The following is a 217,712-nucleotide window of genomic DNA, read 5'->3' on the forward strand; positions in this document are numbered from 1 at the left end:
TACCGTCCGCAGTTCTACTTCCGGACGACCGACGTGACCGGGACCGTGACGCTGGCCGAAGGCACCGAGATGGTGATGCCGGGCGACAACGTTGCCTTCACCGTCGAGCTGATCGCCCCGATCGCGATGGAAAACGGCCTGCGCTTCGCGATCCGCGAAGGCGGCCGCACCGTCGGCGCCGGCGTCGTGTCGAAGATCATCGACTGATCCGACAGGATCGGCCGATGACCCCGAGACGCGCAACGAACAGCGTGTCGAAGATCATCGACTGATCCGACAGGATCGGCCGATGACCCCGAGACGCGCAACGAACAGCGTGTCGAAGATCATCGACTGATCCGACAGGAACCCAAAGAAGGCCGCCCCAACAAGGGCGGCCTTTTTGCTTGGGGTGTGTTTTCCAAGATCTTTAGCGAAGTTTTTGAAAATTTGACTCAGATCAAGGTCGGATGACCGACTCATATGCTGAAATCTTTATATTAAAGGGAGGAGATTTCAGACCTTCTGCGTCCGCCAGCCTGTTTTGCCCCAGACCTTTTGGCGGGCGCAATTTCATCGGATGGGTCTGCCCGTGTTCCTGCGGACCCATCCGTTCCCATCCTTGGCACGGCGTGCCGGACAGGAACACGACTCCACCGATTTTCACTTGCGATAACCCGCTCTGGCTTGTATAGCGCGCGGGTTCTCAAACGGAACATGGCGGCGGGATGATTCCCGCCGTTCGGGTTCGATGAGGGTGCACGATGAGCGCGCGTCCTCCTCTCAACCCCAACGCCTGACAAAAGGCAAAGATCATGCAAAGCCAAAACATCCGTATCCGGCTGAAGGCATTTGACTATCGGGTTCTGGACGCCAGCACCCAGGAGATCGTCAACACCGCCAAGCGGACCGGTGCGCAGGTGCGCGGGCCGATCCCGCTGCCGAACAAGATCGAGAAGTTCACGGTTCTCCGTGGCCCTCACATCGACAAGAAAAGCCGTGACCAGTTCGAGATCCGCACCCACAAGCGGCTCCTGGACATCGTGGATCCGACGCCCCAGACCGTGGACGCGCTGATGAAGCTCGACCTCGCCGCTGGCGTGGACGTCGAGATCAAGCTGCAGTCGTAAGATCGGAGGGTATATCAAGATGCGTTCCGGTATCATCGCAAAGAAAGTGGGGATGACCCGCCTCTTCATGGAAGATGGCAAGCAGATCCCCGTCACCGTCCTGCACCTCGACGGCCTTCAGGTCGTGGCGCAGCGCACCGAGGAAAAAGACGGCTACACCGCCGTTCAGCTGGGTGCAGGCTCCGCCAAGGCGAAGCGCGTCTCCAAGGCGATGCGCGGGCATTTCTCGGCAGCCAGCGTCGAGCCCAAGCGCAAGCTCGCGGAATTCCGCGTGCCCGCCGATGGCCTGATCGACGTGGGTGCCGAAATCTCTGCCGAGCACTTCCTGGCCGGCCAGAAGGTGGACGTCACCGGCACCTCGATCGGTAAGGGTTTTGCCGGCGCCATGAAGCGTCACAACTTCGGTGGTCTGCGCGCCTCGCACGGTGTGTCGATCAGCCACCGTTCGCACGGCTCGACCGGTCAGTGTCAGGACCCCGGCAAGGTGTTCAAGGGCAAGAAAATGGCCGGCCACATGGGCGCCGCCCGCGTGACCACCCAGAACCTCGAAGTCGTCAAGACCGACGCCGACCGTGGCCTGGTGTTCATCAAGGGCGCCGTTCCCGGACCGAAATCGGGCTGGGTCACCGTCAAGGACGCCGTCAAGAAGAAGGCGCCCGAGGGTCTGCCTTTCCCGGCCGCCGTTAAATCTGCTGCTACCGAAGCACCTGCCGAGGAAGCGCCCGCGGAAGGGGGTGAAGCATGAAACTCGATGTGATCAAACTCGACGGCTCCAAAGCCGGTGACATCGATCTGGACGAAGCGCTGTTCGGCCTCGAGCCGCGTGCCGACATCCTGCACCGTGTGGTCCGCTGGCAGCGCAACAACGCGCAGCAGGGCACCCACAAGGTCAAGACGCGGTCGGAAACCAGCTACTCGACCAAGAAGATCTATCGCCAGAAGGGCACCGGTGGCGCACGTCACGGTGACCGGAATGCTCCGATCTTCCGCAAGGGTGGTATCTACAAGGGTCCGACCCCGCGCAGCCACGGGCACGACCTGCCCAAGAAGTTCCGCAAGCTCGGCCTGCGCCACGCGCTGTCGGCCAAGGCCAAGGCGGGCGAACTGGTCGTGATCGAGGACGCAGCAGCCGAAGGCAAGACCGCCGCACTCGCCAAGCAGGTCAAGAACCTGGGCTGGAAGCGTGCGCTGGTCATCGACGGGTCCAGCGTGAACGAGGATTTCGCCCGCGCCGCCCGGAACATCGAAGGTCTGGATATCCTGCCGACGATGGGTGCAAACGTGTATGACATCCTCAAGCGTGACACGCTCGTGCTCACCAAGGCGGGTGTCGAAGCTCTGGAGGCTCGCCTGAAATGAGTGCCAAGGCAGAACATTACGACGTGATCCGCAAGCCGGTCATCACCGAGAAATCCACCATGGCGTCTGAAAACGGCGCGGTGGTCTTCGAAGTGGCGATCGACGCGAACAAGCCCATGATCAAGGAGGCCGTCGAGGCACTCTTTGGTGTCAAGGTGAAGGCGGTCAACACCACCATCACCAAGGGCAAGGTCAAGCGCTTCCGCGGCCAGCTGGGCAAGCGGAAAGACGTGAAAAAGGCCTACGTGACCCTCGAAGAGGGCAACACGATCGACGTGTCCACAGGTCTGTGACCGGACCTTGTCGATGACAGGACCAACGGGGCCTCTCGCAACAGCGAGGGGCCCTTTTTCTTTCCGGTGAAGTAGGGACCGGATGGCCTCATGTTGATTCTCGAAGGTGATGCGCGAAGCGCGGCAATCGACCTGCGGCTTGCCGCACTTCTTTCCGCGGTGGCCGGCGCCCTCAACGCGACCGGCTTCGAAGAGGCGGGGCTGTTCTCGGCCAACATGACCGGCAATGTCTCCGCGTTGGCGGACTCGCTTGCACTCCGGCACTGGGGGGTGGCGGCGCTGTTCATTTCGGTGGTCGCGGTATTCGTGACAGGCGCGACCGTTGCTGGTGTCGCCATCGAACATGGTCGCAAACGGCAATTTCGCGGAGTTTACGCCGCGATGATCCTGACCGAAGCCCTGTTTCTGGTGACGCTCGGAATCGGAGGGATGGGCGGCTGGACGCTTTCGGCGGGTATGCCGTTGATATTCATGCTTAGCGTTACGCTGGGCTGGCAGAACGCTGTGACCACGCGCATTTCGGCGGCCCGCGTGCGCACCACCCATGTCTCGGGCATGGCCACGGATATGGGGCTTGCGCTCGCGGGGCTTTGGGTCCGTGAAGAGCGCGGTACCTTCCACCGCGGGCAGATCATCCTGCACAGCGTCACGATAGGGTCGTTCTTGCTGGGCGGGGTGGCCGGTGCGATTTGCCATCTCCGCCTTGGTGCCGGGGTGTTCCTGGCCTGCGGCCTGCCGCTTGGCTGCGTTTCTATGCTGGAGTTTTTGCGCGCGCGGCGCGACTGAATTTCCTGCTGAACGCGGACTGTGCAACCCCTACTTGACCGGGTTGCGGTCTTCCCCTATCAGACCCCATCTGGAAAGCCCCGGGATTCGTTCCGGGGCTCGTGATTTTTGGTAGGTCGTCACGCGCAAGCTTGTCGAACGCCATCTAACCGGGGACCTTCGGGGCCCTACACACTCGGGCACCTTCGGGGGCCTTCAACATAGCGGTGCCACAAGCAAGACCAACAGGCATCGCGCGCTAAACGGAAGACAGAAAGCATGGCACTCAAGTCGTATAAGCCGACGACGCCGGGCCAGCGCGGGCTGGTGCTGATCGACCGTTCGGAGCTTTGGAAAGGACGTCCCGTCAAATCCCTCACCGAGGGTCTGACGAAATCGGGCGGCCGGAACAACACCGGACGGATCACCTCTCGCCGCCGTGGCGGAGGCGCAAAGCGTCTCTACCGGATCGTCGATTTCAAACGCAACAAATTCGATGTCGCGGCCACCGTTGAACGGATCGAATACGATCCGAACCGGACCGCCTTTATCGCGCTCATCAAGTATGACGACGGCGAGCAGGCCTATATCCTCGCGCCGCAGCGTCTTGCCGTGGGTGACAAGGTGGTGGCCTCGACCAAGGCCGACATCAAGCCCGGCAACGCAATGCCCTTCTCGGGCATGCCCATCGGTACCATCGTTCACAACATCGAGCTGAAGCCCGGCAAGGGCGGCCAGATGGCGCGCGCCGCGGGCACCTATGCCCAGTTCGTCGGCCGTGACGGCGGCTACGCCCAGATCCGCCTGTCCTCGGGCGAACTGCGCATGGTCCGCCAGGAATGCCTGGCCACAGTCGGTGCCGTGTCGAACCCCGACAACAGCAACCAGAACCTCGGCAAGGCCGGCCGGATGCGCCACAAGGGCAAGCGTCCGAGCGTTCGTGGTGTCGCGATGAACCCGATCGACCACCCGCACGGTGGTGGTGAGGGCCGGACCTCGGGCGGCCGTACGCCGGTTACTCCCTGGGGCAAGGACACCAAGGGCAGCCGGACCCGCAACAAGAACAAAGCGTCGCAGAAGCTCATCATTCGCTCGCGGCACGCCAAGAAGAAAGGGCGTTAATCGATGTCTCGCTCCGTATGGAAGGGCCCTTTCGTCGATGCTTACGTGCTGAAGAAAGCCGAAGCGTCGCGTGAGTCGGGCCGCAATGAAGTGATCAAGATCTGGTCGCGCCGTTCCACCATTCTGCCCCAGTTCGTGGGTCTGACCTTTGGTGTCTACAACGGCCAGAAACACATCCCCGTAAACGTCTCCGAAGACATGATCGGTCAGAAGTTCGGTGAATATGCACCGACCCGGACCTACTACGGTCATGCCGCGGACAAGAAAGCGAAGCGGAAGTAAGTCATGGGCAAGGAAAAGAACCCCCGCCGCGTGGCTGACAACGAAGCGATGGCCAAGGTCCGCATGCTTCGCACCAGCCCGCAGAAACTGAACCTCGTTGCAGCGATGATCCGCGGCAAGAAAGTCGAGAAGGCGCTGACCGACCTGACTTTCTCCAACAAGCGTGTCGCGCAGGACGTGAAGAAATGCCTTCAGTCCGCGATCGCCAACGCCGAGAACAACCACAACCTGGATGTCGACGAGCTGATCGTGGCCGAGGCCTGGGTCGGCAAGAACCTGGTGATGAAGCGTGGCCGTCCGCGGGCGCGTGGCCGGTTCGGCAAAATCATGAAGCCGTTCTCGGAACTCACCATCAAGGTGCGGCAAGTTGAGGAGCAAGCCTAATGGGTCAGAAAGTCAATCCGATCGGCATGCGCCTTCAGGTCAACCGCACCTGGGACAGCCGCTGGTACGCCGATACCAAGGACTACGGTAACCTCCTGCTCGAGGACATCGCGATCCGCGATTTCATCAAGAAGGAATGCAAGCAGGCCGGTGTCGCCCGCGTGATCATCGAACGTCCGCACAAGAAGTGCCGCGTCACGATCCACACGGCACGTCCGGGTGTCATCATCGGCAAGAAGGGCGCCGACATCGAGGTGCTTCGCAAGAAGCTTGCCAAGATGACGGACTCGGAACTGCACCTCAACATCGTCGAGGTCCGCAAGCCCGAGCTGGACGCGCAGCTGGTCGGCGAAAGCATCGCCCAGCAGCTGGAGCGCCGGGTGTCCTTCCGTCGCGCGATGAAGCGTGCCGTGCAGAACGCCATGCGCATGGGTGCCCTGGGTATCCGGGTGAACGTCGCGGGCCGCCTGGGCGGCGCCGAGATCGCACGGACCGAATGGTACCGCGAGGGCCGCGTGCCCCTGCACACCCTGCGGGCCGATATCGACTATGCACATTCCGAAGCCGAGACGCCTTATGGCATCATCGGGATCAAAGTCTGGATCTTCAAAGGCGAGATCATGGAACACGATCCTTCGGCACGTGACCGCAAGGCACAGGAACTCCAGGACGGCCCTGCACCCCGCGGCGCGGGCGGCGGTCGCCGTGATCGCTGAGAGGACGTAAGAGATGCTTCAACCTAAGCGTACAAAATACCGCAAGATGCAGAAGGGCCGGATCAAGGGCCTGGCAAAAGGCGGGTCCGACCTGAACTTCGGCACCTTCGGCCTCAAGGCTCTCCAGCCTGAGCGCGTCACCGCGCGCCAGATCGAAGCCGCCCGCCGTGCCATGACGCGCCACATGAAGCGTCAGGGCCGCGTGTGGATCCGGATCTTCCCGGATACGCCCGTCACCTCGAAGCCCACCGAAGTCCGGATGGGTAAAGGTAAGGGCTCCGTCGATTTCTGGGCCGCCAAGGTCAAGCCCGGCCGGGTCATGTTCGAGCTCGACGGCGTCAGCGAAGAGATCGCCCGCGAGGCGCTTCGCCTGGCCGCCATGAAGCTGCCGATCAAGACCCGCGTCGTTCAGCGCGAAGACTGGTAACGGAGCGGCGGGGACACTCCCGCCCACCGGCGATAATCAAAGCCCTCGGCGTGAAAGCGTCGGGGGTTTTTCTGTTTGCAGGGCAGGGGACTCAGGTGAATGCCGATCCGATGGCCCACAGGCCGAAAGCGATTAGGACAACACCGCTCAGCCGCGACACCCACAAGCTGAATGACGGTGGAAGGCGGTGCCGTGCCAGCGCCACGCCGCCGCTCAGTAACGACCACCACAACATGGATCCAAAGAAAACGCCGATCACCACCAGCGCGGCCCCGCCCGAGCCAGTGCCCGAGGCCAGACCGAGCCCCGCAAAGATCGCGGCGAAGGACAGGATGGTCATCGGGTTGGTGATGGTCAGCGCAAAGGTGGCCGCCGTCGTGCCAATCAGGTCATGGGCGGATATGCTGGCGGCGGTCCTGTTCGGGCTGGGCGCCAGGCTTTTCCAGCCGAGCCACAGCATGAAGGCGCCGCCAAGCAACCGCAGCGGCACGTCGATCACACCCAACATCTGCGAAAAAGCAGCGAAACCAAGCGCGGCCAGCGCGGCATAGACACCATCCGCAAGCGCAGTGCCCAATCCGCCTGCGACCCCGGCGGGAAAGCCGTGCTCGAGCGTGCGGTTGATGCACAATGCCCCGATCGGTCCCAGGGGGGCGGCGATCGCGAGGCCCAGAAACAAGCTCTTGAAGAACAACACGGGGTCCACGCTCACGCCTCCTTCAAGACGTGTGCACCCTCGACGGCCGAGGACAGTGCGATGACCGTTTCGCTGCGGCCCAGGAACCTCTTCGTCTTGAGGCCACTAAGGAAGGTCTCGATATCGGACATCTCGGCGATCCGCAGCTTGACGAGGTAGGACCACGCGCCGGTGACGTGATGACATTCAAGGATAGCGGGATGCGCGACGGCATGGTTCCGAAATGCTGCCTCATCCGCATCTTCGCGCAGCGCGATCCAGACATAGACCAGTACACCCATTCCGACCGCCGCAGGTTCGACATCCACGGTAAAGCGCCTGATCGTACCCGAGGCGGTCAGCCTGCGGATCCGGTCGTTCACGCTTGAAGGGGCGAGGTCGACGACGCTGCCGATATCGGCAAGCGAGCGTCGTGCATCGCGCGACAGAAGTTCGATGATTTTGCGGTCGATGTCATCCATGGCCGTTCTTCTTTCGGGGAATGGGGTCGTTAACCGCCGTATCCTCCATGACCCCGAGGTTTTCAAGGAAAATAAACGAAAAAGCCTACAATTCCCGAATAATTTTCGGCGAAACGGCCAAAGTGCCGAACGCGCCGGCGCTGGCATCTGCGGGCCGCAGGCAGCGCGGATCGGCGCAGCGGGCAGGAAACCCCTGTTTTTCAGCCGCGCCTTTTCATAAGAGAAACAGACCACCAAGCCACAGGAGGACAGCAGTGCAAGTTCCGTTCAAGACCAAAAGGATGCTCAATTTCGGCGATTGCGACATTTCAGGCACCGCCTATTTCCCGTCCTACCTCAACATCCTCAATGGTGTGAACGAGGAGTTCTGGCTGCATCTCGGCTTCCCGTGGCACAAGATCATCTGGGAGGATCGCTGGGGTACGCCGACCGTTCACATCTCGAGCGATTTCTCCAGCCCGTCCTTTTTCGGTGAAGAGCTGGAGTTCGAGGTTACCGTGCTCAAGGTCGGCCGGTCGTCGGTGACCATCCGTCACGAGATCAGTTGTGAAGGGCAACAACGCTGGTCTTCGACGCAGGTGCTGGCGGCCAGTGATCTCGACAAGCATTGCTCGATCCCCTGGCCCGACGAGGTGCGAACCGCGCTGCTGGCTTGTGTGCAGGAACCGGCCGGGGAGTAATGCTGTGCCCGGACGCAATGCGCGGTATCTGTCCGATACCGCTTCGTGCGGCCCGCCATCGGTCTGGTGGCGGACCGCAGTGACCTGGTGGATCTCAGATCAGCCGTCGACCGGCGAACAGACCGTCTGGCCGGATGCCGAGGTCGCGACGACATAGCCGGGGGCGCAGCTCGGCGTGCCGTACTTGTCGTAGATCGGTTCAGGGTTCAGCGCGACCGGAACGGGTTCGTTCTGGCCGCAGGCAGCAAGAAACAGGGCAAATGCGCAGGCGGTGGCAATTTTCAACTTCATGGTCAGTGTTCTCCTTGCAGGAAGCCGATGCATTCAACGCATGGCTTGATTCCAGAGCCTAGGCGCAGGTTTCCTTTGGGGCAAGGATTGTGCTTTGTCCCGGAAGGGTTGCCAGAACATTGCCACCGGTGCAGGCGGTCTGCGTGAAATGGAGGCTCGCCAGTACTTGGCCGCTGCGCTATCACCCGCCCATGGCACAGATCGAATCCCTCTTCGTTACTCGTCTTTACCGCGCTGCTCTGTCCGAGCGGGCACCTGCAATCGACCCGGCCGAGCTGGCAGGGTCATGCTACTCCATCGCCGAGGATGACGAGGCCGGGCAGGACTGGTGCGAACAGAACGGCTATCCCGGTTACACGTCATATGCCTCGCTCACCGATCTGCCGTGGCGCTTTCCGATCTTTGCCGAGCTCGTGAAATCGCTCGATGCGCACGTGGCGGCGTTTGCCGAGGATCTGGAATTCGATCTCGACGGGCGCGCCCTCAAGCTCGAAGATCTCTGGATCAACATCCTGCCCGAGGGCGGTACCCACGGGTCGCATATCCACCCGCATTCCGTCATCTCGGGCACCACCTATGTCGCGATGCCCGAGGGCGCCAGCGCGCTCAAGCTCGAAGATCCGCGCTCGGCCCGGATGATGGCGGCGCCGACCCGGCGCAAGGATGCGCGTCGGGAATTGCAGCCCTTCATTTACATGAAGCCCGAGGTGGGCGACGTCCTGCTGTGGGAAAGCTGGCTGCGCCACGAGGTGCCGATGAACATGGCCGAGGACGAGAGGATCAGCGTCAGTTTCAACTATCGCTGGGACTGAGCAGCCATTGACGCGGGGGCAGGCTCTGCGATGATCGTCTTGCTGTCGTTTCGTCACGAGTAGATGCCCTTGGACCTGAGTTTCATCACCGACGGCTGGGCCGGCCACCTGTCCTATCTGCTGCTGGTGCTGTCGATGCTGATGCGCCGGATGCTCTGGCTGCGGCTTCTGGTCATCGCCTCGGCGCTGGCAGGCATCGCTTTCGACTATTTCTGGCTGAACAATCCCGTCGGCGTGTTCTGGCAGACGCTGCTCGTGCTGGTCAACGTGGCCGAGCTTCTGATCCTGTGGCGCAATGATCGCCGGGCAACCTTTACGCCCGAAGAAGAGCATTTTCGCTCCGGATTGCTCCACGGACTCTCGCCTGGGCAGGCGCGGCGGCTTTTCGACCGTGGCCGGTGGGAAGACCTCGCGCCCGGCACCGTTCTGACCCGGCAGGGCGCGTGTCCCGAATTCCTGACCTATCTCGCCAGCGGCGATGTTTCGGTCGAGGTCGGCGGGCGGGCGATCCGGACGGTCTCGGGCGGACATTTCATCGGAGAGATGTCGCTGATGGGGGACGATGCCGCCTCGGCCACGACGGTCGTGTCGACCCCGGCCCGTGCCTGGCGCATCGAACGGCCCAAGCTGCTGCGCCTGCGCGAAACCAATCACGCCGCCATGGCGGTGGTCGAGGCCGGGATCGCACGGGACATGCGTGCGAAACTGATGTACCAGAACGCTGGCGACGGCCAGACCTGAGCGCGAAGCGCGATTTCTTTCAGGAATAGCTTGCCCTTTGGGTCCGACACCCTTATAGAGCGGCATCTTGCAACGCCCCGGCCCGAGTCGGGGGTGTCGCATGTCTATCTGTCATATCCACCAGGGTTAGGGTGACCCGGCAATCGGGGCCCTCTGGTGTATTGAAAAAAGGAAAAGGCGATGAACGCCCAGGAACTGCGTGACAAGACCCCGGATCAGCTCCAGGAAGATCTGGCAAACCTGAAGAAAGAGGCCTTCAACCTGCGCTTTCAGCAGGCCACCGGTCAACTTGAAGGCACCGCACGGATCAAGGCTGTCCGTCGCGATGTGGCACGCGTCAACACCGTGCTGAACGAAAAAGCCAAAGCGGCCGCTGAGTAAGAGGAGCCCGAAAGATGCCCAAACGTATCCTGCAAGGCACCGTGACCAGCGACGCCAACGCCCAGACCGTAACCGTAAGCGTCGAACGCCGTTTCACGCACCCGGTTCTGAAAAAGACCATCCGTAAGTCCAAGAAGTACCGGGCTCACGATGAGAACAACACCTACAAGGTGGGTGACTCGGTCCGCATCATCGAGTGCGCGCCGAAATCGAAGACGAAGCGCTGGGAAGTGCTCGAGGCATAAGCCGCGGGCGCTCACAGTTTAATCGAAACCCTGGGGGAGCTAACAAGAACAGCCCCCATAGGTCGGGAGAAACCACATGATCCAGATGCAGACCAATCTGGATGTCGCTGACAACTCCGGCGCACGCCGGGTGCAGTGCATCAAGGTCCTGGGTGGTTCCAAGCGTAAATACGCATCCGTGGGCGACATCATCGTCGTCTCGGTCAAGGAAGCCATCCCGCGCGGCCGCGTGAAGAAAGGTGACGTCCGCAAGGCCGTCGTCGTGCGCACCGCCAAGGAAGTCCGTCGCGAAGACGGCACCGCGATCCGCTTCGATCGCAACGCTGCCGTCATCCTGAACAACAACAACGAGCCCGTCGGTACCCGTATCTTCGGACCGGTTGTTCGTGAACTTCGCGCGAAGAACTTCATGAAGATCATCTCGCTGGCTCCGGAGGTGCTGTAATCATGGCTGCGAAACTTCGCAAAGGCGACAAGGTCGTCGTTCTCGCGGGCCGCGACAAGGGCAAGGAAGGCACCATCGCGTCCGTCGACCCCAAGGCCGGCAAGGCCGTGGTCGAAGGCGTGAACATGGCCATCCGCCACACCCGCCAGTCGCAGAATTCCCAGGGCGGCCGCCTGCCCAAGGCGCTGCCGATCGACCTCAGCAATATTGCGCTGCTGGATGCGAACGGCAAGGCAACCCGCGTCGGCTTCCGCATGGAAGACGGCAAGAAGGTCCGCTTCGCCAAGACCACGGGGGACGTGATCGATGCTTGATACCGCAAACTACACCCCGCGTCTGCGCACGCAGTATGTCGAGTCGATCAAGGCCGCTCTGAAAGAAGAGTTCGGCTACAAGAACGACATGATGATCCCGAAGCTCGACAAGATCGTGCTGAACATCGGCTGTGGCGCCGAGGCGGTGAGGGACTCCAAGAAGGCGAAAGCCGCCGTCGAGGACCTGACCAAGATCTCCGGCCAGCAGGCCGTGGCGACCAAGGCGAAGAAGTCGATCGCCGGCTTCCGCGTCCGCGAAGAGATGCCGCTGGGTGCCAAGGTGACCCTGCGCGGTGACCGGATGTACGAATTCCTCGACCGCCTCATCACCATCGCGATGCCCCGCATCCGCGACTTCCGTGGTGTAAAGCCGTCCTTCGACGGCCGTGGCAACTTTGCCATGGGTCTCAAGGAGCACATCGTGTTCCCGGAAATCGATTTCGACAAGGTCGACGAAGTCTGGGGCATGGACATCATCATCGCCACCACAGCGAAAACCGACGCCGAAGCAAAGAGCCTGTTGAAGCTGTTCAACATGCCCTTCACGTCGTAAGCGTCCGGAGGAATAGACATGGCTAAGAAAAGCATGATCGAGCGCGAGAAGAAGCGCGAGCGCCTGGTGGCAAAATACGCCGCGAAGCGCGCCGAGCTCAAGGAAATCGCGAATGACGAAAGCCGCCCGATGGAAGAGCGCTTCAAAGCGCGCCTGAAGCTGGCGAAACTGCCGCGCAACAGCTCGCCGACCCGGCTGCACAACCGCTGCCAGCTGACGGGCCGTCCGCACGCTTATTACCGCAAGCTCAAGCTCAGCCGTATCGCGCTGCGCGATCTGGGCTCGTCGGGGCAGATCCCCGGCATGGTCAAGTCGAGCTGGTAAGGAGGGAGTGAGATGAACGATCCTATCGGCGATATGCTCACCCGCATCCGCAACGCCCAGCTGCGCCACAAGAGCACCGTGAGCACCCCCGCGTCCAAGCTGCGGGCATGGGTTCTCGATGTTCTGGCCGACGAAGGCTACATCCGCGGTTACGAGAAGACGACCGACGTGAATGGCCACCCGGCCATCGAGATCAGCCTGAAGTACTATGAAGGCGAGCCCGTGATCCGCGAACTCAAGCGCGTTTCCAAGCCCGGCCGTCGCGTGTACATGGCGGTCAAGGACATCCCGCAGGTTCGCCAGGGCCTGGGCGTGTCCATCGTCTCGACGCCCAAGGGCGTGATGTCGGACCAGAACGCCCGCAGCCAGAATGTTGGCGGCGAAGTGCTCTGCACCGTATTCTAAGGAGGGCTGCAGATGTCTCGTATTGGTAAGAAACCGGTCGAGCTGCCCAGTGGCGTTTCCGCCTCTGTGTCCGGCCAGACCATCGAAGTGAAAGGCCCGAAAGGCGCCCGCAGCTTCACCGCAACCGACGACGTGACCCTCGTGGTCGAGGAAAGCGCCGTGCGCGTCGAACCCCGTGGCAAGTCCAAGCGGGCGCGCCAGCAGTGGGGCATGAGCCGCACGCAGGTCGCGAACCTCGTCCAGGGCGTCACCGAGGGCTTCAAGAAAGAGCTCGAGATCCAGGGCGTCGGTTACCGTGCCCAGATGCAGGGCAACACGCTGAAGCTGAACCTCGGCTACAGCCACGATGTCAACTTCGAAGCGCCCGAGGGAATCACCATCTCGGCGCCGAAGCAGACCGAAATCGTGGTTGAAGGCACCGACCAGCAGCAGGTGGGCGAAGTGGCGGCACAGATCCGCGACTGGCGCCGTCCCGAGCCCTACAAGGGCAAGGGCATCCGCTACAAGGGCGAGTTCATCTTCCGCAAGGAAGGCAAGAAGAAGTAAGGACGCGAAAAATGGCAAGCAGCAAACGTACCCTGTTTCTGAAGCGCCGCCTGCGCGTTCGGAACAAGCTCCGCAAGGTCAACGCCGGGCGTCCGCGCCTCAGCGTGCACCGCAGCAACAAGAACATCAGCGTCCAGCTGATCGACGATGTGCGCGGCGTGACCCTGGCAGCGGCCTCCAGCCTCGAAAAGGACCTGGGTGTCGTCGGCAAGAACAATGTCGAGGCGGCCACCAAGGTCGGCGCGGCAATTGCCGAACGGGCAAAGAAGGCCGGTGTGGAAGAAGCATATTTCGACCGCGGCGGTTTCCTGTTTCACGGCAAGGTGAAGGCTCTGGCCGACGCCGCGCGTGAAGGTGGGCTCAAGCTCTGAAAGCTGTGGGGGACGCCTGCCGTCCCCCCGATGATCCGGGACCGCTTCGCGCGGTCACCAGGGATCGGACCAACCGGCGCCGAGGCGCCACGTAGAAAAGGAATGCCGACATGGCAGAACGTGAAAACCGGGGCCGTGGCCGTCGTGACCGCGACGAGGCCCCCGAATTCGCCGATCGTCTCGTAGCGATCAACCGCGTCTCGAAGACCGTGAAAGGTGGTAAGCGCTTCGGCTTCGCCGCTCTCGTGGTCGTCGGCGACCAGAAGGGCCGCGTGGGCTTCGGCAAGGGCAAGGCCAAGGAAGTGCCCGAGGCGATCCGCAAGGCGACCGAGCAAGCAAAGCGCCAGATGATCCGCGTGCCGCTGAAAGAAGGCCGCACCCTGCATCACGACATGTATGGTCGTCACGGCGCCGGCAAGGTGACCATGCGGACCGCGCCCGAAGGTACCGGTATCATCGCCGGTGGTCCGATGCGCGCCGTGTTCGAGATGCTGGGCATCAAGGACGTCGTGTCCAAGTCGCTCGGCTCGCAGAACCCCTACAACATGATCCGCGCCACGCTGAACGGCCTCCAGAAGGAGCAGTCGCCCCGTTCGGTCGCTGCGCGCCGCGGCAAGAAGGTCGCCGACATCCTGCCCAAGCGGGATGAGGTTCAGACCACCTCTGCCGAGGTCAACGTCGCCGAGGAGGTGTGAGAGCCATGGCAAAGACCATCGTCGTCAAGCAGGTCGGCTCGCCGATCCGCCGCCCCGCCATCCAGCGTGAAACGCTGATCGGCCTGGGCCTGAACAAGATGCACAAGACCCGTGAGCTTGAGGATACGCCCTCGGTCCGCGGCATGATCAACCGCATCCCGCACCTGGTCGAGATCGTCGAAGAGCGCGACTGACCGGCGCGCTGCGCAACTGGCGCAGCAGACCAAAATGACAAGGCCGCTCCTGACGGGGGCGGCCTTTTTCGTGGTCGTCCCGCCCTGATCCGCAGCCATGCACGCGCTGCATGACGGCTCCGCAGGCTTGTCCATTGTGCGGGTCCTGGGCCATCCCTATCTCCGCCTGACCGTAAAACGACATGACCATGACGACCGCTGGGGAGCGTCCCCGGCGCAATAAAAAAGGAGTCTTACCATGGCCCATATCACGACCAACCCGACCTTCGGATCATCGCTGGCGAGCCGCCTGCGCTCTGTTTTCGCGGGCCTGCGCGAAGCGCGTCAGCGCGACGCGGAAATGCGCCGCACCTACAACGAGCTGAACGGCCTGAGCGAGCGCGAACTGGCCGATATCGGTCTGCGTCGCTGCGACATCGACGACGTCGTGCGCGACCGGTTCTGCGCGCGCTGACCCGTTGACCCCGATCGTGGCACATGGCCACGGCGCGATCGACGCCCCCTTGCGGGGCGTTTTTTCGTGGCAGACACCCCGCCCATCACGGGCGCGGTGCTTGCAACGGGCGGCGCAGGCGTCTATACGCCCCCGGTGGCCCGGTGGGCGACGAAGAATCAAACAAGAAACGCCGTGGTTGGCCCTGACGCTTCGGGGGTCACATCCGGCTTGTGGAGAAGCGATATGAAACTGCACGAACTCCGTGACAATCCGGGCGCAACGCCCAGAAAACAGCGCGTCGCGCGCGGCCCCGGTTCCGGCAAGGGCAAGACCGCCGGACGCGGTATCAAGGGTCAGAAATCCCGTTCGGGTGTGGCCATCAACGGCTATGAAGGCGGCCAGATGCCGCTCTATCAGCGTCTGCCCAAGCGTGGCTTCAACAAGCCCAACCGCAAGGCATTCGCCGTCGTGAACCTGGGCCTGATCCAGAAATTCGTCGACGCAGGCAAGCTGGACGCTGGCAACGCCATCACCGAAGAGACGCTCGTCACGTCCGGCCTCGTGCGCCGCAAGCTTGACGGTGTCCGCGTTCTCGCCAAGGGCGAGCTGACCTCGGTCGTCAACCTCGAGGTCACCGGCGCATCGAAATCCGCCATCGAGGCGGTCGAGAAAGCGGGCGGCTCACTGAAGGTCACGAAACCTGCCGCGGCAGAGTAACGGCTTGTGGGCGGGCGCTGACCCGCTTACATAGACACCGAAGTTTTCCCTGAACGCCGCCCGAGCCGGAAAACGGTTCCGGGCGGCGTTTGCATCAGAGAGACCGATTCATGGTATCAGCAGCAGAACAAATGGCGGCGAACACGAGCTGGTCCGCCCTCGGCAAGGCCACCGATCTGCGCAACCGCATCCTGTTCACGCTGGGCTTGCTCATCGTCTACCGCCTCGGCACCTTCATCCCGGTGCCCGGAATCGACGGGTCGGCCCTGCGCGAGTTCATGGAACAGGCCGGGCAGGGCATTGGCGGCATGGTGTCGATGTTCACAGGCGGCGCGCTCGGACGCATGGGCATCTTTGCCCTGGGCATCATGCCCTACATCTCGGCATCGATCATCGTTCAGCTCCTGACGGCCATGGTGCCCTCGCTCGAACAGCTCAAGAAAGAGGGCGAGCAGGGCCGCAAGAAGATCAACCAGTACACGCGCCTCGGCACCGTGGCGCTGGCCACCGTGCAGGCTTACGGGCTTGCCGTCTCGCTCGAGGCGGGCGATCTGGCGACCGATCCGGGCCTCTATTTCCGTTTCTCGACCATGGTGACGCTGGTGGGCGGCACGATGTTCCTGATGTGGCTGGGTGAACAGATCACCGCACGCGGCATCGGCAACGGCATCTCGCTCATCATCTTCGTCGGCATCATCGCCGAGGTTCCCGCCGCCATGGCGCAGTTCTTTGCGAGCGGACGCAGCGGCGCGATCAGCCCGGCGGTCATCGTCGGCGTGATCGTCATGGTGATCGTGGTTCTGACCTTCGTGGTGTTCATGGAACGCTCGCTGCGCAAGATCCACATCCAGTATCCGCGCCGCCAGGTCGGGATGAAGGTCTATGACGGCGGCTCCTCGCACCTGCCGGTCAAGGTCAACCCCGCGGGTGTCATCCCGGCGATCTTCGCCTCGTCCCTGCTGTTGCTGCCGGTCACGATCTCGACTTTCAGCCAAGGCAGCGCGAATGGCCCGATCATGTCGTGGCTGCTGGCGAATTTCGGCCCCGGACAGCCGCTCTACCTGCTGTTCTTCGCCACGATGATCGTGTTCTTCGCCTATTTCTATACGTTCAACGTGGCCTTCAAACCCGATGACGTGGCCGACAACCTCAAGAACCAGAACGGCTTCGTGCCGGGCATCCGTCCGGGCAAGCGCACCGCCGAATACCTCGAATACGTGGTCAACCGCATCCTCGTGCTGGGTTCGGCCTATCTCGCGGCCGTCTGTCTGCTGCCCGAGATCCTGCGCGGTCAGTTCGCCATCCCGTTCTACTTCGGCGGCACCTCGGTTCTCATCATCGTGTCCGTAACCATGGACACGATCCAGCAGGCGCAAAGCCACCTCCTCGCGCATCAATACGAAGGGCTGATCGAAAAGTCACAGTTGCGCGGCAAGGGTAAGAAACGCGGCAAGAAGGGACCCGCTCGTCGATGAATATCATTCTGTTGGGACCGCCGGGCGCGGGCAAGGGTACTCAGGCAAGGCACCTGGTCGAAACGCGCGGCATGGTGCAGCTGTCGACCGGCGACATGCTGCGCGAGGCCAAGGACAGCGGCACCGAAATGGGCCAGCGCGTGGCCGAGGTCATGGCACGGGGAGAGCTTGTCACCGACGAGATCGTGATCGGCCTGATCCGAGAAAAGCTGGAGCAGGGCGCCCAGGGCGGTTTCATCTTCGACGGGTTCCCCCGCACGCTGGCCCAGGCCGACGCGCTGTCGAACCTGCTGTCGGAAATGGATGAAACGCTGGACGCCGTGATCGAGATGCAGGTGGATGACGAGGCGCTCGTCGCCCGCATTTCCGCGCGCTCGACCTGCGGCAGCTGCGGCGAGGTCTATAACGACATCACCAAGCCGATCCCGGCGGATGGCAAATGCTCCAACTGCGGCGGAACCGAGTTCAAGCGCCGGGCCGATGACAACGAGGAAAGCCTCAAGACACGGCTGATGGAATACTACAAGAAAACCTCGCCGCTGATCGGCTATTACTACGCCAAGGGCGACCTGTCCCGCGTCAACGGGCTGGGCGAGATCAAGAGCGTTCAGGCCGCCATCGCCAAGGTTCTCGACGCCTGAACGCCGCGAACCGGACGCAGGCAGGGCAGGGCGGGTTCGCCCCTCCCTGGGGCGCCGGACCTCGACGCAAGGGGTAATTGTGGCCGGGGCTCTTGACCTCCGGGGCAAATACCCCTAGTCACCCCCATCCCTCTGGGAATCAACCCGGTGCGCGGGATTCGCCCGTTCGCCAATGACCACCTCAAAATGCTGGGCCCTCTGGTAACACTGCCACGGTCAAGCGTTGTGAAAAAAGGTTCTGGAGTTACGGAACCGCAACGAAAAGGAAAGTGACACGTGGCACGTATTGCCGGCGTTAACATCCCGACTGCCAAGCGGGTACCTATCGCCCTCACCTACATCACCGGAATCGGCAACACCACCGCCAAGGAAATCTGTGATGCCGTCGGCATCGACCAGACCCGGCGCGTGAACGAGTTGTCCGATGCCGAAGTCCTCGCCATCCGCGAGCATATCGATGCCAACGTCACCGTCGAAGGTGACCTGCGCCGTGAAGTTCAGATGAACATCAAGCGCCTGATGGACCTGGGCTGCTACCGCGGTCTGCGCCATCGCCGGAATCTCCCCGTGCGCGGTCAGCGCACCCATACCAACGCACGCACGCGCAAGGGCCCCGCAAAGCCCATCGCAGGCAAGAAGAAGTAAGGGGAGAGCTGAAACATGGCACGTGATACCCGTCGCGGAGGCAAGAAGAAGGTCTCCAAGAACATCGCCACCGGTGTGGCGCATGTGAACTCGTCCTTCAACAACACCAAGATCCTTATCTCGGACGTGCAGGGCAACGCGATCTCGTGGTCGTCCGCCGGCACCATGGGCTTCAAGGGTTCGCGGAAGTCGACCCCCTACGCCGCGCAGATGGCCGCCGAAGACGCCGGCCGCAAGGCGCAGGAACATGGCGTCAAGTCGCTCGAAGTCGAAGTTCAGGGCCCCGGTTCGGGTCGTGAATCGGCTCTGCGTGCGCTGGCTGCCGTCGGCTTCAACATCACGTCGATCCGCGACGTGACGCCGATCGCGCATAACGGCTGCCGTCCGCCGAAGCGCCGCCGCGTCTGACAATTCGGAATTATTCGCCGGGGCCGCGCCATTGCGCGCGGCCCCGGTCCGCCGTTTTTTTACCTCGGGCGTCTGCGCCTTGCCGGTCATGGGGCACAGACAGGAATGGAGGGTTTACATGATCCACAAGAATTGGGCTGAACTGATCAAGCCGACCCAGCTTGACGTCAAGCCGGGCAACGATCCCGCGCGTCAGGCAACCGTGGTCGCCGAACCGCTGGAACGCGGCTTCGGTCTTACCCTGGGCAATGCCCTGCGCCGGATCCTGATGAGCTCGCTCCAGGGCGGGGCAATCACCAGCGTCCAGATCGACAACGTCCTGCACGAGTTCTCTTCGGTCGCGGGCGTGCGCGAGGACGTTACCGACATCATCCTGAACCTCAAGCAGGTTGCCCTGCGCATGGAAGTCGAAGGGCCCAAGCGCCTGTCGATCCAGGCCAAGGGTCCGGCTGTCGTCACCGCTGGCGACATCTCGGAATCGGCCGGCATCGAGATCCTGAACCGCGATCACGTGATCTGCCACCTCGACGACGGCGCCGACCTGTTCATGGAACTCACCGTGAACACCGGCAAGGGCTATGTCTCCGCCGACAAGAACAAGCCCGAGGACGCGCCCATCGGCCTGATCCCGATCGACGCGATCTATTCGCCGGTCAAGCGCGTCGCCTATGACGTGCAGCCGACCCGCGAGGGACAGGTTCTGGACTATGACAAGCTCTCGATGAAGATCGAGACAGACGGGTCCGTAACGCCCGAGGACGCCGTGGCCTATGCCGCGCGCATCCTGCAGGACCAGCTGTCGATCTTCGTGAACTTCGACGAGCCGGAATCGGCCTCCCGCCAGGACGACGACGACGGTCTGGAATTCAACCCGCTCCTCCTCAAGAAGGTGGACGAGCTGGAGCTGTCCGTGCGCTCGGCCAACTGCCTCAAGAACGACAACATCGTCTATATCGGCGACCTCATCCAGAAGACCGAAGCCGAGATGCTGCGCACCCCGAACTTCGGTCGCAAGTCGCTCAACGAGATCAAGGAAGTGCTCTCGGGCATGGGGCTGCATCTCGGGATGGACGTGGATGACTGGCCGCCCGACAACATCGAGGACCTCGCCAAGAAATACGAGGACTCGTTCTGATCCAACCGGGCGGGGGGTACCAGGCGGTACCCCCTCTCGCGCCGCGATGTACAAAACGGTCATTCCCCCGCCGGGGGCATGTACAAAACGGTCAAAACGGGCATTCCGCCCCAAGGTGAGCGGCTGACACGCATCGGCCGCCGGACAAAGCAAACCGCCCGTAGAGGGCACATCGGAGATTGAAAAATGCGTCACGCAAAAGGCTACCGCCGCCTCAACCGTACCCACGAACACCGCAAGGCGCTGTTCTCGAACATGGCCGGCTCGCTCATCGAGCACGAGCAGATCAAGACCACCCTGCCCAAGGCCAAGGAACTGCGCCCGATCGTCGAAAAGCTGATCACGCTGGGCAAGCGCGGTGACCTGCACGCACGCCGTCTGGCCGCCTCGCGCCTGAAAGAGGACAAGGACGTCGCCAAGCTGTTCGAGGTTCTCGGCCCCCGCTACAAGGACCGTCAAGGCGGCTATGTCCGTATTCTCAAAGCAGGATTCCGCTACGGCGACATGGCGCCCATGGCGATCATCGAACTGGTCGACCGTGACGTCGACGCCAAGGGCGCAGCCGACAAGGCCCGCGTGGCCGAGTTCGAAGACGCCGAGGATTGATCGCACGCGATCATCGGATCTGAAAAGGCCGCCGGGCGAACCGGCGGCCTTTTTGTTTTGTGACAATGCCTTGAGAGGGGTCAGGCGATCTCGGCCTTGACCAGCTTCTCGATCTCGTCGATCGGGTGATTGGTCAGCGTTTTGGCCACCTCGGCGACGATCTTGTTCGTCACCTCCTGGTGCATATCCTTGCGCAGCTCACCCAGAACCTGCGGCGAGGCGACAAGAACAAGCTCGCTGAACTTGCCCTTGTGGGCCTGCTTGTAGAGGATATCCGACAGGTCGGCGGCAAAGCGTTCCTTGGCCAATTCGTGCCAGTCGGTGTCGTCCAGCGCCGAGCGTTGTCCAACACCGGTGTCCTGCATGCGGCCCGGTCGGTTTGCCGATTGCTCGCGATCCGAGGGGTTCTCCTGCTCCTCGATGCGCACGACGTCGAGGTTCGGATCCTCGCCATCGGTCTGGTTTTCAAGGAAAAGCGCCTTCTCGCTGTCGGTCACGACAACCCAGGTCCCCTGTTTGATCTCGGCCATGGTCACACCTTTCCGTTGGTCGTGTTCACGTCGTAATCCTGCAACTCGTCGGATTTGCGGACGCGCGTTGCACCCGGGCGACTCTGTTCGGCCTCTTTCTGAAGGTCGCGCGTACCAACCTTGCGCTCAAGGTTACCACCCGCGCGCCCCTGCTGCGAAGGGGTTTCTTCGCTGTCGATGAACTCCTCGGTCTCACGTGTTCCGTCTTCGGAGCGATAGCGTCTGGCCATTGTGGACCTCCTTTTCTTCGTGGTCCCAGTTTAACCCGCGGGTGCGCGTTCTGTTCCGGGCGGTGGCTTGCAATGCCGGGACGCGCCGCGCATATCTGTGGCGCGAAACGAAAAGGAGGCTCTGATGCTTCGCAGCCTGTTCCTGCTGGCCGCCCTGACGCTGGCCCACCCCGTTCAGGCCGAGACGCGCGTGCCGAAAAGCCAGGCCGAGATTTCCATGGGGTTCGCCCCGGTGGTCCGCGAGGCGCGGCCTGCCGTGGTCAACATCTATGCCCGGATCATTCGCCCCGGACGGCAGCGGGGGCTTTTTTCCGACCCGTTCTTTCGCGACTTCTTTGGCGATGTGCCCAGCCCGCGCCCACGTGTTCAGAACTCCTTGGGTTCGGGCGTGATCCTCAGCGATGACGGGTATGTCGTTTCGAATTACCACGTGGTGGGCCAGGCGTCGGAAATTCGCGTCGTGACTGCAGACCGTCGCGAGTTTTCCGCCGAGGTGGTCCTGGGCGATGAGGAAAGCGATGTTGCCATCCTCCGTCTGGACGACGCCGAGCATCTTCCCTTTCTGCGGCTTCGCGATAGCGACGAGGTCGAAGTCGGCGAACTGGTTCTGGCCATCGGCAACCCGTTCGGCATCGGGCAAACGGTCAGCAGCGGTATCGTTTCGGGGCTTGCCCGTTCCGGCGTGGCGACGGGAAATGCGCGCGGCTATTTCATCCAGACCGATGCGGCGATCAACCCGGGCAATTCCGGGGGCGCGCTGATCGACGTGAATGGCGATCTGATCGGGATCAATACCTCGATCCTCAGCCGGTCGGGCGGGTCGAACGGCATCGGGTTCGCGATCCCCGCCAACCTTGTAACCGAATTCCTGCGGCAGGCGCGTGCGGGCCATGAGAGTTTCCAGCGTCCCTGGGCAGGCATGGCTGGACAGCCAATGAGTGCAGGGATCGCCGAATCCTTTGGCCTGACCTTTCCCGAAGGGGTCGTGATATCCGATCTGCACCCCGACAGCCCGGTCGGGCAGGCTGGTTTCAGGGTTGGTGATACGGTCACCCACGTGGATGGCGAAGAGGTCAATTCCCCGTCCGAGATGATGTTTCGCATGTCGATCGCCGGGATCGGGGGCGAAGTCACCATGACCCGTTTGCGTGATGGCGAACGCGATGAGCGGCGCGTCGCGCTGATGCCGCCGCCTGATGAGCCACCGGCCGAAGAAACGGTTCTGGATGAGCGGAGCGTTCTGCCCGGTCTCGCCGTCGCGCGCGTCAATCCAGCGGTCATCCTACGCCTGAACCTGCCGCTTTCGGCCGAGGGTGTCGTGGTCGAGGATCCCGGCCCATACGGCGTGCGCGCGGGGTTGCAGCGCGGTGATATTCTGTCCGCGGTCAATGGCGAGGCGGTGGAGCGGCCCGGCGACCTCGTGCAGGTCCTGCGCGAAACGGGGCGCTGGTTGCGGTTCGACCTTTTGCGGCGCGGGCAGCCCGTTACCCTGCGCCTGAGGCTCTGACTCTTGGCCGATCTTTTCGACACACCATCACAGGCACCCGATCCGCAAGGCACCGCGCCACGCCCCCTTGCCGACCGCCTGCGCCCGCGCAAACTCTCCGATGTGATCGGACAGGCGCAGGTGCTTGGGCCCGAGGCGCCTTTGGGTGTCATGTTGGCCTCCGGCAGCCTGTCGAGCCTCGTGTTCTGGGGCCCGCCGGGCGTTGGCAAAACCACGATTGCCCGGCTTCTGGCGCAAGAGACCGATCTGCATTTCGTCCAGATCAGTGCCATCTTCAGCGGTGTCGCCGAGTTGAAGAAAGTGTTCGAGGCGGCGCGGATGCGGCGCGCGAACGGGCGGGGGACACTGCTCTTCGTCGATGAGATCCACCGCTTCAACAAGGCACAGCAGGACAGTTTCCTGCCGCATATGGAGGATGGCACTATCCTTCTCGTGGGCGCGACGACCGAGAACCCGTCTTTCGAGTTGAATGCCGCGCTTCTGAGCCGTGCCCAAGTGTTGGTCCTCGAGCGTCTGTCGATGGCGGAACTCGAAGCCCTGACGACGCGCGCCGAGGGAGAGTTGGGGAAAAAGCTGCCGCTCGATACCTCTGCGCGCGAGGCCTTGCAGGAGATGGCCGACGGAGACGGTCGCGCCCTGCTGAACCTCGTCGAACAGGTCGCGGCATGGACCGTCGCCCAGCCGCTTGATCGCGAGGCGCTGGCCGCGCGGCTGATGCGCCGCGCGACGAAATACGACAAGTCGGGCGATGAGCATTACAATCTCATTTCGGCGCTGCACAAATCGGTCCGCGGTTCCGATCCCGACGCGGCGCTTTACTGGTTGTCGCGCATGCTGACTGGCGGTGAGGATCCCCGCTATCTCGCCCGGCGGATCACGCGCATGGCGATCGAGGATATCGGCCTTGCCGATCCGCAGGCGCAGTCGATCTGCCTGCACGCCTGGGAGATCTATGAACGGCTCGGCTCTCCCGAGGGTGAACTGGCGCTGGCGCAGGCGGTGATCTACCTGTCGCTGGCGCCCAAGTCGAACGGCGGGTACATGGGGTATAACGCCGCTATGCGCCTGGCCAAGAAGTCGGGCAGCGAACCGCCGCCCAAGCACATCCTCAACGCGCCGACCAGCCTGATGAAAGAGCAGGGATACGGCAAGGGCTATGCCTATGACCACGATGCCGAAGACGCGTTTTCCGGTCAGAACTATTTCCCGGACGGTTTGGAGCGCCCCGAACTCTATCAACCCGTCGAGCGCGGGTTCGAGCGCGAACTGAAAAAGCGGCTGGAGTATTTCGCGAAACTGCGGTTGCAGAGATCCGCGGAGGAATGACGCCCGGCGTGCCGGTCTCCTCCGCCATGGCTGCCGTTCGTTTGCGCCGCTGCCGTTTCGGACAACCGCCGCGCGCCCTGCGCGCGGCCCGGCCCAACGCCGAGGGTTGCGGGCGCCAGCCCGCTGGCCCGAGGGGGCGGGAGCGCTCCGGTCCTTGACTCCGCGCGCCCTGCGGGCGAGAGGAGCGCCATGATCCTGTCCCTGTCACATGTGGCCCTTGGAGGTGCTGTTGGTGCGAGCCTGCGCTACCTTGCGGGGGTGGCGCTCTTTCGGCTGACCGGCGCGCAGCCGTTTCCGCTGGCGATCTTGTCGGTGAACGTGCTTGGCTCCTTTGCGATGGGGGTCTTCGTCGTCATCGCGGCGCATCGCGGGCTGACGCATCTGAGCCCCTTGGTCATGACCGGCCTTCTGGGGGGCTTCACCACCTTCTCGGCCTTTTCTCTCGAAGCCGTGACGCTGTGGGAGCGTGGCGACATGATACAATCCGCGCTTTATGTCGCCCTGTCCGTAGGGCTGTCGATCGGAGCGCTTGTGGCGGGGCTGCTATTGGCGCGGGGGATAGTGGCATGAGTGGCGTTCAGACCATTACCGTGGCCGAGGGCGACGGGGACCAGCGTCTCGACCGGTGGCTGCGCCGCCTCTATCCGCATGTCAGTCAGGGCCGCATCGAAAAGATGTGTCGCAAGGGCGAACTTCGTGTCGATGGCGGGCGGGTCAAGGCCTCCACGCGGCTCGAACCCGGCCAGCAGGTACGTGTTCCCCCCTTGCCCGATGCCGATCACAAGCCCGCCGAAGCGCGGCCGCGCGTGACGGACGCGGACGCGAAGATGATCCGCGATTGCGTGATCTGGCGCGATGATCATGTCATCGCCCTGAACAAGCCGCATGGCCTGCCCGTACAGGGCGGCAGTGGCCTGACACGCCATGTCGACGGTCTGGGCGAGGCGCTGCGCTTCGGCCTCGACGAGAATCCGCGTCTTGTGCACCGGCTCGACAAGGATACGTCGGGCGTCCTGCTGCTGGCCCGCACGCGCGAGGCGGCCAAGGGGTTGACGGCGGCTTTCCGTCACCGCAACACCAAGAAGATCTACTGGGCGCTCGTTGCAGGCGTGCCGACCCCTTACCTGGGAGAGATCAAGACCGGCCTCGTCAAGGCACCGGGACACGGGTCGAAAGGTGAGGGCGAGAAGATGATCGCCGTGCATCCCTCCGAAATCGAGGATACGCCCGGCGCGAAGCGCGCGCATACGCTCTATGCAACGCTCTACCGGGTTGCTGGCCGCGCCTCGTGGGTGGCTATGGAGCCCGTCACCGGGCGCACCCATCAGCTTCGTGCGCATATGGCGGCGATCGGGCATCCGATCATCGGAGACGGCAAGTATGGTGGCTCGGGGCAGGAGAACCTTGGCGATGGCTGGGGGGCGCAGCTGGGTGGTATCATTTCCAAGAAACTTCATCTGCACGCCCGCAGCCTTAGTTTCGAACATCCCATAACGCGCAGACCGGTGACGGTGACGGCGCCCTTGCCTGCGCATATGGCGGAAAGCTGGGAAACCCTTGGCTGGACCGAGGATCTGGCCGCTGATGACCCGTTCGAGGAATTGCGATGAACGGTCCGCTGCGGCTGGTCCTGTTCGACGTGGACGGCACGCTGGTCGACAGCCAGGCGGGTATTCTTGGCGCGATGGAAGCTGCGTTCGAGGCTGTGGACATGGCACCGCCCGATCGCGAAACCGTTCTCGGGATCGTGGGATTGTCCCTGCCGCTGGCAATACAGCGGCTTGGTCCCGACCTTTCCGCTGTGATGCATCAACGGATGGAAGCGGCCTATCGCGAGGCTTATTTCACCCAGCGCGCTGAGCTGGGGGCGGGGCATTCGCCGCTGTATCCCGGTGCATTGGAAATCCTTGATCGCTTACACGGCACGCCTGAGATTCTGATGGGCGTGGCGACCGGCAAGTCGCAGCGCGGCCTTGACGCGCTGATCGAGGCGCACGGGCTGGAACGCTATTTCGTGACCCGGCAATGCGCCGATCATCACCCGTCCAAGCCGCACCCTTCGATGATTGCAACCGCACTGTCCGAGACGGGGGTTGCGCCAGAAGGAGCCATCATGGTCGGGGATACGAGCTTTGACATGGACATGGCGGCGGCTGCGGGGATCGCGGGCATCGGGGTAAGCTGGGGCTATCACCGACCCGCCGCATTGAGCGGCGCCCGACGGGTGATCGACGGGTTCGAGGCGCTGCCCGGCGCGTTGGACGAGATCTGGAAGGAAAGTCTGGCATGAGCGAGTGGAAACCAAAACGGTTCTGGAACGCTGCGACGGTCCAGGAGGGCGAAGAGGGCTTTTCGGTCACGCTTGACGGTCGGCCGGTACGCACTCCGGCCAAGGCCGAATTGCAGCTGCCGACCCGCGCCATGGCCGAGGCGATTGCGGCCGAGTGGGACGCGCAGGAAAATGTCGTCGATCCGCTGACCATGCCCTTTACCCGCTCTGCCAACGCCGCCATCGACAAGGTGCGTACGCAACATGCCGAAGTGGCCGACATGCTGGCGGGCTACGGCGATTCCGATCTGCTTTGTTATCGCGCCACCTATCCCGATGCGCTTGTTGCCCGGCAGGCCGCCGAATGGGACCCGGCGCTGGATTGGGCAGAAGCGGCGCTTGGCGCGCGATTGGTTCCCGTCGCGGGCGTGGTTCACCAGCCACAGGATCCCGGCGCATTGGAACGGCTGAAGACGCTGACGCATGAAATGGATGCGTTCCGCCTCGCGGCCTTTCACGATCTCGTGGGGTTGTCGGGCTCGCTGGTGCTGGGCTTTGCCGCAGCCCGCGACTGGCGCGACGCGCAGGAAATCTGGACGCTCTCGCGGCTGGACGAAACCTGGCAGGAAGAACAATGGGGCCGGGACGAGGACGCACACGCACAAGCGGAGCGAAAGAAGGCCGAGTTCATGCACGCCAAACGGTTCTACGACGCTGCCCGCTGACCGATGCGCCTTATCCATAGGCTTTACCCTTGGTTATGGGGGCGCGGCAGGGTGCATTGGTTCCATCCCACACTTGACCTTTCCGAATGATTGCGACCAAACTCGGGGCACGCCGAGGGGGGAAACCTAAATCGGTATCTTGTCGGCATGTAACCATGCCGTGCGAACCGCAACAAAATGTGCGGAAAATCAGGAAGAGGTAAAAATGAAGAAATCCGTATTTTTGGGCGCCGTCACCGTCGCCGGTCTGGCAGCAGGTGCTGCAGCGGCCGCAACGATCGACGACGTCAAGGCACGCGGCAAGCTGAACTGCGGTGTGACCACCGGTCTGGTCGGCTTTGCGGCGCCGGATTCGAATGGGGAATGGAAGGGTTTCGACGTCGCCGTATGCCGCGCTGTCGCAGCGGCAGTACTGGGTGATCCGACGGCTGTGGAATTCGTTCCCACCACCGGCAAAACCCGCTTTACCGCGCTTGCCTCGGGCGAGATCGACATGCTCGCGCGGAACACCACCTGGACCTTCAGCCGTGACGTCGACCTGAAGTTCGAATTCACCGGCATCAACTATTATGACGGTCAGGGCTTCATGATCCCGAAGTCGCTGGGCGTTTCTTCGGCCAAGGAGCTGGACGGTGCGACTGTCTGCATCCAGACCGGCACCACCACCGAGCTGAACCTCGCGGATTTCTTCCGCGCGAACAACATCAGCTATGAGCCGGTGCCGATCGAGACCAACGCCGAAGCGCAGCAGCAGTACCTTGCGGGGGCCTGCGACGTCTACACGACCGACGCGTCCGGCCTGGCCGCGACCCGTGCCACCTTCGAGAACCCGGGCGACCACGTGCTGCTGCCTGAAATCATCTCGAAAGAGCCGCTCGGCCCGCTGGTGCGCCATGGCGACCACGAGTGGGGCGATGTCGTGCGCTGGACCCTCAACGCGCTGATCGCAGCCGAAGAGCTGGGCGTGACCTCGGCCAATATCGACGAGATGGCAGCGGGGACGAACAACCCCGAAGTCAACCGTCTGCTTGGCACCGAAGGAACCCTCGGTGAGATGCTCGGCCTCGACAAGGATTGGGCCATGCGCGCGATCAAGGTCGGCGGCAACTACGGTGAAGTCTTTGCCCGCAACATCGGCGAAGAAACCCCGATCGGTCTGGCCCGTGGCCTGAACGCCCAGTGGACCGATGGCGGCCTGCTCTACGCGCCGCCGTTCCGCTAAGACATCCGCGAAAAGGGCGCAGGGCATCCTGCGCCCTTTTTGCATCCTGAAAAACAACGAACCCGGCTGCGGGAGAGTGGGGAAAACCTCACCGTGCATCGCTCCGGGATGTTCCGGGGAAATCATTAGGTCATGACGACTCTCACCGACCCGCCGAAGGAGCAGTTCCGTCTGTCCATGCTCCTGAACGATACGCGATATCGTTCCTACACATTCCAATTCATCGCCCTGATCCTTGTCGTTGCGCTGATCGCCTATCTTGGATCGAACCTCGTGCAGAACCTGCGCGCGGCAGGGCTGAACATCTCCTACGAATTCCTGGGCGAGCCGGCCGGTTACGACATCAACCAGCGCCCGATCCCCTATGACAGCCAGAGCACGCATTTGCGCGCTTCCTTTGTGGGTGTTCTGAACACGTTGATCGTGGCCTTCCTGGCCTGCATTACCGCAACGGTCATCGGTGTTATCGCTGGGGTTCTGCGCCTGTCGAACAACTGGCTGGTCCGCAAGTTGATGGCGGTCTACGTCGAAGCGTTCCGCAACGTGCCGGTGCTGATCTGGATCCTCATCATCTTTACCATCATGACGGCAACGCTGCCGGCGCCGCGCGCGTTCCGGGGAGAAGACCCCGAGGCAACGATGCTGTTCGGTGCCTTCGCGTTCACCAACCGCGGCGTCTACCTGCCGAAGCCGCTTTTCGAGCCGATGGGATGGGTCGTTCTTGGCGTGTTCATCGCCTCGATTTTCGGTGCGATAGCCTATCGCCGGCACGCGACAAAGCTGCTTTATGACACTGGCAGACTGCTGCCGATGGGGTGGCCCACAGTGGCGATCATCATCCTTCCCGCGGTGCTTGCCTTCTTCGTTCTGGGTCGGCCCATCTCGTTGGAATACCCGGAACTGGGCGGTTTCAACTTCCGCGGCGGTGTTCAGGTTCTGGGATCGCTCATTGCCCTTTGGCTGGCGCTCGCCATCTATACGGGCGCATTCATCGCCGAGAACGTGCGCGCGGGTATTCAGGCCGTGTCGAGGGGGCAGACCGAGGCTGCGGCCTCTCTTGGGTTGCGTCCGCGCCGGATCATGAACCTTGTCGTTCTTCCCCAGGCGCTGCGGATCATCATTCCGCCGCTGATCTCGCAATATCTCAACATCACCAAAAACTCGTCTCTCGCCATCGCGGTTGGGTACATGGACATCACCGGCACGCTGGGTGGCATCACGCTCAACCAGACCGGTCGCGCGATCGAGGCGGTTCTGCTGCTGATGCTGTTCTACCTCACCATCTCGCTGATCATTTCGGCGGTGATGAACATCTACAACAACGCCGTGAAGCTGAAGGAGCGCTGACATGAGCGATACTCACCAGCACTCGATCCGTTTCGTGCGCGAGACCATGCTGCCACAGGCCGAACCGCCCGTGGCAGAGCGGGGCATCGTGAAATGGATGCGTCAAAACCTGTTCTCGAACATCACCAATACCGTCCTGACGCTGTTGGCGATCCTGGCGATCTATAACCTCGCCGTCGGCACGTTGCCCTGGCTACTGAATGGCATCTGGGATGCTCCGTCGATCAGGGTTTGCCGTGAAATCCTTGACGGCAAGACAGGGGGGTGTTTCGCGGTTCTCACCGATCGCTGGAACCAGCTTCTGTTCGGATTCAAATACCCGGCCGGTGAATATTGGCGGCCCTCCGTTGCCTTTGTCCTGCTCTTTGTCGCAGCGGCACCGGTGATGTTCTTCAAGTATCTGCCACGGCAGCTGCTGATCTTTACCGCGATCTACCCGTTCGTGGCCTACTGGCTGATCTGGGGCGGTCCCATCCTGTCGCCCATCGTGGCGCTTTTGGGTTTTGGCGCAGGCTACCTTGTCTGGAACCGGCTGGTTGCGTCGTCCTTTGCTGCCGGTTTCTTTGGCGCCATCGTCGCGGCGGCGGTGACCTGGTTCGTCGGCGGCATGATCGTCGACGCGATTGCACCGGAAAACCCGATGCTGTCGGCGGTGCCCTCGCGGGACATGGGGGGCTTTATGCTCAACATGATCCTCGGCGTGGTCTGTGTCTCGCTGTCGATCCCGTTCGGCATCGCGCTGGCGTTGGGGCGGCAATCGTCGATGCCGATCATCAAGTGGATCTGTGTGATCTTCATCGAGTTCGTGCGGGGTGTGCCGCTCATCACCCTGCTCTTCGTGGCGAACGTGGTTCTGGCGTATTTCCTGCCGCCGGGCGCGACATTCGACCTTATCATCCGCGTCATCATCATGATCACGGCCTTTGCCTCGGCCTATATCGCCGAGGTGATCCGGGGTGGTCTGGCGGCCTTGCCGCGAGGCCAGTACGAGGCGGCTGACAGCCTCGGCCTCGACTATCCGCAGGCGATGCGACTGATCATCCTGCCGCAGGCGCTCAAGATCTCGATCCCGGGCATCGTGAATGTCGCGGTGGGCCTGTTCAAGGACACCACGCTGGTTTCGGTCATCTCGATGTTCGACCTTGTCGGCATGATCCGCGGGCCGATCCTGGCCTCGACCGACTGGAACGGGGTCTACTGGGAGCTGTTCGGTTTCGCCGCACTGCTGTTTTTCGTCGTGTGCTACGGCATTTCACAATATTCGCAATGGCTCGAACGCGAGCTGGCGACAGATCACAGATAGGAGGGGCGGGCCATGGCGGAAACCGCACAAATGCAAGTCTCGGACGAAATCGCGATCCAGATCGAGAACATGAACAAATGGTACGGATCGTTCCACGTGCTGCGGGATATCGATCTGACCGTCTACAAGGGCGAACGGATCGTCATCTGCGGACCTTCCGGGTCGGGTAAGTCGACCTTGATCCGCTGCATTAATGCGCTGGAAGAGCATCAGCAGGGCAAGATCGTGGTCGACGGCACCCTGTTGAGTTCCGACATCAAGAACATCGACACGATCCGGTCCGAGGTCGGGATGGTGTTCCAGCACTTCAACCTGTTCCCGCATCTGACGATCTTGGAGAACTGCACGCTCGCACCGATCTGGGTTCGCAAGATCCCGAAGCGTGAGGCCGAGGAAACGGCGATGCACTTCCTCGAAAAGGTCAAGATCCCCGAACAGGCCGACAAGTATCCCGGCCAGCTTTCGGGCGGTCAGCAGCAGCGTGTGGCTATCGCGCGCTCTCTGTGCATGCGTCCGCGCATCATGTTGTTTGACGAACCGACCTCGGCGCTCGACCCCGAGATGATCAAGGAAGTGCTCGACACCATGATCGAACTGGCCGAAGAGGGCATGACCATGCTCTGCGTGACCCACGAGATGGGTTTTGCGCAGGCTGTGGCGAACCGGGTGATCTTCATGGACCAGGGACAGATCGTTGAGCAGAACGAGCCCAAGGAGTTCTTCAACAATCCGCGGAGCGACCGGACCAAGCTGTTCCTGAGTCAGATTCTCGGCCACTGAGGCCGGAGTGGGAAAGGCGAGCGGTCAGCTCGCCTTTTCGTCCATTTCGGGCAGCTCGCGCGGCACGACGAAGCCGAGCACCTCGCCGCTTTCCCAACGCAGATCGCGCCACGTGTCGACTTCGAAACGAATTACGGTCGTCGCACAGGTAGGATAATCGTAGAATCGCGGGTGGTCGGGCGCTTCATCTACAATCCGCCCTGCAAACTCGGCCATGCCCGGGTTGTGCCCCAATAGCAATACGGTCTCGCCCCGCGACTCGCGGAGGACCTGCATCATCCTGTCAGGGCCCGCGTGGTAAAGCGCGTCCCTGAAATCGGTGTTGTAGGCCTCCAGGCCCATAAGCGACCAGGTTTCTCGGGTGCGTTCGGATGTCGAGCACAGCAATGTGTCCGGCGTCCATCCGTGCTCGGTCAGCCAAGCCCCGACAAGTGGGGCAGACTTGCGTCCGCGTTTGTTCAGGGGGCGGTCGAAATCGGCAAGATCCGGGTTATCCCAGCTGGACTTCGCGTGACGTGTCAGGATCAGGGTTCGGGTCATGGTGTTCCTCGATGAAAAGCGGCCATGTGCAAGGCCGATTGCGCATCGTAGCGCCCCGCGCCCTGGCTTACTGGGCAGGCACGCCGGACAAAGCACCCCCTGGTCATGCAGTCTTGACCTGCCGGCGTATCGAGATAGCCGTGACACGCGTCCAGATCATAGGGTGCCGATCCGGTCAGCGCCGAGACCGGGCAGGCCGTTGTACAGGGGGCGTCGCATGTTGTGCATGGCGACATGCCTGCAACCGGCTCCAGCGGGACTTCTTCGCTCAGATGCAAAGCACCCCGATAGGAAATCATCATTCCGACGGTGTCATGGACGAGCATGCCCGTGGGGCTTGAAAAGGCCCGTCCCGACGCAACCGCCCAGTCTATGAAAGGTGCGTATGGCGGGCCACCGAACGGGAACCAAGCCGTTCCACCAAAAGTATCGGCAAGACCGGTCACCACCCGCTCCGACCAGCGGTCGATCGGGTCGGGGGCGCCATCCGATGCCTCGGGCGAGTTTTGGAAGACCGGCCAGAAATCGGCACCGGCACCGAGCAGGATCAACGTGCCACTGTCGAGCTGGCGAACGGTGTTGCGCGCAGGGTGGAAGGCTCCCATGACCAACAGCCCTTCGGCCGCGCAAGCTGCCTCGATGCTGGCGAACTCTGTCCTTGACGTCGACTGACCATCCGGCACGACACTCTCTCCCTCAACTTGCAGGCACAGTCGCGCGATCATGCGCGCAAAGCAAGATCGGGAGAGACCGCTCAGTCAGGCCGGATGATCGAGCCTGCGCCATGCTCGGTAAAGAGTTCCAGCAGCACCGCGTTTGGCGCACGACCGTCGAGAATGACGGCTGCCCGAACACCGTCCGACAAGGCCGCCAGCGCGGTTTCTGTCTTGGGAATCATGCCGCCTGCGATCGTGCCGTCCCGCGTCATTTCGCGGATTTGACCCGCCTTGAGGTCGGTCACAACCTCGCCCGCGGCATTCTTGACGCCCGATACGTCCGTCAGCAACAGCAGGCGGTCGGCCTTGAGCGCGCCGGCTATCGCACCGGCTGCGGTATCGCCATTCACGTTCAGCGTCTGCCCGTCGCGACCTGCCCCCAGCGGGGCGATCACGGGGATCATCTCCTTTTCAAAGAGATGGCGCAGGATGGTTGGGTCCATCTCGGCGGGCGATCCGACAAAGCCGAGCGACTCGTCCGCGCGGTCGCAAGTCATCAGGTTCGCATCCTTGCCGGACAGGCCCACGGCCATGCCGCCCTGGCGGTTGATTGCCTGGACAATCCGTTTGTTGACCACGCCCGACAGGACCATTTCTACCACCTCGACCGTGGCAGCATCCGTGACGCGTTTGCCGCCAACGAACTCTGACTGGATGTCGAGTTTGTCGAGCATGGCGTTGATCATCGGGCCGCCGCCGTGAACGATGACCGGGTTCACCCCGACTTGCCGCAACAAGACAACGTCGCGGGCGAAGCTTTCCATCGCCTCGTCCGAACCCATGGCGTGGCCACCCAACTTGATCACCACGATCGCGTCGTCATAGCGTTGCAGGTAGGGCAGCGCGCTGCTGAGCGTAGCTGCGGTGGCAATCCAGTCGCGGTTCATGTCCTGAGTCTTCATCCCGTGATCCCTTTCGCCCCTCCTGTTAGGGGCTTTGGGCAACGGTGCCAAGGGCGCGCTATTCCAGCGTGGCGATGATGCTGCGCAGCGTGGCGATCCCGTCGCCCTTTTCGGACGAGGTCAGCACGAGTTCCGGATAGGCAGCAGGATGGCGACCCAACGCCCGGCGGACCTGGTCGAGGACGCGATCAAGGTCCTTTTCCTTGACCTTGTCGACCTTGGTCAACACGCATTGGAAGGTGACGGCGCTGCGGTCCAGCAGGCCCATGATCTCTTCGTCCACGGCTTTCACGCCGTGGCGCGCGTCGACCAGTACAAAGGCCCGGCGCAGAGTTGATCGCCCGCCGAGATACTGCTTCAACAGCCTTTGCCATTTCTCGACCACCGACAGCGGCGCATTGGCATAGCCATAGCCGGGCAGGTCCACGAGATACAGGTCCGGTCCTTGCGTGAAATAATTGATCTCTTGCGTGCGGCCCGGTGTGTTCGACGCCCGCGCCAGCGCCTTGGTGCCGGTCAACGCATTTATCAGCGTCGATTTGCCGACGTTGGACCGGCCTGCGAAACAGACCTCCATCCGGTCAGCTGCAGGCAGGCCCGACATGGCCACGACACCCTTGAGGAACTCGGATTGGCCCGCAAACAGCTTGCGGCCCGCTTCGCGCTCGGCGTCTTCGGGCTCGGCCGCCAAGGGAAAGGGCAGGGGGCTCATTGCGGAATCACCTCGTCGCCGATTCTGATTTCGCCTCCTTCGACCACTTCGGCCTGAACGCTGAAATCCTGATGTCCCCATTCCGACAGCACCGCCAGCGTATCGGCGTCGCGCGTTCCGGTCTCGGGGTTGGCCATCGTGGCCGTGCAGCGCGTCGTACGTTCGCGCACGCGGAACAGCACCTCTCCAATGCGAATCTCGCGTCCGATCCAGTCAAACTCCTCCCAGAGCGGGAGACCGTCGAACCAGACGTTGCCACGCCAGCGGTGAATTGACAGATCCCGGCCCAGCCGACCCTCGACGGCACGGTGAGACGCCATGTTGCACAGCGTGACCGAAGGGAAATCCGCATCCGTCATCCCGCGACCCGGGACGCGCACGATCCGCGCCGAGGCCGCACGATCCGGCGGCATCAACGGCGCAACCCAATCAAGAAACAGTTGAGCCTCCCGGTCCGGCGCAAAAGTCAGGTCGGGCCTTTCGGGGTGGCTCAACGTCACCTCGTCTCCCCGCACCCGGGCCGTGATCGCCATCAGCTGCGGGACCTTGGCGATGCGGGTAAAATGCGCGCAGGGCACCCATTCGGTGCCGTCGGCGTGTGATTTCTCGTGCGCTACGGCCCAGACGCGATCGCCGGGCATGGTCTGCCCGGCGATGAAATCGGCCCGCTTCAGCGCTTCGCGGCCGTGACTCTTGATCGGATGGCGCCAGAGTCCGGTGACGGTCCCAGTCATTTACCGCTGTCCTTGGGCGTTCGCTTGAAGCCCGACTTGATGTTGCCGAACACGTCGGGCGTGTAACCCTGACTGCGCATGATCAGATACTGCTGGGTGAACGTAATCGTGTTGTTCGCTATCCAGTAGACCACCAGACCGCTGGCGAAACCGCCCAGCATGAACATGAAGACCCATGGCATCCATGCAAAGATCATCTGTTGTGTCGGGTCGGTTGGCGCCGGGTTCAGTTTCTGCTGAAGCCACATCGAAATACCCAGCAATAGGGGCAAGATTCCGATGAAGATGAGCGCCATCAGGCTCTCCGGTTCGGGCGCGGCCCACGGCAAAAGGCCGAACAGGTTGAAGATCGAGGTTGGATCAGGTGCGCTGAGGTCCTGGAACGGTCCGAACCAAGGTGCATGGCGCAATTCCAGCGTGACAAAGATCACCTTGTAGAGAGAGAAGAAGATTGGAATCTGCAGAAGGATGGGCAGGCAGCCCGCGGCTGGATTGACCTTTTCCTTCTTGTAGAGCTCCATCATGCCCTGCTGCATCTTCTGCCGGTCGTCGCCCGCCTTTTCCTTGAGTGCCTCCATCTGCGGTTGCAGTTCCTTCATCTTGGCCATCGAGACATAGGACTTGAACGCAAGGGGGAAGAGGATCGCCTTGATGATGAGCGTCAGGCCGATGATGGCCCAGCCCATGTTGCCGATCAGCAGATTCAGTTCGTGCAGCAGCCAGAAGATCGGTTTGGTCAGAAAGAAGAACCAGCCCCAGTCGATGCTGTCGACGAATTTCAGCACACCGCCGCGTTGGTATTCGCGGATGGACTCCCATTCCTTGGCGCCGGCAAACAGGCGAGTGGTAACCTCGGCGCTTTGGCCGGCTTCGACCGTCACGGTGGGAAGGACAGTTTCGGTCTGGTAAATCTTGCGTCGGTCGTCGTACTTCGCGGCGGCTCGGAACGGCGAGCCCGGCTCGGGAATGAGCGTGGTCATCCAATAATGATCGGTAAAGCCGATCCAGCCGTTTTCCTGTACTTGGAACACCTCGGCCTGCGCGCGCTCGGTCGGGTCGATCTCGAAATCGCGCATGTCGGAATAATCGATCTCTGCCAGCGTGCCGTCGGTCATACCGACCACGCCCTCGTGCAGGATGAAGAACTCCTTGAGTCCGGGCAGGTCGGCATCCTCGCCGATCCCGTGCCGCGCAAGAATACCGTATGGGGCAAGGCTTGCCGCGGCAGAGGAGGTGTTCTCGACCGACTGCGTCACGGTGAACATGTAATCCTCGTCCACCGAAAGGACCCGGCGGAAGGTCATGTTCTTGTCATTGGTCCACGAAAGCGTGACAGGGTTTTCCGGCGATAACGTTTCGCCGGCCTCTACCCGCCAGTTCGTGTTCGGTCCCGGTACGTCCTCCAGCGAGAGCCCGGCGCCCGGAGCCCAGCCATAGAGCGCATAATAGGCCGAGGGCGTGCCAACGGGTGAGAGCAATTCGACGATATCGGCATCGGGCTCAAGCGACACTTCGTAGTCTTTGAGCGAAAGCTGGTCGATACGTCCGCCGCGCAACGAAATCGAGCCGGACAGTCGGGGCGTGTCGATGGCAACGCGCGGGGCCTCGGGTTGTTCTTCGGCCGTGACAACACCCTGGCCGGAGGCATCGGACGAGGCCGCGCTGCTGGGTGCAACCGCCGTTCCGTCTTCGGACGCGGTGACGGCGGGTTGTTCCGCAGGTGGTGTCTGTTCCGGAGGTGGGAACAGCACGAACCAGACAAGGATCACCAGAAAGCTGAGCGCGGTTGCGAGGATGAGATTCTTGTTCTGATCGTCCATCGGGGACAGCCACCTTGTGCTAGCAAAGACACCGGTGGGTTCAACAGTCACGAGGCCCAAAGGTCAAGCAGATTCCCCCGGTTTCACCGGGTCAGATTGCCCGTTTCGCCTCCTGAATGCATCAGTTCATCTTGTCTGCCCGCCGATCCGGGGTGCTTCGCGTAGCTTGTCGGAATGGGACGCGATCCAGTCCAGTGTCTGTTCGAACGGCATGGGCCTGCCGATCCCGAAGCCCTGAACATGATCGCAACCTAGTTGGGCCAGCAGCGCGTGTTCCCCCACGGTTTCGACGCCCTCTGCCAGCGTCTCGAGGCCAAGCCTTTCTGCCATGGTCAGGATCGCCGCGACCATCCGCTGTTGTTCGGGGTCCCGATCGGCTTTCATAACAAAGGACCGATCGATCTTGATGCGCGATATGTCGAACCGGCGGATTGACGCGATGGAGGCATGGCCGGTGCCGAAATCGTCCAGATCCACCCGGCAACCCATCGCGCTAAGCCCCCGGATGTTGCGCGTTATGACATCGTCGGGGCCTTGCGAGAAAACGGTTTCCAGCACTTCGATAGACAGGCGGTCAGGGGTCAGTTCGAACCTGTCCAACTCCCATTGGATGCGTTGTACCAGTTCGGGGTCCCGCAATTCGTCGGCGGTAAAGTTCACGCCCACGCGGGGCACCTCCGTGCCTGCACTGTCCCACGCCTTCAGGGCGGTGAGGGCGTGATACAGCATTACTTGACCCAGTTTCTGAACCATTCCGGCCTCTTCCACGGCCGGCAGAAAGGAATCCGGGCCAAGGATCCCGCGGACCGGGTGCATCCAGCGCGCAAGTGCTTCGAACCCAGTGACACGGCCTGTATCGGTCGATATCTGCGGCTGGTAGAAGGGCAGGATCTGGCCGGTTTCCAACGCTGCCACCACCTCGTCCCGCAGGTTCGACTTTGACCTGATCTGACGGTGCATATCCGGCGAAAAGGCGCGGATCGCGGATGGGCCGTTGTCGCGCGCTTCTTTCAAGGCGACCAATGCGGCCTCTAGCCAGTCGTCGGGTTTATGTCCCGGCGCGCGACTGCTGAGACAGAACCCGACCGAGCACGAGACATAGACAGTGCTTGCATCAACCGAAATCGGATCTTCGACAGAGCTCTGGATGCGACCGGCCATCTGGATACACAGCTCCAGATCCAGTTGCCGCACCGGCGAAAGGCACACTGCGAACCGGCAATCGGTGAGCCTGGCGACGACATCGCGTTCACGAAGGGCGCCGCGGATGCGTTCGCCGCTGCGCAAAGCGACAAGGTCGCCCGTTGCCGCGCCGTGCCGCGAGATCATTTCGTGATAGTCGTCAAGTTCGATCAGGAAACATGCCGATTTGAAATCCGGGCCTTGCGCCGCGTGATGGATTTCGGTCATCGCGTTCTGGAAACCTTCCCGCAGCATCAGGCCGGTAACGGCATCGCGCGGTGTGGCATTATCCTTTGGCCATTTCCCCAATGCCCCTGCTAGTGCGAACAGCAGTGGCAGACCCAGCGATGTCATGAGCAGCGCTACTTCCCCGCCCAGCCAGAAAGCTCCTAGGGTCAGCGCCGGAAGAAAGGCAAGGATCGCCGGCCCGGTCAGGATCGGCAGGAGGCTATCGAAAACAGAACGTAACCGTATCAAGACATGGGATCCTTCAGGTTGTGCGCCGCAGAAACGCACAATCGAACCTAGGTCTTGATGTTGAGCGAGACGTTAACGCAGCTCGGGGATTTCACCTGCATTTTCATCGAATTCCGCCGACTTGCGCTCAAGCCCGGCGAAGTCGAACAACTTGGGATCAAGCAGGTGCGAGGGACGCGCATTCATCAGCGCGCGGAACATCACCTGGCGGCGTCCGGGGCTGTTGCGTTCCCAGCCATCAAGGATCTGCTTGACCTGTTGGCGCTGCAATCCGTCCTGCGAGCCGCAAAGATCGCAGGGAATGATCGGATAGTTCATTGCCGTGGCGAAGCGTTCGCAATCGGCCTCGGCCACATGTGCCAGCGGGCGGTAGACGAACAGATCGCCCTCTTCGTTCACCAGTTTCGGCGGCATCGTGGCCAGCCGTCCACCGTGAAAGAGGTTCATGAAGAACGTCTCGAGAATGTCGTCGCGGTGATGGCCCAGAACCACTGCCGAGCATCCTTCCTCGCGCGCGATGCGGTAAAGGTTGCCGCGCCGCAGTCTTGAGCAAAGTGCGCAGTAGGTCCGGCCCCGAGGCACCTTGTCCATCACCACGGAATAGGTGTCCTGGTATTCGATCCGGTGCGGAACGCCCATTTTTTCCAGGAATTCGGGCAGCACCGTTGCGGGAAAGCCGGGTTGACCCTGATCGAGATTGCAGGCCAGCAGCTCCACCGGCAGCAGGCCGCGCCATTGCAACTCGTGCAGAACGGCCAGCAAGGTATAGCTGTCCTTGCCGCCTGAGAGGCAGACCAGCCACTTCGCCCCGCGTTCGACCATGCCGTACTGCTCTACCGCCTCGCGCGTGTGGCGCACTATGCGTTTACGGAGCTTCTTGAACTCGGTCGAGCTGGGCGCACCGGCAAACAGCGGATGGATATCGTCGGCATCGTCTAACATGTTGCCCCTCTACAGCAGCCCCACGCGCCCGGCAAGCTGGGCTGCGAGGCGGTCCTAAATCGGCAAGGCAGCCACCGTCAATCCTTGGCAGGGTCTTGAGGGTCGGGCACCGGGTCATATCCGGACCTGCCCAGCGGGTGGCAGCGACCGATCCGGCGCAAGGCAAGCCAGCTCCCTTTGAAGGCGCCATGTTTTTCAAGCGCTTCCAAGGCATAGGCAGAGCAGGTGGGCTGATACCGGCAGTTGAATCCGACCCAAGGCGAGAAGATCAGGCGATAGGCCCGAACGGGCAGGGCCGCGATATGAGCGAGCGGGCTCAACGGTCCGGCCCGTGCAGCTTTACGAGTGCTCGTCGGAAGTCGGCGACCAATACCTCGTAGGGACGCGCAATCGTGTCGCCGGGTTTTCCGATCAGCACGTAATCCCACCCCGACCGGCCGACCTCGGGCAATACGGCGCGCGCAACGGCCCGTAAACGCCGTTTGGCGCGGTTGCGGGTCACGGCGTTGCCGATCTTCTTGGAGCAGGTAAATCCCACACGGATCGCTTTGGTCCCGACCGGTTCATCTGGTCCACGCGGTCGAGCCTGTACCAGCATCGACGAGGTGCCACAGCGTCTTGCGCGCGCCGCGCGCAGGAAATCGGTGCGCTTTTGCAGTACCAAGATGTCCGGCCATGACGAAACCGCCGAAGGCATGTCCCTGTTCAGGCTGATGCCTTGTGCAGGGGCCTCCGGCGGCGTCATGTGAAAGCGGTCCTGTTGCGGAGCGATTAAGCGCTCAGCGACTTGCGGCCACGTGCGCGGCGCGCGTTCAGGATCTTGCGGCCCGCCTTGGTGGCCATACGTGCGCGGAAACCGTGGCGGCGTTTGCGAACCAGGTTCGAAGGCTGATAGGTGCGTTTCATCGCTCCGTCTCCAATCTCTTGCGGTGGGGTTCGGCGCGGATTCGCCTGCCCGTCATGTCCGAAGCCCGGTCCATACTGGCAGTTCGCCTGCAAGTCAAACCCCCGGCGCGGGTTTTTCGCCGCGCCCTGAAACATTTCCAGCGCCTTGGACCGAAAAAGGTTTCAGTCCGCGCGGTTTCGGTACGCCAACCTCACGTTTCAGGGCCGGTACGATCAAGCACGCGTGAACGCCCTGTCGCATTACCTGAAAGAGGCGCATCTATGGAAGCATCAAGCGCAAAGGCAGCAAAGAAAATGACCGAACGGACCGAGCATCGAGAGGACGGCCGATTTCCCGGCTGGCTGCGCCATCTTCCGCTGGCCACGATCGTGGCGGTTGCCGTGCTGAGCTGGTTTACCCTTGGCGATTACCTGTCTTTCGAAACCCTGCGCGACAATCGCGAATCGCTGCTTGCCTATCGTGACGCGCATTACCTTTGGATGGTGGCCGGGTTCATCGCGGTGTATGTCGTGATCGTCGCCTTCTCGCTTCCCGGCGCTGCCGTTGCATCCATGACGGGCGGGTTTCTCTTCGGCCTCTGGCTAGGGACCACTTACAATGTCGTCTCTGCCACGATCGGGGCAACAGCCATTTTCCTTGCTGCCCGCTGGGGCCTCGGCAAGTCGCTGACGACGAGGCTCGAGGCGTCTGAAGGAACGATAAAACGTATAAAGAACGGCCTGCGCGACAACGAGATCGAGGTTCTCTTTCTGCTCAGGCTCGTGCCGATCGTCCCCTTCTTTGTCGCCAATCTCGTGCCCGCACTTGTCGGCGTCAGGTTCCGAAATTTCCTCGTCACGACCGCCCTTGGCATCATCCCCGGCGGGCTGGTCTATACGTGGATCGGCGTCGGGCTGGGCGGGGTGTTCGACCGCGGCGAAACCCCCGACCTGTCGCTTTTGTGGGAACCTTTCGTGATCGGGCCCATTCTCGGACTGTGTGTTTTGGCGGCCTTGCCCATCGCGATCAAGGCCCTGCGTGGAAAAAAGGGGCTCTGACCCATGGAGCGAATTGAAACGGATATCCTGGTCATCGGGGCCGGGTCGGCGGGCCTGTCTGTTGCTGCGGGCGCGGTGCAGATGGGCGCCAGCGTGACCCTGCTCGAAGGCGGTGAAATGGGCGGCGACTGCCTGAATTTCGGCTGCGTCCCGTCCAAGGCGCTAATCGCCAGCGCCAAGGTTGCCCACGCGCAGGCGCATTCTGCCGTCTTCGGGGTGCAGAGCGTGACGCCCCAAATCGATTATGCGGCGGCCAAGGACCACGTCCACGACGTCATCGCGCAGATCGCACCTGTCGACAGCCAGGACCGGTTCGAGGGTCTTGGCGTGCGCGTTATCCGGGAATATGGGCATTTCATTTCGAAGACCGAAGTCGAGGCCGGACCCTATCAAATCACAGCGCGCCGAATCGTGATCGCGACCGGTTCGTCGCCCACAGTTCCGCCAATCGAAGGGCTCGAAACCGTACCCTATCTTACCAACGAAACACTGGTCGATCTGCGTGAGAAACCCGATCACCTCTTGATCATCGGGGGCGGCCCGATCGGCATGGAGATGGCGCAGGCCCATATCCGGCTCGGCTGCAAGGTAACGGTGATCGAGGGTGACCGGGCCTTGTCCAAGGACGACCCCGAGGCGGCGGCCATCGTCCTCGACGCGCTGCGCGGTGAAGGTGTCGAGATTGTCGAAAGCGCGCAGGTGTCTCGTGTCGCAGGAGAGGCCAGCGAAGTCCGGGTCGAAACGGCGGACGGTCGGACATTCAGCGGCTCTCACCTTCTGCTGGCGGTGGGCAGGACTCCGAACATCGACCGGCTAAAGCTTGATGCTGCCGGTGTGGCAAGCACCAAGCGCGGGATCAAGGTGGATGAGAGCCTCCGCAGCACCAATCGCCGCGTCTATGCAATCGGCGATGTGGCGGGTGGTCTTCAGTTCACTCATGTTGCCGGTTATCACGCGAGTGTCGTCATCCGCTCTCTTCTCTTCGGGTTGCCGTCAAAGGCGAAGACCTCGCACATCCCCTGGGCAACCTACACCGACCCGGAACTGGCCCAGATCGGACTGACCGAGGCCCAGGCGCGCAAGACGCATGGTGATCGCCTTGAGGTCGCACGCTTCGACTACTCGCATAACGATCGCGCCATCGCCGAACGGCGCAAGACCGGGTTCATCAAGGTCATGGTCGTCAGGGGCAGGCCGGTCGGTGCGACCATCGTGGGCCACCAGGCGGGGGAGCATGCCAATCTCTGGGCGCTGGTACTGGCCAACCGCCTGAAGATGAGCCAGATTGCCGCAATGGTGTCGCCCTATCCTACGGTCGGAGAGGTGAGCAAGCGGGCGGCGGGAGCGTATTTTACCCCGCGCTTGTTCGACAACCCATGGGTGAAGCGGGTGGTCAGCCTCGTTCAGCGCTGGCTGCCCTGATCGGGAAGGACTTGAATGCTGAACTCGCTCTCGGGACGTTTCCTGATCCTGACGACCGTGTTCGTCATGCTGGCCGAGGTGTTGATCTTCGTCCCGTCCATCGCTCGTTTCCGCGAAGCTTATCTGCTGAACCGGCTGGAACGGGCGCAGATCGCATCGCTGGCCTTGCTGGCCGACGACATGCTCGCGACTGAGCTCGAGGCCGAACTGCTCGAGACCGCTGGCGTCTACAACGTCGTTCTGCGCCGCGACGAGGTGCGCCAGCTCATGCTTGCTTCGCCGGTCCCGGCCGAGATTTCCGCCACCTACGACCTGCGGATGGCCTCGCCCTGGGTTTTGGTCCGCGATGCGCTCCTGACCTTTGCCATGCCCGAGAACCGGATCATCCGGGTGATCGGCGAACCGGTACAGGAGGCCGGCATCCTGATCGAGGTCGCGATGGAGAGCGGCCCCCTGCGCATGGCCATGATCGACTATGGCCTGCGGATTCTCCTGCTGTCCCTCGTGATCTCTGTGGTCACGGCCTTCCTTCTGTTCCTGGCCGTCCGCGTTGTTCTGGTGCGTCCGATCCGCAGCGTCGTGGGGTACATGCAACGCTATGCCCAGGCGCCGGAGGATGCGCGCGGGATCATTCAACCGCGTTCCAGCGTGCGCGAGCTGCGCGAGGCCGAAGAAGCGCTGCAGATGCTGCAGATCCAGATTACCCAGGCCCTGAAACAGCGCGAGCGTCTTGCCCAATTGGGCGGCGCGGTCGCCAAGGTCAGCCATGACCTGCGCAACATTCTGACCAGCGCGCAACTCTTTACCGACCGGATCGAAGCCAGCGAAGACCCGCTTGTGCGTCGCATGGCGCCAAAACTCGTCAATTCCATAACGCGCGCCGTCTCGCTCTGCGAAAGCACACTCGCGTTTGGACGGGCCGAGGAACCAGCCCCTACACTCACCATGGTGCGCCTGCATGACCTTGCCGAGGACGTCTGCGCCAGCGAACGCCTCGCGCTTGACGAAAGTGGCATCGAGATCTTCAACGAGATCCCCGAAGGTTACGTGATGCGGGCCGATCCCGAGCAGATGTTCCGCGTCCTTCTCAACCTCGTGCGCAATGCCCGGCAGGCGCTGATGAGCACCGGTGTGCCCGGCACCGTGACGGTTCAGGCGCATGAGGACGCCGACAATTGGCGGGTTGAGGTCTGCGACACCGGTCAGGGCCTGCCACCCAAGGCGCAGGAGCATCTGTTCACGGCCTTTCAGGGAGGTGCACGCAAGGGCGGCTCCGGGCTGGGCCTCGCGATTTCGGCAGAACTGGTCCGTGGACATGGCGGCGATCTGCTGTTGCACCGGACCGGGCCGGACGGAACGGTCTTTGAAATCCGGCTCCCGAAGGGCGATCTCACTTTTTGACAAAAAACTTGTCGGATTGGGGTTGCGACTCCTTCGGGCTGGGTCTAAGTAGCGCGAACCAACGCGGACCGATAGCTCAGCTGGATAGAGTACTTGACTACGAATCAAGGGGTCGGGGGTTCGAATCCTCCTCGGTCCGCCATGGTAAACTCCTAAATCTCTAATTTACTGGTGTTTCCTTGTGGAGTGCGCGCGTCGCCACGTGGATGGGATGCCGAATTCATCCGTCGAATTCGTTGCAGGGTTTGGAAAGCCGGACCGGCCTTTTGGCTTTCCAGAAGACCCGTATCACGAGATCGCGTTGGCGAGGATGTAAAGGCCGAGCGCCAGGATGCCGATAAATAATACGCGGCGGAACTGTGCCTCGGACAAGCGCTGACGCAAATTCCGACCTGCCCACATTCCAACCAGGGACGGCACGACCGCGGCGATGGAGGCGATCCCCAACTCGGTGGACAACAAGGCGTTCGCGCCAAGCGCCACGGCGAGTGCAACCGTTGATACGGTGAACAGCAGGCCCATTGCCTGAACCAGCTGGTCGCGCGACAGCCCGATTCCCTGCAGGAACATAACGCCAGGAACGACGAACGAGCCGGTCATTCCCGTCAGGATCCCGTTCGCGGCGCCGAATGCCGCACCTGCCCATGCCTCGGCATGCGACGCGATCGCGAGACGCACGCCCGCGAGGTTGAGGCCGCCATAAGCGACGAGAGATAGCCCCAGCAACGCCGTCAGAAGATCGAGATTGACCCGTGTCAAAGCGGTTGCACCAATCCAGACGGTTGTGGTCGCCATCAGCAGGAATGGCCAGATGCGGCGCAGGATGACACGCGCATGGCCTCCCGTGGCGGCCTGGTAGACGTTCGTGATGAAGGAGGGAGCGATCAGCAGCGCCATCGCTGTCGTCAGATCTAGCGCGACTGTCAGCAAGCCGAGGCTGACCGTTGGCAGGCCAAGGCCGATGAGGCCTTTCACGCCACCTGCAAGCAGGAAAGTGGTCGCGATGGCAAGGATCATGAGGATGTCGGCCATTTCGACACCCTTACACCATGGGCCGACGCCTGGGTAGATAAGCGCCCCCGCGTATCGTTCTTTCCGCGCGGTCCGAACACGCAATTGAAGCACCACGGGCGGTTACCCCGTGGTGCTTTCATGTGTTCAGGCGAAGGACACGCCGTTTTCTGCCATCGGCAGTTCCGCGATCCGCAGATCAAGCTGCGCGATGGCGTTGGCCAAGGCAGGTGCTGCCGGGGGCGTTCCTGGCTCGCCAATTCCCGTAGGAGCTTCGGCGGAAGCCACGATATGGGTTTCGATACTCTTGATGTCGGAGATGCGAAGCACTTCGTAATCGGGAAAGTTGAACTGCTCCACCGCTCCGCCATCAAGCGTGATCCGCTCGCGCATCGCATGACCGATGCCATAGCCGATCGCGCCTTCGGTCTGGGCGCGTACGATGTCCGGGTTGACGGCAATTCCGCAATCCACGGCCGCGGTGATCTTTTCGATCTGTACGCCGTCATCGGGGTTCCCCGAGATCTCGACCACTTCGGCAACGTAGGACCCAAAGGACTTGTGAACGGCGATACCCTGAACATTGCCGGCGGCGGGTTGTCCCCAGTTCGCCTTCTCGGCAACCAATTTCAGCACGCCCGCCTTGCGCTCCGCGTCTTTTCCGCCCCCTTCGAGATACGCCAGGCGGAACTCGACCGGGTCACGACCGGCTGCCCGGGCTGCCATGTCCATCATCACTTCCATTACATAGGCCGTGTGCGTATGACCCACCGAGCGCCACCACAGGACCGACGTGGCCTTCTCGATGTCTGTCAGGCCAACAGCCATATTCGGAATGGTGTAAGGGTTGTCGGCAAGCCCTTCGACCGTGGAGTGGTCGATCCCGTCGCGAACGGCCATCGCCTCGAAGGCGGTGCCTTTCATGATCGACTGGCCGGCGACCTGGTGTTCCCACCCGATGATGTTCCCCTCGGCGTCAAGACCAACGCGCACCTTGTGGCCCGTAGCCGGCCGGTAATAACCGCCCCGGACATCGTCTTCCCGATCCCAGACCAGTTTCACCGGGCGGGAGCGATCCGTCATGGCAAAGGCAAGGCCGGCTTCGACCTGGTAATCCGCATCGGGCGTCGCGCGGCGGCCGAAAGATCCTCCGGCCAGCATGGTCTTGATGTGGATCTTTTCAGGCGGCAATTCAAAGATTTGCTGATAGGCCATGTGCGGACCCGTCGGCATTTGCGCGCCGTCATGCAGCACGATATCGCCCTCGGCCGTCTGCTCTACGGTGCAGTTCAGAGGTTCCATCGGGGTATGGGCCAACAGGGGGAAGTAGAACGTTTTCTCGACGACTGTCGCCGCGCCGTCGACCGCTGTGCTGACGGATGCCCGATCCGCCTCGTTGACGTTGTAAACCGGTGCAGCATCCAGCGCGGCAAGAACTTCGTCCCGGATCTGGGCAGAAGAGCGCGCTTCGGCGCCCGACATGTCCCATTCCACCTCTACGGCGTTTCGGGCTTGCATCGCGGCCCAGGTGTTTTCGGCATAAACGGCCACGCCATGTTTCGTCGGCAACGGCATCGCCATGATGAAGCCCTTGACCTCTTTCGCGGCGCTGTCGTCAACGCTGACGACCAGGCCACCGCGCTGGGGCGTACGCTTGATCATGACGACCATCTGGTTCGGCAGTTGCACATCCATCGCGAACTTGGCCCGCCCGTTGACCTTGACCGGGCTATCAAGACGGCGCGTTTTCTCGTTGCCGATGATCTTCCACTCGGACGGGTCGCGCAGTCGCGGGTTCTCTGACGGCGCAAAACTCGCCGCGGCGGATACGAACTCGCCCAGCGGCGCAGATCTGCCACTGCCAACAACCATTCCATCCTGAATGTCCAGCGACGAGGCATCCGCGCCCCAGGCATCAGCGGCAGCCTTGATCAGCATCTCGCGCGCATTCGCGCCGGCAGTTCGATACTGCATCCAGGAATTGGCCATTGCAGTCGAACCGCCGGTGCCCTGAAAGGGACCGAAGAACAGGTTGTTGTAAAGCTCGGGGTTTGATGGCGCGAACTCGAACCCTATCTGTTCCATGGTCACGCCAAGCTCTTCGGCGATAAGGGTAGACAGACCCGTTGCCGGCCCCTGACCCTTTTCGAAATGCTTGATGATGGCGACGACGTTGCCGTCACTGTCGATTTTCACGAACGGGTTCAGCATCGCGTCGGCACGGCCGGACGCTGCCGCGGCTCCATTCGCATTCGCCCCGACATAGAGAACCGTGGTGGCTGCGGCCGCGCTTTTCAGGAAGCCGCGGCGAGAAATATTCGTTGTCATGCTACTCAAGCCTCCAGGATTTCTGCTGCGCGCAAAACACCGGCGCGGATCCGTTGGTAGGTTGCACAGCGGCAGGCGTTGCCATGCATGTAGTCGTCTACGTCTTGTGCGGTGGGGTTCGCATTCTCACGCAGCAGCCCGACCGCGTTCATGATCTGCCCGGACTGGCAATAGCCGCATTGCACGACATCGAGTTCGAGCCATGCCTGCTGCACTGCGGCTCCGACCTTGTCGTCTTCCATCTTTTCGATCGTCGTGATCTCGGCGCCTTCGACATCCTCGATATAGGTCTGGCAAGAGCGTACGGGCTGACCGTCCATATGAACGGTGCACGCGCCGCAAGAGGCAACGCCGCATCCGAATTTCGTTCCGGTCAGCTTCAGTTCGTCCCGGATTACCCACAGCAAGGGCGTGCCCGGTTCGGATTCAACGGTATGCGTTTGACCGTTCAGTTTCAGTGATATTGCCATGGCTTTTTGGCTTTCCCATTTTTTGTGAAAACAAATGTCGTTCGAAGGGACCGTTTCCGCTCGAACGGGTTTGATGACTCGGTCACTGGCCACAACGCCGTAATGCCGAAGGACATAGCCCCCAAATCGATTTTTCCATCCCTCGTGTCGCTGAAATCAGGGCGTTCTGTCGGGGGCAAACCCGTCCGGTCACAAACCCAGCTGCGACTTCAGCCCGCTGATGAAGGTTTCGTCGTCCAGTGCCTTTCGGTTGTTCAGCAATTCGACTGCGTCCTCGCCTGCGCGATAGCGCAGCGTGTTGGTTCCATCGGTGACAGAGGCCCATATCACCTCGGCCACAACGCTTGGCGCGGATGCGCGGGATGCCATTTCCTCGCTCCCCCAGGCACCGAACAGCGCTTGGACGACCGGCTGGTATTCCGCCATTTCTTCATCGTTGACGAAGTCGAAGGACCGGCCGCCGAAATCGGTGGCGATCATGCCGGGCTCGATGATCTTGACCTTGATGCCCGCGGCTTCGAGTTCATAGTGCAGAGCCTCGGAAATACCTTCCACGGCGAACTTCGTGCCGTGATACAGCGCCCCGAGCGGAAAGGTCATCTGACCACCGATCGACGAGATGTTGACGATGGTGCCGGAGCGATTGGTGCGCATATGTGGAAGGATGGCCTTGGTGGTCTCGATCAGGCCGATGACGTTCGTGTCGAACTGTCTCCGGATACGGTCCATCGGAAACGCCTCAAGCGGACCGTAGGCACCATACCCGGCATTGTTCAGCAAAACGTCGATCTTGCCGAATTTCTCGATACCGGCCGTCGTTGCCGCCCCGATCGATGCGGCATCCGTCACGTCGAGGCGCGTGACGAGGATATTGTCTTGACCGGTCAGGTCCTCTTCCTTCTCCGGCGAGCGCATCGTCGCAACGACGTTCCATCCGCGGGCCGCAAACAGCTTTGCCGTTTCCTTGCCGATGCCAGAGGATGCACCAGTAATCAGAATGGTCTGGGTCATGTTGGGGAACTCCCTGTCTCGTGCTTTTCCAATCTAGCATCGCGTCCCGTTCCGGCCTTGCCTGATCCTCCGAATGATCTGCCTATTCCTCCGAGGCATCCTTCTTTCATGTTCCACGAAACGGCCATTCGCCTATATTTGGCGGACGAAGGAGATGACCCCATGGTGCCAGAAAGTCTGATCAGCGATGTTTTCCGTCATGTCGAAAAAGCCGGCGGGCTGGGTATAGGCTGCGAAACTGGCGTCGACGGGCTTTTTGCAGTCGCCAATGTGCAGACAACCGAATGCACGGCATCTTTCTACGAACCGATCATGTGTCTCGTGCTTCAGGGGGCCAAGGAGGCCTGCATGCGCGATCGCATCGTCCGCTACGGGGCGGGCGACGTTCTGATCGTCAGTCATGCCATCCCGGTTGAGGCGGCCGTGATCCGGGCCAGCCCTTCGGAACCCTATGCCGCGCTCGCACTGCAGCTGGACCTTGCGCTTGCCCGCAGTCTTTATGACGAGATCGGCGATGTAGGCGAAACCCAAGACAGCCTGCACTCCCTCGATGCAGCAGCCTCCGACGCCGCATTGATCGACGCCATGCATCGCTTGTTCCTTCTTTCCAAGGATCCTGTCGAGGCGCGCGCACTTGCACCGCTGGTGCTCAAGGAGATCCACTTTCGCCTCTTGCGTGCGCGGCATGGGGGCATGTTGCGGCAGCTGTTGCACCACGATAGCCCGGCAAGCCGAATATCGAAGACCATCGCCACCATTCGCGGCAACTACAAAACGAACATCGCGGTTGCCGAACTGGCTGCGGAATGCGGGATGAGCCTTTCTGCCTTTCATGAGCATTTCAAGTCGGTGACAGCCACCACCCCGCTGCAATACCAAAAGGAGCTCCGCCTTCTCGAAGCACGCAGGCTGTTGTCGTCCAGCGGGCTCTCTGTGGCGGCGGCCGCCTACGAGGTCGGGTACGAAAGCCCGACGCAGTTCAGCCGTGAGTTTTCGAGAAAGTTCGGCCTGTCCCCGAAAAGCCAGAAATCCGAGGCAAGGTCACTGGCCGGGTAGGGCGCTTTCAGCTCCGGTACCCACCGCGCGCATCGTGCAACTTTGCACGGTTCGGGCTGCGTACCCGATCGAAACCGCTGTTTTTCTGTCCGAAAAGGCTGGCAATTCACTGGCTTCGTAACAAGATCGTGGGAAAGACGCATCGGGGGGAGCCATGCGGACACTGCTCGTCGAAGATCATCCTGCCTTGGCCGAGGCAATCGCCGGTGGCCTTGCGCGCGCAGGTTTTGCCACCGACCTTGCCGGGTCCGTGGCAGAGGCGCGCGAAGCGGTAGACACCACGCAGTACGATCTCACGATCCTCGATCTGGGCCTGCCAGACGGCAGCGGGCTTGACCTGCTGAAAGAGTGGCAGGATCGCGGTGCCTTTCCCACAATCATCCTGACGGCCCGCGGCGCTCTCGGGGACCGGATCGCTGGCCTCGACAGCGGCGCCGACGATTACATCGTGAAGCCGGTCGAGATCCCGGAACTTGTCGCGCGATGCAGGGCCATACTCCGCCGTCCGGGCAACCGTGCCAGCGTCGTGCTGTCGGCTGGCTGCGTTCGTGTCGATACCGCCAGCCGCGAAGCCCACTGCAACGACGTAGCTCTGAACCTCGGTCGACGCGAACTCAGCCTGCTTGAGGTGCTGATCCGCAGGCAAAACAGGGTGGCACCGCGCACCGCGCTCGTAGAGGCGCTTTACGACCGGGACATGGAGGTTACGCCTAACGCGGTCGACGCAGCCGTATCCCGCTTGCGGCGTGCGCTTGTCGATGCAGGCGCCAACGTGACGCTGAAAACCATCCGGGGGGTCGGTTGGATGCTGACGGTGACGGAAGAATGAGTAAACCGGGCCGTCGCCGCGGGCTGCAAGCCATCCTTACAAGCCAACTGCTGACCATTGCGTTGCTTGTCATTACCGCAAACCTCGTTTTCGTTGCGGTTTTCGATGCGTCTGACCGCAGCGCGTTGTTCATCGATCTTGCGCGCCGCGAATTGCTGCGTCTCGAATCTGTTTTCCTGGCCAACGATCAAAACGCCGACACACTCGTCGCTGCGATTGACGGGATTTATGACGCGCATCCGGACGCGTACGCATTCGCCGTTATGGCACCCGATGGAACGGTGCTGAACGGGAAGAATATCGCGTTGATCCCGCCTGATCTGCTTCGGCCAGGGGCATTTGCGACCGATTGGCTGGCGTGGCCGAACGGCACGGCCGCGATGCCGGTGATCGCTTCGCACTCGGTCCAGGGTACTGAGCCCGTGGTCAGCCTGTTTTTCCTGATGGCGAGTGATCCTGCTGGCTTGCTGGGGAACGAGATACTGGACGAGTTCCAGGGTCACGTCTGGCTGCCTCTGCTTCCCATCGCGATTCTGTTGATCGGCGGAACCTTGCTGATCGTGCGCCGCGCCCTCAGGCCCGTATCACAGGCGGCGGCCTGGGCGCGGGCGATCCGCCCGGGAAATCCGTTGCCGCCCTATGCGTTGGAAAACGCGCCGGCCGAAATCGACGACCTGACCAAAGCGGTGCGTCGGAGCATCGAAAGGCTTGATGACGAGCTGAATGCCGAGCAACGCCGCGCTGCCGAAGCCGCGCATGCTCTGCGAACTCCCGTCGCGGTTCTCGTCGCACGACTGGACGAACTGCCCAAGGACCCCGAATTCGACACGCTCCGAAGCGATGTCCGCACCCTTTCGCGAACCGTCACGCAATTCCTGTCATCATCCGGGGCCGACCGGTTGGAAGTTCCGGAAAACGCACGCGCCGACCTCTCTGTCGTCGCCGAGCGCGTCGTTGCCGAACTCTTCCCGTTTGCCGAGACTGAAAAATCGGAAATCGTCCTGACCGGAAACCATACACCGGTCACGGTTCGCGGAGCCGAAGATGCCATCGCCCTCGCTTTGACCAACCTGATCGAGAACGCGCTCAGCCATGGCGGCCGCGGTCTGGTCGAAGTCATGGTCGGTCCGGGTCCAAAGCTTACGGTGCGCGACCATGGGCCGGGTCTGCCTCCTGCGTCCGACGGCGACCTTTTCGAGCCGTTTCGCCGCGGGATGCGCGCCCCGCGCGGTGGTGCCGGCCTCGGACTAGCTATCGTCGACCGCATCCAGCGCGCCCATGGCGGCACGGTCGAGGCGGCAGACGCCCCGGATGGCGGTGCTGTATTCTGCCTGACTTACGTTTCGGCCTGAATTCTCCAGTCTCGTCAGACTCCAGTCAGAGAAGACCAGCATTTGTCGTGTCATAGATGGCCGACCGATTCCCGGTCGTGCCGAATCCACTGGAGATCGCGACATGGACATTTACGGCACCAACGGCAACGACACACTGACGGGCACCAATCTGCGGGACGACATCGTCGGTCGGGCAGGCAATGACATTCTTTTCGGGCTGGCAGGCAATGACGACCTGTATGGCGAGGCAGGCAACGACACGCTTGAGGGTGGTGCCGGGAACGATGACCTGTACGGCGGCACAGGGAACGATATCCTCGACGGAGGGTCCGGAAACGACGAAATGAACGGTGGAACAGGGAGCGACACCTTTATCTTCGGTTCCGGTCGGGACACGATCGAGGGTTTCTCGAGCGAGGATCGGATCGAACTTGATGCCAGCTATGGCGTGTCCGACTTCGCGGCCCTGATGGCGTTGGCCCGGTCTGTGGAAGGCGGAGACAGCACCCTGCTTGACTTCGGCATGGGCAACAGCCTGTTGCTTGAGGATGTCCGCATCGGGCAATTGTCGGCCGATCAGTTCGGTCTGGCTGCCGTACCGTCGCCTCCACCACCATCGCCCGCCCCGATGCCCGGCGGCGCAACGTCCGGAAACGACATCCTGAACGGCACTGCTGGAGACGACTATCTCGACGGGCTGGGAGGCAATGATGTCATTCGCGGACTTGGCGGAAATGACGATTTGGACGGCGGGAACGGTAACGACCGCCTGTTCGGTCAGGCGGGCAATGACGACCTCGATGGCGACAACGGGAACGACCGCCTTGCCGGAGGGAATGGCAATGACGACCTCGATGGCGGCGAGGGCAATGATACGCTGCTGGGCGGATCCGGGCGAGATCACCTCGATGGCGAAGGCGGCAATGATCGTTTGCTTGGCGGCGGTGGAAACGATGACCTCGATGGCGGCACAGGCAACGACGTCCTGATCGGCGGAGCCGGGCGCGACCATCTCGACGGTGGCGAAGGGCAAGACCGGGCGTCTTATTTCGATGCCCAGACGGGCGTCTTTGCCAGCCTGAACAATTCTGGCAACAACACCGGGATCGCTTTTGGCGACAGGTACGACAGCATCGAGGATCTCTACGGATCGAGGTTCGACGACTCGCTTTACGGCGACCACGAAGACAACGAGATCATCGGCGACCGTGGCAACGACGTGCTCTGGGGCTGGGATGGAGACGATTTCATCAACGGCATGTGGGACAACGACACCATCGCCGGGAACAAGGGCGACGACACCCTTCGCGGCGGGCTCGGAGAAGACGTGTTCCAGTTCTGGTCGGGCAATGGTGACGACACGATCGTAGATTACACTGATGGTGTCGACAGGATTCAGTTCGTGACCGGCGCATCCGATTTTGGCGTGCTGACCATCACCCAGGTCGGGGCCGATGTGCACATCGACTATGGCGCTGGGGATCAGATCATCCTGATCTCCGAGACAGCGGCCAACCTGACGGCCGGCGACTTCATCTTCTGATCGAATGACACGGAACGCGGACGGCTCCGGATGTTCCAGGGCCATTTGATCGGGATCAGGCACACAACTTTCGGCCGAGGCGCGTGATACTGGACTGCGGAATGGCGGCTCAGCACTCGGCCGACAGAGAGGCCGCTGCCCGAACCATGATGGAATGAAAATGCCCCGGTCCTGAGCAACAGGACCGGGGCGCTTTGTTTCAGTGTTCGGCTGAAAGATCAGACAAAAATCATTTCGTCGGCCGGAAGCTCATAGCCGGTGAACAGGCCCGCGCTTTCAAAGGCCAGCCCCGCCACGTCTTCCAGCAGGTGGTCGATTTCGTTGTCAAAGCTCTGCTCCTCCTGCGCGATGAACTCGACCGTCGCAACGCTGCCGTCATCCGTCAGGTCGGTCTGCCGCAGAACGGCGGGGTTGAACCCGTTGTAGGAGGACAGGATCGCCGCGACGAGCGGGTCGGTGCCGACAGCCGCGTCCAGCGTGACAGCGCCACCGACATGGTCCACCGCATCCTCGGCAAAGAACGCCTGACCGTCGAGACCGTCGCCCCAGTCGATGAGGCCCGATGCATCGGCACTTTCGATGGCGACCCAGCCCAGCACCTCTTGGTTGTGCCAGTTCTCGTTGTTTTCCTGTTCCTGCAGGCGAACCTCGAACCCGTCCTCGGTGATGTTGCGGGTCCGGGCAAAGGCCCAGTCGGCACCGTTGTTGGTCTGCAACTGAACCAGAACGATCGGGGCCGATGCGAAATCCGCCGTGAAGGAGATCTGGTCGAACACGTCCAGTTCGTGGCCACCGATCGCGGTCGTGCCGACCTCGACCTTGCTGCCGTCCATCAGGCTCCAGACACCTTCCTCGAAGGTCACCATGGCTACGTCCTCGGGCACGTGGACGCGGTCGAGGTAGTTCGGCTCATCGACAAAGGCCGTGACGCCGGTCTCGGTCACTTCGCTGATCTGAACCGTGGCGGCATTCCAGCCGTTGTAGGTGGGCGCCGTCATGAACACGACGGGGTTCTCGAACACGGTGCCGTCCTGGTAGGTGATGGTCGCACCATCGCTGTCCAGACCGATCACTTCCTGAACCGAACCGATGGTCTCGATCGCCGCGTATTCGATTTCAAGCTGCATGTCGTAGAGCTTTGCCGAGTCCTGGCGGTCGCCCTTGACGTAAACGGCCGTATCGAATGCGTTATGCGTCAGGTTCATGCCGTTTGGCGACACTGCCGACAGGATCGGACCGGTCGGCATCGCATCGCCCGAGCCAAGCAGGCTTCCGCTACCGTCATTCACCTTTGACCAGCCTTCGTCGATGATGCCGTCGCCGTTCTCGTCAAGGCGCCCGGCGTCCACGAACATCCAGCCCGAACTGTGGGCGAGGGGAGATTCACCCTCCCAGTCAAGCAGGTTCAGCGTCGTGATGGTCTCTTCGCCGGTTTCGTACTTGATGTTGTCGCGCTGATACGGCGGCTTGGAGTTTTCCTGAACTGGCACTTCCAGACCCGGCAGATCCTGCCCGAACTTGTTCGGGGTCAGACGCCAGCGTGGACCCGAGACCAGGAATTCATCGTCGAAGCCCGCGGCCTCGGCCTCTTCGCGCGAGCGGAAGCTTTCATAGACGAAAACGTTCGGGTTGTTGCGCGCATAGGCGCTGTCATCGAGGTAGGACCACTCGAAAGGCTCACGGTCGACACTCGTGTACCACGCGTCGGTAAAGCCTTCGTGCATGTCTTCGGAGGAGAAGGTCAGATCGGCGGCCTCTGCCATGGTGGCAAGCGACTCGTCCTTGAGAACGGTGCCGATGAAATTGCCGTCCGCGTCCTCGTTCCGGTAACCGACGAAATTGCCGTCAATGTCCAGAACCGGCGTTCCGCCGACCCAGGGATCAACGCTGCCGAACTCGTCCAGCTTGAAGTAGCTGGGCAGGAAAGTGCCTTCGCCATTGTAACTGTCGACCGGCGAGACCCACAGGGTGTTCGACGGGTCGTCGGGGTCCTGGATGATGACATGCGCGGGCAGGCGGCCAATCGCCGCTTCGTTCTCGTAGTCCTCCGGGCGCACCTGGTCGTTGGGGTTGTTCGTGATGTCATGGTGGATCACAAGGTCCGCACGCGTGACGATGAACCCCTTGCCGCCATTTTCATGCGCGTCGGAGACGCCGTTTTCGTCGATATCTGCGGTCCATTCTTCCGGCAGGTCCATGTTGACTTCCATCCGGATGTCATTGGGGCGCTTCACCGCCTCGCCGAACCTGTAAAGCAGCTTGCCGTCATCCTTGACCGTGACCGAGAAGTCCTGGCTGTAGGCGATGTCGTAGTTCACCGTCGACTCGTTGGGCTCAATGATATCGGTCACGTCCGCCGTGCCGCCGAACCCGTTGAGGAAACCGTCGACCACGTCCGCCTCGCCATCGAGGTCCAGATCGACGCCACCGACGGTGATCGCTTCGGGTACGCCATCTCCGTCAGTGTCGGCATTGATCGCCACGGACAGCGTGTGGAACTCGTCATTGACCCCATCCCGGTCAAGGTCGAGATCGGTGTAGCTCTGCGGATTGGTGCCGCCGTCTTCGTTGTCGATCGCGCGTTGCAGCGCCTCGGTCAACTCTTCGACATAGATGTCATGCTTGACACCCTCTTCGAATGCGCCGTCAACGCCGGTCGGGCGCAGATCGCGCAAGCGCAGATCGTTGTCGAGGGGACGCAGGGCGCTGTCATCGCCGGGATAGCGCTGATCCGACAGGATCTGGGCCAGCGTGCTGTAATGCTCGGTCGAGGCCTTCACCAGCGTGCCGCCAAGGCCCAGGGACCACGTGCCGAGCGGTGCGCCCGACTTGAAAACACTCGTCGGCGAATTGCGGACGGACAATCCGGTCACCAGTGTCGGATCGGTTTCATCGTAGATGTTGCCGGCAAAGCCTTCGCCGAAATCACCGTCCCAGACCTTTTGCTCGGCGCCGACGAAATCCTCCACGTAAAAGCCGAACTCGCTGTCGATCGCCGACAGTACGTTACCGTCCTTGTCGATGTACTGGGCAACGTCCGACCCGTCAGTATCGATGAAAGTAGGGTTGTCGGCATAGGTCACGCCGGAAAAAGTACCCGTGATATCATCGAGGCTGAAAGTATGCAGCGCAGATGAATAATTTGTCGCCATTTCGTTTCACTCCCAATCAAATGACTGATGAAGGAATGACGCCCGACCTTGCCCCCCCGGGGTGTCGTAGCGACATCGTGTCCCTCATCCTTTCAATTGTAAGTAAATTCCAAATTCAAAACTTGATATATGTCAAATTTTGCATTTGGTGGCCCGATTGCTGTCTTAACGCCTTGGAAAAAAACAATATGATCTAACGTCAGGCTTTGGAGTTGCCCAAAGCCATTGGTCGGATTGATCGACTTGCGGATAGGTTTCGGGCCGTTCTGGGCGCGTCGGTTGACCCCCATGCGCCGCCGCCGAAGGTGGCAGATTTCCTTGATTCGACCCTTTTCTATCTCACTGAAATGAATGATCCCGCCCGACGCGGTGTTGCGCGCCGGGCGGGATCATTCGGACCACCCGGGGCGTCATGGTCGGACCCCGGGTGGTCATGATCGCGGATCACTCCGCGTTGTACCAGACCGGAGAGGTATAGGCCCGGTCCTGAACCGTGGGCGGGACCGTCTCGGGAAGGGGAATGTCGTAGAAGGCGGCGTCATAGGTCGTCCAGCGCGGTTTCGGGATCTCGATGACCCGCACGTAATAAAACGCGTCCTCCGCCGGGTCAAAGTCCGGGTCGGTCCAGACACCGTCCAGCGCCGCCGCGCCGATCGTGTTGGTAAAGCGCGCGTTCTCGATATCCACGGTGCTGCCGACAGGTTCGCGCGCCCGCCCGTCCTCACCGATTGTCCGACCGCCGGACACGGCGACATCGTAGATACGCTCAAACGTCTCGCCATTCGCGTCGATCCAACCCTTGATGACCTGCACCCGGTCCAGGTTGGCGCCATCGGGATCGCGCAGCGCACGCACCATGATGCTGGGGGCCGCGCCTTCGGGCGCATCGCGCAACTCGCCACCCATTGGTACGCCGCGCGTATAGCCTTCGGAAACGAAATCGGGCGCGCCAAGGTCATCCTCGGTGAAATCCCAACCGGCAAAGATGCGCACACGCATCCGTGGGCCCGTCGTGGCATATGCCTCCTTGCGGGTGATCGCGCCGAAGACCTCGTCGCGGGTGTTCTCACGCGCCCAGACGGCGGTAAGCCCCGCTGCGGATTCCTGCGCGGTCAGGATGCGCAGCGCCGGATCTTCGGCCGGGATCACCTCGATATCGTGGCGGTTTGGCGACGGCTCGGTATGCTGGTACTTGCCGAAATAGTTGTCCTCGCGCGTGGTCGGTATCGCCGTATGGGTATCGGTCGTGCCGTAGAACCCGAACTTGAACGGGTTGACCCCGATATCGCGCTCCACTTCCAGCCCGACTTTCAAGGCCGATCGCGCGTATTCATAGCGCAGCATCTCGGGCGTCTTGGGCGCCCGGCCCGACAGGTTGCCGACATCCCAGCTTTCGAAATCGGCGAATTCGTCATCGGGCGACAGGAAGGGATGGGTTTCCTCGTCACCCTTGATCTGCGTCATTTCGTGCATCGGCTCCCAACGGATCCGCTTGGCGGCGTAATCCGCGTCCATGGGCGAGCCATCGAACTTGGTCGGCGCGAACATCAGCCCGTTGGACATGTTGGCGTTGTGCGGAACCGCGATGACACGACCGCCGGTCGCCTCTTCGTAACCGGCAAGGTAGTTCCACAAAAGCTCGGGGTCGGACCCCTCGAAAAAGGTAAACGGACGGGTCTGCGAGGTTCTCTCGGACCCGTCGCCAAAGATCACCACCCGGTGCAGGTTGTCGCCCTGCGGGGTAAAGGTCCACTCGAACCCCGCAAGCGAGGTGAACGTGCCCGGATCGTAGTACTGATCCACTGTCTCGATGATGTCGAGCCAGATGTCGCCATCCAGGTCCGTTCCTTCGAGCGGATCGCGCCCCTGAACCGTTCCGATGTCGATGATATCGGCAAAGGCCGCCATGCGCCCTTCCTGCCCGGAATTGAACAGCTCGAATGTCTGCCGACCCCAGTCATCCGCCAGAAGTCGCGGATCTGCCGTGCGCATCGCCGTGGCCAGCCCAAGCATTTCGGCATGTTCGGTGATGGCAAGGAAATCGAGCGGCCGGATCAGCTGGATCGGTTGCCCGGTGTTCGAGATGATCTTTTCGCCCCGTGCCACGCGGAACGCGTCATGCATGTTGAGGCTGGTACCGATAAGCCCCGCATCGAAAGAGATTTCCGTGTGGAAATGAAGATCGCCGAACAGTACCTGGTCTGGGTAATCGCGCCCCACGAAGGGAGAGTAGACGGGCCTGCCCTCGGATGCGCGCGCGCCGGGGGGCACGTTACCCTCGAACGCGGTTGCGGTCGTTCCCATAGCGGTGAACGACAGCGCGGCGACAATCGCCGGAACCGACACATGTGAAAGAGCCTTGCAGATCCTTTTGGCCATGATCATCTCCTGAACGAACGAAAACCCAATCTTTTTCGACATTATCAAAGAGCGGACAGCACAGACCCGCAAAGACTTATCATTTCACGACAATCGCCCCGTTTCGGTGAGCGGACGGTGGGCGGAGCCCCGGGCACGAAATTGCGAGGGGCTGGCGGCATACCAGGCGTTAAATGCACGGGTGAAGTTCTGCGGCCCGTCATATCCAAGCTCGGCGGCGATCGCCTTTACCGGCAGATCGGTTTCCAGCAGGAACGCGATTGCCCGTTTCCGGCGGACGACTTCCAGCAACTGCTTGTAGGAATATCCAAGCTTGCTCAGCTTTCGTTGCAGCGTCCTCGGTCCAAGGTCCAGCGCCCGCGCCAATCCGTCAAGGTCGACAGACCCGCCCATCATGCGCAGGTCGATCACCGACATCATGTCGTCCACGGTCACGACCCCCTCGGGCTGCGGATCAAGGTCCAGCGAGGTGATCGGGCGGGCAAAGGGCAACGGTCCCGCCAGCGTTGCGCTCAGGTCGACCTTGCGAACCGCCAAACCGTAATTCGGGCGGGCGAACCGGATCTCGGTACCGACATATTCGTCCAGCTCTTCCGTCTTCGCCGGCTTTTCGTAATCGACCTCCACCCAGTCGGGTCGCCACAGCGGCCCAAGAAAGCCGCGGAAGAAGACAAGCATCGTCTCGAACAGGTGATCGGAGAAATGTCGCACCTGTTCGCGCCGTTCGAGGCCGGAGGCGTAACACCAGACGACATGCTCGGCATGGTCCGCCAGGTACATCCGCGTGCCGCTTTCATGGGCCCACAGGGTGGAACAGACCCGTTTCAGCGCCTGCCCAAGCGTCGGCGCACAATAGGCATATCCCGCCCACGGGCCGTAATCCGCCGCTGTCGTGCGTCTGCCAAGGCGAACGCCGAACGCCTCATCCCCCACGACGCGCGCGGCCGCCTCGAAGACACGCATCATCTTGGCCAGTGGCATCCGGTGGTCGGGCGCGTCCAGAACGCTGAGTGGAAGGTCATGCCGCGGGAGGATCATGCGCAGCGCCTGAGCGCCCGCCATCTCTTCGACCAGGTCCGGGAATGCCCCCCATCCCCTTATCGTCGTCATCGGCACCATTCGGCGCGCACTCTCGTCAGCTACCACCTTGCTGGGGCCAAAGGATACCAAACATTGCAAGAACGGCATAGAACTATCGGCTGCCTTTGGTCGCGTCGTTCCGACGGCACCGGGTTCAGACGGTTTCAGGCAGCGAACAGGCGTGGCAGAAACAATTTGACCCTACGTAATCCTGCGCGATACCGTCCCTGTATTTGAGACAAGGCGCTGTTGCCTCTGGCAAGTGCAGAGGTGGCGTGGGCTGTTTTCTGTGCCCCTCGCCATGCGGTGCCGATTTCTGTCAAAAGGATTCATGCAATGCCCGCGACGCCCGATGTCTGGCTTTCCAAGTTCCAGGCCAACACACAGGATGTCGGGATTTCCGGCAATTCGCAGGATGAGCCGGTCATCATCCAGTTGACCAACGGCAACATCGTCATCCTGTGGCGCGACACGGCCGATGCTGAACCGGCGGTTGACTCGGGCGACGACATCGTCGGCCAGATATTCGACCCGCTCGGCAATCGGATCGGGTCCGAGTTCGTCGCAAACGGTCTCGTGACCGGAAACGAGCGAAGTTTCGACGCCGCAGCGCTTGAGAGCGGCGATTTCGTCCTCGCTTACGAGGCCGAGGAATTCGGTGGCGATACCAAGATCGTCGCGACCCAATGGACCACCACGGATACGGGAGCAGGAAGCTCGCTCACCCTCTTTCTCGCCGGACCTGCCGATACTGGCGACGAGGTCCGACAGCCCTCGGTCACGGGCCTTGCCGGTGGTGACTATGCCGTCGCCTACGAAGCCTTCGATGCAAGCGACACGGTTGCTGCCTACGGGCTGGAAACGATCATCGTTTCCCCTTCGGACTCATCCCCGGTGGGACCATCGATCCAGCGGATCGGTGGCTACGATGATCCCAGCTTCGACACGGCCCTCGCCACACTTAACAACGGCAATTTCGTTGCCGTTACGGAATTGAGTTCAGGCGCCACCGAAACCATCACCTTCCGTATCCTCGCCGCCGACGGCACAACGGTTACAGGCGCAACACTTGCCGACTCTTCGTTCACCGGCGATACCTTTTCCGACCCGCATGTCGCTGCGCTGGTTACCGGCGGATTTGTCGTCACCTGGGTCCGGACCGTCGGCTCGGACACCAGGGTGCAGTTCGCGATCTTCGACAATCTCGGGAACCAGACGAAAAGCACGACCGATGTCGTGTCCGGCGGTACTGTCTTTTCCAACGAGCCGCGCGTCATGGCACTTGCCGATACCGGGTTCGTGATCGCCTGGGACGATGACACGGCAACCAACAGCTTGATGTTTCAACGCTTCGACGCGTCCGGCAACGCGGTCGGGTCCCTTGTGGTGGTCAACTCCGCCAATGTCGAGCTTGATACGGCAGGGGTTGGTCTGGCGGACGGTCGTTTCATCATCGGCTGGACCGAAAGCCAGAGCCTGAACAACGACATCAAGGCCGCGATATACGACCCGAGAGATGCCGCGAACACCAGCGGCGTCTACAGCCCTGTGGAACGGATCGTCGGAACGATCGGGGATGACTCGATAATTGCCGGGACCGACGATCAGGTCGATGGCTGGACCGGCAACGATACCATCCGAGACAGTGCCGTGGCCGAAACACTGAACGGCGGTGACGGAGATGACAGCATCGTCGTGTTCTCCGAGATCGACGCGGACCGCTTCGATGGCGGCGACGACACCGATACGATCGACTGGTCACAGTCCTCCGAGATAGGCGCGACCTTTTCGCTTCTCGACGGTCTCGCGGTCGATAGCGACGGCAATTCCGAAGTGATGATCGGGTTCGAAAACCTGATCGGCACGTTCAATGCCGACGAGATTATCGGCGACGACGGCCCCAACCTGCTCGACGGGAACGGCGGCGACGATTTCATCCGCGGCAATGGCGGAGATGACACCCTCCTCGGCAGTTTCAGAGACGACACGCTCGAGGGCGGCGCCGGGGCGGACGAGTTGATTGGCGGTACCGGCGACGACACGATCACTTATGAAAATGCCCCGGGCGCCGTTACCATGAACCTCCTGACCGGTCTCGGAACGCAGGGCGATGCGCTGGGCGATACTGCCATTGGACCCTTTAGGGGTCTTACGGGGTCCGCTTTCGATGACCGCCTGACGGGCGACCTTACGGCAAACCTGATACGCGGCGGTGACGGCGATGACACGATCCGTGGCGAATCCGGCGATGACACGATCGAAGGTGGGTCAGGCAACGACTCGCTAGATGGCGGGTTCGGAACCAACACCCTGAGCTATGCCAATTCGGTCGATAGCGTCGAGGTTCTTCTGGGAAGCGGCTTTACTTATGAACGCGCGGTCGGGTCCGGGCTCCTGGTCTCTGTCGATATGTACGATCCGGGCGATTTTCGTGGTCTCCTGGGGTCCGCCTTTGACGACACTCTGACGGGAAGCAACGACCCGGACGAGATCCGTGGCGGCGATGGCGACGACAATATCGCCGCCTTCGACGGGGATGACGACCTTTTCGGCGACGGGGGAGACGATACGTTCTACTGGTTCGTGGGCAATGGCGATGACACCGTCAACGGAGGCACCCACGGCCTGCGGGGCGACCTGCTCGACGTCAGTGCGTTTGACCAGTTCACCGATCAAACCGTCGTTTCTCTCGCCGAGGGCAGCGACCCGGGTGAGCATCGACTGACCGTCATCAGCCTCAGTTCGATCGTCGAAACCGCCGAGATAGACTTCTTCGGAATCGAGGCCGTCCGGGTCCACCTTGGCGACGGGTCGGATGTCTTCACGACAAGCGCTCTTCAGGCCGTCGACCTGCGGGGCGAAGATGGTGCCGATGTCATCGTCGGCGGTGGTGGCGACGACACGATCAACGGCGGCGCGGGTGCCGACATCCTCGATGGCGGCGGCGGCACGAACACGCTCGCCTTCTCGGGGGCGCTGGGCGTCACCGTCAACCTTGCCACCGGCCAGTCCAGCCAAAGCGATGCCGCGGGCGACTATTTCACCAATTTCACGCATCTGAGCGGCAGCGACGACGATGACGACCTGACCGGTGACGCGCAGGACAACATGATCGACGGTGACGACGGCGAAGACCTGATCCGGGGCGGCGAGGGCAATGACACGCTGACCGGCGGCGGCGGCGATGACGAGATACATGGCGGTTCAGGCGACGCCGACCGCGCCGTGTTCCGCGGTGATCTCGATCAGTTCCGGATCGAGGTCCAGCCCGAAACCGGTAGCGACCCGAGGGCGCTGATCGTCCACGATCTCGGTGCCGAAGAGGTCGATACGATCCATGAAGATGTCGAACTTCTTCAATTCGACGATGGCCTCTTCAGCTTCGGCAGTCTTGCGGCAGATGGCAGGCTGATCCGTGGCGAGACGCTGGAACAGGGGTTCGGAAATCGCTTCGGACGCAATCTCAACAAACCGGGCGAGGCCAGCTTCGCCTTCGAGACCACGAGCGGCGCGCATGACGTGCTACTCGATCTCGCCGGGTTCGACATAGACACCGGCAACGAGGTCGAGCTACTGCTCAACGGTGTCTCGCTTGGCAATCTCGGGGCCGGATCGAACGAGGCCAGCACCGAATACAGCCTGACCTTGCCGGCCTCGGCCGTCGAAGAGGGCGACAATCTCCTCGTCTTCCGCCAGATCGGCAATCCCGGCTTCCTCTGGGGGGTAGAGAACCTGCGCGTCGCCACCCGCACCGATCTGGACCTCACCCGTGGCGTCGCCGATGCCACGATCCTTGGCAACCAGGTCGGCGCTGCGGCCGATATCACCGATGGCAGCGCCTTGGTCGGCTTTAACGGAACGGACAGCGACTTGCGTCTCGACCTTACCGGAATCGACATCGATTTCGGCGGGGACGAGGTCGAGGTCTTTCTCAACGGCACGTCACTCGGCCTGCTGGCGGGCACCCCGGACAACGGCACCGGCCCGTCCAGCTTCGTGATACCCGCCGCACAGCAACTGGCGGGCGAAAACCTGCTAAGGTTCGAGCAGACCCGCAACGACGCTTTCAAGTGGGGGATCAGCGACCTGCGCGTCGCACAGCCCACCGATTTCGATCTTGTCCCCGGCATCACCGAGACCGGCGCATATGGAAACGCCTTCGAAGGCAGCCTTTCTCTTGACGGTATCGTCACCGGCGGCTTCCAGAACACGGGCGGCGACGTGGTGTTGACGCTTTCCGGCTTTGACATCGATTTCGACGACGAGGTCGAGCTGTTTCTCAACGGGACTCCCGTCGCGAAACTGCCCGAGGGCGCGAACCAGGCCGAAACGCTCTACCGCTTCGCCATCGACGCCGCCGCCCAGACGCCCGAGCAGAACGTCCTGACCGCCCTGCAGATCAGGGATACGGCCTTTGCCTGGGGTGTTACCGATATCCGCATCGATGCTCCGGATGTCCAGTTGCTGACGGGCCAGACCGATCCGGGCGAATACGGCAACAACTACAACGGCGCGCTGGCCCCCGAGGGCGAGGTCACGATGACCTTTGCCGGATCGCCCGAGCCGATGCGCCTCGACGTGACGGGCTTCGATATCGATTTCATCGACGAGGTCGAGGTCCGGCTCAACAGCACCGTTCTCGGCAATCTTGGCATCACGCCCGACGACGGCACAGCGCCGAACAGTTTCGATCTGCCCGCTGCCGCCCTCCTGCCGGGCGAAAACGTGCTGACCTTTGCCCAGATGCGCGATACCGGGTTCAAATGGGGTGTCACGGATGTGCAGGTCCGCTCACTCACCGACTTTTCCCTCATCGGCACCACGCCCGAAACCGGCAGGTTTGGCAATGACTTCAATGGCAGCGCCGATCCCGACGGCAAGGTGACCGGAACGTTCCAGTCCGATGGCGGCGCGACGGTTCTGCGGGTCGACGGGTTCGATATCGACTTCGCGGACGAGGTGCAGGTCGGGCTTAATGGCTCTGCCCTGCGCTTTCTCGAACCGGGGCCGAACAACGCCACCGCAAGCTACGTTCTGGGTATGTCGGGGGACCTGGTGAACGCGGGTGAAAACGTGCTCGCCTTCACGCAGGAACGCGATCCGGGTTTCCGCTGGGGGATCACGAATGTCTCGATGACCCCGGCCGACATGCTCCTGACGCTCGAAACGGTCGAGCGGGGCGCCTACGGCAACAGCTTCCTCGGCACGTCCTCTACGTCGGTGCTGGCCCTGTTCGACACTGATATCGACGCGATCCGGCTGGATGTGCGCGGGTTCGACATCGATCTCGCCAACGAGGTCGAGATATTGCTCAACGATAAGTCACAGGGGTTCTTCTCGGGTGGACCGGCGAACAACGACACGCTGGCCGATTTCTCGCTCGTCTTCGATCCCGACGACCTCCGGATCGGGCAGGGCAACGTGCTGGAATTGCGGCAGGCGATCGATCCCGGTTTTGCCTGGGGCGTGACCGAGATCGAACTGTCCGCAACCGCTATTTGAAAACGGATCAGACCCGCATCGTCTGGAACAGCTCCTCGCGCCCGACATCGGCGGCGCGGGCAGCCAGTTTCACCGCCCCGCGCTCCAGCACGACGAACCGGTCGCCCAGGGCATGGGCGAAATCGAGGTACTGCTCGACGAGGATGATCGCCATCCGCCCCTCGCGGCGCAGCTTTCCGATCACCTCGCCGATCTGGGTGATGATGTTGGGCTGAATGCCCTCGGTCGGCTCGTCCAGCAGCAACAGGCGCGGCCTTGTGACAAGCGCCCGCGCGATGGCAAGCTGCTGCTGCTGTCCGCCCGACAGGTCGCCGCCGCGCCGGTCGAGGAAATCGGCAAGGATGGGAAAGAGCTCAAAGATCTCGTCCGGAACATGCCGCTCTGCCCGCGGGAGGCAGGCAAACCCGGTCTCCAAATTCTCGCGCACTGTCAGAAACGGAAAGATCTCGCGCCCCTGCGGGACATAGGCCACCCCCTTGCGCGCCAGCGCATGGGCGCTCGCGCGCCCGATCTCCTCGCCACCCAGACGGTAGTTGCCGCCGCTGCGCGGATGACGGCCCGATATCGCCTTGAGAAGGCTTGTCTTGCCCACGCCATTGGTGCCCATCACACAGGTCACCTCGCCCTGCGCCGCCTCGACATCGACGCCATGCAGGATCTGGCTGCCGCCGTAATGCAGGGTCAGCCCCGCGACGGAAAGCACGTTATCGCCCAAGATACACCTCGATCACCCTCTCGTTCGACGTCACGAAATCCAGCGAGCCCTCGGCCAGCACCGAGCCTTCGTGCAGAACCGTCACCCGGCAATCCAGCCGGCGCACGAATTCCATGTCATGCTCCACCACCACCACGGCGCGCGTCTTGGCCGCCTCTACCAGCAACGCGGTTGTATGCTCGCGCTCGGCCGGCGTCATACCCGCCGCGGGCTCATCCACCAGCAGCAGCCTCGGCTCCTGCGCCAGCAGCATCCCGATCTCCAGCCACTGCTTTTGCCCGTGGCTCAACTCGCCCGCCTTGCGGGCCAGCGCGCCCGCCAGTCCGATCTCTTCGGCCAGTGCGCCGACCTTTTCGCGATCCTGCTTGCCCGCACGAAAGCGCAGCACCGACATGGGGCCGCGCGCCTTTTTCAGCGCCAGCATCAGGTTCTCGGCAACCGTCTGGTCCTCGAAGACGGTGGGGCGCTGGAATTTCCGCCCCACTCCCGCGCGTGCGATCTGGCTTTCGCTCATCCTCAGCAGCGATTGCGACTTCTCCCCCCAAAGAACGCGCCCCTCGTCGGGCCGGGTCTTGCCCGTGACGATATCCATGAAGGTCGTCTTGCCCGCCCCGTTCGGTCCGATCACCGCGCGCATCTCGGCCGGGCCGATCTGAAAGGTCAGGTTGTTGATCGCCTTGAACCCGTCGAACGAGACAGAGACGCCCGAAACCTCCAGCAACATGCTCATTCGCTGGCCTCCTTCTCGCGCAATGCGCCTGCATCCGGACCCAGGTCCGCACCGTGGCGGTCAGGGCTGCGCCGTTCGGTCCACAGGTCGACCAGCCCGCCGATCCCCTTGGGGGCAAAAAGCGTCACCGCGACAAAGGACAGGCCCAGTGCTATGGTCCACCAGTCCACCCAGCGGATCGTGTAAAAGCCCAGGTCGATATCGGGGGCCTGTCCGCCGGTGAACCACGTCGACAGAAGCGAGACCAGCGCCGCGCCGATCACCGCACCATAAAGCCGCCCGCGCCCGCCGATTGCCACCCAGACCGCCAGGTAGATCGACGCGATGGGCGCAATCTCGGCCGGGTTCACGATCCCGGCCTGCGGGTAGTAGAGCACGCCCGCGACGGCCGCGATCACCGCGGTCAGGGTAAAGACGAACAGCTTGTACGCCTCGACCGGGTAGCCCAGGAACCGCACGCGCGCCTCGTCATCGCGGATCGCGCGGATGACCGAGCCGAATTTGCCCGACACGATCCATGTGCACAGAAGGTACCCCAGAGCCAGCGCCAGCGCCGAGGCCCAGAAGAACCAAAGCGAAACGGTCGATTGCGGCACATGGTCGAGGCCCGGCAGGTTTTGCAGCCCCGACAGGCCATTGTTGCCGCGCAGCCCGCTGTCGTTCTGGAAGAGGTAGAGCGCCAGCGCCAGTGTCATCGCCTGCGTCAGGATCGACAGGTAGACGCCCGTCACCCGGCTGCGGAAGGCCAGCCAGCCAAAGACCAGCGCGATCAGCCCCGGGACCAGGACGGCAGCCAGCAGTTGCAGCGGCAGGGAATGCGCCACGGCCCAGATCGGCGGGAACTCCGACGCACCCACGACGCCGAAGATCTGCGTTGCGATCCCGTCCGAGATTTCTTGCGGGGTGGGCGGCAGCGGCGCTGCGGCAAGGCTTTCGGCCACGATGATCTCGGTCCGCGCATACATCAGCCACATGCCGATGGCGTATCCGCCGATCCCGAAAAACGCCATGTGCCCCAGCGACAGGATCCCGCAATAGCCCCAGACAAGGTCCATCGCCAGCGCGACAAGGCACAGGCACAGCGTCTTGCCCAGCGTCTTGACGAAAGAGGTCGAGATCACGCCGATCCCGAACCCTTCGGACAGGATCGTCACCCCGATGGTAAAGAGCGCCAGAAGGATCATGAAAACAGCCAGCGCCGGGTAGCGGGCCACGAGCGGACGGCGCAAGCCGGGGGAAAGGGCCAAATCGCTCATGTCACGCCTCCGCCGCCCGGCCCTTGAGCGCTATGATCCCGCGCGGCCGGAACTGGATGAACAGGATGATGAAAAGGATCATGTAGGTCTGCGCCGCCAGCGTGTTCGACGGGTTCAGCCATTCGATCACCTTCTGCAGCCCGCCGATCATGCCGGCGCCCAGCAGCGTGCCCCAGATGTTGCCGACACCGCCCACGACCACGGTCATGAAGCTCTGCACGATGTAATCCGACCCCATCTCCGACGTCACCTTGGCATAAAGCCCGATGGCCACCCCGGCGATTCCGGCAATGCCCGACCCAAAGCCGAAGGTCAGCATGTTGATCCGGTCCGGGTTGATCCCCATCGATCCTGCCATGTGCGGGTTCTGTGTCACCGCACGGACCTCGAGCCCCAACCGCGTGCGGTTCATCACCAGCAGGAACAGCCCCAGGAACAGAAGCGCCAGCACGAATATCGCGATGCGGATATAGCTGATCGACACGATGTCGTTCACCACCAGAGACCCGTCCAGCCAGCCCGGCGCCGTCAGCGGGCGCGCCTGCGTGCCGAATATGTTCTTGGCCAGCTGCTGCAGCGCGATGGACACGCCAAAGGTGGCCAGAAGCGTCTCGAGCGGCCGGTGATACAGCCAGCGGATCACCAGTCGTTCCATTGCCACTCCGGCGGCGAAGGTCACGGCAAAGGCCAGCGGGATCGCCAGCAGGATCGACGCGGTGTGATCGGGCACGATCTGCTGCACGACGAAACCGGTATAGGCGCCCATCATGATGAACTCGCCATGCGCCATGTTGATGACGCCCATCACGCCAAAGGTAATGGCAAGCCCGATCGCCGCCAGGAAATAGATCGAGGCGAGCGAGACCGCATCCAGCGCCAGATCCGCCGCCTGGTTCAATGCAACCGAGTTCTCGATACCCTTCAGCACCGCCGCCGCGGCAGCCGCAACCGTGGGCGGCGCGCCGACATAGCGCTCGAAAAACACATGTGCATCAAGGTTCGCATCGACCTCGGCCTCGGTCGCGGCCGGTTCGGCCAGCCCGCGCGTCACCAGCGCGGCATAGGCCGCGTCGCGCGCGGTCTCGGTGTCCAGCGCCGCGACCTCGATACCTGCGACCGAGCCGCCTTCGATATTGGCGACCAGAACGTCGCGCTGCATATCGCGCGACAAGGGCGGCGGGGCAAGGCCCTCATCGACCAACAGCCCATAGGCGTCGGCACGAGACAACGCCTCACTGCCCGGCTCCAGGATGCGCGCCACCTCCGCGCCTTCGGGCTCTGTGTCGGCCACTTCCAGCCGCGTCGCGATCAGCGGGTTCAGCGCGGCGCGCACATCCACGCCCAGATCACCGTCAAAGCTCTCGATGGCGGCGATGCGTTCGGCCTCGCTCTCGCCGAACCGGATGGTCAGCAGCCGTTCCAGCCGCTCCATCCGTGCGGCCAGCGCGGGATCGTCCTCCTGCGTCACAGCCTTGCGCAACGCGACAAGGTGCGTCGCCTCGGCGTCGCGGGCAATGGCGTCCAGTGCCGTCGCGCGGGCGGCCGGGTCGGGGTCGGTTAGCTGGAACCGAACCAGCGCCGCGCCGATCATGCCCCGGATGCCGCTATTGGGTTTCAACTGGTCGAACGCCTCGTCCGGGACCACGCCGATCTCGGAGCCGTCGGCGAAATCGAAAATCCGCAGCGTGTCGCGATCGATCTCTTCGGCAAAGACGAACAGGCCGGTCTCTTCGTTGCGCCACATCTCCTTGGCCTGCCACCTCTCCAGCACGCGCTGGGCCTCCGGCAGGCCGCTTTCGGTCAACGCGTCGATGGCCGGCCCGATGGTCCGGCGCGAGCTCTTGGCGATGACCTCGCCATGCTCCTGCAACAGGGTCTGGATGGGCGCGCCCGCGTCCTGCGCCCCGGCTGGTATGCCAAGGGCCATCAGGCAGATCGCCAGAAATTTCCGCAAATCGTTCGTCCTTCTGGAAGGGCAGAGGGTCTTAAGGGGCAGGGGGCGTCAGCCGCCCCCTGCCAACCGATGTCAGTAGTTCGACTTGATCTGCACGCAGCTCTCGGTCTCGGTGTTGTACATCCCGCAGCCCAGATCCTTCCAATCGGACTTCAGCACCGCCGATTCCGGCAGGAAGTCGGTCCAGGCATCGCCCGGCACTTCCTCGGTCTGGCTGATGATGTCGAACTGCCCGTCTTCCTGGATCTCGCCGATCAGCACCGGCTTGGCCAGGTGATGGTTGGGCAGCATGACCGCCGTGCCACCGGTCAGGTTCGGGAATTCCTGCCCGTACATCGCGGTCCGCACAGCATCCACATCGGTGGTGCCTGCCGCCTCGGCTGCGTTCACCCACATGTTGAAGCCGATGTAATGCGCCTCCATCGGGTCGTTGGTCACGCGCTCTTCGCCCATGCGTGCCTTCCATGCGGAGACCCATTCGGCATTGGCGTCGGTATCGGCCGACTGGAAGTAGTTCCACGCCGCCAGATGCCCGACAAGGTTCGTCGTATCCAGACCCGACAGCTCTTCTTCCCCGACCGAGAAGGCCACCACCGGAATGTCGTCGGCCGAGATACCCGCCGCCGCCAGTTCCTTGTAGAAGCCGACATTGGCGTCCCCGTTGATGGTCGAAATCACGCCGACCTTCTTGCCATCGGCCCCCAGCGCGACCACGTCGGCGACGATCTTGGACCAGTCGGAATGGCCGAAGGGCGTGTAGTTGACAAAGATGTCCTCCTCGGCGATGCCCTTCGACTGAAGGTAGCTTTCAAGGATGTTGTTCGTCGTGCGGGGATAGACATAGTCGGTTCCCAGCAGCGCGAATTTCTCGACGCCCAGTTCCTCAAGGAAGTAATCCGTGGCCGGGATCGCCTGCTGGTTGGGCGCGGCACCCGTGTAGAACACGTTCTTGGAGCTTTCCTCGCCTTCGTACTGCACAGGGTAGAACAGAAGGCCATTGAGTTCCTCGATCACCGGCAGCACCGATTTCCGGCTCACCGAAGTCCAGTTGCCAAAGATCACGTCAACCTCGTGCACGGTCAGCAACTCACGCGCCTTCTCGGCAAAAAGCGGCCAGTCGGATGCGGGATCGACCACCACGGCTTCCAACTCACAGCCCAGAACGCCCCCTTTGCCGTTCTGCTGTTCGATCAGCATCTCCATGGTGTCTTTCAGCGTGGTCTCGGAAATGGCCATCGTCCCCGACAGGGAGTGCAGGACGCCTACCTTGATCGGGCAGGAGACATCCTGCGCGGCGGCTGGCATGACCGTGGCAAGCAGAACGGCGGCGGTGGTTCCCAGAAGTGTCTTTGACATCGCTTTATCCTTTGCGCGTCGCGCAGGGCGTTGCGCGGCGGCACGAACCGCCCCATATCCCCCCTTACGCATCAATTGCGGAGTGCGTTGGTGTCTTGGTTTCCTAGGCCGGCACCGACGCACGTTTCACTGGACCTCGCGGCCCACGGCAAAGCCTACGGGGATGCGCCGCAGTGCAGCGAGGTCAGGCAGGGTGTTGGTCGGCACACCGGGCCTATTTGCACGGAAAACAGGCGCAATCACATGGTGTGCCTGCAAATTGGGCGAAAATTCGTCGTTCTTGACCCGTCAACTTCCCAAAAGAAGGCCCCGGCACAGCCGAATCCGACCCGCTGCTTGTTCGCGCGCCACGCGTGAGCGGAGCGGATCCCGGCCAAAGCTCGCCTCGCGCAGCAAGGCGGCATGCAGGTGCTTGGCTTCGATCTGGTGGTGCAGTGCCGCGCGCCCGGACTTCTCGCCCGCAATCGCTTCGACCAGGGACAGGAACTGACTGCGCTCCCTCTCGAACCCGTCACTGTCGGTCTGCATCAGCCACGCATGTTCGCGTTCCGCCGAAAGCTGGCCCGAGCAGCGTGCGAACAGCGTCAAAAGGTCCTCGCGCGCATTTGCATGCCCGCCCACGGCAAGGCCCAAGATCAACGGCAAAATTATTCGCAAACCGCTCATGAATTCATCATGATAGCGAAAAAAGCGCTAATCAAGCGGGCAGTTTGAAAACTCCTGCGCCTGCGTCGCAGATGTCACCCTGCCCACGGGCGCCCCGCCACACGATACCGGCCCGTTGCAGGATGAAATCGCCGCGCGAAACCCTATCTATATCGAACAGACGCCAAGGGAGATTGACGCCAATGAAATGCCCCATCGACGGAACCGCCCTCGTGATCGCCGAACGCTCGGGTGTCGAGATCGATTACTGCCCGCAATGCCGCGGCGTCTGGCTGGATCGCGGTGAGCTCGACAAGATCATCGACCGCTCGGTGGTGCAGGCCCCGCCGCCGCCCCCGCCCGGTCGCGACATGCATGGCGGGTACGAGGATCAAGGATACCGCAAGAAAAAGAAGCGAGGCGGCTTCCTCGAAGATCTGTTCGATTTCTGAACCGGCGGCGGACCGGATCCGCTATGGCTATCCACCAGGCTTCCGCGCGACGCCCCAGTCCAGCGCGGGGTACTCGCGCAGATGCGCATAGCCCAGGTGCGGCAGAACCGTTCGCCAGACCAGCCGCACCGTCTGCGCCTCGCGCTCATCCTGCGAGAACCCGGCGACCGATCCCGGCCTTTCGCGGTGATAGGCCGACCGCGCCATAGACCAGTTCATGTCGTCCAGCACCAGGATCCCGCCGGGTTTCAGCAGCATGTCGACCAGCACCACGCCGAACCCTGTGCCGTCCCACTGATGCCCGCCGTCAAAGTAGCACAGGTCGAATTGCGGCCGGGGCTGCGCGGCGATCATCTTCTGCATCTCCCACGTGTACGAACGGTGGGCAAAGCGGGGCTCGACCCGGTGGCCCAGTCCCGTTTCCTCCAGCAGGTCAAGGATGTTGGGCTCGTGCTTGCGCGCCGTGCCCTTGTCGATCGTTACCAGCTTTCCCGCGCCCAGGTCCTCAAGGATCGCGCCGATACAGATGCTGCTCTTGCCCTGGTAAAAACCGATCTCGAGGATGTCACGCGCACCGTTTTCGGTGATAATCTCGCGCAGAACCGCCGCCCGCCGCCCATCCATATAGGGGATGTGCTTGTACCTGCTGGTGATGAGGTCGAAGACCGACATGCGCAATTCCCCGCTCGACTGGCGGAACCATGCCACGCCTCGGCTGCAAATCAACCCGTCAGGCGGACCGCGGGTTGAAAACCGACCCTCCCCGTGTTCGGTTTCGGGCGACCGCCAGAAAGGCTGGATGGAGGAGACGACATGGCGAAATGGCTAATTCTCGCAGGATGCCTTGCACTCGCCGCGTGCGACGTGCCCTTCGTGCCGCTGATCTGACCAGCCCCAAGGGTGTCGTTGCGATCAGGCAGGTCTCAGGACAGCGGCACCGGTTTGCATTCGCGGAACCGCCGCACTTCGGGCGCGGCCCCCTGCAGGGAAAATTCGACAGCCCGATCCGGGGTATAGGCCAGCGCTCTCTCGTTGAACTCCAACCCGTTCAGGACGTTGCCGAAACCCGTATCGGTGACGCTCAGCGCCGAACCGTCCGCCGACAGGCTGTGGTGCGGGGTAGAAATGTCGATCCGGTTACGCCCGTCAAAGCGCATGGCAAACCAAGGCGCGACCAGCCAGCGGCCATCCCCAAGCGTCACGGTGACCGTATAAAGCGGCTTGGCCGGGTCATAGGTCAGCAGGATCTCGGCCCCATCCGTCTGGTGGTGGAGCGTACAGATCTCTCCCACCGTCGCCTCCCAGGCAGAGGCTGGACCGGCAAGCATGAGGCAAAGGATGAACACGCGCATACCCTCAGGATAGGCGCAGCCCCGCTCCGGGCAAGGCACCCGTTCAGATCGTGCCCGACAGCGAGATCAGCACCAGCAGGGCCGCAGGCGTCAATGCCAGCCCCAGCGCCCATTTCAGCGCCTTGTCGCGCAAGGCAAGGATCAGCGCGGGGATTACGAACAGGGCGGTTATACCGACGCCGACCGTAAGAAACCCAAAGGTCATGCCCCGCCCCGCCGTATCCATCGGCGCGGTCGCAGTGTCGATCCAGGCCCAGGCATAAAGGATGGCATAGGCTAGCGAGAGAACAATCACGGCGCGTTTCATCCCGGCAGGTTAAGGCGCATGGGCCTATCTGTCCAATCGGAGGTGCGCCGGTCCCGCCTTGGCTGAATGTGCGACTGTCCTTGGTCCCGGGGCAGCACCTGCTGTTGTTATTCAATTACGACGTGTGGGTTGGCCGTTTCTCCAAACAATCTCGAAATTCTCCGGAAACAGAGTCAATCCCGGTGGATCCCGCGGTTTTCACGCGACAAATCAGATATTCTCCAAGTTTCAGAGCGTATATCATTGCAAAGAATGGCAGGATCTCTATCGGGCACGGTATGATTTTTTTGTTTCTACTCTTTGTTTCGTCCGTCGGTTTGGCGTGTTGGTCTGTTGTGGCTTTTGGTCCGATACTGACCATACCCTTTCTGATCGGCGCGACAGGCTTCGTTCTGACAACCATTCTGTTTTTCAGGACAAAACTCCTCAAACGCCCGAATTGGGTCGTGGTTGACGGCTCGAATGTTCTTTATTGGGCTGATGAAACTCCGGCTTTGGCGTCGGTGCGCATGGTCGTTGAAAAGCTCGTTCTCGACGGGTTTGAGCCACTTTTGTGGTTCGATGCGAATGTGGGTTACCTGGTAGCGGGTCGATACATGTCGCCCGATCACCTGGCCAAGGCACTAGGCTATCCGGCGCGCCGCATTTCCGTCGCGCCAAAGGGAACTCCCGCTGATCCGCTGCTGATCCGCGACGCTGAAAGGCTGAAAGCCCGCATCGTCACGAATGATCGTTTCAGGGATTGGCGGGAAAGCCACCCTCTGGTCGAACGGCAAGAGGTATTTTTGCGTGGCAGGATCGAGAAAAGACAAGTCCACCTCGGATAGCGATTATCTTTTCTTCCTCTTCACATTCCCGCCACGCTGACCCGGTCGCCCGGCTGTTGACCGCCCGCGCGAACCGATGGCCGCTTCGGAGGCCTTCTCCACCGCCTGCTGCCGCGCCAGCGGGTCGTCGGCCACGGCAAGGTCCACCGCTTCCAGCCGCTTGATTTCGTCGCGCAGGCGAGCGGCTTCCTCGAATTCCAGGTTCTCCGCGGCCTTGCGCATGTCGGTGCGCAGCCCGTCCAGGACCGCCTGCAGATTCGAGCCCTGAAGCCCCGGGTCGATCTTGGCCGTCACGCGGTTCATATCCACGTCGCCCTGATAAAGCCCGGCAAGGATGTCTTCGACATTCTTCTTCACGGTTGCGGGCGTGATGCCATGCTCCTCGTTATAGGCGATCTGCTTCTCGCGCCGGCGTTCGGTTTCGGCAAGCGCCCGCTCCATCGAGCCGGTGATGCGGTCGGCATACATGATGACCCGTCCGTCTGCGTTGCGCGCCGCGCGCCCGATGGTCTGGATCAGCGAGGTTTCCGACCTCAGGAAGCCCTCCTTGTCGGCATCCAGAATGGCCACCAGCCCGCATTCGGGAATATCCAGCCCTTCGCGCAGCAGGTTGATCCCCACCAGCACATCGAAAGCGCCAAGCCGCAGGTCGCGCAGGATCTCGATCCGCTCTATCGTGTCGATATCGGAATGCATGTAGCGGACCTTTATGCCCTGCTCGTGCATGTACTCGGTCAGATCCTCGGCCATGCGCTTGGTCAGCACGGTGCACAGCGTCCGGTAGCCCTCGGCCGTGACCTTGCGCACCTCGTCCAGCAAATCATCCACCTGCATCTCGACGGGCCGGATCTCGACCTGCGGGTCGAGCAGCCCGGTGGGCCGGATCACCTGCTCGGTGAATACGCCGCCGGTCTGTTCCAACTCCCACCCAGCGGGTGTCGCACTGACAAAGACCGATTGCGGCCGCATCGCGTCCCATTCCTCGAACTTGAGGGGGCGGTTGTCCATGCACGACGGCAGGCGAAAGCCGTGTTCGGCCAGCGTGAACTTGCGCCGATAGTCGCCCCGGTACATACCGCCGATCTGCGGCACCGAGACATGGCTTTCATCGGCAAAGACGATGGCATTGTCTGGGATGAACTCGAAAAGGGTGGGGGGCGGCTCCCCCGGCGCGCGGCCCGTCAGGTAGCGCGAGTAGTTCTCGATTCCGTTGCAGACGCCGGTGGCCTCCAGCATCTCAAGGTCGAAATTCGTCCGCTGCTCCAGCCGCTGCGCCTCCAGCAGTTTGCCCTCGCCGACAAGCTGGTCCAGCCGCGTGCGCAACTCTTTCTTGATGCCCAGAATGGCCTGCTGCATCGTCGGTTTCGGAGTCACGTAGTGCGAATTCGCGTAAACCCGGATCTGCTCGAAACTGTCGGTCTTCTGCCCCGTCAGCGGGTCGAACTCGGTGATCGCCTCCAACTCCTCGCCAAAGAACGACAGCTTCCACGCCCGGTCTTCGAGGTGGGCGGGCCAAACCTCGAGGCTGTCGCCCCTTACCCGGAACGAGCCGCGCTGAAACGCCTGGTCGTTGCGGCGATACTGCTGCGCCACCAGATCCGCGATCACCTGCCGCTGGTCGTACTCGCCGCCCACCTTCAGATCCTGCGTCATCGCCCCGTAGGTCTCGACCGAACCGATACCGTAGATGCACGAGACCGAGGCCACGATGATCACGTCATCCCGTTCCAGCAGCGCCCGCGTGGCCGAGTGGCGCATCCGGTCGATCTGCTCGTTGATCTGGCTTTCCTTCTCGATATACGTGTCCGAGCGCGGCACGTAGGCCTCGGGCTGGTAATAGTCGTAGTAGGAAACGAAATACTCCACCGCGTTGTCGGGAAAGAAGCCCTTGAACTCGCCGTATAGCTGTGCCGCAAGCGTCTTGTTGGGCGCAAGGATGATGGCCGGGCGCTGCGTCTCCTCGATCACCTTGGCCATGGTAAAGGTCTTGCCGGTGCCGGTCGCGCCCAGCAGCACCTGGTCCCGCTCGCCGTCCTGCACGCCTTGAGTCAACTCGGCAATGGCCGTGGGTTGGTCGCCCGCTGCGTTGAAATCCGTCTGCATCACGAACCGCTTGCCGCCCTCCAGCTTGGGGCGGTTCTTCACATCCGGCGCAGGCGCGTGCAGGATCGGCTCGGATTTGTCGGAATGGGCATACGGCATGGGGGCGATTCCTTTCAGCCCCCATGATTTGATCTGTTTTTGTTCCCGTTCAAGACCGGCAGGGTATTTCCTTTTCAGGAATGCCCTGCCTTGGCCTCAAGGTTTCGGAAAAAAGCTGCTGCATTCAGGATGCAGTGCAGCTGCCATACTGCGATCTGCGTTGCAGCAATCCAGGCCGTCTCGTCCTACATAGGTGCCCGGTCGGCAGGACGCAGGCAGCAGGATCTTCCATCTTGTTCCGTTGCTGTTGGGTCCTCCCAAACTCAGCTTGCTGTAGGCGCAATCGTAAATACGCCTTTCAGAGTCGCTGGTCTGCTTCGCGTTGAATGCAGCCTGGCCCATGGCTTGGCAGTTCTCCCACTTGGGAAGGTCGGCTTTGAAGGCCGCCTGAGCTTCCTGCATCGTCTCTTTGCACTTTTCGTGTTGTGGGTCATCGAAGCAGTTGATGCGCTTGTCATAGCCGGAACGGCGGACGGCGGCAGCCATTGACGAGCAATGGGAGTCAAGTGATGGCGGTAATCCCTTACGCTTGCAATGCTCGGCGAAAAAGCTTGGCGTAAAGTCGAATTTACCTGCCGGAGGACCACTTCCACGGTACCGAACGTCCATGCAGTCCTTGTCGTCGGTGCTGAAACATATTCTGCACATTTCGCCGCGCGTACAGGGTTCGGGATCTGAACGCGCGCTTTCGGGCGAGGACGCATACTCAGTTCCGTTCAGTGAACGATTGAAAACGACATGAGCATCGCAGTTGCCGGGACAAGATCGTCCGTCGTCGTAGATCGTGATCTCAATGCTATCAGCGCGTGACGGGGAGGGTAACCAAGAGCCGCAAAGCGCCGCAAACAGAACAAACAAAAATACTCGCATACAAAAAACTCCAAAGGCTCCTGTCTCTAGGTCAATGCAGGGGACGTTATTACGATTCGGCCAAATGATCGTTAACATGCCTTGGCGGGACGTCGTGTCCCTTGCCTAGAGGCTTGGAATGATCGATACGTGCATGGATACGCCTCCCGGACGAGGAATGGAGCACATGCAAGCACGCATTTTCAAACCGGCCCGCAACGCGATGACGTCTGGCATGGCCAAGACGCGGGATTGGGTGCTGGAATTCGCGCCCGCCTCCAAGCGCGAGGTCGATCCGCTGATGGGCTGGACCTCTTCCGAGGACACGCAGACCCAGGTGCGCCTTCGCTTTCACAGCAAGGAAGAGGCCATCGCCTATGCCGAGGTTAATGGCATCGAGGCACAGGTGATCGAGCCGCACAAGCGCAAGCCCAACCTGCGCCCGCGCGGCTATGGCGAGAATTTTGCCACCGACCGGCGCAGCCCCTGGACCCACTGAGATGAGCGATATCCGGCCTGCCGACCCGCAAGCGCCGGACATGGCGCCGCTCTTGCGGGCGCATCTCGAACATAGCTGGACCGCGACGCCGCAGACGTCGAACCACACGATGGATGCCCAGGCCTTGGCCGAGCCCGGGATTGCGTTCTTTGCGCTCTACGAAAACGGCGAGGTACTGGCCTGCGGCGCGCTCAAGTCGCTGGACGATGGCACGGCCGAGGTCAAATCGGTGCACGTGGTCGAACGCGCCCGCGGGCGCGGCCTTGCCCGCCGCATCATGGCGCATCTGGACGCGGTCGCCCGCGACCGGGGCCACTCCGCGCTGGTGCTCGAAACCGGGGCCGATCATCTGCCCGAATACGCCGCGGCCCGCGCGCTCTATGAACGTCTGGGTTACGAATATTGCAGCCCGATTCCCGGATACGGTCCCGACCCCAACAGCGCGTTCATGCGACTGGATCTCTGACCGACGCCGCCCGGCTGTCTGGCGAGCCGGGGGTACACGGGGGTACAAAACGGTCAATCGCTCCCAGATTCTATGTACAAAACGGTCAATTCACCCCGACGGAACCGGTACCACCCTGACACGTTGTCCGATCACACAGACCGGAGGAACTACTCATGGAATATGGTATTCTCGGCATCCTCGTCCTGATTGCCGACATCTACGCGATCTATCAGGTCTTCACCTCGGGCGCATCGACCCTCGCCAAGATCGTCTGGACCCTTGTCATTCTGATCCTGCCCGTACTCGGCTTCATCGCTTGGCTGGTTGCAGGTCCGCGTGGCGGGTCGGTCCGGGTTTGAACCGAACCTTGCGAACCAAAAAAATGGGCCGGTGCAAAACGCCGGCCCATTTTCTTTTTATCACAACGGCTTAGCGCAGGATCGCGCGGGCAATACCAAGAATGATCAGGGCCACAACGCCTGACATTATCACCAGCAGAATGACGCCCCCGGCCGCCACCACCGAAAGCCCAAGCGCCGCGAGAAGGAAGGGCGCGCTGACCGCGGCAAGGACGCCGATCAGCATGTAAAGACCCGTACTCCCGCGGGAAGTCTTGCCCACGATCCAGCCGACACCCGCGCCGACCAGTGCCATGATGATCAGCGCCAAGACTCCGACTACGTCGAAAAATGCTTCCATTTCAACCCTCTGTCAGTTGCCATTCCCCGAAACGGTCAGCCCCAGCATGCGCCACATCTGCATTCCGCCCCGGTAGTAGTAGATCCGTTCAGCCGGATATCCGGCGTCCAGCATGTTGCGGATCGCTGTCGGAGATTGCCCGCACCAGACACCGTTGCAGAACAGCGCGACGGGCTGCGCATCCGCACAATCCCAGCCATCGAAATCCGCCTCGCACCCCATCTCTGCCATGCGGTCTAGGACTTGGTCATAAGGTATGCTGATCGCACCCGGGATCGTGCCCCCGGCATACCAGTCATGGGTTCTGCTGTCGATCACGAGCCCTTCACCTTTCTCAATGAAATCAAGAAGTTCGATCTCACCAATCGTTGTGACGCCCGGCGCGGGCGACATCGGCTGGATACAGAAGGGAGGGCACGCGCGCGAGGTCTGTGCCCAGTATCCCGACAACTGGTTCTCGTTGTTCTGTATGCGCGAAATCTCGACCGGCCCGTCCTCGGTTTCGACCGTGACGCTGGCAATATCGGGGCGAATGTTCACCGGGTCGGCAATGGCTTGTGTCGCCATTACGCAAAGCAGGGCTGTCCATGGGCGCAGGGCAGGCATGAAGTCTCCTTCGGTCAGACAAAATACGCGTGAAGAACGGATTAGTTCCTTGCAGCGAAAGCATGGATTCGAAACGAAGTCGACGCAATCACATCGCTGAAACAGCAACCTTCAGTTGTGGAATCGCCAAAATTTCCCTAAGGTAAACCGGCCTGCATCTATTTCATTCAACCGCCTCCGCGGGACGCCGGAAACTCGTGTTCCGGTGAGGTGAGGGGTTTTGTCTTGAGGAGATTTTACAATGCCCGAATACCATTCATTCGACCACGAGGCAGTCAACCAAGCGCTTCAGGCCGCGCGCGCGGCCCATGAAGACAAGAACCTGATGGCCATGGATTCGACCTCCGACATTTCGGATTCCGGTGAATTGAGCCTGCTGGCCGAATGCATCGCGGTGACCGTGTCTGACCACAAGGTCTGCCTCGACCTGCCCCTTGGCATCGGCAAGGTCTGCATCCCGATCCCCATCAAGTTTCCGGATGGAGAGGCGGCCAAGGCCTGCCTGTCGATCTGCACGACATGGGGTATCCCCACTGGTGTCAAGGTGAGCATTTCGATCGGCGGGATCACTGTGGTCGAAAAGAAATTCGGCAAGTGCTGAACCCATCAACCCGAGGGCCGGGCGCGTTACGCACCCGGCCTGTTACTTACTCGGCCGCGATGGCCTGACCTTCAGAGGACTGCATCGAAGACCATTGCAGATCACCGTCATAGCGCCATGCCATCCGTCCCTGGTCGTCCAGCGCAATGAGGTGCAGCCAACGATTGTCGAACAGGTCACGCACCGCTTGGTGGCGTGACAAGATCTCGCTCATCGCCTCGCGAGGGGCCTCGATCATCACCGTCAGGCGCAGCGGGTCGTGCTGGAACCCGTCGCCGTCATGGACCGATTGCCAAGGCAAGCCGGGGCGCAGGGCGCCACCATTGCCCTCGAGCACACCAATCCCGCCAACCACGTTGTGCAGCAGTTTGTTGCCGCCGCCGAACTGTTCCGGAGCGACGGTGGAACCGTAGTATTGCAGGCTGATCCAGCTGGCCACGACGACCGGAGCCGTCATGATCAATTCCAGCACGCCAAAACCCTGATCCGAACGCCAGTCGTAGCTGTGCAGGAAGCTTTGGCCAGACAGTGTGGTGCCTTCGGTCCGTCCACGCGGGGCGGCAATAAAGGCGCGACAGCCGGCCAATCCCCACTCGGGCCGCAACTCGGCCCAGTCGCTGGCCCGCTGCATGACGGCACGCTCGCTGTTTGCCCGTGGCAACCGGGCTGCGCGTTCGGTCCGCGTCAGACGACCCGCTGCATCGAGCCAATCGCGCAGTTTCGCAAGATCTGCCTTCCAGGCAGCGGTTTCCGCATCGCCGTCGTAGAGCGTCACCGCGTCCGTCGTGGTATCATGCACCGCGGCCAGGAACAGCGTGTCCTGCGGGATTTCGATACCGCGATCTTTCAGCCCGTCGCGGATCGTGGCCTCATTGAGGAGATTGGCCAACAGACGCGCGTTCACATCACCGGCATGTCCGCCGCAAGCCCCACATTGCAGCGCACTTTCATGCGGCGCATTGGTCACGCTCGCCCCGTGCCCGGCCAGCATCACGACCCGGGCAAAGCCGTCGGTCAGGGACATGGCGCGCAAGATCGTCTCGGCCGCGTCAAGCCGCTGTGCCTCGGTCAGGGCGGGGTCCAGGCGCGGCGGCGGGTCGTTGCGTTCGGGCAGTTTGCGCATGCCAAGCGTGTCGCGCAAAAGCGTTCCGGCATAGGCCGGGCCAGCTGCCTCGACAAAGGCAAAGGACGAAACCGCCGCGCCCTTGAACCGCCCCCAGGCGCGTTTTGCCCGCGCGGCGTAACGCCGATCCCGATCGGCGGTCTCGCTTTCATCGGCGCGCGTTGAGACGCCCGTAGGGATGAGCACTGGGCCGCGTGCTTCGATCACGTCAGAACCGGCTGCGCAATGCGCCGTGGCCAGGCCAAAAAACCCGGCGAAGCCCAGTGTTTCGATACCGTTATCCTGCGCCTCGAGCGCCCGCCGAAATGGTTCCGAGCGGACGTCGATGCAGAACGCGGCCTGTGCGCGCGGGCGTTCGGAACTGTTACGCGGCGTTCCTGTTTCCAGCGTTTCGGCCAGCATGCGCTGTTCGGCCCGTTCCGCGGCCTCTTGCAGGATCGCGTCGATTACCTGCTCCCGTCCGGGGGTGACGGGTTGGGCATGCGCGGCCACTGTTTCGGCCCAGAGTTCCGATATTTCTTCGCGGTAGAGGGTGAACAGTGCCTCTTCCCAGACCAGCCGAATGGCGAGAAGCTCGGCTGCGGTATTGTCGTTTTCACCGGCGAGGTCTGCGTGCCAACCCAGTCCGCGCGCGTATTGCGCCCAGCCGCCAAGGTCCATCAGTAGCCGGTGGAACGCCGTTCCTGCGGCCTCAGAAGACAGACCGAGAGTTTCCGAGGACCGGCCAAGGGCACGCCAGGGTGACCGTGACGTTTGGCTTACGAATGCGCCGAAACCGGTCAGGCCGTGGATCTCGGGCGTCAGGTCGCGGGATGCGTGGTCGCGCCAGGCAAGCCATGCGCCACCGCGCCGCGCTGGCTGCCACAGCGCCTGACCCCGATCGAACCACGCGCCAGCCCAGGCGCCGATACGCTCTTCAATAAGGCCCGGCCAGTCACGACCCGAGACTTGTGCGGCCAGTTCGGCAACTGTCGGCAACGCGTGCGGCGCCGTCGCGGGCGCGTCCAGGGCGGCCATCACCTCGTCAAGTGTCGGCCGGTCGAACCCGCGTACGACATCGAGAGCGGCGCGCAAGTCGTCTTCGGTGATGTGCCCGTCGGCGAGCTTGGTGGCGATGGCGGCCCGGTCCGGACCGATCCGGACGCCACCGACCCGTGCCAGGCGCGCGGCGGTGACGGCCAGAGGCTCGCCCGATTGTCCAAGGAACGGGTTTACCGCGACGCTCGCATCCAGGGCGAAAAGCGGTGGGATGGCCTTGACCGCTTCATTGGCCTTGGACACCAGTTCCAGAAGTCCGGCGGTATAGATCGCGTGTTGCATGGTCATGTTGGAATCCTCCGGATCAGGGTGTCAGTGAGTGGTTTGCCGCGACCAGCCGCCCAACAGGCGGTCGAACAGCGCATTCGCGTACAAACCGTTGGACAGGTGCACGCGCAGTCCAGCTGCGGCGGGATGCCCAGCCCAGAGCGGAAAACTTGCCTGAGCAACGGCAACCGCGCCGAAGCTGACCAGCGCAAGGAAGATCAGGGCCCATTCCAGCGGTCCGGGTGCCGGCGTCGCGGGCAGGGTGCCCTTGGTCATCGCCTCGGCGACGCGCTGAAGCAGGAAATAGCTGATCGAGGCTGCGCCCGCGTAGAGTGCCGTCCGCCGTGTCAGGGCGGCAGGGGCGGCATCGGCCAGTCCTTGCGCCAGCAGGTAGGCAACACCGAAGATCAGGATCACACCAAGCGCAACGGCCTGCACCGATTTCCCGTCAAATCCGAGCAGCGCACCAATCGCGGCATAGATCACGCCGTAGATCGCGATGGCCACGCCAAAGGCAAGCGCCACGTTTCGGGCGCTGGGCACCGCGACGGGTCCCGGCCTGCGTGTCGCGGCCACGGCGCGCACCGCCTCTCCCGCGCTGAGGAAAGCATGCGCCTTGTAGAGAGAGTGCGCCACGATGTGCAAAAGCGCCAAGGGAAACAGTGCGAGGCCGCATTGAAGGATCATGAAGCCCATCTGTGCGATGGTGGACCAGGCAAGCGCGGTCTTGACCGCCGGTTGGGTCAGCATCACCAGACCGCCGAACAGTGCAGTGAACCCGCCGAGCATCGCGAGGACCGCCAGCACGCCGGGTGCGGCGAGCATCACGTCGGCCATCCGGATCAACAGGAACCCGCCCGCGTTTATGACACCGGCATGCAACAAAGCCGATACGGGTGTCGGTGCTTCCATTACCTCGGTCAGCCAGCCGTGGAATGGGAATTGAGCCGAAGCGAGGACCGCCGCCGCAGCGATCAGAATCGCGGCCAGCGCAGTTACAGGCCCGGGTGCGGCGTTTTCCAGAAGGGTCGCGATATCGGTGGTGCCGGATCCGGCGATCAGCGTGATCACAGCGGCAACCAGGGCGACTTCGCTGGCCCGTGCGACCCACGCCTTCTTGCGCGCTGCACGCAGGGCGGTTTGCCGGTCGGGATAGAACAGCAGTAACCGGTGCAAGCCGAAGCTCGTGGCAAAAAATGCGAGTGTCAATTGCACAAGGTTGCCCGCGCTGACCAGAAGCAGGACGGCAGCCAGGGTTGCGGCCATCCATCCGGTGAAGGCACCCTGCCGCTCCTCGCCGTCGAGGCTGGTGGCGGAGTAGCGCAAGACTACCCATCCCACGAAGCTGACGAGCATCAGCATCGTGACGCTGATCACGTCCAGCCGGATGCTGAGGCCGACGCCTGCAAGACCGATCAAGGCCGATGTTCCCGCTCCATTTACCACCAGTGTAACCGCGGACAGGCTCGATGCGCCCAGGGCGATCAACGCCGCGACCTCTGCCAGTCGCGGCAGGTGACCCGGGCGTTTGCCGGGCCGACGCGTTGCCAAATAGGCAACGAGCAAGAGCGCGGCAGGGGCGAGAAGAGGTAGAAACAGATAGGCCATCGAAACGTCTCCGAATTCGCGTGGTACAAGGCTGTCAGCGGAGGTAACGCTTACACGGGGTGAAGAAAAATTCATTGTTTTGAAAAACGCGTTCACTTAAATAGAACGATATGCCGCTGAACTATCATCATCTGCGTTACTTCTGGGCCGTTGCCCATGACGGGAATCTCACCCGTACGGCCGAGCGGCTGAACCTGTCGCAATCGGCGCTTTCCGTGCAGATCAAACAGCTCGAAGAGCGGCTCGGGCACGCCCTTTTCGAACGCCGCGGACGGCAGTTGCACCTGACCGAGGCCGGGCGCATCGCGCTGGACCATGCCGATTCCATTTTCGCGACAGGTCAAGAACTTGTTGCAACGCTTCAGGAAGCGGGCCGGGGCAGGTCGGCGCTGCGGGTCGGTGCGCTTGCAACGCTATCGCGCAACTTCCAGATCGGCTTTCTCCGACCGATCCTGTCGCGGGCGGATGTCGAGGTGATCCTTCGGTCCGGCAGCACGGCGGAACTCCTTGAAGGTTTGACCACGCTCAACCTCGACATCGTTTTGATGAACCGCGAACCGCCCGGTGACGGGCTTGCGCCCTTCGTCGTTCACAGGGTTGCCGAACAGGCGATCGGTCTTGTCGGAACGCCCGATCGGCTGGACCCATCGCGCCCGCTGGCCGATCTTTTGAGTGCGCAACCCGTGATCCTGCAGACGCGCGACAGCACTGTGCGCGCGGCCTTCGACGCGTTGGCCAACAGGCTGGGTATTCGCCTCAATATCGCGGCCGAGGTTGACGACATGGCGATGATGCGCCTTCTGGCGCGAGAGGATGTGGGGCTTGCACTGGTGCCGCCCATCGTCGTCAAGGATGAGCTGGCCTCTGGCAGGTTGGTCGAGGCGCAGGAACACCCGCGTATCACCGAGACCTTTTACGCGGTCACGCTTGACCGGCGTTTTCCCAACCCTCTGGTCAAGGAATTGCTCGAAGGTGCCGACTAGCGCCGCGTCAGCCAGGATTGCGCACGGTTGGCCGCCATCCCTGCGAGAGTCACTGTCAGCACGATCCGGAAAAGGTGGTGAACCGTGACCAGAAGCGGGCTGACCCCGAGACTCAGCGCGATTAGGCTCATTTCGGTCACGCCGCCCGGCGCAAAGCTGATGAGCAGGGCCGAGAACGGCATTGCCGAGCCTTGTGCCAGTGCCCATGCAAACAGTGCGCTGATGCAGAGCGTCAGGCTTACCGCGACGAAGCCTAACCCCGCGCCGGTCAGCAATTGCCGCAGCGTCGACCGGGCGAACCGGACGCCCAATCCGCATCCCACGACCAGCTGTGCCAGGTTCAGCAAAGACGCCGGTCCGGCCAGAGCGAGCAGGCCGGTTCCGTTCAGAACGGCGCTGAGCAGGAGCGGGCCGACGAGCTGACCGGCAGGCACCCGCAACCATTGGCCGAGAAGCAGACCGACAGGGGCAAGCGCCGCGTAAAGCAGCCAGTCCTGCCAGCGCGCAGCCCCTTCGGTCATCGCCTCGCCAGCGGCGCTGCCAACGGCATCACCAGTTACCACGAGGAAAATCATCGGGACGAGCGCCACGACAAGAACGATGCGGATGAAGTGCTGGAGGCTTACCGTAGCGACATCGCCGCCCGCCCGTTCGCCTAGGATCGCTGCCTCGATCAGGCCCCCCGGCATCGCCGAGTAGGCTGCGGTCACCGGGTCATAGCGTCCGATACCGCGAAACACGGCGTAACCAACCAGTTCGGCAAGAACAATAAAGACGACAAGCGCGAGCATGGAGGGCCACAGGCCGGGAAGCAGGTCGATCAGCTCGGGCGAAAAGCTGCTGCCGATCATCAACCCGATTATTGCGACAAAGCCGCGTCGCAGGAGTTCGGGAAACCACAGCTTACGGCCCGTTTGTGCATGAACTGTCAGCGAAACGCTGGCGGTGACGACGAGGCTGCCCAGCAGAAAGGGCAGGGGCGCACCCATGGCCCGGGCCAAGAGCGCACCGGCCAGACCGGCTGCCAGCAGGCCGAACAGCGTCAGAAACTTGCGGATTGGGTCGTCCAACCTGGAACCCCGATACGGAAGACAAGGCGACCGGACCCAAGCGGGCAAGGCGCCAACAGATGGCACCCCCTCCTTGCAGGAGGGCGCGTCGGTAACCTCAATAAAGAGCGAAGTATCAGAAATAAATAGACAATGCTTCTGGTCCTGCAATGCCCTCACGGTTTCAAGCCAAGTATGTCACTTGCAACGGGTCCAGAGGAAACACTCACGGCGGATCGCTAAACATCAGAATCCGACAATCAATGCCGATATCGTTTATCTCACTCAGATACTTCATGTGGTCCGGCCAAAAGGGCCTATCCAGCGGGATACGTTTGGAAGCTCTTCGTAACCCTAAAAGACTGGACTCAGCATGCAATACACCGACGTTCCCGATGCCACTTTGTTACCGACCGGAGACAAAGTCTATTTTGACGGTGGCCATTGGACCTCCGACGCCTCTGTTTCTATCGTGGATACTTTCGAAAGCGGCCTGCGTATTGGAGACGATTACTTTTCAGAATTTACCCTTGGCAGACAAGGCGCTGTCCAGTTTGCCGACAGTTTCTTTATTGCCCCATTCTATAACCCCAACATGTACGCTTCGTCGCGCGACTTCCAACCGTATGTCGACAGCGGGGTCTTTCTTGACAGGAACGTTGAGCGCGATTCTGTCGTAATCACCTGGCAGAACCTGAGTTATTTTCTCGGCGAACAGAGCAATGATTATCTGACGTTTCAGCTTGAAATAATGGACTTGGGGGACGGTAACTCCGAGATCATTTTCCGATACCAAGACCTTTTCGACCCAACAGCCCACGGGCAGTTTGAAAATTGGTGGGCAGGCTTCGGAACGCCCTACACTTCAGATCACGGTTTCTACGAGGAAGGTGTGCCTGAAAACTTCAATCTCGAGAACCTTGTCGGCAACACTGGCGTAGCCGCTGTTTGGCAGTATCGCATCATCGACGGCGTCGTTCAGCCGCTTATTCCGTCCGAAGCAACCGATGAGGCTGATCGAATCTCCGGCAGTTTCCTGACCGAACCTCTGATCATTGCCGGTGGCCATGGGGACGACACGATCATCGGCGGTACCGGAGACGATGAGCTGAGCGGCGATGAGGGGAACGACTCCTTGGTGGGCGGAGCCGGTCAGGACCTCATTCGAGGTGGCGACGGTGATGACACTCTCGAAGGGGGAGATGGCGAGCAATACTACCGTGGCACCGACACCCTACAAGGCGATGCCGGGCACGACATCATTCGCGGTGGCGCCAATCGAGACGGGATCGATGGCGGCGAGGGAAACGACACGGTTGACGGAGGCGCTAACCGAGACCGGGTCGAAGGCGGCGCTGGCAATGACATCATCGACGGGGGAGATCACGGCGATAACATCGACGGCGGACCTGGAGATGATACAATCATCGAAGCATGGAGCAACACGCCGTCTCGCTACACGTCTTCCTGTGGAGGGGGTCCGGCGGGTTACAGTTGCTCGGAATACTATGATGACACCATCAACGGTCGTGACGGCGACGACACGATAGCGGGCGCGCGCGGCGACGACGTCCTTGGCGGGCAGGCGGGCAACGACATGGTCCAGGGTGGCGACGGCAATGACAGCATCGGCGGTGGCGCTGGCAATGACGTGCTATCTGGCGGGCGTGGTGACGACCTGTTCTCGGGCGGAGATGGGGATGACTTCATTTATGGCGATACTGGGCACAACCGTGCCAATGGCGGTGCCGGGGCCGACACCTTCTTGCTGACCCCGCGTGGCCATATGATAGTTCACTACTTCGATGCCGACGATGGCGACCGGCTGATCGTGGATGGCGACCGCTGGGACCGCGACGATTTCTATCTGCGTATCGACCCCCAGCCCGATGGCGGTCTCGGTGATGGCGTCGGGACCGTGACCATCGTCTATCGCGAAACGGAGAGCGCCCCGGAGCATGAGTTCGCCGAAATACGCTCTGTGGGTTCGCTCGAAGAGTTGCGTCTGGAACTGCCCAGCGCGGAAGGCGTGGCGATTGACCCGATCGTGTGGGACCTAGCCTGAGGCAACACGAGTAATGCTCGTATTCCTTGGGGTATCCTCTTTCTGGGTGAACTGCACCTGTCGAGTGGTGACAGGGGGCGAACGATCTTTGATCAGCAGATCATCCTTGGGTTCCTTCGATCAGACGATCGGAGCCTGACCTTGGAGGGGGATACCATAGAAGTCCAAGCCAAAATTGCCACGCAAGAAACCAAAACGCGCCTCTTGCGTCCTGCGAACCGCAGTGTCTTGCGATGCTATTTGGGAGATGGCGACCCCTGCAGGACTCGAACCTGCAACCCCGGACTTAGAAGGACCGTGCTCTATCCAGTTGAGCTAAGGGGCCGTCGTTCCTTGCCTTAGCAGATGCCGGATGGGTGGAAAAGGGCCGACGCAAGGGCTTCTGCCGCCCCGGAAAGCCGCAAGCTTTCCGGGGCGGCAGTTATGTCGAAAGCGCGGACGCGTCAGGTTTTTTTCCGGTCGTCCACGATGCCCATGGTGGCCGTGCCGCTATGGCCCAGTTCGACCGAGGCGAAGGGGCCGCCGTGGCACATGTGGCCAGGGTCCTGCGGGTCCATCCGGGGCGCTTCGGCAAAGATCTCTTCGGCAAACTGTTCGGCATTGTCCTTGGGCCGATAGCCCAGGAACGAGGCTGCCGCGTTATCCACCGGGGCACGGTCGTTGTTCGAAACGCCGTAGACCACGCTGAACCCCGTGACCGGGGTATCGATGGCGCGGGTGACAAGCTGGATCAGGTCGTCATAGCTGAGCCAGGAGCCGACGGCCCGGGCATTCGTCACTTGCGCGCAGGAGAGGATACGCATGCAGACAGCCTCAATACCGCGCTTTTCCCAGTACATCCGCGCAAGATCTTCGGCAAAACACTTGGCCAGGCCGTAATAGGTATCGGGCCGGTGCGGAACGTCCGTACCGATGAACTCGTTCTTCGGATACATGCCGACGGCGTGGATCGAGCTGGCATAAACCACCCGGCGCGCGCCATGCTTGAACGCTGCTTCCCACACGTTGTACGCGCCCACGATATTGGGGCCGAGGATTTGTTCGAACGGGGCCTCGTCGCCGATCGCGCCGAAGTGGACGACCATCTCAGCACCTTCCAGCGCGGCGTGTACCTCGTCGTAGGAAGCGAGGTCGGCCTTAACATAAGTCTCACCGTCGTAGAGCGTTCCGATATCGTCGGCGATATCGGTCGAGATCAGCTCGTCGCAGAGCTTCGACAGTGGCTCACGCAGGTGGGACCCCAGCCGACCGGCGGCTCCTGTAAGGACGAGTTTCTTCATTCGGCGTCTCCTTCTTTCCTTGGCTGCGGTGTCAGATCACCGCTTTTTCCAGCATCGGCGCGTTGCGGGCAATCCGGTCATAGTGAAATGGCGTCATATCGAGGCTGCGATAGCTGCCATGTGTTATCCATTCGGCCAGCCCGCGGCCCATTGCGGGCGATTGTTGCAGCCCATGGCCGGAGAAGCCATTGATGAACATGAAGTTCTCGACTTCGGGATGGGGGCCCAGAACGGCATTCTGGTCCAGCGTGTTATAGGCATAGTGCCCGGCCCATTCGGTGACCACGCGGATCGCCTCGAATTGCGGGATGCGCGTGGCGATGGCGGGCCAGACGACCTCCTGCCAGATGTTGGGATCCATGCTGAAGTCGTCGGGATCGACCGCGGGATCGGTAAAGCCCTTTGACCCGGCAAGGTAGCTGGCCGGGCCATCCTGTCGCACATGCACACCCGAAGGGTCGATGGTCAGCGGCAATTCGCGGTCGAGCGGCCGCTCGGCGGTAAAGATCCAGGTGAACCGTTTGCGCGGCTCCACCGGGATGGATAGCCCCGCCATGGCGGCGGTGCGTGCCGCGCGCGGGCCTGTGGCATTCACCACGGTGCCGCAGCTGATCACCTCGCCCGAGGCCAGCGTGACGCTGTCCACCCGCGTGCCATCGGCGCTGCGGGTCATCGCCACGACCTCGTTCGCAACATACTCCACGCCGCGCGATCGGGCAGAGCGGCGGAACCATTCGAATAGTGTGCCGCCGTCCCAGTAACCCTCGTCCTTGGTGTTGATGCTGCCCATCACGATGCCATCGAGATCGTAGAACGGGTATTCCGCTGCAATCTCGTCGGGCGTCAGCAGGCGCGTCTCGGCACCGGTCACTACCTGTACATCGCGATTGGCGCGCAGCGTCTCGGCAAAAGCTTCGTTATCGGCGAGATAGAGATAGCCGTAATTCTGGATCGACAGGTTCGGCACCCGCTCATCCCGGCCCATCCGCTCGCGCAGGTTCTTGATGAACTCGGCCGTGAACTGCGAGATGCGTACATTCAGGGGGTCCGAAAACTGCTGTCGAATACAGGAATTGGTGTGCGCCGTCGAACAGGCCTGGTAGCTCGTGTCGCGCTCGACAACCAGGATACGGCCGTCGAAACCGGCCTCTTCGGTCAGGAACCACGCGACCGAAGAGCCCATGATCGCACCGCCCACGATCACGACGTCATAAGAATTCCGGGATGGTGTTTGTGTCATGCTGCCCTCAGACGGAACGTGTCAGGCCGCCATCCACGCGGATGTTCTGGCCCGTGATGTAGCCTGCCGCCTCCGAGGTGAGAAAGGCAATCGTTTCACCGATCTCGTTGCGCGAAGAGCCGTATCGTCCCATGGGGATCTGACTGCGCCGCTCATCCGTTTCAGGCAGGCTGTCGATGAAGCCGGGGAGGACGTTGTTCATCCGAACGCCCTTTGCCGCATACTCGTCCGAAAAGAGTTTCGTGAAGGACGCAAGCCCTGCCCGGAAAACCGCCGAGGTCGGAAAGACCGATGATGGTTCAAACGCCGCGAAGGTGGAAATGTTGACGATGGCGCCACCGCCCTGTTCCGCCATGATCGGGGCGACCAGCCGGGCGGGCCGGACGGCCGACAGGAAATAGACCTGCATCCCCTCGATCCAGTCCTCGTCGCTGAGGTCAAGCACCGGGGCGCGGGGGCCGTGACCGGCGGAATTGACCAGCGCGTCGATCCGCCCCCACCGACTCATCGCCGCGTCGACCAAACGCGCCAGATCATCGGTCGACCGGTTGGACCCGGTGACACCGATCCCACCCATTTCACCGGCTAGCGCCTCGCCCTTGCCCGAGGAGGACAGGATGGCGATCTCGAACCCGTGTGCGTGCAGGGCGCGGGCCGCATCGGCCCCCATGCCCGAACCCCCGGCGGTTATCAGGGCAACCTTAGTCATGAGATGTCCTCTCCTGTGTTGCTCTTACCGAGGATCGCCGTGATGTTTTCGGCGCTCAGGCCATAGTCACGCGCGGCGGCCTCGGCCGAAATGTACCCTAGGGCGAGATCCCGCGCGACGGCTTCGGGGTCACGCTCGGACGGGTCGCCATAGCCGGCTCCGCCGGGAAAGCCCATCACCACGCGGTCGCCATGTGCGACGAATTGTTTGCCCTTGCCGCGCATGGCGCTGCCGTCGCCCCGCGCGATCGTCGTGGGCGCGCCATCCGCGCCTCCGCGACGCCCGCGAGCCGGGTGGTGCACCCGGTCGAACATCGCCTGCAGGTCGAATTCATGGCCTTCGCGCGCGCCCACTTCCATGTGCTGGCCAAGGCCGCCGCGCTGCCGTCCCGCGCCGCCGGAATCCGGCCGCAGCTCCTTGCGCCAGATGATGACGGGGCCGACCTGTTCGGTCGCCTCGACCGGCATGGTCATCACGCCCGAAGGGAACGCGGTAGCATTCAGCCCATCGAGGCCGGGCCGTGCCCCGGCGCCACCCGAGTTGAAGGTCAGCACCTCGGCCCTGCGCGCGCCCTTTGGGGCCGGGGCATCGGTACGCGGACGCAGCGATACCTGAAAGTTGCACAGGCAGCCCGCGCCCTCGGCCGGGACCGTATCGGGCAAAAGCTTGTCCAGCGCATCATAGACCGTGTCGGGTACCATGTGGCCGATCACGTGGCGCAGCGCCACCGGCGCCGGGTGTTTCGCGTTCACGATCGTGTCCTCGGGCGCGGTGATCTCGAACGGGGCGAGCGAGGCCGCGTTGTTCGGGATCTCGGGCGCGATGGCGCATTTCAGCGCGTAGCAGGCATAAGCCTTGGTATAAACCAGCGGAACGTTGATGCCCTTGCGGTCCACGCCGCTCGTCCCTGCCCAGTCGCAGGTAATGCGGTCGGATTCGATCTTTAGCTGGACACGCAGGTCGATGGGCGTGTCATACCCGTCGATCCGCATGTGCCCGTCGGCTTGGCCCGGTTTCAGCGCCGCAATCCGTTCCAACGTCGCCTTGCGCGAATTGGTAAGGATGAAGTTGGATATGCCCGAAAGATCAGCCAGCCCGAACTCCTTCATCATGTCGATCAACCGCCGGTGGCCGACCTCGTTGCAGGTCGCCAGGGCGTAGATGTCCCCGACCAGCTGGTCCGGCTCGCGCACGTTGCCGCGGATCATCGAGACCAGGGTGCGGTCTACCTCACCCTGCGTGGCAAAGCGCATGATCGGAATGTACAGCCCTTCCTCGTAGACCGAGTTGGCATCGGCGCCGAACCCCCTTCCACCGATATCGGTGACATGGGCCGTGCAGGCAAAGAAACCGATCAGCCGGCCGTTGTGAAATGACGGCGTCACCACCGTGATGTCATGCAGGTGGCCTGTCCCCTCCCACGGGTCGTTGGTGATGTAGACATCGCCCTCGGCCATCGTGTCGACACCGATCCGGCGCATGAAGTGTCCGACCGCATCTGCCATGGCGTTGACATGACCGGGCGTGCCGGTGACCGCCTGCGCCAGCATCCGGCCCTGTTCGTCATAGACGCCGGCCGACAGGTCTCCGGCCTCGCGCACGCTGGTGGAAAAGGCGGTACGGACCAACGCCTGTGCCTGTTCCTCGACGACCGAGATCAGACGGTTCCACATGACCTGGTAGGCAACTTGCGAAATCTCAGCCATTGGCGGACTCTCCCTTCACGAGGATATCGAGGCAACCGTCGCTCAGCGCCGTGATGCGGCGGCTGGAGGGTAGAACGACGGTGGTTTCGGTTTCGGTCACGACTGCGGGACCATCGACCTGCGCGCCGGGCTGCATCCCGTCGCGGGTGACGACAGCAGCCTCGACCCGCTTGCCGAGGCCCGGGTCGAACAGGGCGCGCGTGCCGGTCTTTGTGGCCTCGGCCAAGGTCTCGACTGGTGTTGCCAGGGCCGACGCGGACGGATCGGTATAGGCGTTGACGGACCAGACGGTCACCTCGACCTCCATCGCCTCCACCGCGCGGCCGAACAGCTTGGTGTATTCCGCTTCGAACAGTTCCAGCAGGGTTGCGCCATCAGGGTTCGCCGCCTGCGCGCCTGTCAGTGCGACCGGAATTTCCCAGCCTTGCCCGGCATAGCGCATGTAGACTTTGTAATCGGCCGAAATCGGGGCCTTCGCGTCGCAGGACCTGACAAAGCTCTTGGCTTCCTCTTCCATCTCGTCGAACAGTGCGCGCACACGCTGTGCGTCGAAATCGGAAAGACGCATGAAAACCGAGCGATTGGCCTCAAAGCTGAAGGGCGCGCGCAGAAAACCGATGGCCGACCCGACGCCCGCACCGACGGGGATCAGGCAGCGGTCGATGCCCAGCTTCTCGCACAGCCGCGCGGCGTGCAGCGGGGCCGCGCCGCCGAAGGCGATCATCGTGTAATCGGCGAGGTCCTCGCCGTTTTCCACCGCGTGAACACGTGCCGCGTTGGCCATGTTCTCGTCCACGACTTCGGCAAGACCCCAGGCGGCCTCTTCGGCGTCCATCGCCAAAGTATCGCCGAGATGCGCGCGCAATGCTGTTTCGGATTGATCTGGATGCAGTGGGATCGATCCGCCCGCGAAATTCGCCGGGTCCAGCTTTCCCAGCACGAGGTCTGCATCGGTCACCGCGGGGCGCTCGCCGCCGCGCCCGTAACAGGCGGGGCCCGGTTCGCTTCCGGCGCTCTCCGGTCCCACGCGGATCTGGTTCATCGCATCCACATGGGCCAGCGATCCGCCGCCAGCCCCGATTTCGACCATGTCGATCACCGGGATCGAGATCGGCATGCCCGACCCCTTCTTGAAGCGGTACGATCTCGCGACTTCGAACACCCGCGCGGTCTTGGGCGTCTGGTTCTTGATCAGGCAGATTTTGGCCGTGGTCCCGCCCATGTCAAAGGACAGCACCTTGTCCAGCCCGTGGCGCGCCGCGATGTCGGCAGCAAAGATCGCGCCACCCGCAGGCCCGGACTCCACCAGCCGCACCGGGAACGCTGCAGCGCTTTCGATCGACATGATGCCGCCACCCGAATGCATCAGGAAGATCGGGCAGCCCGCGCCTTCGTCGGCCAGTCGGTCGCGCAAGCGGTCCAGGTAGCTTTTCATCAACGGCTGGATATAGGCATTGGCGATGGTGGTGTTGAAACGCTCGTATTCGCGCATCTGTGGCGACACTTCGCTGGAAAGCGAGACCATCACGCCCGGTAGTTTCTCGGCCAGAACCTCGGCGATCATTCGTTCATGTGCGTCGTTGACATAGGAATGCAGAAGGCCGACCGCGATGCTTTCGTATCCCGCCTCGCCCAGTTCCTCGGCGAGTGCCTCGATATCGCCCCGCTCCAGCGGGATCAGAACGCCACCCTCGGCATCCAGCCGCTCGCGGAGCACGTAGCGCCGGTTCCGGGGCAGGAGCGGTTCAGGAAGCACGAGGTTCAGGTCGTATTGCTCGAACCGGCTTTCGGTGCGCATCTCGATCACGTCACGGAACCCCTCGGTCGTGATCAGCGCCGTGCGTGCGCCGCGCCGTTCGATCAGAGCATTGGTGGCAAGGGTGGTGCCGTGGATGATCTGGCCGATCTCCTCCGGCGTGATGCCCGCCTGCCCGCAGACCCGTGCCATCCCCTCGATGATCGCATCTTCGGGCGCAGCATAGGTCGTCAGAACCTTGGTCGAATGCCGCTCGCCATCCCGTTCCAGCACCACATCCGTAAATGTTCCGCCAATATCCACACCGAGTCGTGTCGCCATCATCCTCTCCATCCATTCGCGGCGACGGTATCGAAAGTCGAGGATCAGGAAAAATTGTTTGTTTGGATTGGTAGGATCAGGATTTCTGATCTTGCGACAGGCACCGGGCGATCTTGATAGCGCCGGACAGGTAGGCAGGGGCCGGGTCCGAAAGATACCGCGCGGCAAAGCGCAGATCGTCTGGCACCCACGGGTAGTCGAGGCGGCGCAGTCGCCCGTCTTCGAGATAGGGGGTCAACATGCGGTCCGGGAGACAGGCGATGCCCAGACCGTCGACACTCATCCGCAGACAGGCCGCGATGTTCGACGAAGGCACCAGCCGCGCCGCGATGCGCGTAGCGCGGAAATGCGCCTCGAGCTGCTGGAAAGGATGCGTACCGCGCGCATGGGTCAGGACGGGGTTCGCCGTCAGATCAGCCTCGGACAGAGGCGATGCGATGCCCAGCGACGGCGCCGCGACCCAGGAATAGGGCGAGGCGTCCAACGGAACGGTCCCTTCGGTGCGGCGATCGAAAGGCCCGCTTTGAAAGGTCAGGTCCAGATCGCGGGCAAACAGCGCATCGGACAGGTTCGCACTCAGATCCACCGTCAATTCGACATCGACGGAGGGGTAGGCGGTCCGCATCTCTTTGAGGAACGGCATCAACCACGTATGCGCCACCAGTTCGCTCACGCCCAGGCGCAGCACGCCTTCGAAAAGGGTGGCGTCGCCCGCGGCGGCAACCAGCGCATCCATACTCGACAGAACCGTGCGCGCATGGGCAAGGATCTCGCGCCCCCGCGCCGTCAGCCGGACAGAACCCGCATCACGCTCCATCAGGACCACCCGCAACTGTGACTCAAGCTGCGCGATCCGGTTCGATATGTTCGGCTGTGTTGTGTTCAGTCGCTCGGCAGCGCGCCGGAACGACCCAAGGTCGGCCACGGCGACCAGTGCTTCGAGCTGTTTGAGGGTGATGGGCGGCAAGGATATCTCCGGTTTGACCGCACATACCACGGGCGCGACGGCTACTCCAGAAGTCCGGTCGGGCGATCCGGCACTTGCGCGGCCTGGGTCAATTGCAACAGGTGCCATGCCAGCACCAGGTTCGAAGAGAAGACCGGCATCGAAAGCGTGGCCATCAGCGGGCGGATCACATTCAGAGTGCGCAAGTTGGTACAGGACAAAAACAAGGCGTCAACATCGGCGCCGTGTGCCAGCGAACCACCGGCCGCCACGATATCCTCATCCGCGATACGAGCTACACGCGCTTCGGCCGGTTCCGCGAAAGTGCCGAAAGCGGGCGTTTCGATCCCCGCATCCGCTAAACGCTGGCGCAGTTTGTCGGATACCACCTCGACATAGGGCGACAGGATTGCCAGCCGCTTCACGCCTGAGCTTTGACATGCCGCGATCAACGCGGTGAGCGGGTCGGTGACGTGGCGCGTCTCGCAACCTTGCTTCACCATCTGCGACACGGAATCCGCTCCGATTTCAGCGGTGCCGCTGGTGCAGCCGTAGCCAATCGCATCAAACCGGTAGCCGCGCGGAAACAATCCGGCAGAGGCCGTCATATGTTCGCGCATCGCGCCAAGGCTTTCTGGCGTCACGTCCACGCCCGAGGGGATGCGATTGACCAGAAGGCTCACATGCCGGGGGATCAGTCTGCGAAAGTCGTTTTCGAGCGTCTCGTCGGATTGCAGGACGATCAAACCCAGCCTTGGCCGCTCGGGTTCGATCAGCGAATAGGGAAAGACCGGCATCTTATGCCTCCAGGACGGGCAGATCCGGACCGGCCGGCGCGGTCAGCCACTCCGCGCCTGTTGCGGTAATCACGATGTTCTCTTCATGCACGATGGACCGGCTCGGTACGGTCTCGAGGCAAGGTTCCAGCGTAAGGACCATTCCGGGTTCCAGAACGGTCTGGTCGGCGGGGATGAGCGATGGCCATTCGGTCAGCTGCATTCCCAAACCGTGGCCCAGCCGACCCGCCGCATCTCCGCCCAGGACCGCGTTCATCGTGTGAAACAAGTCTGCGGCGGTCGCACCGGGCCGCGCTGCTTCGAACCCGGCCTGCGTCGCCTCAATGACCCGGGCATGTCCGTTTTGCGCAATTGACGAAACCGGTCCCACGGCCCAGTTGCGGTCGTAATCGCAGAAATAGCCGCCCGTGACGGCCCCGGTATCCAGCATCAGGATATCGCCCGCTGCCAACGGTGCATCGGTCGCGGGCGATATCACGTCGCCATACCCGTCCGGCCCCGCGCCGCCGGCAAGGTAGGAAACCCAATCTGCGCCCTCTTCGAGGCACAGGATCTGGAAGTTTCGAAAGACATCCGACAACGGGACGCCCGCCCGTGCGATTTCCGGCACGCGGGCAAAAGCGCGCCCCGCGACGGCGCAGGCGTGGCGGATGCGCTCTATCTCGGTGGAAGACTTCACCATCCGCAAACGTCGCAGGATCAGCGCATCCTCGGTCAGAACGCGCCTGCCGAGCATTCCGCCCAGCCTTGCCCAGTCTGCAAGCGGCATCCTCAGGTGAGACTCGAGCGCCGAAGGCACGCCGATGCGTCCGCCTTCTGGTACCAGTTCGCGCAGCGTCTCGGCCAGCAGGCCAATCCCGTCATCGGCATAATCCGGTGCGGCCCAGGTCCGAATATCCGAAATCCAGCCCTGCGCCATGAGGTGTGCTCCGATCGCGGGGATGACCGCCACCGGGTCGCCCTGCGCCGGTACAACGAGGAACCACGGACGCGTCGGGCTTTCCCAGAACCGGGTCAGAAACCCCGTGAAGTAGCGGATTTCGGGTTCGGTTGTCAGGAACAGCGCAGCCAGATCCGCCTCGGCCATCATCGCTTGTGCGCGGGCCAGCCGGGCCCGGTATTCGGCCTCGGCGTAATCGTCCATCAGCTATCGGCCTGTTCGGAGAGGATCGTCAGAACCCGTGACGACGGCCCAAGACCCAAGGCGTCTCGCCTGTCACTGGCAGCGGCTAACGCTGACAGCCCCGCGGCACCCGACGGCGTGCTTTCCAGACCGGACCGGGCAGCGAGATCCGCGCCGCTCTGTCCTTCGGCCTCGGTGATCGTGACGAAGTCATCCGCATCCCGCGCCAGCCCTTTCAGTGCGATCAGTGAAGGTTCCTTGCAGTCGAGCCGCCCCATGCAGGATGGCGGCCCGCCTGCATGGACTGCCGCCCCCGCCTCGACCGAGGCGAGCAGGGCAGGCGCATTCTCGGGCTCGACAACGATGATGCGGGGGGTGTCGCCCCAATGTGCGCGGGCAATGGCGGCGGCGGCACCGGCCAGCCCACCGACGCCTGCTTGCAGCATGATGTGGGTGGGAGCCTCGGCCATCTGGTCGAACACCTCGGCCATCAGTGCCAGGTATCCTTCCATCAGGCGATGCGGACGCTCGAAATAGCCGGGCCACGAACTGTCGGAAAGCAGGACATGGCCGGGCGCCTCTGCCGCCTGCGCGGCAGCGGCCATGCTGGCCTCGTAATCCGAGCCTTCGCGGATCACTTCGGCGCCCTCGGCCTCAAGCCGTCGCGCAAAGCTCTGCGGAACCTGCTCGGCGATGAAAACCTTGGCCTTTGCACCAAAGACACGCGCCCCTGCCGCGACCGAAAGGCCATGATTGCCAGCGCTCGCCGTCACATAGGTCCGGCCGCGCGCCGTGCCCTCCTCGGCCTCGCAGGCGATGACATAAGCCGCCCCCAGCGCCTTGAAGCTGCCCAGCCCCATCCGAACCCGCTCATCCTTTACCCAGAGCGCGCCAAGGCCCAGGGTTTCGGCAAGGTCGGGTTTGTCGTGAAGGGGTGTCCGGGCCGCTGCGGGGCAGCGTTCGAGCAGGGCGAGAGGGGCCGCCGCGTCGATGCTGGGAAAGGGAATATCGGCCAGGTCGGGATGGTCCAGACCCTTGCCGCGCCAAGGGTTCGCCAGATGTCTCATTGCTCGATCATAGCTTGCGGGCTGCGATCTTGACCTGCTGCCTGCGACCGGCCGAGCACTGCGCGCGACGCGGCGGCCAGCCGCCGCACCCCCTCGGCCAAACTGTCCGGCGGGTTGAGGGTGAAATTGATGCGCACCGCCGCCCGGTCGCGGCCTTCGGGGTCAAACACCGACGAAGGCGAGACGCAGACGCCATGCGCAAGCCCTTCGCGCATCAGTAGGTCGGTATCAAGTCGCGCGTCGCGTGCTCGCGCCCAGACGAACATGCCACCCGTCGGAACCTCCCATTCGAACAAGGCGTCAAGATGTTCGGCCATCGCCGCGCAAAGCGCATCGCGGCGGGCGCGGTACAGCGACAGGATGTCGGGCAGTACCTGCTCACACAGCCCCGTCTCGAACGCCATGCAGGCCACCTGCTGTGACAGGCCGCTGGTGCACATGTCCGATCCCTGCTTGGCCGTGGTCAGAGCGGCGATCATCTCAGGCGCTGCGATCACCCAGCCGACCCGCAAGCCCGGTGCCAACTCCTTGGACAGGGTGCCGAGATAGATCACCGGTCCCGCATAGGGTGCCCCGCCGCACAGGTCCAACATCCGGGGCAGGGGGCCGCAATCATAGTAGAGAGCGCCATAAGGATCATCCTCGACAAGCCAGACACCCGTTTCCTGCGCTGCCTTCACCAGAGCCTGGCGCCGCGCAACGCTCACCAACCGCCCCGTCGGGTTCGAGAAATTGGGCACGGTATAGGTGAATTTCGCCCCACGCATCAGGTAGGGCAGGTCAGGTGCCTCTTCCTCCATCCGCACCGGGCGGTATCGGGGGCCGCGCGGGCGCCATGCGTCCAGCGCGCCCAGATAGGCCGGAGTCTGCGCCGCGATTACATCACCTTCGTCCAGCAATACCTTGCCGATCAGTTCCAGCCCTTGCATCCCTCCGGTAGTGATCAGGACGTTTTCACGGCCAAGCCGCAGATCTACTGTCGAGAACCGCGCCGCGATCGCGTCGCGCAGGGCAGGCAACCCGTCGATTGGCGGATAGCCAAGTGCCTCCTTCGGGTGCTCGCGCACAGCGCGTGCCGCCAGATCCGCCAGCGCATCGACAGGCCAGAGCGCGGGTTCGGGCAGACCTCCCGCCAGGTTCACGAGGTCCGGCACCTGACCGGCGGCCAGGAATACCTGCGTTACGTCGTTGGTCTCGTCCAGCCAGCGGGCGAAAGGAGGGGGAGAGGGCATTGCGGCTCCTTCATGTCACCTGTGGCCAGATTAGGTCCGAGGAACGGCGAAGGGAACCGGCGGTCATTCCACTCGGTTCAAGCGGTCACTCCACCCGGTTCAGGCGGGCGCGCATCTCCTCGGCCTCCTGACGGGCGTCGCGGAGACCGTCCATTGCGGCGCGCAGCTCGGCCTCGGTCTGAGTCAGCTGATTGGTCAGTTCCGCCTCGCGCTGCTGGAGGTAGGTGATCGCCTGATCGCGGGTCTCCTCGGCCTCGTGCAACTCCTGGCTCATCCGGTCGAGATCGGCCACGTCGCTTTGGCGGACGCGGGTGAACCGATGCACCAGCCAGTTCGCGAACCAACCCAGCGAGAAGGCTACGAACAGGATGATGGCGGTGGTGATGATGAATTGCGTTCCGTCCATGTCAGTTCTCTCCACCCTCTTCCTCGGCGGGGGCGTCGGCCGCGTCGCCATCTTCTTGCGCAGGGGCCTCGGCCTCTTCCAGCGCAGTCTGCGTTTCCTCGATCGGTTCGGGGCGCACCAGCCGGAACTCGATCCGGCGGTTCGCCTCTCGCCCTTCCTCCGTGTCGTTGTCCGCGATGGGCTGGCTTTCGCCATACCCGACAGCAGCGTAGGTCGAGGTCAGGACCCGCCGCGCGCGCAATTCGTTCAGGACCGATTGGGCGCGGGCCTGACTCAATTGCTGGTTCATTTCCTCGCGGCCCTGGCTGTCGGTGTGCCCCTGGATTTCCATTCGTATCTGCCCGCAATTGCGCAGGATATCGGCGATCTGGTTGAGAACCTGCGCCGAGCCGGCGGCGACGGCTGCCTTGCCCGGTTCGAACGCGATCTTCTCGGCTTCCTGGATCTCGACCAGCCGTGCCTCGCAAACCTCGGGGTCGGGTGGCGTGTCTTCGGGCTCCGGCGGCGGCAGGTACTCCACCGCCAGATCGTACTCGGCTCCGCTGCCCAGCTGTTCGGACAGCAAGCGCGAGATACGGGCATTCACGTCCTCGACCGTCGAGACACCGCGCAGGTCGACCCGTTCGGGCGTCACGATCAATGCGCCGTTGCGCAGGAACGACAGTGCCTCCAGCCCGGCCAATACACGGGTGGGCCAATCAGCGGGCAGCCCCTCGACCAGACGCACGGCGGTATGAACCGATGTGGAGCCGAAAGCGGCCTTGGCATAGCTGTCTGCCACTTGTCGCAACGCCTCGTCGCCCAATCGCCCGCGCAGCTGTACCTGGCCTTCGGGGCTGACCGTGGCGGTGAACTCTGCAGGGCCCTGAACGGCGTCCTCGGGCTCGGGCAGAACGGCCGTCAGCACAAAAACATCCGGCAGGGCGTTGTCCAGCTCACCGACCACGGTATCGAACTCACCTTCGGGGGTGCCCTCGATCGCGATAAGGCTGATATCGGCATCCGAAATCGTCACCGATCCCTGGCCCAGTTCGGCGAGTGCCGCGATGCTCAATTCGGCGGCGCGGGCCCAGTTGGGCGAGGGGACACCCAGCCCGATGGTGCAGCTTGCAGCGCCTTCCAGTCCTGCGCTGCGGGCAGCTGCCAGTATGCGGTCGCGCCCCTTTTCGTCCTGCGCCGAGCAAGCGTCGAAGCGGGCCCCTTCCTCGTCGATGAGAAAGCGCAGCGTGAAAGGCGTGATTACGGGGCGCGGCGCCGAGATATCCAGCCCGATCCGCAGGGAGGGCGGCGCCGCACGCGTCAGCTCGTTTTCCAGCTGGCGTCGGGCCTCGGGACTGTCCGAAATCGCCCTGACCCGTACAACCCCGGCACTGGCCGAGACCTTGGATTGCGGCAGCCGCGACAGCGCCAGCAACGCATAGGCCATTGCGTCTTCCCAGCCATCCGGGCGCGGATGGTTGGCCGTTTCCAGCAGGTCGGTCACCTCGACGCCATCGCTGATCCGAGACAAACGTTCGACCAGAGCGGTCCGGTCGGTGGCAGCCGGGATCAGCCCGATGATCGAGATGCCGCTGTCATTGCGCAGGATTTCGACCGAAAAGCGCGGCGGCGCGATATCGGCGGTCGGGGCAACCGTCATGCCGTCGATCACGCGCGAGGCATCGATCTGTTCGCCGACCACGCTCAGTGCGTTGAAACGGGTCGCCTCATCCGGTGCGATGCCTGTCAGTGAAACCTGCAGACCGTCGGCTTCGACCTCGGCCCAGTCGTGTCCGGCCTCGTCCAGAGCCTCGCGGATGATGATTTCCGAGGTCTCCTCGACATAGCTGCTGGCGAATCCGGCCGCGATGAGGCTGAGGCCCGCCGCAAAGGCAAAGGTCAGTGCTGCAACGAGTGTGAAGGGAAGGCGCATCCCGCTTCCATGCGTTCATTCAGTTGGCGGCAAGTCTTACAACCGCCTGTCCGGAGGTGCAATCACACCAACACCGCTGCCGCGAAGAAGATCAGCGGAATGAAGCCGGTATCCCGATTCGACCTGAACTGCATGAGCAGTTTGTCATTGTCGTCGATATCGAGTTCACGCAACTGTCCCAGCATGTGCCACCCCATCGCCCATGGCCCGGCAAGCGCGATCATCATCGCCAGGACGGGCGCATCCGGCAGCCCGGCCTCGATCACGGCGAGGCCCATGAAACTGACGGTTCCGACAAGGAACCAGCGCAGCCAGCGGGCCGTCTGCGTCCCGAACAGCCGCGCCGTGGATTTGACCCCGATCAGCGCGTCGTCCTCCTTGTCCTGATGGGCATAGATCGTGTCATAGAACAGCGTCCAGCAGATACCGGCGAGGTAAAGCAGCACCGCCGGCATCTCCAGCCGACCTGCATGTGCCGTCCAGGCCAGCAGCGCGCCCCAGTTGAAGGCGAGGCCGAGGAATACCTGGGGCCACCACGTGAACCGCTTGGCGAAGGGATAGATCGCCACCGTGACCAGCGACAGGATGCCCATCCCGATCGCAGCCCAGTTGAAGGTGAGCAGGATGCAGAAGGCGACAAGCGCCTGTGCCACCATCCAGCCAAGCGCGCCGGGTACCGTGACCTGGCCCGAGGGGATGGGCCGCGACCGCGTCCGCTCCACGGCGCCATCGAAGTTGCGGTCGGTGATGTCGTTCCACGTGCAGCCCGCACCGCGCATCAGCCAGGCTCCCATGCCGCAGCCGACAAAGATCCACAGATCTTCCCAGCGCGGATCGTCCCCCGCGAAGATGGCCAGCATCAGGCCCCACCAGCAGGGCAGCAGCAATAGCCAGGTGCCGATGGGCCGGTCGGCCCGGCTGAGCCGCAGGTAGGGTCGCGTCGCTACCGGGGCATAGCGGTCGACCCAGTTGCCCTTGACCGCGTCGGCCACCTGACCATCTGGCGCTGAGGCGTCGCCTTGCATATGTAATCCCCCATGGAAGCGAAAAGCGCAAAGATCAGGTTGTATGTAGATCATCCGCTGGGGCAGGGGCAATCAATCGACCTCGCCCGCGAACAAGCGCATTACTTGTTCGGTGTCATGCGTCTGGCCGAGGGCGCTGCGGTGGCGCTGTTCAATGGACGCGATGGCGAGTGGTTGGCCAAGGTGGCCGAGGCCGGAAAGCGGGGCGGACGCCTCGAATGCATCGCGCAGACCCGCCCCCTGCAGATGCCGCCAGATCTCTGGCTTCTTTTTGCGCCCATCAAGAAGGCGCGCACCGATTTCATCGTCGAGAAGGCCGCCGAAATGGGCGCTGCACGCATCCTCCCGGTGCAGACCGATTTCACCAATTCCGAACGAATCCGGCAGGATCGCCTGCAGGCTCATGCGGTCGAAGCTGCCGAACAGTGCGGCGGCACCTACGTGCCCGAGGTTGCGGAGCTGCAGAAACTGTCCCGCATGCTCGATCATTGGCCTGCGGACCGACGCTTGATGTTCTGTGACGAAGCGCTGGCCGATGGTGCACCCGCGCGGTCGGGCTTGCCCGACGATCCCGCCGCGTCGGAGCGTGGAACGTCTGAGCCATGGGCCATTCTCATTGGGCCCGAAGGCGGGTTTTCCGAAGCCGAGCGTGCGCGCCTGCATGCCTTGCCGCAGGCGCAGGCGGTCAGCCTCGGCCCCCGGATCCTGCGCGCCGACACTGCTGCCGTAGCGGCGCTTACCTTGTGGCAATCCAGCCGGGGAGACTGGAGATGAGTTTCATCCGACCCGAGGCCCGCGATGCGCTCTGGCGTTGGCGCGAGGTTTTGGCGGCGTCGGTTCTGGCGCTGGTCGCCGCCAGCTGGATCGTCGGCCCCGGCGGCCTTTTGGGCTGGGTCGGCTGGGCCCTGTTGGCCGCCGCGATCGCACTTGTCGTCATTGGCATTCAGCGCGCCCGCTTCCGCACCGGCTCTGACGGCCCGGGCATCGTCACTGTGGATGAAGGGCGCATCGTCTACATGGGGCCGCTGACCGGCGGTGTTGTCGCCGCGCGCGAACTTGAGCGTCTCACGCTCGACCCGCTTGCCCGTCCGCCGCATTGGGTGCTCGAGCAACCCGGCGAAACGCCGTTGCAGATCCCGGTCTCGGCGCAGGGCGCAGAGGCGCTGTTCGATGTTTTCGCCACCTTGCCGGGCATCCGCACCGAACGCATGCTGTCAGAACTCAACGGCGGGGCGCGCCATGCGGTCGTCATCTGGGAAAAGACCCCGTCACGCCCCGATCATCTGCGTCTGAACTGAGGCTTATCGCGACCCTTCCCATGGGTGTTCGACCCAGACCTCCAGCCCTTCGATAAAGTCGCGCAGCTCGCGCAATCTCCGACGTTCTTCGCTAACCGCGCCCCATTGTTCCCGTTCGCGCAGCCGCTCGATGGATTGTTCGAGGTTCCTTTCGAAATCACGGGCGCGCTCCATCTCGGTGTTCAGACGTTCCTGCCGGTCTTCGGGTTTTTCGAGATCGCGCATGTCGCGTATCAGACGCTGGGTACGCCGCCGGTCGGCCAGCGCCATGTGCAGAACCCAGGTCGCCATCGCGTCCGAGAAACCGCCGATCCTGACTGTTCTGCCGCGCTGTCGCTCGCGATGCAATTCCCGCACCGCAAAGTCGGACAGGCCAACAAAGCGCGGGGTCGTCACATCGATGGGCTCGCCTACATCCTCGTCCTGCGGTGCGCCCTGCTTTTCGACACCGCCCGCACCATCGTCGGGGTTTGTCGGGCTGTAGGGATAGCTTTGTGCCGGCCCTGCCAGCGCGATACTGCTCAAAACCAGGAACATAAGGGCAAGCGCCTTTGGTTTTGACCTTGTTGGACGCTGCATCGGATCAATCCTTTCAACAGTCCAATAATCCGCAAATATACCACAAATAGTTGCGATATCACAGCTTCGTGGGGTTGCGGGCGGATTGCACCGATGGCCTTTGCATTGACACAGGCGGGAAATCTGCCACTTCTCGGCGGGACCCAGACGAAGCAGACGCGAGGCCCAGCCAATGTCCATCCCCCAGTCCGGCGGCGGACCCATCGAACGCCACGAGCAACTGGCCGAATACCTGGAAGCAGGCTGCAAGCCCAAGCAGGATTGGCGCATCGGCACCGAGCACGAGAAGTTCGGTTACTGCAAGGAAACGCTGCGCCCGCTGCCCTTCGAGGGGGAGCGCTCGATCCTAACCGTACTCGAAGGGTTGCGCGACGGGCATGGATGGGCCCCATTGGAAGAGGGCGGAAAGCTGATCGGTCTTACCAAGGGCGGCGCCAACATCTCATTGGAACCGGGCGGACAGCTGGAACTGTCCGGCGCACCTCTCGAGACCATCCACGAGACCTGCGACGAGGTGAACGCGCATCTCGCCGACGTCAAGGATATCGCCGACCGCATAGGCGTGGGCTTTATCGGACTCGGTGCTGCTCCGATCTGGACGCATGACGACATGCCGTTGATGCCCAAGGGCCGTTACAAGCTCATGGATGCCTACATGCAAAAGGTCGGCACCATGGGCCGTGTGATGATGCGGCGAACCTGTACCGTTCAGGTCAATCTCGACTTTTCGTCCGAGGCGGACATGGTACAAAAGCTGCGCGTAGCCTTTGCGCTGCAACCGCTTGCCACCGCGCTCTTCGCAAATTCGCCCTTTTTCGAGGGCAAGCCGAACGGGCAGAAAAGCTGGCGCTCGCTGGTCTGGCGGCATCTCGACGACGATCGCACCGGCATGCTGCCCTTCGTGTTCGAAGACGGTTTCGGGTTCGAGCGATGGGTCGACTACGCGCTCGATGTGCCGATGTACTTCGTTTACCGCGACGGCAAGTACATCGATGCGCTGGGCCAAAGCTTCCGGGATTTTCTCAAGGGCGAATTGCCCGCGCTGCCCGGCGAGACGCCGACCTTGTCTGACTGGGCCGATCACCTCACCACGATCTTCCCCGAGGCACGGATCAAGAAATTCATCGAGATGCGCGGGGCCGATGGCGGACCATGGCGCAGGCTTTGCGCGCTTCCCGCCTTCTGGGTCGGCCTGACCTATGATCAGGGCGCTCTCGATGCCGCGTGGGACATCGTCAAGGACTGGGATCAGGAAACCCGCGAAGGGCTGCGCGTCGCGGCAGCCGAACAGGGGCTTCAGGCCGTGGTGAACGGGGTGAACATGCATGACCTCGCCCGCGAAGTCGTGGGTATTGCCGAGGCAGGTCTCAAGGCCCGCGCCCGTCCCGGCGCCGGCGGTCTTGTCCCGGACGAAACCCATTTCCTGAACGCGTTGAAGGAGTCGGTCGAAAGCGGCAAGGTGCCCGCCGACGAGTTGCTCGAGGACTATCACGGCGATTGGAACGGCGACTTGACCCGGATCTACGTCAAATACAGCTATTGATCGTGAATGCTCAGCCGGCGTTCAGGGCCACGCTGGCTGAGCACCGATGGCTCGGTTGCCGCTATTTGAGGTCGGCGCGGATCGCGGCCTACCTATCATCCCCTTTTGGCACTTCCGGTCCTCGGTTGCGACCTCAACACGACCATCTACGCCACGTCATGATGGTGAGAGACACGGTGCAACGGCTAGTCTTGGCGCCATGTAGGCTGAGAGATGGGGCGAGCCGACCGGCTCGGGGTGGTCAATGCTGAAAAAAGCGTTCGGAATAGGTGTTCTCGTGCTCGTTCTCGGGGTGGTACTAGGCGCTGGGTACCTGTTCGTGTCGCCCCCCGATCTTTTGCGGGTCGGCACCAATTATTCGGCCAAGATGGTTTGCTCCAACGTGTTCATTGCCGGGCGCGATGCCGAAGAGACGCTGGCCGTCGACGTTCAGGCGCCGGGCCACCCGCTGTTGAAACAGATCTCGGTCGACGTCGATACCGACGCGCAGCTTGTCAGGGCGTGGGTTTTCGGCTTTTTCGCTCCCGCGACCTCCCAGTACCGCGAGGGGTTGGGCTGCACGAATATCCACGATGCCGCCCTGTCGGATGAACGTTTGGACATGCCCGCCCCGTCTTCTGGCGGGCTCTGGCCAAAGGGCAACGATATCGCGCCGTCACAGGACGCCGATGTTCTGGACATCCTGTCCGACGAGGCGTTGTTGGGCGAAGGATACCGTGCGGTCGTCGTGGTCAGGAATGGCCGGATCGTCGGTGAGACCTACGCCGAAGGCTTCGACGCCGAAACGCCGCTCCTGGGCTGGTCGATGACCAAGACCGTGACCGCGGGTCTGATAGGCACTCTGGTCGGGTCCGGCGAGATGGGACTGGACGACCCTTTGACCGCCAGCTACGCGGAGTGGAGCCGGGATGACCGTGCGCAGATCACGGTCGCGGACATGCTGTCGATGACGAGCGGTCTGCAATGGAACGAGGGTTACGGCAACGTCTCGGACGTTACCCGGATGCTCTATCTCGAAGATGACATGTCGGGTTTCGCCTCTGGCCTCGGAGCGGAGACCGGCACGGGAGACGCGTTCAACTATTCATCGGGAACGTCCACCATGCTGTCCCGTGTCTGGCAGGATAGGGTGGGCGCCGACAGCCTTGGCTATCCTCGCGATGCTCTTTTCGAACCGCTGGGGATGACTTCGGCGGTCATGGAAACCGATGCAAGCGATACGTTCGTTGGGTCGAGCTACATGTATGCCACGGCAAGGGATTGGGCCCGGTTCGGGCAGTTCCTGCTTCAGAAGGGGGTTTGGGACGGTAGCCAACTCTTGCCACAAGGCTTTACCGATTGGATGTTCGAGCCGGTGAGCGCGTCGGATGGACGATACGCCAAGGGGCACCTGTGGCTGGAATCTCCCGGCGATCTTCCACCTTTCGAGGATGCCGTTTGGCTTCAGGGGCATGACGGACAGTTCATCGGGATCTTTCCGTCGCACGACATGGTCGTCGTCCGCTTGGGGCTGACGCCATCGAAACTGGGATATTCGTCCCTGCCTCTGGCCAAGGCTCTGATCGCGGCGTTCGAAGGTTAGGACCTTTTTCCTGAAGCGGCACTGCGCTGCCTCGGCAGTGTTTGTCCGATTGCGAAACTGCTTGTTCAAAGGCATGCCCATCGCAGCAACCCCAAGGTAAAGGGCGCTCGGCGCCTCCACTCTCCGTTGCGCTCTTCTCCAAGGCGGTGGCCTAGCACCCGCGAATTTGGTAAGATTTTTTCCTCAACGGAGAAAAGCATTGGATCGGCGGCTCAGCGCGATCATGGCGACCGATATGGTCGGTTATTCGCGGCTCATGGAAGTCGACGACATCGGAACGATCGAGCGCCAGAAAGCGCATCGCATTGCGGTGATCGACCCGGCCCTTGCCGCGTATCACGGCCGGGTCATCAAGGAGATGGGCGACGGACTCCTGATCGAGTTCCCGTCAGTGGTCGAAGCCGGCCAATGTGCCGTACGGATCCAGCGGGGGCTGTCCGCGTACGAGGCTCGCCAACCGCGGGACCGGCGCATGTTCTATCGGATCGGCATCAACCTCGGTGACATCGTTGCATTGGGGGACGACATCCAAGGCGATGGCGTGAACGTTGCCGCGCGGCTGGAACAGATCGCGGAGCCGGGCGGCATCTGCATCTCGGGCGCGGCTTACGAACAAATGCAGAACCACCTTGATGCGCCGGTTCGCGACATGGGCGAGCAAAACCTCAAGAACATCGACCGTCCGATTCACGCCTATGCGATCATTCTGGATGGCAGTTCTGCGGCGCCCCGGCAGAACCCTCTGTGGAAGAGCAGGCGCGCTGTCGCGGTGACGCTACTGGCACTCATGCTCTGCATCGGCGTGCTCGCCTACTTTTTCCAGGACGGACAGCGCAGCCACCCATTCGGCCCAGACCTCGCCGAAGACCTGCTGGACGGTGGGCGTGCCAAGCTGGCGGTACTGCCTTTCCGCACCCTGTCGGAGGATGAAAGCCAGAACCACTTTGCCTTTGGAATGACCGAGGATCTTGTCACCGATCTGGCCAAGCTGTCCGGTCTTCTCATCATCGGGCGCAACATGTTCGACCCGGGGCCGGTCGACGATGCCGAGGTCATCAAGATCGCCGAGGAACTTGGCGTCAGGTACATCGTGACCGGCAGTCTGCGACAAGCGGGCGAGCGTCTGCGCATCAACGCGCAATTACTCGATATCGACACCGGCGGGCATCTCTGGGCCGAGCGATATGATCGCAGGATCGACGATATCTTTGCCGTACAGGACGAGGTGCGCGAACAGATCGTCAGCGCGCTCGAGCTTCACCTGACCCCCGACGAGGCACGCCGGATCGCCCTTCATCCGACGGAAAACCGAGAAGCCTACGAGGCTTATCTGCGCGCAGTCCAACTCGAAAGCTTCTTCACCGATCAGCACAGCGCAGAGTCGATCCACTTGCTTGAAAAGGCGCTGACGCTCGATCCCGAATTCGCCCTCGCACATGCGCGCCTGGCAATGGCCCACATCATCAGGGTCGAAGGTGGCTGGGCCGAAGACTCGGCAGCAGCGACGAGGTTGGCGCAGGAGTCCATCGACCGCGCGCTCGAGATCAATCCCAAACTTCCGCAGGCGCATTGGGCCATCGCCCGCGTTTTCACGCAGGGCCTGGTCTTCGACTCGCAGCGCGCACTGGAGGCTCTGAACGCGACCGTCGCGCTCGACCCCGGATATTCCGAGGCTTACGCTCTGATGGGAATACTCCTCCACTATGTCGGGCGAGCCGAGGAAGGTTTGAAATCCGTCGAAACGGCGATGCGGCTCAATCCGCGTTACCCGTTCTGGTATAGCTATGCCCTTGGCGTGAACCAGTTCCAGCTGGGAGAGACCGAGGCCGCGCGCAGCAGTCTGGAACTTGCGATCGAGCGCAACGCGGCATGGATCAACACCCACCTGCATATTGTGCCGGTTTACGGCTTTCTCGGCCTGATCGACGATGCGGAATGGGAAATGGAGGAGCTTCGGGCGCTCGGCTTCACGCCCACGATCCAGAACTGGGAACAGAAGATACCCATCGAGGATCCCGATTATCGCGCGCGTTTCTTCGAAGGTCTCCGGCGGGCAGGCGTGCCGAAAAGCTGAACCGAACCCACGGCCAGACGGATACTAACCGTCGCGCCCCGGCTCGTTGGGATTACTGGAAAAAAGCGCAATCTTGTTGCCCTGCGGGTCGCGCAGGTAACCGACATAGAAATCGGACCCGTACGCGGCACGAAACCCCGGCTGGCCCTCGTCGGTCCCGCCCGCAGACAGCGCGGCGGCATGAAGGTCGCGCACCTGTTGTTGGTTGCGCGCCTCGAAGGCGACCATGCACCCGTTACCCGCCGAGGCAGAACGACCATCAAAGGGCGGCTTGACGTAGAAGTCGGGCAAAACGGGCGATTGCCCCGGCTCGGCGGGCAGCGCATAGCTCAAGCCCTCGTGTCCCTCCTCCAGCCCGTAACCGAGTGCCGGCAGGAACGCCGAATAAAACCGTTTCGCGCGGTCGATATCATCCGAACCGACCGTGACATAAGCAATCATGCTGCTGGTTCCTTGATGGGCGCCTTGATGGATCTCATCAAAGCATAATGGGCATTCTTGCGGCACGAAGCCACAGATCATCGAGGGCATCGATCTTTTCGGCCGAGACCGTATCCGTCCCTTCCCAATAACGGCCGGTCTCGTAGCGATAACCAAGCTGGCCCTCAAGCGCCCTGGCTTCGTCGAAAAGAGGGTTCGTGCCAGTAACAACGGGGGCGGTTCGGGATTCCAACTCATCGATGTCCACGCTGGGAAACAGCAACCTGCTGTCACCAGAGGACAGCCTGACACAGGCGCAGCCAAGCCGCGCCGCATGCAGCAGAAGGCGGGCCGATTTCGCCTCGAGGCTTCGCAGGCTGGGATCATCGCGCAAGGGATCGGGCGCACCACGGCCATAGAAATGGGTCTTGCCCGATCCGGAATAGATCATGTCGCAGCCGATAAAGGCGAGGATCGTCGGCCTGAGCGCTGACAAAGCCCAGTAACCGGTCGTGAAGGCCATCGTTCCACCAGCGTAGAAAACGCCACCAAAGGTGTTGTTGGCGGGTACGTAGTCGGCCGAACGGATCAGCCTTTGCCGGGCTGTGGTGCGGCCGGGCATTCGGGCCTTTGGAAAATCGTCCGGGGCAATGTGGTCATCCCAGTCCGAACGGACTTGCCACGCGTTGTTTATCGCGACGATCCGGTGAAATCTGGACTTGCTCCATGCCCGACACCGGACCGCGTCGGGCGCGCTTCCGATGATAAGGACGATACGGTGGCCGGAATCATTGGGCATCAAGAGAAACGCGTGACGAAGCTGCAGTCGTAAAGATGGGCCGCCGGGCGTTCCGGTCAAACCTTCGCGGCAAATTCCCGAATCGAAAACCGGCGGCAGGGAGAGGCTGCCGCCGGTCGGTCGTGAGTGGCCTTGGGTTATTGCTGCAGTTCTTCGGGGGATTTGTCGGCAATCATCGTCCACTTTTCATCGGCTGCGTCAATGAAACCGGGAATATCGCCTTCCCAACGGGTCTGAACGTCTTTGGAGAGGTTCAGGTAAAGCGTATCGTCGACGATCTTCCAATGAGTGGGGTCACCATCGAACTTGAACCCCATCGCGGCACCAAAGGCGCAATAGCCGCCATAGGCGGGTGCATAGGCCTCTGGGTTGGCGTCGAACGCGGCCTTGTTCTCTTCCGAGGCAAAACGATAGGTCGCCTCGTTATAGACCGTCGTGATCCGGTAATCGCCTTTGGTCGGTTCGCCCACGGTGAAATAGGCCACCGGGTCATAGCCCTGCATTGCCAGCCCGGTGGAGCTTGCGTTCACGTCCACGCCAGCGGCCAGCGTGGCACTAGCCACCGCCACCGAAAGCGCCAGGCCGCCGATCAGGGATTTCACTGCGTTCATTGGGGTCGTCCTCTTGGCTGTTGGGTCCGGCGGCACAGCGCCCCGGCCCGTTACGATCAGGTGCGGCGGTGTCCTCCCGTCGCAGCACCGAGATGGGCGATCCCGCGATCACGTGCAAAACAAGTGACCGGCATGGAGGCGCGAGGATTCCGTGATCGTCACCCTGCGCGTAGATCGGCGAGAAAGGCGATCACCTTTTCCCGTGACATCTCGCAGGGGCGCAGAACCGGCCCTGTGCGCAGGTGATAGAGGTTGAGACTGATGTAATCGCCGCCGCCCAACTCCCACGCGACCAGCTTGACCGCGCGGCCCCGCGCCATCGACGTCTTGATCACGCGGTAGCGGCGTGAACCGGACAGTCCGATATTCGTGCCCTCCGGCCAGCGCGCCAGCCGTGGCAGCGCCTCGCCCGGATCGACGCTCAGCTTTCTTTCCGGCCGATCCTCGGCTCGGTCCCGGCCATGATCCGCGCGATATTGGCACGGTGCCGCCAGAAGACGATCAGCGCCAGCGCCACCGCCATCACGACCGCCGATCCCCAGCCCAGAAGCAGCGCCCAGACCGGCGCCAGCACCGCCGCCGCAAGCGCGCCGACCGAGGAGATCCGGCTCAGGCCAGCGGCGGCCAGCCATGTCGCGCAGCAGGCGATTCCGACCGGCCATGCAAAAGCCAGCCAGAGGCCGAGGAAGGTCGCCACCCCCTTGCCGCCGTGAAACCGCAGCCAGATCGGAAAGCAATGGCCCAGAAAGGCCATGAACCCAGCAAGCTGCACGGCGTCCTCTACGGCAAAGGCCCGCGCGACCAGCACCGCGATCGCCCCTTTGCCCGCATCCAGCACCAGCGTCAGCGCGGCGGCGGGCTTGTTCCCGGTGCGCAGCACGTTGGTCGCGCCGATATTGCCCGAGCCTATCTCGCGCAGGTTTCCCAGCCCGAACAGCCGCGCCATCACGATCCCGAAAGGGATGGAGCCCAGGAGATAGCCCATCACGCCCCAGAGCAGCAGCAGGGGCACCGGCGTTTCGATCAGTGGCATCACTCTCTCCGATAGACGCAGGCCCCGCCCACGTAACTTGCCAGCACCCTACCTTGCAGCCGCTGCCCGTCAAACGGCGTGTTCTGCGATTTCGAGCGCAGCGTGAACCGGTCGAGCACAAAGGGCACGTCCGGGTCGAACAGCACGAGATCGGCGGGGGCGTCGACCGCCAGCCGCCCCGCCTCAAGACCCAGTCGTCGCGCCGGGTTGAACGACAGGGCGCGCCACAGGACCGGCAGCTCCAACTGCCCGGCATGGTAAAGCCGCAGCGCCGCGGGCAGCAGCGTCTCCAGTGCCACTGCCCCTGCGGCCGCCTCTTCGAATGGCAGGCGCTTGCTTTCCTCGTCCTGCGGCGTGTGCATGGAACAGATCACGTCGATCAGCCCTGTGCGGACCGCCTCGATCACCGCCTGCCGGTCATCCTCGCTGCGCAGGGGGGGCTTGACCTTGAAGAAGGTGCGGTAGCCCGAGACATCAAGCTCGTTCAGCGTCAGGTGGTGAATCGAGGTGCCGGCGGTGATGTCCAGACCGTTTCGCTTGGCGCGTTCGAGTGCGGGCAGCGCGCGCGCCGTGGTGATCTGGTCGGCGTGGTATTTCGCGCCCGTCATCTCGAGCAGGGCGATGTCGCGGTCCAGCCCCATCCGCTCGGCCATGGGAGAGACGGCAGGAAGCCCGTAAAGCGCCGCGAATTTACCCGAGGTCGCCGCCGCCCCGGCGCTCAGCCCCGGTTCCTGCGGATGCGCAACGACCAGCGCGCCCAACGACTTGGCATAACTTAACGCACGCGAGAACACCTTGGTGTTCTGAACGACGTGGTCGCAATCGGTGAACGCTACCGCGCCCGCGTCCATCAGGAACCCGATTTCGGTCATTTCGCGGCCTTCGCGGCCCTTGGTCAGCGCGGCCATCGGCACTACGTTGACCGGCGTGTCGGCCTGTGCGCGGCGGGTGACGAATTCCAGCGTTTCGGGCGTGTCGATGGCAGGGGTCGTGTCAGGCCGGGTGACGATGGTCGTGACACCGCCGGCCGCCGCCGCAAGGCCCGCCGATTTATAGCTTTCCTTGTGCCGCTCGCCCGGCTCACAGACCTTTACGCCAATATCCACGATCCCCGGGGCAAGGCACATGCCGCCGCAGTCGACCAAGGCGGCACCGGCCTTGTCCGTTCCCTGCGGCTCCCCCTCGCCACACGCCACGATCCGCCCGTCGGCGACGCGCAGCCAGCCGGAGGTCTCGGTCCCGGCCTCGGGGTCGATCAGGCGAGCGTTGGAAAAGAGCGTCTCGCTCATGGCATGGCCCTTTCGATGGCGGTTTTCGTGGCCTGTGGGTGGGCCTGGTACTTGATGAGGTGCTTGTCGCCGCCCTTGGTGATGACCTGCACGAAACTGCCCAGCGTCTTGACCTCGGCGATCTGGTCCAAGGGTACGCGGCGCGGGCCGGGACCAGTCAGCGTGCCTTGGCCGATTTCCCATGTCGCCGCCATTTCCTCGGACCGAAGGTACAGCCCGCGCACCGCGACGGCTGCCAGCCCGGCAGGCGCGCCGGTCCAGACATGCGGGTTGCCCAGCAGCCACAGAACCAGCATCGCACCGGCCATGCCGGCGGCTGCAAGCCAGGCATGGCTGCGCAGATAGGCGCCCTGATCGGGCTCGAACCTTACAGGATCAGCCACAGTAGCCCCCCGATCACCAAGGCCATCACGATGGCGAACACCATGGCGCCCTTGTTTCGCGCCTCTTGTCGCGCTTGCCGAGGCGGGACGCGCGGCGTGGAATGCGGTTTGGCGCTTTCGACCTCCAGCGGTTCGGGGCCGGGGGTCCAGTCGACGCCTTCCTCGGCAAAGATATCGACCAGTTCCACCTTGGGGGCAGGTCGCAGCGTCTCGGCGCGGCCGCCGAAGGCGGGGCTGCGCACCACCATCACCCAGCCCTCGATCCCTGCCAGCCTTTCGGTATCCAGCCGCTCCGCAGGAACACCCAACCCCTCGCGCAGGTATCCGGCAAGGCCCAACTCCTCTAGGTCAGAGACCGGAAAGATCTCGACCTGCCCGTCTTCCATCTCCTCGACACCCAGAACCTGCGCCGCGGCACCCGGCTCTTTCAGAAACCGCGCCTCCTCGGGGCGCATATTCAGCTTGAACAGCCGGACGAGGCCGCGTTCATGCGGCTTGACCTCCATCGCGTTCATGCCGTGCCTCCCAGGTTGCGGGCCAGCAGCTCCATCGAGGCCATGCGCACCGCCACGCCCATCTCCACCTGTTCCTGGATCACCGACCGGTTGATATCGTCGGCCAGCGTGCCGTCGATCTCGACGCCGCGATTCATCGGGCCTGGATGCATGACGATCGCATCGGGTGCTGCCAGCGCCAGTTTTTCGGCATCCAGACCGTAGCGGTAAAAGTACTCTCGCTCGGAGGGGATGAAGCCGCCATCCATCCGTTCCTTTTGCAGGCGCAGCATCATCACCACGTCGACGCCTTTCAGCCCCTCGCGCATGTCGTCATAGACCTCGGCTCCGAACTCGGCGAATTGCGCGGGCACCAGCGTGGGTGGCCCGATCAGGCGTATGCGGTTTTCCATCTTGCCCAGCAGGATCAGGTTCGACCGCGCCACGCGGGAATGCGCGATATCTCCGCAGATTGCGATGTTCAGCCGGTGCAGCCGTCCCTTGGCCCGGCGAATCGTCAGCGCGTCGAGCAGGGCCTGCGTCGGATGCTCGTGCCGGCCGTCGCCCGCGTTCAGCACCGCGCAATTGACCTTCTGCGCCAGCAGGTCCACCGCGCCCGAATGCGGATGCCGCACCACCAGCAGGTCGGGATGCATCGCGTTCAGCGTCATCGCCGTGTCGATCAGTGTCTCGCCCTTCTTGATCGAGCTGGCCTGCATCGACATGTTCATCACGTCCGCGCCCAGGCGCTTGCCGGCCAACTCGAAACTGGCCTGCGTGCGGGTCGAATTCTCAAAGAACATGTTGATCTGCGTAAGCCCCGCCAGCACGTCAGAGTGCTTTTCCGCGCGACGGTTCAGCGCCACATAGCTTTCGGCAAGGTCTAGGATCGCGGTGATGTCGCCCTGCGACAGCTGTTCGATGCCAAGAAGATGTCGATGGGCGAATTCCATGGCAGCGCGCTCCGGTCAGACGAACGGAGCCGCTTATAGGGGCGGCAAGCCCGCTCGGCAATGGGGGCAGGGCCACCTTGCGTCACTCGGGGGCGCATCCGCCCTCGGGCAGGCACTGTTCGCCCGGATGGCAATACTTGCCCATCCCGCAATCCACCGCCTTGATGGGGACGCAGCCCTGCACGGCCGAACACTTCCACCCCGGCCGGCACTGCGAGTCGGTCTCTTCGCACAGGAACCAGCCGGGCCGCGCGCATCCCCCACCGGGCAGGCAACCGACACGGTCATCGTTCTCGCGAATGCCGAGGTCGGGCAGGCTGTCGGACTGTCCCCGCGGCACGCAGCGCAAACCGCCATTGGCGCAGACTGTCCCCGCAGGACACGACAGCCCGCCGCCGCAATAGACACCGCCCAACGGTACGCAGCTGCCATCCGGGGCGCAGCGGGTTCCGGTCGGGCAGCAGGTCTGCATGTTGCAGATCGTCGTTCCCGCCGGGCAATCCGGGCCGATGCCGATCCGCTCGTTGAACTGGGCGAAACCCGGCGCGGCCAGCAGCCACGCGAACACAAGGACGATCCGAAACACCATGGGCCAAGCATGGCGCATCCCGCCGCGCAGGCAAGCGCAACCTGTCGCCTTTCCCTTCCCGACGGGTCGGATAGATTGGGGGCATGGAATCGGCCCTTGAGCATCTCGATCATTACACCGCGCGCGCCCTGCTGGACTGGCAGGTCGAGCTTGGTGCGACCGATGCCATCGGTGACGTCCCCGTCGACCGATACGGCCTGCCAGACGAGGCACCGTGGCTTGCCAAATCCTTGCCCTCAGCCTCCGGGCAACCCGGTGCCGCAGTCGCGCCCACACCCAAGGCCGACCCGGTCGAGGCCGCCCGAGCCGCTGCGAAATCCGCGGCCTCTCTCGACACGCTGCGCGCCGCGATGGAAGCCTACGAGCATTGCGACCTCAAGAAAGGCGCGCGCAAATTCGTGTTCTCCGACGGTCAGCCCGGATCGCGCGTGATGATCGTGGGCGAGGCTCCGGGCCGCGAGGAAGACCGCGAGGGGCGTCCCTTCGTCGGCCGGGCGGGCCAATTGCTCGACCGGATGCTTGCGGCGATCGGCCTCAGCCGCGCCGAGAACGTCTACATCACCAACGTGCTGCCGTGGCGGCCGCCGCAGAACCGCGACCCGAAGCCCGACGAGATCGCGATGATGAAACCGTTTCTTGAACGGCACGTGGCGCTGGCAAAGCCCGAAATGCTTGTGATCATGGGCAATATCAGCTGCGATGCCGTCCTCGGGCGGCGTGGCATCACCCGGCTCAGGGGGACGTGGACGCAGGGCCTGAACCTGCCGGTCCTGCCGATGTTCCACCCGGCCTACCTGTTGCGCAACCCGCATCTCAAGCGCGAGGCATGGGCCGATCTTCTAGAACTCAAGGCGAAATTGGACGGGCTGACATGAAAATTCTCGCTTTTTCCGACCTGCACATGGCCCGTGCCCGCGCCGCGGATCTCGTGGCTGCCAGCGCCGGGGCCGACCTCGTGATTGGGGCGGGCGATTACTGCAACATGCGCCAAGGGCTGGACGAGGTGATGGCGATGCTCGCCGGGGTCGACGCGCCGCTGGTCCTGGTCCCCGGCAACGCCGAAAGCGCGGCCGAACTGAAAGACGCAGCCCCCAAAGGGGTCATCACGCTGCACGGTCAGGGCATGGAATTCGACGGGATCGAGATTTTCGGGCTGGGCTATGGCGTGCCGCCAACGCCGTTCGGCGCATGGTCCTGCGATCACAGCGAGGCCGAGGCAGCCGAGCTTCTTGCACGCTGCGACCACGCCGATATCCTCGTGACCCATTCGCCGCCCAAGGGGCTGGGCGATGTCACCTCGCAAGGATCGTCCGTGGGTTCCACCGCGATCCGTGACGCGATCGAACGTCTGCGGCCCAAGCTGGCGCTCTGCGGCCATATCCACGACAGCTGGGGCGCGCGCGGCAAGATCTGCACCACGCAGGTTGCCAATCTGGGGCCAACAGTGAACTGGTTCGAAATCGGATGATCGACCCGCTCACGCTCCTTGCCTTCCTGCCCGCCGCACTGGCTCTGAACCTGACACCCGGCGCGGACATGATGTTCTGTCTTGGACAGGGGCTGCGCTCCGGCCCGCATGCCGCGGTCGCGGCCAGCGCGGGCGTCGCCGTTGGCGTGATGGCCCATGTGGCGCTGGCGGGGCTTGGCCTTGGCGCGCTGGTCGCGGCACTGCCTTGGGCCTTCGACGTGATCCGTTGGGCCGGCGTCGCCTACCTGCTTTGGCTGGCCTGGGGCGCGATCCGGCATGGCGCGGCCCCCGGCGCCGCGCCTGCATCGCCGGCCGCGCGCGCCTTTCGCGACGGGTTGGCGGTGAACCTGATGAACCCCAAGGTCATCCTGTTCGTGCTTGCCTTCATCCCGCAATTCGTGACCCCCGCACAGGGGCCGATCCTGCCGCAATTCCTTGCCCTGGGCGCCATCATCGCGCTGGGCGGGTTCCTCATCAACGCGGGGGTGGGGCTGTTTGCCGGCCGCGCGCGCCGGGGGCTGGCGGCCAATCCCCGGGCCACACGGTTGCTGGGCTGGGTGACCGGTTCGATCTTCGCCGCGCTCGCCATCCGCCTCGCCATACTGGAGAAAACCTGATGTCCCGCATCGACGAGAGCCTCGAGTTCATCCCCGTCCGCATCGCCGTTCTGACCGTGTCCGATACCCGCAGCATGGACGAGGACCGCTCCGGCCAGACGCTCGTGGACCGAATCGAACGGGCAGGTCACGTCATTGCCGACCGCAAGATCATCCGCGACGAACGCGCCCAGATCGCCGAACAACTCCGCACCTGGGTGGCGGACCCCGAAATCGACGTGGTCATCTCGACCGGTGGCACCGGCCTGACCGGACGTGACGTGACCGTCGAGGCGCATCGCGATGTCTACGAGAAAGAGATCGACGCCTTCGGCACCGTCTTCACCATCATCTCGATGGAAAAGATCGGCACCTCTGCCGTGCAGTCCCGCGCGACCGGCGGCGTGGCGGGGGGTACCTACCTGTTCGCACTGCCCGGCAGCCCCGGCGCCTGCAAGGATGCCTGGGACGGCATTCTCGAGAAACAGCTCGACTATCGCCACCGCCCCTGCAATTTCGTCGAGATTTTTCCGCGATTGGACGAACACCGGCGACGGAAGTAGACTGCCCGCGCGTTTAACCGCATGGATTTGACGTCCAGCTTGGCATTCTTTCGGTGTCGGCTACCTATGCAGTCATGTCCGCATTCGCGGTTGGTCAGGTAAGAAAACATGAGATTTCTTCGGCAAAGCCTCTTCGGCGTGTTTCTGGCGGCGGCCGCGCTGGCGCTGCTTCTGTTCGCGGCGCAGATGGTGATGCAGGCCGTTCAGGAACGCATGAGCCGTGACAACCGCCCGCCACAGGCGCGCGAACGGGTTTTCGCGGTCAACCTGCAACGAGCCGAGCTGGAAACCGTCACCCCCGTGCTCGAGGCGTTCGGCCAGATCGAAAGCCGGCGCACGCTCGAACTGCGCGCGCCATCGGGCGGCCGGGTGATCGAACTGACGCCCAGTTTCGAAGAGGGCGGAGAGGTCGAGGCAGGCGAGGTGCTGGTGCGCCTTGATCCCGCCGATGCGCAGGCCGCGCTGGATCGAGCGCGTGCCGACCTCCAGGATGCCGAGGTCGAGCGGCGGGACGCCCAACGCGCGCTGGAACTGGCGCGCGCCGAACTTCTCGCCGGTCAGGATCAGGCCGACCTGCGCGAGCGCGCGCTGCAGCGTCAGCGCGATCTCGAACAGCGTGGCGTCGGCACTGCCGCCACGGTCGAGACCGCCGAACTGGCCGCCGCCGCCGCGCGGCAGGCCGTGCTCGCCCGGCGCATCGCCGAGGCGCAGGCCGAAACCCGGCTCGACCAGGCCGCCACGCGTCTCTCGCGCGCCCGGCTGGCGCTGGACGAGGCGCAGCGCGATCTTGACGACATGACCATCTCGGCCCGTTTCGGTGGAACACTGAACGGCGTTTCACTGGTCGAGGGCCGGCTTGTTTCGGCCAATGAGAAACTTGCCGAACTGGTCGACCCCGCCGATCTCGAGGTCGCGTTCCGCGTCTCGACCGCACAATATGTTCGCCTGCTCGATGCTGATGGGCGGCTGATCTCGGCGCCGGTCACCGCCACGCTCGACGTCTCGGGTGTCGATCTGAGGGCCGAGGGCACCATCAACCGAGACAGCGGTACTGCAGGCGAGGGGCAGTCCGGTCGCGTGATCTATGCCCGGCTTGGCCGTGCACCCGGTTTCAAACCCGGCGATTTCGTGACCGTCACCGTCCGCGAACCCGCACTCGACGCTGTAATTCGCCTGCCTGCCTCCTCTCTGGACGCCTCCGGAACGGTGCTGGCGCTGTCGGGCGACGATCGGCTCGAGTCGATCCCCGTCACGCTCGTGCGTCGTCAGGGCGACGAAGTGCTGCTGCGTGGCGACGGGCTTGCAGGGCGCGAAATCGTCACGGGCCGTACGCCGCTCCTCGGTCCCGGCATCAAGGTGCGCCCCCTCCGGCAGGAAGGTCAGGCCCAACCCGAGCCGGACACGATAGAGCTTTCGGATGAACGCCGCGCGCGTCTCGTGGCCTTCGTCGAGGCGAACGACCGGATGCCGCAAGAGGCCAAGCAGCGCGTGTTGAGCCAGCTTGCCAGCCCGCAGGTGCCCGCCCGCCTGGTGCAGCGTATCGAATCGCGGATGGGGGGCTAGGCCCATGCGCCCCATTCCCGCGCAGGCCAGCGGTATTCTCAGCTACTTCGCCCGTCACCGTACCGCCGCCAACCTTCTGCTGGTGATCCTGCTGGTGCTGGGCGCGGCGTCGATGCCGAACATGCGGGCACAGTTCTTTCCCGATGTGATCGTCGAGTCGGTATCGGTAAACGTCACGTGGGAGGGGGCCGGCCCCGAAGATGTCGACAGCGCCATCGTCCAGGTGCTCGAACCCACGCTTCTGGCGGTGGACGGAGTCGAAAGCACCTCGTCGGTCTCGCGCGAGGGAAGCGCTTCGATCAACCTCGAATTCGAACCGGGCACGGACATGTCGCGCGCCACCGACGATGTGCAGACCGCGGTCGACAGTGTCACGACCCTGCCCGAGGAGGCGGAGGAACCCGAGGTGCGCCGTGGCGCATGGCGCGACCGCGTGACCGACGTGGTGATCTCTGGACCCACCGACCCGACGCAACTTGCGCTCTACACCGATGAGTTCGTCACTCGCCTCTTCGAGATCGGCGTCACCCGCACCACGATCCGCGGCATCGCCGCTCCGCGAACCGTGGTCGAGGTGCCGACCATGCAGCTCATAGCCAATGACGTGACCCTGTCGGAAATCGCTCAGGCCATCGCGGCCGAGGTCGATGCCGACCCCGCGGGCGACGTGACCGGCGCCAACGCCCGCGTCCGCACCGGCGAGGAACGCCGCACTCCTGAAGAGATCGAGCGCATCGTGCTGCGCTCCAACTCCGATGGCTCGCAGCTGACCATTGGCGAGGTCGCGACGATCCGGGTCGAGGGCGTCACCCGGAACCGGTCCTATTTCGTGGCCGAGAACCCCGCAATGTCGATCCGCATCGACCGTTCGGACCAGGGCGACGCGATCCGGATTCAGCACAGCGTCGAAGAGGCCGCCGCCGAGATGCAGCTCTCGTTGCCCGAAGGTGTCACGATCGAGCTGATCCGCACCCGCGCGCAGGCCATCACGGATCGCCTGAACATCCTCGTCGACAACGGGCTCATGGGGCTGGGCCTGGTCGTCTGCCTGCTGTTTCTCTTCCTGAACGCGCGCATCGCCTTCTGGGTGGCGGCCGGCATTCCCGCCGCCATGTTCGCGGCCATCGCGGTGATGTATCTCGCCGGGATCTCGCTCAACATGGTCTCGCTCTTCGGCCTCATCATCACGCTGGGAATTGTGGTCGATGACGCGATCGTGGTGGGCGAACATGCCGATTTCCGGGCGCGCCGCCTGAACGAGGCGCCGGTCGTTGCCGCCGAACGTGCCGCACGCCGGATGGCGATGCCGGTCTTCGCGGCGACGCTCACGACCGTCATCGCCTTTTTCGGCCTCGTCTCGATCGGCGGCCGGTTCGGAGAGCTGATCCGGGACATCCCCTTCACCGTGATCGCGGTCCTGCTCGCCTCGCTGGTCGAATGCTTTCTGATCCTGCCCAACCACATGAGCCACGCCATCGCCCACTCGGCCAAGCAGCACTGGTACGACTGGCCCAACCGCGTGGTGAATGCCGGTTTCCGGTGGATGCGCGACCGGCTGTTCCGCCCCTTCGTCGGCTGGATCATCACGGCCCGCTACGTGGTGCTTGCCGGGGCGGTTGTCCTGCTGGCCTCGCAACTGGCGCTGGTGATCGGCGGCGACGTGCAATGGCGCTTCTTCAACGCGCCCGAACGCGGCTCGGTCACCGGCAACTTCGCCATGGTCGAGGGGGCCAGCCGCGAAGATACGCTGGAACAGATGCGCGAGTTGCAGCGCGCCACGGATGAGCTTGCCGCCGAACTCGAAGAGCGGCTGGGCGTGAACCCGGTCGATTTCGTGATGGCGGAAATCGGTGGCAACGCGGGTTTCGGCCTCGCCGGGGTCGAGGGCAAGGATGGCGATCTGCTCGGCGGCATCTCGATCGAGCTGATCGACGCGGATGCGCGGCCCGGCTACTCCTCCTTCGCTTTCGTCGCCGAATTGCAGGACCGCGTCGTCCAGCACCCGATGACCGAAACCGTCAGCTTCCGCGGCTGGCGCTCCGGACCGGGGGGCGATGCGCTCGATGTCCAGTTCTTCGGCGCCGATGTCGACACGCTCAAGGCCGCCTCCGAGGCCCTCAAGGAAGCGCTCCTGCCATATCCCGAAGTCTCGGCCGTCGAGGACAATCTCGCCTACGACAAGGAAGAGATCATCGTCGACCTCACCGCGCAGGGGCAGGCGATGGGCTTCACCACCGAAACACTCGGCCGCGTGCTGCGCCACCGGCTCAACGGGATCGAGGCCGCGACCTATCCCGACGGACCCCGCAGCGCCGAGATCCGCGTCGAACTGCCCGAGAACGAGCTGACCGCGGATTTCCTCGAACGCACCCTGCTGCGCAGTCCGCGCGGTGTCTACGTTCCGCTCGCCGATATCGTCTCGGTCCGGTCCGAAACCGGCTTTTCCACCGTGCGCCGCGAAAACGGCATCCGCGTCATCTCGGTCACCGGCGACATATCCGAGGACGACCCCGCCCGCGCCGAGGAAATCACCCAGGCCCTGCAGGCCGAGATCCTGCCCCGCATCGCCAGCGAGCAGCAAGTCGAATGGCGGCTCTCGGGCCTGTCGGAACAGGAGGATGAATTCCTCAACGACGCGCGCACCGGCCTTATCCTGTGCCTCACCGGCATCTACCTCGTTCTTGCCTGGGTCTTCGCCAGCTGGACCCGCCCCTTCGTCGTGATGGCGGTCATTCCCTTCGGCCTCGTGGGCGCGATCTGGGGGCACTATATCTGGGATGTGCCGCTTTCGATGTTCACGGTGGTCGGGCTGCTGGGCATGACCGGCATCATCATCAATGACTCCATCGTTCTGGTGACGACGATCGACGAATATGCAAGCGAACGCGGCATCGTCCCGTCGATTATCGAAGGGGCCGCCGACCGATTGCGCCCAGTGATGCTGACCACGCTGACGACCGTTCTGGGCCTCGCGCCGCTTCTGTACGAGTCCTCGCAGCAGGCGCAGTTTCTGAAACCCACCGTGATCTCGCTGGTCTATGGTCTGGGCTTTGGCATGGCGCTGGTGCTGGTCGTGGTCCCGGTGTTGATCGCCATCCAGCGCGACCTTGGCCGGCCGATGCGGGCCATGCGCCGCGCGCTGCGTGCGCCCGATGCGCGGGTGCGGCGGGCCAACCTCGGACTTGCCTTCTCGCTGGCCATGTGGCTGGGGCTGACGATGATCTGGCCGCTCGTGACCGGCGCATTGCCGGATGCAATGCTTCGGGCGCTGCCGGCGCTCGCTGACCGGCCCGCACTGCAAACCGGGCTTTTGCTGTTCCTCGCGGGCGGGTTGGTTCTGATGCTGCTACTCGCAGCGGCGTCCGCGCTGCTTTTCAGGCGCCGCGCCTGATCGCCAGCCGCATCAGATCCGCCACGCCCGAGATCAGCGGCAAACGACCCTCGCGCACATCTCCGATCGGAATCCAAGCGGCATCCATTGCGTCGTCGCCCGCCTGCGGCTCTCCGCGTTCATACCGACAGGCAACACCCACCAGCAGGTAATGCGTCTTGACCTCGTCACCCTCGCGCAGGATCAGGTCAAAATGGGTCAGGATCTCACCGGCGCGTGCGTGGATGGAGGTTTCTTCATGCAACTCGCGCATCGCGGTTTCCGCGACCGTCTCGCCCCATTCCACATGCCCGCCGGGAAAGCCCCACATGCCGCGCCCGGGATCCTTGCCGCGCTGCGCCAGCAAGACGTGGTTGTCACGCAGTACAACCGCCAGCGCCCCCAGAAGAGGTACCCGTGCCGTCACCCCGGCGTACAGCCCCGGATATCGACAGCATGTTTCGCGCCTAGCACCGTGATCCGGATATCGCCCCGGTCCAGGGCAAAGGCACCACCTGCTTCGTTCACGAACTCCGAAGTCGCGACCAGCGTGCCGCCTTGCCGCACCGTCTTGGTTTCCGACGCCCAGAGCGATGGGTTGCCGGGCTCGATCACCGCGACCTCTTCGCCGCCGGCCGACGGCATTGCGATATGCGCCTCGACCTGCATTCCGTCGCGCGTCGGTCGCAGGCGGCATTTCGCCTCGCGTACGCCGCCCTCGCGCGCCGAATATGGCCGCTGTGCCAGCGCTGCCGCGATGGCCGGGTTGCGCCCGGCGCCAGCGTCCAGCGCATGGTCGAAATCCAGATCGGCGGGCACGCAGACATCCTTGCACACCCCGAATTCCATCCGCCCCCGCAGCGCGACCGGCTGACCGGGGCGCGCGGGCGTGATCTCGACCGGCAGAACCAACTCATCCGAATAGCCGATGGAGCGCATCCCGCTCTGGTCGAAAACCTCGGGCGCCGGCCATGTGATCGCCACACCGCCCACGTTGCGCGAACGCGACCAGTCGAATTGCGGCGGAATACCCGCATCCCCCGGCGCGCGCCAATAGGTCTTCCAGCCGTCGGCAAGCTTCAGGCGCAGCGCGCCCAGGTAGGTGCCGCGCTCGGTCATCCCGCCATCGAGCACCTCGAGACGCGCCAAACCGTCTGCATCGCCCGCTTGGGCGCTCGAGGCCAGGCCCGCGGCCATCGCCGCGGCATATGCGATCCGTTTCAGCATGGTTCATAAATGCGTCATCAAACGCGCTTTGCCAAGTCACGTTCGGGTCAGCAGCGCTTTCGCCGTTGCAACCCTTGCACCGGGCGCGTCACATCTCCATTCTTGAAAGAGAGACGAAACAAAGACAGGCGCATGATGGATCTGACCGGAAAACTTCTGATCGCGATGCCCGGCATGGGTGACCCGCGGTTCGACCATTCGGTGATCTACCTGTGCAGCCACGGCTCGGACGGGGCGATGGGGCTCATCGTCAACAAGCCCGCCGACCTGCCGATGAAAACGTTGCTCGACCAGCTGGAAATCGGCTGCGCCATCCCTTCCGTTGCCGACGCGCCGGTGCGCTTCGGCGGTCCGGTCGAAACCGGGCGCGGTTTTGTCCTGCATAGCTCGGATTATGACGCGAACCTGCATTCGCTCAACGTCGCGCCGGGCTTTTCCATGACAGCGACGCTGGACGTGCTCGAGGATATCGCCAAGGGCCGCGGCCCCGAACGCGCGCTGATGATGCTGGGATACTCCGGCTGGGGTCCCGGTCAGCTCGAAGAGGAGATCGCGGCCAATGGCTGGTTGACGGCCGATGCGTCGTCCGACCTTGTCTTCGGTCAGCCCGACGCCGACAAGTGGGAGGCTGCGCTCGGCTCTCTCGGAGTCGATCCGCTGACACTCTCGGCCAGCGCGGGGCACGCCTAGCGCGGCGCCGCGGCCCGACGCAGCCGGTCGTTTATCGCCACGCCAAGCCCCCTTTCGGGGATCGGCGACACCGCGATCGGCCGCCCCAGCGCGTCCAGCCTGTGCAGCGCCGCAAAAAGCGCCGCCGCCGCCTCGGCAAGGTCGCCCGTTTCCGACAGGTTCAGATCGCATTCCATACGTCCGAAGCCCAGCAGAACCTCGTCACCCTCGGCCCGTTTCGCGTTCAGCCGCACCGATGCCTCGGGCGCGTAATGCGACGCCAGCTGGCCCGGAGCGGTGATCGAGCCGCTTTCGTCACGTGCGAGGGGGGCGCCCAGCACCGCCTCGATCTCCTCGCCCGCCAATCCGCCGGGGCGCAGCAGTCGTGGCTCGTGCGACAGGCCCAGGATCGTCGATTCGACCCCGACGCCGCAGGGACCGGCATCCAGTACTGCCGCGATGCGTCCCGACAGTCCTGCCAAAACGTGATCTGCCGTGGTCGGACTGATCCGCCCTGACGGGTTGGCCGAGGGCGCGGCAAGCGGCCCGCCCACTTCGCCCAATAGCGCCCGCGCCACCGGATGGGCCGGAACCCGCACCGCCAGCGTCTTCAGACCCGCCGTGACCAGCGAAGATACGCCATGCCCCGCCCGCAGCGGCAGTACCAGCGTCAGCGGCCCCGGCCAGAACGCCGATGCCAAGCGCTCGGCCGCGTCATTCCACTCCACCAGCGCCTGCGCATCGCGCACCGTGGCGACATGCGCGATCAACGGGTTGAAACTAGGCCGGCCCTTGGCCTCGTAGATCGCCGCCACCGCCCGGCCATTGCGCGCATCGCCGCCCAGCCCATAGACCGTCTCGGTCGGAAAGGCGACAAGCCTGCCCGCGCGCAACAGTGCGGCGGCATGGGCGATGCCCTCCGCATCGGCGGGCAGGCGGGCGGTGGTCTGTTGGCTCATGACCGGGCAGATGGCTCCGAAAATCGCTATGACGCGGCGTTTTGGTTGCTTGAACGAGGCATGTCGATAGGTAATCGATCAAGCTCCGATGAATATCGGCCCGGCCCGGCGATTCCAAGCCCGCCCGCGCCCATGAGCGAGACACGAAGCCCAGACCAGATCCGGGAGACACCATGCCCTATCGCGCCCCCGTAACCGATTACCAGTTCCTTTTCGACAATATCGTCGGCTTCAACGAGGTCGCCGTCACCGACCGCTTTGCCGAGGCTACCTCGGATGTCGTCTCGGCCATCCTCAACGAGGCCGGCAAGATGTGCGAAACCGTGATGGCACCGTTGCAGCGCAATGGCGACCAGCACCCGGCGGTGCTGGAAAACGGTGTCGTGCGCACCTCGCCCGGATTTGCCGACGGTTTCAAGGCGATTGCCGAGGGTGGCTATATCGGCATCAGCGCAGATCCCGAGTTCGGCGGGCTGGGCCTGCCGATGACGCTCACCACCGCCGTGAACGAGATGATGAGCGCGGCCTGCCTGTCGCTGCAACTCGCCCCGCTGATGAGCCAGGGCCAGATCGAGGCACTGGAGCATCACGCCAGTGACGAACTCAAGGCCACCTACCTGCCCAAGCTCATCTCGGGCGAATGGACCGGCACCATGAACCTGACCGAACCGCAGGCAGGCTCCGACGTCGGCGCGCTCACCTCCAAGGCCGTGCCCAACGGCGATGGTTCCTACGCGATCACCGGGCAAAAGATCTATATCTCGTGGGGTGACAATGATTTCACGGGCAATGTCTGCCATCTCGTGCTGGCACGTCTGCCCGATGGTGTGCCGGGGACCAAGGGTATCTCGCTGTTCCTCGTGCCGAAATACATCCCCGACGAGAATGGCGAGCCGGGCCGTGCGAACGAACTCAAGGTCGTCAGCCTCGAACACAAGATGGGCCTGCACGGCTCGCCCACCTGCGTCATGCAGTATGATGGCGCGACCGGCTGGCTGGTCGGCCCGGAACATGGCGGCATGGCCGCGATGTTCACCATGATGAACAACGCCCGCCTCGGCGTGGGCGGGCAGGGCATCGGCGCCGCCGAAGGCGCGTTGCAACACGCGCTGGCCTATGCACTGGAACGCCGTCAGGGCCGCTCGATCCACGGGTACTCCATCGCGGCGCATGCCGATGTGCGGCGCATGCTGATGACGATGAAGGCCGAGGTCTTTGCCGCCCGCGCCATCGGGTTGGCCTGTGCCGTGGCCATCGACATGGAAGACGCCACCGGCGAAGAGCACTGGGCCAAGCGCGCCGCCTTCCTGACCCCCATCGCCAAGGCCTTTGGTACCGATACCGGGGTCGAGGTGTCGAACATGGGCATCCAGGTCCATGGCGGCATGGGCTTTGTCGAGGAAACCGGCGCCGCGCAATATGCCCGCGACGTGCGCGTTACCACGATCTACGAAGGCACCAACGGCATCCAGGCGATGGACCTCGTCGCGCGCAAGATGATGGACGGGGGCGAGGCCGCCTTCGGCCTGCTTGACGAAATCGAAGCGAATGCCGAGGCGGGCCGCGCCTCGCACAAGGACCTGGCCGAAGCCGTCTGGCAGGCGACCGAAACGCTGCGCGAAGGCACCGAATGGCTGGTGGCGCAATCCGACATGGATGACCGTTTCGCCGGCGCCGTTCCCTTCCTGCGCGCCTTTGCACGCGTGCTGGGTGCGCATTTCCACCTCAAGGCGGCGATGGCCGAACCGGGCGGGCCGCGGGAAACGCTGGCGCGGTTCTACATCGAACGGATGCTGCCGGAACACGCGCCGCTTCTGACCCATGCGCAATCGGGCTCCGCCGGGCTTTACGCCATGAACCTCGACGATCTGGCCGCTTGATATGGATGGCGGCCCGACACGCGTGATGCGCACCCCGTGGGACACCCCTCCGGCACCCGGCGAGGCGATCGAGGTGGCCGAGGGCGTCCTCTGGATGCGCCTCCCGCTGCCGATGAAGCTCGACCATGTCAACGTCTACGCTCTGGATGACGGCGACGGCTGGACCGTGGTCGATACCGGATTTTCCTCGAAAAAGACCCGCGGCATCTGGGAAACCCTGATGTCGGGTCCCCTCAAGGGGAAGCCCGTCACACGCGTCGTGGCCACCCATCACCACCCCGACCACGTCGGCAATGCCGGCTGGTTCCAGTCCGAGCACGGGGCCGAGCTTGTCACCACGCGCACCGCCTGGCTCTTTGCGCGGATGCTCACGCTGGACGTGCAGGAAAGCTGGCCCGAGGAGACGCTGAATTATTACCGCAGCGCCGGCATGGCGCCGGAAATCCTGGCCAAGCGCATGGCGGACCGCCCGTTCAACTTCTCGGACATGGTCTATCCCATGCCGCTCGGCTTCACGCGGGTGAAACAAGGCGACGTGTTCCGCATGGGCGGGCGCGATTGGGACGTGCATATCGGCAATGGCCACGCCCCCGAACATGCCACCTTCTGGAGCCGCGACGACCATCTCGTGCTGACGGGCGACCAGATCCTCAGCTCGATCAGCCCCAATATCGGCGTCTACGCGACCGAACCGATGGCCGATCCGGTGGCCGACTGGCTGGAAGCCTGCGAGCGGCTCGAGCCTCTGGCAAGGCCCGACCACCTTGCACTTGGCGGGCACAAGCTGCCATTCACTGGCCTGCCCATCCGCATGCGGCAACTGATCGACAACCACCACAGCGCGCTCGACCGCCTGCTGCGCCATCTCGACACGCCCAAGACCGCCGCCGATTGTTTCGCGCCGCTTTTCAAACGCACCATCGGCGAGGGCGAATATGGCCTCGCACTGGTCGAGGCGGTTGCGCATCTCAACCACCTCTACCACATAGATGACGTAACGCGGACACGCCGGGAGGACGGGGCCTGGCTCTACCAACGCAAGGGGTAAGCCATGGGCGACCAGATCGAAACCACGGCCGAGGCCGCCGAGGCCGAGGCGCTGCCACGCTGTCACGAGGTGCATTCCGACCCCGACAGCAGCGCCCGGCTGGGCGAGGTGCCCGAGCCGATGCAACGCGCCGCCAAAAGCAAGAGCCCCGCGCAATGGGCCTATGAGCGGCTGATTCTCTATATCCGCAACTTCGAAAAGCAGCTCGATGGCGAGCACGAGGTGGCGATGGGCTTTGCCGGTGGCGATACCGGCGTACTCAGGATCGAGGGGATGGGATACTTCGACCCCGATATCGTCACGTTCTATGGAAGCGACGCAACCGGCACCAAGACCCAGCTCATCCAGCATGTCAGCCAGCTCAGCGTGATGTTGCGGGCCCTGCCCAAACCGCGCAAGGACGGCCCCGCGCAGCGCATCGGCTTTCGCCTCGCGCAGGATCTCGACGGGGCAGGGGACACGATCGCGGAAAAGACATAACCCCACGGCTTGATTTTCGCGTGGCCGCCGCGCTCAATGGGGCGTGAACAGCTGCCGGAGTGTCGCCCGCCGTGTCACATCTTTCCTCAGTACTCGACGCCTATCGCTCGGCCTGGCAAAACCGCGTCTTTGCCGTGCCGCTCTATCTTGGGCTTCGGCTGCTCGCGCTGGCGCTCGTTGCGCCTGCCGCGGCCCTCGTGATCCGGCTGGCGGTCGCCAGTTCGGACCAGTCGGCACTGACCGATCAGGATATCGCGTGGTTCATCCTTTCGCCGTGGGGCTTTGCCGTTACGCTGATTGCGCTCAGCGTGCTGCTCGTGGCCGAAGTGCTTGGCTTTGCGGTGCTGGCCGCGGCCTTGCGGTCGGGCAAGACAGGCTCCCTTGCCGCAGGACGTGCCGGGCTGGGTCTGGTCCTGTGGCGGATGCGCGGGCTTCTTGGATTTGCCGCGCGGCTCATCCTGCGCGTTCTGGTCATCGCCGCGCCCTTTCTTGCACTTGCCGGACTGGTCGCGTGGTGGCGACTGACGGCGCATGACATCAACTATTACCTTACCGTGAAACCGCCCGAATTCGTGGTTGCGGTGGCGCTGATTGCGGCGATTCTCGCGCTTATGGCCGTGGTTCTGATCCGGCGCCTCTCGTCATGGGCGCTCGCCCTGCATCTGGTGTTGTTCGAGGCGGTGCACCCTGCCGCCGCTTTCACCGCCAGCACCGCCCGCATGCAAGGGCGGCGCGGCGCGATCCAGCGCGATATCGTCTTCTGGTTGCTCATGCGCCTTGCGCTTGCAGGTATCATCGCACTTGTTGCCTCGGGTCTGCTGGCGCTGGTGCCCCTGTCGGCGGAAACCAATCTCAAGCTCGCGCTCGGCGTGACGGTGCTGATCATCGCGCTCTGGTCGCTGGCAGGGCTGGCGCTGGCCGCGCTTGCCCTCACCGCGCTCGCCGTGCTGCTCGACGGGTATCTCGGCCGCCTGCCGGATCGCGCCGCCGTGCCCACGACTCCACCCGGGCAGAGCTGGCTGCCCGCTGGCGTGGCAGTCGCGGTTGCGGTGCTGGCGCTTGGCATCTGGACCGGCGACCGACTGCTGGCCGCTGCCGATGCGCAGGACCATGCCGAGGTCATCGGCCATCGCGGGGCAGCGGCAGCCGCGCCAGAGAACACCATGGCCTCGGTCCACCGCGCGCTGGATGACGGTGCAGACTGGGTCGAGATCGACGTTCAGGAAACCGCTGACGGGATTGTCGTGGTCATCCACGATAGCGATTTCATGAAGCTCGCCGGCGTCCCGACCAAGATCTGGGATGCCCGCATGTCCGACCTGGACGAGATCGACGTGGGCAGCTGGTTTGCGCCGCAATTCGCCGAAGAGCGGGTGCCGACCCTCAGCGACGTGCTCGCCGCGGCGCGCGGACGCGCCAAGGTCATCATCGAGTTGAAGTATTACGGACATGACGAGGATCTCGAGAACCGCGTCGTCGAGATCGTCGAAGAGATGGACATGGCCGAAGATGTTGCCGTCATGTCGCTCAAGTATCCGGCGGTGCAGAAGATGCGCCAATTGCGCCCCGACTGGCGCACCGGTGTTCTGGCCGCTACCGCTGTCGGGGATCTGACCGGGCTTGAGGGGGACTTCATCGCGGTCAGCGCGGGCCGGGTCACGCCGGCTCTTTTGCGCTCGGCCGAAACCGCGGGCAAGGACGTCTACGCCTGGACGGTGAACGACCCGCTCGAGATGTCGCGACTGCTCTCGATGGGGATCGACGGGCTGATCACCGACGAACCGGCAATGGCAAACAAGGTGCTCGCCTTTCGGGCCGAGCTGTCGCCGACCGGGCGGCTTCTGCTGTGGCTCGCGGTTGAGCTGGGGCTTGATTTCGACATGGACAAAACGGTCAACGAGGACCCGTGAGACGGTACAAAACGGACAAATCGGGGGGTACCACACGGTACCCCCGCCGCCTGCGCAACGTGATGCTGGCGCTTTTTCTGCCGACCTGTGCCGTCGCCCAGTCCTGGTCGCCCGAACGCCCCGCGCATGTCGCGCTGATGGCCGCGCGAACTGCCGCCCCGCTGACCGAGTTCACCACGGACGGTTGTTCGGGCGGACTTTCGGCTGGCTGGGAACTGCTGAACCAGACATTTCCCGCCTATACCGCGACCTTGCGCGATCATCCGCCCTGGGAGGTGTGCTGCGTCAGCCATGACCGCGCCTATCACGATGCCGGGGGCGCGGTGACGGCCGCAGCCAGTCTTGCCGCCCGCGCCAGTGCCGACCGCGCCTTGAAGGCTTGTGTTCTGCGCAACGGCGAGGCGCTGAAAGGTGAGATTTCTCAACGGTTTGAGGTCGATCCAGATCACGTCGAAACAGCCTATGCCGCCATCGCTCAGGCCATGTATCTGGCCGTGCGGGTGGGCGGCGGCCCCTGTACCGGGCTGCCATGGCGCTGGGGCTATGGATTGCCATCATGCTACAGGTCGAACGTGAGGCCCCCTGCGCGCGATTGACGTCGTGACAGGACGGTGAGAATCCCTTATTCAGCTACAAAACACGCGAACAGGACTTATGGACATGGCCGAACACAAGCATGGCGAGATGGACATCACCACTCAGGAAAAGACTTTTGCGGGCTTCATGAAGTTCACCACGTGGTCCGTGGTGTTCTTTGTTTTCCTTGCGCTTTTCCTGCTGATCTTCGCCTCCTGATCGATCACATCCCATAGGGGGCACTCGTGCAAAAGCTTCTGATCGCCGGCGCCGCCGCGTTGACGCTTGCCGCATGCGCCGGACCGCAAGGCCCGCAAGCCACGCCCGAGCAGATTCAGGCCGTGTCGTATCGTGACGCCGGTCCGGCCTATCTGACTCTCTATACGATGGTGAACAACCGCACCGGCAGCGGCGGGCACTCCGCACTGCTGATCAACGGCAGCCAGCGGGTGATCTTTGATCCCGCAGGGTCTTTTTACGCTGACGTGGTGCCCGAGCGTAACGACGTCCTTTACGGGATCACCCCCGCAGTCGAGAAGGCGTATCGCGGGGCGCATGCCCGCTCGACACATCATGTCGTGCGCCAGACGATCGAAGTGACGCCCCAACAGGCCGAGATCGCCTTGCGGAGCGCGCAATCGATCGGGGCCACCGCAGGTGGGTTCTGTGCGAACGGCACGGCGCAGGTCCTCAGGCGTGTGCCCGGGTTCGAGAGCATCTCGCCCGTGATCCAGCCGACCAAGCTGATGGCGCAATTCGATGCCATCCCGGGTGTGGTGACGGACAAGTATTACGAGGACGACGACGGCGATCTGCAGCGCGGGCTCGAACAGAACAACGCCAAGTTGAACCAGCAGGGCTAGCCCATCAGGGCCGTTAATCCCGCAAGGGTCGCCGCACCGCTGAAGATCGCGGCGATCACGTTCTTGCTCCAGTAGCCGACGGCAAGCGTGACCAGGGCCGCCGAAATGCGCGGTAGGTTGAATTCGCCATCCGTTGCACGAGGCCAAACCACCAAGGGCACGACGAGCGCGGGCAGGATGGCTACCGCCGTGTAGCGCAGATGCCGTAGCATCCATGGCGGCATCGTTCTGTCCCCGACGAACCCGATGAAGACGAACCGCAGCGCAAAGCTGCCGATGGCCATGCCTGCGATCACGATCCAGATCGTGCTGTCGGATATCTCGGTCATACCGCCGCCTTTCGCTTTTCGATCAGGTATTCGGCCTGTGCCCCGGCGATCATGCCAGCGAGCCCGGCCACAATGAGCCCGAGGTTATAGGGAATTCCCGCCGCCATCAGCGCAACGACGCAGGAGACCCCCGCCGCGACCATGTGGGCCGGTGTCCGCAGCATTGGGCCGATCATGGCCAGAAAGGCGATCGGCAGCGCGAAATCGAGACCCATGCTTTCGGGGACGCGGTTTCCAAGAACCGCACCCAGATAGGTTGCGCCGAACCAGGTCGGAACGATCGGTGCGCTGGTCCCGATGAAATACGCCATCCGTTCCGGCAGGCTCATGCTCCTGTCGGTTTCGAAACGGATGATTGACAGCGCATAGGACTGATCGACTGTCAGATAGGCTGCAAGGATACGCTGTGGCAGGGTTGCCTGGCCGAGGTAAGGGGTCAGCGAGGCCGAATACATCGCCACGCGAAGGTTCACCGCCAGCGCCGAGATCAACACGATCAGCGTCGGCACCTGTTCCGTCATCAATTGCAGGGCCGTCAACTGTGCAGCCCCGGCAAAAACCGTGGCGGAAAAGGTCATCGTCTGAAGTAGGTCAAGCCCGGCTTCGGTTGCGAAAACGCCGAACAGCATTCCGAACGGTCCGGCCACCAAGATGAAGGGGATGGCATCCCGCGCGCCGCGCCGGAAAAAGGATTTCGGTGTGGAGAAACTCATGCGCAGCCCCTAGGTTAGGCGCGACCGGCTTACCGGCTGGCCGGAACCTGTGCAATGGGGGGAGGCATGGCAAAACTTCAAAATGATACCGGCTATGTCATCGCGCCGGACCCGGACGCCCCGCGCCTGACGAGGGCCGTCGAAGGTATTGACCAGACGGGCGCGCCGACCCGGATTTCGGTCGTCGAGGAACGGCCCTTGACGATATTCCTCAACCGCCAGGAGATCGTCACAGCTATGACGATCGGCGATTATCCCGAATACCTTGCGCTTGGGTTCCTGCGCAATCAGGGCATGTTGCTGGCCGATGACGTGATCTCTGGTGTCGATTTCGATGAGGAACTGGAAACCGTGGTGGTGCGGACGCAGCGGGAAACCTCGTACGAGGAGAAATTGAAGAAAAAGACGCGCACCTCGGGCTGTGCTGTCGGCACTGTGTTCGGGGACATGATGGAAGGGCTGGAAGACGTGCGCCTGCCTCAGGTCGAGCTGCGCACCTCGTGGCTGTATGCACTTGCGGCGCAGATCAACCGGACGCCGTCACTCTACCTCGAGGCGGGCGCGATCCATGGCACTGTGCTGTGTCAAAAGGATCGTCCCCTCGTCTACATGGAGGACGTGGGACGTCACAACGCGGTGGACAAGATCGCAGGCTGGATGCTGTCCGAAGGCGTGAAAGCGGGGGACAAGATCCTCTACACCACGGGGCGTCTGACGTCGGAGATGGTCATAAAAACCGCGATGATGGGTATTCCGGTACTTGCCTCGCGTTCGGGCTTTACCGCTTGGGGGGTGGAAATCGCCCGTCAGGTAGGGCTGACGCTGATCGGGCGGATGCGCGGTCAGCGCTTTGTCTGCCTGTCCGGCGCAGAGCGTCTGTTCCGCGACGTCGATCCGGCCAGCGTGCCGGAGGAAGACCGCAAACACCGCCGAAAAAGCGCGGCAGGGTAAGGACCGGATTATGGAAAAACCGTTGGGAGTCATCCTGGCCGGAGGTCAGGCGCGGCGCATGGGAGGCGGCGACAAAGGCGCGTTGGCGGTCGGTGGGGTTACCTTGCTTGACCGGGTGATCGACCGCCTGGGCCCGCAGGTCGACCGGCTTGTCCTGAATGCCAATGGCGATGCGGCGCGGTTTGCCGAATATGGATTGCCTGTCATTTCCGACACGCTGCCCGACTGGCCGGGGCCGCTCGCGGGCGTGTTGGCGGGTATGGAATACGCCGCCGGTGCAGGTTATCGCCACATCGTGACCGCCGCTGCAGATACGCCGTTTTTTCCGGGTGATCTGGTGGAGCGTCTTGCCCGGGCCACCGAACGCACAGGCGCGCCGATTGCACTTGCCGCCACACAGGAGGGGGGGCGGATGACACGGCATCCCACCTTCGGGCTCTGGCCCACCGCCTTGCGGGCCGATCTGCGTGTTGCGCTGGAAGACGGGTTGCGAAAGGTCGTCCTCTGGACAGACAAGCATGGTGCGGCCTCGGCGCCGTTCGATGACGAGGCGTTTTTCAACGTCAACACGCCCGACGATCTGGCCGAGGCGGAACGCCGGGCCTCTGTCGAATGAGGCTTTACGGCGTGACGGGCTGGAAGAATGCCGGAAAGACGGGACTGATGGAGCGTCTCGTGGCCGAGATCACCGAACGCGGATACGCGGTTTCGACCGTCAAGCATGCGCATCACGCCTTCGATATCGATCACGAAGGGCGCGACAGTTATCGCCACAGGGCAGCCGGTGCTCATGAGGTCCTGCTTGCCTCGCATCGGCGCGTGGCATTGATGACGGAGCTGCGCGGTGCGTCCGAACCGTCGTTGGAGGATTTGCTCAAGCGTCTGGCCCCGGTCGATCTTGTTCTGATCGAGGGGTACAAGACCGCGCCTCATCCCAAGATCGAAGCGTTTCGCGCCGAGGCGGGACATGAATTGATCGCGCCGCGAGATGTGACGATCCGGGCCGTGGCGAGCGACACGCCGATTGAGATCGACCGGCCGGTGTTCGCGCTGGACGATACGCGCGCCATTGCCGATTTCGTGCTGGCGGAGGTCGGGCTGTGAGCAGGTTCGACACGATCCTCGTCATCGACTGGTCGGCGGGAAAACGCGCCCCGGCAAAACCGCGCAAGGACGCGATCTGGATCGGAAGCGCGCGAGATGGTGCGGAGCAAGAGCCGGTTTACTGCCGGGATCGGCACGAAGCCGAGGCGTGGCTCTCGGACCGGTTTGCCGTTGAGAAAGCGGCAGGGCGCCGGGTCTTGGCGGCGTTCGATTTCCCATTCGGTTACCCGAGCGGCTTTGCACGGCGGATCACCGGGAGTGATGATCCGCTGACCTTGTGGGACTGGCTCGCAGCGCGGATCACCGATACGCCCGAGGGGCAGAACAACCGGTTCGACGTCGCCTCGGAGATGAACCGACAATTCTCTGGGCAGGGACCGTTCTGGGGCAAGCCGGTCGAGGACGCTTGGCCGGACATCCCCTATCGCAAGTCCACGATCCGTTTCGATACGATTCCAGAGCGGCGCGAAGTGGACCTTGCCGCCGGAACCTCGTCGAGTTGTTTCCAGCTGTTCTTCAACCCGACCGTTGGCAGCCAGAGCCTGACCGGGTTGCCGGTGCTGTCGCGCCTGCGGCGTGACATGGGTGCAGTTGTGTGGCCGTTCGAACCGTGGCGCGAGGCAGAGATCGTTCTGGCCGAAATCTGGCCGGGTCTGATTGAACCCGCGGTCAGGGCGGAACAGGTCGACGAAATACGCGACCGCGTGCAGGTGAGGTTGCTGGCGCGCGCTCTTGCTCGGCTCGACCCCGCAGACTTGGCGCTGATGCTGGACGATACGCCAGAGGCCGCGCGCGAGGAGGCATGGATACTTGGCACGGGCCATGCCGACCTGCTGAATGAAAAAGCACGCTCGACGATCACTCCACCGCCTTTGCGCAATGATTGTTTCGCCCTTCCCGCAGGCGTCGACTGGACACCCGTTGACGAAGCGCTGGATCTGCTTCGTGCACGGCTGTCTCCTGTCACTGGTTCGGAACTGGTGCCGCTCTCTGCCGCACTGGGGCGCGTTTTGGCTGAAAACGTTGTGGCACGACGGTCAAACCCGCCACAACCCAACACGGCGGTGGATGGATACGGTTTTTCCGGCGGGGCCAGCGAAGGGGCGAAGGTGATGCCGTTGACACTGGGCCGAGCCGCCGCGGGCATACCCTTTGACGGACAAGTCCCGGAGGGTCATGCGCTGCGCGTGCTCACCGGCGCGGCGCTTCCCGACGGTGTCGACACGGTGGTGCTCGAAGAGGACGTGCTTTGCGAAGGCGGGCAGATTGCCTTTCACGGGCCACTGAAGAAGGGGGCGAATACGCGCCGGGCGGGCGAAGATGTCGAGGCCGGCGAAACCGTGCTGACCGCAGGTCGCGTGGCCAGTCCTGCCGACCTTGCGTTGATCTCGGCCGTTGGTGTGGCCGAGGTGACTGTGCGCAGGCCCTTGCGGGTTGCCGTTCTGTCCACAGGCGATGAGTTGGTTGAGCCCGGAGAGCCAGCAGGACCGGGCCAGATATTCGATGCGAACCGGATCATGTTGATCTCGATGCTATCGCGGCTCGGGTTCATGCCGATTGATCTGGGCCGGGTACCCGATGACCGTGCGGCCTTGCGTGATCGGCTGAACACGGCGGCTGAGCAGGCGGATGCAATCCTGACCAGCGGCGGCGCCTCGGCCGGGGATGAGGATCATGTCTCGGCCCTGCTGCGAGAGGCTGGCGCGATGCAGGAATGGCGGATTGCGGTCAAGCCCGGCCGCCCACTGGCGCTGGGTCTGTGGGCGGACAAGCCGGTCTTTGGCCTGCCGGGCAACCCTGTTGCAGCAATGGTCTGCACCCTTGTATTCGCTCGGCCTGCCTTGGGTCTGCTGGCCGGGATGGGGTGGCAAGAGCCACAGGGGTTTGACCTGCCGGCGGCGTTCGAAAAGCGCAAGAAGCCGGGCCGCCGCGAATACCTGCGGGCCCGGGTACGCAACGGCCGGGCAGAGGTGTTCGCCTCGGAAGGGTCGGGCCGGATCAGCGGGTTGAGCTGGGCAGAAGGGCTGGTCGAACTGGAGGACGGCGCGCGGCATGTGCGCCCCGGCGATCTGGTCCGGTTCATCCCCTACGCCGCATTCGGCCTTTAGGCTCAGTCGCGATCGGTTACCACGCCCACGATCGGCCCCAGAGGGAACCCACCATCGGCGCGGTCAATCTGCGGTGCCCAGATGCGCGAGACGTTGCCATCGAAATAGAGGGCATTGGGTGTTTCAAGAACATCGCGGAAAAAGCTGCCGAACTCGTGGAATGTGACAGCGTTCTGCGAGATGGCAAACACTACACGCTGGCCGTTGGAACCGGTGCCGACCCCGTTACGGACATAGCGCGAGGTCGAATCGGGCAGGAACCTGGGGTGCAGCTGGCCGTCGATTACCAGCATCGGCCCCGACTGCGTCGCAAACCGGCAGGCGGGTGATGCAGCTTCGAAGGCAAGCGTTTCGTATACATCGGCGCGGTTCTCGCGGATGCAGAAGACGCCGTTGGGAAGAAGCCCGAAATTGCCGGGGCCGGGATTGGTGATCAGGCGCATCTCTTCACGCCCGTTCTCGACATAGTGACCCACTGGCGCACGGTCGTCATGATACATCCCTGCATTCATGGCGAATGCCAGCGCCTTGCCCTCGCCCGCCAGCGCGTCATCGACCGTCGGAAACTGGCCGAGGATGTTCCCCTCCATGTCCCGCAAAAACAGCCGAAGGTCGGAGGCGCCGGCATCCGTCTCACACACGGTATAGAGATTGCCGGCATGGCTCATCTGTTGGCACTGCACCGTGGATTCGGCGGCATGCGAGCCACCCGCAGCGAACAACGCCCCGGCCAACACGGACAGGGCGCGCATCACTCTTCGAGATCGCGGCGCACCGCGTCCTGTTCGAACATGCGGCGCGTGTCGTCGAGCCGATCAAAGGTCTCGTCGAGCCGGAATCGCAGGTCAGGTGCGAATTTCAGCCCGGTCTTCTTGCCGATGATCCGGCGCAGTTCGCCCTTGTTCCGGGCAAGCAGGTCGATAACGTCCTCTTGCCCCTTCCCGCCGAGCGGCAGCACGAAGGCCGTCGCGATCTTGAGGTCGGGCGAGGTGCGCACCTCTCCCACGGTGATCGACATACGATTGAGCTCGGGGTCGTGGATATCGCCTCGGGCGAGCACCTCGGAGAGGGTGCGGCGGATCACTTCGCCCACGCGCAGCTGGCGCTGGGAGGGGCCCGGTCCGTCATGAAATTTGTTCTTTGCCATGTCACCCGATCTATGCGCTATGAGATGCTTTGCCAAGCGGGCACGGAGAGGGTAGGAGCCTTTGAGCCTAACGCAAAACCACGGAGTTCGCCATGTCCCATCTGCCAGGTATCGCCGTAACCGGGGTCTCGGGCCGCATGGGCCAGATGCTGGTGCGCATCATCGGTGAAAGCTACAAATGCCGGTTGGTCGGCGCCGTGGAACGGTCGGGGCACGATTGGGTGGGCGCCGACCTGGGCTCGGCGATGGGGGCGGCATCGCTGGGTGTCACTGTGACCGACGACCCGCTGGAGGCATTTTCCCAGGCGCAGGCGGTCATCGATTTCACCGCGCCCGAGGCGACGCTGGAGTTTGCCGGTATGGCCGCGCAGGCGCGGGCGGTGCATGTGATCGGCACGACGGGCATGACAGACGAGCAGATCGCGCGGCTGGAACCCGCAGCCCGGCACGCGGTAATCATACGGGCCGGCAACATGAGCCTGGGCGTCAACCTGCTGGTGCAATTGACCAAGAAGGTCGCGGCAGCACTGGATGAGGATTTCGATGTCGAAGTGATCGAGGCGCATCACCATCACAAGGTCGATGCCCCTTCGGGCACGGCACTGATGCTGGGCGAGGCCGCTGCGGAGGGCCGTGGCGTGGCGCTGGCCGACGTCTCGGACCGTGGGCGCGACGGCATCACCGGTGCCCGCAAGCGCGGCGATATCGGCTTCTCGGCCATTCGCGGCGGGGACATCGTGGGCGAGCATGACGTGTTGTTCGCCGGTCCAGGTGAGCGGATCGTCTTGCGCCATCTGGCGACGGACCGTGCGATCTTTGCGCGCGGGGCTCTGAAGGCCGCGCTTTGGGGGCAGGGCAAGGCGCCGGGCCAATACGATATGATGGACGTTCTGGGGCTCTGACTGGGTCGCAGTTTCGTCCGGTCCAGCCGGTTGGACAGGTCCGGATTGATCCGCGATCAGGTTTGTCCCGTATCACTCTCATATTCCGACCCCGAAAGGAGAGGATGATGAGACTTTTAGCGATGACACTGTTCGCCGGAATCGCGGCAGCCCCCGCGATGGCCGAGTACAAGACGATTGGCGACGTGAACACGTTTCGATCGGTCGTAGAGGGACGCACGCTGACCCGTCCGCTGATCAAGCTGCAGGTGCTGCCGGGCGGCAAGATCACGGGAACGGGTGGTGGCGCCGAAGTCAGCGGTAGCTGGGATTGGAAAGGCCAGTATTTCTGCAGGGACCTGAATTGGCGCGGGCGGGACTTGGGCTATAACTGCCAGACGGTCAGCATCAATGGCGGCAAGATCCGCTTTACCGCCGATCAGGGGCAGGGCGAGTCCGCGGATTTCCGACTGCGCTGACCGGTTTCAGAAATCTATGGCGATCCCCTTTTTCTCCCAGTCGCCATAGCGAACAGGCTCGGGCCCGTCTCGACCGCCAAGCTCTTTGGGCAGTGGTTTTGCCTCTGACTCGGCCTTTTTGCGCCGCTCTTCCGCCTCGGCCAGCGCGCGCTGCGCCGCTGGGGGGATATCGCTGTTGCGGTCCTTCATCCTCGGGTTCCTTTCCGTTCTTGCGCCTGATATATCGCGGCTTCTGCCCGTTTCAAAGGCACCACCGGCCGGGATAGCGACATGACCGATTCGGCACTCGCCGCACGCAAGGCGGCGGTCCACCTTCTTGACCAAGTGCTGGGCGAAGGACGCCTTATGGCAGAATGCCTCTCGACTGGGGCGCTGGACCACCTTGGACCGCAGGATCGTGCCAGAGCGCAGAGGCTTGCGGCGGAGACCTTACGGGGGCTTGAGCGGGCCGACAGGATCCTCGCACGTCATTTGCAGAAAGCGCCGCCATTGACCGTTCGCAACGCCCTGCGGCTGGGCACGATCGAGCTGTCACAGGGAGAGGCCGCGCACGGGGTTGTCAACGCGATGGTCGAGATCGTCGGGCGCCATCGCAAGCACGGCCGTCTCAAGGGGCTGGTGAACGCGGTTCTGCGCAAGGTGGATGCGGACCTGCCCGAGGCGTGGGAAAAGCTGAGGGTGCCGCGTCTGCCGAAATGGCTGCGAGTGCCTTTGGTCGCTGCCTGGGGCAGTGAAGCTGTTGCCGGGATGGAGCGCGCGCATTTCGCCGGGGCGCCGCTGGACCTGACGGTCAAGCCGGGCGGGATGACCCCTGACGGGCAATGGCTGCCAACCGGAACCCTGCGCCTCCATGAGCCCGGTCAGGTTTCCGTCTTACCGGGATACGAGGCCGGGGATTGGTGGGTGCAGGATGTCGCTGCCGCGGTTGCGGCGCGGGTTTTGGACGCGCGGCCCGGCGAGTCGGTTCTGGACCTGTGTGCAGCGCCGGGCGGCAAAACCCTGCAAATGGCTGCCTCCGGCGCCAAGGTGACTGCCTTGGACATTTCCGAGGCGCGCTTGACGCGGCTGCGAGAAAATCTTTCGCGAACCCAGCTCGAGGCAGAAGTCGTGGCTGCCGACGCGCTGACGCATGAGGGGCGGTACGACGCTGTTTTGCTGGATGCGCCCTGTTCGGCGACCGGTACGATCCGTCGGCACCCAGATCTTCCTCATGCCAAGGACGGGTCGGAATTCGGTGCGCTCATCGAGCTTCAGGCACAAATGCTGGCGCATGCTTGGGGGCTGGTGAAGCCGGGCGGGCGGCTGGTCTATTGCACCTGCTCTCTCTTGCCTGATGAGGGTGAGGTTCAGGTCGAAGAAGCATTGAGCCTGTTTGCTGACATGACGGTCGACAAGGCAGCACTCGCCTTACCGGGGATTGAATCGGGTTGGATCACCGAAGAAGGCGGCCTGCGCCTTCGGCCCGACTATTGGCCCGAGATACGCGGGATGGACGGGTTCTACATCGCTTGCCTGCGCAAGGCCGGTTGAGGCCAGTTACACGGTGACTTGGCCGCATTGTGGCGCTAATGTCGGACAAAACGCCGACAGAGCGTACAAAAGAGGCAGTGAGCCATGTCTAGTCCGAACTCGATGGTCAATCGGTGGACCCGGTTCCAGAACCGGATCCATGCCCGGCTGAGTCGCCGGCACAAATCCGCGACCGCCTTTGTCACGGCTCCGGAGCCTCGTACCGTTGGCTCCTTTGCTCGCGGACGGCAGTTGGTAGCTGGCAATCTTTTGTTTGCCGGGTATCTGGTCGAGTCGAAGGAGACCGGCCTGTGGGATGTGAAATCGCCCAGTTCCGCCTTTGATGACGAGCGTCACGGTTTTGTCTGGCTCGACGATCTGGCCGCTGTTGGCGACGGGCCGGCACGCAAGCAAGCGCAGCAATGGGTTGTTGGCTGGATTGCGGCACATGAGCGAGGTGCAGGAGCCGGGTGGACACCGGAACTGACCGGTCGCCGTGTCATCCGCTGGATCAACCATGCGCTTTTCTTGTTGCGCGGAGTTGATCCCGAGCAGAGCGATGCGTTCTTTCGTTCGTTGGCACAGCAGACCTGGTTCCTGTCGAAGCGCTGGCATGCTGCCGCTCCTGGACTGCCTCGATTCGAGGCTTTGACCGGCCTGATCTATGCCGGGCTTGCACTCGAAGGCCTGGAAGAGATGGCCGAGCCCGCTGTCAAGGCGCTGACCCGCGAATGTGCAAGCCAGATTGATGAACAGGGCGGGCTGCCAACGCGCAATCCCGAAGAATTGCTCGAGGTCTTCACCCTGTTGATCTGGGCCGAGGCCGCCCTGCACGAGGCTGGCCGCGGTGCCCCGCAGGCACATCACGCTGCCGTTCGCCGGATCGCACCCACGCTGCGAGCGTTGCGGCATGCTGACGGGGGGCTGGCGCGGTTTCATGGTGGTGGTCGCGGTCTCGAAGGGCGTCTGGATCATGCGCTGGCTGCAAGTGGCGTAAAGCCGTCGATCTCTGACGGGTTGGCAATGGGGTATGTCAGACTGTCCGGAGCCAGGACGAGCGTGATCGTCGATGCAAGCCCGCCGCCGCGCGGCGCCGCGTCCTATAATGCGCATGCGTCGACACTTGCATTCGAGCTTACGTCGGGGCGGCGGCCCCTCATCGTGAATTGCGGGTCGGGCGGGTCGTTTGGCACTGAATGGCGGCGCGCCGGGCGTGCAACCCCGTCACACTCGACACTGTGCCTCGACGGGTATTCCAGCGGAAGACTGTCCGAGCCGGAAAAGGGCAACGGGCGGGAGGCGCTCGTGGATGGGCCGACTCACGTTCCGCTGGAACGCGAGGAGACCGGAGCCGTCCACAGGTTTCAGGGCGGTCATGATGGCTATGCCAAGGTGTTCGGCCTGACCCATGCGCGGACACTGGACCTTGCGCATGACGGCCGAACTCTATCGGGCGAAGACATGCTGCTGGCGATGGATGACGCGGCCAAGCGGCGCTTTGACCGGGCAATGGACGCGACGATGCTGTCGGGCCTTGGGTACGATGTCCGGTTTCATCTGCATCCCGAGGTTGATGCGGCGATCGACCTTGGCGGCTCGGCGGTTTCTATGGCCCTGAAAAGCGGCGAAATCTGGGTGTTCCGTCACGATGGCACAGCCAAGCTGGCCCTGGAGCCGAGTGTTTATCTTGAAAAGGGGCGGTTGAAGCCGCGGGCAGCGCAGCAAATCATCCTGTCTGGCCGGGCCATGGACTATGCCACGCGCATTCGCTGGAGCTTGAGCAAGGCGCAGGATACCGCCATCGCCATCCGCGACCTTCACCGGGATGACCTGTCTTTCGAAGAGACCTGACGGATCGCGCGACAAAACTGGCTGTTCAATCCGCCGCGCCTTTGGTTTATGCCGCATCGCAGAGGCGGATATCCTGACCTGAGGACCAAATATGACTGAGCTACTTCCCGTGCGGCGTGCGCTGCTTTCCGTTTCCGACAAGACCGGGCTGGTCGATCTGGGCCGTGCCCTGGCCGACCGGGGGGTTGAGCTGCTGTCCACTGGTGGCACGGCAAAGACCTTGCGCGAGGCTGGCCTTGAGGTGCGTGACGTCAGCGAGGTGACCGGTTTCCCCGAAATGATGGATGGACGCGTAAAGACCCTGCATCCGATGGTTCATGGCGGGCTACTGGCGCTGCGCGACAACGACGCGCATGTCGCGGCCATGAACGAGCACGGGATCGGCCCGATCGACCTGCTGGTCGTCAACCTCTACCCGTTCGAGGAAACAGTGGCCAAGGGTGCCGAGTATGCGACCTGTATCGAGAACATAGATATCGGCGGTCCTGCGATGATCCGTGCCGCGGCCAAGAACCACGCCTTCGTCAACGTTGTGGTCGATGTAGAGGATTACAGCGCGCTGCTCGACGAGATGGAGGAAAACTATGGCAAAACGTCCTACGGCTTCCGTCAATGGCTGTCGCAGATCGCCTATGCCCGGACGGCTGCCTACGACGCGGCTGTGTCCAACTGGATGGCCGACGCGCTGAAGATCGAGGCACCACGCCGCCGTGCGGTCGCCGGTACGCTGGCCCAGACCTTGCGTTATGGCGAGAACCCGCACCAGATGGCGGCCTTCTACCGCGATGGGTCCGCACGCGCGGGCGTTGCAACGGCGCGGCAGGTTCAGGGCAAGGAGTTGAGTTACAACAACATCAACGACACCGATGCCGCGTTCGAGCTCGTTTCGGAATTCGCGCCCGAAGATGGTCCTGCTGTCGCCATCATCAAGCACGCCAATCCTTGCGGCGTGGCGCGCGGCGAAACCCTCTCCGAGGCGTATCGCAAAGCTTTCGATTGCGACCGTACCTCGGCATTTGGCGGGATCGTCGCCCTGAACATGCCGCTGGATGTCGAAACGGCCAGGGAGATCACCGAGATATTCACCGAAGTCGTGATTGCACCAGGTGCGTCGGACGAAGCCATCGCCGTGTTCGAAGCCAAGAAGAACCTGCGCCTGTTGCTGACCGACGGGCTGCCCGATCCGCGCGATCCGGGGTTCGTCACGCGGCAGGTGTCTGGCGGGATGCTGGTACAGGACAAGGATGTCGGCCATCGCGCGATGGATGACTTGAAAGTCGTGACACAGAAGGCGCCCACCGACGAACAGATGCGCGACCTTCTTTTCGCTTGGAAAGTCGCCAAGCATGTGAAATCGAACGCTATTGTCTACGTCCGGCAAGGCCAGACCGTGGGGATTGGTGCCGGCCAGATGAGCCGGGTGGACAGCGCCACGATCGCAGGCGTGAAAGCGCAGAGGATGGCAGAAGTTCTTGGTCTGCTGGAAAGCCCGGCGCAGGGTTCCGCCGTGGCTTCTGACGCGTTCTTCCCCTTCCCCGACGGGTTGCTCGAGGCCGCCGCGAACGGGGCGAGCTGCGTGATCCAGCCCGGCGGATCCATGCGCGATGAAGAGGTAATCAAAGCCGCCGACGAGGCAGGCCTTGCAATGGTGTTCACTGGTATGCGGCATTTCCGGCACTGATGTCCAAGCGGCTACTCCTCTGGGCTGCTGCAGCGGCTTTCGCGCTCGATCAGGTGAGCAAATATGTCGTGATCTACGGCATGGACCTGATCGACCGTGGGCAGATTGATCTTCTGCCGCCTTTGCTCGTGTTTCGGTACGGAGAAAACAGGGGCATCAATTTCGGACTGTTCCAGGGGGAAACCGATCTGACCCGGTGGTTTCTGATCGGCTTGTCCTTGATCATCTGCACGATCGCGATTGTCTGGCTGCGACGTATCCGTGCGACGCCGGCAATGCTGATCTGTGGCGGGTTCCTTGTAGGCGGTGCGCTGGGCAATGTGCTGGATCGGCTTGTTTACGGGTATGTGCTGGATTTTCTCAACATGTCCTGTTGCGGAATTCGCAATCCCTATGTGTTCAACGTCGCGGATATCTTCATCTTTGCGGGTGCCATCGGCCTTGTTCTGCTGGACGGAAAAAAGGGCGGGTGACGCCCTTTCGGAAATACGCTAGAGATGGCGCAAACCTTTAGGAGTTGAGGATGCGAGGGGCGTTTGGTGCATTTCTGGTTGTGACGGCCGGGCTGGTCGTTTCCGCCTGTTCCAACGAGGGGCTGCGCCAGATCAGACCTCAGGGCGAGGGTCCGGACGAGTTCGGCGTGATGCCGGTGGAGCCTCTGACCGCACCCGAAGACTACGCTTTTCTTCCCGCACCAACGCCAGGCGGGTCTAATCTGACGGATCCCAACCCGCAGGGTGACGCGGTGGATGCATTGGGTGGGCAGCGCACGGCACTGGTCGCTACTCAGGGTATCCCAAGTTCGGACGCCGCGCTGGTAAGTGCGGCAAGCCGAAATGGCGTGATTCCAGGCACACGCGAACAACTGGCGGTCGAAGATGCCGAATTTCGCAAACGTCAATCGCGCCTGACCCGCTTCCGGCTGTTCCCGGTCGACCGTTACGAACAGGCGTATCGTCGGCAGTCGATCGATCCGTACAATCAGGGTGAGCAATTCCGCCGGAGCGGGTTCAACACCTCGTCCAACCCGCCGCTTAATGAATAATCGTTAATCTTCCTCGCTTCGCCTTGAATGCGACCGGCTGCGTCGTAGGTTGAACGTCAAGCGACACGGAGGATGGATTTATGATGCGAGCCCTGGCCTTCCTGGCTTCATTGGGTCTTGGCGCACCTGCGGCGGCGCTCGACTGGCATGAGGCGGTAACCACCTTCACGCTCGATAACGGCATGGACGTTGTCGTGGTCGAGGATCACCGCGCCCCTGTCGTGCAGCACATGGTCTGGTACCGCGCCGGATCGGCGGATGAACCCGTGGGTTCGTCCGGCGTTGCGCATTTCCTCGAACATCTGCTGTTCAAGGCCACCGACACGATGGAGGCGGGCGAATTGTCTGCAACGGTTGCGGCGAATGGCGGGACGGACAACGCCTTCACCTCCTATGACTACACGGCATATTTCCAGCGCGTTGCTTCTGATCGCTTGGAACTCATGATGACGATGGAGGCGGACCGCATGCGCAACATCCGCCTGACCGAAGAAAACATCGCCACTGAACGCGACGTGATCCTCGAAGAACGGAACATGAGGACCGACAACAACCCGCGCGCCCTGTTCCGCGAGCAGATGGACGCGACGCAGTTCCTCAACCATCGCTACGGCACACCGATCATCGGTTGGCGGCACGAGATGGAAACGCTGGACATGGAGGACGCATTGTCCTTTTACCAGACGTACTATTCCCCCAACAACGCGATCCTCGTTGTGACGGGAGATGTCGAGCCGGAGGAAGTGCGGGCGCTTGCAGAACGGCATTACGGTGTGATTCCCGCAAATCCGGACCTGCCCGAACGGTTCCGCACACAGGAGCCACCCCAGACCGCCGCGCGCCGCCTGATCTATGCCGACGCGCGTGTCGCGCAACCTTATGTGCAGCGTTCTTACCTCGCACCCGAGCGAGACAGCGGTGATCAGGAGAAGGCCGCCGCATTGTACCTGCTGGCCGAGTTGTTGGGTGGCAGCACCACGTCCTATCTGACCGAGAAACTTCAGTTCGAAAAACAGAAAGCGGTCTATACTGGCGCGTTCTACCGGGGCATTTCGCTTGATGACACAACGTTCGACGTCATCGTCGTGCCCTCGGAAGGTGTTTCGCTGGAAGATGCGGAGGCGGCAATGGACGAAGCCCTTGCCCGCTTCGTGAGCGAGGGCGTGGACATGGAAGATCTCGACCGTATCAAGATGCAGCTGCGCGCGGTCGAGATCTATCGACGCGATAACGTGGATGGGATCGGCAATCTTTACGGTCGCGCCCTGACCAGCGGTTTGACTGTCGAAGATATCAAGGCATGGCCCGGTATCGTGCAGGCCGTAACCGCCGATGACATCATAGCTGCCGCGCAAGAGGTGCTTCAGATAGAGCGTTCGGTTACCGGATGGCTGACCCGGAAAGAAGTGGAGGCGACCCAATGAAAGCCATGTTGACCGTCATGATCGCCTGGTTTCTTGCGGTGCCCGCCTGGGCCGGGCTGGTGGATATCCAGGAAGTCACCTCTCCCAAGGGCATAAAGGCTTGGTTGGTGAACGAACCGTCGATCCCTTTTGTGGCGCTTGAATTGCGGTTTCAGGGTGGAACGTCTTTGGACGCGCCCGGCAAACGGGGCGCCATATATCTGATGACCGGTTTGCTCGAGGAAGGCGCCGGGGAGCTGGATGCGCAGGCCTATGCACGAGAGCTTGAAGGTCTGGCAGCGTCGATCAGTTATGACGCGAGCGACGATCAGATCGGTATCTCGGCCAGGTTCCTGACCGAGAACCGCGATGCCGTGGTCGACCTTTTGAAGATGACCATTCACGAACCGCGCTTCGATCAGGATGCCATCGACCGCGTCCGCGGACAGGTGATTTCGGGGCTGAGGTCGGACGAAACCGATCCAAACAGCATTGCCGGCAAGACCTTGTCACAAATGGTTTACGGCGATCACCCATATGCGACCGAAGGCAAGGGAACGATACCTAGCGTCTCGGCGCTGACCCGCGACGACATAATCGATGCAAAGGAACGCGTATTTGCCCGCGACCGGCTGTATGTCAGCGCGGTGGGCGACATCACCGCCGATGAGTTGGGGGTGATGCTGGACGAACTGCTTGCAGACCTTCCCGAAAACAGCGTTCCGCTGCCGGGCAAGTCCGATCTTACGATACCCGGTGGTACAACAGTGGTGGATTTCGATACACCGCAATCGGTCGCGCTGTTCGTACAGGAAGGGATCGACCGGGACGATCCGGACTTCTTTCCAGCATATCTGCTGAACCACATCATCGGCGGCGGCTCATTCGAAAGCCGTTTGATGACGGAGGTGCGGGAAAAACGGGGTCTGACCTACGGGATCTATTCCTATCTGCTGCCCAAAGACCATGCGTCGCTGTACATGGGGTCCGTTGCGTCGTCGAATGACCGCATTGCCGAAACGATCGATGTCGTCCGAGAAGAATGGCGCAAGGCGGCTGAAAATGGCGTCACGGCAGAAGAACTGGATGCCGCGAAGACTTATCTCACCGGCGCTTATCCGCTGCGTTTCAATGGTAATAGCCAGATCGCCGGGATCATGGTCGGTATGCAGATGGAAGGTCTGCCCATCGACTATATCGCCACCCGCAATGATCAGATCGAGGCCGTTACGCTGGACGAGGTCAACCGCGTCGCGTCGGAATTGCTGGACCCTGTCGGACTGCATTTCGTGGTCGTAGGCCAACCTGAGGGCCTTGAAAGCAGGCCGCTGACCGAATGACCTGATACGGGCGGGCGGAGGCGTTCAGCCGTCCGCCTGTTTCGCCTGTCTCAGCATGTCGCCGATCATTTTGCCTGCAAGGCCCGAGCCGCGTTGATACAGTGCGCCATCCACGGACAGAACGGTGCCGCTGATATACTCGGCCATGTCGGAGGCAAGGAACAGGCAGGCATTCGCCACGTCGCGTGGCCGGCCCCAGCGGCCCAGGGGAATATCGCGGCCAAGCACCTCGCGGGCCTTTTCAGTCGGTGCCAGACGGTCAGCGCCTTCTGTTCCTTCGATGAAGCCGGGGACGACTGAATTCACGCGGATACCTTCTTGGCCCCATTCGAGCGCCAGTGTCCGGGTAATCTGGTCCACGCCCGCCTTGGCCGCGCACACATGCGCCTGCCCTTCATATGGCAGCCAGGATTGCGGAGCCGAGATGTTGATGATCGAACTGCCGGGTCGTTTTAGATGGGGATAAGCTGCCTTCATTACATGGATCGTGCCCATCAGATCGATCTCGATAACGGAGCGGAACGCGTTGACCGACATTTCTGACGCAAGAGCAGGGAAATTTCCGGCCGCACCCGAAACCAGCACGTCAAACTCGCCCAGACGCTCGTGAAAGGCCTTCATCGCGTCGGCCACCGCATCGGCATCTCGCACATCGAAGGCCAAGCCTATTCCCTCTTGCGCGCCGAGAGCAGAAAGCGATGCGACGGTGTCGTCGACCTTCTCCTGGCTGCGGCTTGCCACGGCCATGCGTGCCCCGGCGGCAGCGAAAGCTTCGGCAATACCACGGTTAATCCCACTGGTGCCGCCGATCACGATGACGGTCATTCCTGCAAAGGTGTCGGTGAAGTCCATCTCTACTCCTATCCGTCGGGCTATTCGCCGTAGGGCACCCAGACATTCTTGATTTCCGTCGCCTCTTGCAGGAAGCGTTGCGTGTGATCTGCTGACCAATCCATGGCTGCCGCGTAGTTCACCCAAGTGCGCTTGAGGTTTCCTGCCGAAGCAATCTCGATTTCCTCCGATAGATCGGTTGAGGAGAAACACCACATTGCGTCGAGGCCAAGATGGTTGGCCATGGGGGCGGCAAGTTCGCCGTGGCTGCCGGTGAGGATATTCACCACGCCTGCCGGAACGTCGGAGGTTTCGAGAACCTGAACGAGGTCGGTCGCGGCGAGCGGATAGGGTTCGGATGCGACCAGAACAATGCGATTTCCCATGGCCATCGCAGGGGCCAAGACCGAGATCAGGCCAAGAAGCGGCGCCTCATCCGCGCAGATCGCACCGATCACGCCAATTGGTTCTTTCATCGCCAGTGCGACGCCACGGATCGGCACGCCATGCACCTGACCGTCATACTTGTCTGCCCAGGCGGCGGCGGTGAACAGGCGCTGGATGGATGCTTCGACCTCCCACTTGCCATTTTTCAACCCGCTCATGGCATCGATGCGCGCAGCGAACTCGGATGCTCGTGCTGACAGGTTCTCTGCCATGTAATACAGGATCTGTGCCCGCAGGTGTCCGCTGGTGGCGCTCCAGCCTTTCGCACCTTGCGCCGCTTCGACGGCATTGCGTACGTCCTTGCGGTTGGCGATGCTCGCATGACCCAGCAACCCGGCCTTGCCCCAAACAGGACGCGAATAGCCGCCATCGGGCCGGGCTTGTTTTCCGCCAATGTACAGTTTGGCGGTCCGGTCGATCGGGTCGACGGGCACCCCATCGCCTATGACCGGCTCTAGCCTCTCCAGCCTTTTCGATTGCGTCTTGGGCTTTGTGTAGGCCGACAAGCCTTCCCATCCGCCCTCGCGGCCAAAGCCGCTTTCGCGCATGCCGCCAAAGCCAGCCGCGGCGTCGAACATGTTGGTCCCGTTGACCCAGACCACGCCCGCGACAAGTTTCGGAGCGATGTCGAGCGCAAGGTTCACATTCTCGGTCCACAGAGTTGCGGCCAGGCCGTAGCGGGTATTGTTCGCCAGTTCGACCGCCTCTGCCGGTGTACGGAAGGTTGTCGAGACGAGAACGGGGCCAAAGATCTCCTCCTGCATCAAGGGATCCGATGCTGCGAGGCCGGTGATCAACGTGGGGGGGTAAAAGCAGCCGGTCTCGGGCAGGTCGCAAGCGGCGTGATATGTCTGGCCTGCCGTGTTGCCACCGACCAGCGTCCGAATGGTTTCAAGCTGCACGGGGTCGACCACTGCGCCCACGTCGATGCATTTGTCCAGCGGATTGCCAATGCGTAACTTGTCCATCCGGGCGCGCAGCTTGTCGTGGAAGCGATCCGCAACCCCCTCTTGCACCAACAGGCGTGACCCCGCGCAGCAGACTTGCCCCTGATTGAACCAGATTGCATCGACCAGACCTTCGATGGCCGAGTCCATGTCGGCATCGTCAAAGACGATGTACGGGGACTTGCCCCCAAGCTCCAGCGTCAGTGCCTTGCCCGACCCCGCAGTGGCCTGCCGAATACGGCGCCCCACTTCGGTTGACCCGGTAAAGGCGATCTTGTCGACCTTGGCGCTTACGATCATCTCGCCAACCGCACCGTCGCCCGTCACGATATTGACGACACCCTTGGGTAGGCCTGCCTGTCGGCAGATGTCGGCAAACAGCAGGGCCGTGAGCGACGTGTATTCCGCAGGCTTCAGAACAACGGTGTTTCCCATTGCCAGCGCGGGGGCAATCTTCCATGCCAGCATCAGCAGGGGGAAGTTCCACGGAATGACCTGACCGCACACGCCGATGGCCTGAGCGTCGGGCAATTCGCTCTCCATCAACTGTGCCATGCCGGCGTGATAATAGAAGTGCCGTTGGGCCAGCGGGATGTCGATATCACGCGCCTCGCGGATAGGCTTGCCGTTGTCCAGCGTTTCGAGCACGGCGAAAAGCCGGGCGTGCTTCTGCAAGAGCCGGGCAAGCGCATACAGGTGGCGTGCGCGACCCGGTCCGCCCATCTTCTCCCAGCCGGGTTGCGCTTTGCGCGCGGCCGCCACCGCTGCATCCACATCGGCCTGGGTCGCCTGGCTGAGTGTTGCCAACACTTCGCCCGTGGCGGGGTTGCGGCTTTCGAACCCGTCGCCCGGCTCGGTGAACACGCCGTCTATGAAATGGCCGAACCGGTCGCCTTGGTCGACCAGCCAAGCCAGCGCTTCGGCAGCACTTTCGGGGGCAGGTCCGTAATCCATGGTTTCGAAGATTTCCTTGATGCTCATCGTACTTACCCCAACCCGTGACGGTAGCCGGCGGAGTAAGCGCCGGTCACGTGATGTTCCAACTGCCGTTCGATATCGCCCAGCAGACTCGATGCGCCAAAGCGGAACAGATCAGGTTGCAACCAGCGGTCCCCCAACTCGTCCTTGATCAGCGACAGGTAGACGAGTGCATCCTTTGCCTTGGAGATCCCACCGGCCGGTTTGTATCCGACGCGATACCCCGTGCGGGCTTGATAGTCCCGGATCGCGCGTATCATCACGAGGGAGACGGGCAGGGTGGCGTTCACGCCTTCTTTGCCGGTCGACGTCTTGATGAAGTCCGCACCGGCCATCATGCAAACCAGCGAGGCACGCGCGACGTTGCGCAACGTTCCCAGCTCGCCAGTGGCGAGGATCGCCTTGACATGTGCGTCACCACAGGCTTCGCGGAAGGTCCGCATTTCGTCATACAGCGCCTGCCAGTCGCCCGTCAGCACATGCCGGCGTGAGATCACGATGTCGATCTCCTCGGCACCGGCCTTCACGCTTTCGGAAATCTCGGCAACACGCAGGTGGAACGGTGACAGTCCGGCAGGAAACCCGGTGCTCACGGCCGCGACGGGGATGCCGCTGCCCTGCAGGGCGTTTACGGCGGTCTCTACCATGTCGTGATAGACGCAGACCGCCCCTACGGTGATCGTATCCATCCCCAAGGCGTCGAGCAGGGCAGGGGCAACCGGTTGTCTGGCCTTGGCGCAGAGGCGCCGCACCCGTCCCGGAGTGTCATCACCTGCAAGCGTCGTGAGGTCGATCATCGTGATCGCCTTGAGAAGCCACGCAGCCTGATAGTCCTTTTTGACCGATCGACGCCCTGGCAAGGTGCCGGCCCGACGTTCGATGGCCGAGGTGTTTGCCTGAACCGCACGCACCCAATCCATGTCGAGCGCCATACCTTCGTTGCGCGGTTCGTCATGCAGTGTTTCGCGTGTCGTGCTGTTCGGGTTTTGCGTTTCCATGTTCATGCGACGTCCCGACATAAGTTTCGTTCAAACTCGCATGGTGCCCCGTGCGAGGCAAGCGGCCTGGGTCGAGACACATCTCATTATTTACCATCTGGACAAAAAAGAATCTGCGATTGCGTGCTTCCACTGTTCTTGACTTGTTGAGAATGGTTCTCATATTCATTTGAAATCATCATCCATAGAGGATCCTGATATGCTTCGCCGTCATTTCCTTGTTGCTACGACACTGTCCCTGGCTTTGCCGTCGGTGGCTTGGGCTGAAAAACCGCTGACCGTTGTTGCGACAACCGGCATGGTCGCAGACGCGGTGCGACAGGTTGGGGGCGACGTGGTCGAGGTGAAGGCCCTGATGGGGCCGGGTATCGACCCGCACTCGTATCGCCAGACACGCAGTGACATTGTCGCGTTGACCGGCGCCGATCTTGTTCTTTGGCACGGTCTTTACCTTGAAGCGCAGATGGAAGAATTCTTTGCCAAGCTCGGGCGCAGCCGCACGGTCGTCGCCGTGGCGGAGGCTTTGGACAAGGAGCAGTTGCGCGGACATGACGACTACGAAGGCAAGTACGATCCGCACGTATGGATGGTTCCGACCCTGTGGTCGGGTGTGGTACGAGAGGTTCAGCGCGCCTTGACCGAGGCCAGACCTGAGGCGGCCGACTTCTTTGCCACCAACGCGGATGCGCATATTACCGAGCTTGAGCGCCTGCAGACATATGCCGAAAACACCCTTTCCAAGGTGCCGGAGGGCAGCCGGGTTCTGGTTACCGCGCACGACGCCTTTGGATATTTCGGATCGGAATACGGGTTCGACGTGATGGGCATCCAGGGTATCTCGACCCAGTCGGAGGCTGGGTTGAACCGCATTCGTGAACTGGTCGACATCTTGGTCGAGCGCGAAATCGGCGCGGTTTTCGTCGAAAGCTCGGTGTCGGATCGGTCGATGCGCGCCCTGATCGAAGGTGCCGCCGCCCGCGGGCACGAGGTTCGCATCGGTGGGGAGCTTTTCTCCGACGCGATGGGCGCCACGGGCACTTATGAGGGAACGTATATCGGCATGATCGATCACAACATCACGGTGATCGCCTCGGCGCTTGGTGCCGAGGTGCCCGAGCGCGGTCTGAACAACAAGCTGTCGGCGGGGATCTGATATGCTGAACCTGGTCGGTAACGGGGAACGGGATCTCTCAGCCAGTCCTTTGGCGATCCGGGGGTTGACCGTTTCCTACGGCCAGAAACCGGCAGTGTTTTCAGTGGACATGACGGTCGAGCCCGGGGCAATGACGGCAATCATCGGGCCCAATGGTGCGGGTAAGTCGACCCTTCTCAAGGCCGCTCTGGGCATCGTCAAACCCTTGTCGGGTCGCGTCACTGTCTATGGCAAACCCCTAGAGGGTCAACGCGCACGCATCGCTTACGTCCCTCAGCGGGCCAGTGTCGACTGGGATTTCCCGACCAGGGTGCTGGATGTCGTCCTGATGGGTCTGTACCGCGAACTGGGACTGCTCGGGCGGGTCAGGGGGCGGCACATCGGACGCGCGAAAGACTGCCTGTCGCGTGTCGGGATGGAAGAGTTCGCAGACCGGCAGATTGGTCAGCTTTCGGGCGGACAGCAGCAGCGTGTTTTCCTTGCGCGGGCGCTGGCACAAGAGGCTGATCTCTACCTGCTCGACGAACCGTTCGCCGGCGTGGATGCCGCAACGGAAAAAGCGATCATCTCGGTTCTGAAATCGCTACGCGAAGCCGGTCGCACCGTGGTCGTCGTGCACCACGATCTCGCAACCGTGGCCGACTATTTCGATCGTGTTTTCCTGATCAATACCCGCAAGGTTGCCGAGGGTCCGGTGGCCGAGGCCTTTACCGCCGAAACACTTCAGGCAGCTTATGGCGGACGGTTGGCCACAGCGCAGATCGACCAGATCGCACAGGTCGTCGGATAAGCCATGCTTTTGGAGGCGCTGACCCTTCAGCTTGGATACAACGCGACGCTCGTCGCGATCGGCGCGGCGCTCTTGGGTGTATCGAGCGGCGTAACGGGCACATTCCTTTTCCTGCGCAAGCGCGCCTTGGTCAGCGATGCCATCAGTCACGCGACCCTTCCGGGCGTGGCTCTTGCCTTCATGGTTGTGGTGGCGCTTGGTGGTGACGGTCGCAACCTTCCCGCGCTGCTTGTCGGTTCAGCCTTGTCCGCCTGGGTCGGTCTATTGTGCCTGACATGGTTGACACGGCGGACCCGATTGGCCGAGGACGCGGCGATTGGGGCGGTACTGTCGGTTTTCTTTGGCTTGGGCATCGTCTTGCTGACCATGATTCAAACCATGGACACGGGCAAGCAGGCTGGGTTGGAAGGCTTTCTGCTGGGGTCGACTGCGGGGATGTTGCGCAGCGATGCTGTGATCATCGCCGTGGGAGGAGCCCTGACCCTCATGCTGATCGTCCTGCTGCGTCGTCCGATGACCTTGGTTGCCTTTGACCCCGAATACGCACAGGCGCGCGGGGTCGATGTTACGCGGATCGACCTTGCCATGATGGGCCTCGTCATGGCGGTCACCGTGATCGGGCTCAAGATCGTCGGGCTGATCCTTATTGTTGCGTTGTTGATCATTCCGGCCGTAACTGCCCGTTTCTGGACTGAAAGGGCCGAAAGCGTGGCGGTTCTGGCCGGCCTTTTCGGCGGATTGGCAGGGTATCTTGGCGCCGTTCTATCCGCCACCGCGCCGAATTTGCCGACAGGTCCGATTATCGTGCTGGTGAGTTTCGCACTGTTCGTCGTCTCGCTGGTCCTCGCTCCTGGACGCGGGGTTTTGGCCGCGCTGCTTGGATATCTCAGGTTTCAACGCCGCGTTCACATCCGCCAAGGACTTCTCGCACTCGCCCAGGAACAACCGATTTACGAGGCTCTGACCTTGCGCCTTTTGCGGCGTGCGGGTCTTGCGCGCGCCGATGGTGTGGCCACCAAGGCGGGACGTGCGCGCGCAGCCAAGGCTTTGCGAGATGAGAAGCGATGGGAGGTCTTGCGTGCAGATCACGCGCATGAAGCCGCTGCCGCGCAGTACGACGGACTACGCGACATCGAAACGGTTCTGACGCGGGATCAGATCGCCGAAATCGACCGGCGGATCGGGCCGCCTCGAGAGGTCGTATCATGAACGGGTCGGCATTCGTTTCCCTGTCGCTTACACCGCTCCTGATCGGGATTTTTGCGGCGATTGCATGCGCTTTGCCGGGAAACTTCCTTGTGCTGCGACGTCAGGCTCTGATCGGGGATGCAATCAGCCATGTCGTCTTGCCGGGGATCGTGGTGGCCTTCCTCGTGACCGGTGTCATTGCTGCTTGGCCAATGATGCTGGGTGCCGCAGGCGCAGCGCTGGTGGCGGTAGCGTTGATCGAAGCGGTACGTCGTTTGGGCCGGATCGAGCCCGGGGCGGCAATGGGTGTGATATTCACCGCGATGTTTGCCGGCGGCGTTTTGCTGCTGGAGCAGACCGATACGTCCTCGGTGCATCTTGATGTCGAGCATGCACTTTTCGGCAATCTTGAAAGCCTGATTTGGCTGGATGCGACCGGTTGGGCATCGTTGCTTGATCCCGAAGCCCTGGCTTATCTGCCGCCTGAGTTGATGCGCATGGCCGCGATCCTTGTTGTGGTTTCGTTGTTCACGTGGCTTCTTTGGCGGCCTCTCAAACTGTCGACCTTTGACGAGGGGTTTGCCCGAACGATGGGAATCCGGACCGGGCTACTGGGGCTTGCTTTGGTGGTCATGGCTGCATTGGCTGCTGTCGCCGCTTTCGACGCCGTCGGGTCGATCATCGTGATTGCCATGTTCATTTGCCCGCCCGCTGCTGCACGGCTCATGACCAACCGGCTTGAGCGTCAGATCGCGTGGAGCGTCTTTTTCGCCACGCTGTCCGCGGTTCTGGGATACATATTTGCGGGATATGGCCCTCTCTGGCTCGGCCTCGACGACGCAGTGAGTGCTGCTGGAATGATCGCGACCGTATCCGGTCTGATCCTTGCGGTTGCGGCCTTGGCCGGTCCTTGCCGTACACGTAGCGGCGCCCCGGCCGAGGGATAGACCACTCTGGCAGAATCGTAGGGCTTCGTGCTAGGTGTTGGGGTATGGCGTATTCCGACCCCAATATCAGCGCATCCCGTCCCGTTATTCGTCAACTGGACGAAACCGCGATCAATCGAATTGCGGCAGGCGAAGTGGTAGAGCGGCCGGCCAGCGCAGTGAAGGAACTGGTCGAGAATGCGCTCGATGCGGGGGCGTCGCGCATTTCTATCGATGTCGCTGATGGTGGCAAGACGCTGATCCGGGTGACTGACGATGGATGTGGCATAGCGGCGGAGGATCTTCCGCTTGCGCTGTCACGTCACGCGACCTCCAAGATCGACGGGTCGGACCTGCTCAACATCCACACCTTCGGGTTTCGTGGCGAGGCGCTGCCATCGCTCGGCGCGGTTGGCCGGCTCACGATCACCAGCCGGATCGCCGGTGCCGAGGCAGCGCAGATCCGTGTCGCGGGCGGACGGATCGAGCCTGTGAAACCTGCCGCTCTGCGCACGGGAACAGTTGTCGAGCTGCGGGACCTGTTCTTTGCCACCCCGGCCCGATTGAAGTTCATGCGCACCGATAGGGCCGAGGCGCAGGCAATTTCCGATATGGTCAAGCGTCTTGCCATGGCCGAACCATCCGTTTCGTTCCTGTTGCGCGACGTGTCAGGCGGGGGCGAGGGGCGTGTCAGCTTTCGCTCGGATGGCGAGACGGGCGATTTGTTCGACGCACTTCACGCCAGGTTGGCGCGCGTGCTGGGCCGCGACTTTGCCGAAAACGCTTTGCGGATCGACGCCACGCGCGAGGGGATTCGGTTGTTTGGCTATGCTGCGTTGCCGACCTATTCGCGTGGGGCGGCAGTGGCTCAGTACCTGTTCGTCAATGGCAGGCCTGTCCGGGACAAGATGCTGACCGGGGCGCTCAGGGCTGCCTATTTTGATTTCCTCAGCCGTGACCGGCATCCCGCCGCCGCGCTTTTCATCGATTGTCCGCCGGTACTGGTCGACGTCAATGTGCATCCAGCCAAATCAGAGGTCCGTTTTCGTGACCCGGGTGTGGCCCGCGGGTTGATCGTTTCGTCCCTGCGCCATGCTTTGGCCGAGGCTGGCCACCGCGCGTCGACGACGATTGGGCACGCCACGCTTGGCGCGATGCGACCAGAGCCAGCGCCCCAGGAACCGGCCCGGGTGTACCAGATGGATCGTCCGTCTGAACCCGCGCGACAGGCCGCCTTTCGCGCGCAAGCAACCGGATTTGCCGAGCTCTCGGACAATTTCAGTGCGCGCGTCGTTGCGGTGGAGCCTTGCAATGGGGCCACGGAACAGTCTGATGAGCCACCGGCAGAGGCCCGCCCGTTGGGCGCGGCACGCGGACAGGTGCATGAGAATTACATAATCGCCCAGACCGAAACCGGTATGGTGATCGTCGATCAGCATGCCGCGCATGAGCGCCTTGTTTATGAACGGCTCAAGAAACAGATGGCTGATACGGGTGTAGCGTCGCAAGCCCTGCTTATCCCCGAGATCATCGATCTGGCGGATGATGATCGTTCTCGCCTTTTGTCGGTTTCTGAGGGCCTTGCACAACTCGGTCTGGCCATCGAACCCTTCGGCGGCTCTGCGGTTGCCGTCCGAGAGACTCCGGCAATACTCGGCGAGGTCGATGCAAAGGCCATGATCCTCGATATCGTCGACGAGTTGCGCGACGAGGGTGAGAGCATGAGCGTCCAGGCCCGGATCGAGGCAATCCTGTCGCGCGTGGCCTGTCATGGGTCGGTGAGGTCTGGCCGAAGAATGCGGGCGGAAGAGATGAACGCGCTCTTGCGCGAAATGGAGGCGACGCCGCATTCGGGGCAGTGCAACCACGGGCGTCCCACCTATGTCGAGCTGAAGCTTTCGGACATTGAACGTCTGTTCGGGCGGAGTTGATCAACCACCCGACTTGGGTTAGGCCTGTGTGAAACGAAACAAGAACAGAGCGGGCAGATGATCGAGATTTCAGGACAGAGCTATTCGCTGGACGACCCGGTGACACTCGCGGTTCTCTCGGGGGCTGGCGTCCTTCTCTTGATCCTCGTTCTGGTGTTTCTTTCATTGCGCGCCGCATCGAGGTCGGCCAGAACTGTCGAGCCGTTGGCGCAACACATGGCGATGCTCAGCCAGACGGTCCAGCAGCTGGGCCAGGGTCAGGAACAGCTTCGCGGAGGCTTGCAACACGTATCTGATACGCAGGCGAACGCGCAGGTTCAGGTAATCCAGACCGTCGAGGCGCGCCTTTCGGCCGTGCAACAGCATATGAATGACCGTTTAGCGGACAACGCAATGAAATCCGCGCATGCACTTTCGGAAATGCAGGAGCGGATGAAAGAGACGCTGCATGGCTCGTCCAAGCAAACGGCGACCTCTTTGACCCAGTTGCAGGAACGTCTCGCCGCAATCGACAAGGCACAGGACAACATCACCAAACTCTCGGGCGACGTTCTGAGCTTGCAGGATATCCTGTCGAACAAGCAGACAAGGGGCGCCTTTGGCGAGATACAGTTGAACGATATCGTCTCCAAAGCTCTGCCCGCTGACAGCTATGCCTTGCAGGCCACGCTTTCGAATGGACGGCGGGCCGATTGCCTTATCCACTTACCCAATCCTCCGGGACCGATCGTTATCGATTCCAAGTTTCCGCTGGAAGCTTACGAGGCCCTGCGCAAGGCCGAGACGCAGTCACAGGTGCAAGAAGCCGCGCGAATGCTGCGAAACGCCGTACGCACCCACATCAACGCTATCTCGGAACGCTACATTCTGGATGGTGAAACTGCGGATGGCGCGCTGATGTTCTTGCCGTCAGAGGCCGTGTATGCCGAGCTTCACGCGAATTTTTCAGATGTGGTTCGGGAAGGGTTCGCCAAACGGGTCTGGATTGTGTCTCCGACCACTTGCATGGCGACCCTCAATACAATGCGGGCTATCCTCAAGGACGCGCGGATGCGGGAACAGGCTGGAGCAATCCGCAAGGAACTGGGACTTTTGCACAAAGACGTCGAACGTTTGGGCGACCGTGTCGGCAACCTTGACCGCCACTTCTCGCAGGCCGCCAAGGACATCTCGGAAATAAAGATAAGTGCTGACAAGGCGGGCCGACGGGCACAACGCCTCGACAATTTCGATTTCGAGGAACTAGCCCCCGAGGACGCTGCGAGCGTCGTTTCGATAGGCTCGCAGCGCTGATCCGGATCAGATCCTGAAGAATGGCTGCAACAGCCGGGGCATGAGGCTGTTGAATTTCAGCGGCGCATCGGTCACGGCGAGGCAAATGCAATCTTCGCCGACATCTGCCACCGGCATATGCTCGAGGTCTTCATCGGCTATTTCCACGTCACCGCGCGCGAAGCGGTCGACCTCATCGGAAAAGGCACCTTGCAGGACCATTGTCAGTTCCATCCCGTTATGGCCATGATCCGGGACCGCTGTTCCCGCTGGGATGTAGAGAAGACGCGCAGACGCTTCGGGAGAGTTCGCGATGATGGCCTGTTTGACCCCCATGCCGATCGGACGCCATTTGATGCGTGACACGTCCCCTCCGACGTAATCTCGAAGCGGTGCGGGCAGAACACTGCACGCAGCCGTATCTTTGGTCCTCGGGCGGGCAGGCCCTTTCTTGATCAGCTCCATCGTCGCCGCAAGGGATTGCGAACCCATCTCGGACGCTGTCATCTCGTCGTCTTCCAGAAGAACGCCGCCAATAGCGTCGAAGCTCTCTGCGCGCGCACGGCATTCGTCACAAAGGGACAAATGTGTCGCGACCATCAGGTCGAACGCCTCGGGCAGAGCGCCCGCAGAGTAAGCCATCAACAGCTCGTCGGTGAGGTGGTGTTTGATCCTGTCTTTCATCGCCTTATCAACCCATAGCATGGCGCAAGCGGTCCAGCGCCAATCTTATCCGAGACTTGATCGTGCCCAGCGGCAGACCTGTTTGTGCGGCGATCTCACGGTGGCTGAGATCGCCAAAGTAAGCTTTTTCAATCAACTCGCGCTGCGCCTTGGGCAGCGCGCTCATTGCGTTGCGCAGTTGCGCGGTTTCCTGTTGCAGGGAAATCACCTCGGCCGGCTCCGGATCGGCCTCGGGTCCCCAAGGCAATTCTTCAGGCTCCGGGCGCCTCTGCCGGCGGATCAAGTCGATCCGGCGGTTCCGGGCAATCGTGAACACCCATGTCGCCACCGACGCTCGGCCCGGATCGAACATGTGTGCCTTGTGCCAAAGAGTCGCCATGACTTCCTGGGCACACTCCTCTGCCATGGCCGCGTCAGACCCCGAGCGGATCAGAAATGCCTTCACCCTTGGCGCGAAATGCCGGAACAAATCGACAAATGCCGATTGATCCTGGGCATCGCGGATGCGCAGCACGTGGTCTACCCAGTCATATTCCTTGTCGGTCTTTCCTGCTTCCTTCGTCACCGTCTTTGCCTCGACCAATCGGTCGTCCTTGTTTCGATCGCAATCGGGCACGGTTGCGCCGATCGCATCGTCCAACACCAGTTCGGGGCCAGTTTCGGTGAACATACCGTTGTTACGTGGGTCATGCCCAGACGGATCACCCGCGACAAAAATTCTTTTCTTTTAAATCCGGCAGGGACACGACGGCGTAGGAATAGATATCGTACAAGACTGGAGACGACCAACAATGCCATTTGAACAGAACGCGGGCGCGCCTCGAAAAGTTGCCGTGATAGGCGGCGGAATTTCGGGGATGGGTGCGGCCAACCTGCTGGCTGACACGCATCATGTCACGCTGTTCGAGGCCGAACCACGCCTCGGCGGCCACGCACGCACCGTGATCGCCGGTCGTAACGGGGACCAGCCCGTTGATATCGGTTTTATCGTCTTCAACGAAGTGACCTATCCAAACCTGATATCCCTTTTCGAAAAGCTAGACGTTCCGATCGCGAAAAGTTCGATGACTTTCGGCGCATCGATACGCGGCGGAGCGATCGAATACGCGCTGCATGGACCTGACGCGCTTTTTGCGCAACGCCGCAACATGGTGCGCCCCCAGTTTCTGAGGTTCGTCCGGGACCTGTTGTATTTCAACAAGAACGCGCTTCGCTACGCGTCGGACCGTACGCAAACTGTGCGCGAAATGCTGGACCGGATGAAGATGGGCGAGTGGTTTCGCTCCTACTACCTTGAACCGTTTTCCGGCGCCATCTGGTCCACGCCGAAAGAAAAGGTGATGGACTTCCCGGCCTACGCGATGGTCAAGTTCTTTGACAATCACCTGTTGCTGCACGCCAACGAGGAGCATCAGTGGTACACCGTGCGCGGCGGGTCGGTCGAGTACGTGGGTCGGTTGGAAGCAGCGATGCGCAAAAAAGGCGTCGAGCTGCGGCTGGGCTCGCCCATCGCCGGAGTGCGGCGTGGAGCCATCGGCCCCGAGATCCGTGCCGAAAGCGGCGAGTGGGAACAGTTCGACGAGGTTGTTTTCGCCACTCATTCCGACGACACGCTTGCGCTCCTGTCCGATGCCACGCCGCAGGAGACATCGGCCCTGGGTGCGATCAGGTATCAGCCGAACGATATCGTGCTCCATGCGGACCCGTCAGTCATGCCCAAGCGTCGCAAGTGCTGGTCAAGCTGGGTCCATACCGAAGATGCAAACCCAAGCTCTGAGCGTATCGACCTGACTTACTGGATGAACTCGCTCCAGCCGATCCCGCATGACGATCCGCATTTCGTCACCCTCAATTCACGCCGACGCATCCGGGAAGACCTGATCTATGCCGAGGCTACGTTTCGCCACCCGGTCTATGACCTTGGCGCATTGCGCGCGCAGGAAGAGATCCGTCACTTCAACGGGGAAAACAATACATGGTTCTGTGGCGCGTGGATGCGTAACGGTTTCCACGAGGACGGGCTGGCCAGCGCAATCGACGTGGTCGAGCGGATGAACAGTCTTCAACTGGTTCAGGTAGCCGCTGAATGAGCAAGATCGAGCATATCGCGGGACACACGTTCCACGGACGCAAGGGAGCGGTAGAGAACGCGTTTCGCTATTCGGTCGATTACGTTATGCTCGATCCCGAAGCGGAACCGGATGCACCGTCGCTCTTTTCCAGAAACGGTAGGAACCTGATGGGGCTGCACGATGCTGACCATGGGGGTGAGCCGGCTAAGGGGCGCGGCGCCGCTTGGGTTCGTGATGTTTTCTCCGACTACCAACTGCCACAGCCGGCGCGCATCACGTTGCTCGCCCAGCCACGCGTTCTGGGGCATGTGTTCAACCCGGTCAGTTTCTGGCTATGTTTCGATGACGTCGGCGCGCTGTTTGCGGTCGTGTCAGAGGTCACCAACACTTGGGGAACGCGGCACAGCTATGTTTGCCACAAGCCCGACCTGTCGCCAATCTCGGCCCAGGATCGTCTGACCGCGACCAAGCTGCTGCATGTGTCCCCATTTCAGCCGCGCGAGGGCAATTACACCTTCCGCTTCGACATACGCGACGACCGGATCGGAGTATGGATCGACTATGGTCGTGAGGCTGGCGGTCTGATTGCAACACTGACGGGCCGCAGGCAGCCGCTGACAAACCGAGCTATAACCTGGTCCGTGTTGCGCAGGCCCTTCGGCTCGCGTCGCGTATTGGCGTTGATCCATTGGCAGGCGCTGAAATTGTGGTGGAAGAAAGCAACCTTTCGCCGTCAACCCGAACCATTGAAACCTGACGTGAGCAGGGGATGATGGTGTTGGCGGGCGTTCAAACTACTTCCGGCCATCGTCTGCCGGCCTATGCCGGGTTCGCGGCGATGCTAGCTGCTGCAGGCCTGCCGCTATACATACACGCGCCCAAGTTCTACGTCGACGAATACGGTCTGAGCCTGGCTGCTCTCGGCAGCGTTTTGTTCGGTTTGCGGCTTCTCGATGTCGTCCAGGACCCGTTGCTCGGCAAGTTGAGCGAGGCGTTGCGAAATCATCGTTCTGCGGCAGTGGCGATAGGGGCAACTGTTCTATCGGGTGCAATGATAGGCCTTTTCGCAGTTACGCCACCGCTTGCTCCGCTTCTGTGGTTCGCATTCATGCTGACCCTGGTTTTTTCTTCCTTCAGCTTTCTTACGATCTGCTTCTACGCCCAAGGGGTCGCCAAGGCGCACGAACTTGGCGGCTCAGGGCATCTGAAACTGGCGCGATGGCGGGAAACCGGTGCCCTCGCCGGGGTTTGCTTGGCCGCCGTCGCGCCTGTTGCATTGGCGCAGATAACGGTGACCCCATTCGCCGGATTTGCGTTGGGGTTCGTCCTCTTCGCGCTGGCAGTCGTGTTTGCCATGAGACCCGAATGGCAGGCGTCCCATCTGCCGGCCTCGACGGGCTTTCGAGCCGTTCTTCAAGACTCCCCGGCACGGCGCTTGCTGATCATAGGATTGCTGAACGCTGCCCCGGTTGCGGTATCGTCGACGCTGTTTCTTTTTTTCGTCGAAAGTCGGCTGGAGGCTCCGGGTTGGGAAGGGCCGCTCTTGCTGGTTTTTTTCCTCTCCGCAGCGATTGCTGCTCCGATCTGGGGGCGGGCAGCCGAACGGTATGGGGCGAAACAGACGTTGATTGCCGGCATGGTTCTTTCGATCCTGGCCTTTGCCTGTGTCCTGTTTCTTGGCGCGGGCGACACGGCTGCCTTTGCGGCAATCTGTATTGCATCGGGTGCGGCGTTGGGCGCCGACATGACTCTTTTGCCAGCGCTCTTCGCGGCCCGGATGGCGCGCATCGCGCCGCGCGCGGCTGAAGGGTTCGGTCTGTGGTCCTTTGTAACAAAGTTCACGCTGGCTTTTGCTGCCGTTCTGCTCTTGCCCGCGCTAGAAGCTGCCGGGTTTCGCGCGGGTCCTGAAAACGCGCCCGAGGCTTTGACGCTATTGACGCTGTTCTATGCAGCCGTGCCATGCGTTCTCAAAGCTGCTGCGCTTGTTTTGCTGGCCTTCACCACGTTGGAGGATACCTGACATGAATTCCATACTGCTGATATTGCTTGGCGGTTTCATTGCGATCGGTCTCATGGTTCTGCGACGGAGATACCTGGGTTTTCTTGCGCAGCGCCCTGACGACTACAGACAGACAACGCCAGCTCTCGATCTGCGTCGCCACTTGAACGGTGATATCCGGTGTGACGGCGTGATCTATGGCCCGTTGGGGCGCGTCACCTCACGTTTCGAAGGGCTGTTCAACGCCAAGTGGGAAGGTCAGACCGGCGTGATGACCGAGCATTTCCAGTATGACACCGGCACGACGCAGGATCGTGCATGGACATTGAGTCTCGGGCCGGAGGGGCAGGTCAAGGCTACGGCACCCGATGTAATCGGAACGGGTGAGGGCAAGTTGGCGGGTTCATCTTTGTGTTTGCGATATAGCATTCGCCTTCCAGATGCTGCCGGAGGGCATGTTTTGAACGTGGTCGACTGGATGTACCTGATGCCCAACGGAACCATCGTGAACAGGTCACAGTTTCGAAAGTATGGCATCAAGGTAGCAGAACTGGTCGCCACCTTGCACCGCGTTGACAGGACCGAGGAGACAGCATGACAGACTGGGCCGGGAAACGATATTGGCTGGTGGGCGCAAGTGCTGGCCTCGGAGAGGCCTTGGCCCGGCATATGAGCCGTATGGGTATCAGGCTGGTGCTTTCGGCGCGGTCAGAGGATGAGTTGAACAGTCTGTCCCAAGAACTGCCGGGTCCGTCCGAAGTTGTCACCATGGACGTGAGCGATCCGGACTCTGTTCGCGCAGCGGCGGAAAGGGTGGGTGAAGTCGATGGTTTGATTTTCCTTGCCGGTGCGTATTGGCCGATGAAAACCCAAGCATGGGATTTCGAGCAGGCCAACATCATGGCGGATGTCAATTTCACCGGGATGATGCGGGTCATGGGAGTGGCGGTCCCATCAATGGTTGCCCGCGATGCAGGTCATATCGTCATCACAGGGTCGCTGTCGGGGTATCGGGGCCTGCCAAAGGCCATCGGATATGCAGCGTCCAAGGCGGGCGTGATGCGGCTTGCCGAATGCATGCATGCCGATCTGCGCAATACCGGCGTTCGGGTTCAACTGGTCAATCCGGGCTTCATCCGCACGCGCCTGACCGACAAGAACGACTTTAACATGCCTTTCCTGATGGAGGCTGATGAAGCAGCCGCACGCATATTCGAGCATATGTGCACGGATCGTTTCAGACGCGATTTTCCCATGCGCCTGTCAGCAATCATCGGCCTTGGACGGATGCTGCCCGACTGGCTCTACTATCGTCTGTTTGCGTGAGATCAAGGACGCGCCGGTTCTGTCGCGGTTGAATGCGTAAGAAGAACCGCAGGAGACGCGAACAAATGGAAATTTCACCCAGGACTGTGGTGCAGGTTGCCTTGATGGCCCGCGAATTGAACCGGGCAGAAAGCGAATTGAGGGCGTTCGTCGAACGGATGAGCGAAGATGAGCAAGCCGAGTTGGTTGCCGTCATGTGGATCGGGCGCGACAGCTTCGACGCTGCTGACTGGAACGAGGCGGTCGCAACCGCGCGCGCCGAAGCATCGGTTCCCTGCGCCGACTATTTGCTCGGGTCGCCGCATCTGTCGGATCACTTGGAAAACGGCCTCGACGCCCTGGGTTATTCCGTCGAGGATATCGAAAGCGGGCTCATGTAACTCGTGTCAGAGGCGCGTGATGTGTTCGTTGAACATGTCGCGCGCTCGTCCCCAGACCCCTGTTTCGAGAGTTTCAAGGGTCAGCAGCGACGGCAGAAGTTGGGCGGCGTAGTCTTCGGAACTTTCGCCCGGCAGCATCGATGGCAAATTGTCGATGGCGGTGACGTCAAGCGGAGGTGAGTGGTGAACCCGCAGGGCGGGTTTTTCCCAGCTTGTTGTCCGGTCATAGACCTTGATGGGTGAAAAATCGCTGTCCGGATCGCAAGCGATATCTCCGATAACCGTCAATCGGCGTTGGGCGTGCGATGCGCTCGCGGGGACGAATACCGGGGTACCTGGCCGCGCCAGAATACAGTTGAGAAAGATGTCGTGGGCCAGAACCTCGGGGAAGGGTCCACCATGGGCGGTTTCGTTCATGTCCCATTTCGAGACAGGCACGCCCATAGTCCGGCACAGATCGGCGGCTCCGGTACCCACCCGCCCCAAAGCACCGATCACCAGTGCCGTTGGCCTCTGCGTGCCGATGCGCAGCAACTCGGTCTGCAGGTCCTGTTGCAGATGCAACGAGCTTTCATAAGCGCCGACGGGCCCGCAAAGCGCGCCCCGTTTTTGGGCCGACCAACATTTCAATGCGACCGCCGCGCCGGCATAGCCGGCCCAATACCCGAAAGCAGCGACACGTCGGCCGTCAGAATTTACGAGGTACTCCAGATCGAACAGTGTTCCTCCGCCGGCCTTGAACCGTCGCAGCAGCTTCTGGCCTGCGGGTTGGCCCTTGAATGCATGCCCGAACATGATGTGCCGATGCACCAATGCCGTGTCATCATCCGGCAGTTCCTTGAGCCCGAAGACGATGGCATCGGCAGGCGCCCGTGGCCAGCTGTTCTCAGGCGCGATCTCGACACCGGCTAGGCGATACCCGTCGATGGGGATCGCGCGCGTCGTGCTGTCCTCGACCGTGACCCGAATGCCCTTGTCGAGAAGCGCCTTGGCACCCAGCGGGGTCAGTCCGACCCGCTCTTCATTGGGGCGCTGTTCGGCTCGGACCCAAAGATGCGTCATCGGCGGCAATGCATCTTACACCAACCCATCGGCGATAACGCCTTGCACGGAGGGTCGACCCTCCATCGCTTCCATGAAGCGCGAGATGTTCGGGAAGGCAGACAGATCGACGCCATCGCCCGGCAGCCATCTGCACACGACGTAAAGATACGGATCCGCGATCGAGAACTGTTCGCCAAGAACAAAGGGGCCACCGATGCAGTGCGCCTCGACATGGGCAGCAGAGGCTTGCATCGTCTCGGTCACCTTGGCCGTCATGTCGGCCCAGGAAGATTCCTGATTGGCCCAGCGATGACCGCGCATCTTGTGCGCATGGTTCACATGCATCGTCGAGGCAAGGTAATACATCACCTCTCGCATCCGCGCCGCCTGCGCTGCATCCTCGGGAACCAGACCTGCGGATGGCGAGCGCGCAGCAATGTAATCCAGAAGCGCGCCTGTTTCGGTGAGCACGGCGCCGGCCACTTCCAACGCCGGTACCCGGCCTTTTGGATTGATGCCGTGATACTCGGGTTTCGTTTGCTCGGCGCTGGCGAAATCGACGCGGACAAGCTCGTGGTCCAGGCCGGCCTCTCGCAACGCGATTGCGACTGCTATCGAAATCGTGCCGGGTGCAAAGTAGAGCTTCATGCCATGTCCTTACATGTGGGTTTGCGCGTGGTGCCTGTCGGGATGTTCCAGGTGCGGCACGGCGTTGAACAGGACCGGGCTCAAGCGGTCACCGATCGGAAACAGACGGTGCATCGACGTGTTCATGATGGCAAGGGCAAGCCGCGCCATCGCATCGAGTTCCAGTTCCATTGCCTGCCGCATCACCATGGAGATCAGCGCGCCCGAGGTCACGACGATCGCCGGGCCGTCACCTTGGGCAATCTCGGACAGTGCCTCGGTGACGCGTGCTTCGAAATCTGCGAAGCTCTCGGGTGGGTTCGTGATCTCGCCCGCGCGCCATGCCTGGAACACACGGGGCAGATGCGCCGCGAATTCCTCGCGGCCTACGGGAACGGCAACGCCATGTTGCTCTTCGAACAGTCGGGCCAGCGTGAAATATTCGATCTCGTTGAAACGCGGATCGATCTGCGGGTCCGCAAGACCCATGCTGGCCGCCGTTTCCAGATGCCGGTTGAGGCTGCCAGCATAGACCCGAGGGTGATGCGCCCGAGTATCTTTCAGGTAACCTCCCAACCATTGGGCCTGTAGATGACCAAGTGAGCTGAGGCGATCATAACTGATCTCGTCACGCGCCTGCGTATTTGCCTGACCGTGGCGCACCAAGGTAATGTGGGACATCGAAATCGCTCCTTTGCGTCCTGTCCTATCCAAGGCTGCGGCTGTCCGCCAGAGCGTTTCCGCATGACCTGTTGCAGGGAAATACCGGCCGCATATGCTTGGTTTCAAAAGAAGGGGAAGGTGATGGCAGTGAATGCAGAGAGGTTTCTGGCGGATCTACACAAGTTGCGTCAGTTCGGCGCTGCCGGGGTTGGCAAGGGTGTAGTGCGCCCTGCCTATAGCAAAGCCGACATCGAGGCGCGCGCATGGTTGTCGGACAAGATGGCCGAGGCGGGTCTGACGAGCAGGATGGATCCGGTCGGAAACCTGTTCGGGCTTGCCGAAGGGAGGTCGATCCTGCTGGGGTCGCACTCCGACAGCCAGCCCGAAGGCGGCTGGCTGGACGGCGCGCTTGGTGTGATCGGAGCGCTCGAGGTAGCGCGAAGCAGCGACAGACCCGTTTCGGTGGTCAGCTTTCAAGATGAGGAAGGCCGGTTCGGCGTGACGACCGGTTCGGCAATCTGGGCAGGTCAGGTGTCGCTTGAAGAAGCGGATCGACTAACCGATCACACCGGCGTTGCATTCGGCGAAGCGAGGCAGGCCGTGTCGCATCTTGCTGGAGATTTCGTTGATCCGACATCCTTTTCGGGATTCATCGAAATGCATATCGAGCAGGGGCCAACCCTCGATACTGCGGAAGAACAGATTGGCGTGGTCACCGACATTGTCGGTATTCGCGATATGCGTATTACCTTCAACGGGCGTCAGAACCACGCCGGTACGACACCCATGCACCTGCGCCGCGACGCCTTTCAGGCGCTGGCGGCCTTCAGCGCGGAGATTGAGACGCGGTTTCGCAACCTGGTAACGCCGCGCACAGTGTGGACGATCGGGCATGTAAGCTTGCACCCCAATGCCTCTTCGATCGTGACGGGTCGGGCCGTGTTCTCGATGCAGTGGCGGGACGGCGACAGCGATCGCCTTGCGCGTATGGAAGAAATCATTCGGCTCACGGCACAAGAGATTGCCGCCTCGCGTGGCCTGACGGTTGAGTTTGGCAAAATGCTGGGCTTGGAGCCAGTCGCAATGGATCGTCGGCTGGCAAATGCCCTTGCAACCTCGGCTGAAAAGGTGAGCCCGGGGAGGTGGCGCCGCATGCCTTCGGGCGCGCTGCATGACGCCACGAACGTCGCCCGGATCATGCCGGTGTCTATGCTATTCGTGCCGTCGATCGGAGGTATCAGCCATGCCTTCGACGAAGATACGGACGAAGCCGACCTCGTCGCCGGCTTGCATGTCCTTGAGGATGCGGTGTCGGCCATAGGCTGAGCTGACGCGAATTTTCCGAGTCTGCGCCATTTTTCCGCCAGCTTTTTTCAAGAAGTTTGGCCAAGTCTATGCCCGGCAGCGGCAAGGAAAGGGATGAGATGATTTCGAGGTTGCTGGCCCTTCTGGGTCTTTGCGCGGTTTTGATGGGGTGTCAGGAATCCGTCACCCGCAACGAGGGCGCGCGCATTCTGGCCATCGGCGACTCGCTCATGACATGGAATTCCACAACGCGCCGTTCAGTACCGCATATCATCGAAAAGGAACTTGGCGAACCGGTGGTCGACCGGGCGGTCGCCGGGGCGTGGATGACGGTGCGCGAGGGTGCCGATTACGACAGCGGGATGGCGGTCCCCTTCCAATATGTCCAGGGCGACTGGGATTGGGTAATCATCAACGGTGGGGGCAATGATCTGCTTTTTGGCTGCGGGTGCGGTGTGTGCGACGGTGTTCTTGATCGCATGATCTCGGCCGATGGGACAACAGGTCAGATCCCCGATCTCGTTCGCAAGATTCATGCCGACGGCGCGCAGGTTCTTTACTTCGGCTACTTGCGCAGCCCCAACCTGCTGACGCCGATCGAGCACTGCAAGGATGATGGTGACGAACTGGAACGACGGATCGCCCGCATGGCCGGCCAGGAAGAGGGGATCGTCTTCGCGACCATGGGCCATATCGTGCCGCCGGGCGGTATCCGCTATTTCTCGCCCGATCTCATCCACCCTTCCCGGCGTGGCAGCCGGGCAATCGGAGAACGCTTGGCCAAGATCATAAGGGAATACGATACCCGCGGGTGACGCGGCTCAATTCCACCTGACATCGCCCAGAAAAATGTATCCCGCGCCGTAGATCGTCTTGATCAGGCGCGGGTTCTTCGGATCTTCGCGAAGCTTGGTTCGCAGACGTGAAACCCGTACATCCATTGCCCTGTCAAAGCTTTCGCCTGCCGCGCCGCCCAAGGCTTCCTGCATCTGGGCCCGGCTGATCAGGCGTTTGGGGCTTTCCAGGAAGAGCCGCAGCACTTCTCCCTCGGCGTGGGAAAAGGCGGTTTCTTGTCCGTCGCCGTCTTCGAGCAAATAGCGGTCGAAATGAGCGGTCCACCCATTGAATTGCGCGGTCGTGCTGCCTTGGGCGGCGGACCGCGCGCCGGTGCGCAGGCGAGCGCGGATGCGGGCGACAACCTCGGCCGGGTCGAAGGGTTTGGTGATGTAATCGTCGGCACCAAGCTCAAGCCCTGTAATCCGATCCTGAACCTGCGCCCGGCCCGAGATGATTATGACCGCAGCACCGCGTTCCAGTGCCAACCGATGTACCAGCGCCAGCCCGTCGGTGTCCGGCAAAGAAAGGTCCACAAGGCAGACATCCGGTGTCTGCCGCTTCAATGACGCTTCGAACTCGCGCGCACGGGCAAAGCTCTGCGTGCGAAAGCCGGCGTCCTGCAGCACATCGGTCAGGATCTGGCGAATCTCTGGTTCGTCATCGAGGATGGTTACCAACGCATCGTGCATCATTCTGCCTCGGATCCGAGCAGCGCAGCCAGGTGCGCACGGGTAAAGGGTTTGCGCAATACCGGACAATGGTCGAGTGCAGCGCGGTGAAGCGGGTCGGACAATGGAAGCGAGGTCATCAGCATGCAGGGCAGATCAGAACTCAGCCGTTTGACCAGATCCAGCCCGGTCGCTGCCCCTTCGAGCCGAAGATCGGACAGCACCAGTTCGATCCCTTCGATATCCGCGGCAAGCGCGCAAGCTTCGTCCACCGAACTGGCCTCGATGACCGTGTGTCCCAATTCCACGAGCATGTCGCGAAATTGAGCGCGGAGTTCGTCGTTATCTTCGACCAGAAGTGCGAGGCCGCCGCTGATCTTTGGAGCCACGCGATAGGGAAGGCGCAAGGTCACTGCGGCTCCTGTCGGGGTGTTCGAAAGTCGCAAGTCGCCACCCGCAAGCTTGGCCATGTCGTAGGCCATGGGCAAGCCAAGGCCCGATCCCTCGCTCCCCTTGGTGGTGAAGAAGGGATTTAGCGCTTTCTCCAGCGCCTCTTTGGAAAAGCCGGGGCCGGTGTCGCCAACCGTAATCTCGACCCAAGTTCTAGCAACGGCATGTGCGCTGACGGTGATCTGACCAGATGGACCGCACGCATCGCGAGAGTTGAGAACGAGGTTCAACAAAGCGTCCTGCAACATACCGGGGTCCAGCATCAGCGCCTCGTCCGGTGTGTTGTCGAGGACGGACAATCCGACGGCGCGTGGGAGCGAAGGCGAAGCGAGCAGGCGCAGATCTTCCAGCAGCCCATGCAGGTCGGTTGCGACCGGACGCAAGGTTCGGCTACCCGTCATGTCCGCGATCCGATTGAGAAGCCTGCCGCCGCGACGGGCTGCTTTTTTCGTGGCCTCGACCAGTTCGGCGGCGCCTTCGGGAATTGGCATTCTTTCAAGCTTGCCCTGCATGCCCAGGATGATCGTGAGCAAGTTCGAGAAGTCATGCGCCAGCCCGGAGGTCATTTGTGCCGCCATTGCACGCCTGCGAGACTGTTGCAGGGCTACGCGCGCCTGCGTTTCCTCGGTTATGTCGACCGAAAGGATGAAGACCCCGCCCGCGCCGTCAGAGGTAAACGAAGCACGGATGCGTCGCCGGTCTTGTGGCTCGGCGAATTCAAAGACCGAGTTCCTACCTGCGAAGGCGCGTTCGAGATAGGGCTCGATCTTTGCATATACGGCGGGGCCAAGCGCGTCCGCGATATGAAGTCCGACGATGTCGGATGGTCGCCCTGGCATGACGGCACTTAGCCGACGATTTGAATAGCTATACCGTCGGTCCGCGCCGACATGTGCGATATGAGCTGGCATCATTTCGGTCGTCAGTCGCGTACGCGCTTCGATCTCGGTCAGCTGGCGTTTGGCTTCCTCGAGTGCGCTGATGGTCGCAGCCAGTTCGCGGTTGGTGGCAGACAGCTCCTCGGCGTGGGTCAGCAATTGGTCTGACAGCTCTTCGGACCGCGCCCTCAAAAGGGTTTCAACCCGTTTGGTGGATGTAATGTCTGTATAGACGGCCACCCAACCGCCTTGCGGGAGGGGGGCGCCTTCGACAGAAATCACTTGGCCATTGGGGCGGATGCGTTCGATGTAATGGGGTTCAAAGGCAAGGGCCTGCTCTACCCGACTGCGGATAATTTCCTGGATATCCGTTTCGGGCGCGTACTCGCCCTGTTCGGCAAGAAAACGGATAGTGTCGGCGAAATCCGCTCCGGGTTCAACCAGTTCATCTGGCAGTCCGAACATTTCCTGAAATCGTTTATTGCTAACAGCAAGGCGGAGGTCGCTGTCATAGATCGACAAGGCTTGACCGATCAGGTTTAGGCCCGCGGTCGTCATGGCCTTTACCCGCGTATCCGAAATCTCCAGCGGCTTCGTGATCTTGTCCGACATGCTCTTTCTTATCGACCTTCATTGGGCTTCAGGGGGAGTTTCAACTGATAGTCGAGACCGTTGTCGGTGATCGACAGGCTGGCTTCTCCTCCGACCTGTGCGGGGACGATCTCCTCGACCAATGCGCGGCCCAAGCCCGACGAGTGGGTCGTTTCGGGGTCGGTTCCGGCGGCGAAACCGGGTGCGTTGCGCTCCTCCCAACTCAGTTCCAGAACCGGAGTATCCCTGTCGCGTGCCAGGTTCCACGAAAGCCTGACACGGCCTTCTACATGCGCCAGTGCTCCGTACTTCACCGCGTTGGTGGCCAACTCGTGAAGGGCCAGGGCGATTTGTTGCGCCGCTGTGCTGGTCAGCCTCACTTCGGGTCCGTCCACCTCGATCTGATCCGGATAGCTTTCGCGATAGGCGTCGAGTTGTGTATTGGCCATGGCTCCAAGATCCGCATCGCGGGATCCATCACTGCGCGCGACCTCGGTCGTGGCGCGCGCCATAGCCGCAAGCCGGTCACCGAACCGTTTGCCGAAGTCTTCGAGATCCTTGCTGTTTCGTAGGGTTTGCCGGGCGAGGGACTGGATGACCGTCAACATGTTGTTGTTTCTGTGGGCGGCTTCGCTGAGTACAACCGTCAATTGCGCATTGGCCATCCGCAATTCCTGTGTCCGTTCCGCGACTTGGGTTTCCAACCCATCCAGCGTTTCGCGTAGCCGCGCGAGGGTTGTTTCATGCGCTGCTACTTCTTGTCTCAAGGCCCCGTTGGCTGTCTCCAGTTGCGCGGGGCTGGGTAGGGCCGCGAGTTTCGGTACCAGCGGAAACAAGACGATCGCTGTTGTTGCCGAAACAACTCCAGTTGCCAGTTTGGCCCAGCCATGAACCTCATAGACGGGCACCCAAAGTACAGCGATCGAAATCAGATGCGTCAGGCCGCACAAAAGAATGAAAGCGGCAAAAAGCCACAGCAGATGTCGTTGACGAAAATCGGGTCGCAGTCTCGCGAACCCGATCAGGCCGATGGGTATTGCGGCGTAACTCAAAAAGATGAGTAGATCCGATCCGGCATAGAGCACGATGAGCCAAGGCTCCCACAGCAAGCAATAGCCATGCGCCATGTAACCCGCCTGTTCGAAAAGCTGCAGCATGAGAGTCCTTTGACCGTGTGGCGCCGGGGTGGGCAAGCGGACGAAGTATAGAACTGTGCCAAAGCGGCTTCCAGCGTGTTCGCAGCGGTTCGCAAGGCGATACCCGAAGGCCTGTTACAATTCGTAAGAATTGCGACAACATCAGGAAAAAGTTGACCGCGACCACTGTCAGCGTTCCTAATCTGGAACAGAATCGCGCTGCCGCATTGGAGCGCGGTGACGTCCGGGCCCAAGGAGGGGCCCGTGATCGGGAGGAGGATTAAATTGGCTCAGACGCAGTCGGGCGCCGCGGGGACTCAATCCCTGCCGGCCCTGCTTCAACGCAATGCGGCCCAGTTCGGGGACGCGCCTGCCTATCGGGAAAAAGAGTTCGGGATCTGGCAGAGCTGGACTTGGGCACAGACCGAGAAAGAGATCGAGGCGCTGGCGCTCGGGCTGATCAATCTTGGCGTGAATGAGGGCGATTTCGTTGCCATCATCGGTCGCAACCGTCCCTACCTGTACTGGTCGATGGTGGCGGTGCAGTCAGTGGGCGCCGTGCCGGTACCAGTCTATCACGACTCCGCTGCCGAAGAGATGGCCTATGTGCTTGAACACTGTGGTGCACGCTATGTGATCGCGGGCGATCAGGAGCAGGTCGACAAGGTGATCGAGGTTCAGGATCGCCTGCACCAGCTCGAGCACGTTCTTTACCTCGACCCGCGAGGGATGCGGAAATACGACCACCACACGCTGCACCAGTACTCCCACGTGCAGGATCAGGGCCGCGCGGCGTATGACGAGTGGATCACGGACCTCAAGGCGCGTCGCGAGAAACTCACCTACGACAGTACCTGCGTCATGCTCTACACGTCCGGTACCACGGGAAAACCGAAAGGCGTGGTACTGTCCAATCGCAACGTGATCGAAAGCGCCAAGAACTCGGCAGAGTTCGACAAGCTCACCCGTGGCGAGAACATCTTGTCCTACCTGCCGATGGCATGGGTCGGAGACTTCATCTTTTCTGTGGGCCAGGCCTATTGGTGCGGTTTCTGCGTGAACTGCCCCGAAAGCCAGGACACGATGATGACCGATCTGCGCGAAATCGGGCCAAGCTATTTCTTTGCTCCGCCGCGCGTGTTTGAAACGCAGCTGACCAATGTGATGATCCGTATGGAAGATGCTGGAAGCCTCAAGCGCCGCATGTTCCACTACTTCATGGATCACGCGAAACGCGTTGGCCCACGCATCCTTGACGGCCAATCTGTCGGCGCATTGGACCGCCTGAAATACTCCATCGGCAACGCGCTGGTTTACGGCCCTCTCAAAGATACGCTCGGATACGGAAAGATCCGTGTGGGCTATACCGCGGGTGAGGCGATCGGACCTGAGATTTTCGAGTTTTATCGGTCGCTTGGCATCAACCTCAAGCAGCTCTACGGCCAGACCGAGGCGACGGTGTTCATCACCGTGCAGCCCGATGGGGAAGTCCGCGCCGATACCGTGGGCGTCCCGGCGCCGGATGTCGAAATCCGGATAGATGAAAACGGCGAGATTTTTTATCGCTCACCAGGCACTTTCGTGGAGTACTACAAAAATCCCGAGTCAACGGCCAAGACCAAGGATGCCGAGGGCTGGGTGGCCACGGGCGACGCGGGCTTCATCGAGGACAACACAGGCCATCTTCGCATCATCGACCGCGCGAAAGACGTCGGAAAGATGGCTGATGGGTCGATGTATGCGCCCAAATATGTCGAGAACAAGCTGAAGTTCTACCCGGATATTCTGGAGGCCGTGGTCTTTGGCAACAACCGCGACCGTTGCGTGGCGTTCATCAATATCGACCTCAACGCCGTCGGCAACTGGGCGGAGCGCAACAACATCGCATATGCATCCTACCAAGAGCTAGCAGGTCACCCAAAGGTGCTCGACTCCATCCGGTCCCACGTCGAAGAGGTTAACAAGTCGGTCGCGGCAGACGAAATGTTGTCGGGCTGCCAGGTTCACCGTTTCGTCGTGCTTCACAAGGAACTTGATGCCGATGACGGTGAAATCACCCGCACGCGAAAGGTGCGTCGTGGCTTTGTCGAGGACAAATACGACGATATCATCAAAGCCTTGTATGACGGGTCGGAAAAGATCTCGACCACGACTGAAGTGACTTATGAAGACGGGCGCAAGGGGTCGATCAGCGCGACGCTGAAGATCATAGACGCGCCGGTTGTACCCGTTCAGGCGCCGAAAGTGGCAGCGGAGTGAGGATGACGGAGCGCCGCTCGCGCCTGTTGGCGCATCGCCCCGCCCGCCATCCCGCTTTCGGGACCTTCATCGAGGGAAAGGAAATTCACGATGCTTGACGCATCCGAAGGATATGTCACCGCGGACGGTCGCAAGATCGGCGGCGTGGTGATGGAGATGAAGAACATCACCCTGCGGTTCGGGGGGGTGGTCGCAATCAAGGATATCAGTTTCGACATCCGGGAAGGCGAAATCCGCGCTATCATCGGGCCTAACGGTGCCGGGAAATCGTCGATGCTCAACGTGATCTCGGGCTTTTATGTGCCACAAGAGGGCGAAGTCTGGTTCCGTGGCGCACCACGTCCGCCGATGAAGCCTTACGAGGTTGCGCGTCAAGGTATCGCGCGCACCTTCCAGAACATCGCGCTGTTCGAAGGCATGAGCGTTCTGGACAATGTGATGACCGGTCGACTCAATTACATGGAATCCGGCGTCGTTGCGCAAGCCATCTGGAAGGGTAAGGCCGAGCGGGAGGAAACGGAGAACCGTGAAGTCGTGGAAAAGGTCATCGACTTCCTCGAAATCCAGCACATCCGCAAGACCCCGGTTGCACGCCTTCCATATGGGTTGAAAAAGCGGGTGGAGCTGGCGCGCGCTCTCGCCGCCGAACCCAAACTACTTCTGCTTGACGAGCCGATGGCCGGTATGAACGTCGAGGAGAAAGAGGATATGAGCCGCTTCATCCTGGACGTGAACGACGAATTCGGAACCACGATCGCACTGATCGAACACGACATGGGCGTGGTCATGGACCTGTCCGACCGCGTCGTGGTCATGGATTACGGCAAGAAAATCGGCGACGGCACACCGGACGAGGTCCGCAACAACCAAGAAGTCATCGACGCCTATCTTGGCGTTTCGCATGACTGATCGCCTGACAGGGAGGAACGGCAGACATGCCTGAACAACTCGTATACGCGATGGAGGTGATCCTGAACGGCCTGATGGCCGGGGTCCTCTATGCGCTCGTCGCGCTTGGCTTCGTGCTGATCTACAAGGCGTCCGGCATTTTCAACTATGCGCAAGGCGTGATGGCACTGTTCGCCGCGATGACGCTGGTGGGCATAATGAATGGGCAGGTTCCATTTGCCCATCTGATCAACGCGATCTTTGGAGCACATATCACCCATTTCGGTTGGCAGATCCCGGCGATACTCGCGATCGTGCTGACGATGGCCGTGATGGTCTTGCTGGCCTGGGCGGTCCAGACCTTCGTGATGCGCCATCTGATCGGGCAGGAACCGATCATCCTGTTCATGGCGACCATCGGTCTTGCATATTTCCTGGAAGGTGTGGCTGATCTGATGTGGGGGTCCGAGATCAAGACCTTGGACGTGGGATTGCCGCAAGGCATCAACATCTGGATCGACGAGCGTACCTTCGAGATATTCGACTACGGGTTCTTTATCGACAACCTCGATATCGTTGCCACGGTCATTGCAGCGCTACTGGTGGCTGCGCTGGTCGCTTTCAGCCAGTACACCAAGCAAGGACGTGCAATGCGCGCGGTTGCGGATGACCATCAGGCCGCACTTTCTGTCGGCATTTCGCTGAACTTCATCTGGGTGCTGGTCTGGTCGGTCGCGGGTTTCGTCGCGCTGGTGGCGGGAATCATGTGGGGCACGAAGTCCGGCGTCCAGTTTTCGCTGTCGCTCATCGCCCTGAAGGCACTGCCGGTTCTCATGTTGGGTGGGTTCACCTCGATCCCGGGTGCCATCGTTGGTGGATTGATCATCGGTGTCGGTGAAAAACTGTTTGAATTCGCCATTGGTCCGCTGGTCGGTGGAGCGACCGAAAACTGGTTTGCCTATGTTCTGGCCCTGGTTTTCCTCGTGTTCCGTCCGCAGGGATTGTTCGGAGAGAAAATCATCGAAAGGGTCTAGGCCCCGGGAGGGCGGCTGCGTCGCGCCCAATGAGGGCACGACGACACCCGCCCACCCGGAGCCATCGCAAGGGCTCACGCTCTATGGGAGGAAACGAATGACGAAGCTGGTCGCCATCGTGAACGTGATCGCCTGGTCGGGCTTTTGGGCCTTCGGCTACCTGGCGATCAGTGCGGAGGGGCTGACCAGCGGGCAGTTGGTGATCGCGGCGGTGCTCGCCTTTGCCGGGCTCGTTACCGGGATCCTCGCCTACATGCGGTTGGTCCGCGCCTCGGAAGAGAGCGGATACGCCAAACGAAGTAATCAACTCGACGCAGCGACACGCGAGCGCGCGCAGTCCGAAGGGAGCGGGACGTAAATGTTCTATCGTGAAGCGGGGGACTTCAAGACCTCCTATGTGGATGACAGCCAGACCTTTCCGATACGGTTCGATCGGTATCGCTACTATTTCGTGCTGGCGGTCGCCTTTGGCATCATCCCTTTCTTCATCAACGATTATTGGGCAAATGCCATCCTTCTGCCCTTCCTGATTTATGCGATCGCTGCGATCGGGTTGAACATCCTGGTTGGCTATTGCGGACAGGTTTCATTGGGTACGGGCGGCTTCATGGCTGTCGGAGCCTACGCCTGTTACAAGTTGATGACGGCCTTTCCCGAGGTGTCGATGTTCGTTCACGTCCTCCTCGCGGGGGGAATAACAGCGGGTGTTGGCGTTCTTTTTGGATTGCCGAGCCTTCGGATCAAAGGGTTCTACCTTGCAGTGGCGACACTGGCAGCCCAGTTCTTCCTGGTCTGGCTCTTCAACCGGGTCCCGTGGTTCTACAATTACTCGGCCTCCGGACAGATCAATGCGCCAGAGCGTGACGTGTTTGGAATCATCATTACCGGCCCGAATGCTCCGGCCTGGGCGACTTACCTCTTTTGCCTGATCTTCCTGACTGCCAGTGCCATAATCGCGCGCAATCTTACCCGTGGAACGATTGGCCGCAGCTGGATGGCTATCCGGGACATGGATATCGCGGCTGAAATCATCGGAGTGAACCCGCTGAAGGCCAAACTGTCCGCCTTTGCGGTCAGCTCATTCTTTGTCGGAATCTCGGGTGCCCTGTTCTTTGCCTTGTATCTGGGTGCTGTCGAGGTTGGCGAAGCATTCGGCATTCAGAAATCGTTCCTGGTGCTATTCATGGTCATTATCGGTGGCCTCGGTTCGATCTTCGGTTCGTTCGCCGGTGCGGCCTTCCTCGTGCTGCTTCCGGTGGTTCTGAAGGTCGTGGGCGCCGACATGTTGGGTTGGCCCACCGATATCGTGGCGCATCTCAACCTTGTGATCGTGGGCGCGTTGATCATTCTGTTTCTCATCCTCGAACCGCACGGGCTTGCCCAGTTGTGGCGCGTGGCAAAGGAAAAGCTTCGGCTCTGGCCCTTCCCGCATTGATGCGGGGAAGGCGAATTCTAGGCGGGGTCGGGGAACCCCGTTCACCATCGGACGATACCAAGGGAGGAAAAAAGCCGATGACATTGAAACTGACCACTCTGGCGCTGGGCGCCGTGATGGCCGCGGGCCCCGTTATGGCGGACCTCGTGTTCCCGTCGCTCAGCTATCGTACTGGCCCCTACGCAGCCGGCGGCATCCCGTTCGCCGATGGCTATGCCGACTATTTCACACTGCTCAATGAGCGTGACGGCGGTATTGGCGGCGTCCCGGTACGCGTGATCGAGTGCGAAACCGGCTACAACACCGAGAAGGGTGTCGAATGCTATGAATCGACCAAGGGCGAGGGCGCGCTGGTGTATCAGCCGCTGTCGACGGGCATCACCTATCAGCTGATCCCCAAGACCACCGCTGACGGCATTCCGATGCACACCCTTGGTTATGGTCGAACCTCCGCCAAGAACGGCAACGTGTTCAGCCATACCTTCAACTATCCCGCCAACTACTGGGACGGTGCATCGGGTGCGGTGAACTATCTTCTGGAGGAGAACGAGGGCAACCTCGATGGCAAGAAGATCGCGCTCGTCTACCACAACTCGGCATATGGCAAGGAGCCGATCCGGACGCTCGAAGAACTTAGCAAGAAGCACGGGTTCGAGCTGGTGTTGCTGCCTGTCGATCACCCGGGCCAGGAGCAGAAGTCGCAGTGGCTTCAGATCCGGCGAGACCGCCCCGATTACGTGGTCATGTGGGGCTGGGGCGTCATGAACCAGGTCGCCATCCAGGAAGCCGCGAACATTCGCTTCCCGATGGAGAACTTCATTGGCATCTGGTGGTCCGGCGGCGAGCATGACGTGCTGCCGGCTGGTGCGTCATCGGATGGTTACAAGGCCCTGACGTTCCACAATGTCGGCAGCGACTTCCCCGTCTTCGACGACATCCAGCAATATGTTGTTGATACCGGCAAGGCTGCTGGTGCGGGCGACCAGATCGGTAACGTGCTGTACAACCGCGGGCTCTATGCGGCCATGCTGGCGGCCGAGGCCGTGAAGGAAGCCCAGGAAATCCACGGCACCGCCGATATCACACCTGCGATGATGCGGGACGGTATGGAAGCGCTCGACATGACCGAAGAACGGATGGCCTCTCTCGGCCTGCCGAATTTCGGTCCTACGTTTACCTCTTCCTGCGAAAACCATGGTGGTGACGGCATGGTTGGCGTCGTGCAGTGGGATGCCGATAGCAAGACCTGGTCGATGATCTCGGACTTCGCTCCGACCGATCAGGAGGTTCTGGGCGCATTGGTCGAAGCCGACAGCAAGTCCTATGCCGAGGAAAACAGCATCGAGCCGCAGTGTTGATCTGAACGGGTCCCGGCCTAGTGCGCCGGGTACCTGCCGGGACGGCGGTACGCCGCCGTCTCACACTAAACAATCCCGGTTCACACCGGGGACGCGCATGAGGACAAGCATACATGCTGGACGCAGCGACAGACACCACACAAACCGAGGTGCAGGCAGACACCCTGCTCGAGGTCAACAACATCGAGGTGATCTACAACCACGTGATCCTCGTGCTCAAAGGCGTCAGCCTCAAAGTTCCGAAGGGGGGTATCACCGCGCTTCTGGGCGGTAACGGAGCGGGCAAAACGACGACGCTCAAGGCCGTATCGAACCTTTTGAAATCGGAACGAGGCGAGGTCACCAAAGGCTCGATCTCTTACCGGGGCGAGCGGGTTCAGGACCTAAGCCCCTCGGATCTTGTCGAGCGTGGCGTGGTCCAGGTCATGGAAGGACGCCATTGTTTCGAACACCTTACGATCGAAGAAAATCTGCTGACCGGCGCCTATACGCGAAAGGATGGCAAGGGTGCGATCGATGCCGATCTGGAGATGGTCTATAACTACTTCCCCCGCCTCAAGGAGCGTCGCCGTAGCCAGGCGGGTTACACCTCCGGCGGTGAACAGCAGATGTGTGCAATTGGACGGGCATTGATGTCGCGCCCGGAAACAATCCTCCTTGACGAACCGTCGATGGGCCTTGCCCCGCAGTTGGTCGAACAGATCTTCGGCATCGTCAAATCTCTGAACGAAGGGGAGGGCTATACCTTCTTGCTGGCCGAGCAGAACACGAATGTGGCACTGCGCTTTGCCCATTACGGCTACATTCTGGAGTCCGGGCGCGTCGTGATGGACGGCCCGGCCAAGGATTTGCGAGAGAACCCGGACGTCAAGGAGTTCTATCTGGGCATGTCCGATGAAGGGCGCAAAAGCTTCCGTGACGTGCGCTCTTACCGTCGGCGCAAGCGTTGGCTGTAAGGAGGCTGATGTGCTGCGCGACCCCGGCCTCTTGTTTCGCCGTTTCACCGGGTTTGTCGCGCAGATGCGCGCAGCAATCGACTCACTGATATGCGGCGTTACGAAAACGCTGACGCCGCAAATCGAACCAGTTTTCATTCAAGTATCCCGTCGCCAAACCCGCGACACAAAGGCATGGAGGCCGCGTCCATGACACAGTTCTACGACGAACTCGAAAACCGTTCCGAGGATCAGCGCGCGGCTGATTTGTCTCGCGAATTGCCCAAGCAGATCACGCGCGCTGTACAGACGTCCGGCTTTGGCTCGACCCTGCCCGACGTGGAGGCCGAGACGATAACAAGTGTCGAGTCACTTGCCGCGCTGCCAGTTCTGCGCAAGGCCGAATTGGGACGTTCTCAAGCCGAAAACCCGCCTTTCGGTGGTTTCACGGCCAAACCCGCCCATGCGTTCGCGCACATTTTTCAGTCGCCCGGGCCAATATACGAGCCGGGTGGGGTAGAGCATGACTGGTGGCGAATGGGCAGGTTCCTGCACGCGGCGGGGATCGGCCAAGGTGACATTGTGCAGAATTGCTTTGGGTATCATCTGACGCCAGCCGGAATGATCTTTGAAAGCGGGGCGCGGGCCGTAGGGGCCGCGGTTCTGCCGGCGGGAACGGGCCAGACCGAACTGCAGGTAACCGCCGCCCGCGATATCGGCTCGACGGCTTATGCCGGAACTCCCGACTATTTGAAGGTCATCCTCGACAAGGCCGAGGAGATGGGGGTCAAGCTGAACTTCACGAAGGCCGCCGTGGGGGGCGGGGCACTCTTTCCGTCGCTGCGACAGGAATATGCCGACCGCGGGATCTTGTGCCTGCAAAGCTATGCCACTGCCGATCTGGGCAACATCGCTTACGAAAGTCCCGCGCAAGAGGGGATGATCGTTGACGAACATGTGATCGTCGAGATCGTTACGCCGGGAACGGGAACCCCGGTGGCTCCGGGCGAGGTCGGGGAGGTTGTGGTGACCTCTCTCAATCCGGACTATCCGCTGATCCGGTTTGCCACGGGCGATCTTTCTGCGATCATGCCTGGTCAGTCGCCTTGCGGACGCACCAATCTGAGGATCAAGGGGTGGATGGGGCGTGCCGACCAGACCACCAAGATCAAGGGAATGTTCGTTCGTCCGGAACAGGTTGCGGCGCTGGTTGCCAAGCACTCCGAGATTGTAAAGGCGCGCGTGATCGCGACCCGGCAAGGTGAGATGGATGCCATGACAGTGCGGATCGAAGCCGACGGTGGAGACGACGCAGTCTATGGCAAGACCGTAGCTGAGGTGCTGAAACTCAAGGGTGCGATCGAGATCGTGCCGCCGGGCAGTCTGCCCAAGGACGGGCTCGTGATCGAGGATCAGCGCGTCTACGATTGATCCGGTTGCATCGCCACGGGCATGTCCAATGGCCGTGGCGTGTTACCGGCGGACCATGCTGGTCGAATCGCGTGTAAGTGGTAGGCAATGCGCCAGAGGTGATAGCCGCTCCGATGCAGCCATCGCAGAGCATCCATTCGGTCAGCAGATTCTTCGTAACCTATCCGCCCCTGGGCCGCCTGTTCGACAAACCCTTTTCGCACAGTGCGTCGGGCTTGGCGCAATTCCTTGCGATACCTGTCCAGTGCGTCCGCGGTCACATGTGTTGCTCCGTCATCGGCGAGAGTCGTGCAAAGGGCTGAAAGATCCATTCCGTAGGGTCGAAGCTCGACTGTTTCGCGAACCAGTCGGATCCGTTCATGTTGTTCGCATCGGTACTGCAAGCGCCGCAAATGGTCCAAGGTGTGAACGATTTGTTCAAGCTCCTCCCTCTCCTCCGGTGGCAGGTTCATCGCGGGTATCTCGCGCAGCCATGCCCGCGTTTCAGAAATGGCGTTGTCGAAATCTTCGCCGGACCACCGAGTATCGGAATGAGTGGCTGCGGAATTGCCCAGCGCGCCCGCAAGGTAGTCAGCAAGGGAACGGGCCACCGTTTCAACAGTGTCCGCCGCGACCTTGATCGCAATCGATGGTACTGCCAAGGCGGCCGTATCCAGTTGGGCTGTCAGGCGCGGGCCAGTGGATGGGACGAGCCATTCGATCAATCGTGCAAACTGGTTCGTGAAGGGGATCACGGCCACAACGCCGATGAAGTTGAAGGTCGAATGAAAAGCGACAAGGCCGATCTGCGGATCTGTTGCTGAGGCCGCGAACAAAGCGGACGTGAAAGGCAGCAACAAGAACGCCATGGCAGCCGTCATCAGGTTATAGATGACATGGGCGACTCCGGTGCGCCGGGTCATTGTCGAGCCACCAACCGTTGCCAAGAGCGCGGTGAAGGTCGTGCCGACATCCATCCCGATAACCAAGGCCGCCGCTTGCGGAAAATTGATGGCTCCGGCGCCCAATGCGGCCAGTGCGGTCGCGACGCCAGCGCTGGAGGATTGTGTCACAAGGGTGATCAGGATACCGATACCGATCAATTGTAGCCGGCCAAGGATCGTGTCCTCGGGAAAGCTCTGCGGGGTCAAGATGCCTTCGAATGCTTCGAGGCCCGATTTCATCGCATCGATCCCAATAAAAAGCAGGCTGAAGCCAGCCAGCGCCTGGCCTAATTGAGCCCACCCGCCACGATTCAGTAGTTGCAAGAGGGCTCCGACCAGCACAAGCGGCAGCACGACTTCGCCCAGATTGAGCTTGAAGCCGAGAATGGCTACCAGCCATCCGGTGATCGTTGTTCCGATGTTTGCCCCGAATACTATCCCCAGCGCCTGCGGAAACGTCAAAAGACCGGCGCTGACGAAACCGATCGCCGTTACGGTCGTGGCGCTCGACGACTGGATGACTGCCGTCGCCGTCGCACCTGTTACGGCCCCACTCAATGGTGTGCGGGTGAACCGGGCCAACCACGCGCGCAGTCGCTTGCCAGCCAAACCGCGTAGGCCGCCGGACAACATGTGCATTCCGACAAGAAACAACCCGACCCCGCCAAGGGCCACGAGAATTTGGCTCGTCATCAGGCGAGTATGGACTCGCCGGTATCCGGAGCCAAGGCAGGCGAACCTGGAGGTGCTCCCCCAAAACTCGCTGGAAACCCGAGCGAGTTTGTAAGATACACGCCCCAAGAACGGACCCGCAGGCAGACCGTGACCGAGACCCGAACCGCTACTATCCCACGTCACAGCAAAAGACGGCACGCGCCGCGCCTACTCGCGGTGGTTGCTTATGCGATTGCGGCGGCCTGTCTATTGCCGATGGTCGCCGTCGCATTGGCAGCCGTAACCGGAGGAACCGAGACAGTCGGCCATCTGATGCAGACGGTTCTGCCGCGTTATGCCGGGACAACGCTTCTACTGGTCGTTCTAGTCGCGGCCGGAACCTTCGTAATCGGCGTCGGGGCGGCTTGGCTGGTGACGATGACACGATTTCCCGGCTCTCGGTTGCTGGAGATCGCGCTGGTCCTGCCGCTGGCCTTTCCCGCCTACGTATTGGCATATGCTTATACGTTCGTTCTCGATCATCCCGGTATCGTGCAGTCCACCCTGCGCGATGTGACGGGTTGGGGGCCTCGCGACTATTGGTTCCCCGAGATCCGCTCGCCCGGCGGGGCTGCGGTGATGCTCATTCTCGTGCTTTATCCATACGTATATCTGTTGGCCCGCGCGGCCTTTCTGCAGCAAAGCGCGTCGGCCTTTCTCGCCGCGCGTGCCTTGGGCTCCTCCGCCTGGTCCGCGTTCTGGAGAGTGTCTCTACCCACGGCTCGACCTGCCATTGCAGGTGGAGTGCTGCTTGCCGTGATGGAAACAATCGCCGATTTCGGGACGGTTGCCTATTTTGGAGTGCAGACCTTCGCCACCGGGATCTATACCAGTTGGTTTTCGATGGCGGATCGGGCCGCGGCGGCACAGCTTGCGCTATGCCTGTTGGGTTTCGCGCTTTTCCTTGCCGTTCTGGAACGTGTGCAGCGCGGGAAAGCCAAGTACCATCACACTGGTCGGCGGCATGTTGGCTTACCGCCGTCCGAACTAAAGGGGATGCGCGCGGCGCTGGCCTTTTTGCTCTGCGCGATCCCCGTACTTCTGGGATTTGTGCTTCCGCTTGTCATCCTTGTCGCTATGGGACTGGATTCCGAGCAGAACCTGCTGTCGCGCCGCTACATGGATTTCATCGGAAATTCCATCACGCTGGCAGGGGTCGCCGCCGTGGTAACCCTTGTAGCCGCGATCTGCGTCGGGTTCTTTCAGCGACTCAGCCCGGGGCGTGGGCCAGCTTGGGCGGCTTACATCGCGCGGCTTGGCTATGCCGTACCGGGCGGCGTTATTGCCGTTGGCCTCATCGTGCCATTTGCTGCCTTTGACAATGCTTTCGACGCGTGGATGCGCGCCACGTTCGATATCTCGACTGGCTTGTTGATCACGGGGTCGATCTGGCTATTGGTCGGTGCTTACATGGTCCGCTTCCTTGCCGCGGCTTTGTCGGCCTACGAGGGTGGTCAAGCGACGGTGCATGCCAACATGGACGCTGCGGCGCGGTCGCTGGGGCAGGGGCCGTTGGGTACCTTGCGGCGTATTCACCTGCCGCTACTGACCCCCTCATTGCTGACCGCATTGCTGATCGTTTTCGTCGACGTGATGAAGGAGCTGCCAGCAACCCTGATCATGCGACCATTCAATTTCGATACGCTGGCCGTACAGGCCTACAGGTTGGCCGCCGACGAGCGTCTCGAGGGGGCGGCGGTGCCTTCGCTGGTCATTCTGGCCGTCGGTTTGTTACCGGTTATCCTGATCTGTCGTCAGGTCGGCAAGCGGCCTTAAGCCCGCATTTCCGATTAGCCGCTCCTCTCGCTCACGAAACAACCTTTTCATTTGGTCGCGGCGGCAAAGGTCAAAGCACGGTGATTCAGTACTGTCGCAATGAGTGTCCGTGGAAAGCCGGGTGATCCATTCGTAGCTGGAGAGAATGCGCGGCACAGGTTAGCAAGAAAGGGCACAGGAGACTGCCCCCTATGATAAGCCTGAAAGACCTCGAGTTTCTGTCTGCTTTGGCCCGGCGGCGGCATTTTGCGCGCGCTGCTGAGGATTGCGGTGTCTCCCAGCCAGCCTTTTCGATGCGCATCCGAAAAATCGAAGAACGTCTAGACACCCCGATCGTGCGGCGCGGGAACAGGTTCCTTGGTTTCACCGCCGAGGGCGAAGCCTTGATCCGACATGCGCGCTCAATCGTCGAAGACGTCAAAGCGATGGAGCAGGAATTCCGCTCTGCAAAGGGTGAGCTTACGGGGCGCATCAATATTGGTGTTATCCCGACGGCAGTCGTCTTTGCGGCGCGGGTGGTCAACACAGTGCGCCAGCATCATCCGGGGATCACCTTTGGCCTCTACACTGCAACGTCATTGGCGATCCAGCAAGGAATTGAAAACGGTAGCTACGATGCTGGCTTTACCTATGGCGAAGGCGTCGCGCCCGACCTGCTTCGGATCGAGGATATCTATGCCGAGACCTACCTTCTTCTCGCCCCTGCGGCGCTTGCGCCCAGGTTGGAGCGGGAGGTGACCTGGGCGGAAGCCTCTGAACTACCCTTGAGCCTGCTGGAACCGGGCATGATGAACCGTCGGATCATAGATCAGGTTTTCGCCGAGCAAGGTTTGGTGCCACAAGTCGTGGCTGAGACAAGCGGCTTCGTTGCATCGATGGAACTGGCTGCGCAAGGTCTTGCCGCCACGATTGCGCCGCGCATCCTGATCGAGAGTTTTGGAGGCTTGCGAAACACAGTGGCCCTGCCGCTTGTTGAACCAACGCTGGAAAAGCAGGTGAGCCTGGTCACGCCACTGCGCGATCCAAGGCTGCCCACAGTCCAAGCGCTCAGGCGCATTGTCCAAAATGCATGATAAGATTCTCTTATGCTGCAATCACATCATGTGAATTGACGTTCAGTTCTCGTGATGCCAACGCTGCCCCGGAACAAAGAGGGCACCGACCATGGCACCGCTGGATGACCGACCCGGAATTTGGAAGCAAAAAGGGACTGGTAAAAGTCGCAAAACGCCTAAGGGACGGCAGCTTGATGATCTTGCGCATGAACAGGTGCAGGCTTTGTTGGGAAGCCGTCCGCGTCGCCGGGATCTGCTGATCGAATATCTGCACCTAATTCAGGACGAATACGGGCATTTGTCGGCCGATCATATCCGGGCTCTGGCCGAAGAGATGAGTCTGGCTCAGGCCGAGGTTTATGAGGTTGCGACCTTCTACGCGCATTTCGATGTGGTGAAGGAGGGCGAAAAAGCGCCACCTGCATTGACCATTCGGGTCTGCGACTCGCTCTCGTGCGAGTTGGCCGGGGCGGAAGCCTTGAGTAAAGCTCTGCAAGACGGACTCGATCCGAACGAAGTCCGCGTGCTGCGCGCGCCTTGCATGGGGCGGTGCGATACCGCGCCGACATTGGAACTCGGCCATAACCATATCGACTATGCCACTCCCGAGAAGGTTCTGGCTGCCATTCGGTCAGGCGACACGCATCCCCGGATTCCCGACTACCAGCGGTTTGCCGAGTATCAGGCTGAAGGTGGGTACCGCCGCCTTGCCGAGTTGCGTGATGACGGCGACCCGGAGGCTGTTCAGGACGCAATGCTGGAGTCCGGCCTGCGGGGCCTTGGCGGCGCGGGTTTCCCTACCGGACGAAAGTGGTCTTTCGTACGTGCGGCCGGAGGCACTCGATATCTTGCAGTCAATGGTGACGAGGGTGAGCCGGGGACGTTCAAGGACCGGCATCACCTGGAGCGCGAGCCGCACATGTTCCTCGAGGGCATGCTGATCGCCGCTTGGGCGGTGGAGGCCGAAACCTGTTTCATTTACATGCGCGACGAGTACCCGGCGGTTCTGGAGATTCTCGCCACGGAAATCGCTGCTCTTGAAAACGCGGGAATAGTGGCGCCGGGATACATTGATCTGCGTCGAGGTGCGGGTGCTTACATCTGCGGCGAAGAAAGCGCGATGATCGAGTCGATCGAAGGCAAACGTGGCCTGCCGCGTCATCGCCCGCCCTATGTTGCGCAGGTGGGGATCTTTGGCCGTCCGACCTTGGTGCACAATGTCGAAACCCTTTACTGGGTTGCGCGTGTCGCGCGGTTCGGTCCTGAGATCCTGAATTCAGTCGAAAAGAACGGTCGAAAAGGGCTTCGCAATTTTTCGGTTTCAGGCCGGGTCGAAAAGCCCGGTGTCTACCTGTTGCCCGCGGGCTCGACCATCCGCGACGTGATCCAAGCGGCGGGTGGCATGGCCATGGGGCACAGTTTCAAGGCTTATCAGCCAGGTGGTCCGTCTTCCGGCCTTCTGCCCGCCAAGCTCGATGATGTGCCGCTGGACTTTGACATGTTGCAGCCGCATGGAAGTTTTATCGGGTCCGCGGCCGTCGTCGTCCTGTCGGATCAGGATAGCGCACGGGATGCCGCGTTGAACATGCTGCGCTTTTTTGAGGACGAAAGCTGTGGGCAATGCACGCCTTGTAGAACCGGCTGTGAAAAGGCGGTGAAGCTGATGCAGGCCGACGATTGGGATACCGATTTGTTGACCGATCTTTGCGACGTGATGGCCGATGCCTCGATCTGCGGGCTTGGTCAGGCAGCCCCGAACCCGATCCGATTGGTGATGAAACACTTCTCCGAAGAGATTTCATCACCCTCGAACGACATAGCCACCAAAGATGCCGCCGAGCAATCGCTCGCTATCCGGGAGGATTGACAGATGGACGGATCCAACGTGTCACAGGTTACTTTCAGTCTTGATGGCGACGACGTCACCGTTCCCGAAGGCATGACCATATGGGAAGCGGCGCATGGGCAAGGGCTGAAGATCCCGCATCTGTGCCACAAACCGGCTCCGGGATATCGGCCCGACGGAAACTGCCGTGCCTGCATGGTTGAGGTCGAGGGAGAGCGCAATCTCGTCGCTTCATGCATTCGTGAGGTTTCGGACGGCATGGTTGTGCGCTCAGCTTCCGATCGGGCTCGCAAGGCGCGCGAGATGGTGATGGAACTGCTCGTGGCCGACCAGCCGGAAAAGGCGCATGACATCTCCTCGCATTTCTGGGACATGGCTGCGCTGAACGGGGTCAAGCAAAGCCGTTTCCCGCGGAAGGATGCGGTGCATGTGCCGCTGCTCGATGACAGCCACGTGGCGATGCGGGTCAATCTTGATGCCTGCATCCACTGCAACTTGTGCGTTCGCGCCTGTCGCGAGGTTCAGGTGAATGATGTGATTGGCATGGCCGGGCGCGGGGCAACGGAGCAGATCATTTTCGACCAGAACGACCCGATGGGCAACTCCACCTGTGTTGCCTGCGGCGAATGCGTTCAGGCCTGCCCGACCGGCGCCCTGATGCCGGCGACGGTGCTTGACGACCAACAGCGCGGTGACAGCAAGGATTTCGATCGAGAAGTCGACAGTGTCTGCCCGTACTGTGGCGTGGGTTGCCAGATCAAGTTCAAGGTCAAGGACGACAAGATCAAGTATGTCGAAGGGATCGACGGACCCGCAAACGAAAACCGGCTTTGCGTCAAGGGACGTTTCGGCTTCGACTATATCGATCACCCCCACCGGCTGACAAAGCCGCTGATCCGACGCGACGACGCGCCGGCAAAGGGGCTGAATGTCGATCCTGGAAACCTGCACACCCATTTCCGCGAAGCGACATGGGAGGAGGCACTGGACGTTGCGGCTGGTGGTTTGGCGCGGCTGCGCGACGAGGATGGGCGGCGCGTGGCGGGCTTCGGCTCGGCCAAGTGCTCGAACGAGGAGGCCTACCTCTTTCAGAAACTCATCCGGCAGGGGTTCGGCCACAACAATGTGGATCACTGCACGCGGCTTTGTCATGCCTCTTCGGTCGCTGCGCTGATGGAAAATGTTGGATCGGGCGCGGTGACGGCGACCTTCAACGAGATCGAAAACGCGGATGTGGCGATCGTGATCGGGGCCAACCCGGTCGAGAACCACCCCGTAGCCGCGACCTATTTCAAGCAGTTTGCAAAGCGCGGCGGCAAACTGATCGTGATGGACCCGCGTGGCGTCGGCCTGCGCCGCTTTGCAAGTAACATGCTGCAGTTCAAGGCGGGGGCAGATGTGTCGATGCTCAATGCCATCATGCACGTGATTGTCGAGGAAGAACTCTACGACAGGCAATACATCGAAGCGTTGACCGAAAACTGGCCCGCGATGCGAGAGCATCTCAGGGGATTCAGCCCGGAGAAGATGGAACCAGTCTGCGGAATCGACGCCGAAGTGCTTCGCGACGTTGCGCGTACTTTTGCGGGCGCGAAGGCGGCGATGATCTTCTGGGGAATGGGGGTCAGCCAGCATATCCACGGCACTGACAACTCGCGTTGCCTGATATCCTTGGCTCTCATGTGCGGGCATGTCGGACGCCCCGGGGCGGGCCTTCATCCCTTGCGTGGACAAAACAACGTTCAGGGGGCATCTGACGCCGGGCTGATCCCGATGTTTTTACCCGACTATCAAAGCGTTACCGACGACGGTGTCCGCTCGGCTTTCTCCGAGGTTTGGTCTTCCGGTGATTTCTCAAGCGAGAAGGGGCTTACCGTGGTCGAGATCATGGACGCGATCCATGACGGACAGATCCGGGGGATGTACATCCTGGGCGAAAATCCGGCCATGTCGGACCCGGATGTCGATCATGCACGCGCAGCGCTGGCGAAACTCGATCACCTTGTCGTACAGGACATTTTCCTGACTGAGACCGCCAATTACGCGGACGTCATCCTGCCGTCTTCGGCATGGTATGAAAAATCGGGTACCGTCACGAACACGAACCGCCAGGTGCAGATGGGTCGCCCCGTCCGCAAACCGTTGGGCGACGCGCGCGAGGATTGGTGGATCGAGGTGGAACTGGCAAAGCGCCTGGGTCTGGATTGGACTTATTCGCATCCCCGCGAGGTGTTCGCCGAGATGAAGCGGACAATGAAATCGCTCGACAACATCACCTGGGAGCGGCTGGAAGGCGAAGCGGTTACTTACCCGTCCCTGTCGCCCGAAGATCCGGGTCAGGCGATCGTGTTCGGCGACGGTTTCCCAAGGGCCGAAGGACGCGCACGGTTCACACCGGCCAACGTGGTGCCGCCGGATGAAGTCCCCGACGGTGAGTATCCATTCGTTCTGATCACAGGTCGGCAGCTTGAGCACTGGCATACGGGGTCGATGACCCGGCGGTCAAAGGTGCTAGATGCCGTCGAACCCGAAGCAAACTGCTCTCTCAATCCCAAGACGCTGCGCGCGTTGGGGGTGGAGCCGGGCGAGTACATTCGTCTTTCCACGCGCCGGGGATCGATCAGCGTGATGGCGCGGGCGGACCGGGCGGTCGCCGAGAACAACGTGTTCCTTCCCTTCGCGTATGTCGAGGCGGCCGCGAATATCCTGACGAACGCGGCCCTCGACCCTTATGGCAAGATCCCCGAGTTCAAGTACTCGGCCGTTCGGGTCGAAAAGGACGGCAGGATGGCCGCCGAATAGGCACTGCCACAAACAGACCTTGCCGGGGGAATGTGGCGGATGGGCACGTTGCCCATTCGCCTCCCCTGGTATAGGTCTGAGCAGGAAAATACAGGCATGAGAGACCGATGAGCCGCATCAGCCATATTGAGCTCGACGACCGCAACTTGCCGCCGCCCACGCCCGAGATCGAGCAGGAGCGGCGGGTGGCGATGTATGATCTTCTGGAAGAGAACAGTTTTTCCCTTCCAATGCGGGATGATCGCGTTGTGCCCGAAGGCCCCTACCGGGTCATGCTGTCGATCCGCGACAAACGCCTCGTCTTTGACATCCGGACGGAAGATGACCAGATGGCGGCCGAATTCCACTTGTCGCTGGGACCTTTTAGGCAGGTGGTCAAAGACTATTTCCAGATTTGCGAAAGCTATTTCAACGCGGTCAAGACCCTGCCGCCCAGCCAGATCGAGACCATCGATATGGCCCGTCGTGGCATACACAACGAAGGCAGCCGCGTATTGCGCGAACGGCTGGAAGGCAAGGCAGACATCGACGAGGACACGGCAAGGCGGTTGTTCACACTCATTTGCGTCCTGCATTTCGGAGGCTGAGGCGTGGAGCCGCTGCCGCAGTCGATCCTTTTCTGCTGCGATCACAACGCGGTTCGTTCCCCGATGGCCGAAGGTATCATGAAGAAGTTCTACGGAACGGATACCTATGTGCAGTCGGTCGGTGTGCACAACGATCTGGAAGTCGATGGTTTCAGCATCGCGGTCTGCAAGGAGATCGGTGTGGAACTGGAGCGGCATCGCTCCCGCTCTTTCGACGAGTTGGAGCAATGGGGTGACGATCTGAGTTCCTTTGATCTGGCGATTGCCTTGTCGCCTGCAAGCCAGCGGCGCGTGCTGGAACTTACGCGCTTCTACCATCTGGACGTGGACTATTGGCCGATCATGGATCCGACCGGCTTGGGCGAGACGCGGGCCGAGAAATTGCACCATTACCGACAGACGCGCGATCAGATCGTGAAACATCTCAAAGCGCGTTGGGGAGAACCGAGGGAGTTACAATGAGCGAAACCGTCAGACGCTATTTCGACGCGTTCAATGCCGCAGATGTCGATGCGATGCTCGATTGCCTTTCCGATGACGTGGCCCATCATGTCAACGAAGGACGGGTTCGCCGCGGGAAGGAAAAGTTCGCCGCGTTTTGTGAGCACATGAACCGCTGCTACAAAGAGAATCTGACCGACATGGTGGTGTTCGAAGCCGAGGGCGGAACCCGCGCGTCAGCAGAGTACGTAGTGAACGGCACCTATCTTGCGACGGATGACGGCCTCCCCGAGGCAAATCGCCAGACTTATCGTCTTCCGGCGGGGTCGTTCTTTGATCTTGAAAACGGAAAGATCACGCGGGTGACGACGTATTACAACCTGGCCGACTGGGTGCGGCAGGTGTCGGATGGCTGAGGTCGGCGAAGTTCGGGCGCTCAAGGGTGCCGAACTCGACGCAGCCCTTGACGACCTGGCCCGCCTCAGGATCGAGGTCTTTCGCGCGTGGCCTTATCTCTACGACGGAGATTTGGCCTATGAGCGCGACTACCTGCAGTCCTACAGCGAAAGCCAGCAAGCTGTTCTTGTGGGCGCCTTTGACGGTGCTCGCCTCGTCGGTGCAGCGACAGGAACACCGCTTAATGATCACGCCGATGACTTTGCCGTGGCCTTCGACGGAACTGGGCTGGACCTCTCTACGGTGTTCTACTGTGCAGAGTCGGTGTTGCTCCCAGAATATCGGGGGCAAGGCGTTGGTCATCGGTTTTTTGATCTGCGCGAAGAGCATGCGCAGCGACTGGGTTTCATGAAGAGCGCGTTCTGTGCTGTGCAGCGTCCGGACGACCACCCGATGCGTCCAGAGAGTTATGCACAACTGGACCCGTTTTGGAGCGCGCGAGGCTATGTGCCGTTGCAGGGCGTGGTCGCACATTTCTCGTGGAAAGATGTCGGTGAAGACACAGAAAGTCGCAAGCCGCTGCAGTTTTGGATCCGCGACCTCTGAAGCCCCTACGCTTGACGTAAGGTCACTTTTTCTGGACGCTTCTCCTGTCGAGGTTTTGGCAAAGGGGAATTGGATGAAAAAGTACGTGATCGAACGGGATCTGCCCGGTGTGGGTGCGATGAGCGAAGCTGAACTGTGCGGCGCGGCCAACACTTCGAATGACGCGCTCGCGCAACTGCCGAATGTTCAGTGGCAGCACTCATATGTCGCAGGGGACAAGACATTCTGCATCTATCTGGCCGAGGACGAAAATGCGATCCGAAAACACTCGGAACTGAGCGGGTTTCCGGCAACGAAGATTACCGAAGTAAAGACGATAATCGACCCGACTACGGCGGGTTGAACGGCCCTGTTCATCGCGCGCATCCGCTCATAAGGTCCTGCCCGACGGATCAGAGGGAGATACCGTGATGAAAGTTGCAACCGCGGCCTATTCGCTCGACTGGTTGGACAGTTGGGCACAATACGAGGACAAGCTGGCCCGCTGGGTTTCCGAGGCTGCGGGGCAGGGGGCCGATCTGTTGGTCTTTCCGGAATATGGGGCGATGGAACTGTCGACCCTTGCTGGGCGGGAAGCCGCGAAAGATCTGGAGCGGTCGATTCACGCCGTGAGCGAGCGGATGGAGGATGCTGCAGCCGTCCATGCGAAGCTGGCGGCAGAGTACGGAGTTCACATCCTTGGTGCTTCAGGGCCAGTTGCCGTTGCCAAGGGGCGGCCCGTAAACCGGTCGGAGATCTACGCTCCCGGCGGCGGTCGCGATCATCAGGACAAGCAGATCATGACCCGGTTCGAACGAGAGGACTGGTCTATTGCACCCGGTGGTCCGCTGAAGCTATTTGACACGAAACTGGGCCGCATCGGAGTTCTCATTTGTTACGACAGCGAGTTTCCTTTGCTTGGTCGCGCATTGAGCGATGCTGACCTGATTCTTGTTCCATCCTGTACAGAGGCGCTGGCGGGTTACTCTCGGGTACGAATCGGATCAATGGCGAGGGCATTGGAAAACCAGTGCGTGACTGTCATGTCCTCTATCGTCGGTGAGTATGACTGGTCAGAATCGGTTGACCGGAACGTTGGTCGCGGAGGTGTCTTCGGACCACCAGATCGCGGGTTTCCCGAAACCGGTGTTCTTGCCGAAGGGGCCTTGAATCACCCTGGCTGGACCTATGCCGAGATTGAGCTGAACAAGATCGCCGATGTGCGGGCTGATGGCGTCGTACTCAACCGCCGCCACTGGTCAGAGCAGGCCGGACGCAGCGAAATCGTCACAAAGACTGCCCTGCGCTGATTGAGCCCTTGAAAAATGGGGGAAACGGGACCATTTAAGCGCACGGCCTGCGGTTCGGCAGGCAAAACTACTATGGAGACATCATGGCCAAGGAAGATACGCTCGAATTTCCCGGTGTCGTGAAGGAACTCCTGCCAAATGCGACGTTTCGGGTCGAGCTTGAAAACGGCCATGAGATCATCGCGCATACGGCAGGAAAGATGCGGAAGAACCGCATCCGTGTTCTGGCTGGCGACCGGGTTCAGGTGGAAATGACCCCCTACGATCTGACCAAAGGTCGGATCAACTATCGTTTCAAGTAACGCCGGCCTCATGGCGTTCATTCTCGGATCGGGCAGCCCGAGACGGCTGAATTTGCTCGGTCAACTCGGGGTAGTGCCCGACGCTGTCCGCCCGCCGGACATCGACGAAACACCGCGGCAGGCAGAACTTCCTCGTCCCTACTGCTGTCGAATAACGCGCGAGAAGGTCGCTGCAGTCCCCGCGGACGCTGAAGATGTGGTGCTTTGCGCTGATACAACGGTGGCACTTGGCCGCCGGATCCTTGGCAAGCCTGCTGACGTAGCTGAAGCTGAGGCATTCCTGCGGGCGCTTTCCGGTCGCCGTCATCGTGTCATTACGGCGGTCGCAGTGCGGCGCGGCGATCAGATCTGGGAGGCCGAAGTGGTGAGCCATGTACGAATGAAACGGCTGGCCGAGGACGAATTGCGCCACTATCTCGTAGGGGGTGACTGGGATGGCAAAGCAGGCGCGTACGCGATCCAGGGTCCAGCCGGCGCATTCATCCCATGGATAAGCGGGTCTTTTACAGGAATTGTGGGGTTGCCCTTGGCTGAGACGGCCAATCTTCTGCGGTCTGCTGGCGTGAACACAGGCCGGGTTGCAGCATGAAGGGGCGTTCGGTCATCCTTGATCACCTGAATGGCCGCGAAGCTGCGGCGCTGCTTGTCGACGGCAAGCTTGATGACTTGCTGATCGCTGGCGATGCTCCGGCGCCCGGCACGATCTACCGTGCCCGGTCTGACCGTCCGGTGAAAGGGCAGGGTGGGATGTTCCTGACCACCCCGGATGGCCCGGCTTTTCTCAGGCAGGTCAAAGGGCTTTCGCCCGGTCAACCGCTGTTGGTCCAGGTGACCGGATATGCCGAGCCGGGCAAGGCCATACCTGTCACTGCAAAGCTCCTGTTCAAGAGTCGGTTCGCCATCGTGACGCCCGACGCGCCTGGGCTCAACATCTCACGCAGTATCCGTGACGATGATCTCAGGGACGAGTTGCTGCAGGTCGCTCACTCCGAGATGCAGGGCACGACATATGGGTTGATTCTGCGATCGACCTGCGAGGACGCCGATCATGCCGAAATAGCTGACGATGTTTCGTCAATGAGAGAGTTGGCCGACAAGATCATGAACGATCCGGGGACAGACCCGGAAAGGCTGCTTGATGGTGACGGGCCCCATGGTCTGGCGTGGCGAGAGTGGACACAACCGGCAGAAATCGTAGCAAAGCCGGGAGGTTTCGATCTCCACGGGGTGCTCGACGCAATCGAGAACCTGCGTGGCGCTCGCGACCCACTGCCCGGTGGAGGGCACCTGTACATCGAACCGACCCGCGCCCTGGTCGCCGTCGACGTGAACACCGGCCGCGATACCTCGCTGGCAGCCGGGCTAAAGGCGAATCTCGACTGCGCGAAGTACCTGCCGAGGGCGCTGCGCCTGCGTGGCCTGGGAGGTCAGATCACGATCGACTTGGCGCCGATGCCCAAAAAGGACCGCAGAGCGTTCGAAACCACTCTTCGAGCTGCGTTCCGGGCGGACCGAGACGAGACGGTTCTGTCAGGCTGGACACCGCTCGGGCACTACGAATTGCAGCGAAAGCGCGCGCGACTTCCTCTCTCTGAGGTATTGCGATGAACTGCCCGATATGCGGCGACGAAACCTGTCGGGCATTCCGTCCATTCTGTTCCAAGCGGTGCGCCGATATCGACTTGGCGCGTTGGTTGAAGGGGTCCTATTCACTGCCATCCGAGGAGGTGCCGGACGAAGGCGATCTGGGCTTGGGCGACGAGCAAAATCCACCGCGCACGCATTGAAGAAAAGCGAAAAAAGCCTCTGGACACTCCGCCGCCAAGGCCCTAGAACGCCCCCACCCAGCGGCACCAGCCGCTCCCGTGCCCGGGTAGCTCAGGGGTAGAGCAGTGGATTGAAAATCCTCGTGTCGGTGGTTCGATTCCGCCCCCGGGCACCACAAAATCATCCAGTTGTGTTCGGTGAAGTCCGTTATTAGCCTGTATTTGCAGGATTAATGATGGCTGGTTGTCCGATCTAGTCCTGCCTCGTGCGCTACAATCTACCCCGTTCGGGGGTATGATCTGGGGTACGAGTCACGCTGTAATTGGAAGATACCCCCATGACCGTTCTCAGTGATGCGCGGATTCGAGCTTTGAAGCCGAAGGAAAAGCCGTTCAAGCAGGCCGACTTCGACGGTCTTTACTTGCTCGTGAACCCCAACGGCTCCAAGCTCTGGCGCTTCAAGTATCGGTGGTTCGGCAAGGAAAAGCTTCTCGCGCTGGGCAAGTATCCCGACGTCGGACTGGCTGATGCGCGCCGCAAGCGCGATGAAGCACGGAGCCAGATCGCGACTGGCGAGGACCCTGCGGGTGCGCGCAAGCGGCAGAAGGCAAAATCGACGGCCGAGCAGAACGAAACCTTTGTCAAGCTGGCGGCGGAGTTGCTGGAGAAGAAGCGCCGCGAGGGCAGGGCGCAAGCGACCTTGCAGAAAACCGAATGGTTCCATCGCTTGTTGAGCGCGGACATCGGAGCCATGCCGGTCTCGCAGATCACCGCCCAGGATCTTCTCGTGCCGCTCCGCAAGTTGGAGAAGAAAGGCAATCACGAGAGTGCTGTCCGCATGAGGTCGGCGGCGGGGGCCGTGTTTCGGTACGCCATTGCGCTGGGACTGGCGGACAATGATCCGACCTATGGATTGAAGGACGCGTTGATCCGGCCGACCGCCCGACATCGGGCCGCCATCACCGATCGTTCCGGGGTCGGCGCCCTGATGCGCGCCGTAGACGGCTTCTCGGGACAACGCACGACGCAGCTTGCTTTGCAACTTCTCGCCCTCACGGCTCTGCGGCCGGGGGAGTTGCGGATGGCGGACTGGGAGGAAATCGATGAAGCTGCAGCCGTCTGGACGGTACCGGCCCATCGGGCGAAGATGAGGCGCCCCCATGCCGTGCCACTCTCGCGCCAAGCGCTTGCTCTGGTGAAAGACCTTCGAGCGCTGACCGGCTGGGGGAGGCTCGTCTTTCCGTCCGTGCGCTCGTCGCAGCGCTGCATGAGTGAGAACACGCTGAACGCTGCGTTGCGCCGGCTCGGGTATGGCAAGGAGGAGATGTCGTCACATGGTTTCCGTGCGATGTTTTCTACACTGGCTAACGAGTCGGGCCTTTGGCATCCGGATGCGGTGGAACGAGCCCTGGCCCATGTCGAAAAGAACGAGATCCGTCGGGCTTACGCGCGCGGGCAGCATTGGGACGAGCGGGTCGAGCTCGCCCAGTGGTGGGCAGACCAGCTCGACGAGATGAAGGCGGATCGAACACAGCCATGATAGATAACGGAAAGAGTACCAATAAGCCGACAGGCGCTCTCGTCGAGGAGTGGAGCTATCGGAGTGACTGGTCCCTCGAAGAGGCCGCGCTGCTCGCTTTGGCCGTGTCACCGGAAGCGTCGGAGGCGGATGACCTGCTCCGCGCGAACGCCGCACTCCTTGGTGGAGCAAAACGCTCGGGCGACCGATTTGGCGCCCCATTGTTCTGGCTCTGGTGGGGCGAATCCAACGCTCTGCCGTTTCACGAAGACTGGTGGCTTGCCATTACACCTCAAGGGCCCATCGGGTACGATGGGCGCCACTTTGCCTTCAACCGCGCAGAAATTTTCTCGGAGGATTATCGGACCCAGGAACGTGCCCTGATCGGCAAATGGGCGCGCAAGCCTTATTGGACCTCGCGCGAGGCGGTCGATCTGTCGCTGAATTTTGCTCCTTACTCCACGCAAGGATGGCGAGGAGAGTCACCTGAGACAAGTGATACGATCCGCGAGCGGGAGGACAGGTTTCGTATTCTCGAACGGGCGCTGGAACTGGAAGCGATCACGGAGCAAGCCTCCCCGCTTGATTGGCTCAATTGGCTGGGGGCCAGGGGATATTATGTGTCCGCTGCTTGGAAGCGTGCAGTCGGGATTGAGCCGCTGATTATCGGGCGTGTCGGCGACCACTGGGTAGAAAAGTTGGTCGAAGAAAATGCTGAGCTGCACCGCCGACTGGACCAGCAGTCCGCACTTGTCGCGGAGGTTGAAGGCAGGCAGCAAGATGGTCGGGAAACGGCCAGGGCCCGCGACAAGGAAATCGCCGGCCTGCGTGCGAAAATCAAGGAATTGTCCGAGGATCCCGAGTCCCCTTCCGCCAAGGGAACTCAGGCGAAGAGAATCGCAAGCCTCGAAAAGGCGCTGCTCGCTGCCGCGGTCGATGGCTATTCCTATGATCCGCGACAGGCAAAATCCGATGTGCCAGCGCAAATCGCAGCGAAGGCCGGGGAGCTCGGCACCGGTTTGACGTCCCAGACGGTCCGGAAATACCTCAAGGAGTCCGCAGACAACCATGTCGACCAGGGCGTCTGGGAGCAGATTCACCCAAGAAAACAAGGATAGAAAGGTGATTTCACCTTTCCGAACGTGAACTGGCTCCGGACGATTTCGGCCGAGGACAGTCTCGCTTCCATCCCGAAGCACAAGGATGGACACCATGACATTCGACACTCTCCCTGATGATGCGCTGTTGCGCGAAAAACAGATCCTCTTTCCCCACGGTCCCGTGCCGGTATCACGCTCGACCTGGTGGGCGGGTGTCCGCAGCGGACGCTTTCCTTAGCCGGTCAAGCTCGGGCCGCGCACCACGGCTTGGCGTGTTGGCGACATTCGGAAGTTGGTGAAGGAAGGCGCCGGATGACGGAGCCTTAGATTTCCGCGGCCGTCCAATGAACCTGATCAGATCAAGTCATCTAGAAACTCGGAGACCGGCTCGACGCCTGATAGCCAGAGGAAATCCCGCGCTCGCGTGGCGGCAACATAGAGAAGATGTCTTTCAGTCGACATGACTTCATCGAGCTGCGCTTCGTCTCGCGCGGCCAACAAGCGAAATTCGTCTGGCACGACATCGTGATCGAGAGCGACCACCGCTACGGCCCGAAACTCCGCACCCTTGGTGTCGTGCATCAGGTAGACTTTAGGCCCGTCAAGCTCCCCCAAAGCGCCGCGCACTGCTTCCATTTGGTCTTCGCCACGGACGAGAATTGCGACTTCGCCCGCGTCGACACCCTGTCTTGAGAGTTCAGCGACCCACTCCTGTAAGGCTGCCAGTTCAGAGTTTCGGTCGGCAAACGAGCCGATAACCGGTGGCGGGCCTTCGAAAACGGAGGTTACGCCTAGTCGATTCTCTTCTGACCCATCTGCTTCCACCAGGGTTTCAGGGAGCAGATGCTCGCTCTTGGCACGGATCTGGTGGGACGTTCTGTAATTGACCTTGAGGCTTCGCGACCGACCACAGAGTTCGATGCCGGCAGCGCTCCAAGGGAAGGGCGCGCGGAAAATGCGTTGCCCAATATCGCCCGCGAAAAAGACACCGTTGGGCTTTTGGCCCAAGGACGCCCCCAGCAGGAGCAGTTCAGCCACGGATACGTCTTGCGCTTCGTCCACGACGACATGGGTGTAGGGGAAATGACCGCCGCGCCGAAGGTCATGCGCGAGCTCGGCTTCCGTCTTCCAGCCTTGGTCGGCAAGGATTTGTCTCGCCTCGGCGAATACGTTCCAGATGGTCTCGCGTCGAGACGCCACCATGCGGACCTTGCGTCCCAGACGAGGCATTTCGGAATAGGTAGATGGATCCCGGACATCCCAAGCGTCCACGATCAGGTTCCATTCATCGACGAGAAAGTCTAGGTCCGTCTGGTCCCCGGCCTTTGAAGCAGAGTGTTCTAGGATACTCCGAATCTCATCTTCATCCGCAACATGTACTGCGCCGAAGACCTTTTCGTGCAAGTCGCGAACAGCATCGCCCAACGCTCTTACCTCGATCCGTTCACGAATTGAACTGTTCGTCAACAGCGGCAACTTCTCCGCCAACCGGTCTGCCAGACGTTCGTTGAACGTGGTCAGGAGAACGCGAGATGATGGTTCCTGGGCAAGTCGCACAGCGCGATGAAGAGCCACGACAGTTTTGCCTGTCCCGGCGGATCCGATCACACGTGCCGGGCCGTTGAAATCCCGTTCCACGTACTCGCGCTGTGCCGGGTGCAGGAAGACCGACCAACGCTCCCAAGGTGCCTCCAGGGCGGCTTGCAGCTCTTCCAGGTTCTCCATTGTCCGGAACCGGCGTTCGGCATCCGGATGCCTGAAGGGGTCACTTCCGGTTTCGGCGGTGGACGCAGGTTCAGGGCGAACCCCTGTCGCGGCTTGCAGAACCGCCTCTGCCGCTTCGGCCGGAAGGTGACCTGCGATGTCGAGAACGGTATCTTCGGTGGCATCCCGCACAACTTCCAACCAGTCTTCCGGCACGCCCCAGGACAAGAGCGTATCGTCGGTCTCATCTGCGAAGAGGCGCGGCAGCCGAATGGCTTCCTGAACATAGTGCTGGATCTTCACCTCTTCGACCGTCTCACGGATTTCGACGATTTGGGCAGCACCCGTCCGCGGGTGCGTGTCGATGCGACGCGTCTCCGCCCATTTGTAGGCCGCGTCGTGATGCGCGACATAGGCGAGCAGCGTGGCGCCGTTCTTCTTATGCAGAACCATCCGGATGTCGCGATTGACGCGGGCTGTCCAAAAATGTGGATCTTTCGCCCGGTCTACGCGATGCATACTGAGGCCCGGCGTGTCCGGGTTCATTTGAACATCGAACGCCGCGGTCTTTACCGCTTTCTGTTCCTGGGCGGTAAGCTTGGCAAGACTGTCGGAGAATGTGTCGGCTATGCGGAAGGTCATTGGCTTTTTTTGTTCTTTCTCCGTTTCTTTTTCTTGGTATTCGCCTTGGAGGGGCCTTCGATTGGCGGATCTTCGCGACCCAAACGAAACGCGCCTTTCCCGCGAGGTTTCCAACGTTGAGCCCGTCGTTCTTCTTCTTCGGCCTCCATCTCTTCGCGGCGTATGACACGGGATTGGGCCGTCTCCGGATCGAATGTGTCCACGGCAATGTCGAGCATGCCTACTCGGGATCGTTTACGGAGTTTCGCGACTCCAACCGGGTGCCTTCGAATAATCGTACTGCCGCCACTGTAGGAACCGCGTTTGGCCATCTCAAACCGCCATCACCTTCATCACCTCGTCTCATAGGTGGTTGATCACCTTCACCGCGATCCGGCCTGATTTCGGTCGGGAAAACGGCCGTGAGACGGTGCGCTTCAGCGACTCCCAGGCCTCTTCGTCGATCTCCCCCTTCAGGGTCGTCTTCAACTGTTTGTACGGGATCTCGGCGCCCGGGAAATAGGCGTGGCGGACGAAGAAGCTCTCTTCGTTGTAATCCGTATCGATAAACCAGCAGGCGATGTCGTCGGGTTCGGAGGCCACCACCTCGCCGGTGGCGGGCTTGAAGATGTCCACGCCCAGCAGTTCGATGCGCAGCTTTTCGCCTTCCTCTTTCACGACAATATCCGGCTCGCCGAAGACTACGAACAGGTTGCCGCCGCCCGCTTTCAGGTCGTCGGCCATGTGCAGGTCGGGATTCATGCGGGCCTGGAGGATGGGGAGGCGGCCGAGTCTGCGGGTTTCGGCGGTGTGGGCATCGTAGTTGAAGGCGCAAGTGATCAGGATGTCGAATCCCGCGTCCACCGCCTCGCGCGCAGCGGCCATCAGGTCGGCGCGTTGCAGGGTGCCGTATTCGGGGCCGAGAAAGATGCCGGCCTTGCGCTCGGTCTCGCCCTCCATGTAGCGGCCTTCGGCGGCGAGCCACTCTCCGGGCCAGGGCGTGAGCGAGGTGAACGTGATCTTGTCAGCCTTGTCAGCCTGTTGAACGCCCGCCTTGCGTAGGTTTTCGAGGATTGCCTCGCGGTAATTCTCGGCTTCCTGCGCCTGCGCGCCGCGCTTTCCGGCGGCGGCATCGGCCTCGTCAATCAACTCGCCGTGTTCGTTCACCGCCTGGGTGCGGTGGGGCGAGAGGCTCTCGACCGTGAAGGGACCGGCGACGCGGACGCGCTTCTTGTCTTCGTAGGGCTTATCGTAGAGGTATTCGTGATCGGCCTTTGCGGCGATGCTGGCGTCGATCTCCTTCTGGCGAGCGATGCGGGCCTCCCAAAACGCTTGCAGCGCTGTTTTGGCCGCGTCGGGCCAGTCGTCAGGCGCCTCGCGCGGGATCTCCCATTCCATGAAGCCGTTTGCCGGGGCCATCTCTCCGCTGGGCAGTTCGACCTCTCCGCTGGCGGTGAAGTCGATCTTGTTGCCCTTGCGGCCGCCGGTTTCGACCTCGAAGGGCACGGGATGACCCTGCAGGGTGGCGTTGAGAGCGGCGCGGGCCTCTTCGACGGCGGGCTGCATCGCCTCCCAGATCGTGTCGATCTCGGTGTTGTTGGCGATGCTCTTCAGCGTAATGTGGGGCACGCGCTGGTAGACGAAGCCGTGGCGGATGTCGTTGTAGGTGTCGGCGGTCGAGGGGGCGGAGCGGGTGACCTCGGCCTCCTTCTTCTGGCCCTCGGCGGAGTCCTTGAGCAGATACCAGGGGTATTTTGCGCCCATGATCCGCGCACGGGCGAGCGCGAGGGCCACGCGGGAGGTATCGATGGTGATCCAGCGCCGCCCCCATTGCTCGGCCACGTAAGCCGTGGTGCCCGAGCCGCAGGTGGGATCGAGCACGAGGTCGCCGGGGTCGGTGGCAATGTGAAGGCAGCGGGCAACCACCTCATCGTTCGTTTGAACGACGTATATTTTGGTTTCTCCGAAGCCTCCGGCTCGAACGTCATCCCAATAGTTATTTATCGCAGCGACCGGATAGTCATCAGCATACATTTTATAGCGTAGATAGCGGCCGGTTACGACGATCCGACTGCTTCGCATGAGCCGAGTGAGGCCAGTCTGGTTCGTACGCCAGAAATAATTTGGAAGCGGGTCAAACTCTCCACCCTCAAATTCGCGTGAACCACGAGTCGTCTGGCCGCCGCTGTCGGAGTAGATACTGGAAGGCATCAAGCGTCGACCTTCCGGCAATGGAGCTGCGCCGATTTTCTCCTTCTTGGTAACGCCCCGCACCGTTCCGTCAGCAAGTTCAATCTTGTTGTAACTGTCGTCAACGGTTTCCTTTTTCCGCTGTACCAGAAGCTTCTTCACCTTGAGTTGGTCGAAGTTCTTCGCGTACCAAACAATGTAATCGCCGGAGCTATCGAGCGTCGCACTTCCCTTCCCGGAGGTCTTTAGAAAGAAAATCAGGCTGACATAGTTCTCCTCTCCAAACACCTCGTCCATCAACGCCCGTACCCGATGGACGTTCTCGTCCCCGATCTGGACGAAGCAAGACCCGCTCTCGGTCAGCAGGTCGCGCGCCACCACCAGACGGTCGCGCAGGTATTGCAGGTAGGAATGGATGCCGTCGCGCCAGGTGTCGCGAAAGGCCTTCACCTGCTCGGGCTCGCGGGTCAGATGCTCCAGCTTGCCGTCCTTCACATCGCGCGAGGTGGTGGACCACTGGAAGTTGGAGTTGAACTTGATGCCATAGGGCGGGTCGATATAGATCGCCTGCACCTGCCCCTTGAGCCCCTCGCGCTCGGCCAGCGAGGCCATGACCTGCAGCCCGTCGCCCAGGATCATCCGGTTCGACCATTTGCGGTGGTGGCGGTAGAACTCGATCTCTGCCTCGCGATCTTCGTCGGTGATGCCGAAATGGTCGAAGAGGTCGACGCCGCCGCCCTCACCGTTGCGTTTGCCGCCCGCGCGCAGGTCCTCGATGATCGCCTTGGGGTGGACCTGCTCCTGCAGGTAGATCGGCGGCGCGTCGACGGTGATCTCGGTCTGGTCGATGTCCTTGCCGCGCCAGATCAGCTGCGGGTCGAGATCCGGGTTGCGGGTGTCGTAGGCCACCTTGATCGGCGCGGCATCCGCCGGGTCCATCATCGGCGCAAGCTCGGGCGTGGGGATGTTCACGCGTTCATCGTCATGAGTGATGGGGTCGATGGGGGTTGTCTTGTCGGTCATTGGTTTTCTTCCCCGGCCATAGCGTTCAGTGCGGACAAGTAGAGTTCGAGCATGTTTTCCTGCCAATCCTGCGCTGCGGGCCATGTTCCGGGGTCGGAGATGCTCGCCTCAAAGGTTTGTCCGAGTTCCGTTCCTTCACCGCTGCGGTTTGTTATACCAAGCCGTTCTTCCAGCTTCGGGATGCGCGGCATGATCCATTCGCGAAAGGCCTCTGTCGTGATGCTGGAATGTCCACGGACGAAAATACCTGCGGCCTTCTGGCCGATCCAGAGTACGACCTTGATGTCGGGTAGCCTTTCCGGAGAGAAGGAAATCCAGCTTCCGCGTTTGGCCGGAACCCGCGTGTTCGGGTGGCGCTTCACGTATTCCGCCCAATAGGCTTCGCGTGCATCGCCCAGTTCGGATGTCCCGGTCACGGCCGTTCGCTTCCGAGCGGTGAGTCTGCGCTCCCAGTCACTGGGTTTCTCGACCACCTCGAAAATTGGGGCATATGGGCTGTCCCCGATCCGGACGACACGGGCCTTGATGGCGAAGAAGGAGAAGCCGTCGGCGGTGTGTTCGTTGAGCCAGCGGATGGCGGAGAGGTGCGGCTCGCGGAAGGCGGGGGCGATCCAGACGACGGTCTGCGCCTCCAGCCCGGCGAGATAGGTCATGATCTGGCCCAGGTGGGTGTGATCGGTGGTCTCCAGCTGGTTCTCGATCAGCACCACGCTGTCATCCATCGGGTTACGGGCGAGGATGTCGGCGCTGAAGGTCTCGACCGCAACCTCGGTCCCGGTGAGTTCGAGCGGGATGCCGATGGCCTCGGAGAGGTGGTCGATGTTCTCGGCGAGCCAGGGGGTGAACTGCAGCGCCTCGTGTTTCCATGCCTCGCGCAGGGGGAGGTCGGTCAGGCGGCCGAAGCGGATGTCCGTCATTGGCCTGCCTCCAGTTCCTGTACGGCCTTGGAGAAGGTCGCGTATTGGGCGCGGAGCCAACGGATCGCCTCGGGCCATTGCCGGCGGACAGTGAAACAGGCCTTCTTGTTATCCTTTCGGAACCACCGGCCTTTATCGGCCTCGCCGGAAGCGGCGCCGGGCGTCGTCCGCAGTCGCCGCGCGATGCCATCCTGATTGGCCGAAATCCAGATACGTGCCTTGTCGCTGCGGCCGACCAAGTACACCGAACTCTTGTCCTGTGAGAGCGACAGGGTCACCCGGACGTTGCCGTCGATGGCAAGGCCAATAGTCTTTTCCCATCCACCGCCGGGTTCGATCCCGATCTCGGGAGCGGCCTCCTTGAACGCCGTCCAGAAGGCGATCCGTTCGGCGATCAATCGTTCTTCGTTCATGCTGGCACACTCCCAAGCGCTTCCTCGATAACCTTGTCCAGACCCGGCCCGAAATCGTGAACGTCACGCAGCTCGGCGAAGGCCCAGCGCCCATACGTGCCGAGGCGGTTGACCGTGGGGATCCACTTGTTGCGCATGGTGTCGGCTTTAATCATGGCGTCATGGCCGCGGAAGCCCTTGACCTCGACCACCAGCGTGGTGGGTTCGGGCGCGCCGAGGCGGATGAGGAAATCGGGAAGGTAGTTCCTGGGCTCGCCTTCAAGCAGGTAAGGGACTTCGAGGCCGAGATTGTGGTTCTTGGCATAGGCCGTGACCATGGGATGGTCCTCGATCCGTGCGGCCAACTTATCCTCCCAGTCACTGTCGGTGACGATCCAGTTGACGTGGCTGCGGTCGGGCCGTGGGTGGTAACGCGTGGCCTTGGAGGTGTTGAAATTGACGTCCGCTGTCGAGCCGGTGGGGTTGTAGGGATCGAGGATCGCGCGCAACACGCTGTCGCCGCCGGGCTGGTCCTTGAGTGCACCGAAGATGATTTCGCACACCTCATCAGCCAACTCGCGATATAGGAGCTGGGCTGGGACAGTATCGCCCTTGCAGACGAGGTGCCCCTCTTTCAGCCATTGGTTCACGATCCGCTTGGCGGCCGGGAAGAGATGCATGCGCGGCTGTTCGTTGGCATCGCGCAGCTTTTCGAAGATCATGTGCTTGGCGATGTGCGTGGCGATGGTCGACTGCCTTTGGGCCTTGAGGTAGTCGAGCGTGAGCTTCTCGGCTTGGCCGACGATACCCTGCATCGTGACCACGGTCGCGGCCACCTTCTCGGGCGTCAGGACATAGGGTTCCTGACCGGAGAAGTCGACGGTAAGCCGGTCGGGCGGCAGATCGGCGATGTAGCCTTGGACGCGGGGAAAGGTGATCTCCAGGTGATCGCGGTCGGGGGACAGCGCACGCACATTTACCACGTCGCGTGGCTTTTGCGGTGGGGCGACGCGCGGGCCGTCGGAGAAGTTGAGCCCGTCGATTCCCATGATGTCGGCATATTCGGTCCTGAACAGGCCGGTCTCGGGATCGGTATCATAGGACAGCCTGCGAAGCGCGCGGCCGATGACCTGCTCGCAGATCAGCTGTGTGCCGAAGGCGCGAAGGCCGAGGATATGCGTGACGTTGTTTGCATCCCAACCTTCGGTCAGCATGGAAACTGACACCACGCAGCGCACCTGTTCCCCGAGGCGCCCCTTGCGCCCCACTGTGTTCATGACTTCGCGCAGTATGTCGGCATCGGTCAGGTCTTCATTGCCCTGGCCACGCTCCGCCTGCTCCCGGCGAAACGCTTCGATCTCTTCGGCATGCGCGTCGCGGAACGACTTGTCGATGTCCCCTCCGGCTTCCAGCGTTGCGCTGTCGATCAGCACTGTCCGTGGGCGAGGGAGACGTTCCCCATCGGTCGAAAAGTTGGAGAAGAGCCCGCACTTGCCCGGCACGGTTTCCAGGAAGCCATCGCCGCTCTCCCTTTCGTATCCTGCAACGTAATCTCTCAGAAGCTCGGAGTTCGTCGTGTTGTTGCAGACGATGATGAAGACGGGTGGAATACCGACCTTCTCGGCCTCCCAGAGCTTGTAGGTCTTTTCGTAGTGCCCATAGAGCGCGTCGATGGCGGTCTTGAGCTCCAGCGGCAGCTTTTGCGGATCCGGCAGGGCGCCCTTGGATTTCTTGGGCATCTTCTTTCCGATTGCCTTCCAGAGGTTTCGGTAAAGAGGCTGCGGCTGACCCGGCAGGTTGTCGGCAACGGGGACACGGGGAAGTTTGACGATCCCGCACTCGATGGCATCCATGAGAGAAAAGTCGGATACGACCCACGGGAACAATGTGCCCTCGACCCATCCAGACCCAGAGAGAAAGAACGGGGTTGCCGAGAGGTCATAGGTAACCTGAACGCCGATCTTCCTTTTGGCCGCTTCGAGGCCCGAGATCCAAAGCCGTGCAGCCTCGCGGTTTTCTTCGGCTTCCTTGCGGGCATCGCCGGTGAGCTTTTCCTCGGCCGCTCCGGGACGCTCACGGTAGCAGTGATGAGCCTCGTCATTGATGACGACAATCTTGCCCAGTCCCATCAGTTCGGGCATCACCCGTTGCAACATCTGACCTTCGGTTTCCAGTGTCGACAACTGCTCGCCATGCCCTTCCAGGGCGGACCGTGTTCCCTTTGCAAGTGGCACGCGCTCGCGAAGCTTGAAGGCATGATAGTTCGTTAGCACGATCTTGGCGCGCTGCATTTCCTGCATCAGGTCCGCAGGCACGAGGTTTAGCCTCTTGTAGTAGGTGTCGGCATCATTCGGTAGAAGAACGCGCAACCGGTCGCGGATGGTGATGCCGGGCGTCACGATCAGAAAACCACGCGTGAATGTCTTGGAGTTCGCGCTTCTGACAGCGTTCAGTGTCTGCCATGCGATCAGCATCGCCATCACGGTTGTCTTGCCTGCGCCGGTGGCAAGCTTCATCGCGATACGGAAAAGTTCCGGATTGGCTTCGGCGTTGGCCGCTTCGATGCGTTTGCGAAACCGCCTGCCGCGGTCGCCAAGCTTGGGTGCGACTTCAGCGAGGAAAATCGCCGTCTCCACCGCTTCAAGTTGGCAGAAGAAGGGGCGGATCGGCTGGGTTTCGTCTTTCTGGATCGCGCGCCAATGCTGGAGAAGGCGCTGGGTGGTTGGGGTGACCTGCCATTGAGTTGGGTTGGGAAGATTGCGCCAGACCTCGACCTCACGACGGATTTCATTGACGAACTCGGTTACATTGTAGTCGAGATCTTGCCCCCCCAGTCCCTCGACGCTCAGCCCCAGCTCGCTTTGCTTGTCCGGCTTCTTGCTTTTTGCCTGTGGCATCGCGGAAATCAAATCCGACCTCCGTCGCCGCTGCAGGATGCGATCAGTCGGTCGACCGTCTTCATCGAGTTCCCAATGTCGGCCGGGCATGGCGTAAGGAGAGTTCAGGATCGGATGTTCAAAGAACGACATGCTCGCCTCGGTCTTCTGCTATCATTTTGCAATCATTGGACGGCTCCTCTTCCTGTTTCAACCGTCAAACACCTGATTTGACGAGGCGGTTTACCGCGAGCGTGGCGCCCTGTCAGATCGCGCCTAGGAGGGAACATGGAACACTTTGAACGGCTCGCCGGCCGTTTGTAAGGTAGACGAACTCAGACAGGTGCTCGCCTCCCAACTTTTTCATCGTCAAATGAAAGGCGGTACTTTAACTCTAAAAGAAGATACCGAAGCTCCTATAACTTCTTCGTCGGTGCCTCTGTCCCAATTTGTCACGGCGAACGCCCCTCGGCCGCTGTAACTATTTGAACGCAACTGTTTCTCACTTGCTTCTAAAAAAGGGACGAATAGATTGCAGACCTTAATATAGTGATTCCGAAGTTGACCCTCATGCTTTCGTGGTGGGTCTTGAAAGCTGTAATGAACGCACTCATACCAGTCTTCGGCATAATTGGAGAAGTTTACCAAAACGACTAGTTGTGAAATGTCGGTGCCGCCCGTATCTTGAATAACATTCGAATATAGCAGCTCCTTGAAGTACCCGTTTCTTTTTGGGTTGGTGGCGTTGCTGCGCCCAATTATCGCGCCGTTCTTGGCAAGCATCACATCGAAGAAAAATTCACTGACATTTGCATGATAGCCTAGGTCGTCGCAGTTCTTAGCCTTCATCACACTTCGGATATCCGATATGAATTGTTCGCAAAGCTCCGGAAAGTCTCGAAAATTTTCCTTTTTATACAGCTCGTTAAGGCTTGGGAGGCTACTGTCTTTAAACTCTCCTAGCACAAACTCCTCTTGGTCAGGGTCGACTCAAAAAAAGTGGACGATTGGGAGTTTATAAGAAGTTCCATTTTTGGATATAGGAATTTATATTTACTGGCGGCGTTGTCCCTGAAAAACATCTTGCAAAAGTCGTGAGCTTTCTCAGCCTCAGTCATTAGGGCTACTTTCTTTTGGCGCCTTTTTCTTTGAGCCATTTTTCTTAGCATTGACCGCTTTCCTTTTTTAAAGGGGAATGTATGAATTTTGACTATAGGGTGTTTGTGCGCTCGGTATGTCCCGTCGGGTGGTCCAGCCTAGGGACTAGTACATCGTCGGCCTTTGGTCCATCGGAACGATGCTTTTCTGGCGGGCGGACGACAGCCAGAGCGCTGTGAGGTCTGACCGTCATGCATGTATTCAAGTGTGGGCTCCTTCTCGACTTGAGCCACTCCTCCTTTTGCAGCCTTTAGTTTTAATCAAGAAATAATCGGTGGCAGCAGCAAGTTCGACGGGTTCAAGAAACCAAGTTCGGAGAAACAGGGGGCGGGAGACGTTTCGATATTTGATGTCTACACGTCTCCCGCCCCCTGTTTCCGTCCAGACAAGGTCAGTTCAGTTTCGACTTGTCGTCGAACAGATCCGCCTTTGCAGCAGCCTCGTCGCTCTTCTCTGGCGGGGGGCGCCGTGTGGCGACGATGTCCGGCGACGCCTTCTGGCGGGTCACGTCCTTGAAAAACTCATCGAAAGCGTTGCGAACTTCGCGCTCCCCGTCTTCGTCGACGCGCATGTCCGGGATCGTGCCGGGGCGGCCATAGGCCCGGTCCAGTATCTGCGTACTGGCCGAGATCCGGGCGCTTTCGGATTCGCCGTGCTGGGCGATTTCGACGAGCACGTCCAAAGCGAGCTCACCGTGTTCCCGGAGCTTCAGGATCATGTTCTGCCGATCCAGGCGACTGGCCTTGGCGCCCGACCCCTTCGGGCGACCGGCACCGGGACGCTTTCCACCCCTGCCTTTGGTAGTCTTCATGGTTTGATTTTCCTTTGATTCTTTTTCAATCGAGTGCTTCCTTTAGGGGCTTCCGATCTTCTGTTGCCTGAGAGTTTTCGACCCCGGTGGTGGTAGGTTAAGGTTGTCTCATGCGTGGGACGTTAAAGGCGCGGAAACGGCCTGATCCGTGTCACTTCCGATGTCGCCTATGCAGGATTTCAGGACATCTCGGGTTTTTTCGTCATGCTCAGCGTGACATCCGAAGACGAATTATCACTACGGCTTCTGGTTTGCCCGTTCCGCCCCGAAGGATTGTGCGCCTTGGCCTTGAGCACCTCAAAATCCTCGCCCTTGCGCCAGGCGCGATACAAGTGGCGACCGTCGCGAGCCTGAGGGAGCGGCAGTTCGGTGATCTCGTAGCGGTGGCCACTGGCGCAGCCATGGACGCCCGGGTGCCCAATCTCGGTCACCACGATGAAGCCCTTTTCCTGCAGGTGCTGGAAGGCACGGGCGGCGGTTTGCGGAGAGACGCCCAGCCTGTCCGCAGCCTGCCTGACGCTGAG

222 protein-coding genes, 3 tRNA genes and 1 pseudogene are annotated in these 217,712 nt (G+C 61.9%); 133 read left to right on the forward strand and 93 right to left on the reverse strand.

The features are described from left to right. From ACFORG_RS12300 to rplP, 11 genes are all read left to right on the forward strand, one after another. A partial coding sequence (locus ACFORG_RS12300; RefSeq protein WP_449284305.1) for an EF-Tu C-terminal domain-related protein occupies nucleotides 1–207 on the forward strand: 207 nt, incomplete at its 5' end. 587 nt (nucleotides 208–794) lie between these two features. Further along, nucleotides 795–1,109 carry a 30S ribosomal protein S10 gene (rpsJ, locus tag ACFORG_RS12305; RefSeq protein ID WP_024809816.1) on the forward strand — a complete coding sequence of 105 codons (315 nt, stop codon included), beginning with the start codon at nucleotides 795–797 and terminating at the stop codon, nucleotides 1,107–1,109. Nucleotides 1,110–1,128: 19 nt separating this feature from the next. Continuing rightward, complete coding sequence (gene rplC, locus ACFORG_RS12310; protein WP_386735833.1) at nucleotides 1,129–1,854, forward strand: 50S ribosomal protein L3; 726 nt, start codon at nucleotides 1,129–1,131, stop codon at nucleotides 1,852–1,854. Then, nucleotides 1,851–2,468, forward strand: coding sequence for a 50S ribosomal protein L4 (gene rplD, locus ACFORG_RS12315; protein WP_386735834.1), 618 nt, complete (start codon nucleotides 1,851–1,853; stop codon nucleotides 2,466–2,468). The genes rplC and rplD overlap by 4 nt, the downstream gene beginning before the upstream one ends. Further along, nucleotides 2,465–2,761, forward strand: coding sequence for a 50S ribosomal protein L23 (locus ACFORG_RS12320; protein ID WP_386735835.1), 297 nt, complete (start codon nucleotides 2,465–2,467; stop codon nucleotides 2,759–2,761). The genes rplD and ACFORG_RS12320 overlap by 4 nt, the downstream gene beginning before the upstream one ends. A 90-nt stretch (nucleotides 2,762–2,851) precedes the next feature. Then, on the forward strand, nucleotides 2,852–3,547 hold the full coding sequence (locus ACFORG_RS12325; protein WP_386735836.1) for a YoaK family protein: 696 nt from the start codon (nucleotides 2,852–2,854) through the stop codon (nucleotides 3,545–3,547). A 258-nt stretch (nucleotides 3,548–3,805) separates the two neighbouring features. After that, nucleotides 3,806–4,648, forward strand: a complete 843-nt coding sequence (rplB, locus tag ACFORG_RS12330; RefSeq protein ID WP_386735837.1) for a 50S ribosomal protein L2 — start codon at nucleotides 3,806–3,808, stop codon at nucleotides 4,646–4,648. Nucleotides 4,649–4,651: 3 nt separating this feature from the next. Next, nucleotides 4,652–4,930: a 30S ribosomal protein S19 gene (gene rpsS / locus ACFORG_RS12335; RefSeq protein WP_317057057.1), complete on the forward strand. Its 279-nt coding sequence runs from the start codon at nucleotides 4,652–4,654 to the stop codon at nucleotides 4,928–4,930. A gap of 3 nt (nucleotides 4,931–4,933) precedes the next feature. Next, a complete protein-coding gene (rplV, locus tag ACFORG_RS12340) occupies nucleotides 4,934–5,314 on the forward strand; it encodes a 50S ribosomal protein L22 (protein WP_386735838.1) in 381 nt (126 codons plus the stop codon). Beyond that, complete coding sequence (gene rpsC, locus ACFORG_RS12345) at nucleotides 5,314–6,030, forward strand: 30S ribosomal protein S3 (protein ID WP_386735839.1); 717 nt, start codon at nucleotides 5,314–5,316, stop codon at nucleotides 6,028–6,030. Before rplV ends, rpsC begins: the two co-directional genes overlap by 1 nt. A 13-nt stretch (nucleotides 6,031–6,043) precedes the next feature. Next, on the forward strand, nucleotides 6,044–6,457 hold the full coding sequence (gene rplP, locus ACFORG_RS12350; protein WP_386735840.1) for a 50S ribosomal protein L16: 414 nt from the start codon (nucleotides 6,044–6,046) through the stop codon (nucleotides 6,455–6,457). 91 nt (nucleotides 6,458–6,548) lie between these two features. Here rplP and ACFORG_RS12355 read toward each other — a convergent pair whose 3' ends face one another. Together ACFORG_RS12355 and ACFORG_RS12360 are read right to left on the reverse strand one after the other, a co-directional pair. Beyond that, nucleotides 6,549–7,163: a LysE family translocator gene (locus ACFORG_RS12355; protein ID WP_386735841.1), complete on the reverse strand. Its 615-nt coding sequence runs from the start codon at nucleotides 7,161–7,163 to the stop codon at nucleotides 6,549–6,551. 2 nt (nucleotides 7,164–7,165) lie between these two features. Then, the gene (locus tag ACFORG_RS12360; RefSeq protein ID WP_386735842.1) at nucleotides 7,166–7,615 is read right to left on the reverse strand and encodes an Lrp/AsnC family transcriptional regulator; all 450 of its coding nucleotides are present in this window, start codon (nucleotides 7,613–7,615) and stop codon (nucleotides 7,166–7,168) included. Between ACFORG_RS12360 and ACFORG_RS12365 the strand changes: the two genes are divergently transcribed. Together ACFORG_RS12365 and ACFORG_RS12370 are read left to right on the forward strand one after the other, a co-directional pair. Then, nucleotides 7,614–7,835, forward strand: a complete 222-nt coding sequence (locus ACFORG_RS12365; RefSeq protein ID WP_386735843.1) for a hypothetical protein — start codon at nucleotides 7,614–7,616, stop codon at nucleotides 7,833–7,835. The genes ACFORG_RS12360 and ACFORG_RS12365 overlap by 2 nt on opposite strands. Nucleotides 7,836–7,869: 34 nt before the next feature. Continuing rightward, complete coding sequence (locus tag ACFORG_RS12370; RefSeq protein WP_386735844.1) at nucleotides 7,870–8,295, forward strand: acyl-CoA thioesterase; 426 nt, start codon at nucleotides 7,870–7,872, stop codon at nucleotides 8,293–8,295. Nucleotides 8,296–8,394: 99 nt separating this feature from the next. On the opposite strand, the gene ACFORG_RS12375 is transcribed toward ACFORG_RS12370, so the two are convergent. After that, nucleotides 8,395–8,586, reverse strand: a complete 192-nt coding sequence (locus tag ACFORG_RS12375; RefSeq protein WP_386735845.1) for a hypothetical protein — start codon at nucleotides 8,584–8,586, stop codon at nucleotides 8,395–8,397. Between the two features lie 191 nt (nucleotides 8,587–8,777). On the opposite strand from ACFORG_RS12375, the gene ACFORG_RS12380 reads away from it, so the two are divergent. The 21 genes from ACFORG_RS12380 (at nucleotide 8,778) to rplQ (ending at nucleotide 20,675) form a co-directional block, all read left to right on the forward strand. After that, complete coding sequence (locus tag ACFORG_RS12380) at nucleotides 8,778–9,398, forward strand: 2OG-Fe(II) oxygenase family protein (protein ID WP_386736041.1); 621 nt, start codon at nucleotides 8,778–8,780, stop codon at nucleotides 9,396–9,398. A gap of 69 nt (nucleotides 9,399–9,467) precedes the next feature. Further along, on the forward strand, nucleotides 9,468–10,139 hold the full coding sequence (locus ACFORG_RS12385) for a cyclic nucleotide-binding domain-containing protein (protein WP_386735846.1): 672 nt from the start codon (nucleotides 9,468–9,470) through the stop codon (nucleotides 10,137–10,139). Between the two features lie 180 nt (nucleotides 10,140–10,319). After that, nucleotides 10,320–10,520, forward strand: a complete 201-nt coding sequence (gene rpmC, locus ACFORG_RS12390) for a 50S ribosomal protein L29 (protein WP_386735847.1) — start codon at nucleotides 10,320–10,322, stop codon at nucleotides 10,518–10,520. A 14-nt stretch (nucleotides 10,521–10,534) separates the two neighbouring features. Further along, entirely contained in the window at nucleotides 10,535–10,765 is a 231-nt protein-coding gene (gene rpsQ, locus ACFORG_RS12395) for a 30S ribosomal protein S17 (RefSeq protein WP_386735848.1), read from the forward strand. A gap of 76 nt (nucleotides 10,766–10,841) precedes the next feature. After that, the gene (gene rplN, locus ACFORG_RS12400; RefSeq protein WP_005621870.1) at nucleotides 10,842–11,210 is read left to right on the forward strand and encodes a 50S ribosomal protein L14; all 369 of its coding nucleotides are present in this window, start codon (nucleotides 10,842–10,844) and stop codon (nucleotides 11,208–11,210) included. A 2-nt stretch (nucleotides 11,211–11,212) separates the two neighbouring features. Further along, a complete protein-coding gene (gene rplX, locus ACFORG_RS12405) occupies nucleotides 11,213–11,524 on the forward strand; it encodes a 50S ribosomal protein L24 (RefSeq protein WP_386735849.1) in 312 nt (103 codons plus the stop codon). After that, complete coding sequence (gene rplE, locus ACFORG_RS12410; RefSeq protein WP_386735850.1) at nucleotides 11,517–12,077, forward strand: 50S ribosomal protein L5; 561 nt, start codon at nucleotides 11,517–11,519, stop codon at nucleotides 12,075–12,077. Before rplX ends, rplE begins: the two co-directional genes overlap by 8 nt. Nucleotides 12,078–12,095: 18 nt before the next feature. Then, a complete protein-coding gene (rpsN, locus tag ACFORG_RS12415) occupies nucleotides 12,096–12,401 on the forward strand; it encodes a 30S ribosomal protein S14 (RefSeq protein WP_386735851.1) in 306 nt (101 codons plus the stop codon). Between the two features lie 12 nt (nucleotides 12,402–12,413). Further along, nucleotides 12,414–12,806: a 30S ribosomal protein S8 gene (rpsH, locus tag ACFORG_RS12420; protein ID WP_386735852.1), complete on the forward strand. Its 393-nt coding sequence runs from the start codon at nucleotides 12,414–12,416 to the stop codon at nucleotides 12,804–12,806. A gap of 12 nt (nucleotides 12,807–12,818) precedes the next feature. Continuing rightward, nucleotides 12,819–13,352, forward strand: a complete 534-nt coding sequence (gene rplF, locus ACFORG_RS12425; protein WP_386735853.1) for a 50S ribosomal protein L6 — start codon at nucleotides 12,819–12,821, stop codon at nucleotides 13,350–13,352. Between the two features lie 11 nt (nucleotides 13,353–13,363). Next, nucleotides 13,364–13,723 carry a 50S ribosomal protein L18 gene (gene rplR / locus ACFORG_RS12430; RefSeq protein WP_386735854.1) on the forward strand — a complete coding sequence of 120 codons (360 nt, stop codon included), beginning with the start codon at nucleotides 13,364–13,366 and terminating at the stop codon, nucleotides 13,721–13,723. 110 nt (nucleotides 13,724–13,833) lie between these two features. Further along, a complete protein-coding gene (gene rpsE / locus ACFORG_RS12435) occupies nucleotides 13,834–14,418 on the forward strand; it encodes a 30S ribosomal protein S5 (protein WP_386735855.1) in 585 nt (194 codons plus the stop codon). 5 nt (nucleotides 14,419–14,423) lie between these two features. Then, complete coding sequence (gene rpmD / locus ACFORG_RS12440) at nucleotides 14,424–14,612, forward strand: 50S ribosomal protein L30 (RefSeq protein WP_386735856.1); 189 nt, start codon at nucleotides 14,424–14,426, stop codon at nucleotides 14,610–14,612. 238 nt (nucleotides 14,613–14,850) lie between these two features. Further along, entirely contained in the window at nucleotides 14,851–15,066 is a 216-nt protein-coding gene (locus tag ACFORG_RS12445) for a DUF1127 domain-containing protein (protein WP_386735857.1), read from the forward strand. A 225-nt stretch (nucleotides 15,067–15,291) separates the two neighbouring features. After that, nucleotides 15,292–15,765 carry a 50S ribosomal protein L15 gene (rplO, locus tag ACFORG_RS12450; RefSeq protein ID WP_386735858.1) on the forward strand — a complete coding sequence of 158 codons (474 nt, stop codon included), beginning with the start codon at nucleotides 15,292–15,294 and terminating at the stop codon, nucleotides 15,763–15,765. Nucleotides 15,766–15,875: 110 nt separating this feature from the next. Then, the gene (gene secY, locus ACFORG_RS12455) at nucleotides 15,876–17,240 is read left to right on the forward strand and encodes a preprotein translocase subunit SecY (RefSeq protein ID WP_386735859.1); all 1,365 of its coding nucleotides are present in this window, start codon (nucleotides 15,876–15,878) and stop codon (nucleotides 17,238–17,240) included. Beyond that, entirely contained in the window at nucleotides 17,237–17,881 is a 645-nt protein-coding gene (locus ACFORG_RS12460) for an adenylate kinase (RefSeq protein WP_386735860.1), read from the forward strand. The genes secY and ACFORG_RS12460 overlap by 4 nt, the downstream gene beginning before the upstream one ends. Nucleotides 17,882–18,157: 276 nt before the next feature. Continuing rightward, a complete protein-coding gene (gene rpsM, locus ACFORG_RS12465) occupies nucleotides 18,158–18,526 on the forward strand; it encodes a 30S ribosomal protein S13 (RefSeq protein ID WP_386735861.1) in 369 nt (122 codons plus the stop codon). A 15-nt stretch (nucleotides 18,527–18,541) separates the two neighbouring features. Next, nucleotides 18,542–18,934, forward strand: a complete 393-nt coding sequence (rpsK, locus tag ACFORG_RS12470; RefSeq protein ID WP_386735862.1) for a 30S ribosomal protein S11 — start codon at nucleotides 18,542–18,544, stop codon at nucleotides 18,932–18,934. A gap of 118 nt (nucleotides 18,935–19,052) precedes the next feature. Further along, the gene (locus ACFORG_RS12475) at nucleotides 19,053–20,069 is read left to right on the forward strand and encodes a DNA-directed RNA polymerase subunit alpha (protein WP_386735863.1); all 1,017 of its coding nucleotides are present in this window, start codon (nucleotides 19,053–19,055) and stop codon (nucleotides 20,067–20,069) included. Between the two features lie 186 nt (nucleotides 20,070–20,255). Continuing rightward, nucleotides 20,256–20,675, forward strand: a complete 420-nt coding sequence (gene rplQ, locus ACFORG_RS12480; protein ID WP_386735864.1) for a 50S ribosomal protein L17 — start codon at nucleotides 20,256–20,258, stop codon at nucleotides 20,673–20,675. An 80-nt stretch (nucleotides 20,676–20,755) separates the two neighbouring features. On the opposite strand, the gene ACFORG_RS12485 is transcribed toward rplQ, so the two are convergent. Both ACFORG_RS12485 and ACFORG_RS12490 read right to left on the reverse strand, forming a co-directional pair. Beyond that, complete coding sequence (locus tag ACFORG_RS12485) at nucleotides 20,756–21,205, reverse strand: host attachment family protein (protein ID WP_386735865.1); 450 nt, start codon at nucleotides 21,203–21,205, stop codon at nucleotides 20,756–20,758. A 2-nt stretch (nucleotides 21,206–21,207) separates the two neighbouring features. Next, nucleotides 21,208–21,435: a hypothetical protein gene (locus tag ACFORG_RS12490; protein ID WP_386735866.1), complete on the reverse strand. Its 228-nt coding sequence runs from the start codon at nucleotides 21,433–21,435 to the stop codon at nucleotides 21,208–21,210. A 124-nt stretch (nucleotides 21,436–21,559) separates the two neighbouring features. Here ACFORG_RS12490 and ACFORG_RS12495 point away from each other — a divergent pair, with 124 nt between their 5' ends. The 10 genes from ACFORG_RS12495 to ACFORG_RS12540 all read left to right on the forward strand — a co-directional run bounded on the left by ACFORG_RS12495 (nucleotide 21,560) and on the right by ACFORG_RS12540 (nucleotide 31,914). Then, complete coding sequence (locus tag ACFORG_RS12495; protein ID WP_386735867.1) at nucleotides 21,560–22,942, forward strand: trypsin-like peptidase domain-containing protein; 1,383 nt, start codon at nucleotides 21,560–21,562, stop codon at nucleotides 22,940–22,942. A gap of 3 nt (nucleotides 22,943–22,945) precedes the next feature. Continuing rightward, entirely contained in the window at nucleotides 22,946–24,268 is a 1,323-nt protein-coding gene (locus ACFORG_RS12500) for a replication-associated recombination protein A (RefSeq protein ID WP_386735868.1), read from the forward strand. Between the two features lie 189 nt (nucleotides 24,269–24,457). Next, on the forward strand, nucleotides 24,458–24,838 hold the full coding sequence (gene crcB, locus ACFORG_RS12505) for a fluoride efflux transporter CrcB (protein ID WP_386735869.1): 381 nt from the start codon (nucleotides 24,458–24,460) through the stop codon (nucleotides 24,836–24,838). Then, nucleotides 24,835–25,878, forward strand: a complete 1,044-nt coding sequence (locus ACFORG_RS12510; protein ID WP_386735870.1) for an RluA family pseudouridine synthase — start codon at nucleotides 24,835–24,837, stop codon at nucleotides 25,876–25,878. Before crcB ends, ACFORG_RS12510 begins: the two co-directional genes overlap by 4 nt. After that, nucleotides 25,875–26,558, forward strand: a complete 684-nt coding sequence (locus ACFORG_RS12515) for an HAD-IA family hydrolase (RefSeq protein ID WP_386735871.1) — start codon at nucleotides 25,875–25,877, stop codon at nucleotides 26,556–26,558. Before ACFORG_RS12510 ends, ACFORG_RS12515 begins: the two co-directional genes overlap by 4 nt. After that, nucleotides 26,555–27,262: an ATP12 family chaperone protein gene (locus ACFORG_RS12520; RefSeq protein WP_386735872.1), complete on the forward strand. Its 708-nt coding sequence runs from the start codon at nucleotides 26,555–26,557 to the stop codon at nucleotides 27,260–27,262. The genes ACFORG_RS12515 and ACFORG_RS12520 overlap by 4 nt, the downstream gene beginning before the upstream one ends. A gap of 205 nt (nucleotides 27,263–27,467) precedes the next feature. Continuing rightward, complete coding sequence (locus ACFORG_RS12525) at nucleotides 27,468–28,484, forward strand: amino acid ABC transporter substrate-binding protein (protein ID WP_386735873.1); 1,017 nt, start codon at nucleotides 27,468–27,470, stop codon at nucleotides 28,482–28,484. 132 nt (nucleotides 28,485–28,616) lie between these two features. Then, nucleotides 28,617–29,831, forward strand: coding sequence for an amino acid ABC transporter permease (locus tag ACFORG_RS12530; RefSeq protein ID WP_386735874.1), 1,215 nt, complete (start codon nucleotides 28,617–28,619; stop codon nucleotides 29,829–29,831). Between the two features lies 1 nt (nucleotide 29,832). After that, nucleotides 29,833–31,134, forward strand: a complete 1,302-nt coding sequence (locus ACFORG_RS12535) for an amino acid ABC transporter permease (RefSeq protein WP_386735875.1) — start codon at nucleotides 29,833–29,835, stop codon at nucleotides 31,132–31,134. A 12-nt stretch (nucleotides 31,135–31,146) separates the two neighbouring features. Further along, entirely contained in the window at nucleotides 31,147–31,914 is a 768-nt protein-coding gene (locus tag ACFORG_RS12540) for an amino acid ABC transporter ATP-binding protein (RefSeq protein ID WP_386735876.1), read from the forward strand. Between the two features lie 24 nt (nucleotides 31,915–31,938). Here the strand turns inward: ACFORG_RS12540 and ACFORG_RS12545 are convergent, their stop codons facing one another. From ACFORG_RS12545 to rpmH, 11 genes are all read right to left on the reverse strand, one after another. Next, nucleotides 31,939–32,454, reverse strand: coding sequence for a SixA phosphatase family protein (locus ACFORG_RS12545; RefSeq protein WP_386735877.1), 516 nt, complete (start codon nucleotides 32,452–32,454; stop codon nucleotides 31,939–31,941). After that, entirely contained in the window at nucleotides 32,451–33,137 is a 687-nt protein-coding gene (locus ACFORG_RS12550; RefSeq protein WP_386735878.1) for a ferredoxin, read from the reverse strand. Before ACFORG_RS12550 ends, ACFORG_RS12545 begins: the two co-directional genes overlap by 4 nt. A 71-nt stretch (nucleotides 33,138–33,208) precedes the next feature. Then, entirely contained in the window at nucleotides 33,209–34,072 is an 864-nt protein-coding gene (argB, locus tag ACFORG_RS12555) for an acetylglutamate kinase (RefSeq protein WP_386735879.1), read from the reverse strand. A gap of 58 nt (nucleotides 34,073–34,130) precedes the next feature. Next, nucleotides 34,131–34,784: a ribosome biogenesis GTP-binding protein YihA/YsxC gene (gene yihA, locus ACFORG_RS12560; protein ID WP_386735880.1), complete on the reverse strand. Its 654-nt coding sequence runs from the start codon at nucleotides 34,782–34,784 to the stop codon at nucleotides 34,131–34,133. Then, the gene (locus ACFORG_RS12565; RefSeq protein WP_386735881.1) at nucleotides 34,781–35,518 is read right to left on the reverse strand and encodes an MOSC domain-containing protein; all 738 of its coding nucleotides are present in this window, start codon (nucleotides 35,516–35,518) and stop codon (nucleotides 34,781–34,783) included. The genes yihA and ACFORG_RS12565 overlap by 4 nt, the downstream gene beginning before the upstream one ends. After that, complete coding sequence (gene yidC / locus ACFORG_RS12570; RefSeq protein WP_386735882.1) at nucleotides 35,515–37,338, reverse strand: membrane protein insertase YidC; 1,824 nt, start codon at nucleotides 37,336–37,338, stop codon at nucleotides 35,515–35,517. Before yidC ends, ACFORG_RS12565 begins: the two co-directional genes overlap by 4 nt. A gap of 126 nt (nucleotides 37,339–37,464) precedes the next feature. Then, a complete protein-coding gene (locus tag ACFORG_RS12575) occupies nucleotides 37,465–38,997 on the reverse strand; it encodes a putative bifunctional diguanylate cyclase/phosphodiesterase (RefSeq protein ID WP_386735883.1) in 1,533 nt (510 codons plus the stop codon). Nucleotides 38,998–39,069: 72 nt separating this feature from the next. Next, nucleotides 39,070–39,939, reverse strand: coding sequence for a tRNA 2-thiocytidine(32) synthetase TtcA (gene ttcA / locus ACFORG_RS12580; protein WP_386735884.1), 870 nt, complete (start codon nucleotides 39,937–39,939; stop codon nucleotides 39,070–39,072). A 77-nt stretch (nucleotides 39,940–40,016) separates the two neighbouring features. Then, the gene (gene yidD / locus ACFORG_RS12585) at nucleotides 40,017–40,259 is read right to left on the reverse strand and encodes a membrane protein insertion efficiency factor YidD (protein ID WP_386735885.1); all 243 of its coding nucleotides are present in this window, start codon (nucleotides 40,257–40,259) and stop codon (nucleotides 40,017–40,019) included. Next, a complete protein-coding gene (gene rnpA, locus ACFORG_RS12590; protein ID WP_386735886.1) occupies nucleotides 40,256–40,684 on the reverse strand; it encodes a ribonuclease P protein component in 429 nt (142 codons plus the stop codon). Before rnpA ends, yidD begins: the two co-directional genes overlap by 4 nt. Nucleotides 40,685–40,710: 26 nt before the next feature. Then, nucleotides 40,711–40,845, reverse strand: coding sequence for a 50S ribosomal protein L34 (gene rpmH / locus ACFORG_RS12595; RefSeq protein WP_005980833.1), 135 nt, complete (start codon nucleotides 40,843–40,845; stop codon nucleotides 40,711–40,713). Nucleotides 40,846–41,139: 294 nt separating this feature from the next. Here rpmH and ACFORG_RS12600 point away from each other — a divergent pair, with 294 nt between their 5' ends. The 4 genes from ACFORG_RS12600 to ACFORG_RS12615 all read left to right on the forward strand — a co-directional run bounded on the left by ACFORG_RS12600 (nucleotide 41,140) and on the right by ACFORG_RS12615 (nucleotide 44,848). After that, the gene (locus ACFORG_RS12600) at nucleotides 41,140–41,883 is read left to right on the forward strand and encodes a TVP38/TMEM64 family protein (protein ID WP_386735887.1); all 744 of its coding nucleotides are present in this window, start codon (nucleotides 41,140–41,142) and stop codon (nucleotides 41,881–41,883) included. A gap of 3 nt (nucleotides 41,884–41,886) precedes the next feature. After that, nucleotides 41,887–43,305 (forward strand): dihydrolipoyl dehydrogenase family protein, encoded by a 1,419-nt coding sequence (locus ACFORG_RS12605; RefSeq protein ID WP_386735888.1) that lies wholly within the window; start codon nucleotides 41,887–41,889, stop codon nucleotides 43,303–43,305. A 15-nt stretch (nucleotides 43,306–43,320) separates the two neighbouring features. Further along, the gene (locus tag ACFORG_RS12610) at nucleotides 43,321–44,706 is read left to right on the forward strand and encodes a sensor histidine kinase (RefSeq protein ID WP_386735889.1); all 1,386 of its coding nucleotides are present in this window, start codon (nucleotides 43,321–43,323) and stop codon (nucleotides 44,704–44,706) included. A 65-nt stretch (nucleotides 44,707–44,771) separates the two neighbouring features. Next, a tRNA-Arg gene (locus ACFORG_RS12615) sits at nucleotides 44,772–44,848 on the forward strand. 146 nt (nucleotides 44,849–44,994) lie between these two features. On the opposite strand, the gene ACFORG_RS12620 is transcribed toward ACFORG_RS12615, so the two are convergent. The 4 genes from ACFORG_RS12620 to ACFORG_RS12635 all read right to left on the reverse strand — a co-directional run bounded on the left by ACFORG_RS12620 (nucleotide 44,995) and on the right by ACFORG_RS12635 (nucleotide 49,526). Then, a complete protein-coding gene (locus ACFORG_RS12620; protein ID WP_386735890.1) occupies nucleotides 44,995–45,738 on the reverse strand; it encodes a sulfite exporter TauE/SafE family protein in 744 nt (247 codons plus the stop codon). Between the two features lie 126 nt (nucleotides 45,739–45,864). Beyond that, a complete protein-coding gene (locus ACFORG_RS12625) occupies nucleotides 45,865–48,045 on the reverse strand; it encodes a xanthine dehydrogenase family protein molybdopterin-binding subunit (RefSeq protein ID WP_386735891.1) in 2,181 nt (726 codons plus the stop codon). Nucleotides 48,046–48,050: 5 nt separating this feature from the next. Further along, nucleotides 48,051–48,515, reverse strand: a complete 465-nt coding sequence (locus ACFORG_RS12630) for a (2Fe-2S)-binding protein (RefSeq protein ID WP_386735892.1) — start codon at nucleotides 48,513–48,515, stop codon at nucleotides 48,051–48,053. A gap of 189 nt (nucleotides 48,516–48,704) precedes the next feature. Beyond that, on the reverse strand, nucleotides 48,705–49,526 hold the full coding sequence (locus tag ACFORG_RS12635) for an SDR family oxidoreductase (RefSeq protein ID WP_386735893.1): 822 nt from the start codon (nucleotides 49,524–49,526) through the stop codon (nucleotides 48,705–48,707). A 162-nt stretch (nucleotides 49,527–49,688) separates the two neighbouring features. Here ACFORG_RS12635 and ACFORG_RS12640 point away from each other — a divergent pair, with 162 nt between their 5' ends. From ACFORG_RS12640 to ACFORG_RS12655, 4 genes are all read left to right on the forward strand, one after another. Then, on the forward strand, nucleotides 49,689–50,582 hold the full coding sequence (locus tag ACFORG_RS12640) for an AraC family transcriptional regulator (protein WP_386735894.1): 894 nt from the start codon (nucleotides 49,689–49,691) through the stop codon (nucleotides 50,580–50,582). Nucleotides 50,583–50,736: 154 nt separating this feature from the next. Further along, nucleotides 50,737–51,411: a response regulator transcription factor gene (locus tag ACFORG_RS12645; RefSeq protein ID WP_386735895.1), complete on the forward strand. Its 675-nt coding sequence runs from the start codon at nucleotides 50,737–50,739 to the stop codon at nucleotides 51,409–51,411. After that, complete coding sequence (locus ACFORG_RS12650) at nucleotides 51,408–52,763, forward strand: sensor histidine kinase (RefSeq protein WP_386735896.1); 1,356 nt, start codon at nucleotides 51,408–51,410, stop codon at nucleotides 52,761–52,763. The genes ACFORG_RS12645 and ACFORG_RS12650 overlap by 4 nt, the downstream gene beginning before the upstream one ends. 103 nt (nucleotides 52,764–52,866) lie before the next feature. Next, entirely contained in the window at nucleotides 52,867–54,288 is a 1,422-nt protein-coding gene (locus tag ACFORG_RS12655) for a calcium-binding protein (protein ID WP_386735897.1), read from the forward strand. A 218-nt stretch (nucleotides 54,289–54,506) separates the two neighbouring features. Here ACFORG_RS12655 and ACFORG_RS12660 read toward each other — a convergent pair whose 3' ends face one another. The 3 genes from ACFORG_RS12660 to ACFORG_RS12670 all read right to left on the reverse strand — a co-directional run bounded on the left by ACFORG_RS12660 (nucleotide 54,507) and on the right by ACFORG_RS12670 (nucleotide 60,929). Continuing rightward, entirely contained in the window at nucleotides 54,507–57,440 is a 2,934-nt protein-coding gene (locus ACFORG_RS12660; RefSeq protein ID WP_386735898.1) for an H-type lectin domain-containing protein, read from the reverse strand. A 444-nt stretch (nucleotides 57,441–57,884) separates the two neighbouring features. Further along, nucleotides 57,885–59,819, reverse strand: a complete 1,935-nt coding sequence (locus tag ACFORG_RS12665; protein ID WP_386735899.1) for a DUF3604 domain-containing protein — start codon at nucleotides 59,817–59,819, stop codon at nucleotides 57,885–57,887. Between the two features lie 84 nt (nucleotides 59,820–59,903). Continuing rightward, nucleotides 59,904–60,929, reverse strand: coding sequence for an AraC family transcriptional regulator (locus ACFORG_RS12670; protein WP_386735900.1), 1,026 nt, complete (start codon nucleotides 60,927–60,929; stop codon nucleotides 59,904–59,906). 306 nt (nucleotides 60,930–61,235) lie between these two features. Here ACFORG_RS12670 and ACFORG_RS12675 point away from each other — a divergent pair, with 306 nt between their 5' ends. After that, nucleotides 61,236–66,401 (forward strand): calcium-binding protein, encoded by a 5,166-nt coding sequence (locus ACFORG_RS12675; protein ID WP_386735901.1) that lies wholly within the window; start codon nucleotides 61,236–61,238, stop codon nucleotides 66,399–66,401. A 7-nt stretch (nucleotides 66,402–66,408) separates the two neighbouring features. Here the strand turns inward: ACFORG_RS12675 and urtE are convergent, their stop codons facing one another. The 6 genes from urtE to ACFORG_RS12705 all read right to left on the reverse strand — a co-directional run bounded on the left by urtE (nucleotide 66,409) and on the right by ACFORG_RS12705 (nucleotide 73,078). Continuing rightward, a complete protein-coding gene (gene urtE, locus ACFORG_RS12680) occupies nucleotides 66,409–67,104 on the reverse strand; it encodes an urea ABC transporter ATP-binding subunit UrtE (protein ID WP_386736042.1) in 696 nt (231 codons plus the stop codon). Nucleotide 67,105: 1 nt separating this feature from the next. Continuing rightward, the gene (gene urtD, locus ACFORG_RS12685) at nucleotides 67,106–67,846 is read right to left on the reverse strand and encodes an urea ABC transporter ATP-binding protein UrtD (RefSeq protein ID WP_386735902.1); all 741 of its coding nucleotides are present in this window, start codon (nucleotides 67,844–67,846) and stop codon (nucleotides 67,106–67,108) included. Further along, a complete protein-coding gene (urtC, locus tag ACFORG_RS12690) occupies nucleotides 67,843–69,030 on the reverse strand; it encodes an urea ABC transporter permease subunit UrtC (RefSeq protein ID WP_386736043.1) in 1,188 nt (395 codons plus the stop codon). The genes urtD and urtC overlap by 4 nt, the downstream gene beginning before the upstream one ends. 73 nt (nucleotides 69,031–69,103) lie before the next feature. Continuing rightward, a complete protein-coding gene (gene urtB, locus ACFORG_RS12695; protein ID WP_386736044.1) occupies nucleotides 69,104–71,029 on the reverse strand; it encodes an urea ABC transporter permease subunit UrtB in 1,926 nt (641 codons plus the stop codon). Between the two features lie 99 nt (nucleotides 71,030–71,128). Further along, on the reverse strand, nucleotides 71,129–72,412 hold the full coding sequence (gene urtA / locus ACFORG_RS12700) for an urea ABC transporter substrate-binding protein (protein WP_386735903.1): 1,284 nt from the start codon (nucleotides 72,410–72,412) through the stop codon (nucleotides 71,129–71,131). Between the two features lie 288 nt (nucleotides 72,413–72,700). Next, nucleotides 72,701–73,078 carry a hypothetical protein gene (locus ACFORG_RS12705; RefSeq protein ID WP_386735904.1) on the reverse strand — a complete coding sequence of 126 codons (378 nt, stop codon included), beginning with the start codon at nucleotides 73,076–73,078 and terminating at the stop codon, nucleotides 72,701–72,703. Nucleotides 73,079–73,260: 182 nt separating this feature from the next. Here ACFORG_RS12705 and ACFORG_RS12710 point away from each other — a divergent pair, with 182 nt between their 5' ends. Beyond that, nucleotides 73,261–73,509 carry a TFIIB-type zinc ribbon-containing protein gene (locus tag ACFORG_RS12710; protein WP_386735905.1) on the forward strand — a complete coding sequence of 83 codons (249 nt, stop codon included), beginning with the start codon at nucleotides 73,261–73,263 and terminating at the stop codon, nucleotides 73,507–73,509. 27 nt (nucleotides 73,510–73,536) lie between these two features. Here ACFORG_RS12710 and ACFORG_RS12715 read toward each other — a convergent pair whose 3' ends face one another. The 3 genes from ACFORG_RS12715 to ACFORG_RS12725 all read right to left on the reverse strand — a co-directional run bounded on the left by ACFORG_RS12715 (nucleotide 73,537) and on the right by ACFORG_RS12725 (nucleotide 75,156). Then, nucleotides 73,537–74,181, reverse strand: coding sequence for a class I SAM-dependent methyltransferase (locus ACFORG_RS12715; RefSeq protein ID WP_386735906.1), 645 nt, complete (start codon nucleotides 74,179–74,181; stop codon nucleotides 73,537–73,539). A 251-nt stretch (nucleotides 74,182–74,432) separates the two neighbouring features. Further along, the gene (locus ACFORG_RS12720) at nucleotides 74,433–74,801 is read right to left on the reverse strand and encodes a hypothetical protein (protein ID WP_386735907.1); all 369 of its coding nucleotides are present in this window, start codon (nucleotides 74,799–74,801) and stop codon (nucleotides 74,433–74,435) included. Between the two features lie 103 nt (nucleotides 74,802–74,904). Continuing rightward, entirely contained in the window at nucleotides 74,905–75,156 is a 252-nt protein-coding gene (locus ACFORG_RS12725; protein ID WP_386735908.1) for a hypothetical protein, read from the reverse strand. Between the two features lie 116 nt (nucleotides 75,157–75,272). Here ACFORG_RS12725 and ACFORG_RS12730 point away from each other — a divergent pair, with 116 nt between their 5' ends. Continuing rightward, a complete protein-coding gene (locus ACFORG_RS12730) occupies nucleotides 75,273–75,995 on the forward strand; it encodes an NYN domain-containing protein (protein WP_386735909.1) in 723 nt (240 codons plus the stop codon). A 3-nt stretch (nucleotides 75,996–75,998) separates the two neighbouring features. Here ACFORG_RS12730 and uvrB read toward each other — a convergent pair whose 3' ends face one another. Together uvrB and ACFORG_RS12740 are read right to left on the reverse strand one after the other, a co-directional pair. Further along, entirely contained in the window at nucleotides 75,999–78,197 is a 2,199-nt protein-coding gene (gene uvrB, locus ACFORG_RS12735; RefSeq protein WP_386735910.1) for an excinuclease ABC subunit UvrB, read from the reverse strand. Between the two features lie 96 nt (nucleotides 78,198–78,293). Then, nucleotides 78,294–79,067, reverse strand: a complete 774-nt coding sequence (locus ACFORG_RS12740; protein WP_386735911.1) for a hypothetical protein — start codon at nucleotides 79,065–79,067, stop codon at nucleotides 78,294–78,296. Nucleotides 79,068–79,233: 166 nt separating this feature from the next. Here ACFORG_RS12740 and ACFORG_RS12745 point away from each other — a divergent pair, with 166 nt between their 5' ends. From ACFORG_RS12745 to ACFORG_RS12755, 3 genes are all read left to right on the forward strand, one after another. After that, nucleotides 79,234–79,545, forward strand: coding sequence for an ETC complex I subunit (locus ACFORG_RS12745; protein WP_386735912.1), 312 nt, complete (start codon nucleotides 79,234–79,236; stop codon nucleotides 79,543–79,545). Nucleotide 79,546: 1 nt separating this feature from the next. Then, nucleotides 79,547–80,011, forward strand: coding sequence for a GNAT family N-acetyltransferase (locus ACFORG_RS12750; protein WP_386735913.1), 465 nt, complete (start codon nucleotides 79,547–79,549; stop codon nucleotides 80,009–80,011). Between the two features lie 155 nt (nucleotides 80,012–80,166). Further along, entirely contained in the window at nucleotides 80,167–80,352 is a 186-nt protein-coding gene (locus ACFORG_RS12755) for a PLDc N-terminal domain-containing protein (protein WP_386735914.1), read from the forward strand. A gap of 70 nt (nucleotides 80,353–80,422) precedes the next feature. Here the strand turns inward: ACFORG_RS12755 and ACFORG_RS12760 are convergent, their stop codons facing one another. After that, nucleotides 80,423–80,692 (reverse strand): GlsB/YeaQ/YmgE family stress response membrane protein, encoded by a 270-nt coding sequence (locus tag ACFORG_RS12760; RefSeq protein WP_386735915.1) that lies wholly within the window; start codon nucleotides 80,690–80,692, stop codon nucleotides 80,423–80,425. A gap of 12 nt (nucleotides 80,693–80,704) precedes the next feature. Next, nucleotides 80,705–81,298, reverse strand: coding sequence for a rhodanese-like domain-containing protein (locus tag ACFORG_RS12765; protein WP_386735916.1), 594 nt, complete (start codon nucleotides 81,296–81,298; stop codon nucleotides 80,705–80,707). A gap of 241 nt (nucleotides 81,299–81,539) precedes the next feature. On the opposite strand from ACFORG_RS12765, the gene ACFORG_RS12770 reads away from it, so the two are divergent. Beyond that, a complete protein-coding gene (locus ACFORG_RS12770) occupies nucleotides 81,540–81,899 on the forward strand; it encodes a hypothetical protein (protein WP_386735917.1) in 360 nt (119 codons plus the stop codon). Between the two features lie 46 nt (nucleotides 81,900–81,945). Here ACFORG_RS12770 and ACFORG_RS12775 read toward each other — a convergent pair whose 3' ends face one another. Together ACFORG_RS12775 and ACFORG_RS12780 are read right to left on the reverse strand one after the other, a co-directional pair. After that, nucleotides 81,946–84,348, reverse strand: a complete 2,403-nt coding sequence (locus ACFORG_RS12775) for a YbcC family protein (RefSeq protein WP_386735918.1) — start codon at nucleotides 84,346–84,348, stop codon at nucleotides 81,946–81,948. A 24-nt stretch (nucleotides 84,349–84,372) separates the two neighbouring features. Further along, nucleotides 84,373–85,935: a proton-conducting transporter transmembrane domain-containing protein gene (locus ACFORG_RS12780; protein ID WP_386735919.1), complete on the reverse strand. Its 1,563-nt coding sequence runs from the start codon at nucleotides 85,933–85,935 to the stop codon at nucleotides 84,373–84,375. A 110-nt stretch (nucleotides 85,936–86,045) separates the two neighbouring features. Between ACFORG_RS12780 and ACFORG_RS12785 the strand changes: the two genes are divergently transcribed. Continuing rightward, the gene (locus tag ACFORG_RS12785) at nucleotides 86,046–86,918 is read left to right on the forward strand and encodes a LysR family transcriptional regulator (RefSeq protein ID WP_386735920.1); all 873 of its coding nucleotides are present in this window, start codon (nucleotides 86,046–86,048) and stop codon (nucleotides 86,916–86,918) included. Here ACFORG_RS12785 and ACFORG_RS12790 read toward each other — a convergent pair. Continuing rightward, nucleotides 86,915–87,988: an AbrB family transcriptional regulator gene (locus ACFORG_RS12790; protein ID WP_386735921.1), complete on the reverse strand. Its 1,074-nt coding sequence runs from the start codon at nucleotides 87,986–87,988 to the stop codon at nucleotides 86,915–86,917. The genes ACFORG_RS12785 and ACFORG_RS12790 overlap by 4 nt on opposite strands. Nucleotides 87,989–88,340: 352 nt before the next feature. Between ACFORG_RS12790 and ACFORG_RS12795 the strand changes: the two genes are divergently transcribed. Further along, nucleotides 88,341–90,032, forward strand: coding sequence for a calcium-binding protein (locus ACFORG_RS12795; RefSeq protein WP_386735922.1), 1,692 nt, complete (start codon nucleotides 88,341–88,343; stop codon nucleotides 90,030–90,032). Nucleotides 90,033–90,280: 248 nt separating this feature from the next. Here ACFORG_RS12795 and ACFORG_RS12800 read toward each other — a convergent pair. From ACFORG_RS12800 to ubiA, 14 genes are all read right to left on the reverse strand, one after another. After that, nucleotides 90,281–90,357 (reverse strand) — tRNA-Arg (locus tag ACFORG_RS12800). Between the two features lie 118 nt (nucleotides 90,358–90,475). Further along, complete coding sequence (locus ACFORG_RS12805) at nucleotides 90,476–91,312, reverse strand: NAD-dependent epimerase/dehydratase family protein (protein WP_386735923.1); 837 nt, start codon at nucleotides 91,310–91,312, stop codon at nucleotides 90,476–90,478. Nucleotides 91,313–91,343: 31 nt separating this feature from the next. Continuing rightward, the gene (locus ACFORG_RS12810) at nucleotides 91,344–92,552 is read right to left on the reverse strand and encodes an NAD(P)/FAD-dependent oxidoreductase (RefSeq protein ID WP_386735924.1); all 1,209 of its coding nucleotides are present in this window, start codon (nucleotides 92,550–92,552) and stop codon (nucleotides 91,344–91,346) included. Nucleotides 92,553–92,559: 7 nt separating this feature from the next. Continuing rightward, nucleotides 92,560–93,261: an SDR family oxidoreductase gene (locus ACFORG_RS12815; protein ID WP_386735925.1), complete on the reverse strand. Its 702-nt coding sequence runs from the start codon at nucleotides 93,259–93,261 to the stop codon at nucleotides 92,560–92,562. After that, complete coding sequence (locus ACFORG_RS12820; RefSeq protein WP_386735926.1) at nucleotides 93,258–94,967, reverse strand: hydantoinase B/oxoprolinase family protein; 1,710 nt, start codon at nucleotides 94,965–94,967, stop codon at nucleotides 93,258–93,260. Before ACFORG_RS12820 ends, ACFORG_RS12815 begins: the two co-directional genes overlap by 4 nt. After that, entirely contained in the window at nucleotides 94,960–97,047 is a 2,088-nt protein-coding gene (locus ACFORG_RS12825) for a hydantoinase/oxoprolinase family protein (RefSeq protein ID WP_386735927.1), read from the reverse strand. The genes ACFORG_RS12820 and ACFORG_RS12825 overlap by 8 nt, the downstream gene beginning before the upstream one ends. A 73-nt stretch (nucleotides 97,048–97,120) precedes the next feature. Beyond that, on the reverse strand, nucleotides 97,121–98,011 hold the full coding sequence (locus tag ACFORG_RS12830; RefSeq protein ID WP_386735928.1) for a LysR family transcriptional regulator: 891 nt from the start codon (nucleotides 98,009–98,011) through the stop codon (nucleotides 97,121–97,123). 41 nt (nucleotides 98,012–98,052) lie between these two features. Then, nucleotides 98,053–98,787, reverse strand: a complete 735-nt coding sequence (locus ACFORG_RS12835) for a maleate cis-trans isomerase family protein (protein WP_386735929.1) — start codon at nucleotides 98,785–98,787, stop codon at nucleotides 98,053–98,055. A 1-nt stretch (nucleotide 98,788) separates the two neighbouring features. After that, nucleotides 98,789–99,931, reverse strand: coding sequence for a M24 family metallopeptidase (locus ACFORG_RS12840; protein ID WP_386735930.1), 1,143 nt, complete (start codon nucleotides 99,929–99,931; stop codon nucleotides 98,789–98,791). Beyond that, entirely contained in the window at nucleotides 99,931–100,977 is a 1,047-nt protein-coding gene (locus tag ACFORG_RS12845) for a pyridoxal-phosphate dependent enzyme (protein WP_386735931.1), read from the reverse strand. Before ACFORG_RS12845 ends, ACFORG_RS12840 begins: the two co-directional genes overlap by 1 nt. Continuing rightward, on the reverse strand, nucleotides 100,974–102,209 hold the full coding sequence (locus tag ACFORG_RS12850) for an aminotransferase-like domain-containing protein (protein ID WP_386735932.1): 1,236 nt from the start codon (nucleotides 102,207–102,209) through the stop codon (nucleotides 100,974–100,976). The genes ACFORG_RS12845 and ACFORG_RS12850 overlap by 4 nt, the downstream gene beginning before the upstream one ends. 85 nt (nucleotides 102,210–102,294) lie before the next feature. Further along, complete coding sequence (locus ACFORG_RS12855) at nucleotides 102,295–102,615, reverse strand: hypothetical protein (RefSeq protein WP_386735933.1); 321 nt, start codon at nucleotides 102,613–102,615, stop codon at nucleotides 102,295–102,297. Nucleotide 102,616: 1 nt separating this feature from the next. Beyond that, nucleotides 102,617–104,527, reverse strand: coding sequence for an OmpA family protein (locus ACFORG_RS12860; RefSeq protein ID WP_386735934.1), 1,911 nt, complete (start codon nucleotides 104,525–104,527; stop codon nucleotides 102,617–102,619). 62 nt (nucleotides 104,528–104,589) lie between these two features. Continuing rightward, nucleotides 104,590–105,552, reverse strand: a complete 963-nt coding sequence (ubiA, locus tag ACFORG_RS12865; RefSeq protein WP_386735935.1) for a 4-hydroxybenzoate octaprenyltransferase — start codon at nucleotides 105,550–105,552, stop codon at nucleotides 104,590–104,592. A gap of 12 nt (nucleotides 105,553–105,564) precedes the next feature. Here ubiA and ACFORG_RS12870 point away from each other — a divergent pair, with 12 nt between their 5' ends. Next, nucleotides 105,565–106,326, forward strand: a complete 762-nt coding sequence (locus ACFORG_RS12870; RefSeq protein ID WP_386735936.1) for a 16S rRNA (uracil(1498)-N(3))-methyltransferase — start codon at nucleotides 105,565–105,567, stop codon at nucleotides 106,324–106,326. Then, nucleotides 106,323–106,850, forward strand: coding sequence for a hypothetical protein (locus ACFORG_RS12875; protein ID WP_386735937.1), 528 nt, complete (start codon nucleotides 106,323–106,325; stop codon nucleotides 106,848–106,850). Before ACFORG_RS12870 ends, ACFORG_RS12875 begins: the two co-directional genes overlap by 4 nt. Nucleotides 106,851–106,853: 3 nt before the next feature. Here ACFORG_RS12875 and ACFORG_RS12880 read toward each other — a convergent pair whose 3' ends face one another. Next, complete coding sequence (locus tag ACFORG_RS12880) at nucleotides 106,854–107,429, reverse strand: hypothetical protein (protein WP_386735938.1); 576 nt, start codon at nucleotides 107,427–107,429, stop codon at nucleotides 106,854–106,856. Nucleotides 107,430–107,601: 172 nt separating this feature from the next. On the opposite strand from ACFORG_RS12880, the gene ACFORG_RS12885 reads away from it, so the two are divergent. The 3 genes from ACFORG_RS12885 (at nucleotide 107,602) to ACFORG_RS12895 (ending at nucleotide 112,628) form a co-directional block, all read left to right on the forward strand. Continuing rightward, entirely contained in the window at nucleotides 107,602–108,972 is a 1,371-nt protein-coding gene (locus ACFORG_RS12885) for a glutamate--cysteine ligase (RefSeq protein ID WP_386735939.1), read from the forward strand. Nucleotides 108,973–109,216: 244 nt separating this feature from the next. Continuing rightward, nucleotides 109,217–110,554, forward strand: a complete 1,338-nt coding sequence (locus ACFORG_RS12890) for a serine hydrolase domain-containing protein (protein ID WP_386735940.1) — start codon at nucleotides 109,217–109,219, stop codon at nucleotides 110,552–110,554. Nucleotides 110,555–110,753: 199 nt separating this feature from the next. After that, nucleotides 110,754–112,628, forward strand: coding sequence for an adenylate/guanylate cyclase domain-containing protein (locus ACFORG_RS12895; RefSeq protein ID WP_386735941.1), 1,875 nt, complete (start codon nucleotides 110,754–110,756; stop codon nucleotides 112,626–112,628). Between the two features lie 24 nt (nucleotides 112,629–112,652). On the opposite strand, the gene ACFORG_RS12900 is transcribed toward ACFORG_RS12895, so the two are convergent. The 10 genes from ACFORG_RS12900 to ACFORG_RS12945 all read right to left on the reverse strand — a co-directional run bounded on the left by ACFORG_RS12900 (nucleotide 112,653) and on the right by ACFORG_RS12945 (nucleotide 119,199). Then, nucleotides 112,653–113,069 (reverse strand): VOC family protein, encoded by a 417-nt coding sequence (locus ACFORG_RS12900; RefSeq protein ID WP_386735942.1) that lies wholly within the window; start codon nucleotides 113,067–113,069, stop codon nucleotides 112,653–112,655. A gap of 37 nt (nucleotides 113,070–113,106) precedes the next feature. Beyond that, entirely contained in the window at nucleotides 113,107–113,847 is a 741-nt protein-coding gene (locus tag ACFORG_RS12905) for a hypothetical protein (RefSeq protein WP_386735943.1), read from the reverse strand. Nucleotides 113,848–113,984: 137 nt separating this feature from the next. After that, on the reverse strand, nucleotides 113,985–114,458 hold the full coding sequence (locus tag ACFORG_RS12910; RefSeq protein ID WP_386735944.1) for a YHS domain-containing (seleno)protein: 474 nt from the start codon (nucleotides 114,456–114,458) through the stop codon (nucleotides 113,985–113,987). Between the two features lie 158 nt (nucleotides 114,459–114,616). Then, a complete protein-coding gene (locus ACFORG_RS12915; protein WP_386735945.1) occupies nucleotides 114,617–114,793 on the reverse strand; it encodes a hypothetical protein in 177 nt (58 codons plus the stop codon). An 86-nt stretch (nucleotides 114,794–114,879) separates the two neighbouring features. After that, a complete protein-coding gene (plsY, locus tag ACFORG_RS12920) occupies nucleotides 114,880–115,491 on the reverse strand; it encodes a glycerol-3-phosphate 1-O-acyltransferase PlsY (RefSeq protein ID WP_386735946.1) in 612 nt (203 codons plus the stop codon). Beyond that, a complete protein-coding gene (gene pyrC / locus ACFORG_RS12925; RefSeq protein ID WP_386735947.1) occupies nucleotides 115,491–116,780 on the reverse strand; it encodes a dihydroorotase in 1,290 nt (429 codons plus the stop codon). Before pyrC ends, plsY begins: the two co-directional genes overlap by 1 nt. Further along, complete coding sequence (locus tag ACFORG_RS12930; RefSeq protein ID WP_386735948.1) at nucleotides 116,777–117,163, reverse strand: hypothetical protein; 387 nt, start codon at nucleotides 117,161–117,163, stop codon at nucleotides 116,777–116,779. Before ACFORG_RS12930 ends, pyrC begins: the two co-directional genes overlap by 4 nt. Next, a complete protein-coding gene (locus ACFORG_RS12935; protein WP_386735949.1) occupies nucleotides 117,148–117,678 on the reverse strand; it encodes a hypothetical protein in 531 nt (176 codons plus the stop codon). Before ACFORG_RS12935 ends, ACFORG_RS12930 begins: the two co-directional genes overlap by 16 nt. Beyond that, entirely contained in the window at nucleotides 117,675–118,610 is a 936-nt protein-coding gene (locus ACFORG_RS12940) for an aspartate carbamoyltransferase catalytic subunit (protein WP_386735950.1), read from the reverse strand. Before ACFORG_RS12940 ends, ACFORG_RS12935 begins: the two co-directional genes overlap by 4 nt. A gap of 82 nt (nucleotides 118,611–118,692) precedes the next feature. After that, a complete protein-coding gene (locus tag ACFORG_RS12945; RefSeq protein ID WP_386735951.1) occupies nucleotides 118,693–119,199 on the reverse strand; it encodes a scavenger receptor class F, member 2 in 507 nt (168 codons plus the stop codon). Between the two features lie 83 nt (nucleotides 119,200–119,282). Here ACFORG_RS12945 and ACFORG_RS12950 point away from each other — a divergent pair, with 83 nt between their 5' ends. The 6 genes from ACFORG_RS12950 to ACFORG_RS12975 all read left to right on the forward strand — a co-directional run bounded on the left by ACFORG_RS12950 (nucleotide 119,283) and on the right by ACFORG_RS12975 (nucleotide 126,780). Then, nucleotides 119,283–120,074 (forward strand): uracil-DNA glycosylase, encoded by a 792-nt coding sequence (locus ACFORG_RS12950; protein ID WP_386735952.1) that lies wholly within the window; start codon nucleotides 119,283–119,285, stop codon nucleotides 120,072–120,074. Then, nucleotides 120,071–120,667, forward strand: coding sequence for a metallophosphoesterase family protein (locus ACFORG_RS12955; protein WP_386735953.1), 597 nt, complete (start codon nucleotides 120,071–120,073; stop codon nucleotides 120,665–120,667). Before ACFORG_RS12950 ends, ACFORG_RS12955 begins: the two co-directional genes overlap by 4 nt. Continuing rightward, complete coding sequence (locus ACFORG_RS12960) at nucleotides 120,664–121,284, forward strand: LysE family translocator (RefSeq protein ID WP_386735954.1); 621 nt, start codon at nucleotides 120,664–120,666, stop codon at nucleotides 121,282–121,284. Before ACFORG_RS12955 ends, ACFORG_RS12960 begins: the two co-directional genes overlap by 4 nt. After that, nucleotides 121,284–121,826 carry a molybdenum cofactor biosynthesis protein B gene (gene moaB / locus ACFORG_RS12965; RefSeq protein ID WP_386735955.1) on the forward strand — a complete coding sequence of 181 codons (543 nt, stop codon included), beginning with the start codon at nucleotides 121,284–121,286 and terminating at the stop codon, nucleotides 121,824–121,826. Before ACFORG_RS12960 ends, moaB begins: the two co-directional genes overlap by 1 nt. A gap of 108 nt (nucleotides 121,827–121,934) precedes the next feature. After that, entirely contained in the window at nucleotides 121,935–123,389 is a 1,455-nt protein-coding gene (locus tag ACFORG_RS12970; RefSeq protein ID WP_386735956.1) for an efflux RND transporter periplasmic adaptor subunit, read from the forward strand. A gap of 4 nt (nucleotides 123,390–123,393) precedes the next feature. Beyond that, entirely contained in the window at nucleotides 123,394–126,780 is a 3,387-nt protein-coding gene (locus ACFORG_RS12975; protein WP_386735957.1) for an efflux RND transporter permease subunit, read from the forward strand. Here ACFORG_RS12975 and ACFORG_RS12980 read toward each other — a convergent pair. Both ACFORG_RS12980 and ACFORG_RS12985 read right to left on the reverse strand, forming a co-directional pair. Next, a complete protein-coding gene (locus ACFORG_RS12980; RefSeq protein ID WP_386735958.1) occupies nucleotides 126,764–127,186 on the reverse strand; it encodes an NUDIX hydrolase in 423 nt (140 codons plus the stop codon). The genes ACFORG_RS12975 and ACFORG_RS12980 overlap by 17 nt on opposite strands. Further along, a complete protein-coding gene (locus tag ACFORG_RS12985; RefSeq protein ID WP_386735959.1) occupies nucleotides 127,183–127,986 on the reverse strand; it encodes a protein-disulfide reductase DsbD domain-containing protein in 804 nt (267 codons plus the stop codon). The genes ACFORG_RS12980 and ACFORG_RS12985 overlap by 4 nt, the downstream gene beginning before the upstream one ends. 135 nt (nucleotides 127,987–128,121) lie before the next feature. Here ACFORG_RS12985 and ACFORG_RS12990 point away from each other — a divergent pair, with 135 nt between their 5' ends. Beyond that, nucleotides 128,122–128,676: a YqgE/AlgH family protein gene (locus tag ACFORG_RS12990; protein ID WP_386736045.1), complete on the forward strand. Its 555-nt coding sequence runs from the start codon at nucleotides 128,122–128,124 to the stop codon at nucleotides 128,674–128,676. On the opposite strand, the gene ACFORG_RS12995 is transcribed toward ACFORG_RS12990, so the two are convergent. After that, nucleotides 128,673–129,614, reverse strand: coding sequence for an L-threonylcarbamoyladenylate synthase (locus ACFORG_RS12995; protein WP_386735960.1), 942 nt, complete (start codon nucleotides 129,612–129,614; stop codon nucleotides 128,673–128,675). The two genes, ACFORG_RS12990 and ACFORG_RS12995, sit on opposite strands and share 4 nt — an antisense overlap. A 173-nt stretch (nucleotides 129,615–129,787) precedes the next feature. Between ACFORG_RS12995 and ACFORG_RS13000 the strand changes: the two genes are divergently transcribed. From ACFORG_RS13000 to ACFORG_RS13030, 7 genes are all read left to right on the forward strand, one after another. After that, nucleotides 129,788–131,494 carry an acyl-CoA dehydrogenase gene (locus ACFORG_RS13000; RefSeq protein WP_386735961.1) on the forward strand — a complete coding sequence of 569 codons (1,707 nt, stop codon included), beginning with the start codon at nucleotides 129,788–129,790 and terminating at the stop codon, nucleotides 131,492–131,494. A 25-nt stretch (nucleotides 131,495–131,519) separates the two neighbouring features. Continuing rightward, the gene (locus ACFORG_RS13005) at nucleotides 131,520–132,542 is read left to right on the forward strand and encodes an MBL fold metallo-hydrolase (protein WP_386735962.1); all 1,023 of its coding nucleotides are present in this window, start codon (nucleotides 131,520–131,522) and stop codon (nucleotides 132,540–132,542) included. A 3-nt stretch (nucleotides 132,543–132,545) separates the two neighbouring features. Beyond that, nucleotides 132,546–133,022 carry a DUF6173 family protein gene (locus ACFORG_RS13010; RefSeq protein WP_386735963.1) on the forward strand — a complete coding sequence of 159 codons (477 nt, stop codon included), beginning with the start codon at nucleotides 132,546–132,548 and terminating at the stop codon, nucleotides 133,020–133,022. Nucleotides 133,023–133,093: 71 nt separating this feature from the next. Next, nucleotides 133,094–134,932, forward strand: a complete 1,839-nt coding sequence (locus ACFORG_RS13015; RefSeq protein WP_386735964.1) for a glycerophosphodiester phosphodiesterase — start codon at nucleotides 133,094–133,096, stop codon at nucleotides 134,930–134,932. Continuing rightward, complete coding sequence (locus ACFORG_RS13020) at nucleotides 134,929–135,528, forward strand: hypothetical protein (RefSeq protein WP_386735965.1); 600 nt, start codon at nucleotides 134,929–134,931, stop codon at nucleotides 135,526–135,528. The genes ACFORG_RS13015 and ACFORG_RS13020 overlap by 4 nt, the downstream gene beginning before the upstream one ends. A gap of 64 nt (nucleotides 135,529–135,592) precedes the next feature. Beyond that, nucleotides 135,593–135,727, forward strand: coding sequence for an aa3-type cytochrome c oxidase subunit IV (locus ACFORG_RS13025; RefSeq protein ID WP_386735966.1), 135 nt, complete (start codon nucleotides 135,593–135,595; stop codon nucleotides 135,725–135,727). Between the two features lie 26 nt (nucleotides 135,728–135,753). Further along, complete coding sequence (locus tag ACFORG_RS13030) at nucleotides 135,754–136,371, forward strand: hypothetical protein (protein WP_386735967.1); 618 nt, start codon at nucleotides 135,754–135,756, stop codon at nucleotides 136,369–136,371. Here the strand turns inward: ACFORG_RS13030 and ACFORG_RS13035 are convergent. Both ACFORG_RS13035 and ACFORG_RS13040 read right to left on the reverse strand, forming a co-directional pair. Then, nucleotides 136,368–136,700, reverse strand: coding sequence for an AzlD domain-containing protein (locus tag ACFORG_RS13035; protein ID WP_386735968.1), 333 nt, complete (start codon nucleotides 136,698–136,700; stop codon nucleotides 136,368–136,370). The two genes, ACFORG_RS13030 and ACFORG_RS13035, sit on opposite strands and share 4 nt — an antisense overlap. Next, nucleotides 136,697–137,413, reverse strand: a complete 717-nt coding sequence (locus ACFORG_RS13040) for an AzlC family ABC transporter permease (RefSeq protein ID WP_386735969.1) — start codon at nucleotides 137,411–137,413, stop codon at nucleotides 136,697–136,699. The genes ACFORG_RS13035 and ACFORG_RS13040 overlap by 4 nt, the downstream gene beginning before the upstream one ends. Before the next feature lie 66 nt (nucleotides 137,414–137,479). On the opposite strand from ACFORG_RS13040, the gene ACFORG_RS13045 reads away from it, so the two are divergent. From ACFORG_RS13045 to ACFORG_RS13060, 4 genes are read left to right on the forward strand one after another with little or no spacing between them, the layout of a single operon-like run. After that, complete coding sequence (locus ACFORG_RS13045; RefSeq protein ID WP_386735970.1) at nucleotides 137,480–138,364, forward strand: formate dehydrogenase accessory sulfurtransferase FdhD; 885 nt, start codon at nucleotides 137,480–137,482, stop codon at nucleotides 138,362–138,364. A 10-nt stretch (nucleotides 138,365–138,374) separates the two neighbouring features. Continuing rightward, nucleotides 138,375–138,980, forward strand: coding sequence for a molybdenum cofactor guanylyltransferase MobA (gene mobA / locus ACFORG_RS13050; protein WP_386735971.1), 606 nt, complete (start codon nucleotides 138,375–138,377; stop codon nucleotides 138,978–138,980). Then, on the forward strand, nucleotides 138,977–139,468 hold the full coding sequence (gene mobB / locus ACFORG_RS13055; protein ID WP_386735972.1) for a molybdopterin-guanine dinucleotide biosynthesis protein B: 492 nt from the start codon (nucleotides 138,977–138,979) through the stop codon (nucleotides 139,466–139,468). The genes mobA and mobB overlap by 4 nt, the downstream gene beginning before the upstream one ends. Beyond that, complete coding sequence (locus tag ACFORG_RS13060) at nucleotides 139,465–141,576, forward strand: molybdopterin-binding protein (protein ID WP_386735973.1); 2,112 nt, start codon at nucleotides 139,465–139,467, stop codon at nucleotides 141,574–141,576. Before mobB ends, ACFORG_RS13060 begins: the two co-directional genes overlap by 4 nt. Nucleotides 141,577–141,578: 2 nt before the next feature. On the opposite strand, the gene ACFORG_RS13065 is transcribed toward ACFORG_RS13060, so the two are convergent. After that, nucleotides 141,579–142,328: a phosphodiester glycosidase family protein gene (locus ACFORG_RS13065; protein WP_386735974.1), complete on the reverse strand. Its 750-nt coding sequence runs from the start codon at nucleotides 142,326–142,328 to the stop codon at nucleotides 141,579–141,581. Continuing rightward, nucleotides 142,328–142,723: a 30S ribosome-binding factor RbfA gene (gene rbfA / locus ACFORG_RS13070; RefSeq protein ID WP_386735975.1), complete on the reverse strand. Its 396-nt coding sequence runs from the start codon at nucleotides 142,721–142,723 to the stop codon at nucleotides 142,328–142,330. Before rbfA ends, ACFORG_RS13065 begins: the two co-directional genes overlap by 1 nt. A 92-nt stretch (nucleotides 142,724–142,815) precedes the next feature. Between rbfA and dapB the strand changes: the two genes are divergently transcribed. Both dapB and ACFORG_RS13080 read left to right on the forward strand, forming a co-directional pair. Further along, the gene (dapB, locus tag ACFORG_RS13075; RefSeq protein WP_386735976.1) at nucleotides 142,816–143,625 is read left to right on the forward strand and encodes a 4-hydroxy-tetrahydrodipicolinate reductase; all 810 of its coding nucleotides are present in this window, start codon (nucleotides 142,816–142,818) and stop codon (nucleotides 143,623–143,625) included. Nucleotides 143,626–143,732: 107 nt separating this feature from the next. Further along, nucleotides 143,733–144,083: a dihydrodipicolinate reductase gene (locus ACFORG_RS13080; RefSeq protein ID WP_386735977.1), complete on the forward strand. Its 351-nt coding sequence runs from the start codon at nucleotides 143,733–143,735 to the stop codon at nucleotides 144,081–144,083. 6 nt (nucleotides 144,084–144,089) lie between these two features. On the opposite strand, the gene ACFORG_RS13085 is transcribed toward ACFORG_RS13080, so the two are convergent. Beyond that, nucleotides 144,090–144,272, reverse strand: a complete 183-nt coding sequence (locus ACFORG_RS13085; protein WP_386735978.1) for a DUF1674 domain-containing protein — start codon at nucleotides 144,270–144,272, stop codon at nucleotides 144,090–144,092. 81 nt (nucleotides 144,273–144,353) lie between these two features. On the opposite strand from ACFORG_RS13085, the gene ACFORG_RS13090 reads away from it, so the two are divergent. The 7 genes from ACFORG_RS13090 (at nucleotide 144,354) to ACFORG_RS13120 (ending at nucleotide 152,912) form a co-directional block, all read left to right on the forward strand. Continuing rightward, complete coding sequence (locus ACFORG_RS13090; protein WP_386735979.1) at nucleotides 144,354–145,613, forward strand: RsmB/NOP family class I SAM-dependent RNA methyltransferase; 1,260 nt, start codon at nucleotides 144,354–144,356, stop codon at nucleotides 145,611–145,613. A gap of 84 nt (nucleotides 145,614–145,697) precedes the next feature. Then, nucleotides 145,698–147,443 (forward strand): heparinase II/III family protein, encoded by a 1,746-nt coding sequence (locus ACFORG_RS13095; RefSeq protein WP_386735980.1) that lies wholly within the window; start codon nucleotides 145,698–145,700, stop codon nucleotides 147,441–147,443. A gap of 91 nt (nucleotides 147,444–147,534) precedes the next feature. Beyond that, the gene (purH, locus tag ACFORG_RS13100) at nucleotides 147,535–149,124 is read left to right on the forward strand and encodes a bifunctional phosphoribosylaminoimidazolecarboxamide formyltransferase/IMP cyclohydrolase (RefSeq protein WP_386735981.1); all 1,590 of its coding nucleotides are present in this window, start codon (nucleotides 147,535–147,537) and stop codon (nucleotides 149,122–149,124) included. Then, complete coding sequence (lspA, locus tag ACFORG_RS13105; protein WP_386735982.1) at nucleotides 149,124–149,597, forward strand: signal peptidase II; 474 nt, start codon at nucleotides 149,124–149,126, stop codon at nucleotides 149,595–149,597. Before purH ends, lspA begins: the two co-directional genes overlap by 1 nt. 50 nt (nucleotides 149,598–149,647) lie before the next feature. Next, nucleotides 149,648–150,169, forward strand: coding sequence for a DUF3035 domain-containing protein (locus tag ACFORG_RS13110; RefSeq protein WP_386735983.1), 522 nt, complete (start codon nucleotides 149,648–149,650; stop codon nucleotides 150,167–150,169). Nucleotides 150,170–150,249: 80 nt separating this feature from the next. After that, a complete protein-coding gene (locus ACFORG_RS13115; RefSeq protein WP_386735984.1) occupies nucleotides 150,250–151,593 on the forward strand; it encodes a M16 family metallopeptidase in 1,344 nt (447 codons plus the stop codon). A 5-nt stretch (nucleotides 151,594–151,598) separates the two neighbouring features. Next, entirely contained in the window at nucleotides 151,599–152,912 is a 1,314-nt protein-coding gene (locus ACFORG_RS13120) for a M16 family metallopeptidase (protein WP_386736046.1), read from the forward strand. A gap of 24 nt (nucleotides 152,913–152,936) precedes the next feature. Here ACFORG_RS13120 and ACFORG_RS13125 read toward each other — a convergent pair whose 3' ends face one another. The 3 genes from ACFORG_RS13125 to deoC are packed head-to-tail and all read right to left on the reverse strand — an operon-like array spanning nucleotide 152,937 to nucleotide 157,113. Beyond that, nucleotides 152,937–153,764 carry an SDR family oxidoreductase gene (locus ACFORG_RS13125; RefSeq protein ID WP_386735985.1) on the reverse strand — a complete coding sequence of 276 codons (828 nt, stop codon included), beginning with the start codon at nucleotides 153,762–153,764 and terminating at the stop codon, nucleotides 152,937–152,939. A 20-nt stretch (nucleotides 153,765–153,784) separates the two neighbouring features. Further along, nucleotides 153,785–156,118 carry an aldehyde dehydrogenase family protein gene (locus tag ACFORG_RS13130; protein WP_386735986.1) on the reverse strand — a complete coding sequence of 778 codons (2,334 nt, stop codon included), beginning with the start codon at nucleotides 156,116–156,118 and terminating at the stop codon, nucleotides 153,785–153,787. Between the two features lie 5 nt (nucleotides 156,119–156,123). Beyond that, a complete protein-coding gene (gene deoC, locus ACFORG_RS13135; RefSeq protein ID WP_386736047.1) occupies nucleotides 156,124–157,113 on the reverse strand; it encodes a deoxyribose-phosphate aldolase in 990 nt (329 codons plus the stop codon). A 199-nt stretch (nucleotides 157,114–157,312) separates the two neighbouring features. On the opposite strand from deoC, the gene ACFORG_RS13140 reads away from it, so the two are divergent. From ACFORG_RS13140 to ACFORG_RS13165, 6 genes are read left to right on the forward strand one after another with little or no spacing between them, the layout of a single operon-like run. Beyond that, nucleotides 157,313–158,266 carry a metal ABC transporter solute-binding protein, Zn/Mn family gene (locus ACFORG_RS13140; RefSeq protein ID WP_386735987.1) on the forward strand — a complete coding sequence of 318 codons (954 nt, stop codon included), beginning with the start codon at nucleotides 157,313–157,315 and terminating at the stop codon, nucleotides 158,264–158,266. Between the two features lies 1 nt (nucleotide 158,267). Beyond that, on the forward strand, nucleotides 158,268–159,056 hold the full coding sequence (locus ACFORG_RS13145; RefSeq protein ID WP_386735988.1) for a metal ABC transporter ATP-binding protein: 789 nt from the start codon (nucleotides 158,268–158,270) through the stop codon (nucleotides 159,054–159,056). A 3-nt stretch (nucleotides 159,057–159,059) separates the two neighbouring features. Further along, the gene (locus tag ACFORG_RS13150) at nucleotides 159,060–160,265 is read left to right on the forward strand and encodes a metal ABC transporter permease (protein WP_386735989.1); all 1,206 of its coding nucleotides are present in this window, start codon (nucleotides 159,060–159,062) and stop codon (nucleotides 160,263–160,265) included. Next, nucleotides 160,262–161,191: a metal ABC transporter permease gene (locus ACFORG_RS13155; RefSeq protein ID WP_386735990.1), complete on the forward strand. Its 930-nt coding sequence runs from the start codon at nucleotides 160,262–160,264 to the stop codon at nucleotides 161,189–161,191. Before ACFORG_RS13150 ends, ACFORG_RS13155 begins: the two co-directional genes overlap by 4 nt. A 44-nt stretch (nucleotides 161,192–161,235) precedes the next feature. Beyond that, a complete protein-coding gene (mutL, locus tag ACFORG_RS13160) occupies nucleotides 161,236–163,101 on the forward strand; it encodes a DNA mismatch repair endonuclease MutL (protein WP_386735991.1) in 1,866 nt (621 codons plus the stop codon). A gap of 57 nt (nucleotides 163,102–163,158) precedes the next feature. Beyond that, nucleotides 163,159–164,394 carry a DNA recombination protein RmuC gene (locus ACFORG_RS13165; protein WP_386735992.1) on the forward strand — a complete coding sequence of 412 codons (1,236 nt, stop codon included), beginning with the start codon at nucleotides 163,159–163,161 and terminating at the stop codon, nucleotides 164,392–164,394. 6 nt (nucleotides 164,395–164,400) lie between these two features. Here the strand turns inward: ACFORG_RS13165 and ACFORG_RS13170 are convergent, their stop codons facing one another. Next, on the reverse strand, nucleotides 164,401–165,057 hold the full coding sequence (locus ACFORG_RS13170) for a ChrR family anti-sigma-E factor (RefSeq protein WP_386735993.1): 657 nt from the start codon (nucleotides 165,055–165,057) through the stop codon (nucleotides 164,401–164,403). A gap of 7 nt (nucleotides 165,058–165,064) precedes the next feature. Continuing rightward, nucleotides 165,065–165,727 (reverse strand): sigma-70 family RNA polymerase sigma factor, encoded by a 663-nt coding sequence (locus ACFORG_RS13175; RefSeq protein ID WP_386735994.1) that lies wholly within the window; start codon nucleotides 165,725–165,727, stop codon nucleotides 165,065–165,067. 121 nt (nucleotides 165,728–165,848) lie between these two features. Here ACFORG_RS13175 and ACFORG_RS13180 point away from each other — a divergent pair, with 121 nt between their 5' ends. The 6 genes from ACFORG_RS13180 to ACFORG_RS13205 all read left to right on the forward strand — a co-directional run bounded on the left by ACFORG_RS13180 (nucleotide 165,849) and on the right by ACFORG_RS13205 (nucleotide 170,834). Next, nucleotides 165,849–167,147: an NAD(P)/FAD-dependent oxidoreductase gene (locus tag ACFORG_RS13180; RefSeq protein ID WP_386735995.1), complete on the forward strand. Its 1,299-nt coding sequence runs from the start codon at nucleotides 165,849–165,851 to the stop codon at nucleotides 167,145–167,147. Beyond that, entirely contained in the window at nucleotides 167,144–167,902 is a 759-nt protein-coding gene (locus ACFORG_RS13185; protein ID WP_386735996.1) for a DUF1365 domain-containing protein, read from the forward strand. Before ACFORG_RS13180 ends, ACFORG_RS13185 begins: the two co-directional genes overlap by 4 nt. After that, nucleotides 167,902–169,149, forward strand: a complete 1,248-nt coding sequence (locus ACFORG_RS13190; protein ID WP_386736048.1) for an MFS transporter — start codon at nucleotides 167,902–167,904, stop codon at nucleotides 169,147–169,149. Before ACFORG_RS13185 ends, ACFORG_RS13190 begins: the two co-directional genes overlap by 1 nt. Before the next feature lies 1 nt (nucleotide 169,150). Beyond that, nucleotides 169,151–169,726, forward strand: a complete 576-nt coding sequence (locus ACFORG_RS13195; protein ID WP_386735997.1) for a DUF3833 family protein — start codon at nucleotides 169,151–169,153, stop codon at nucleotides 169,724–169,726. Next, a complete protein-coding gene (locus ACFORG_RS13200; RefSeq protein ID WP_386735998.1) occupies nucleotides 169,723–170,454 on the forward strand; it encodes an SDR family NAD(P)-dependent oxidoreductase in 732 nt (243 codons plus the stop codon). The genes ACFORG_RS13195 and ACFORG_RS13200 overlap by 4 nt, the downstream gene beginning before the upstream one ends. Before the next feature lie 65 nt (nucleotides 170,455–170,519). After that, complete coding sequence (locus tag ACFORG_RS13205) at nucleotides 170,520–170,834, forward strand: DUF3775 domain-containing protein (protein ID WP_386735999.1); 315 nt, start codon at nucleotides 170,520–170,522, stop codon at nucleotides 170,832–170,834. 6 nt (nucleotides 170,835–170,840) lie between these two features. Here the strand turns inward: ACFORG_RS13205 and ACFORG_RS13210 are convergent, their stop codons facing one another. From ACFORG_RS13210 to ACFORG_RS13220, 3 genes are read right to left on the reverse strand one after another with little or no spacing between them, the layout of a single operon-like run. Continuing rightward, the gene (locus ACFORG_RS13210) at nucleotides 170,841–171,896 is read right to left on the reverse strand and encodes a saccharopine dehydrogenase (protein WP_386736000.1); all 1,056 of its coding nucleotides are present in this window, start codon (nucleotides 171,894–171,896) and stop codon (nucleotides 170,841–170,843) included. 15 nt (nucleotides 171,897–171,911) lie between these two features. Then, entirely contained in the window at nucleotides 171,912–172,526 is a 615-nt protein-coding gene (locus ACFORG_RS13215; RefSeq protein ID WP_386736001.1) for a glutathione S-transferase family protein, read from the reverse strand. 9 nt (nucleotides 172,527–172,535) lie between these two features. After that, nucleotides 172,536–173,186: a histidine phosphatase family protein gene (locus ACFORG_RS13220; protein WP_386736002.1), complete on the reverse strand. Its 651-nt coding sequence runs from the start codon at nucleotides 173,184–173,186 to the stop codon at nucleotides 172,536–172,538. A gap of 123 nt (nucleotides 173,187–173,309) precedes the next feature. Between ACFORG_RS13220 and ACFORG_RS13225 the strand changes: the two genes are divergently transcribed. Continuing rightward, nucleotides 173,310–174,494, forward strand: coding sequence for a hydantoinase/carbamoylase family amidase (locus tag ACFORG_RS13225; RefSeq protein WP_386736003.1), 1,185 nt, complete (start codon nucleotides 173,310–173,312; stop codon nucleotides 174,492–174,494). 98 nt (nucleotides 174,495–174,592) lie between these two features. After that, on the forward strand, nucleotides 174,593–175,288 hold the full coding sequence (locus ACFORG_RS13230; protein WP_386736004.1) for an SGNH/GDSL hydrolase family protein: 696 nt from the start codon (nucleotides 174,593–174,595) through the stop codon (nucleotides 175,286–175,288). Nucleotides 175,289–175,294: 6 nt separating this feature from the next. Here ACFORG_RS13230 and ACFORG_RS13235 read toward each other — a convergent pair whose 3' ends face one another. The 3 genes from ACFORG_RS13235 to ACFORG_RS13245 are packed head-to-tail and all read right to left on the reverse strand — an operon-like array spanning nucleotide 175,295 to nucleotide 179,054. Then, on the reverse strand, nucleotides 175,295–175,999 hold the full coding sequence (locus tag ACFORG_RS13235; protein ID WP_386736005.1) for a response regulator transcription factor: 705 nt from the start codon (nucleotides 175,997–175,999) through the stop codon (nucleotides 175,295–175,297). Then, nucleotides 175,999–177,918, reverse strand: a complete 1,920-nt coding sequence (locus ACFORG_RS13240; RefSeq protein ID WP_386736006.1) for a PAS-domain containing protein — start codon at nucleotides 177,916–177,918, stop codon at nucleotides 175,999–176,001. Before ACFORG_RS13240 ends, ACFORG_RS13235 begins: the two co-directional genes overlap by 1 nt. Before the next feature lie 8 nt (nucleotides 177,919–177,926). Next, entirely contained in the window at nucleotides 177,927–179,054 is a 1,128-nt protein-coding gene (locus tag ACFORG_RS13245) for a sensor histidine kinase (RefSeq protein WP_386736007.1), read from the reverse strand. 264 nt (nucleotides 179,055–179,318) lie between these two features. Here ACFORG_RS13245 and ACFORG_RS13250 point away from each other — a divergent pair, with 264 nt between their 5' ends. The 8 genes from ACFORG_RS13250 (at nucleotide 179,319) to ACFORG_RS13285 (ending at nucleotide 188,373) form a co-directional block, all read left to right on the forward strand. Beyond that, nucleotides 179,319–181,292, forward strand: a complete 1,974-nt coding sequence (locus tag ACFORG_RS13250) for an AMP-binding protein (protein WP_386736008.1) — start codon at nucleotides 179,319–179,321, stop codon at nucleotides 181,290–181,292. A 90-nt stretch (nucleotides 181,293–181,382) separates the two neighbouring features. Then, nucleotides 181,383–182,201 (forward strand): ABC transporter ATP-binding protein, encoded by an 819-nt coding sequence (locus ACFORG_RS13255; protein WP_386736009.1) that lies wholly within the window; start codon nucleotides 181,383–181,385, stop codon nucleotides 182,199–182,201. A 26-nt stretch (nucleotides 182,202–182,227) separates the two neighbouring features. Next, entirely contained in the window at nucleotides 182,228–183,214 is a 987-nt protein-coding gene (locus ACFORG_RS13260) for a branched-chain amino acid ABC transporter permease (RefSeq protein ID WP_386736010.1), read from the forward strand. A 97-nt stretch (nucleotides 183,215–183,311) separates the two neighbouring features. Next, nucleotides 183,312–183,572, forward strand: a complete 261-nt coding sequence (locus ACFORG_RS13265; RefSeq protein ID WP_386736011.1) for a hypothetical protein — start codon at nucleotides 183,312–183,314, stop codon at nucleotides 183,570–183,572. Further along, nucleotides 183,573–184,649 carry a branched-chain amino acid ABC transporter permease gene (locus ACFORG_RS13270; protein WP_386736012.1) on the forward strand — a complete coding sequence of 359 codons (1,077 nt, stop codon included), beginning with the start codon at nucleotides 183,573–183,575 and terminating at the stop codon, nucleotides 184,647–184,649. 77 nt (nucleotides 184,650–184,726) lie between these two features. Beyond that, a complete protein-coding gene (locus tag ACFORG_RS13275) occupies nucleotides 184,727–186,007 on the forward strand; it encodes an ABC transporter substrate-binding protein (RefSeq protein WP_386736013.1) in 1,281 nt (426 codons plus the stop codon). A gap of 113 nt (nucleotides 186,008–186,120) precedes the next feature. Next, on the forward strand, nucleotides 186,121–186,963 hold the full coding sequence (locus tag ACFORG_RS13280; protein ID WP_386736014.1) for an ABC transporter ATP-binding protein: 843 nt from the start codon (nucleotides 186,121–186,123) through the stop codon (nucleotides 186,961–186,963). A gap of 189 nt (nucleotides 186,964–187,152) precedes the next feature. Then, nucleotides 187,153–188,373 (forward strand): phenylacetate--CoA ligase family protein, encoded by a 1,221-nt coding sequence (locus tag ACFORG_RS13285; protein WP_386736015.1) that lies wholly within the window; start codon nucleotides 187,153–187,155, stop codon nucleotides 188,371–188,373. On the opposite strand, the gene ACFORG_RS13290 is transcribed toward ACFORG_RS13285, so the two are convergent. Beyond that, nucleotides 188,364–189,989, reverse strand: coding sequence for a Na/Pi cotransporter family protein (locus ACFORG_RS13290; RefSeq protein ID WP_386736016.1), 1,626 nt, complete (start codon nucleotides 189,987–189,989; stop codon nucleotides 188,364–188,366). The two genes, ACFORG_RS13285 and ACFORG_RS13290, sit on opposite strands and share 10 nt — an antisense overlap. Nucleotides 189,990–190,142: 153 nt before the next feature. On the opposite strand from ACFORG_RS13290, the gene ACFORG_RS13295 reads away from it, so the two are divergent. From ACFORG_RS13295 to ACFORG_RS13380, 18 genes are all read left to right on the forward strand, one after another. Beyond that, the gene (locus tag ACFORG_RS13295; RefSeq protein ID WP_386736049.1) at nucleotides 190,143–191,786 is read left to right on the forward strand and encodes an ABC transporter permease; all 1,644 of its coding nucleotides are present in this window, start codon (nucleotides 190,143–190,145) and stop codon (nucleotides 191,784–191,786) included. 191 nt (nucleotides 191,787–191,977) lie between these two features. Next, a complete protein-coding gene (locus ACFORG_RS13300; RefSeq protein ID WP_386736017.1) occupies nucleotides 191,978–192,859 on the forward strand; it encodes a LysR family transcriptional regulator in 882 nt (293 codons plus the stop codon). 91 nt (nucleotides 192,860–192,950) lie between these two features. Next, nucleotides 192,951–194,708 carry an NAD(P)H-dependent oxidoreductase subunit E gene (locus ACFORG_RS13305; RefSeq protein ID WP_386736018.1) on the forward strand — a complete coding sequence of 586 codons (1,758 nt, stop codon included), beginning with the start codon at nucleotides 192,951–192,953 and terminating at the stop codon, nucleotides 194,706–194,708. A gap of 3 nt (nucleotides 194,709–194,711) precedes the next feature. Continuing rightward, nucleotides 194,712–197,489: a formate dehydrogenase subunit alpha gene (gene fdhF / locus ACFORG_RS13310; RefSeq protein WP_386736019.1), complete on the forward strand. Its 2,778-nt coding sequence runs from the start codon at nucleotides 194,712–194,714 to the stop codon at nucleotides 197,487–197,489. A gap of 107 nt (nucleotides 197,490–197,596) precedes the next feature. Further along, nucleotides 197,597–198,076 (forward strand): UPF0262 family protein, encoded by a 480-nt coding sequence (locus ACFORG_RS13315; RefSeq protein WP_386736020.1) that lies wholly within the window; start codon nucleotides 197,597–197,599, stop codon nucleotides 198,074–198,076. A gap of 3 nt (nucleotides 198,077–198,079) precedes the next feature. Then, on the forward strand, nucleotides 198,080–198,538 hold the full coding sequence (locus tag ACFORG_RS13320) for an arsenate-mycothiol transferase ArsC (protein WP_386736021.1): 459 nt from the start codon (nucleotides 198,080–198,082) through the stop codon (nucleotides 198,536–198,538). Continuing rightward, on the forward strand, nucleotides 198,535–198,933 hold the full coding sequence (locus tag ACFORG_RS13325; RefSeq protein ID WP_386736022.1) for a ketosteroid isomerase-related protein: 399 nt from the start codon (nucleotides 198,535–198,537) through the stop codon (nucleotides 198,931–198,933). Before ACFORG_RS13320 ends, ACFORG_RS13325 begins: the two co-directional genes overlap by 4 nt. After that, nucleotides 198,926–199,519 (forward strand): GNAT family N-acetyltransferase, encoded by a 594-nt coding sequence (locus ACFORG_RS13330; protein ID WP_386736023.1) that lies wholly within the window; start codon nucleotides 198,926–198,928, stop codon nucleotides 199,517–199,519. Before ACFORG_RS13325 ends, ACFORG_RS13330 begins: the two co-directional genes overlap by 8 nt. 73 nt (nucleotides 199,520–199,592) lie before the next feature. After that, complete coding sequence (locus ACFORG_RS13335; protein ID WP_386736024.1) at nucleotides 199,593–199,862, forward strand: DUF4242 domain-containing protein; 270 nt, start codon at nucleotides 199,593–199,595, stop codon at nucleotides 199,860–199,862. Between the two features lie 67 nt (nucleotides 199,863–199,929). Beyond that, nucleotides 199,930–200,808, forward strand: coding sequence for a carbon-nitrogen hydrolase family protein (locus ACFORG_RS13340; protein WP_386736025.1), 879 nt, complete (start codon nucleotides 199,930–199,932; stop codon nucleotides 200,806–200,808). A gap of 83 nt (nucleotides 200,809–200,891) precedes the next feature. Then, complete coding sequence (gene infA, locus ACFORG_RS13345; RefSeq protein WP_005620785.1) at nucleotides 200,892–201,110, forward strand: translation initiation factor IF-1; 219 nt, start codon at nucleotides 200,892–200,894, stop codon at nucleotides 201,108–201,110. A gap of 10 nt (nucleotides 201,111–201,120) precedes the next feature. After that, complete coding sequence (locus tag ACFORG_RS13350) at nucleotides 201,121–201,699, forward strand: Maf family protein (protein ID WP_386736026.1); 579 nt, start codon at nucleotides 201,121–201,123, stop codon at nucleotides 201,697–201,699. Then, nucleotides 201,696–202,718, forward strand: a complete 1,023-nt coding sequence (locus ACFORG_RS13355; protein WP_386736027.1) for a ribonuclease E/G — start codon at nucleotides 201,696–201,698, stop codon at nucleotides 202,716–202,718. The genes ACFORG_RS13350 and ACFORG_RS13355 overlap by 4 nt, the downstream gene beginning before the upstream one ends. Next, complete coding sequence (locus ACFORG_RS13360) at nucleotides 202,715–202,897, forward strand: DNA gyrase inhibitor YacG (protein WP_386736028.1); 183 nt, start codon at nucleotides 202,715–202,717, stop codon at nucleotides 202,895–202,897. Before ACFORG_RS13355 ends, ACFORG_RS13360 begins: the two co-directional genes overlap by 4 nt. 80 nt (nucleotides 202,898–202,977) lie before the next feature. Then, nucleotides 202,978–203,052 (forward strand) — tRNA-Phe (locus ACFORG_RS13365). A 147-nt stretch (nucleotides 203,053–203,199) separates the two neighbouring features. Continuing rightward, a complete protein-coding gene (locus tag ACFORG_RS13370; RefSeq protein WP_386736029.1) occupies nucleotides 203,200–204,417 on the forward strand; it encodes a tyrosine-type recombinase/integrase in 1,218 nt (405 codons plus the stop codon). Next, a complete protein-coding gene (locus tag ACFORG_RS13375; RefSeq protein WP_386736030.1) occupies nucleotides 204,414–205,514 on the forward strand; it encodes a hypothetical protein in 1,101 nt (366 codons plus the stop codon). Before ACFORG_RS13370 ends, ACFORG_RS13375 begins: the two co-directional genes overlap by 4 nt. Before the next feature lie 94 nt (nucleotides 205,515–205,608). Next, complete coding sequence (locus ACFORG_RS13380; RefSeq protein WP_386736031.1) at nucleotides 205,609–205,734, forward strand: hypothetical protein; 126 nt, start codon at nucleotides 205,609–205,611, stop codon at nucleotides 205,732–205,734. A 116-nt stretch (nucleotides 205,735–205,850) separates the two neighbouring features. Here ACFORG_RS13380 and ACFORG_RS13385 read toward each other — a convergent pair whose 3' ends face one another. The 9 genes and pseudogenes from ACFORG_RS13385 to ACFORG_RS13425 form a co-directional block, all read right to left on the reverse strand. Next, entirely contained in the window at nucleotides 205,851–207,842 is a 1,992-nt protein-coding gene (locus ACFORG_RS13385; RefSeq protein ID WP_386736032.1) for a 3'-5' exonuclease, read from the reverse strand. Beyond that, nucleotides 207,839–208,060, reverse strand: coding sequence for a hypothetical protein (locus tag ACFORG_RS13390; protein WP_386736033.1), 222 nt, complete (start codon nucleotides 208,058–208,060; stop codon nucleotides 207,839–207,841). Before ACFORG_RS13390 ends, ACFORG_RS13385 begins: the two co-directional genes overlap by 4 nt. A gap of 124 nt (nucleotides 208,061–208,184) precedes the next feature. Next, entirely contained in the window at nucleotides 208,185–211,034 is a 2,850-nt protein-coding gene (locus ACFORG_RS13395; RefSeq protein ID WP_386736034.1) for a site-specific DNA-methyltransferase, read from the reverse strand. After that, on the reverse strand, nucleotides 211,031–211,951 hold the full coding sequence (locus ACFORG_RS13400; protein WP_386736035.1) for a hypothetical protein: 921 nt from the start codon (nucleotides 211,949–211,951) through the stop codon (nucleotides 211,031–211,033). Before ACFORG_RS13400 ends, ACFORG_RS13395 begins: the two co-directional genes overlap by 4 nt. Then, on the reverse strand, nucleotides 211,948–212,364 hold the full coding sequence (locus ACFORG_RS13405; protein ID WP_386736036.1) for a hypothetical protein: 417 nt from the start codon (nucleotides 212,362–212,364) through the stop codon (nucleotides 211,948–211,950). Before ACFORG_RS13405 ends, ACFORG_RS13400 begins: the two co-directional genes overlap by 4 nt. Then, nucleotides 212,361–215,372, reverse strand: a complete 3,012-nt coding sequence (locus tag ACFORG_RS13410) for a BPTD_3080 family restriction endonuclease (protein WP_386736037.1) — start codon at nucleotides 215,370–215,372, stop codon at nucleotides 212,361–212,363. The genes ACFORG_RS13405 and ACFORG_RS13410 overlap by 4 nt, the downstream gene beginning before the upstream one ends. 216 nt (nucleotides 215,373–215,588) lie before the next feature. Further along, the gene (locus ACFORG_RS13415; protein WP_386736038.1) at nucleotides 215,589–216,068 is read right to left on the reverse strand and encodes a hypothetical protein; all 480 of its coding nucleotides are present in this window, start codon (nucleotides 216,066–216,068) and stop codon (nucleotides 215,589–215,591) included. A gap of 700 nt (nucleotides 216,069–216,768) precedes the next feature. Next, nucleotides 216,769–217,188 carry a hypothetical protein gene (locus ACFORG_RS13420; protein ID WP_386736039.1) on the reverse strand — a complete coding sequence of 140 codons (420 nt, stop codon included), beginning with the start codon at nucleotides 217,186–217,188 and terminating at the stop codon, nucleotides 216,769–216,771. A 179-nt stretch (nucleotides 217,189–217,367) separates the two neighbouring features. Further along, a pseudogene (locus ACFORG_RS13425) lies at nucleotides 217,368–217,712 on the reverse strand (hypothetical protein); the annotation flags it as partial.

This window comes from Lutimaribacter marinistellae, from assembly GCF_042648365.1.
GTDB classification, from domain to species: domain Bacteria; phylum Pseudomonadota; class Alphaproteobacteria; order Rhodobacterales; family Rhodobacteraceae; genus Lutimaribacter_A; species Lutimaribacter_A marinistellae.

Coding starts and splice junctions, on each gene's coding strand:
- ACFORG_RS12520 (WP_386735872.1), top strand. CDS start 26,555: ATGAGCGAGTGGAAACCAAAACGGTTCTGGAACGCTGCGACGGTCCAG.
- uvrB (WP_386735910.1), bottom strand. CDS start 78,197: ATGCCGTATGCCCATTCCGACAAATCCGAGCCGATCCTGCACGCGCCT.
- ACFORG_RS12745 (WP_386735912.1), top strand. CDS start 79,234: ATGCAAGCACGCATTTTCAAACCGGCCCGCAACGCGATGACGTCTGGC.
- moaB (WP_386735955.1), top strand. CDS start 121,284: ATGTCCCGCATCGACGAGAGCCTCGAGTTCATCCCCGTCCGCATCGCC.
- ACFORG_RS12645 (WP_386735895.1), top strand. CDS start 50,737: ATGCGGACACTGCTCGTCGAAGATCATCCTGCCTTGGCCGAGGCAATC.
- ACFORG_RS13010 (WP_386735963.1), top strand. CDS start 132,546: ATGGGCGACCAGATCGAAACCACGGCCGAGGCCGCCGAGGCCGAGGCG.
- ACFORG_RS13330 (WP_386736023.1), top strand. CDS start 198,926: ATGGCTGAGGTCGGCGAAGTTCGGGCGCTCAAGGGTGCCGAACTCGAC.
- ACFORG_RS13150 (WP_386735989.1), top strand. CDS start 159,060: ATGCTTTTGGAGGCGCTGACCCTTCAGCTTGGATACAACGCGACGCTC.
- urtC (WP_386736043.1), bottom strand. CDS start 69,030: ATGATCCTTCTGGCGCTCTTTACCATCGGGGTGACGATCCTGTCCGAA.
- ACFORG_RS12635 (WP_386735893.1), bottom strand. CDS start 49,526: ATGACCCAGACCATTCTGATTACTGGTGCATCCTCTGGCATCGGCAAG.
- ACFORG_RS13085 (WP_386735978.1), bottom strand. CDS start 144,272: ATGAAGGACCGCAACAGCGATATCCCCCCAGCGGCGCAGCGCGCGCTG.
- ACFORG_RS13045 (WP_386735970.1), top strand. CDS start 137,480: ATGGCAAAACTTCAAAATGATACCGGCTATGTCATCGCGCCGGACCCG.
- ACFORG_RS12525 (WP_386735873.1), top strand. CDS start 27,468: ATGAAGAAATCCGTATTTTTGGGCGCCGTCACCGTCGCCGGTCTGGCA.
- ACFORG_RS12670 (WP_386735900.1), bottom strand. CDS start 60,929: ATGACGACGATAAGGGGATGGGGGGCATTCCCGGACCTGGTCGAAGAG.
- ACFORG_RS13380 (WP_386736031.1), top strand. CDS start 205,609: ATGACATTCGACACTCTCCCTGATGATGCGCTGTTGCGCGAAAAACAG.
- ACFORG_RS13110 (WP_386735983.1), top strand. CDS start 149,648: ATGCGAGGGGCGTTTGGTGCATTTCTGGTTGTGACGGCCGGGCTGGTC.
- ACFORG_RS12535 (WP_386735875.1), top strand. CDS start 29,833: ATGAGCGATACTCACCAGCACTCGATCCGTTTCGTGCGCGAGACCATG.
- ACFORG_RS12795 (WP_386735922.1), top strand. CDS start 88,341: ATGCAATACACCGACGTTCCCGATGCCACTTTGTTACCGACCGGAGAC.
- ACFORG_RS13385 (WP_386736032.1), bottom strand. CDS start 207,842: ATGACCTTCCGCATAGCCGACACATTCTCCGACAGTCTTGCCAAGCTT.
- ACFORG_RS12565 (WP_386735881.1), bottom strand. CDS start 35,518: ATGACTGGGACCGTCACCGGACTCTGGCGCCATCCGATCAAGAGTCAC.
- ACFORG_RS13200 (WP_386735998.1), top strand. CDS start 169,723: ATGACAGACTGGGCCGGGAAACGATATTGGCTGGTGGGCGCAAGTGCT.
- ACFORG_RS12810 (WP_386735924.1), bottom strand. CDS start 92,552: ATGACACAAACACCATCCCGGAATTCTTATGACGTCGTGATCGTGGGC.
- ACFORG_RS12815 (WP_386735925.1), bottom strand. CDS start 93,261: ATGACTAAGGTTGCCCTGATAACCGCCGGGGGTTCGGGCATGGGGGCC.
- ACFORG_RS12900 (WP_386735942.1), bottom strand. CDS start 113,069: ATGATTGCTTATGTCACGGTCGGTTCGGATGATATCGACCGCGCGAAA.
- ACFORG_RS13400 (WP_386736035.1), bottom strand. CDS start 211,951: ATGACGGACATCCGCTTCGGCCGCCTGACCGACCTCCCCCTGCGCGAG.
- ACFORG_RS13270 (WP_386736012.1), top strand. CDS start 183,573: ATGTTCTATCGTGAAGCGGGGGACTTCAAGACCTCCTATGTGGATGAC.
- rpsQ (WP_386735848.1), top strand. CDS start 10,535: ATGCCCAAACGTATCCTGCAAGGCACCGTGACCAGCGACGCCAACGCC.
- rplQ (WP_386735864.1), top strand. CDS start 20,256: ATGCGTCACGCAAAAGGCTACCGCCGCCTCAACCGTACCCACGAACAC.
- ACFORG_RS13235 (WP_386736005.1), bottom strand. CDS start 175,999: ATGCACGATGCGTTGGTAACCATCCTCGATGACGAACCAGAGATTCGC.
- ACFORG_RS13375 (WP_386736030.1), top strand. CDS start 204,414: ATGATAGATAACGGAAAGAGTACCAATAAGCCGACAGGCGCTCTCGTC.
- rpsH (WP_386735852.1), top strand. CDS start 12,414: ATGAACGATCCTATCGGCGATATGCTCACCCGCATCCGCAACGCCCAG.
- rpsN (WP_386735851.1), top strand. CDS start 12,096: ATGGCTAAGAAAAGCATGATCGAGCGCGAGAAGAAGCGCGAGCGCCTG.
- rplO (WP_386735858.1), top strand. CDS start 15,292: ATGAAACTGCACGAACTCCGTGACAATCCGGGCGCAACGCCCAGAAAA.
- ACFORG_RS13260 (WP_386736010.1), top strand. CDS start 182,228: ATGCCTGAACAACTCGTATACGCGATGGAGGTGATCCTGAACGGCCTG.
- rplR (WP_386735854.1), top strand. CDS start 13,364: ATGGCAAGCAGCAAACGTACCCTGTTTCTGAAGCGCCGCCTGCGCGTT.
- ACFORG_RS12995 (WP_386735960.1), bottom strand. CDS start 129,614: ATGAGCCAACAGACCACCGCCCGCCTGCCCGCCGATGCGGAGGGCATC.
- ACFORG_RS13080 (WP_386735977.1), top strand. CDS start 143,733: ATGAGACTTTTAGCGATGACACTGTTCGCCGGAATCGCGGCAGCCCCC.
- ACFORG_RS13245 (WP_386736007.1), bottom strand. CDS start 179,054: ATGCTGCAGCTTTTCGAACAGGCGGGTTACATGGCGCATGGCTATTGC.
- ACFORG_RS12490 (WP_386735866.1), bottom strand. CDS start 21,435: ATGGCCAGACGCTATCGCTCCGAAGACGGAACACGTGAGACCGAGGAG.
- ACFORG_RS12975 (WP_386735957.1), top strand. CDS start 123,394: ATGCGCCCCATTCCCGCGCAGGCCAGCGGTATTCTCAGCTACTTCGCC.
- ACFORG_RS13280 (WP_386736014.1), top strand. CDS start 186,121: ATGCTGGACGCAGCGACAGACACCACACAAACCGAGGTGCAGGCAGAC.
- ACFORG_RS12850 (WP_386735932.1), bottom strand. CDS start 102,209: ATGCCCTCTCCCCCTCCTTTCGCCCGCTGGCTGGACGAGACCAACGAC.
- ACFORG_RS12970 (WP_386735956.1), top strand. CDS start 121,935: ATGAGATTTCTTCGGCAAAGCCTCTTCGGCGTGTTTCTGGCGGCGGCC.
- ACFORG_RS13420 (WP_386736039.1), bottom strand. CDS start 217,188: ATGAAGACTACCAAAGGCAGGGGTGGAAAGCGTCCCGGTGCCGGTCGC.
- ACFORG_RS12750 (WP_386735913.1), top strand. CDS start 79,547: ATGAGCGATATCCGGCCTGCCGACCCGCAAGCGCCGGACATGGCGCCG.
- ACFORG_RS12545 (WP_386735877.1), bottom strand. CDS start 32,454: ATGACCCGAACCCTGATCCTGACACGTCACGCGAAGTCCAGCTGGGAT.
- ACFORG_RS12620 (WP_386735890.1), bottom strand. CDS start 45,738: ATGGCCGACATCCTCATGATCCTTGCCATCGCGACCACTTTCCTGCTT.
- ACFORG_RS12320 (WP_386735835.1), top strand. CDS start 2,465: ATGAGTGCCAAGGCAGAACATTACGACGTGATCCGCAAGCCGGTCATC.
- ACFORG_RS12945 (WP_386735951.1), bottom strand. CDS start 119,199: ATGGTGTTTCGGATCGTCCTTGTGTTCGCGTGGCTGCTGGCCGCGCCG.
- ACFORG_RS12885 (WP_386735939.1), top strand. CDS start 107,602: ATGTCCATCCCCCAGTCCGGCGGCGGACCCATCGAACGCCACGAGCAA.
- ACFORG_RS12540 (WP_386735876.1), top strand. CDS start 31,147: ATGGCGGAAACCGCACAAATGCAAGTCTCGGACGAAATCGCGATCCAG.
- ttcA (WP_386735884.1), bottom strand. CDS start 39,939: ATGTTAGACGATGCCGACGATATCCATCCGCTGTTTGCCGGTGCGCCC.
- rpmD (WP_386735856.1), top strand. CDS start 14,424: ATGGCAAAGACCATCGTCGTCAAGCAGGTCGGCTCGCCGATCCGCCGC.
- ACFORG_RS13230 (WP_386736004.1), top strand. CDS start 174,593: ATGATTTCGAGGTTGCTGGCCCTTCTGGGTCTTTGCGCGGTTTTGATG.
- ACFORG_RS13395 (WP_386736034.1), bottom strand. CDS start 211,034: ATGACCGACAAGACAACCCCCATCGACCCCATCACTCATGACGATGAA.
- ACFORG_RS12845 (WP_386735931.1), bottom strand. CDS start 100,977: ATGAGACATCTGGCGAACCCTTGGCGCGGCAAGGGTCTGGACCATCCC.
- ACFORG_RS13025 (WP_386735966.1), top strand. CDS start 135,593: ATGGCCGAACACAAGCATGGCGAGATGGACATCACCACTCAGGAAAAG.
- ACFORG_RS12460 (WP_386735860.1), top strand. CDS start 17,237: ATGAATATCATTCTGTTGGGACCGCCGGGCGCGGGCAAGGGTACTCAG.
- rpsS (WP_317057057.1), top strand. CDS start 4,652: ATGTCTCGCTCCGTATGGAAGGGCCCTTTCGTCGATGCTTACGTGCTG.
- rpsK (WP_386735862.1), top strand. CDS start 18,542: ATGGCACGTGATACCCGTCGCGGAGGCAAGAAGAAGGTCTCCAAGAAC.
- crcB (WP_386735869.1), top strand. CDS start 24,458: ATGATCCTGTCCCTGTCACATGTGGCCCTTGGAGGTGCTGTTGGTGCG.
- plsY (WP_386735946.1), bottom strand. CDS start 115,491: ATGCCACTGATCGAAACGCCGGTGCCCCTGCTGCTGCTCTGGGGCGTG.
- ACFORG_RS12510 (WP_386735870.1), top strand. CDS start 24,835: ATGAGTGGCGTTCAGACCATTACCGTGGCCGAGGGCGACGGGGACCAG.
- ACFORG_RS13175 (WP_386735994.1), bottom strand. CDS start 165,727: ATGTTCACCGAAACTGGCCCCGAACTGGTGTTGGACGATGCGATCGGC.
- ACFORG_RS12935 (WP_386735949.1), bottom strand. CDS start 117,678: ATGAACGCGATGGAGGTCAAGCCGCATGAACGCGGCCTCGTCCGGCTG.
- ACFORG_RS13275 (WP_386736013.1), top strand. CDS start 184,727: ATGACATTGAAACTGACCACTCTGGCGCTGGGCGCCGTGATGGCCGCG.
- ACFORG_RS12660 (WP_386735898.1), bottom strand. CDS start 57,440: ATGGCGACAAATTATTCATCTGCGCTGCATACTTTCAGCCTCGATGAT.
- ACFORG_RS12870 (WP_386735936.1), top strand. CDS start 105,565: ATGGAAGCGAAAAGCGCAAAGATCAGGTTGTATGTAGATCATCCGCTG.
- ACFORG_RS12805 (WP_386735923.1), bottom strand. CDS start 91,312: ATGAAGAAACTCGTCCTTACAGGAGCCGCCGGTCGGCTGGGGTCCCAC.
- ACFORG_RS13065 (WP_386735974.1), bottom strand. CDS start 142,328: ATGCGCGCCCTGTCCGTGTTGGCCGGGGCGTTGTTCGCTGCGGGTGGC.
- ACFORG_RS13335 (WP_386736024.1), top strand. CDS start 199,593: ATGAAAAAGTACGTGATCGAACGGGATCTGCCCGGTGTGGGTGCGATG.
- ACFORG_RS13120 (WP_386736046.1), top strand. CDS start 151,599: ATGTTGACCGTCATGATCGCCTGGTTTCTTGCGGTGCCCGCCTGGGCC.
- ACFORG_RS12665 (WP_386735899.1), bottom strand. CDS start 59,819: ATGGCCAAAAGGATCTGCAAGGCTCTTTCACATGTGTCGGTTCCGGCG.
- ACFORG_RS12630 (WP_386735892.1), bottom strand. CDS start 48,515: ATGGCAATATCACTGAAACTGAACGGTCAAACGCATACCGTTGAATCC.
- ACFORG_RS12910 (WP_386735944.1), bottom strand. CDS start 114,458: ATGAACGCAGTGAAATCCCTGATCGGCGGCCTGGCGCTTTCGGTGGCG.
- rpsC (WP_386735839.1), top strand. CDS start 5,314: ATGGGTCAGAAAGTCAATCCGATCGGCATGCGCCTTCAGGTCAACCGC.
- ACFORG_RS12530 (WP_386735874.1), top strand. CDS start 28,617: ATGACGACTCTCACCGACCCGCCGAAGGAGCAGTTCCGTCTGTCCATG.
- mutL (WP_386735991.1), top strand. CDS start 161,236: ATGGCGTATTCCGACCCCAATATCAGCGCATCCCGTCCCGTTATTCGT.
- ACFORG_RS12950 (WP_386735952.1), top strand. CDS start 119,283: ATGGAATCGGCCCTTGAGCATCTCGATCATTACACCGCGCGCGCCCTG.
- ACFORG_RS13225 (WP_386736003.1), top strand. CDS start 173,310: ATGGCAGTGAATGCAGAGAGGTTTCTGGCGGATCTACACAAGTTGCGT.
- ACFORG_RS13005 (WP_386735962.1), top strand. CDS start 131,520: ATGCGCACCCCGTGGGACACCCCTCCGGCACCCGGCGAGGCGATCGAG.
- ACFORG_RS13410 (WP_386736037.1), bottom strand. CDS start 215,372: ATGTCGTTCTTTGAACATCCGATCCTGAACTCTCCTTACGCCATGCCC.
- ACFORG_RS12740 (WP_386735911.1), bottom strand. CDS start 79,067: ATGCGAGTATTTTTGTTTGTTCTGTTTGCGGCGCTTTGCGGCTCTTGG.
- ACFORG_RS12365 (WP_386735843.1), top strand. CDS start 7,614: ATGGCCGTTCTTCTTTCGGGGAATGGGGTCGTTAACCGCCGTATCCTC.
- ACFORG_RS13165 (WP_386735992.1), top strand. CDS start 163,159: ATGATCGAGATTTCAGGACAGAGCTATTCGCTGGACGACCCGGTGACA.
- ACFORG_RS12715 (WP_386735906.1), bottom strand. CDS start 74,181: ATGTCGGTCTTCGACCTCATCACCAGCAGGTACAAGCACATCCCCTAT.
- ACFORG_RS12640 (WP_386735894.1), top strand. CDS start 49,689: ATGGTGCCAGAAAGTCTGATCAGCGATGTTTTCCGTCATGTCGAAAAA.
- ACFORG_RS12655 (WP_386735897.1), top strand. CDS start 52,867: ATGGACATTTACGGCACCAACGGCAACGACACACTGACGGGCACCAAT.
- ACFORG_RS12855 (WP_386735933.1), bottom strand. CDS start 102,615: ATGGACGGAACGCAATTCATCATCACCACCGCCATCATCCTGTTCGTA.
- rpsJ (WP_024809816.1), top strand. CDS start 795: ATGCAAAGCCAAAACATCCGTATCCGGCTGAAGGCATTTGACTATCGG.
- ACFORG_RS12605 (WP_386735888.1), top strand. CDS start 41,887: ATGGAGCGAATTGAAACGGATATCCTGGTCATCGGGGCCGGGTCGGCG.
- rplV (WP_386735838.1), top strand. CDS start 4,934: ATGGGCAAGGAAAAGAACCCCCGCCGCGTGGCTGACAACGAAGCGATG.
- rbfA (WP_386735975.1), bottom strand. CDS start 142,723: ATGGCAAAGAACAAATTTCATGACGGACCGGGCCCCTCCCAGCGCCAG.
- ACFORG_RS12785 (WP_386735920.1), top strand. CDS start 86,046: ATGCCGCTGAACTATCATCATCTGCGTTACTTCTGGGCCGTTGCCCAT.
- rplN (WP_005621870.1), top strand. CDS start 10,842: ATGATCCAGATGCAGACCAATCTGGATGTCGCTGACAACTCCGGCGCA.
- ACFORG_RS13170 (WP_386735993.1), bottom strand. CDS start 165,057: ATGAAAGACAGGATCAAACACCACCTCACCGACGAGCTGTTGATGGCT.
- ACFORG_RS12825 (WP_386735927.1), bottom strand. CDS start 97,047: ATGATGGCGACACGACTCGGTGTGGATATTGGCGGAACATTTACGGAT.
- ACFORG_RS13140 (WP_386735987.1), top strand. CDS start 157,313: ATGCTTCGCCGTCATTTCCTTGTTGCTACGACACTGTCCCTGGCTTTG.
- ACFORG_RS12380 (WP_386736041.1), top strand. CDS start 8,778: ATGGCACAGATCGAATCCCTCTTCGTTACTCGTCTTTACCGCGCTGCT.
- rplB (WP_386735837.1), top strand. CDS start 3,806: ATGGCACTCAAGTCGTATAAGCCGACGACGCCGGGCCAGCGCGGGCTG.
- ACFORG_RS13355 (WP_386736027.1), top strand. CDS start 201,696: ATGAAGGGGCGTTCGGTCATCCTTGATCACCTGAATGGCCGCGAAGCT.
- purH (WP_386735981.1), top strand. CDS start 147,535: ATGACTGAGCTACTTCCCGTGCGGCGTGCGCTGCTTTCCGTTTCCGAC.
- ACFORG_RS13155 (WP_386735990.1), top strand. CDS start 160,262: ATGAACGGGTCGGCATTCGTTTCCCTGTCGCTTACACCGCTCCTGATC.
- argB (WP_386735879.1), bottom strand. CDS start 34,072: ATGAAGACTCAGGACATGAACCGCGACTGGATTGCCACCGCAGCTACG.
- rplE (WP_386735850.1), top strand. CDS start 11,517: ATGCTTGATACCGCAAACTACACCCCGCGTCTGCGCACGCAGTATGTC.
- deoC (WP_386736047.1), bottom strand. CDS start 157,113: ATGGAAACGCAAAACCCGAACAGCACGACACGCGAAACACTGCATGAC.
- rplC (WP_386735833.1), top strand. CDS start 1,129: ATGCGTTCCGGTATCATCGCAAAGAAAGTGGGGATGACCCGCCTCTTC.
- ACFORG_RS12835 (WP_386735929.1), bottom strand. CDS start 98,787: ATGCCGGTCTTTCCCTATTCGCTGATCGAACCCGAGCGGCCAAGGCTG.
- mobA (WP_386735971.1), top strand. CDS start 138,375: ATGGAAAAACCGTTGGGAGTCATCCTGGCCGGAGGTCAGGCGCGGCGC.
- pyrC (WP_386735947.1), bottom strand. CDS start 116,780: ATGAGCGAGACGCTCTTTTCCAACGCTCGCCTGATCGACCCCGAGGCC.
- ACFORG_RS12600 (WP_386735887.1), top strand. CDS start 41,140: ATGACCGAACGGACCGAGCATCGAGAGGACGGCCGATTTCCCGGCTGG.
- ACFORG_RS13285 (WP_386736015.1), top strand. CDS start 187,153: ATGACACAGTTCTACGACGAACTCGAAAACCGTTCCGAGGATCAGCGC.
- ACFORG_RS13185 (WP_386735996.1), top strand. CDS start 167,144: ATGAGCAAGATCGAGCATATCGCGGGACACACGTTCCACGGACGCAAG.
- ACFORG_RS12710 (WP_386735905.1), top strand. CDS start 73,261: ATGAAATGCCCCATCGACGGAACCGCCCTCGTGATCGCCGAACGCTCG.
- ACFORG_RS13210 (WP_386736000.1), bottom strand. CDS start 171,896: ATGACGCATCTTTGGGTCCGAGCCGAACAGCGCCCCAATGAAGAGCGG.
- rpmH (WP_005980833.1), bottom strand. CDS start 40,845: ATGAAACGCACCTATCAGCCTTCGAACCTGGTTCGCAAACGCCGCCAC.
- ACFORG_RS12625 (WP_386735891.1), bottom strand. CDS start 48,045: ATGACAACGAATATTTCTCGCCGCGGCTTCCTGAAAAGCGCGGCCGCA.
- ACFORG_RS12650 (WP_386735896.1), top strand. CDS start 51,408: ATGAGTAAACCGGGCCGTCGCCGCGGGCTGCAAGCCATCCTTACAAGC.
- ACFORG_RS12360 (WP_386735842.1), bottom strand. CDS start 7,615: ATGGATGACATCGACCGCAAAATCATCGAACTTCTGTCGCGCGATGCA.
- ACFORG_RS13325 (WP_386736022.1), top strand. CDS start 198,535: ATGAGCGAAACCGTCAGACGCTATTTCGACGCGTTCAATGCCGCAGAT.
- ACFORG_RS13305 (WP_386736018.1), top strand. CDS start 192,951: ATGGCACCGCTGGATGACCGACCCGGAATTTGGAAGCAAAAAGGGACT.
- ACFORG_RS13405 (WP_386736036.1), bottom strand. CDS start 212,364: ATGAACGAAGAACGATTGATCGCCGAACGGATCGCCTTCTGGACGGCG.
- ACFORG_RS13215 (WP_386736001.1), bottom strand. CDS start 172,526: ATGAAGCTCTACTTTGCACCCGGCACGATTTCGATAGCAGTCGCAATC.
- ACFORG_RS13180 (WP_386735995.1), top strand. CDS start 165,849: ATGCCATTTGAACAGAACGCGGGCGCGCCTCGAAAAGTTGCCGTGATA.
- ACFORG_RS13040 (WP_386735969.1), bottom strand. CDS start 137,413: ATGAGTTTCTCCACACCGAAATCCTTTTTCCGGCGCGGCGCGCGGGAT.
- ACFORG_RS13095 (WP_386735980.1), top strand. CDS start 145,698: ATGTCTAGTCCGAACTCGATGGTCAATCGGTGGACCCGGTTCCAGAAC.
- urtA (WP_386735903.1), bottom strand. CDS start 72,412: ATGTCAAAGACACTTCTGGGAACCACCGCCGCCGTTCTGCTTGCCACG.
- ACFORG_RS13000 (WP_386735961.1), top strand. CDS start 129,788: ATGCCCTATCGCGCCCCCGTAACCGATTACCAGTTCCTTTTCGACAAT.
- ACFORG_RS12775 (WP_386735918.1), bottom strand. CDS start 84,348: ATGACCATGCAACACGCGATCTATACCGCCGGACTTCTGGAACTGGTG.
- ACFORG_RS13265 (WP_386736011.1), top strand. CDS start 183,312: ATGACGAAGCTGGTCGCCATCGTGAACGTGATCGCCTGGTCGGGCTTT.
- ACFORG_RS13415 (WP_386736038.1), bottom strand. CDS start 216,068: ATGAAGGCTAAGAACTGCGACGACCTAGGCTATCATGCAAATGTCAGT.
- ACFORG_RS13125 (WP_386735985.1), bottom strand. CDS start 153,764: ATGGACTTCACCGACACCTTTGCAGGAATGACCGTCATCGTGATCGGC.
- secY (WP_386735859.1), top strand. CDS start 15,876: ATGGTATCAGCAGCAGAACAAATGGCGGCGAACACGAGCTGGTCCGCC.
- rplP (WP_386735840.1), top strand. CDS start 6,044: ATGCTTCAACCTAAGCGTACAAAATACCGCAAGATGCAGAAGGGCCGG.
- ACFORG_RS12820 (WP_386735926.1), bottom strand. CDS start 94,967: ATGGCTGAGATTTCGCAAGTTGCCTACCAGGTCATGTGGAACCGTCTG.
- ACFORG_RS12495 (WP_386735867.1), top strand. CDS start 21,560: ATGCTTCGCAGCCTGTTCCTGCTGGCCGCCCTGACGCTGGCCCACCCC.
- ACFORG_RS13115 (WP_386735984.1), top strand. CDS start 150,250: ATGATGCGAGCCCTGGCCTTCCTGGCTTCATTGGGTCTTGGCGCACCT.
- rplD (WP_386735834.1), top strand. CDS start 1,851: ATGAAACTCGATGTGATCAAACTCGACGGCTCCAAAGCCGGTGACATC.
- ACFORG_RS12770 (WP_386735917.1), top strand. CDS start 81,540: ATGCCCGAATACCATTCATTCGACCACGAGGCAGTCAACCAAGCGCTT.
- ACFORG_RS12990 (WP_386736045.1), top strand. CDS start 128,122: ATGGATCTGACCGGAAAACTTCTGATCGCGATGCCCGGCATGGGTGAC.
- ACFORG_RS12705 (WP_386735904.1), bottom strand. CDS start 73,078: ATGAGCGGTTTGCGAATAATTTTGCCGTTGATCTTGGGCCTTGCCGTG.
- ACFORG_RS13145 (WP_386735988.1), top strand. CDS start 158,268: ATGCTGAACCTGGTCGGTAACGGGGAACGGGATCTCTCAGCCAGTCCT.
- ACFORG_RS13190 (WP_386736048.1), top strand. CDS start 167,902: ATGGTGTTGGCGGGCGTTCAAACTACTTCCGGCCATCGTCTGCCGGCC.
- ACFORG_RS12765 (WP_386735916.1), bottom strand. CDS start 81,298: ATGCCTGCCCTGCGCCCATGGACAGCCCTGCTTTGCGTAATGGCGACA.
- ACFORG_RS12985 (WP_386735959.1), bottom strand. CDS start 127,986: ATGCTGAAACGGATCGCATATGCCGCGGCGATGGCCGCGGGCCTGGCC.
- ACFORG_RS13350 (WP_386736026.1), top strand. CDS start 201,121: ATGGCGTTCATTCTCGGATCGGGCAGCCCGAGACGGCTGAATTTGCTC.
- ACFORG_RS12675 (WP_386735901.1), top strand. CDS start 61,236: ATGCCCGCGACGCCCGATGTCTGGCTTTCCAAGTTCCAGGCCAACACA.
- ACFORG_RS13195 (WP_386735997.1), top strand. CDS start 169,151: ATGAATTCCATACTGCTGATATTGCTTGGCGGTTTCATTGCGATCGGT.
- rplX (WP_386735849.1), top strand. CDS start 11,213: ATGGCTGCGAAACTTCGCAAAGGCGACAAGGTCGTCGTTCTCGCGGGC.
- ACFORG_RS13390 (WP_386736033.1), bottom strand. CDS start 208,060: ATGCTCGACATTGCCGTGGACACATTCGATCCGGAGACGGCCCAATCC.
- urtD (WP_386735902.1), bottom strand. CDS start 67,846: ATGAGCATGTTGCTGGAGGTTTCGGGCGTCTCTGTCTCGTTCGACGGG.
- ACFORG_RS13315 (WP_386736020.1), top strand. CDS start 197,597: ATGAGCCGCATCAGCCATATTGAGCTCGACGACCGCAACTTGCCGCCG.
- ACFORG_RS13205 (WP_386735999.1), top strand. CDS start 170,520: ATGGAAATTTCACCCAGGACTGTGGTGCAGGTTGCCTTGATGGCCCGC.
- ACFORG_RS13130 (WP_386735986.1), bottom strand. CDS start 156,118: ATGAGCATCAAGGAAATCTTCGAAACCATGGATTACGGACCTGCCCCC.
- ACFORG_RS12940 (WP_386735950.1), bottom strand. CDS start 118,610: ATGGAATTCGCCCATCGACATCTTCTTGGCATCGAACAGCTGTCGCAG.
- ACFORG_RS13360 (WP_386736028.1), top strand. CDS start 202,715: ATGAACTGCCCGATATGCGGCGACGAAACCTGTCGGGCATTCCGTCCA.
- ACFORG_RS12960 (WP_386735954.1), top strand. CDS start 120,664: ATGATCGACCCGCTCACGCTCCTTGCCTTCCTGCCCGCCGCACTGGCT.
- rplF (WP_386735853.1), top strand. CDS start 12,819: ATGTCTCGTATTGGTAAGAAACCGGTCGAGCTGCCCAGTGGCGTTTCC.
- ACFORG_RS12860 (WP_386735934.1), bottom strand. CDS start 104,527: ATGCGCCTTCCCTTCACACTCGTTGCAGCACTGACCTTTGCCTTTGCG.
- ACFORG_RS12325 (WP_386735836.1), top strand. CDS start 2,852: ATGTTGATTCTCGAAGGTGATGCGCGAAGCGCGGCAATCGACCTGCGG.
- dapB (WP_386735976.1), top strand. CDS start 142,816: ATGTCCCATCTGCCAGGTATCGCCGTAACCGGGGTCTCGGGCCGCATG.
- rpsE (WP_386735855.1), top strand. CDS start 13,834: ATGGCAGAACGTGAAAACCGGGGCCGTGGCCGTCGTGACCGCGACGAG.
- ACFORG_RS12905 (WP_386735943.1), bottom strand. CDS start 113,847: ATGCCCAATGATTCCGGCCACCGTATCGTCCTTATCATCGGAAGCGCG.
- ACFORG_RS12375 (WP_386735845.1), bottom strand. CDS start 8,586: ATGAAGTTGAAAATTGCCACCGCCTGCGCATTTGCCCTGTTTCTTGCT.
- ACFORG_RS12875 (WP_386735937.1), top strand. CDS start 106,323: ATGAGTTTCATCCGACCCGAGGCCCGCGATGCGCTCTGGCGTTGGCGC.
- lspA (WP_386735982.1), top strand. CDS start 149,124: ATGTCCAAGCGGCTACTCCTCTGGGCTGCTGCAGCGGCTTTCGCGCTC.
- ACFORG_RS13090 (WP_386735979.1), top strand. CDS start 144,354: ATGACCGATTCGGCACTCGCCGCACGCAAGGCGGCGGTCCACCTTCTT.
- ACFORG_RS12445 (WP_386735857.1), top strand. CDS start 14,851: ATGGCCCATATCACGACCAACCCGACCTTCGGATCATCGCTGGCGAGC.
- ACFORG_RS12760 (WP_386735915.1), bottom strand. CDS start 80,692: ATGGAAGCATTTTTCGACGTAGTCGGAGTCTTGGCGCTGATCATCATG.
- rpmC (WP_386735847.1), top strand. CDS start 10,320: ATGAACGCCCAGGAACTGCGTGACAAGACCCCGGATCAGCTCCAGGAA.
- ACFORG_RS12610 (WP_386735889.1), top strand. CDS start 43,321: ATGCTGAACTCGCTCTCGGGACGTTTCCTGATCCTGACGACCGTGTTC.
- ACFORG_RS13255 (WP_386736009.1), top strand. CDS start 181,383: ATGCTTGACGCATCCGAAGGATATGTCACCGCGGACGGTCGCAAGATC.
- ACFORG_RS12515 (WP_386735871.1), top strand. CDS start 25,875: ATGAACGGTCCGCTGCGGCTGGTCCTGTTCGACGTGGACGGCACGCTG.
- yidC (WP_386735882.1), bottom strand. CDS start 37,338: ATGGACGATCAGAACAAGAATCTCATCCTCGCAACCGCGCTCAGCTTT.
- ACFORG_RS12955 (WP_386735953.1), top strand. CDS start 120,071: ATGAAAATTCTCGCTTTTTCCGACCTGCACATGGCCCGTGCCCGCGCC.
- ACFORG_RS12755 (WP_386735914.1), top strand. CDS start 80,167: ATGGAATATGGTATTCTCGGCATCCTCGTCCTGATTGCCGACATCTAC.
- rnpA (WP_386735886.1), bottom strand. CDS start 40,684: ATGACGCCGCCGGAGGCCCCTGCACAAGGCATCAGCCTGAACAGGGAC.
- ACFORG_RS12485 (WP_386735865.1), bottom strand. CDS start 21,205: ATGGCCGAGATCAAACAGGGGACCTGGGTTGTCGTGACCGACAGCGAG.
- ubiA (WP_386735935.1), bottom strand. CDS start 105,552: ATGCAAGGCGACGCCTCAGCGCCAGATGGTCAGGTGGCCGACGCGGTC.
- infA (WP_005620785.1), top strand. CDS start 200,892: ATGGCCAAGGAAGATACGCTCGAATTTCCCGGTGTCGTGAAGGAACTC.
- urtB (WP_386736044.1), bottom strand. CDS start 71,029: ATGGCCCTTGGCATACCAGCCGGGGCGCAGGACGCGGGCGCGCCCATC.
- yihA (WP_386735880.1), bottom strand. CDS start 34,784: ATGAGCCCCCTGCCCTTTCCCTTGGCGGCCGAGCCCGAAGACGCCGAG.
- ACFORG_RS13240 (WP_386736006.1), bottom strand. CDS start 177,918: ATGTCGGACAAGATCACGAAGCCGCTGGAGATTTCGGATACGCGGGTA.
- ACFORG_RS12475 (WP_386735863.1), top strand. CDS start 19,053: ATGATCCACAAGAATTGGGCTGAACTGATCAAGCCGACCCAGCTTGAC.
- ACFORG_RS13290 (WP_386736016.1), bottom strand. CDS start 189,989: ATGACGAGCCAAATTCTCGTGGCCCTTGGCGGGGTCGGGTTGTTTCTT.
- mobB (WP_386735972.1), top strand. CDS start 138,977: ATGAGGCTTTACGGCGTGACGGGCTGGAAGAATGCCGGAAAGACGGGA.
- fdhF (WP_386736019.1), top strand. CDS start 194,712: ATGGACGGATCCAACGTGTCACAGGTTACTTTCAGTCTTGATGGCGAC.
- ACFORG_RS13300 (WP_386736017.1), top strand. CDS start 191,978: ATGATAAGCCTGAAAGACCTCGAGTTTCTGTCTGCTTTGGCCCGGCGG.
- ACFORG_RS12890 (WP_386735940.1), top strand. CDS start 109,217: ATGCTGAAAAAAGCGTTCGGAATAGGTGTTCTCGTGCTCGTTCTCGGG.
- ACFORG_RS12780 (WP_386735919.1), bottom strand. CDS start 85,935: ATGGCCTATCTGTTTCTACCTCTTCTCGCCCCTGCCGCGCTCTTGCTC.
- ACFORG_RS13340 (WP_386736025.1), top strand. CDS start 199,930: ATGAAAGTTGCAACCGCGGCCTATTCGCTCGACTGGTTGGACAGTTGG.
- ACFORG_RS13035 (WP_386735968.1), bottom strand. CDS start 136,700: ATGACCGAGATATCCGACAGCACGATCTGGATCGTGATCGCAGGCATG.
- ACFORG_RS13220 (WP_386736002.1), bottom strand. CDS start 173,186: ATGTCCCACATTACCTTGGTGCGCCACGGTCAGGCAAATACGCAGGCG.
- ACFORG_RS12880 (WP_386735938.1), bottom strand. CDS start 107,429: ATGCAGCGTCCAACAAGGTCAAAACCAAAGGCGCTTGCCCTTATGTTC.
- ACFORG_RS12840 (WP_386735930.1), bottom strand. CDS start 99,931: ATGGACGATTACGCCGAGGCCGAATACCGGGCCCGGCTGGCCCGCGCA.